Source organism: Flavobacterium taihuense, assembly GCF_019351435.1.
GTDB lineage: Bacteria > Bacteroidota > Bacteroidia > Flavobacteriales > Flavobacteriaceae > Flavobacterium > Flavobacterium taihuense.
The window spans coordinates 119,127-349,812 of the sequence record NZ_JAHWYN010000001.1 but is presented as its reverse complement, the minus strand read 5'-3'; the positions used below and the strand labels follow the sequence as shown (position 1 = coordinate 349,812).

General features: G+C 34.9%; 180 protein-coding genes and 2 tRNA genes (2 of these 182 only partly in view). 98 read left to right on the top strand and 84 right to left on the bottom strand.

What is annotated here, in order from left to right; genetic code table 11:
• The 4 genes from KZH69_RS01395 to KZH69_RS01380 all read left to right on the top strand — a co-directional run.
• Positions 1-707: the 3' portion of a flavin monoamine oxidase family protein gene (locus KZH69_RS01395; RefSeq protein ID WP_219315673.1), read on the top strand. Its footprint begins 346 nt before the window's first position; 707 of the gene's 1,053 nt are visible here — the last part of the coding sequence; the start codon falls outside the window, past its left edge; it ends in the stop codon at positions 705-707.
• A gap of 15 nt (positions 708-722) precedes the next feature.
• Positions 723-1,067, top strand: a complete 345-nt coding sequence (locus KZH69_RS01390) for a HopJ type III effector protein (protein WP_219315672.1) — start codon at positions 723-725, stop codon at positions 1,065-1,067.
• Between the two features lie 161 nt (positions 1,068-1,228).
• Positions 1,229-2,917, top strand: a complete 1,689-nt coding sequence (gene recJ, locus KZH69_RS01385) for a single-stranded-DNA-specific exonuclease RecJ (protein ID WP_219315671.1) — start codon at positions 1,229-1,231, stop codon at positions 2,915-2,917.
• Positions 2,918-2,927: 10 nt separating this feature from the next.
• The gene (locus KZH69_RS01380) at positions 2,928-4,196 is read left to right on the top strand and encodes an MFS transporter (RefSeq protein WP_219315670.1); all 1,269 of its coding nucleotides are present in this window, start codon (positions 2,928-2,930) and stop codon (positions 4,194-4,196) included.
• A gap of 75 nt (positions 4,197-4,271) precedes the next feature.
• Here the strand turns inward: KZH69_RS01380 and KZH69_RS01375 are convergent, their stop codons facing one another.
• From KZH69_RS01375 to KZH69_RS01360, 4 genes are all read right to left on the bottom strand, one after another.
• Entirely contained in the window at positions 4,272-5,006 is a 735-nt protein-coding gene (locus tag KZH69_RS01375) for a CHAD domain-containing protein (protein WP_219315669.1), read from the bottom strand.
• Between the two features lie 216 nt (positions 5,007-5,222).
• On the bottom strand, positions 5,223-5,906 hold the full coding sequence (locus KZH69_RS01370; RefSeq protein WP_219315668.1) for a GNAT family N-acetyltransferase: 684 nt from the start codon (positions 5,904-5,906) through the stop codon (positions 5,223-5,225).
• A gap of 44 nt (positions 5,907-5,950) precedes the next feature.
• Positions 5,951-6,706, bottom strand: a complete 756-nt coding sequence (locus KZH69_RS01365) for a UDP-2,3-diacylglucosamine diphosphatase (RefSeq protein ID WP_219315667.1) — start codon at positions 6,704-6,706, stop codon at positions 5,951-5,953.
• Positions 6,707-6,720: 14 nt separating this feature from the next.
• Positions 6,721-7,173, bottom strand: a complete 453-nt coding sequence (locus KZH69_RS01360) for a 6-pyruvoyl trahydropterin synthase family protein (RefSeq protein WP_219315666.1) — start codon at positions 7,171-7,173, stop codon at positions 6,721-6,723.
• 239 nt (positions 7,174-7,412) lie between these two features.
• Between KZH69_RS01360 and KZH69_RS01355 the strand changes: the two genes are divergently transcribed.
• Complete coding sequence (locus KZH69_RS01355; RefSeq protein WP_219315665.1) at positions 7,413-9,086, top strand: Ig-like domain-containing domain; 1,674 nt, start codon at positions 7,413-7,415, stop codon at positions 9,084-9,086.
• On the opposite strand, the gene KZH69_RS01350 is transcribed toward KZH69_RS01355, so the two are convergent.
• The 4 genes from KZH69_RS01350 to KZH69_RS01335 form a co-directional block, all read right to left on the bottom strand.
• Positions 9,078-9,842: an amidohydrolase gene (locus tag KZH69_RS01350; RefSeq protein WP_219315664.1), complete on the bottom strand. Its 765-nt coding sequence runs from the start codon at positions 9,840-9,842 to the stop codon at positions 9,078-9,080. The genes KZH69_RS01355 and KZH69_RS01350 overlap by 9 nt on opposite strands.
• Positions 9,843-9,957: 115 nt before the next feature.
• Complete coding sequence (locus KZH69_RS01345; RefSeq protein ID WP_219315663.1) at positions 9,958-10,719, bottom strand: succinate dehydrogenase/fumarate reductase iron-sulfur subunit; 762 nt, start codon at positions 10,717-10,719, stop codon at positions 9,958-9,960.
• Positions 10,720-10,726: 7 nt separating this feature from the next.
• On the bottom strand, positions 10,727-12,736 hold the full coding sequence (locus KZH69_RS01340) for a fumarate reductase/succinate dehydrogenase flavoprotein subunit (RefSeq protein WP_219315662.1): 2,010 nt from the start codon (positions 12,734-12,736) through the stop codon (positions 10,727-10,729).
• 12 nt (positions 12,737-12,748) lie between these two features.
• Positions 12,749-13,414 (bottom strand): succinate dehydrogenase cytochrome b subunit, encoded by a 666-nt coding sequence (locus tag KZH69_RS01335; RefSeq protein ID WP_219315661.1) that lies wholly within the window; start codon positions 13,412-13,414, stop codon positions 12,749-12,751.
• Between the two features lie 429 nt (positions 13,415-13,843).
• Here KZH69_RS01335 and KZH69_RS01330 point away from each other — a divergent pair, with 429 nt between their 5' ends.
• Positions 13,844-15,205, top strand: a complete 1,362-nt coding sequence (locus tag KZH69_RS01330; protein ID WP_219315660.1) for a hydroxymethylglutaryl-CoA synthase family protein — start codon at positions 13,844-13,846, stop codon at positions 15,203-15,205.
• Between the two features lie 62 nt (positions 15,206-15,267).
• On the opposite strand, the gene KZH69_RS01325 is transcribed toward KZH69_RS01330, so the two are convergent.
• Positions 15,268-16,749, bottom strand: a complete 1,482-nt coding sequence (locus tag KZH69_RS01325; RefSeq protein WP_219315659.1) for a helix-turn-helix domain-containing protein — start codon at positions 16,747-16,749, stop codon at positions 15,268-15,270.
• A gap of 120 nt (positions 16,750-16,869) precedes the next feature.
• Between KZH69_RS01325 and aceB the strand changes: the two genes are divergently transcribed.
• The 5 genes from aceB (at position 16,870) to KZH69_RS01300 (ending at position 23,911) form a co-directional block, all read left to right on the top strand.
• A complete protein-coding gene (gene aceB, locus KZH69_RS01320) occupies positions 16,870-18,471 on the top strand; it encodes a malate synthase A (RefSeq protein ID WP_219315658.1) in 1,602 nt (533 codons plus the stop codon).
• Between the two features lie 69 nt (positions 18,472-18,540).
• A complete protein-coding gene (aceA, locus tag KZH69_RS01315; RefSeq protein WP_219315657.1) occupies positions 18,541-19,821 on the top strand; it encodes an isocitrate lyase in 1,281 nt (426 codons plus the stop codon).
• A gap of 330 nt (positions 19,822-20,151) precedes the next feature.
• Positions 20,152-21,444, top strand: coding sequence for an aminopeptidase P family protein (locus tag KZH69_RS01310; protein WP_219315656.1), 1,293 nt, complete (start codon positions 20,152-20,154; stop codon positions 21,442-21,444).
• A 6-nt stretch (positions 21,445-21,450) separates the two neighbouring features.
• Positions 21,451-22,353 carry an alpha/beta fold hydrolase gene (locus tag KZH69_RS01305; RefSeq protein ID WP_219315655.1) on the top strand — a complete coding sequence of 301 codons (903 nt, stop codon included), beginning with the start codon at positions 21,451-21,453 and terminating at the stop codon, positions 22,351-22,353.
• Between the two features lie 751 nt (positions 22,354-23,104).
• Positions 23,105-23,911, top strand: a complete 807-nt coding sequence (locus KZH69_RS01300; RefSeq protein ID WP_219315654.1) for a TIGR00266 family protein — start codon at positions 23,105-23,107, stop codon at positions 23,909-23,911.
• Positions 23,912-23,960: 49 nt separating this feature from the next.
• Here KZH69_RS01300 and KZH69_RS01295 read toward each other — a convergent pair whose 3' ends face one another.
• On the bottom strand, positions 23,961-25,205 hold the full coding sequence (locus tag KZH69_RS01295) for an AbiH family protein (RefSeq protein WP_219315653.1): 1,245 nt from the start codon (positions 25,203-25,205) through the stop codon (positions 23,961-23,963).
• A gap of 90 nt (positions 25,206-25,295) precedes the next feature.
• On the opposite strand from KZH69_RS01295, the gene KZH69_RS01290 reads away from it, so the two are divergent.
• Positions 25,296-26,078, top strand: coding sequence for an alpha/beta fold hydrolase (locus tag KZH69_RS01290; RefSeq protein WP_219315652.1), 783 nt, complete (start codon positions 25,296-25,298; stop codon positions 26,076-26,078).
• On the opposite strand, the gene KZH69_RS01285 is transcribed toward KZH69_RS01290, so the two are convergent.
• The 5 genes from KZH69_RS01285 to KZH69_RS01265 all read right to left on the bottom strand — a co-directional run bounded on the left by KZH69_RS01285 (position 26,075) and on the right by KZH69_RS01265 (position 35,885).
• Complete coding sequence (locus tag KZH69_RS01285) at positions 26,075-26,746, bottom strand: ATP-binding cassette domain-containing protein (RefSeq protein WP_219315651.1); 672 nt, start codon at positions 26,744-26,746, stop codon at positions 26,075-26,077. The genes KZH69_RS01290 and KZH69_RS01285 overlap by 4 nt on opposite strands.
• A gap of 297 nt (positions 26,747-27,043) precedes the next feature.
• Complete coding sequence (locus KZH69_RS01280) at positions 27,044-29,809, bottom strand: PD-(D/E)XK nuclease family protein (RefSeq protein ID WP_219315650.1); 2,766 nt, start codon at positions 29,807-29,809, stop codon at positions 27,044-27,046.
• Positions 29,810-29,872: 63 nt separating this feature from the next.
• Complete coding sequence (locus tag KZH69_RS01275; RefSeq protein ID WP_219315649.1) at positions 29,873-31,330, bottom strand: thrombospondin type 3 repeat-containing protein; 1,458 nt, start codon at positions 31,328-31,330, stop codon at positions 29,873-29,875.
• 111 nt (positions 31,331-31,441) lie between these two features.
• The gene (kbl, locus tag KZH69_RS01270; RefSeq protein ID WP_219315648.1) at positions 31,442-32,635 is read right to left on the bottom strand and encodes a glycine C-acetyltransferase; all 1,194 of its coding nucleotides are present in this window, start codon (positions 32,633-32,635) and stop codon (positions 31,442-31,444) included.
• 76 nt (positions 32,636-32,711) lie between these two features.
• Positions 32,712-35,885 (bottom strand): UvrD-helicase domain-containing protein, encoded by a 3,174-nt coding sequence (locus tag KZH69_RS01265; protein WP_219315647.1) that lies wholly within the window; start codon positions 35,883-35,885, stop codon positions 32,712-32,714.
• A gap of 283 nt (positions 35,886-36,168) precedes the next feature.
• On the opposite strand from KZH69_RS01265, the gene KZH69_RS01260 reads away from it, so the two are divergent.
• Positions 36,169-36,777 carry a superoxide dismutase gene (locus tag KZH69_RS01260; RefSeq protein ID WP_219315646.1) on the top strand — a complete coding sequence of 203 codons (609 nt, stop codon included), beginning with the start codon at positions 36,169-36,171 and terminating at the stop codon, positions 36,775-36,777.
• A gap of 926 nt (positions 36,778-37,703) precedes the next feature.
• Here KZH69_RS01260 and KZH69_RS01255 read toward each other — a convergent pair.
• The 4 genes from KZH69_RS01255 to purN form a co-directional block, all read right to left on the bottom strand.
• The gene (locus KZH69_RS01255; RefSeq protein ID WP_219315645.1) at positions 37,704-39,602 is read right to left on the bottom strand and encodes an amidophosphoribosyltransferase; all 1,899 of its coding nucleotides are present in this window, start codon (positions 39,600-39,602) and stop codon (positions 37,704-37,706) included.
• Between the two features lie 138 nt (positions 39,603-39,740).
• The gene (locus KZH69_RS01250; protein WP_219315644.1) at positions 39,741-40,664 is read right to left on the bottom strand and encodes a PfkB family carbohydrate kinase; all 924 of its coding nucleotides are present in this window, start codon (positions 40,662-40,664) and stop codon (positions 39,741-39,743) included.
• Between the two features lie 75 nt (positions 40,665-40,739).
• Positions 40,740-41,219 carry a ribonuclease HI gene (rnhA, locus tag KZH69_RS01245; protein WP_219315643.1) on the bottom strand — a complete coding sequence of 160 codons (480 nt, stop codon included), beginning with the start codon at positions 41,217-41,219 and terminating at the stop codon, positions 40,740-40,742.
• A gap of 9 nt (positions 41,220-41,228) precedes the next feature.
• On the bottom strand, positions 41,229-41,798 hold the full coding sequence (gene purN / locus KZH69_RS01240; RefSeq protein ID WP_219315642.1) for a phosphoribosylglycinamide formyltransferase: 570 nt from the start codon (positions 41,796-41,798) through the stop codon (positions 41,229-41,231).
• Between the two features lie 178 nt (positions 41,799-41,976).
• On the opposite strand from purN, the gene KZH69_RS01235 reads away from it, so the two are divergent.
• From KZH69_RS01235 to KZH69_RS01205, 7 genes are all read left to right on the top strand, one after another.
• Complete coding sequence (locus KZH69_RS01235; RefSeq protein WP_007137004.1) at positions 41,977-42,213, top strand: acyl carrier protein; 237 nt, start codon at positions 41,977-41,979, stop codon at positions 42,211-42,213.
• Positions 42,214-42,403: 190 nt separating this feature from the next.
• On the top strand, positions 42,404-43,663 hold the full coding sequence (gene fabF, locus KZH69_RS01230; RefSeq protein ID WP_219315641.1) for a beta-ketoacyl-ACP synthase II: 1,260 nt from the start codon (positions 42,404-42,406) through the stop codon (positions 43,661-43,663).
• Positions 43,664-44,404 carry a ribonuclease III gene (gene rnc, locus KZH69_RS01225; RefSeq protein ID WP_219315640.1) on the top strand — a complete coding sequence of 247 codons (741 nt, stop codon included), beginning with the start codon at positions 43,664-43,666 and terminating at the stop codon, positions 44,402-44,404.
• 115 nt (positions 44,405-44,519) lie between these two features.
• Positions 44,520-45,008 carry an IPExxxVDY family protein gene (locus KZH69_RS01220; RefSeq protein WP_219315639.1) on the top strand — a complete coding sequence of 163 codons (489 nt, stop codon included), beginning with the start codon at positions 44,520-44,522 and terminating at the stop codon, positions 45,006-45,008.
• A 5-nt stretch (positions 45,009-45,013) separates the two neighbouring features.
• Positions 45,014-46,444: a pyruvate kinase gene (pyk, locus tag KZH69_RS01215; protein ID WP_219315638.1), complete on the top strand. Its 1,431-nt coding sequence runs from the start codon at positions 45,014-45,016 to the stop codon at positions 46,442-46,444.
• 104 nt (positions 46,445-46,548) lie between these two features.
• Positions 46,549-48,195 (top strand): SusR family glycan utilization regulator, encoded by a 1,647-nt coding sequence (gene susR, locus KZH69_RS01210; RefSeq protein WP_219315637.1) that lies wholly within the window; start codon positions 46,549-46,551, stop codon positions 48,193-48,195.
• 288 nt (positions 48,196-48,483) lie between these two features.
• On the top strand, positions 48,484-50,601 hold the full coding sequence (locus tag KZH69_RS01205; RefSeq protein ID WP_219315636.1) for a glycoside hydrolase family 97 protein: 2,118 nt from the start codon (positions 48,484-48,486) through the stop codon (positions 50,599-50,601).
• A 137-nt stretch (positions 50,602-50,738) separates the two neighbouring features.
• Here the strand turns inward: KZH69_RS01205 and KZH69_RS01200 are convergent, their stop codons facing one another.
• The 5 genes from KZH69_RS01200 to KZH69_RS01180 all read right to left on the bottom strand — a co-directional run bounded on the left by KZH69_RS01200 (position 50,739) and on the right by KZH69_RS01180 (position 59,166).
• Positions 50,739-52,088: a DUF5689 domain-containing protein gene (locus tag KZH69_RS01200; protein ID WP_219315635.1), complete on the bottom strand. Its 1,350-nt coding sequence runs from the start codon at positions 52,086-52,088 to the stop codon at positions 50,739-50,741.
• 18 nt (positions 52,089-52,106) lie between these two features.
• Positions 52,107-54,944 carry a carboxypeptidase-like regulatory domain-containing protein gene (locus KZH69_RS01195; RefSeq protein WP_219315634.1) on the bottom strand — a complete coding sequence of 946 codons (2,838 nt, stop codon included), beginning with the start codon at positions 54,942-54,944 and terminating at the stop codon, positions 52,107-52,109.
• 421 nt (positions 54,945-55,365) lie between these two features.
• On the bottom strand, positions 55,366-56,577 hold the full coding sequence (locus KZH69_RS01190; RefSeq protein WP_219315633.1) for an MFS transporter: 1,212 nt from the start codon (positions 56,575-56,577) through the stop codon (positions 55,366-55,368).
• Between the two features lie 295 nt (positions 56,578-56,872).
• A complete protein-coding gene (locus tag KZH69_RS01185; protein ID WP_219315632.1) occupies positions 56,873-57,913 on the bottom strand; it encodes a Gfo/Idh/MocA family protein in 1,041 nt (346 codons plus the stop codon).
• A 182-nt stretch (positions 57,914-58,095) separates the two neighbouring features.
• On the bottom strand, positions 58,096-59,166 hold the full coding sequence (locus KZH69_RS01180; protein ID WP_219315631.1) for an NADH:flavin oxidoreductase/NADH oxidase: 1,071 nt from the start codon (positions 59,164-59,166) through the stop codon (positions 58,096-58,098).
• 200 nt (positions 59,167-59,366) lie between these two features.
• Here KZH69_RS01180 and rseP point away from each other — a divergent pair, with 200 nt between their 5' ends.
• The 11 genes from rseP to KZH69_RS01130 all read left to right on the top strand — a co-directional run bounded on the left by rseP (position 59,367) and on the right by KZH69_RS01130 (position 70,239).
• Entirely contained in the window at positions 59,367-60,710 is a 1,344-nt protein-coding gene (rseP, locus tag KZH69_RS01175; RefSeq protein WP_219315630.1) for an RIP metalloprotease RseP, read from the top strand.
• 84 nt (positions 60,711-60,794) lie between these two features.
• Positions 60,795-60,868 (top strand) — tRNA-Asn (locus KZH69_RS01170).
• A gap of 455 nt (positions 60,869-61,323) precedes the next feature.
• On the top strand, positions 61,324-62,679 hold the full coding sequence (locus KZH69_RS01165; protein WP_219315629.1) for an alpha-amylase family glycosyl hydrolase: 1,356 nt from the start codon (positions 61,324-61,326) through the stop codon (positions 62,677-62,679).
• A 20-nt stretch (positions 62,680-62,699) separates the two neighbouring features.
• A complete protein-coding gene (locus tag KZH69_RS01160) occupies positions 62,700-64,061 on the top strand; it encodes an alpha-amylase family glycosyl hydrolase (RefSeq protein WP_219315628.1) in 1,362 nt (453 codons plus the stop codon).
• Between the two features lie 236 nt (positions 64,062-64,297).
• A tRNA-Asn gene (locus KZH69_RS01155) sits at positions 64,298-64,371 on the top strand.
• Positions 64,372-64,625: 254 nt separating this feature from the next.
• Positions 64,626-65,552, top strand: coding sequence for an alpha/beta hydrolase (locus tag KZH69_RS01150; RefSeq protein ID WP_219315627.1), 927 nt, complete (start codon positions 64,626-64,628; stop codon positions 65,550-65,552).
• Positions 65,553-65,959: 407 nt separating this feature from the next.
• A complete protein-coding gene (locus KZH69_RS01145) occupies positions 65,960-67,396 on the top strand; it encodes a circularly permuted type 2 ATP-grasp protein (RefSeq protein ID WP_219315626.1) in 1,437 nt (478 codons plus the stop codon).
• 29 nt (positions 67,397-67,425) lie between these two features.
• Positions 67,426-67,788: a hypothetical protein gene (locus KZH69_RS01140; RefSeq protein ID WP_219315625.1), complete on the top strand. Its 363-nt coding sequence runs from the start codon at positions 67,426-67,428 to the stop codon at positions 67,786-67,788.
• Between the two features lie 136 nt (positions 67,789-67,924).
• Positions 67,925-68,053, top strand: coding sequence for a hypothetical protein (locus KZH69_RS20425; protein ID WP_255557615.1), 129 nt, complete (start codon positions 67,925-67,927; stop codon positions 68,051-68,053).
• Positions 68,054-68,331: 278 nt separating this feature from the next.
• Positions 68,332-69,285, top strand: a complete 954-nt coding sequence (locus KZH69_RS01135; protein ID WP_219315624.1) for an alpha-E domain-containing protein — start codon at positions 68,332-68,334, stop codon at positions 69,283-69,285.
• 6 nt (positions 69,286-69,291) lie between these two features.
• A complete protein-coding gene (locus KZH69_RS01130) occupies positions 69,292-70,239 on the top strand; it encodes a transglutaminase family protein (RefSeq protein ID WP_219315623.1) in 948 nt (315 codons plus the stop codon).
• Between the two features lie 16 nt (positions 70,240-70,255).
• On the opposite strand, the gene KZH69_RS01125 is transcribed toward KZH69_RS01130, so the two are convergent.
• On the bottom strand, positions 70,256-70,771 hold the full coding sequence (locus KZH69_RS01125; RefSeq protein WP_219315622.1) for a PAS domain-containing protein: 516 nt from the start codon (positions 70,769-70,771) through the stop codon (positions 70,256-70,258).
• A 94-nt stretch (positions 70,772-70,865) separates the two neighbouring features.
• The gene (dinB, locus tag KZH69_RS01120; RefSeq protein WP_219315621.1) at positions 70,866-71,948 is read right to left on the bottom strand and encodes a DNA polymerase IV; all 1,083 of its coding nucleotides are present in this window, start codon (positions 71,946-71,948) and stop codon (positions 70,866-70,868) included.
• Positions 71,949-72,144: 196 nt separating this feature from the next.
• On the opposite strand from dinB, the gene KZH69_RS01115 reads away from it, so the two are divergent.
• On the top strand, positions 72,145-72,612 hold the full coding sequence (locus KZH69_RS01115; protein ID WP_219315620.1) for a CYTH domain-containing protein: 468 nt from the start codon (positions 72,145-72,147) through the stop codon (positions 72,610-72,612).
• Between the two features lie 2 nt (positions 72,613-72,614).
• On the opposite strand, the gene KZH69_RS01110 is transcribed toward KZH69_RS01115, so the two are convergent.
• The 11 genes from KZH69_RS01110 to uvrC form a co-directional block, all read right to left on the bottom strand.
• A complete protein-coding gene (locus tag KZH69_RS01110) occupies positions 72,615-73,109 on the bottom strand; it encodes a septal ring lytic transglycosylase RlpA family protein (RefSeq protein ID WP_219315619.1) in 495 nt (164 codons plus the stop codon).
• 81 nt (positions 73,110-73,190) lie between these two features.
• Positions 73,191-73,613, bottom strand: a complete 423-nt coding sequence (locus tag KZH69_RS01105) for a hypothetical protein (RefSeq protein ID WP_219315618.1) — start codon at positions 73,611-73,613, stop codon at positions 73,191-73,193.
• Between the two features lie 104 nt (positions 73,614-73,717).
• The gene (locus KZH69_RS01100) at positions 73,718-76,522 is read right to left on the bottom strand and encodes a TonB-dependent receptor (protein WP_219315617.1); all 2,805 of its coding nucleotides are present in this window, start codon (positions 76,520-76,522) and stop codon (positions 73,718-73,720) included.
• Positions 76,523-76,818: 296 nt separating this feature from the next.
• A complete protein-coding gene (gene pgi / locus KZH69_RS01095) occupies positions 76,819-78,462 on the bottom strand; it encodes a glucose-6-phosphate isomerase (RefSeq protein ID WP_219315616.1) in 1,644 nt (547 codons plus the stop codon).
• A gap of 139 nt (positions 78,463-78,601) precedes the next feature.
• Positions 78,602-79,819: a M23 family metallopeptidase gene (locus tag KZH69_RS01090; protein ID WP_219315615.1), complete on the bottom strand. Its 1,218-nt coding sequence runs from the start codon at positions 79,817-79,819 to the stop codon at positions 78,602-78,604.
• 17 nt (positions 79,820-79,836) lie between these two features.
• Positions 79,837-80,769, bottom strand: coding sequence for a tryptophan 2,3-dioxygenase family protein (locus tag KZH69_RS01085; protein WP_219315614.1), 933 nt, complete (start codon positions 80,767-80,769; stop codon positions 79,837-79,839).
• Entirely contained in the window at positions 80,766-81,539 is a 774-nt protein-coding gene (locus KZH69_RS01080) for a DUF3108 domain-containing protein (protein WP_219315613.1), read from the bottom strand. The genes KZH69_RS01085 and KZH69_RS01080 overlap by 4 nt, the downstream gene beginning before the upstream one ends.
• Before the next feature lie 281 nt (positions 81,540-81,820).
• The gene (gene hppD, locus KZH69_RS01075; protein WP_219315612.1) at positions 81,821-82,981 is read right to left on the bottom strand and encodes a 4-hydroxyphenylpyruvate dioxygenase; all 1,161 of its coding nucleotides are present in this window, start codon (positions 82,979-82,981) and stop codon (positions 81,821-81,823) included.
• A 150-nt stretch (positions 82,982-83,131) separates the two neighbouring features.
• On the bottom strand, positions 83,132-84,289 hold the full coding sequence (locus tag KZH69_RS01070) for a homogentisate 1,2-dioxygenase (RefSeq protein WP_219315611.1): 1,158 nt from the start codon (positions 84,287-84,289) through the stop codon (positions 83,132-83,134).
• A 254-nt stretch (positions 84,290-84,543) separates the two neighbouring features.
• Positions 84,544-86,739 (bottom strand): patatin-like phospholipase family protein, encoded by a 2,196-nt coding sequence (locus tag KZH69_RS01065; RefSeq protein ID WP_219315610.1) that lies wholly within the window; start codon positions 86,737-86,739, stop codon positions 84,544-84,546.
• A gap of 9 nt (positions 86,740-86,748) precedes the next feature.
• The gene (gene uvrC / locus KZH69_RS01060) at positions 86,749-88,542 is read right to left on the bottom strand and encodes an excinuclease ABC subunit UvrC (protein WP_219315609.1); all 1,794 of its coding nucleotides are present in this window, start codon (positions 88,540-88,542) and stop codon (positions 86,749-86,751) included.
• 150 nt (positions 88,543-88,692) lie between these two features.
• Between uvrC and KZH69_RS01055 the strand changes: the two genes are divergently transcribed.
• The 4 genes from KZH69_RS01055 to KZH69_RS01040 all read left to right on the top strand — a co-directional run bounded on the left by KZH69_RS01055 (position 88,693) and on the right by KZH69_RS01040 (position 91,764).
• The gene (locus KZH69_RS01055) at positions 88,693-89,670 is read left to right on the top strand and encodes a succinylglutamate desuccinylase/aspartoacylase family protein (protein ID WP_219315608.1); all 978 of its coding nucleotides are present in this window, start codon (positions 88,693-88,695) and stop codon (positions 89,668-89,670) included.
• A 63-nt stretch (positions 89,671-89,733) separates the two neighbouring features.
• On the top strand, positions 89,734-90,996 hold the full coding sequence (locus tag KZH69_RS01050) for a pyridoxal-dependent decarboxylase (RefSeq protein WP_219315607.1): 1,263 nt from the start codon (positions 89,734-89,736) through the stop codon (positions 90,994-90,996).
• Entirely contained in the window at positions 90,965-91,528 is a 564-nt protein-coding gene (locus KZH69_RS01045) for a 5-formyltetrahydrofolate cyclo-ligase (RefSeq protein WP_219315606.1), read from the top strand. Before KZH69_RS01050 ends, KZH69_RS01045 begins: the two co-directional genes overlap by 32 nt.
• 41 nt (positions 91,529-91,569) lie before the next feature.
• Entirely contained in the window at positions 91,570-91,764 is a 195-nt protein-coding gene (locus KZH69_RS01040) for a hypothetical protein (protein WP_219315605.1), read from the top strand.
• A gap of 60 nt (positions 91,765-91,824) precedes the next feature.
• On the opposite strand, the gene KZH69_RS01035 is transcribed toward KZH69_RS01040, so the two are convergent.
• The 3 genes from KZH69_RS01035 to ileS all read right to left on the bottom strand — a co-directional run bounded on the left by KZH69_RS01035 (position 91,825) and on the right by ileS (position 96,365).
• Entirely contained in the window at positions 91,825-92,427 is a 603-nt protein-coding gene (locus KZH69_RS01035) for a lipoprotein signal peptidase (protein WP_219315604.1), read from the bottom strand.
• An 85-nt stretch (positions 92,428-92,512) separates the two neighbouring features.
• A complete protein-coding gene (locus KZH69_RS01030) occupies positions 92,513-92,893 on the bottom strand; it encodes a TraR/DksA family transcriptional regulator (RefSeq protein WP_077372364.1) in 381 nt (126 codons plus the stop codon).
• Between the two features lie 4 nt (positions 92,894-92,897).
• Positions 92,898-96,365: an isoleucine--tRNA ligase gene (gene ileS / locus KZH69_RS01025; protein WP_219315603.1), complete on the bottom strand. Its 3,468-nt coding sequence runs from the start codon at positions 96,363-96,365 to the stop codon at positions 92,898-92,900.
• Between the two features lie 257 nt (positions 96,366-96,622).
• Between ileS and KZH69_RS01020 the strand changes: the two genes are divergently transcribed.
• The 17 genes from KZH69_RS01020 (at position 96,623) to KZH69_RS00940 (ending at position 120,039) form a co-directional block, all read left to right on the top strand.
• Positions 96,623-97,297 carry a Pvc16 family protein gene (locus tag KZH69_RS01020; protein WP_219315602.1) on the top strand — a complete coding sequence of 225 codons (675 nt, stop codon included), beginning with the start codon at positions 96,623-96,625 and terminating at the stop codon, positions 97,295-97,297.
• 45 nt (positions 97,298-97,342) lie between these two features.
• Positions 97,343-99,304 carry a phage tail sheath C-terminal domain-containing protein gene (locus tag KZH69_RS01015; protein WP_219315601.1) on the top strand — a complete coding sequence of 654 codons (1,962 nt, stop codon included), beginning with the start codon at positions 97,343-97,345 and terminating at the stop codon, positions 99,302-99,304.
• Positions 99,305-99,370: 66 nt separating this feature from the next.
• Entirely contained in the window at positions 99,371-99,811 is a 441-nt protein-coding gene (locus KZH69_RS01010; RefSeq protein ID WP_219315600.1) for a phage tail protein, read from the top strand.
• A gap of 4 nt (positions 99,812-99,815) precedes the next feature.
• A complete protein-coding gene (locus tag KZH69_RS01005) occupies positions 99,816-100,274 on the top strand; it encodes a phage tail protein (RefSeq protein WP_219315599.1) in 459 nt (152 codons plus the stop codon).
• Between the two features lie 19 nt (positions 100,275-100,293).
• A complete protein-coding gene (locus KZH69_RS01000) occupies positions 100,294-100,467 on the top strand; it encodes a DUF5908 family protein (protein WP_219315598.1) in 174 nt (57 codons plus the stop codon).
• The gene (locus KZH69_RS00995; protein WP_219315597.1) at positions 100,464-101,234 is read left to right on the top strand and encodes a CIS tube protein; all 771 of its coding nucleotides are present in this window, start codon (positions 100,464-100,466) and stop codon (positions 101,232-101,234) included. Before KZH69_RS01000 ends, KZH69_RS00995 begins: the two co-directional genes overlap by 4 nt.
• A gap of 6 nt (positions 101,235-101,240) precedes the next feature.
• Entirely contained in the window at positions 101,241-102,908 is a 1,668-nt protein-coding gene (locus KZH69_RS00990; protein WP_219315596.1) for a phage baseplate assembly protein V, read from the top strand.
• 1 nt (position 102,909) lies between these two features.
• Positions 102,910-103,200, top strand: coding sequence for a PAAR domain-containing protein (locus tag KZH69_RS00985; protein WP_219315595.1), 291 nt, complete (start codon positions 102,910-102,912; stop codon positions 103,198-103,200).
• A 4-nt stretch (positions 103,201-103,204) separates the two neighbouring features.
• Positions 103,205-103,615: a GPW/gp25 family protein gene (locus KZH69_RS00980; RefSeq protein ID WP_219315594.1), complete on the top strand. Its 411-nt coding sequence runs from the start codon at positions 103,205-103,207 to the stop codon at positions 103,613-103,615.
• 39 nt (positions 103,616-103,654) lie between these two features.
• On the top strand, positions 103,655-106,744 hold the full coding sequence (locus tag KZH69_RS00975) for a baseplate J/gp47 family protein (RefSeq protein WP_219315593.1): 3,090 nt from the start codon (positions 103,655-103,657) through the stop codon (positions 106,742-106,744).
• Between the two features lie 5 nt (positions 106,745-106,749).
• On the top strand, positions 106,750-109,752 hold the full coding sequence (locus tag KZH69_RS00970; protein WP_219315592.1) for a baseplate wedge protein: 3,003 nt from the start codon (positions 106,750-106,752) through the stop codon (positions 109,750-109,752).
• Between the two features lie 10 nt (positions 109,753-109,762).
• A complete protein-coding gene (locus KZH69_RS00965) occupies positions 109,763-112,261 on the top strand; it encodes a hypothetical protein (RefSeq protein ID WP_219315591.1) in 2,499 nt (832 codons plus the stop codon).
• Between the two features lie 25 nt (positions 112,262-112,286).
• The gene (locus KZH69_RS00960) at positions 112,287-113,006 is read left to right on the top strand and encodes a hypothetical protein (protein ID WP_219315590.1); all 720 of its coding nucleotides are present in this window, start codon (positions 112,287-112,289) and stop codon (positions 113,004-113,006) included.
• Between the two features lie 3 nt (positions 113,007-113,009).
• Positions 113,010-114,473, top strand: a complete 1,464-nt coding sequence (locus KZH69_RS00955) for a contractile injection system tape measure protein (RefSeq protein WP_219315589.1) — start codon at positions 113,010-113,012, stop codon at positions 114,471-114,473.
• 31 nt (positions 114,474-114,504) lie between these two features.
• Positions 114,505-117,825: a DNA/RNA non-specific endonuclease gene (locus KZH69_RS00950; RefSeq protein ID WP_219315588.1), complete on the top strand. Its 3,321-nt coding sequence runs from the start codon at positions 114,505-114,507 to the stop codon at positions 117,823-117,825.
• A gap of 36 nt (positions 117,826-117,861) precedes the next feature.
• Positions 117,862-119,169 carry an ATP-binding protein gene (locus KZH69_RS00945; protein ID WP_219315587.1) on the top strand — a complete coding sequence of 436 codons (1,308 nt, stop codon included), beginning with the start codon at positions 117,862-117,864 and terminating at the stop codon, positions 119,167-119,169.
• A 51-nt stretch (positions 119,170-119,220) separates the two neighbouring features.
• On the top strand, positions 119,221-120,039 hold the full coding sequence (locus KZH69_RS00940) for a peptidoglycan-binding protein (RefSeq protein WP_219315586.1): 819 nt from the start codon (positions 119,221-119,223) through the stop codon (positions 120,037-120,039).
• A gap of 5 nt (positions 120,040-120,044) precedes the next feature.
• Here KZH69_RS00940 and recO read toward each other — a convergent pair whose 3' ends face one another.
• From recO to gdhA, 4 genes are all read right to left on the bottom strand, one after another.
• Positions 120,045-120,758, bottom strand: a complete 714-nt coding sequence (recO, locus tag KZH69_RS00935) for a DNA repair protein RecO (protein WP_219315585.1) — start codon at positions 120,756-120,758, stop codon at positions 120,045-120,047.
• Positions 120,759-120,832: 74 nt separating this feature from the next.
• Positions 120,833-123,127, bottom strand: coding sequence for a type IX secretion system anionic LPS delivery protein PorZ (gene porZ / locus KZH69_RS00930; protein WP_219315584.1), 2,295 nt, complete (start codon positions 123,125-123,127; stop codon positions 120,833-120,835).
• A 45-nt stretch (positions 123,128-123,172) separates the two neighbouring features.
• On the bottom strand, positions 123,173-123,694 hold the full coding sequence (locus KZH69_RS00925; RefSeq protein WP_219315583.1) for a GNAT family N-acetyltransferase: 522 nt from the start codon (positions 123,692-123,694) through the stop codon (positions 123,173-123,175).
• Between the two features lie 492 nt (positions 123,695-124,186).
• The gene (gene gdhA, locus KZH69_RS00920) at positions 124,187-125,530 is read right to left on the bottom strand and encodes an NADP-specific glutamate dehydrogenase (RefSeq protein ID WP_219315582.1); all 1,344 of its coding nucleotides are present in this window, start codon (positions 125,528-125,530) and stop codon (positions 124,187-124,189) included.
• Positions 125,531-125,806: 276 nt separating this feature from the next.
• On the opposite strand from gdhA, the gene KZH69_RS00915 reads away from it, so the two are divergent.
• A complete protein-coding gene (locus KZH69_RS00915) occupies positions 125,807-126,592 on the top strand; it encodes a THC0290_0291 family protein (RefSeq protein WP_219315581.1) in 786 nt (261 codons plus the stop codon).
• A 55-nt stretch (positions 126,593-126,647) separates the two neighbouring features.
• On the opposite strand, the gene KZH69_RS00910 is transcribed toward KZH69_RS00915, so the two are convergent.
• Complete coding sequence (locus KZH69_RS00910) at positions 126,648-127,814, bottom strand: cystathionine gamma-synthase (protein ID WP_369410626.1); 1,167 nt, start codon at positions 127,812-127,814, stop codon at positions 126,648-126,650.
• Positions 127,815-127,857: 43 nt separating this feature from the next.
• Entirely contained in the window at positions 127,858-128,313 is a 456-nt protein-coding gene (locus KZH69_RS00905) for a DinB family protein (RefSeq protein ID WP_219315579.1), read from the bottom strand.
• 75 nt (positions 128,314-128,388) lie between these two features.
• Between KZH69_RS00905 and KZH69_RS00900 the strand changes: the two genes are divergently transcribed.
• From KZH69_RS00900 to nadD, 6 genes are all read left to right on the top strand, one after another.
• Complete coding sequence (locus KZH69_RS00900; RefSeq protein ID WP_219315577.1) at positions 128,389-128,739, top strand: arsenate reductase family protein; 351 nt, start codon at positions 128,389-128,391, stop codon at positions 128,737-128,739.
• Positions 128,739-129,617 carry a DMT family transporter gene (locus KZH69_RS00895; RefSeq protein ID WP_219315575.1) on the top strand — a complete coding sequence of 293 codons (879 nt, stop codon included), beginning with the start codon at positions 128,739-128,741 and terminating at the stop codon, positions 129,615-129,617. The genes KZH69_RS00900 and KZH69_RS00895 overlap by 1 nt, the downstream gene beginning before the upstream one ends.
• Positions 129,618-129,662: 45 nt before the next feature.
• Positions 129,663-130,328 (top strand): potassium channel family protein, encoded by a 666-nt coding sequence (locus tag KZH69_RS00890; protein WP_255557614.1) that lies wholly within the window; start codon positions 129,663-129,665, stop codon positions 130,326-130,328.
• 175 nt (positions 130,329-130,503) lie between these two features.
• Positions 130,504-131,364, top strand: coding sequence for a YicC/YloC family endoribonuclease (locus tag KZH69_RS00885; RefSeq protein WP_219315574.1), 861 nt, complete (start codon positions 130,504-130,506; stop codon positions 131,362-131,364).
• A 96-nt stretch (positions 131,365-131,460) separates the two neighbouring features.
• Positions 131,461-132,030 carry a guanylate kinase gene (gmk, locus tag KZH69_RS00880; protein WP_219315572.1) on the top strand — a complete coding sequence of 190 codons (570 nt, stop codon included), beginning with the start codon at positions 131,461-131,463 and terminating at the stop codon, positions 132,028-132,030.
• Between the two features lie 70 nt (positions 132,031-132,100).
• A complete protein-coding gene (gene nadD, locus KZH69_RS00875; RefSeq protein ID WP_219315571.1) occupies positions 132,101-132,712 on the top strand; it encodes a nicotinate (nicotinamide) nucleotide adenylyltransferase in 612 nt (203 codons plus the stop codon).
• A 216-nt stretch (positions 132,713-132,928) separates the two neighbouring features.
• Here nadD and KZH69_RS00870 read toward each other — a convergent pair whose 3' ends face one another.
• Positions 132,929-133,828 (bottom strand): LysR family transcriptional regulator, encoded by a 900-nt coding sequence (locus KZH69_RS00870; RefSeq protein WP_219315570.1) that lies wholly within the window; start codon positions 133,826-133,828, stop codon positions 132,929-132,931.
• Positions 133,829-133,917: 89 nt separating this feature from the next.
• On the opposite strand from KZH69_RS00870, the gene KZH69_RS00865 reads away from it, so the two are divergent.
• From KZH69_RS00865 to KZH69_RS00855, 3 genes are all read left to right on the top strand, one after another.
• Positions 133,918-134,688, top strand: coding sequence for a type 1 glutamine amidotransferase domain-containing protein (locus tag KZH69_RS00865; protein WP_219315569.1), 771 nt, complete (start codon positions 133,918-133,920; stop codon positions 134,686-134,688).
• A 115-nt stretch (positions 134,689-134,803) separates the two neighbouring features.
• Positions 134,804-135,967, top strand: coding sequence for an iron-containing alcohol dehydrogenase (locus tag KZH69_RS00860; RefSeq protein WP_219315568.1), 1,164 nt, complete (start codon positions 134,804-134,806; stop codon positions 135,965-135,967).
• A gap of 288 nt (positions 135,968-136,255) precedes the next feature.
• Positions 136,256-137,251 carry an NAD(P)H-dependent glycerol-3-phosphate dehydrogenase gene (locus tag KZH69_RS00855; protein ID WP_219315567.1) on the top strand — a complete coding sequence of 332 codons (996 nt, stop codon included), beginning with the start codon at positions 136,256-136,258 and terminating at the stop codon, positions 137,249-137,251.
• A 99-nt stretch (positions 137,252-137,350) separates the two neighbouring features.
• On the opposite strand, the gene KZH69_RS00850 is transcribed toward KZH69_RS00855, so the two are convergent.
• The 3 genes from KZH69_RS00850 to KZH69_RS00840 form a co-directional block, all read right to left on the bottom strand.
• Positions 137,351-137,758: a hypothetical protein gene (locus tag KZH69_RS00850; RefSeq protein ID WP_219315566.1), complete on the bottom strand. Its 408-nt coding sequence runs from the start codon at positions 137,756-137,758 to the stop codon at positions 137,351-137,353.
• Between the two features lie 76 nt (positions 137,759-137,834).
• Positions 137,835-138,854, bottom strand: a complete 1,020-nt coding sequence (gene pheS / locus KZH69_RS00845; RefSeq protein WP_219315565.1) for a phenylalanine--tRNA ligase subunit alpha — start codon at positions 138,852-138,854, stop codon at positions 137,835-137,837.
• A gap of 99 nt (positions 138,855-138,953) precedes the next feature.
• Complete coding sequence (locus tag KZH69_RS00840; protein ID WP_219315564.1) at positions 138,954-139,310, bottom strand: hypothetical protein; 357 nt, start codon at positions 139,308-139,310, stop codon at positions 138,954-138,956.
• Positions 139,311-139,472: 162 nt separating this feature from the next.
• Between KZH69_RS00840 and KZH69_RS00835 the strand changes: the two genes are divergently transcribed.
• Complete coding sequence (locus tag KZH69_RS00835) at positions 139,473-139,973, top strand: CvpA family protein (RefSeq protein ID WP_219315563.1); 501 nt, start codon at positions 139,473-139,475, stop codon at positions 139,971-139,973.
• A 217-nt stretch (positions 139,974-140,190) separates the two neighbouring features.
• On the opposite strand, the gene KZH69_RS00830 is transcribed toward KZH69_RS00835, so the two are convergent.
• From KZH69_RS00830 to KZH69_RS00795, 8 genes are all read right to left on the bottom strand, one after another.
• The gene (locus KZH69_RS00830; RefSeq protein WP_219315562.1) at positions 140,191-140,946 is read right to left on the bottom strand and encodes a tetratricopeptide repeat protein; all 756 of its coding nucleotides are present in this window, start codon (positions 140,944-140,946) and stop codon (positions 140,191-140,193) included.
• 47 nt (positions 140,947-140,993) lie between these two features.
• Positions 140,994-142,742, bottom strand: coding sequence for a BatD family protein (locus KZH69_RS00825; protein WP_219315561.1), 1,749 nt, complete (start codon positions 142,740-142,742; stop codon positions 140,994-140,996).
• A gap of 105 nt (positions 142,743-142,847) precedes the next feature.
• A complete protein-coding gene (locus KZH69_RS00820; RefSeq protein WP_219315560.1) occupies positions 142,848-143,609 on the bottom strand; it encodes a tetratricopeptide repeat protein in 762 nt (253 codons plus the stop codon).
• 70 nt (positions 143,610-143,679) lie between these two features.
• Positions 143,680-144,714, bottom strand: coding sequence for a vWA domain-containing protein (locus tag KZH69_RS00815; protein WP_219315559.1), 1,035 nt, complete (start codon positions 144,712-144,714; stop codon positions 143,680-143,682).
• A gap of 124 nt (positions 144,715-144,838) precedes the next feature.
• Positions 144,839-145,840 (bottom strand): vWA domain-containing protein, encoded by a 1,002-nt coding sequence (locus KZH69_RS00810; protein WP_219315558.1) that lies wholly within the window; start codon positions 145,838-145,840, stop codon positions 144,839-144,841.
• On the bottom strand, positions 145,840-147,465 hold the full coding sequence (locus KZH69_RS00805; RefSeq protein WP_219315557.1) for a phenylalanine--tRNA ligase subunit alpha: 1,626 nt from the start codon (positions 147,463-147,465) through the stop codon (positions 145,840-145,842). Before KZH69_RS00805 ends, KZH69_RS00810 begins: the two co-directional genes overlap by 1 nt.
• Positions 147,466-147,481: 16 nt before the next feature.
• On the bottom strand, positions 147,482-148,345 hold the full coding sequence (locus KZH69_RS00800; RefSeq protein WP_219315556.1) for a DUF58 domain-containing protein: 864 nt from the start codon (positions 148,343-148,345) through the stop codon (positions 147,482-147,484).
• Positions 148,346-148,425: 80 nt separating this feature from the next.
• Positions 148,426-149,430, bottom strand: coding sequence for an AAA family ATPase (locus KZH69_RS00795; RefSeq protein WP_219315555.1), 1,005 nt, complete (start codon positions 149,428-149,430; stop codon positions 148,426-148,428).
• 224 nt (positions 149,431-149,654) lie between these two features.
• Here KZH69_RS00795 and KZH69_RS00790 point away from each other — a divergent pair, with 224 nt between their 5' ends.
• Positions 149,655-150,527, top strand: coding sequence for an aldo/keto reductase (locus KZH69_RS00790; RefSeq protein WP_219315554.1), 873 nt, complete (start codon positions 149,655-149,657; stop codon positions 150,525-150,527).
• Positions 150,528-150,622: 95 nt separating this feature from the next.
• Here KZH69_RS00790 and KZH69_RS00785 read toward each other — a convergent pair whose 3' ends face one another.
• Positions 150,623-151,429 carry a DUF4382 domain-containing protein gene (locus KZH69_RS00785; RefSeq protein ID WP_219315553.1) on the bottom strand — a complete coding sequence of 269 codons (807 nt, stop codon included), beginning with the start codon at positions 151,427-151,429 and terminating at the stop codon, positions 150,623-150,625.
• Between the two features lie 109 nt (positions 151,430-151,538).
• On the opposite strand from KZH69_RS00785, the gene KZH69_RS00780 reads away from it, so the two are divergent.
• From KZH69_RS00780 to KZH69_RS00770, 3 genes are all read left to right on the top strand, one after another.
• Positions 151,539-152,678 carry an ATP-binding protein gene (locus KZH69_RS00780; protein WP_219315552.1) on the top strand — a complete coding sequence of 380 codons (1,140 nt, stop codon included), beginning with the start codon at positions 151,539-151,541 and terminating at the stop codon, positions 152,676-152,678.
• Between the two features lie 468 nt (positions 152,679-153,146).
• The gene (locus tag KZH69_RS00775; RefSeq protein WP_219315551.1) at positions 153,147-153,878 is read left to right on the top strand and encodes a metallophosphoesterase family protein; all 732 of its coding nucleotides are present in this window, start codon (positions 153,147-153,149) and stop codon (positions 153,876-153,878) included.
• Positions 153,879-153,917: 39 nt separating this feature from the next.
• Entirely contained in the window at positions 153,918-154,442 is a 525-nt protein-coding gene (locus tag KZH69_RS00770) for a DUF6646 family protein (RefSeq protein WP_219315550.1), read from the top strand.
• Positions 154,443-154,512: 70 nt separating this feature from the next.
• Here KZH69_RS00770 and amaB read toward each other — a convergent pair whose 3' ends face one another.
• A complete protein-coding gene (gene amaB / locus KZH69_RS00765; protein WP_219315548.1) occupies positions 154,513-156,066 on the bottom strand; it encodes an L-piperidine-6-carboxylate dehydrogenase in 1,554 nt (517 codons plus the stop codon).
• Between the two features lie 317 nt (positions 156,067-156,383).
• Here amaB and KZH69_RS00760 point away from each other — a divergent pair, with 317 nt between their 5' ends.
• On the top strand, positions 156,384-157,334 hold the full coding sequence (locus KZH69_RS00760; RefSeq protein WP_219315547.1) for an MBL fold metallo-hydrolase: 951 nt from the start codon (positions 156,384-156,386) through the stop codon (positions 157,332-157,334).
• A gap of 85 nt (positions 157,335-157,419) precedes the next feature.
• Here the strand turns inward: KZH69_RS00760 and KZH69_RS00755 are convergent, their stop codons facing one another.
• On the bottom strand, positions 157,420-158,535 hold the full coding sequence (locus KZH69_RS00755) for an endonuclease/exonuclease/phosphatase family protein (RefSeq protein ID WP_219315546.1): 1,116 nt from the start codon (positions 158,533-158,535) through the stop codon (positions 157,420-157,422).
• A 236-nt stretch (positions 158,536-158,771) separates the two neighbouring features.
• On the opposite strand from KZH69_RS00755, the gene KZH69_RS00750 reads away from it, so the two are divergent.
• From KZH69_RS00750 to KZH69_RS00700, 12 genes are all read left to right on the top strand, one after another.
• Positions 158,772-159,668, top strand: coding sequence for a S66 peptidase family protein (locus KZH69_RS00750; RefSeq protein WP_219315747.1), 897 nt, complete (start codon positions 158,772-158,774; stop codon positions 159,666-159,668).
• 140 nt (positions 159,669-159,808) lie between these two features.
• The gene (locus tag KZH69_RS00745) at positions 159,809-160,168 is read left to right on the top strand and encodes a YraN family protein (RefSeq protein WP_219315545.1); all 360 of its coding nucleotides are present in this window, start codon (positions 159,809-159,811) and stop codon (positions 160,166-160,168) included.
• A gap of 106 nt (positions 160,169-160,274) precedes the next feature.
• Positions 160,275-160,931, top strand: a complete 657-nt coding sequence (locus KZH69_RS00740; RefSeq protein WP_111408296.1) for an aspartate kinase — start codon at positions 160,275-160,277, stop codon at positions 160,929-160,931.
• Positions 160,932-161,237: 306 nt separating this feature from the next.
• On the top strand, positions 161,238-163,349 hold the full coding sequence (locus KZH69_RS00735; protein WP_255557611.1) for an FAD-binding and (Fe-S)-binding domain-containing protein: 2,112 nt from the start codon (positions 161,238-161,240) through the stop codon (positions 163,347-163,349).
• 1 nt (position 163,350) lies between these two features.
• Positions 163,351-164,067 carry a heterodisulfide reductase-related iron-sulfur binding cluster gene (locus tag KZH69_RS20420; protein WP_255557610.1) on the top strand — a complete coding sequence of 239 codons (717 nt, stop codon included), beginning with the start codon at positions 163,351-163,353 and terminating at the stop codon, positions 164,065-164,067.
• Between the two features lie 321 nt (positions 164,068-164,388).
• Positions 164,389-164,952, top strand: coding sequence for an RNA polymerase sigma factor (locus KZH69_RS00730; RefSeq protein WP_219315543.1), 564 nt, complete (start codon positions 164,389-164,391; stop codon positions 164,950-164,952).
• 215 nt (positions 164,953-165,167) lie between these two features.
• Positions 165,168-166,331: a FecR family protein gene (locus KZH69_RS00725; protein ID WP_219315542.1), complete on the top strand. Its 1,164-nt coding sequence runs from the start codon at positions 165,168-165,170 to the stop codon at positions 166,329-166,331.
• 129 nt (positions 166,332-166,460) lie between these two features.
• Positions 166,461-169,730: a SusC/RagA family TonB-linked outer membrane protein gene (locus tag KZH69_RS00720; RefSeq protein ID WP_219315541.1), complete on the top strand. Its 3,270-nt coding sequence runs from the start codon at positions 166,461-166,463 to the stop codon at positions 169,728-169,730.
• A 9-nt stretch (positions 169,731-169,739) separates the two neighbouring features.
• On the top strand, positions 169,740-171,233 hold the full coding sequence (locus tag KZH69_RS00715; protein WP_219315540.1) for a RagB/SusD family nutrient uptake outer membrane protein: 1,494 nt from the start codon (positions 169,740-169,742) through the stop codon (positions 171,231-171,233).
• A gap of 12 nt (positions 171,234-171,245) precedes the next feature.
• Positions 171,246-172,325 (top strand): SusE domain-containing protein, encoded by a 1,080-nt coding sequence (locus tag KZH69_RS00710; protein WP_219315538.1) that lies wholly within the window; start codon positions 171,246-171,248, stop codon positions 172,323-172,325.
• A gap of 129 nt (positions 172,326-172,454) precedes the next feature.
• Positions 172,455-173,834, top strand: coding sequence for an alpha-amylase family glycosyl hydrolase (locus tag KZH69_RS00705; protein ID WP_219315537.1), 1,380 nt, complete (start codon positions 172,455-172,457; stop codon positions 173,832-173,834).
• 383 nt (positions 173,835-174,217) lie between these two features.
• Entirely contained in the window at positions 174,218-176,362 is a 2,145-nt protein-coding gene (locus KZH69_RS00700; RefSeq protein ID WP_219315536.1) for a glycoside hydrolase family 97 protein, read from the top strand.
• Between the two features lie 196 nt (positions 176,363-176,558).
• Here the strand turns inward: KZH69_RS00700 and KZH69_RS00695 are convergent, their stop codons facing one another.
• Both KZH69_RS00695 and KZH69_RS00690 read right to left on the bottom strand, forming a co-directional pair.
• Positions 176,559-177,326, bottom strand: coding sequence for an SDR family NAD(P)-dependent oxidoreductase (locus tag KZH69_RS00695; RefSeq protein ID WP_219315535.1), 768 nt, complete (start codon positions 177,324-177,326; stop codon positions 176,559-176,561).
• A 101-nt stretch (positions 177,327-177,427) separates the two neighbouring features.
• Positions 177,428-178,357 carry a helix-turn-helix domain-containing protein gene (locus KZH69_RS00690; RefSeq protein ID WP_219315534.1) on the bottom strand — a complete coding sequence of 310 codons (930 nt, stop codon included), beginning with the start codon at positions 178,355-178,357 and terminating at the stop codon, positions 177,428-177,430.
• 1,231 nt (positions 178,358-179,588) lie between these two features.
• Between KZH69_RS00690 and KZH69_RS00685 the strand changes: the two genes are divergently transcribed.
• On the top strand, positions 179,589-182,744 hold the full coding sequence (locus tag KZH69_RS00685) for a SusC/RagA family TonB-linked outer membrane protein (RefSeq protein WP_219315533.1): 3,156 nt from the start codon (positions 179,589-179,591) through the stop codon (positions 182,742-182,744).
• Between the two features lie 105 nt (positions 182,745-182,849).
• The gene (locus KZH69_RS00680) at positions 182,850-184,361 is read left to right on the top strand and encodes a RagB/SusD family nutrient uptake outer membrane protein (RefSeq protein WP_219315532.1); all 1,512 of its coding nucleotides are present in this window, start codon (positions 182,850-182,852) and stop codon (positions 184,359-184,361) included.
• Between the two features lie 112 nt (positions 184,362-184,473).
• On the opposite strand, the gene KZH69_RS00675 is transcribed toward KZH69_RS00680, so the two are convergent.
• The 3 genes from KZH69_RS00675 to KZH69_RS00665 form a co-directional block, all read right to left on the bottom strand.
• Positions 184,474-185,451 (bottom strand): hypothetical protein, encoded by a 978-nt coding sequence (locus KZH69_RS00675; protein WP_219315531.1) that lies wholly within the window; start codon positions 185,449-185,451, stop codon positions 184,474-184,476.
• Between the two features lie 242 nt (positions 185,452-185,693).
• A complete protein-coding gene (gene mfd / locus KZH69_RS00670; RefSeq protein ID WP_439649411.1) occupies positions 185,694-188,972 on the bottom strand; it encodes a transcription-repair coupling factor in 3,279 nt (1,092 codons plus the stop codon).
• An 82-nt stretch (positions 188,973-189,054) separates the two neighbouring features.
• On the bottom strand, positions 189,055-189,723 hold the full coding sequence (locus KZH69_RS00665; RefSeq protein WP_219315529.1) for a hypothetical protein: 669 nt from the start codon (positions 189,721-189,723) through the stop codon (positions 189,055-189,057).
• A gap of 239 nt (positions 189,724-189,962) precedes the next feature.
• Here KZH69_RS00665 and KZH69_RS00660 point away from each other — a divergent pair, with 239 nt between their 5' ends.
• The 3 genes from KZH69_RS00660 (at position 189,963) to KZH69_RS00650 (ending at position 195,351) form a co-directional block, all read left to right on the top strand.
• The gene (locus tag KZH69_RS00660; protein ID WP_219315528.1) at positions 189,963-190,925 is read left to right on the top strand and encodes an L-threonine 3-dehydrogenase; all 963 of its coding nucleotides are present in this window, start codon (positions 189,963-189,965) and stop codon (positions 190,923-190,925) included.
• A gap of 423 nt (positions 190,926-191,348) precedes the next feature.
• Entirely contained in the window at positions 191,349-194,009 is a 2,661-nt protein-coding gene (locus KZH69_RS00655; protein WP_219315527.1) for an MGH1-like glycoside hydrolase domain-containing protein, read from the top strand.
• A gap of 127 nt (positions 194,010-194,136) precedes the next feature.
• Positions 194,137-195,351 carry a DUF418 domain-containing protein gene (locus KZH69_RS00650; RefSeq protein WP_219315526.1) on the top strand — a complete coding sequence of 405 codons (1,215 nt, stop codon included), beginning with the start codon at positions 194,137-194,139 and terminating at the stop codon, positions 195,349-195,351.
• 266 nt (positions 195,352-195,617) lie between these two features.
• On the opposite strand, the gene KZH69_RS00645 is transcribed toward KZH69_RS00650, so the two are convergent.
• Both KZH69_RS00645 and KZH69_RS00640 read right to left on the bottom strand, forming a co-directional pair.
• Positions 195,618-197,492 carry a M1 family metallopeptidase gene (locus tag KZH69_RS00645; protein WP_219315525.1) on the bottom strand — a complete coding sequence of 625 codons (1,875 nt, stop codon included), beginning with the start codon at positions 197,490-197,492 and terminating at the stop codon, positions 195,618-195,620.
• Between the two features lie 65 nt (positions 197,493-197,557).
• Entirely contained in the window at positions 197,558-199,153 is a 1,596-nt protein-coding gene (locus KZH69_RS00640; protein ID WP_219315524.1) for a S8 family peptidase, read from the bottom strand.
• A gap of 247 nt (positions 199,154-199,400) precedes the next feature.
• Between KZH69_RS00640 and KZH69_RS00635 the strand changes: the two genes are divergently transcribed.
• Together KZH69_RS00635 and KZH69_RS00630 are read left to right on the top strand one after the other, a co-directional pair.
• Positions 199,401-202,613: a T9SS type A sorting domain-containing protein gene (locus tag KZH69_RS00635; protein ID WP_219315523.1), complete on the top strand. Its 3,213-nt coding sequence runs from the start codon at positions 199,401-199,403 to the stop codon at positions 202,611-202,613.
• Between the two features lie 131 nt (positions 202,614-202,744).
• Complete coding sequence (locus tag KZH69_RS00630; RefSeq protein ID WP_219315522.1) at positions 202,745-204,052, top strand: NCS2 family permease; 1,308 nt, start codon at positions 202,745-202,747, stop codon at positions 204,050-204,052.
• Between the two features lie 67 nt (positions 204,053-204,119).
• Here the strand turns inward: KZH69_RS00630 and KZH69_RS00625 are convergent, their stop codons facing one another.
• From KZH69_RS00625 to KZH69_RS00615, 3 genes are all read right to left on the bottom strand, one after another.
• A complete protein-coding gene (locus KZH69_RS00625) occupies positions 204,120-204,977 on the bottom strand; it encodes an MBL fold metallo-hydrolase (RefSeq protein ID WP_219315521.1) in 858 nt (285 codons plus the stop codon).
• 130 nt (positions 204,978-205,107) lie between these two features.
• Positions 205,108-206,175 carry a M48 family metallopeptidase gene (locus KZH69_RS00620; RefSeq protein WP_219315520.1) on the bottom strand — a complete coding sequence of 356 codons (1,068 nt, stop codon included), beginning with the start codon at positions 206,173-206,175 and terminating at the stop codon, positions 205,108-205,110.
• A gap of 4 nt (positions 206,176-206,179) precedes the next feature.
• The gene (locus KZH69_RS00615) at positions 206,180-207,139 is read right to left on the bottom strand and encodes a YjgN family protein (protein WP_219315519.1); all 960 of its coding nucleotides are present in this window, start codon (positions 207,137-207,139) and stop codon (positions 206,180-206,182) included.
• Positions 207,140-207,406: 267 nt separating this feature from the next.
• On the opposite strand from KZH69_RS00615, the gene KZH69_RS00610 reads away from it, so the two are divergent.
• The 4 genes from KZH69_RS00610 to sufD all read left to right on the top strand — a co-directional run bounded on the left by KZH69_RS00610 (position 207,407) and on the right by sufD (position 211,488).
• On the top strand, positions 207,407-207,736 hold the full coding sequence (locus KZH69_RS00610; RefSeq protein ID WP_116759809.1) for a HesB/IscA family protein: 330 nt from the start codon (positions 207,407-207,409) through the stop codon (positions 207,734-207,736).
• A gap of 99 nt (positions 207,737-207,835) precedes the next feature.
• A complete protein-coding gene (gene sufB / locus KZH69_RS00605; protein ID WP_219315518.1) occupies positions 207,836-209,284 on the top strand; it encodes a Fe-S cluster assembly protein SufB in 1,449 nt (482 codons plus the stop codon).
• A 53-nt stretch (positions 209,285-209,337) separates the two neighbouring features.
• Positions 209,338-210,090, top strand: a complete 753-nt coding sequence (sufC, locus tag KZH69_RS00600) for a Fe-S cluster assembly ATPase SufC (RefSeq protein WP_219315517.1) — start codon at positions 209,338-209,340, stop codon at positions 210,088-210,090.
• Between the two features lie 81 nt (positions 210,091-210,171).
• Positions 210,172-211,488 (top strand): Fe-S cluster assembly protein SufD, encoded by a 1,317-nt coding sequence (gene sufD, locus KZH69_RS00595; RefSeq protein ID WP_219315516.1) that lies wholly within the window; start codon positions 210,172-210,174, stop codon positions 211,486-211,488.
• Between the two features lie 136 nt (positions 211,489-211,624).
• Here the strand turns inward: sufD and KZH69_RS00590 are convergent, their stop codons facing one another.
• Positions 211,625-212,974: a serine hydrolase domain-containing protein gene (locus KZH69_RS00590; RefSeq protein ID WP_219315515.1), complete on the bottom strand. Its 1,350-nt coding sequence runs from the start codon at positions 212,972-212,974 to the stop codon at positions 211,625-211,627.
• A 185-nt stretch (positions 212,975-213,159) separates the two neighbouring features.
• Here KZH69_RS00590 and KZH69_RS00585 point away from each other — a divergent pair, with 185 nt between their 5' ends.
• The 6 genes from KZH69_RS00585 to KZH69_RS00560 all read left to right on the top strand — a co-directional run bounded on the left by KZH69_RS00585 (position 213,160) and on the right by KZH69_RS00560 (position 217,173).
• Positions 213,160-214,374, top strand: coding sequence for an aminotransferase class V-fold PLP-dependent enzyme (locus KZH69_RS00585; protein WP_219315514.1), 1,215 nt, complete (start codon positions 213,160-213,162; stop codon positions 214,372-214,374).
• Between the two features lie 13 nt (positions 214,375-214,387).
• On the top strand, positions 214,388-214,822 hold the full coding sequence (locus KZH69_RS00580) for a hypothetical protein (protein ID WP_219315513.1): 435 nt from the start codon (positions 214,388-214,390) through the stop codon (positions 214,820-214,822).
• Positions 214,819-215,244, top strand: coding sequence for a SufE family protein (locus KZH69_RS00575; protein ID WP_219315512.1), 426 nt, complete (start codon positions 214,819-214,821; stop codon positions 215,242-215,244). The genes KZH69_RS00580 and KZH69_RS00575 overlap by 4 nt, the downstream gene beginning before the upstream one ends.
• 4 nt (positions 215,245-215,248) lie before the next feature.
• Positions 215,249-215,572: an SUF system Fe-S cluster assembly protein gene (locus tag KZH69_RS00570; RefSeq protein ID WP_219315511.1), complete on the top strand. Its 324-nt coding sequence runs from the start codon at positions 215,249-215,251 to the stop codon at positions 215,570-215,572.
• Positions 215,573-215,658: 86 nt separating this feature from the next.
• Positions 215,659-216,168 (top strand): DUF2480 family protein, encoded by a 510-nt coding sequence (locus tag KZH69_RS00565; RefSeq protein ID WP_219315510.1) that lies wholly within the window; start codon positions 215,659-215,661, stop codon positions 216,166-216,168.
• A gap of 75 nt (positions 216,169-216,243) precedes the next feature.
• Entirely contained in the window at positions 216,244-217,173 is a 930-nt protein-coding gene (locus KZH69_RS00560; protein ID WP_219315509.1) for a DUF3078 domain-containing protein, read from the top strand.
• A gap of 45 nt (positions 217,174-217,218) precedes the next feature.
• Here the strand turns inward: KZH69_RS00560 and hflX are convergent, their stop codons facing one another.
• The 12 genes from hflX to atpA form a co-directional block, all read right to left on the bottom strand.
• Positions 217,219-218,460 (bottom strand): GTPase HflX, encoded by a 1,242-nt coding sequence (hflX, locus tag KZH69_RS00555; protein WP_219315508.1) that lies wholly within the window; start codon positions 218,458-218,460, stop codon positions 217,219-217,221.
• A gap of 161 nt (positions 218,461-218,621) precedes the next feature.
• Positions 218,622-219,383, bottom strand: a complete 762-nt coding sequence (locus tag KZH69_RS00550; RefSeq protein ID WP_219315507.1) for a Bax inhibitor-1/YccA family protein — start codon at positions 219,381-219,383, stop codon at positions 218,622-218,624.
• A 197-nt stretch (positions 219,384-219,580) separates the two neighbouring features.
• The gene (locus KZH69_RS00545; RefSeq protein WP_219315506.1) at positions 219,581-221,008 is read right to left on the bottom strand and encodes a murein hydrolase activator EnvC family protein; all 1,428 of its coding nucleotides are present in this window, start codon (positions 221,006-221,008) and stop codon (positions 219,581-219,583) included.
• Positions 221,009-221,110: 102 nt separating this feature from the next.
• Positions 221,111-222,355: a murein hydrolase activator EnvC family protein gene (locus tag KZH69_RS00540; RefSeq protein WP_219315505.1), complete on the bottom strand. Its 1,245-nt coding sequence runs from the start codon at positions 222,353-222,355 to the stop codon at positions 221,111-221,113.
• A gap of 23 nt (positions 222,356-222,378) precedes the next feature.
• The gene (gene lolB1 / locus KZH69_RS00535; protein ID WP_219315504.1) at positions 222,379-223,182 is read right to left on the bottom strand and encodes a lipoprotein insertase outer membrane protein LolB1; all 804 of its coding nucleotides are present in this window, start codon (positions 223,180-223,182) and stop codon (positions 222,379-222,381) included.
• Complete coding sequence (locus tag KZH69_RS00530) at positions 223,182-224,534, bottom strand: tetratricopeptide repeat protein (protein WP_219315503.1); 1,353 nt, start codon at positions 224,532-224,534, stop codon at positions 223,182-223,184. The genes lolB1 and KZH69_RS00530 overlap by 1 nt, the downstream gene beginning before the upstream one ends.
• Positions 224,535-224,665: 131 nt before the next feature.
• Complete coding sequence (locus KZH69_RS00525) at positions 224,666-225,676, bottom strand: sugar phosphate nucleotidyltransferase (protein ID WP_219315502.1); 1,011 nt, start codon at positions 225,674-225,676, stop codon at positions 224,666-224,668.
• 79 nt (positions 225,677-225,755) lie between these two features.
• Complete coding sequence (gene dut / locus KZH69_RS00520) at positions 225,756-226,190, bottom strand: dUTP diphosphatase (RefSeq protein WP_219315501.1); 435 nt, start codon at positions 226,188-226,190, stop codon at positions 225,756-225,758.
• Positions 226,191-226,308: 118 nt separating this feature from the next.
• Positions 226,309-227,778: a lipopolysaccharide biosynthesis protein gene (locus KZH69_RS00515; RefSeq protein ID WP_219315500.1), complete on the bottom strand. Its 1,470-nt coding sequence runs from the start codon at positions 227,776-227,778 to the stop codon at positions 226,309-226,311.
• 100 nt (positions 227,779-227,878) lie between these two features.
• Positions 227,879-228,283, bottom strand: a complete 405-nt coding sequence (locus KZH69_RS00510) for a GNAT family N-acetyltransferase (protein ID WP_219315746.1) — start codon at positions 228,281-228,283, stop codon at positions 227,879-227,881.
• A gap of 419 nt (positions 228,284-228,702) precedes the next feature.
• On the bottom strand, positions 228,703-229,563 hold the full coding sequence (gene atpG / locus KZH69_RS00505) for an ATP synthase F1 subunit gamma (RefSeq protein WP_219315499.1): 861 nt from the start codon (positions 229,561-229,563) through the stop codon (positions 228,703-228,705).
• 90 nt (positions 229,564-229,653) lie between these two features.
• Positions 229,654-230,686, bottom strand: partial view of a F0F1 ATP synthase subunit alpha gene (gene atpA, locus KZH69_RS00500; RefSeq protein ID WP_219315498.1) — the 3' portion only. 545 nt of this gene lie beyond the right edge of the window; 1,033 of the gene's 1,578 nt are visible here — the last part of the coding sequence; its start codon lies off the right edge, out of view — the gene reads right to left on this strand; its stop codon occupies positions 229,654-229,656.

Genomic DNA, 230,686 nt, shown 5'->3' with positions numbered 1-230,686 from the left:
CTATGAAACTAATCAATACTTTGGTTGCTAAAATTGGCTTGGAAAATCTAAAAAAGGATTCAAAAGTGATTGCTTTAAAACTGGTAAATAACCAAATTGAAATTACTACCGAAAAAGGAGAAATCTTTATAGCCGACAAAGTGATATCAACATTACCTCCTCATTTGTTAGTACAAACTATAACATTTGACCCCAAATTACCCGAATCCCTACTCCAATTAGCCAAGAAAACACACACTTGGATGGGTGAATCCATTAAGTTTGCAGTAGAATACCCAACAGCCTTTTGGAAAGAAAATAATTTTTCGGGAACCATATTCAGTCAGGCCAGTATCATTCAAGAAATGTACGATCACAGTAGTTCAGATCACACGAAATTTGCATTAAAAGGATTCTTGAATGGCGGAACAAACACCCTTTCAAAAGACGAAAGAAAAGAAAAAGTAATTCGACAACTTATTCGTTTTTTTGGTGCAGAAGCTAACAATTATACCGCCTATTATGAGAAAGTTTGGCGAGATGAACCCCTCACCTTTCTTCCTTATGAAAAATTAGTAATGGCTCATCAAAACAATGGACATGCTATGTATAAAAATATATTTTTTGAAGATAAATTATACCTATCCGGTTCTGAAACGGCTACACAAAATCCAGGTTATATGGATGGAGCAATAAACGCCGCCCAATCTATTGCCTCACAATTTTAATATAAATTAGTCACTATGTCTATTTCAACATTTTTAGAAAAACTAAAAGAAAATCCAAAATCGATAACCTTTGCAGAAACTATTGCAACAATAGAAGAAAACTACACGTTTGCACCAACTGCTTTTCAAAACGGGGAACAGCACAATGCCGCTGGAGAAAACTCAGGATCCTGCAAATTATTTGCTTTTGCGTTATTGCAAAAATTATCTGCTGCCGAAACATTAGCGTGTTTTGGAGCTTATTATTTTGAAGAAGTTTTGGAAGATCTCAACGGAACAAATCATCAAAATATTCGCAACTTTATGAAAACAGGTTGGAATGGAATTCAGTTTGAAGGACAGGCATTAGAACTCAAATAGCTTATATCATAACTCATTTTGACGAAATCATTTCAATTTTGGATGCATATAAGAATCAATTATTATAGCATTCCATTAAAAAAAATTATATTCGTATCCCAAAGATTCTCACTCCAGTGGGAATCTCTTTTTTATATCAAATTGATTAAAACTCTATAAAAATGCGTTGGACACTTAAGCCAAAACCTGCTGAAGAGAAAATAAAACATTTAGCGCAAGCCTTGAATGTTGAAGAATTTGTAGCCGCTTTATTAATTCAAAGAGGCATTGAAACTTTTGAGCAGGCCAAACTTTTTTTCAGACCAAGTTTAGAGGATTTGCACAATCCCTATTTGATGAAAGATATGGATAAAGCCGTCGAACGGATCCAGAAAGCCATTACCAATAATGAAAACATTCTGGTATTTGGCGATTATGATGTTGATGGAACCACCGCTGTATCACTTGTTTCATCCTATCTGAAAAGTTATTATCCAAACGTTGCTACCTATATACCGGATCGCTATGCGGAGGGTTACGGTATCTCCTACACAGGGATTGACTTTGCCGATGATAACGGTTTTTCGCTCATCATTGCTCTTGATTGTGGCATAAAATCTATAGATCATGTCGCTTACGCAAAAGAGCGAAACATTGATTTCATCATTTGTGATCACCACAGACCTGGAGCAGTTTTACCCCAAGCCGTTGCTGTTCTGGATCCAAAAAGAGAAGATTGTCATTATCCCTATGATGAATTGTGTGGTTGCGGTATAGGTTTCAAACTCATTCAAGCACTTGGAACCAATAGAAATCAAACTATCGAAGATTTTGTGTTGTATCTTGATCTAGTCGCCACGGCAATAGCCGCAGACATTGTACCCATGACTGGCGAAAACCGAGTATTGGCTTATTTTGGATTACAAGTTATTAATGCAGAACCCAGACCTGGAATCAAAGCACTGTTTCATCAAGTAAAAAAGAAAATACTGGACATTACCGATGTTGTGTTTATAATTGCTCCACGAATCAATGCTGCCGGTCGCATCAAACACGGTAATCATGCTGTAGAATTATTGACCGAATTCGATTTTGAACAAGCACAACAATTTGCATCCGAAATTGAACAATACAATACCGATCGAAAAGATTTAGACAAACAAATTACCAAAGAAGCGCTCTCACAAATAATCAAAAATCAGGAAGAAAAAAACTTTACAACTGTAGTTTTTCAAGAAGATTGGCACAAAGGAGTTATTGGAATTGTGGCTTCTCGATTAATCGAAACCTATTATCGTCCGACCTTGGTTTTTACAAAAAGTGGCGATAAATATGCCGCTTCGGCACGATCTGTAAAAGGTTTTGATGTTTACAATGCTCTCGAAGCTTGCTCGGAACATCTGGAACAATTTGGAGGACATATGTATGCTGCCGGAATGACTTTAACAGCAGAGAACTATCAAAACTTTAAAAATGCATTTGAAAAAACAGTGCAAGAAACCATTCATCCTGATCAGTTAACTCCAGAAATAGCTATTGATGCCGAAATTAATTTTGAAGACATTTCCCCAAAATTAATACGAATTCTGAAACAATTTGAACCTTTTGGTCCTTTAAACATGACTCCTATTTTTTTAACCAAAAAAATAAAAGATACGGGTTATGCCAAAACATTAGGCTCTGAAGATGAACATTTAAAGCTCTTTGTAAAGCAAAATAATAGCGAAGGACTCACTGCCATTGGCTTTGGACTTGGAAATAAAAAAGAGCTAACGAGCAATCAAAAAGAATTTGATGCCGTATATTGCATCGATGAAAATGAATGGAATGACAAAGTGAGCATTCAATTACGATTAAGAGACATTAAATAATTAAGGATTTATGAAAAAAAATGACCCCTATGCAGCCCTTAGATTTAAAGAATTCAACACCTTCTTACTGATTCGTTTTGCGATGGTTTTTGCTTGGTCTATGCAGTTCATCATTATTGAATGGGAAGTTTATAGAATTACGAAAAGTGCTTTATCCCTTGGTATTATTGGTTTAATGGAAATCATTCCTGCTATAGCAGTGTCATTATTTGCTGGTCACTTTGTTGATCAAAATGAAAAAAAAGGATTACTGCTCAAGTGTATTTTAGGTTTTTCGGTTATTAGTTTGGGGCTGTTTTTGATCACTTTACCTGAAATAACAAATGGAATTTCTACAAATACCATTTTATACACCATTTACTTTTTAGTATTCTTAGGCGGAATTGTTCGTTCTTTTATTGGTCCAACCGTTTTTTCCCTTTTAGCATTAATCGTTCCCAAAAAAGCATATTCAAATGCTGCAACCTGGAGTAGTTCAGTATGGCAAGTGGGTTCTGTTGTGGGGCCAGCAGTTGCTGGTTTTTCCATTCATTTAATCGGAGTTCATTGGTCTTTAAGCTTAGTTCTTGCGTTTTCTGTTTTTGCGTTGTTACTATTAACCCAAATAGAGAAAAAACCTATTTTGAATCCAAAAATAGGCGAACCGGTTATGGAAAGTCTGAAAGAAGGAGTGAAATTTGTATTTAACAACAAAACCATTTTGAGTGCTTTGACATTGGATATGGCAGCCGTTTTATTTGGTGGAGCCGTTGCATTATTACCCATTTTCGCCTTAGATATTTTAAAAGTAGGCCCAGAGGGATTTGGTTTCTTGAGAGCTGCTCCAGCAGTAGGTGCCATTTTGACCATGTTTTTTACAGCTTATGTACCTGTGAACAAAAATGCAGGAATGAAACTTTTGACAGCCATCTTTTTGTTTGGAGTTTGCATCACTATTTTCGGACTATCTACTGTATTTTGGATTTCTCTTTTGGCATTATTTTTCAGTGGTGTTGTAGACGGAATATCAATGGTAATTCGCCAAACCATTTTGCAACTTAAAACACCCGATCACATGCGAGGACGTGTAGCCTCAGTAAATTCTATATTTGTAGGATCGTCGAATGAATTGGGCGCTTTTGAAAGCGGACTGACCGCCAAACTGATGGGAACGGTAACTGCTGTGGTATTTGGTGGTAGTATGACACTTATCATTGTACTCTTCACCGGATTTATATCTCCTGAATTCAGAAAACTAGATCTAACAAAAGATTTAGAAGACCATGAAAAGAAGGAGTAACATAAAGTTCTAAATTGTTTATTTTCAGCAACAAAAACACCCTCTTACCATTTATTTCATGAATGTTAGGGGATTTTATTTTGCACTTCCTCCATTTGTAAATAATGCATTAAATTGTTTTATTTCTTTTTGTTTCAACTTTGAAATATACTCAATTGGTTTTTGTTTTAAATATTGATAGGAAAGAAACTCAATAGAAGAATAGGTATCGTGCCAATTACCCACTTTTTCTTGCAATTTATTAATATATTGCTCATCCAAGTCGATTTCTTTTCTTATTTTTTTAGGTAAAACATTATATACAAACATTAATTTTTTTATGCTCTTTCTAAATTGATGTAACCCTTCCCTATCTTGATTTTGAAAATCTTGATTAGCTTTCATCATCTCTTTTTCAAAATAGGCTTTTATTATTTCTTTATCAGACAAAGCTTTGGGAAAAGTAACTTCTTTACGAAAACTCTCTATCGTTTTTATATACTTTGGAATATCCTTCTGAAGCAGTTTCATTAAAAAAATTTCTTTCTTTTTTAATTCACAAATAAGTTTTCGCGGAAGATGCTTGGATGAACTAATTATTTGGATGTCCCGTATTTCTCCGGATTTTTGAAATACCGCTTTTAACGCAATCACACTGTAAGTCTCATTATATATGTCTTCTGCAAAAGAAAATAAAGCTTTTACTACCTTTATATCTAATCTTAAAAGATGAAGATGTTTGGGCTTGCCATTCTTCGAGTAGGCACAAAGATGCTTTTCGATAGACTTTAGACGGTCTGAGACCTGATGATATAATAAATCCTCTTTCATTAGCTTTTATTTACTGATGAATTATAGCACTTATATAATTTGTTTTTGTGAAACTTTTGTTGGGCTGAGAACTAGCTAAATCTATAGTGTATTATTTTATAAGACTATAAAAACTCCTATAAAAATACGCATATTTATTCACAAGATAAACATCTAACAACGAAAGACTTAATATTATTTTAATCCAAAAAGATTATTTTTTAGGGATTTATATCCTTAAAGATTGGGAACTATATTCCAAACACTTATTTTCTCTCTGATTTGAAAACCTAATTTTTCATACAGCTTGATTGCTCCAACATTAGACTCGGCAACATGCAGGAATGGGGTTTTGTTTTGTGCGAAAATGGCATTTACCGTATATGTGACTAACTGCTTCGCATAACCTTTCCCTGTATGGTCTGGATGTGTGATTACTGCACTTACTTCTGTATAACCTTCCATTTGCATACGTTCTCCCGTTACGGCAACGAGCTGATTGTTTTTGTAAATTCCGTAATAATTTCCTAATGAAACGGTCTTCTTTTTAAAATACTCTGGGTAAACCATTTTGACCAATCCTAATAAATCGTCTAAATGTTCCTCTTCTAATTTCACAATCAGATCTTCAAAATTTTCTTCAACTTTGTTATAAATAATCATTTGCAAACAGATTAATTCATTTTTCAATTTTAGATTATTGGGTACAATTGGTTTTTGTCCGATAATAAAAAAGTTGTTGACTAATTTGGCGTATTGAGAAATAGAATCGTCCATATTATCAAAAGCTGTAAACCCTCCAAAAGGACAATAATCAGGATGATAAAATTTTATTGTCCCGTAATCAATTCCAAAATCCTTATGCGTTTCGGAAATTGAATACCAAACGGGATTGTCTAATTTATGATTTCCATTTGCCATTTTGATTGCAATTATAAGATACCGAAAACGAGTAGTAGTAAAATTTATTCAAACTTTTTTACCTCGAATGATTCGCCGTCAAAAACTCCGTAGGTAAAGTAGCTGATCCAATCACCTAAATTTACATATTCTGATTTTTCGCCAACTGGCTTAATCATCGGGAGATGACGGTGACCAAAAACAAAATAGTTATAATGCTTGGTTTCTAGCTTTCGTTTGGCATAAAGTATTAGCCATTCATTTTCTTCTCCCAAAAATTTCACATCTTCATCACCGGAAATGAGTTTGTTTTTAACGGACAGGTATTGCGCTAATTTCACTCCAATATCGGGATGCAACCATCTGAAAAGCCATTTGGAGAACGGATTGGTAAACACTTTTTTCATGCGTTTGTAGCCTAAATCGCCAGGTCCTTTTCCGTCACCATGACCAATCAAAAAGGTTTTATCTCCAAAAGTAAACTCTTTGTTATCGTGATAAACGGGAATGTTCAACTCGGTTTCAAAATAATCGGCCATCCATAAATCATGGTTTCCCACAAAAAAATAAATAGGTACTCCGCTGTCACGAATTTCGGCCAACTTACCTAAAATACGAACAAACCCTTTTGGAACAACGGTTTTATATTCGAACCAAAAATCAAATAAATCACCCAAAAGAAATATGGCTTCAGCATCGTCTTTGACTTTGTCTAGCCAGGCGACGAACTTTTGTTCTCTTGGAAAACTCAACTCTGCATTAGGCGCACCAAAATGCTGATCTGAAGCGAAATAGATTTTTTTATTATTGGATAATTGCATGAACTAGGTATAAATTATTGATTGTCGCTTGCAAACCATTCGGCAAATGAAGACTCGGTTTCTTGCAATTTCAAAGAAAACAGTTGAATGTTTTTAGGTAATCTGCGAATTATTCTTTGAGAAAAATCAACCACCATATTCTCACTGGTTGGTTGATAATCGACCAATATTACATGATGCCCACGATTTTTTAATTCGTTTGCTAACTCAATATGCGGAGTAGTTTCGTTGAAAACAGTGGCGTGATCAAACTGATCGACAATTTCTTCTTTTACAATCTTTTTCAGATCCGAAAAATCAATGACCATACCAAACTTTACATTGTTCCGATCCGTTATTGGTTTTCCGATAACGGTAACCGATAACTTATAACTATGACCATGCACATTTTTACATTTCCCGTCATATCCGTATAACGCGTGACCGGTTTCAAAATTAAATTGTTTGGTGATTCTAATATTGCTCATTGAAGATCTATTTTGACTGCAAATTTAATGAATTCGCATGAGAAAAGCTCCCTTAAAATAGGATTCCCTTGCATGCAATTTCTAGCCCTGATGGAAACGGCATCCTTTTTATGGGGTGATTTTTCTTCACCTCATAAAAAGATATAGTGTACAGCAGGAAAAAGCTCCTAATAGTTCGTGAAATATTTCGATTACAGTAAATATAATTGTTATTTTGTAGAATCAAATTTTAACACATTATGTTCAAAAACATTTTTAAATATATTCCATTTTTACTCTTGCTTTTTTTTATGAGTTGTGCCAAAAGAGGGGCCATTACTGGTGGTTTGAAAGACACTATTGCTCCGACATTAAAATATAGCTTGCCTGAAAATTATTCGGTTAAATTTCAAGGTAATAAAATCAAACTTGTTTTTGACGAAAATATCAAGCTAAAAAATCTAAACAAGCAATTGATTATTTCACCACCAATGAAGAATGAGCCGTTAATCATTCCGACTACTCCAACAAAAACATTGACTATTACTATAAATGATACTTTACAACCCAATACTACTTATAGCTTGAATTTTGGACAAAGTATTGCCGATAATAATGAAGGAAATCCATACAATCTCTTTAAATATGTGTTTTCTACCGGAGATTATATCGATTCTTTGACACTGGGCGGAAGGGTAAAAGATGCCTATGATAAAGAGGTAGCTTCTTTTGTTTCGATCATGCTTTATGAAGCGAATGAAAAATTTAATGATTCTACTATTTATAAAGAAAATCCACGATACATTACCAATACTTTGGACAGTTTGAAGACGTTTCGATTGGAGAATTTAAAAGCGGGAAAATACTTTTTGGTAGCTATGAAGGACAATAATAGCAATAATAAATTCAATCCCAAATCTGACCGAATTGGGTTTACCAAACAAATTGTAACAATACCAAATGACACCGTTTTTGAATTGGAATTATTCAAGGAAGAACTGCCTTTTAAAGCAATAAAACCCGCGCAAGCTTCTGGAAATCGATTGATTGTAGGTTATGAAGGCAGCCCAAAAATCAATGGTGAAAAAGCTAAATTTACTTTAAAAAACAACGGTCAAATCATTCCTTCGATAATTACAAAAATAGATAAAAAAGACTCTTTACAAGTCTGGTTCAAACCTTTGAAAGTAGATTCGCTTTCGCTAAATATTGTAAAAGACAAGTACCAAAAAGACTTTACTTTTAAAGTCAAAAATCAAAAAAGTGACACTTTGAGCATTAAAGCCATTCAAAGTGGGGTTTTGAATTTCAGAGATCGATTTACTTTGGAATCCAGTACACCTTTGGTGAATTTTGACAAATCAAAAATGAAACTTACAGATAAAGATTCAGCTGCAGTGGCATTTACTACTGCATACGATGAGTACACCCAACAATTATTTATTGATTTTAAAATAGAAGAAGCTCAGAAATACAATTTTAAATTGATGCCTGGTGCTGTCACTGATTTTTTAGAAAAGACAAATGACACTTTATCTTTTAGTACCAGCACACGCAATCGTGCTGATTACGGGAATCTTATAGTGAGTTTAAAAAACGTAAAACGATTCCCTCTTATTATTGAATTGGCGAATGAAAAAGGAGACATTGTCAAAGCGAGCGAATACACTGAAGGTAAAACAGAAATTGAATTCAATCTTCTAGAACCAAGTGTATATACACTTCGAGCGATTTATGACGACAATAAAAATAAAGAATGGGACACAGGAAATTACCTTGAAAAACGACAAGCTGAAGAAGTGGTTTATTTTTCTAAAGGTGTAGACATCCGAACCAACTGGGACGTGAATCAACCTTTTGATTTGAGTATTCCGTATACTCCTGAACCCAAAAAGAAAAAAGAAAAAGAGAAAAAGAAATCTAGCTCATTTTAGTATGAAAGCGTCTTGATCTTTTAAAAAATTAAATTTTTTTCTGGCCAGAAGTAGCTCAGCTTTATTCAATTCAACGATAAAAACACCTTTTGTCTCAATAGGTTCCATAATGTAATCTCCCAAGAAATTAACCACTTGGGAATGTCCATTGTATTGAAAATTGTTGTCATCTTCACCAATTCTATTGACCCCAATGGTATAACTCATGTTCTCTATGGCACGTGCTTTTAACAAAACATCCCAAGCTTTTATTCTTATTTCTGGCCAATTGGCAACATAAATCAGCAAATCGTATTCCTCTACATTTCTGGCAAAAACAGGGAAACGCAAATCATAACAAATCAGCGGACAGATTTTCCATCCTTTATATTCTACAATTAATTTTTTGGCACCAGCAGTATAGACTTCATCTTCCCCCGCCAATGTAAACAAATGCCTTTTGTCGTAAAATTTAATTTCTCCTGAAGGAAAAACAAAAACCAATCGGTTATAGAAATTGTCATTTTCAGCAATAACTAAGCTTCCAGTAATGGCACAATTTTTGGCTTCCGCCAACTGTTTTAGCCAAATAATCGTTTCGCCTTGCATCTTTTCGGCAACAGTATCAGGTTGCATAGTGAAGCCTGACGTAAACATTTCAGGGAGTACAATTAAATCAACACTTTCGGAAATCGCATTAATTTTTTCTCCGAGTTTTTTTCTATTTTTTTCTGGGTTTTCCCAAGACAATGACGATTGAATGAGTGCGAGTTTCATATTGAATCCTTTGCTGTTACACAAAGATACGTAAAGATAAAATGAGATTCACAAAGGTTTATACAAACAAAAAACGTCCCAATTTCTAGGGACGTTTTTGATATTAAGTATTATATTATTTCAAACTTGCTGATAAATATTCTCTATTCATACGAGCAATATTTTCAAGGGAAATTCCTTTTGGACATTCAATTTCACAAGCTCCAGTGTTGGTACAGTTACCAAAACCTTCTTCATCCATTTGACGCACCATGTTCAATACACGAGCTGTTGCTTCAACTCTTCCTTGTGGCAACAATGCATACTGCGAAACTTTTGCTCCAACAAATAACATTGCAGATCCATTTTTACAAGTAGCTACACATGCACCGCAACCGATACAAGCAGCTGCTTCAAAAGCTTTGTCAGCATCATCTTTAGGAACTGGAGTAGCATTCGCATCGATAGTGTTTCCAGAAGTATTTACTGAAACGAAACCACCAGCTTGCTGAATTCTGTCGAAAGAAGTTCTGTCTACAATTAAATCTTTAATAACAGGGAAAGCTGCAGAACGCCAAGGCTCTATAACGATGGTATCTCCGTCATTAAACATTCTCATGTGCAATTGACAAGTAGTGATTCCAGTGTCTGGTCCGTGTGCACGTCCGTTGATATACAAAGAACACATTCCGCAGATTCCTTCACGACAATCGTGATCAAATGCGATTGGTTCTTTTCTTTCGTTTACTAATTGTTCATTCAATTGGTCTAACATTTCCAAAAATGAACTTGCCGTAGAAACATCGTTCAATTTGTATGTTTCCATTTTTCCTTTTTCTTTGGAGTTCTTTTGACGCCAGATTTGAAGGCTTATATTGATATTTTTTGCTGCACTCATAATTTTTTTATTTGTAATTTCTTGCGGCTATTTTAATAAACTCGTAATTCAACTCTTCTTTGTGAAGCTCTTCATTTTTAATGTCGTATCCTTTGTATTCCCAAGCACCAACAAATTTGAAGTTTTCGTCATCACGTAAAGTTTCCCCTTCAGCATCCTGATATTCTTCACGGAAGTGACCTCCGCAAGATTCTTTACGCTGTAAAGCATCCATAGCCATTAATTGTCCTAATTCGATGAAATCGGCAACACGAAGTGCTTTCTCTAATTCAGGATTCAATTCATCAGCACTTCCTGGAACATAAACTTCTTTGAAGAATTCTTCTTTCAAAGCAGCAATTTCTTCGATAGCTTCTGTCAATCCTTTTTCATTACGGCCCATTCCAACTTTATTCCACATAATATGACCTAAACGTTTATGGAAATGATCCACTGTTTTTGATCCATTATTAGACAAGAATTTATTGATTTGATCTTTTACATTTTTCTCAGCTTCAACAAATTCCGGCAAATCAGTAGAGATTTTTCCAGTACGGATATCATCAGCCAAATAATCAGAAACCGTATAAGGTAATACGAAATATCCGTCTGCCAATCCCTGCATCAAAGCCGAAGCTCCTAAACGGTTCGCTCCGTGATCAGAGAAATTAGCTTCTCCTGCAACGAAACAGCCCGGAATAGTAGATTGTAAGTTATAATCAACCCAAACACCTCCCATTGTATAGTGAACCGCAGGGTAAATTTTCATTGGAGTTTCATAAGGATTCTCATCGGTGATTTTTTGGTACATAGTAAACAAGTTACCGTACTTTTCTTCTAACCATTTTTTTCCTAAAGTAAGGATTTCTTCCTGAGTAGGATTATGATTTCCTTTTGCGTAAGCTGTTTGTCTTCCTTTAGATTGAACCTCTGTAGCGAAATCCAAATAAACTCCTTCATTAGTATCGTTAGCCTCAATTCCGCGGCCTTCGTCACAAACTTCTTTTCCTGCTCTTGAAGCAACATCACGAGGAACTAAGTTACCAAATGCTGGATATTTTCTTTCTAAGTAGTAATCTCTATCTTCTTCAGCAATTTGCGTTGGCTTCAATTTACCGGCACGAATTGCTTCTGCATCTTCTTTTTTCTTTGGAACCCAAATACGTCCAGAGTTTCTTAACGACTCAGACATCAAAGTCAATTTAGATTGATTCGTTCCGTGAACTGGAATACAAGTTGGGTGAATCTGTACATAACATGGGTTTGCGAACAAAGCACCTTGTTTGTGAATTTTCCAGCCAGCAGTTACATTCGATCCCATTGCATTTGTAGAAAGGAAATAAACGTTTCCGTATCCTCCAGTTGCAATAATTACAGCGTGAGCAGAGTGTCTTTCGATTTCACCGGTAATCAAATTACGGGCAATGATTCCACGAGCTTTTCCATTAACTTTTACCAATTCCAGCATTTCGTGACGGTTATACATATCGATTTTCCCTAAACCAATTTGTCTTGATAAAGAAGAATAAGCTCCTAATAATAACTGCTGTCCTGTTTGTCCAGCTGCATAAAAAGTACGCTGTACTTGTGTACCACCAAAAGAACGGTTGTCTAACATTCCGCCGTAATCACGGGCAAAAGGAACTCCCTGAGCCACACATTGGTCAATGATGTTTCCGGAAACTTCAGCTAAACGGTGAACGTTTGCTTCACGTGCTCTGTAATCTCCTCCTTTAATTGTATCATAAAATAAACGGAACGTACTGTCACCGTCATTTTGATAATTTTTTGCAGCGTTAATACCTCCTTGTGCAGCGATTGAGTGCGCACGACGTGGAGAATCTTGGTAACAAAATGCTTTTACATTATAACCCATTTCGGCAAAAGATGCAGCAGCCGAAGCACCCGCTAATCCTGTTCCTACAACGATAATATCTATTTTTGGTCGGTTATTTGGAGCAACTAACCTTAAGTGATCTTTATAATCAGTCCATTTTTGTGAAATGTGACCTTCTGGTATTTTAGAATCTAGTTTCATTATAGATTGATATTAATTATTAAAATGATGAAATAGGGCAATGAAAATAAATCCAAAAGGAACTATAATTGCAAATGCATAACAGATTTTATGCAATGACTTCCCTATTTTATTGTCAAATCCTACAGACTGCAAAGAAGAAGTGAAACCATGCCAAAGGTGTAATGCCAATAAAACGAAAGCCACGCAATACAATCCTGTACGAACCGGACTTTCAAATTTGGCCACCAATTCATCATAATATCTAGTTTCATCAATAACATTTGATTCCACATATTTGTAAACCATTTCATGAAACCAGAAATCATACATGTGTAATCCTAAAAAAGCCAATACAACCAGCCCTGAAATAATCATATTCCTAGAAGCCCAAGATGAATTTGCCGCACCGTCAAACTTTACGTAAGCAACAGGTCTTGCATTTCTGTTTTTCAGCTCCAGAACGAATCCCATAACAAAGTGAAAAACTACTCCCGCAACCAGAACAGGCTGCATAACAAATTGAATTAATGGGTTGTAACCCATGAAATGTGACATCGCATTAAATGAATTCTCACTAAAAACAGATACGAAATTAATAAAGAAGTGAAGCGATAGAAACGAAATCAAAAAAAGTCCTGAAAGCGCCATAGCTACTTTTTTAGCTATAGACGACTTCAATATTGCAGATTTTGCCATAATGATATAAATATTATATTTTTTTAAAAAGTCGAACAAATTTAGGGTAATTGAGAAAGAATAACAACCATTTTCGCAATTTTACTTCGCAATTTATAATCATTTTAAAGTACTTAAAAAATACTTATTAAATACGTACTAAAATACGTAGTTTTGTTCATTTTGCAACAAAATGTAATCGATTACATATATAAAATAGTATAGTTTTTAAATTTAGGTGATAAAAATCAGGTTTCAATTTAAAAATAGTCGTTAAAATTATTGTCCTAATTATATTTCATTGTCAAAAGATAGAAAAACTAACAATCTTATAATACAAAACAAGATTTACAGCTTATTCACTAAAAATTGAAAAACAGCCATTTTATCATCTTTAAAATATTGTAATTCCCCAAAGCAATTTTAACTTTACAGCTTTAAATTTTATTCATGAAAACTGGAATTGACGCTATTGCATTTGATGTTGCCAAATTGCATTTACCTATAAAAACATTAGCATTAGCTAGAAATATAGAACCTGAAAAACTCGAAAAAGGGTTGGGATTATTAAAGATGACTTTGCCCGATGCGCATCAGGATACTGTGGTATTTGGAGCTAATGCTTTGACAAAACTGATTCAAGACAACAACCTCAAATTAGACGAAGTTGCCCGAATATATGTGGGAACCGAAAGTGCTATCGACAGCTCAAAACCCATAAGTTCTTTCCTGATAGCATTAATGGAACAAAAATTTGGCGAGAACTCTTTATCCGAATGTGATGTTGTAGATTTTACTTTTGCCTGCATTGGCGGCGTTGATGCCATGCAGAACTGTCTTGATTTTGTTCAGCTAAACCCAACCAAAAAGGCTATTGTTGTTACTACCGATTTTGCTAAATACGATTTAAATTCAACTGGAGAATATACGCAGGGCGCTGGAGCAGTTGCAATGCTCATTACTTCAAATCCAAAAATTGTAACTTTCGAAAATCATTGGGGCGTAAGCACAAAAGGTGTTTTTGATTTCTTCAAACCATACAGAACAATTTCAAAACAGGAAATCACAGGAAACACAAACAACGAATCTTGGTTTGACAATCTAGAAAGTGAAATTGAAATCCACAAAGACCAGCCTGTTTTTGACGGTCAATATTCGAACCAATGTTATATGGATCGAACAAGAGAAGCTTATTTCTCTTTCAAAAAAATAAAAAACACTCAAGAAACTGTTTACAGCACTTGGACAAGCATTGTAATGCATTTGCCTTATGCTTTTCAAGGCCGAAGAATGCTTTCTGAAATTTATGCTTTGGATGCTTCAACTCCAGTTTTAAATGGCGAAGAAAATGCTTCGGAATATCAGAACAAGCTGAAAGAAATCAGCAAATCAGATAATTATAAAACATTTGTATCCGAAAAATTACAGCCTGCAGAATTAGCTTCTTCTTTAATTGGAAACCTTTATACCGGTTCGATTTTTATGGGATTACTTTCTACTTTGGCCCATTTTTATGATACCAAAAAAGAAATTGCTTCTGAAAAATTTGGTTTTCTGGCCTACGGAAGCGGTTCCAAATCCAAAGTTTTTGAAGGTACTATTCAACCCGAATGGAAATCGGCAATAGCTAATGTTTCCCTTTTTGAGACATTGGAAAAAAGTTTTGAAATTGATTTTGAAACTTATGAAAAACTGCACAAAAAAGAACAAAAACAAAGCATTCAAGAACCTAAAAACGAATGGGTTCTGGACCGAATTGAAACAGAAATACCGAATTTAATCGGCGCCCGTTATTACAATTGGATTGATTAATACAGCTATTTACCATACAAAAAGAGCCACGAAAGATAAAATTCATTCGTGGCTCTTTTACTTTAACTAAACTTAGCTATATATTCCTGAACCGTTGCATCGGTTTTTTCATGTCTAAGTTTTTGTTGTAAATGAATCGGAGGAGAAGCTCTTTCTAAGCAATCTTTAACAGAGCAAGTTTCACAAGTAACTCCAACGAGTTGTTTTTGTATCGAATTCCCCTCAATAAATTTAAACTTTTTCTTAAGCGAGGGCGTAATCAAAATTCCAACAGAAATACTTCTCAAACAATTTTTCTTGAAAGGATCTGGCGTTGCCGATGAAAAAACAAGATATTCATTATTACTGTTTTCATAACGCGAAATCTGCGCGTCAAAAAAATGTTCTTTCTTTTGCTTCAAAGACTCCACAATTGTTTTTATCGATACCCATCTTCTGCAATAGTGCTCGTTCATCTCGTTAGCATGAGGTTCTTGCTGATTGGTAATATGCAGCTCTTTTTTTATCTGATAAGTGTCCGCTCCTATTTCATGAGATAAACGAAGAAAAAAGAGATTCTTTATCTGAAAATCCTTCGGTAAAATATTAGTTAACCGCTGATAGAATGATTCCGGAGAAACTGTAAATTTATTCATCAACTGAATCATTTCCTGAGGTTTTGGATCTTCTTTTGATAAAAATAAATTTAATTCTTCAATCAGTGGCTCTCTTGGAATAAGCAATGCTCCTGCAAAATAAGAAGCATAAAAATTATTAAGAACCTGATCAAAATTATCAAACTTAATCCAGCTGAAAGTATACAGTCTTTCTTTAATTTCAAGAAAATTATAAGCGATTTCTTTTGCTAAAATAAATGCTTTCTGAGAATCATCAATCCCTACGGATAGTAATAAAGTTCTACTTTTTGGCACAAAAATAGAACGTAAGTCACCTAATTCTTCTTTCTCCGAAAAAACAATTTCGTTAATAGTATATCCGTATTCTTCAATTAAAATTGCCGACAATTCACTAATCAAAATGTTGGTTGCATTAGTAATTTGAAATGCCTTGCAAAACAGTAACACTTTTTCCTCAAGATCTTCAAAATAATTATTGTGCGCTTCCTGGTAGGAACGCAATGATGCCAAGAAAAAACTCTCTCTTGTTAAATTATAATGCTGCGCAATTTCTATAATCGTACTGATAAAGGCATTGACCTTTGCCGGAGCATTGGCAATAATATCAATTAAATCGGCTTCCTGAATTCCAAACAGATCTAATGGAATCTCTTTCAAAATTCCTGATTTCAATATTTCACCAATCGGTGCGAGATTATTATCAAGCTTTAGTGACACCATGTGATCGTATGAAACCTCTAATTTTTCGGCTAAAAGAATGATTTTTTCCGTTTTTGGATATTTTTTTCCTTTTTCAATTTCATTCAAATACGATTTTGACAGCTCTGTTATTTTGGCTAACCCAAATAATGACAAATCTTTATTTGTTCGAGCCTGCTTGAGCTTAAGCCCAAAAATCAACTTGATATACTCTTTTTCTACATTCATAAATTCAAAGATAAACTAAAAAAAGAAAAACCTCAAAAAAAATATTTTTCAATTTTAGCGAACGTTCGCTTGTTTTGTAAAAAACTTTTTGTAGTATTGCAGTATCAAAATGAATTAGTTATGAAAAACCAAACCGAAACCACAGAAAAAAAATTCCAAATCACGAATGGAATGACACAACAGTATCCAGAAATTTTGACCGAGGATGCTATCGAATTTTTAACTGAATTGCATCAAAAATTTAATGACAGAAGACTTTCGTTATTAGAAGACCGCAAAAAACAACAAGCCCTTTTTGATGCTGGAGCTTTGCCTTCTTTCCCTGCCGAAACTAGAATGATTAGAGAAAGCAATTGGATTACTGCAACAACTCCAAGAGATTTATTGGACAGAAGAGTCGAAATTACCGGACCTGTGGATCGGAAAATGGTCATCAATGCACTCAATTCGGGAGCTAATACCTTCATGGCTGATTTTGAAGACAGTACCTCTCCAACTTGGAGTAATTTGATGGAAGGTCAACAAAACCTGATAGATGCAGTAAATAAAACCATAACACTGAACGATACTTTAAAAAACAAAAAATACGAGCTTAACGACAAAACAGCCGTTCTAATTGTTAGACCAAGAGGTTTACATTTAAATGAAAAAAACATTCTTATCGATGATCAGGAAACGTCTGGTTCTTTAATCGATTTTGGCCTTTACGCTTTTCACAATCACGAACAATTATCCAAAAACGGAACCGCTCCTTATTTTTATTTGCCAAAATTAGAACACTACTTAGAAGCAAGATGGTGGAATGAGGTATTCGAATTTGCGCAAGAATATTTGGGAGAACAAAATGGCACTTTCAAAGCGACTGTTTTAATCGAAACCATAACAGCTAGTTTCCAATTGGACGAAATCATATTCGAATTAAGGGATCACATCGTAGGATTGAATTGCGGCCGTTGGGATTACATTTTTTCTTTCATCAAAAAATTAAGAAGAAACAAAACCTACATCGTACCAAACCGTGACCAAGTAACTATGAATACACCGTTTATGAGTGCCTACTCACAATTAGTTATTCAAAGATGCCACAAACGAAATATTCATGCTATTGGCGGAATGGCGGCTCAAATACCGATCAAAAATGATGAAGAAGCAAACAACATTGCTTTTGACAAAGTGGTAACCGACAAAAAGAGAGAAGTACAAAACGGTCACGACGGAACTTGGGTTGCACATCCTGATTTGGTTCCTTTGGCAAAATCTGTTTTCGACAAATACATGCCAACTCAAAATCAGATTCATGTAAAAAGAGAAGATGTAAACGTAGTCGAAGAAGATTTACTGGCTGTTCCAAAAGGAACCATTACCGAAGAAGGAGTTCGAAAAAACATCAGCATTTCAGTTCTCTATATCGCCTCCTGGCTCAACGGACAAGGCGCAGCGGCTTTACACCATTTGATGGAAGACGCCGCTACGGCAGAAATTTCGAGATCGCAATTGTGGCAATGGCTTCAAAACGAAGTGGTTTTAGACAATAACAAAACGCTAACCGAAGATTATTACCATCGCTTGGCCATGGAAGAATTTGAAAAAATTAAAAAAATTGTCGGGGACGAAAACCACGAAAAACAAAATTACCATTTAGCAGAACAACTGCTCGATACACTAGTTGTCAATGACAATTTTATAGAATTCCTAACCTTAATTGGATATAAATACCTATGACAATTTCAAAATATAAAAAAAACCAACAAAAATAAATAACCAACAAACGCTATTAAACTTAAAAACACCATGAAAACAACCGAGACAAGAATTCAAGAATTAGTTACCGACTGGATTACAAACCCAAGATGGAAAGGAATCGAACGACCGTACACCGCCGAAGAAGTGGTAAAACTTCAAGGTTCTTACCAAATAGAGCACAGCGTTGCCAAAATTGGAGCTAACAAATTATGGGACAGACTTAATTCTCAAGATTTCGTCGCTGGATTGGGTGCTCTTACCGGAAACCAAGCGATACAAGAAGTAGAAGCTGGATTAGAAGCCATTTACCTAAGTGGCTGGCAAGTTGCCGCCGATGCCAATGTGGCTGGAGAAATGTATCCTGACCAATCCTTGTATCCCGCAAACAGCGTTCCTTTGGTTGTAAAAAGAATCAACAACGCACTTTTGCGTGCCGACCAAATACAAGTGGTAAACGGAACAATCGACAAGAAAGACTATTTGGTTCCTATTGTAGCCGATGCAGAAGCTGGTTTTGGAGGAAACTTAAATGCTTTCGAGTTGATGAAATCAATGATCGAATCAGGGGCCGCAGGAGTTCATTTTGAAGACCAATTGAGTTCCGCCAAAAAATGCGGTCACTTAGGAGGCAAGGTTTTGGTACCTACTCAAGAAGCCATCAATAAATTAATTGCTGCACGTTTAGCTGCCGATGTAATGGGAACTCCAACACTTATCGTGGCACGAACTGATGCCGATGCTGCCAATTTATTGACTAGTGATATTGACCCAAGAGATGCCAAATTCATTACTGGAGAAAAAACTGCCGAAGGATTTTTCTATGTAAACTGCGGTGTAGAGCAAGGAATTGACCGTGGATTGAGCTATGCTCCTTATGCTGATTTGATTTGGATGGAAACCAGCAACCCGGATTTGGCTTATGCAAAACGCTTTGCAGATGCCATTCACAAAGAATTCCCTGGCAAAATGTTGGCATACAATTGCTCGCCTTCTTTCAACTGGGCTGCCAAATTATCGGTAGCTGAAATGGAAACCTTCAGAGAAGACTTGGCAGCAATGGGTTATAAATTCCAATTCATCACTTTGGCTGGATTCCACGCCTTAAACACCAGTATGTTCGAATTATCCAAAGCGTACAAAGAAAGAGGAATGGCTGGCTACTCTGAATTACAGGAAAGAGAATTCGCTTTACAACAGCACGGTTTCAAAGCCGTAAAACATCAAAATTTTGTAGGCACCTCTTATTTTGATGCCGTACAAAATACCGTTACCACAGGAAAATCTTCAACAACAGCAATGAAAGATTCTACCGAAGTAGCACAGTTTTAATTTTAAAATGCCATTTTGAAAGCACGGAGAAACTCTCATTTCTTCGTGCTTTTTTTGTTTAAAAAACTTTTATTTGGGCGTGACCCCATAATAAAAAATGGGCTACTCTTCACACTGCCTATTCGCCCATTTTTATTATGCGGTCGGGCTATCACGAGCGCTTTGGCGCCTTGCTCTATCCCTCACGCAATCCGTAAAGCAAGAACTTTTGCACAAACCATCAACTTTTTTTTAAACACTATATTAAAAACTTAAAAAAAATAAAACAAAGACCAATTACATTCTTAAAGTTACTATTTTTGATGATTCAACACCCAAAATCGTTTTAAAATGAAATATCATCAAATAGACCGCGCTCTTTTTATAAAAAATAGAGCAAAATTCATGGCTCAAATGAAGCCTAATAGTGTAGCCGTATTTAATTCTAATGATATTTATCCTGTTTCGGCAGACAGTACTTTGCCATTTGCACAACACCGCGATATTTTTTATTTATCAGGTGTAGACCAAGAAGAAAGTATCTTATTACTTTTTCCAGATGCTCCTTATGAAAACCAAAGAGAAATGTTATTCCTAAAAGAAACTAGCGAGCATATCGCTATTTGGGAAGGTGAAAAACTAACCAAAGACCGTGCTTTTGAAGTTTCAGGAATTAAAACGGTGTATTGGCTACAAGATTTTGAAAAAGTCTTAAACGAAATGATGACGTACTCTGATATTATGTACATCAACACCAACGAACATTATCGTGCTGCTGTTGAAACTGAAACCCGCGAAGCCCGTTTCATAAAATGGTGGAAAGCCAAATATCCTGCACATCAAGTGGCCAAAAGCAACCCAATATTGCAACGCCTTCGTTCGGTTAAAGAAACTGAAGAAATAGATTTGATCCAAAACGCTTGTAATATCACCGAAAAAGGTTTCCGAAGATTACTGTCATTCGTAAAACCAAACGTAACTGAATACGAAATCGAAGCCGAATTGGTTCACGAGTTTATTCGTAATCGTTCCAAAGGTTTTGCTTACACTCCGATTATTGCTTCTGGAAATAATGCCAACGTGTTGCATTACATTGAAAACAACCAACAATGTAAACCAGGTGATCTAGTACTGCTGGACGTTGCCGCCGAATACGCCAACTATTCCAGCGATATGACTCGTATGATTCCTGTTTCAGGAAGATTCACTGGCAGACAAAAAGACGTATACAATGCTGTTTTGCGTGTTAAAAACGAAGCTACCAAAATGCTGACTCCAGGAACGCTTTGGAAACAATATCATGTAGAAGTAGGTAAAATCATGACTTCAGAGTTACTTGGTTTGGGATTGATTGACAAAGCCGATGTTCAAAATGAAAACCCGGAATGGCCGGCCTACAAAAAATATTTCATGCACGGAACCTCTCATCACATGGGATTGGACACGCACGATTACGGATTATTGCACGAACCAATGAAAGCCAATATGGTCTTTACCGTTGAACCTGGAATTTACATCCCAGCCGAAGGTTTCGGAATTCGTTTGGAAGATAATTTGGTAGTTCAAGAAACTGGCGAACCTTTTAACTTGATGCGCAACATCCCGATCGAAGCTGACGAAATCGAAAGCTTAATGAATTCATAAGTTCAGATGGTAAAAAAAATATTTCTATTTAGCTTTCTATCTCTTTTTGGACACTCATTTGCTCAAACTGACGGTTTTGCCAAAAACAAAGATGAAAGTCAAACCTATTATAAAATATTCGGTAAGGGTACACCCATCCTAATAATAAATGGCGGCCCTGGAATGAACAGTAATGGGTTTGAACCTATGGCTAAAACTTTGGCAGAAAAACACCAAACCATTATTTATGACCAAAGAGGAACAGGTAAATCTACACTCAAAGAATTAAATAATAATACGGTTTCAATGAAATTAATGGCCGAGGATATCGAGTCATTGAGAAAACATTTAAAAATCGAAAAGTGGACAATACTCGGTCACTCTTTTGGTGGGATGTTAGCATCCTATTATGCGACAATTTATCCCAACACTATTGATAAATTAATTTTGTCATCTTCTGGCGGAGTCGATTTAAGTTTACTGAAAGGTGAAAACCTTATTGAAGCTGGCTTGAGCAAAATAGAGAAAGATTCTTTAAACTATTGGAACGATAAAATCGAAAAAGGCGACACGAGTTATACAGCCAGAATTGGCAGAGGAAGAGCCATGGCGCCCGCCTATGTGTACGACAGAAAATTTGTTCCAATCATAGCCGAAAGATTGACACAGGGCAATTCGACCCTAAATTCCTTATTATGGGGTGACATGCAAAAAACAAATTTTGATTGTAAAAACAAGTTCTCCAATTTCAAGAATCCGGTTTTAATCATTCAAGGCAAACAAGACATCATCAGCGCAGTAATTGGGGAAATCAGTTTAAAGGCGTTCCCTAATTCAAAAATGGTTCTGCTTGAAAACTGCAAACACTATGGCTGGCTTGACGCAAAAGAAAAGTATTTTGACACAATTGAATCTTTTTTAAAAAGCTAAAAAAAACATTTTAATAAATTCAAGAAACGGCTTTCAATTATGGAAGCCGTTTCTTGTTTTCAATAAAATACCGGAACAATAATATTTGACAAAAAAGATAAGGCATCCTTTTTTGAGCCAACCAAACAAGTTCTCGTAATGCAAAAACTATTACACCACTCAACCCCCCCCAATACGACTTATTTATAGCGCTAATACACCCCATTAGTAGCCCCTTACCCCCTAATTAGCATCCTTATTACTCCCTGATAACACCCCATAAGCCCCTCATTTCTACCATCACTACACCCCATTAGTAGCCCCTTACCCCCTACTTAGCATCCTTATTACTCCCTGATAACATCCCATAGCCCCCTCATTTCTACCACCACTACACCCCATTAGTAGCCCCTTACCCCCATACTTAGCATCCTTATTACTCCCTGATAACACCCCATAGCCCCCTCATTTCTACCACCACTACACCCCATTACTAGCCCTTTGATGACCCGAAAGACTCCTTAAGCATGCTAATTCATATCGCCAATACCCTTACTAGCGCCACTTATATCTATACAATCTATTTCTTTTTCAATCCCAAAATTTCGAATATACTTTCACCTTTCTACAACCTTATTTAGTTAAGGATAATAAGAAATTAAGCTAATGACTAAGCTAAATTTTCGTCCGCAATTCAACAAAATTTTAGTCTTTCAATTGTAACATTCTAAATCCACATCCGACTCATCTAAAAAATAAAACACTAGAAATCATGCAAGCACACGAAATAGATTATCAGATATTTGGAGAAGAAATGCAGTATGTAGAAATAGAATTGGATCCACAAGAAATCGTCATTGCCGAAGCGGGCAGTTTTATGATGATGGAAAACAACATCCAGATGGAAACCATTTTTGGAGACGGTTCCGCACAGCAATCAAATTCAGGTTTGTTTGGCAAACTCCTAAATGCTGGAAAAAGAGTCCTCACTGGCGAAAGCTTATTCATGACGGCATTTTTAAACCAAGGCAATACCAAAAGCAAGGTTTCGTTCGCTTCTCCCTATCCTGGAAAAATTCTTCCAATTGATTTAACACAATTTCAAGGTAAATTTATCTGCCAAAAAAGTTCGTTTCTATGTGCTGCCAAAGGCGTTTCTGTTGGCATAGAATTCTCCCAAAAACTCGGTCGAGGTTTATTTGGAGGCGAAGGTTTCATCATGCAAAAAATAGAAGGAGACGGAATGGCTTTTGTTCATTCTGGCGGAACAATGGCCAAAAAAGAATTAGCGCACGGTGAAGTCCTAAAAGTAGATACGGGTTGCATCATCGGATTTACCAAAGATGTCAATTATGATATTGAATTCATCGGCGGAATCAAAAATTCTATTTTTGGAGGTGAAGGTTTGTTTTACGCTACCCTTCATGGCCCCGGAACCGTTTATATTCAATCACTGCCTTTCTCCAGATTGGCCGATAGAATCATTGCATCGGCACCAAGATCTGGCGGTAATAGTCGTGAAGAAGGAAGTTTGCTAGGCGGATTAGGAAATCTTTTGGATGGCGATAATCGTTTTTAATTTTTTAGAAATAGTAATTACTAACGGCTTGCAGTAATGTGAGCCGTTTTTATTTTAACGGAAGCTGAATTTTCGGTAAAGGCTGACAAAGTGTTTTGTTAACTATTTTTTCTCTCATTAATTTCTTCTTATTGAAATGCCTTGAGATATTTTGAATGATTTCAGTATAGTTATCGGTTCCATCTTCTCTTTGATGATAAAAAACCTTTATCGACCTACAATTTGGATGTTCAAAAATTGTATTGAGCATAGTTCTATCTGACAATCCACAAGAATGCCCCATTATATAAACTTGAAATTTTTGATCACTTTCTACAAAATCTAAAAGCTGTTTATAATTTGAATTTTGTAAATATTGAAATGACTTAAAGTTCTTTAAGTATTCATTATCATCTAAATTTTCAATCATTTTATAATCATCATCCATTTCATCTCCAAAACCAAAATTAATTTTATTCTCATTTATATTCCCAATTTCTCCGTGAATAAAATTGATAATTGTTTCGATCTTGTCATTATATTTCCCATTATTCAGATAACGATATAAAGTAGGAGTATAATTAAAGTTTAAAAAAAACAACTTTGTTTTTGTTTCAGTCATTCCTGATTTCTCTTTTTTTAACTGACTCTTAATTTCATGATGATCTTCATTTGAAAATTCTTCTAATATTTTATCCTCATCACTAAGTATTGAAATTGGCTTTATAACATCTGAAAATTTAAAAATTTCTCCTCTTGGATCATAGAAATTTCCCAACTGAAATGCATTTAAAATGTTATCTTTTAAATATTTTTCTAAAAGTTTTTTTATTTGTTCGAATTCATTGTTCAATTTAATTACTTGTAAACTCTGCTCATTAGACCAATACTCGTTACTCTTTGAAACGTCCAAGCATTTTGATTTTACAATTTTTTTAAGTTGATAGTAATATTCATTCTCAATATCTACCCAGTTTTCAGAATTTTTTTTATTAATTAGTTTGAAAAAATCATTTCTGAATGCAAAAATAATATGCCGATTGTAACTACAATGAAAATTATCTGAATCATATCTGTGTCCATTTTCTTGTGAATAATTTTTTAAACTCAATTTTAAGTCATTAAAATTCTCAATCCGATTAGATCCATTGTAATATCCATTATACAAATCATGTGTAATTACCAATTTTTGATATTCCTCGCTTTGACATTTATCTTTAAAATTTTTCCAAAAATCATTAATGAAATCTTTATAAGAAGTTGGCAATCCATGAGCCAAATCAAAACCGTTGCCAATAATTACAAGTCTATTCATATTTTATAAAATGCTTTCCTCAAATGTAGCATTTAGGAATTTAAAAAATTAATTTTGCATTTGTAAACTATCAACATAATCCTCATTCTTTTGGAAACACTTCTCTACAAAAACACACAAATTTCGTATTCTGATTCTGGAAAAGGCACAGCCGTAGTGTTGCTTCACGGCTTTCTGGAAAACAAAACCATGTGGGATGTTTATGTTTCCGAATTAAGCAAAAAGAATCGATTTATAACTATCGATTTATTGGGACACGGAGAAACCGAGAGTTTGGGTTATATCCAAACCATGGAAGAAAACGCCGATGTGGTTCATGAGGTTTTATCCAAACTGAGAATCCGAAAAGCCATTCTTGTGGGACACTCTATGGGCGGTTATGTAGCTTTGGCTTTCGCCGAATTATATCCCGAAAAAATGAAAGGATTGGTATTACTCAACTCAACTTCCAAAGAAGACAGCTCCGAAAGAAAGAAAAATAGAGACCGTGCCATCAAAGCCGTTAAGAAAGATTACGAAACCTTCATCCGACTTTCAATTGCCAATTTGTTCAGTGAAGAAAACCGAGAAATCCTTATCAAAGAGATTGAGGAAGTAAAAATTCAAGCCTTAAAAACACCATTGCAAGGAATAGTGGCATCGCTTGAAGGAATGAAAATTAGAAAAGACCGTGAAATCTTATTACACACAAATACCTATCCAAAATTATTGATTTTAGGGAAAAAAGACCCTGTTCTCAATTATGAAGACAACCTGGAACAAATAAAAAACACCGATGTTGAATTGGTGGCTTTTCCGGACGGTCACATGAGCTCTATTGAAAACCAATCTGAATTACTTACTGTTTTAGCTGCCTTTTTTAAAGGGCTTTAAAGCATTCCTTCTTTCAAATATCCTTTATCAACCAGCTCTTCTTTACAAAGAAGATGATGTGCCTTACCCTCTTTGAGCAAAACCAATTTGTTTGACACTTTAATTACATTTTCATAGTTATGATCAGAAATAATAATACCCTTCGTTTTTGAATTCTCAAATACTAATTCATTCACTTTCTCAACCATCAAAGGCGACAAACCATTATAAGGCTCATCTAACAAAACAAATTTTGAAGAGTTATTGAGGATAATTTTAATTTCTAAATACCGTAATTCTCCACCGGACAAATGAGAAACTTTTTTTTCTAACATTGTCACAATGATTTCATCTGCACAAAACTCTAAAATCCTCTCCTTCGGAACTGATAATTGTATCGCTTTTTTAACTGAAAACACATTGGGAATGCTATTATCCTGAGACAAATAACTAATTTCATCAAGTAAATCCTTGGTTTTTGCTTTTACATTACCATCAATTCTAACAAACTTAAAATCAGCATATGTAATCCCAAAAATAATTTTTAGCAAAGTTGACTTACCCGAACCATTTCTGCCAAGAAGCCCAATAATATCTTTTGTTTCGCATTTTAAATAAACATCCGACAAAATGTTTTTATTGTCAAAAGTTTTCTGAACGCTATCAATCTCTAATAAATGATTTTTCAAAATAACTTCATTATCAAGTTAAAAACAAAAGAACTAACCGCTAAAAAAACTAAGGTAAAACACCATGAATAAACCCAAAGCTGCATTTTGGAAATTTTATTATTGAAATAAAACACATACTCGTTTTTAGCGTTAACTTCTTTGAAAAGCAAACTTAAGCCAAAACCAAAAGTCAGAACCGAATAATTAAAAGCTATCAATCCTCCAAAAAGGAAAACAAAAAAACTAGCGGCTAAATTAATTGCAAGAGTGCTTTTGAAAAACTCAAATATGTTACTCCATTTTCTACTCATTAGGTTATGTAATTTTCTCCTCAAAAGGAATTGTCACATCCAATATTTCATTCAGCAACAAAATAATTTGTTCCAAATAATTAGATTGAATTTCATTGTCAATAATGGCAACACTCTCTTTTTCTTCTTTAAAATTAAATGGTAAAAATCCTGATTTTAAGTTTTTAAAAGAAATGATTCCAGCCTCGATAGGTTTTCCATTGGCATTTTCCTCATACATATAGGCATACGCCAAAACTTGAATGATTTTATCATTTTTAATATCATCCGTCAATCCTTTCCATGATTTAAGAGTAACATTGGTTTTCTCCACTTTACCCGTTTTGTAATCAATGATTCTAATTGTTCCGTTGCGTTCCTCAATTCTATCTACATTCCCCTTAATCAAAACAGGAAAAGGCAAGCTTGGATGCTCTACCATTCTATCAAAAGTTTTTTCAAGCTCCAGAATCTTTATGGCATCACCGTTTTTAATACTCTCCAATTCTACTTTCAAGAAATTGAAAACATTGCGTTTTGCCACTTCAAAAGCCAATAGATTTCTGCCTTTCTTGATTTCTCCTTCTTTGTAAACTACTTTGAATTGTACTAAAACCTCGGAGTCAATTTGCTTTATGCAATTTTGAATATCAGTTTCTGAAATAAACTTACCAATAAAAGGCGTATACAAAACTCGCAAAGTCTCGTGAATGATAGTTCCCAAAGTATTCAAAGCAATATTCTCCTCTACTTCTTCGACTTCACTAATCCGTAAAATCTTTTGAAAATAAAACTGAATCGGATTCCGTATATAACTCGTCAATGCTGAAGGAGAAAATCCTTTTTCGGCTATTTCTTTCAAACGCGCCATTACCATCTCCGATTTCGGAATTACCATTGCAGAATAAGCAGTATCGGGCAAAACAGCGTTGTAAATTTCGTGGGTTAAAGTGTGTTTTGGCTGTTTTTCAACCTCCAATTGGGTTATGAAACGACTTTTTTCGCCAGCATCAAGACCTTCACTTTCGGTATTATAAAGCAAATAAATATTTTTGGCACGTTGCAACAAGTGATAAAAGTGATAGGTGTAAATGGCGTCTTTCTCTTTAAAAGTAGGCAATCCCAATTCTCTTTTCACATCATACGGAATAAATGAGTTTTGTGATTTACCCGCAGGAAATTTACCTTCATTCATTGAAGTGATAATAACCGTTTCAAAATCCAATACTCTGCTTTCGAGAACTCCCATAATTTGAAGACCATTCAAAGGTTCTCCTTCAAAAGAAACTTCTGCCAAATCAATTACTTGCTTGTAAATTGCATGTAATGTATCAATTGTATCAATTTCTTTGTGCTCAGAATAGTAATTAATCAGTTTATTAATCACTTTAAAAATAGCATAAACAAAAGTTTTGGCTATTTTTTCCTCTTCATTTTCATTACTCAAATTATTCTTAACCTTTAGTAATAAACTGGAGATCGTTTCCAAAACAGCAATAGATCCTTTTTCCCATTTTTGAAATACAAGCAAGAATAAATCACTGGCCTTCTCATTTAATTCCAATAATTTATGGTGACTGATAAAAGTATAATTGTTTTTATTAATAATCCCAACCAAAGTACTCGTATTGGCGTAAGGTTCAATTAAAGGGTGTGTCAATACGTCCAACACATCTTTATAATAAAAAACATAGCTGCTATTGCTCCTAGACAATGCATTGGTGTGCATTTTAAACAATTTGGCAATCAGAATTTGAGCTGGATTATTTTTACTGGAATAGCCCATAGTAATATTCAAAGCTCCTACAGTGTTGGGCAAAGAATACAACAACGGAATCAACAAATTCTCTTCTCCTAAGACAATAGCCACCTTATCCAGTGTTGTAGTTGGATTTTCAATATTGATTTTTTCTATAATACTCCCGGCAATCTTGGCTTGACCAATCGTTTTTGGTGTACCAATAACTTGGATGTTTTTAGTATTAGAAAAATCATCCACAATCCATTCAAAAGGATGTGATTTATAATGCTTCCAACTTTCTTTGAATCGGCGTACAAACAAACCGGCATCATGGTATGGATCATTTAAGAACGTTTGATCAGCATCCCAATATATTTTGGCTTGATCTGAAGCAATAAGATGCTGAATTATTTTTTCTTCAGAAGCATTCAATGCATTAAAGCCTGCAAAAACAAATTGTTTGACTTGAATCGATTTTGAAAAGCTAATTAAATTATTTACAGCTTCTCTATAAATCAATCCCTGATATCCAATTCCTTTTTTAAGTAAATACTCATAAAGAGATTGATAATATTTTGGTAACAATTTCCAAAAATCAATATAGTTTTCTAGTAACTGGGTTTTGTTTTCTACTTCAATCCCCCATTTCTTGATATCTTCAATATCTTTTAAGTAAGATAAAACATGATTTGGATCTAATAAATAGCGGTCTATTTCATTAAAATCTTGGAGTAGCGTTTTCGCCCAATTGGCAAAAAGCTCAAAAGATTGTTGATTTTTTTTTTCTGTAATTGACAAATAGACTTCATAAAATTCGAATAATAATTCTATAGGATCAATTGTTCTTATCCCTGCCATATTTTGAACAAAATCTTCAATACTAATAATCTCTGGTGAAAATAAATTTTCTTCAGTCTGTTTTTTTAAAGCTTCAACAAGAAATATTTTTGCACGTTTATTCGGCAAAACTATTATAGTATCAGTTATTACAGTTTGGTATTCTGTTATTATTACAGTTGCAATTTTATCTAAAAAAGAAGTATTTGTCATTTTATAAATATAAAAAAAGCCATTCAATTAAGAATGGCTTTTTAAAATTATTTAGAGAATAAATTACAATTTACCTTCGTAAATAGAACCTATGTGTCTAATTTCAGTTCTTCTGTTAAGTGCTCTACCTTCTTTAGTTTTGTTAGTAGCAACTGGTTTAGTTGAACCAAATCCAGCAGAAGTTAAGTTAGCAGGGTTAACACCTTTTTCAATTAACTTATCCATAACAACTTTAGCTCTGTCTTCAGAAAGTTTTTGGTTTATTTTAGCGCTACCAGTACTATCTGTGTGACCTTCGATAGCGAATTTGGCGTTCGGATAGTTTTTAAGGATTTCTTTAATCGCTTCTAATCTACCATCTGTAGCACCTTTATCAGCTGTTGCTAAAATTGCTTTACCTGTTACGAAGTAAACCGCTCTAGCTTGTACTTTAAGTTCTTGCAATACTTGCTCAGTTACTTCTGGACATCCTTTGTTACTTGCAGGACCAGCCACTGTAGGACAAGCATCTTCTTTGTCAATTACACCATCTTTATCAGAATCCAATTCAGGACATCCACCATTTGAAGCAGGACCAGCAACTGTAGGACATTTATCAGAAGCATCAGTTACACCGTCTCCATCAGTATCAGGACAACCTTGGAACTGTTTCAATCCAGCAACTGTAGGACAAGTATCATCTGGATCAGCTATACCGTCACCGTCTGTATCTGGACAACCTTGGAATTCAACTGGACCAGCAATTGTAGGACATTTGTCTTTAGAATCTTCGATACCATCAGCATCAGTATCAGGACAACCATTGAATTGTTTTAAACCTGCAACATCTGGACAAGCATCATCTTTGTCATATATTCCGTCTCCATCAGTATCTTTAGCTCCAAACTTGAAAGTAAGTCCTGCAGAGTATTGAGTATAAGAAGGAGCATCTGGAGTTCTGGCATCAGGATATGTTCTATCGCCAAAAGATTTTTTGTAAGTTCCTTGTAAAGAAAGACCTACGTTTTCAGTAAACCAAAGATTTAGTCCAATACCTGGATTTACTGTTCCGTAACTTTCATCACCTAAGAAAGTATAACCTCCACCTACACTTAATGTCGGCTCAATTATTTTAGATTTTAATAACTCCATGAAGCTATAAGTAACGGTAGCATCGATACCATAATACATCAAATCTCCAGGATTTAATACTGCATAATCATTTGGTCCACCTGCAGTTTTTCCAGCTACTGGTACAACAAATTTATCAATTTGATTGATAGAACCTGTAAGTCCTACGATAAAACCACTTCCTACATATCTAGATACGTTGATATAAGAAACAGAAGGAAGAATGTTCCAGTTGTCACTTACCATAAAAGGCTGGTCAAACTGACTAGGAAAACCTTCCCCAGCACTAGACCTGAAGTCAATCGCGTTTACTCCAAAACCGATAGCCCATTTATTGTTACTGTCTTGTGCTTGAGAACTTAATCCCATCACCATCGTTACAGCAACTAAAAGTTTGTTAAGATGTTTCATACTTTGTTATTTTAATTACAATTAGTTAATTTCAAACAAAAGTAGAACGATTTTCTTTAACAACAAAATAAAATGTTAAATAAAACACTTCTTAAATACAAAATTTAACAATTATATTACAGCAAGTCTCTTACCCACAGTCACAAAAGCACTTATTGCTTTATCCAAATGTTCTTTTGTATGAGCTGCCGATAATTGCACTCTAATCCTAGCTTTATCTTTAGGAACCACTGGGAAAAAGAATCCAATAACATATACTCCTTCTTTTAATAACTCATTAGCCATATTTTGGGCCAATTTAGCATCATAAAGCATTACTGGTACAATTGCCGAATCACCTTCTATAATATCAAAACCTGCCTCTTTCATTCCTGCCTTAAAGTAATTGGTATTCCATTCTAACTTATCTCGCAGTGAAGTGTCTTTTTCCAACAACTCAAAAACTTTAATTGATGCACCAACAATTGCCGGAGCCAATGAATTTGAAAACAAATAAGGCCTAGAACGTTGACGCAATAATTCTATAATTTCTTTTTTGGCAGTTGTATAACCTCCCATAGCGCCTCCCAATGCCTTACCTAAAGTCCCTGTAATAATATCAACACGCCCCATTACACCTTTGGCTTCTAGCGTTCCTTTTCCTGTTGCGCCTATAAATCCTGCAGCATGACATTCATCCACCATAACCAAAGCATCGTATTTGTCTGCTAGATCACATATTTTATCTAATGGCGCTACGACTCCATCCATTGAGAAAACACCATCAGTAACAATTATCTTGAAACGAGCTCCAGCTTCATTAGCTTTAATCAATTGTTGCTCTAAATCTTCCATATTGCTGTTTTCGTAGCGATAACGAGCCGCTTTACACAAACGGACACCATCTATTATAGAGGCATGATTCAAGCTGTCTGATATAATGGCGTCATTTTCTCCAAATAGAGGCTCAAAAATCCCACCGTTGGCATCAAAAGCCGCAGCATACAATATAGTATCTTCTGTCCCGTAAAAATCAGCTATCTTTTTTTCCAATGTTTTATGAATATCCTGAGTTCCGCAAATGAAACGAACAGACGACATCCCAAAACCATGAGTATCCATAGCGTCTTTCGCTGCTTGAACCACTTCTGGATGTGAAGACAGGCCTAAATAATTATTGGCACAAAAATTCAAAACTGTTTCGCCGGTTGAAATAGTGATTTCCGCACCTTGTGGTGAAGTAATTATTCTTTCTTTTTTAAAAATTCCGTTATCTTCAATGCTTTGAAGTTCTGACTGTAAGTGTTGTTGTATTTTACCGTACATTTTATCAAGTTTTAAAACTTAAAAGTTTAAAGACAAATATTCTTTAAACTTCGCTAGTTGACAATTATTTATTTTTTTACAAATGTACTACATCGATTTCTACTCCTATATACACCAATGCTTTTTTTAGCACTTTGAATCCCATTTTCTCAATAGCAATTTGATAATTTTCTAATTGATATTTGTATTTCGGGTTTGGAAGTCCTGTTTTATAGTCCAATAAAAAAACTTCTTTTGATTTGTTAATGACTATTCGGTCGGGTTTAATAGTACCACCCTCTTTTTGAATGATTGTTTTTTCATTCAACACCTCGTTTCCTTCAGCAAAATGGACTGCCAAATCTTTATGATTTACTATTTCGATAATTGCATTATAAACAATGTCTTTTTGAAGAATTGTTATCAATCCGTTTTCAATTGCTTTCTTAATTGCTAATTCCACGTCACTCCTTGTTGCTACAAAAGAAAGGATTTCATGTATTACATTACCAAATTCTATAGCTTCTAGTTGATGGGTTCCCCACATTAAGGCTTCTCTTTGGGCAATTTTTATGTTTTTTGGATTTAAAACCTCCCAAACTTCCGGGATATTTTTAGTGGTATCAATATGTTTTTCTTTTGCAGACAACTTAGCTGAATTTCCAAATTGATATTCTAATAGATTTTCATCGTATACCCCTTGCAGAATCAAATACTTTATAAAAAACGAAGCCATATTACTCGGATATTCTCCATCTTTCCTTGGTTGAATATTTTGAGAGATAACATACAATTGCTCCTCAGCTCTAGTCAAAGCCACATACAGCACGTTAATATTATCCAACAATTCTTCTTGCTTTTTTAAATTATAAACTAACGAAGCTTCTTCACCAAATTCTTCAATTGCACTGCTGTTATCCACTAGCACTTTTGGCATATCAAAATCTTGTTCTTCTGAATTAAGCCATAATTTATCTTTCGGTTTTCTGCTGTAATCTTCCTCGGCAAAAGGCATTATAACAACCGGAAATTCCAACCCTTTTGATTTATGAATGGTCATAATTCGAACCGCATTTGTCCCTTCGGGAGAAGGAATGCTGAATTTCTCCGAGTTTTTATCCCAATAATTGAGAAAATCCGAAATTCCTGCTTGATTACGAACATCACGCTCTAGAACAATGTCTAGAAAATACTGAACATAGGCTGTTCCCATTGATGATATCTCTTCATTTTTAGTAGTTTTTAAAAACTTAGAAACAATAATTTCAACCGCTTCATACAATGATTTTTTTCTAACGTTTTGAAAAGAAAGCTCTATATTACAATTCTCCAACCATTTTTCGAAAGCCATTTCCTCTTTCAATTCCATTCCTTTGGCTATAAAATCATGAACCGGCAATTCCTTTTGTTTGTTTTGTGCCAAATATTGTAAAAAGTTGGCCTTTGACTCTAAATCGGAGCTGTTTTTTAAATATTTTAAAATGTGAATAATCAGCCGAACTTCGGTTGCGTTTTGAATCATCAATGTTTCAGAAGACAAAAGCGGAATACTTTGTTCTGTTAAATAATTGGCAACAGCAATCCCCTGACTTCTTTTTCGAGTCAAAATCACAACATCTTTGTATTCAAAACCTTCTTTTACCACTTTTTGAATGGTATTTAGTGTAGCCAAAACATACAAATCCGTTTTATCTAAAGCCTCTTCAGCTTCTTCTGAAGATTCAATTTCAGGCAAAAAAGAAATATTCACATAACCGCCTACTTTATTGTTTATCTTCTGACGACTGTGGTTTTCGTATAAATCTTTATAATCGACATTGGTAAACTCACTGGATAACAATTGAAAGAAATCATTATTGAATTCAATTACTTGCGAATAACTTCTGTAATTTTTATCTAAATGTTCTAGTTTTTTATCGGGATTATTGAAAGGATTTTGGTCTTTACTCAATTCGATAAATTGTTCAGCTTTCCCGCCACGCCAACGATAAATGGATTGCTTTGGATCACCAACAATCATCAAAGTTCCTTTTTGCCCCGAATCATCTTGTCCAGAAAGCGCATTATCAATAAGCGGAATCAAGTTTTGCCATTGCATTTCGGAGGTATCCTGAAATTCGTCAATAAAAAAATGACGGTAGCGCTCTCCTAGCCTTTCATATATAAAAGGAGCAGGTTGATTTTGGATTTCGCGGTGAATAATTGCGTTGAACTCCGTTATCGAAAGTACATTTTGTTCATTTTGAATTTTTGTCAATTCATTACTAACGGTATTTAATAGCGATAAAGGCGTTATGTTTTTCAAAAAAGCTTTGTAAAAATTTCTCTTTTCGAAGTTTTTGTAAATTACCCCGAGACTTTGCAACAACTCGGGGATGATATTTTCTATTAAAGCTCGGTCTTTTGCTGTTTTATTGATAGCAATATCTTCGAGTTCATGAAACATCTTGTTTTTTGCATTAAATTTTCCGTCAGCTATGCTTTGAAGATGATTGGGAAAAGTTCCTCTGGAGAATGATTTTAAATCAATTGTGTTTTTATCAATTAGCAATAATAATTCACTAGCAAGGCTTGCATTTTCTTTTTCTAAAGCTGCACAGACTTGAACTAATTTTTCTTTTACGGCTATAAAATCACTGATTGATTTGTCATGAAAATGAGTAATTTCATTTCGGTTGTTCTCATTCAGCACTAATTTTCCCGTTTCCAAAATTTCACGTGAGATGTCCCAAGATTTATCATCATCGGTTTTTTCCATCGTGAAATCGATGAGCAATTTGGTTAGGGTTTCATCTTCGCCCGCTTGTGCAATGATCGCATCTACTGCTTCAATTAACAGATTTTCGGTATCCAAAGTTACTTCGAAAGTCATAGGTAATCCCAAATCATGTGCAAAAGCCCGAATGACTTTGTGTGTGAATTTATCGATAGTAGAAATATCAAAAGCAGCATAATTATGAATAATGTGTTTTATAATTTGCTGGGATTTAGTCTTGATTTGAATGATTGAAAGCGCCGTATCTACAGCCAAATCCTGCATTAAATCGAAAGCTTTGGCATTAGGTTCGTCTTTGGCAAATTCGGACAAACTACCTACGATTCGGCTTTTCATTTCGTGCACCGCTTTGTTGGTAAACGTAATAGCAAGTATGTTGCGGTAAGCATCATTCTTGTGTGCAGTAAGTATGATTTTGAGGTATTCTTTTACAAGAGCATATGTTTTTCCGGAACCTGCGGAAGCGTCATATATAGCGAAAGAAGGTCTTTCCATTTGGATTTTAGATTAACGATTTTAGACTTCTGATTTACACTAAAGATTCTTGAAATCCGAAATGCCCTAGCCCCGATAGTAGTGAAAATCCTTTTCTTTTTTCTTTTAAAAAAGAAAAGATTGCAACGAATAGCGGGAAATAGCTCCTAATTACTAGGGTTTATATAATCAGAATTGTATTATCATTTTATTTGATGAAATTATAACAAAATAGAATTTTATATTCCAAAGTTAAATGTTTAATTTTGAATAAAATATTTATAAATCATTAAACAACTATATTATGGCTTTTGAATTACCACAATTACCTTATGCGTATGACGCATTAGAACCTCATATTGATGCTCGTACAATGGAAATTCACCATTCAAAACATCACAATGCTTATACAACAAATTTGAATGCAGCTATTGCTGGGACTGATTTGGAAGGAAAAACAATTGAAAATATCTTAATTAACCTTGATAAAACGAATACTGCGGTACGAAATAATGGTGGTGGTTTTTACAACCATAACTTGTTTTGGACTGTAATGTCTCCAAATGGAGGTGGATTGCCAACTGGTGAATTACTAGATGCTATTGAAAGTTCATTTGGTACTTTTGAAGAATTTAAAGCTAAATTTTCAAAGGCTGGAGTTACACAATTCGGTTCAGGATGGGCTTGGTTATGTGTGCAAAAAGGTGGTAAACTCGACATTTGTGGAACTCCAAATCAAGACAACCCATTGATGCCAGAAGTAGGTTGTGGTGGAACTCCAATACTTGCTATGGATGTTTGGGAACATGCTTATTACTTACACTATCAAAACAGAAGACCGGATTATATTGAAGCTTTCTTCAATGTAATTAACTGGACTGAAGTGTCTAGACGTTTTGCTTTAGAGAAATAGTCAAAAAGACAATAGATTTTTAGATGATAGACGAATGGACTGAAAAGTTTGTTCGTCTATTTTTTTTGATCCTTTTTCCTGTTTCCTTTCTTTAGACTTTATTCCAATAAAAAAGGCGGAATTTTACTTCCACCCTTTTTGCCCCAAATCTACCATAAACTTAACCTACTAAAAATTATGGTAGTCAAATATACTTTGAACTTAACTAGTATAAAATTATTTTCGATGAAAGTCACAAATATTCGTTTAATTACTAATTAATTGATTTTCAGTATTTTAAATTAATTTTATTCCAATAAAAAAGGTGAAATTTTACTTTCACCCTTTTTGCCCCAAATCTACCATAAACTTAACCTACTAAAATTATGGTAGTCAAATGTACGTCGGTAATTGTTATTCTAAAAATATTTTCGATGAACATCCCAAATACTCGTTTATTTACTAATTTATTGATTTTCAGAATATTTAACTTGTTATTTTACTCTTAATTTATCCAAAGAAAACTTGATTTTATTCCAATAAAAAAGGTGAAATTTTACTTTCACCCTTTTTGCCCCAAATCTACCATAAACTTAACCTACTAAAAATTATGGTAGTCAAATATACTTTGACATTTGTTACTTTTAAAATATATTCGATAAATGTACAAAATACTCGATTAGAAGTTATTTTATTGATTTTCAAAATATTTAATTTGATTTAACAACCAGATTTACTCTAATCAAACCTATTCAAAAATGAAAAGCCTGACTTTATTTCAATAAAAAAGGTGAAATTTTACTTTCACCCTTTTTGCCCCAAATCTACCATAAACTTAACCTACTAAATCATGGTGCGGCAAATATACTTTGAGATTCATAACTTTTAAAATAAACTCGACAAATCACTCATAAACCCGTTTATCAGCAATTCTTTAATCCCAAACATTAATATGCTCTAGCGTCTTTTCCTTCATAGAAATTCATGAATGCTCTATTAACCACTCGATTTCCACCTGGAGTTGGATAATCTCCGGTAAAATACCAATCTCCTAAATTTTTTGGACAGGCAATATGCAAATCTTCAACTGTTTGGAAAATAATTTTCACTTCTGCTTTAATCTCAGGCGAACTAAGCATTTCAGCAATTTTATCTGAAACTTCTTGAGGCGTAAATGGTTCATATATCGCTGTAACATAATTCACCACATCATTGTCGTGATAATTTTCCTGTGCTTTACATTTTGTGTATACTTCGTCAACAATGTGGTACAAATTTCTTTCTTTTAACAACTCCAAAGCTGCTCTAAAAGCAACTAATCCTTCCAGTTTTGCCATATCAATTCCATAACAATCAGGAAAACGTATTTGAGGTGCCGATGAAACAATCACAATTCTTTTTGGATTCAAACGATCCATCATTTTAATGATACTCATTTTAAGAGTTGTTCCTCTTACAATACTATCATCAATTATAACTAGATTGTCTGTTGGCTTTATTACTCCGTAAGTAACATCATAAACGTGAGCCACTAAGTCATCTCTACTGCTGTCTTCAGTAATAAAAGTCCTCAGTTTAGCATCTTTTATGGCAACTTTTTCGGTTCTGATTTTTACAGATAGTAATTTTTCTAAAGAGTCAACCGTTAACTTATCTTTGTTTTCAAGAATAAAATTTTTCTTTCTCTGATTCAAAAAGTCTTGAGCTGCCTCCACTAATCCGTAAAAAGAAGTTTCTGCTGTATTAGGAATGTATGAGAAAACAGTATTATCAGTATCGCTATCGATCGACTCTAATACCGCAGGTAAAATCAATTTTCCTAAATTCTTTCTTTCTTGATAGATTTCTGCATCACTTCCTCTTGAAAAATAGATACGTTCAAATGAACAGGCTTTCTTTACCGTTGGAGTAAGAATCTCTTTCATAGAAACATCACCGTTCTTCTTAATTATCAATGCACTTCCAGGATCAATTTCTTTTACTTTATCAAAAGGAACATTAAAAACGGTTTGTATTACTGGTCGCTCAGAAGCTACAACAACAACCTCGTCATCTTGATAGAAATAAGCTGGACGAATTCCTGCTGGATCTCTAAAAACAAAAGCATCACCATGACCCAAAAGCCCTGCCATAGCATATCCGCCGTCCAAATTTTTGGAAGAACGAGTTAATATTTTAGCAATATCCAATCTTTCTGCAATAACTGGCGAGGCTTCTCTTTTTGACAATCCCATCATTTTACAGTCTTGATACAATTGCATCACTTCTTTGTCCAGAAAATGACCAATTTTTTCCATTACAGTTACAGTATCAGCCATCTCTTTAGGATGCTGTCCTAATTCAACTAAGTTTTGAAAAAGTTCTTTTACATTGGTCATGTTGAAATTTCCTGCCAAAATAAGGTTTCGATGCATCCAGTTACTTTGACGTAAAAAAGGATGAACGCTTTCGATGCTATTTTTTCCAAAAGTTCCATACCGAACGTGCCCCAAAAACAATTCTCCTATGTACGGAATATTGGCTTTAAGTTGTGGCACATCATCCGCATATTCAGGATGAGCAACCATTTCTTCGTTTATTCTTTCGTTTATTTGTTTGAAAACATCTTGAATGGGCTGTGCATGATTGGAACGCACACGACTAATGTATCTTTCACCAGGCTCCACATCCATTTTTATACTTGCAAAACCAGCACCGTCTTGACCGCGGTTATGCTGTTTCTCCATCATCAAATACATTTTTTGTATGCCATAGAAAGCAGTACCGTACTTTTCTTTATAAAATTCAAGAGGTTTTAAAAGTCTAACTAATGCTATCCCACATTCGTGTTTTAAAGCGTCGCTCATTGTTTTTTTGTTTGTAGTTATTGGTATTTAATGGTGTCTCCCTTTATTATTTGACCAAATACGATGCAAATTCGTACTCTTTCTTATAAATATTGACTGTACTAATTAAAAAAAGCCTCATATAGAGGCTTAAGAACTTTATAATTCTATATCAAACTGGGTCAGAGATTTGAACTGTTTCAACCTTGAGACCACTTCATGTTTATCTAAGTCAATCATTCTTTCTGTTCCAAATTTTTCCACACTAAAAGAAGCTAAATTAGAACCATAGATTATTGCTTTTTTCATATTATCGAATGAAACATTTTCACTCTGTGCAATAAATCCTGAAAAACCACCTGCAAAAGTATCTCCCGCTCCAGTTGGATCAAAGACTTCTTCTAATGGCAATGCAGGTGCAAAGAAAACTTCTTCTCCATGAAACAATAATGCTCCATGTTCTCCTTTTTTGATTACAACATATTTTGGTCCCATTTGGTGAATTTTTGCAGCTGCTTTAACCAAAGAATACTCTCCTGAAAGCTGACGGGCTTCTTCATCATTTATTGTGATTACATCCACTCTTTTGATGATGTCTAATAATTCAGGTAATGCACAATCCATCCAAAAATTCATAGTATCAAGAACAACTAATTTCGGTTTGGTTTCCATTTGGTCCAAAACACTGCTTTGCACTAAAGGATGAAGGTTACCTAACATCACAATTTCCGCATTTTTATAGTCTTGAGGAACTTTAGGTTGAAAATCAGCCAAAACATTAAGTTCTGTTACCAACGTATCTCTTGAATTTAAATCGTTGTGATACAATCCACTCCAGAAAAAAGTTTTCCCACCTTTGACAACTTCGATTCCAGAAATATCAATTTTTCTATCTGTTAACAAATCAAGATATTCTTGTGGAAAATCATCACCAACTACAGAAACTATAGCCGATTGAACGTCGAAAAAAGAAGCCGATATCCCTATATACGTTGCTGCTCCCCCTAGAATTTTATCTGTTTTCCCAAAAGGAGTTTCAATTGCGTCGAAAGCTACTGTTCCAACAATCAATAATTTATTCATTATATGAGTTTCGAATTAGGGTGCAAAGATAGTCCTTAAGTTGCAATATTGCAAAGGGTAAATATCTCAAAGTTTTCACAAAAGTTTTCCCTCTTCCTTTTCATAAAAAGCATCAACAGAAAGTTGCTTTTGCATAGAAGCTATTACAGCCAATTCATCGCATCTTTCGTTTTGAGGATGATTGTTATGACCTTTAATCCATTTGAAATCGACTTTGTGTTTTCTGTAAACAATTAGAAATCTTTTCCACAAATCAGGATTTTTCCTATCTGCAAACCCTTTTTTTTCCCAACCAAAGACCCATTTTTTTTGAACCGAATCCACAACATACTTTGAATCAGAAACAACCAAAACCGATGTGTTTTCTTTTTTTAGCTTTTCCAATCCGACAATAACAGCCAAAAGCTCCATTCTATTATTGGTAGTATATCGAAAACCCTCGTAAAATTCTTTTTTATAAGGTTTACCTACCCATTCCATGACAACACCATAACCACCATTACCGGGATTTCCTTTGGCAGCACCATCGGTATATATATGTACATCGTAGTCCAAAGTATAAAATTAGAGGTTAGAAGTTAGAAGTTTTTCAATAACCTCTGGAAAATGTTGTTGTTCTAATGTATGAATTTTTTCAGCAACTGATTCTGGGGTATCATTTTCAGAAAGAACTACACTATGCTGAAATATAATATTCCCTTCATCATAATTCTCGTTTACATAATGAATACTAATTCCTGTTTCTTTTTCATTATTTTCGACTACCGCTTTATGAATATGCATGCCATACATTCCTTTTCCACCAAATTTTGGCAACAGGGCGGGATGTATATTTATAATGCGATTTGGATAAGCTTCGATCAAATTTTCCGGAAATTTTAATAAAAAACCAGCTAAGACTATCAAATCAGGTTGAAAATTATTAACTTTTTGTAATACTTTTCCTTTATTTAATTCTTCTCTTGAGAAAACAACCGTTGGAACATTTAATTTTTTTGCTTTATCAAGAACCGTTGCATTTGAATTATTTGAAAAAACTGCCACCACAGTTCCAGTAGCTCTACTGCCAAAATATTTTATAATATTTTCAGCGTTAGTCCCCGATCCAGACGCAAATATCAGTATTCTTTTCATAATTCATTCGTTTAAATTTATGCAAAAAAAGGAATAAAAAACGAAAATAAATAGATTTAAGAAATCTTTGTTCAAATAAATTTTATAAATTAGTACACACATTTATTCACTAAATAGTTGTTTTAAAATAAAGTTGTTTTATTTTTGCCAACAAATTAAATTCTAAAATTAAAAGATTATGTCAGACATTGCATCAAGAGTAAAAGCGATTATCGTAGACAAATTAGGTGTTGACGAAAACGAAGTTGTAACAGAAGCAAGCTTCACTAATGATTTGGGAGCTGACTCATTAGACACTGTTGAGCTTATTATGGAATTCGAAAAAGAATTTGATATTCAAATTCCAGACGATCAAGCAGAAAACATTGCTACTGTAGGTCAAGCTATCTCTTACATCGAGGAAGCTAAAAAATAATAATGACACACCCGATTTCTAAAATTTTAAAGTTTTAAGAATCGGGTGTTATTATTTGATTTAACTAATTTTCGATTGAATTTCAATCACATTATATTTACATTATAATACCCATGTCTCTTTTAGTTACTTTTTATAGTATAGAAAGCATGGGCTTTATTTGTTAAAAGATAACAAAAATAAAAACGTTATGGTTTTAAGAAGAGTTGTTGTTACAGGCCTTGGTGCTCTTACTCCCATTGGAAATAATATTGAAGAATTTTGGAATGGTTTAATTAATGGTGTTAGTGGAGCTGCACCTATAACTTATTTTGATGCTTCAAAGTTTAGAACAAAATTTGCCTGTGAAGTAAAAAACTTCAATGTTGAAGAATTTATCGACAGAAAAGAAGCCCGAAAAATGGACCGTTACGCACAATACGCTATGGTTGCATCTGAACAAGCTGTAAACGATGCCGGTTTTGATTTTGACAAATTAAACAAAGACAGAGTTGGTGTTATATGGGGTTCAGGAATTGGAGGATTAGAAACCTTTCAAATAGAAGTTCTTAATTATGCTGCTGGTGACGGTACTCCAAAATTCAATCCGTTCTTCATCCCAAAAATGATTGCTGATATTGCTGGTGGACTTATATCTATGAAATATGGATTTAGAGGCCCAAACTTTACAACCGTTTCGGCCTGCGCATCATCAACAAATGCTATTATTGATGCTTTCAATTACATACGCCTTGGTCATGCAGACGCAATCGTAACTGGTGGTTCTGAAGCTGCCGTAACAATTGCTGGAATGGGCGGTTTTAATGCTATGCACGCCCTATCAACCAGAAATGATGATCCAAAAACAGCTTCCAGACCTATGGATAAAGACAGAGACGGATTCGTGTTAGGTGAAGGTGCTGGAGCTTTAATTCTTGAAGAATACGAACATGCAGTAGCTCGTGGCGCAAAAATATATTGTGAAATTGGCGGCGGTGGAATGTCGGCAGATGCTTATCACATTACCGCACCACATCCTGAAGGATTAGGCGCTAAAAATGTAATGTTAAACTGTTTGAGAGATGCTGGCTTAGAACCAACTGATGTGGATGGCGTAAATATGCATGGAACTTCAACTCCGCTTGGTGATATTGGAGAATCTAAAGCAATTCTGCACGTTTTTGGAGAGCATGCTTATACTATGAATTTGAATTCAACAAAATCAATGACAGGTCACTTACTTGGCGCCACTGGTGCTATCGAAGCTATATCTTGTATACTTTCATTGAAATACGGAATTGTCCCTCCAACAATTAATCATTTTACAGATGATGAAAATATTGACCCAAAATTAAACTTTACTTTCAATGTGGCTCAAAAAAGAGAAATGAACGTTGTTATGAGTAACACATTTGGTTTTGGTGGCCATAATGCTTGCGTTTTGGTAAAAAAATTAGATTACAAATCATAAATGGGTATTCTCAGTAAAATATTCTCAAAATCCCGTTCTCTTGAAGACGGGATTTTTTTTGATTCTATCCAGCCAATCCTTGGATTTAATCCAGTTACGCTTGACTTTTATAAAAAAGCATTTACACATCGCTCCTCCAATCGAATAGATTTAAAAGGAAACCCAATGAACTACGAAAGACTGGAGTTTTTAGGCGACGCTATGTTGAGTTCAGTAATTGCGGCTTATTTATTTAATGAAGCACCACTTGGAGACGAAGGTTATTTAACAAAAATGCGTTCTAAAATAGTTAGTAGAGAACATTTAAATGAATTAGGCAAAGATTTAAATCTTATACATTTTATTGAAAGCAAAGTCCCTGTTCATCATTTTGGAGAAAATATTCATGGTAACATATTCGAATCCTTAATTGGAGCCATTTACTTAGATAGAGGATATGAATATTGTGAAAAATTTATTCAAAAAAGAGTAATAATCCCTTATGTTGACATTGCTCGACTGGAAGGAAAAGTGATCAGTTACAAAAGCCTTGTTATCGAATGGTGCCAAAAAGAGAAAAAACAGTTTCACTACGACATTTTTGAAGACAATGCCATTGACGGTCAACGCTTATTTGGCGTAAAACTTAGTATTGACGATAAAGTCATTGCTAAAGCCAGAGCAACTTCAAAAAAGAAAGCGGAAGAAAAAGCATCTCAACGTGCTTACTTTGTATTTCAAGAGAAAATTGACAGAAAATAACTATTCTATTATCAATACTACATCGTTTTCGTTGATAAAATATCAAAATCCTAGCCACCTTGCGTCCTTTTGCTAAAATAGAAATACTATATTTACATCTTATTTTTTAATGAATATGGCAATTCATAAACTGGATTTTGGCGAATTTGACGAAATAGATTATAGTCTTATTGCTATTCATACTTCATTAGAAGATTATCGATTGGCTTATTTTATCAATCAAAGACTTCATGTTAATCTGAATAAATCTATAAAAGAAATTCAAATTACAGTTAAAGAAGGAGAAGCTCATTTTTCTAGATTTCATTATTATGAAAAGAAAAAGGAGATTTCTTGGGATTTGATACAGAATAAAAACGAGGTCATTCAACAAAAAAAAGAGGAAAATCAAAGTTTGTTTTCAAATATAAATTTAGAAGTAGCCACAAAAGTGTATATGCTCCCCGAGTTTAAAAAAGTAGATTACTTTTTGAAAATAGAAAATAGCGATGAGAATTTGAATCTTTTGAAAATACAAAATGAATTGAATACAATAGACAATATAGCAACGATATATATTGTTGACACAAATAAAATAAAATCTAAAAACAATTTAATTTTTTAATACTAATGCATACAAACAAAAAAACCAAAATTGTAGCCACACTTGGGCCTGCATGTAGCACACGAGAAATCATAAAAGACATGATTGAAGCAGGTGTAAATGTATTTAGAGTAAATTTTTCCCATGCTGATTACGAAGACGTAAAAAATAAAATAAGCATTATTCGAGGTATAAACGAAGAATTTGGATATACTACTGGAATTCTTGGAGATTTACAAGGCCCTAAACTACGTGTTGGAGTAATGGAAGACGGAGTTGTCGTAAATGACGGTGATTTAATCACTTTTACAACTGCAGAAGATATTCTTGGTACTGCAAAGAAAGTATTCATGAAATATCAGAATTTTCCAAATGACGTAAATCCTGGAGAAAGAATATTACTAGACGACGGAAAATTAATTTTTGAAATCGTTGAAACCGATAAAAAATCAGAAGTTATTGCACGTGTTATTCAAGGAGGTGAATTGAAATCTAAGAAAGGGGTAAACTTACCAAATACTAAAATTTCATTACCGGCAATGACAGAGAAAGATGTAGCAGATGCTATTTTTGCAATTGAACAAAAATTGGACTGGATTGCTCTTTCATTTGTAAAAACGCCAAGAGACTTGCAAGATTTACAGGAATTGATTGCTAAACATTCAGAGCATAAAATTCCAATTATCGCCAAAATAGAAATGCCTGAAGCATTAGAGAATATCGATAGAATCGTTGCTTATTGTGATGCTTTGATGGTGGCCAGAGGTGATCTAGGAGTTGAACTCCCTGCCCATGAAGTACCATTGGTACAGAAAGAATTAATTCGAAGAGCTAAGACAGCTAGAATTCCGGTTATCGTTGCCACTCAAATGATGGAAACTATGATCACTAGTTTAACTCCAACTCGTGCTGAAGTAAATGACGTTGCCAACTCTGTAATGGATGGTGCCGATGCAGTAATGCTTTCAGGAGAGACAGCTACAGGAAATTATCCGGTACAAGTGATTCAAAAAATGACTCAAATAATTGAAGCAGTTGAAGATTCACCGCTTATCCAAGTTCCTCAAAACTCTCCACAAGTAAGAACAAACCGTTTTATCACTAAAACAATTTGCCAACACGCCGCTATCATGGCTAATGCGATCAAAGCAAAAGCGATTTGTACCTTAACGAATAGTGGTTATACTGCTTTTCAAATTTCGGCATGGAGACCTTCTGCGCACGTTTTGGTTTTTACTTCCAATAAAAGAATTTTAACCCAACTTAATTTATTATGGGGAGTAAAATCATTTTATTATGAAAAATCAGTAAGTACAGATGATACTGTTACGGATGTAAATAACATCGTAAAAGAAAAAGGATTTGTGAAAAAAGGTGATTTCCTAATCAACTTGGCCGCAATGCCAATTACTGACAAAGGAATGGTAAATACTTTAAGAGTTTCTGAAATAGAATAACTTTTATCTCATTAAATATAAAACCGTCTTGTATCCTGAAAGATTCAAGACGGTTTTTGCATTTAAATTTTTACTTATTTTTACAGAAAATAAATCCAACTTGAATGAATCGCTTTTTCTTATTTGTTATCATTTCAATACTATCTTTCCCTTTATTTGCACAAAATAATTCAAATGTACTATTGTTTGAAATAGATAAAACTATTGAAAACAGTTTCTATTTCACCCAAAAGAAAGAGCGTAAAATTGCCCAACTAAAGGCACTGTTAAAACATACCACTGCTTCTACACAACAATACGAGATTACACGAAAATTATATACTGATTACCAATCGTATCAATCCGATTCTGCTTTGGTTTATGCCAGAAAGAATTTTCAAATAGCGAAAAATCTTAATGAGCCCGGAAAATTAAATCAAGCAAAATTGAATCTCGTAGCCATAATGGGTACATTAGGTATGTACAAAGAAGGCATTGATGTATTGAATGCCATAAATACAGCTTCAACACCCACATTAAAAGGTTCTTTTTATGGTGTTACAAGAGTCATTTATGGGCAAATGGCCGATAATGCCTCTTCGCAACAAGAAAAAGAAAAATATCTTTTGCTTTCAAAACAATACCGAGATTCCTGTGTAAATTTTTACCCTACTCATTCTACTCCATACATTATAGCAAAGGCTGATTGGTATTTAGACCATAAAAAACACGCAGAAACTCTCGATTTACTACTTCCTTATTTTCCGAAAATTCATAAAAAAGACCCCAATCGGGCTATTATATCCTATATCATTTCACAAGCATACAAGCAGAAAAAAGATAGAGATGAGGAGAAAAAATGGTTAAGTATTTCGGCTTTATCCGATTTACAGTTGGCCAAAAAAGAATATATTTCATTACGTTCATTGGCTTTTTTGCTGTATGAAGATGGTGATATTGATCGAGCTTATACCTATATAAAACGTTCCTTAGATGATGCTGTGATATGTAATGCCCGCTTGAGAACCTATGAAATATCAAAGATGTTGCCCATCATCAGCGAATCCTATCAACAGCAAAACGAAACCAACAGATTTCAATTGATTGTGTTTTTAATTAGTGCCAGTTTCTTGGCAATCATTTTATTGGCACTTTTATTTTTAATCATTAGACAAATGAAAAAATTATCGAAAGCGAAGAGCGACTTAGTCTTAGCTAATGATAAACTTTCGGAGTTGAATGATGAACTAAACACTTTTAATGAAAAATTAAATTTGTCCAACAACACCTTGACAGAAGCCAATTTTTTGAAGGAAATATATATAGGCCGTTATATGGACCAATGTTCTGACTATTTAGGAAAACTGGATGAATACCAACGAAAGCTAAATGTATTGGCAACCACAGGAAAAATCAATGATTTGGTAAGTGCGGTAAAGTCAAAAGAATATATCGAAAATGAGTTGAAAGAGTTTTATGCGAACTTTGATAAAACCTTTTTGCAACTCTTCCCTAATTTTATTCGTGATTTTAATGCCTTATTAATTCCAGAAGAAGCCATTCAACTAAAGGAAGACGAGCAACTCAATACCGAACTGAGAATTTTTGCCCTCATTCGTTTGGGGATAAAAGATAGCGCCAAAATTGCTGTTTTTCTTCGGTATTCAATTTCTACCATTTACAATTACCGTTCACAACTCAAAAACAAATCGGCCGGACCACGAGATGAATTTGAAGAAAAAGTAATGCAAATTGGGGCAAGCAATAAATAAAAACTCTTCATTTAGGAATGTATTGCATTTAAATTCATCTTAATTTAAAATTTACAGTTACTTCTTCACCACTTTTTTTAAAATTAAAATAATCACAAAACATTGATTTAAAGCTATTTGACGTTTATTTTTAAAATTAAAATCTACTTTTTTAAAGCAACAGATTTTTTCGAGCTACAAAGCATCTACTTTTACTTTCACGAAAACGATATCTCACTTTTATTAAATAGATAAATCGTTTTCGTGGAAAACTATTCAAAAAAATCAACCTTTAATTATATTTTTAAAATGAAACATTTACTTTATACAGTTCTGTTATTTTTTTTGGTTTTGCATCATGTCAATGCCCAACAGTTGAAATCACCTAATGGAAAATTCACCATGGAATTTACATTACTAAAAGACGGAACTCCAAGTTACAATTTGAACTATAAAGACAAAGTGGTCGTAAAATCAAGTAAATTAGGACTTGAACTTAAAAACGACAAAAAATCGTTGCTGAATGATTTTGCAGTAATTGACACCAAAACTGCGTCTTTTGATGAAACTTGGAAACCAGTTTGGGGTGAGGTTGAAAGCATTCAAAACAAATATAATGAATTGGCTGTTACACTAAATCAGAAAGAAACAGATAGACAAATCATCATTCGTTTTCGATTGTTTAATGACGGTTTAGGTTTTAGATATGAATTCCCAACCCAAAAAAACTTGGTTTATTTTGTTATAAAAGAAGAGAGAACTCAATTTGCAATGACAGGAGACCATACTGCTTATTGGATTCCAGGAGATTATGACACACAAGAATATGATTACACCACTTCGAAATTATCTGAAATAAGAGGCTTAACTGAAAAAGCGAAAACTGAAAATTTATCGCAAACTTCCTTTTCACCAACTGGTGTGCAAACATCTCTTATGTTGAAAACAAATGATGGATTGTACATTAATTTACACGAAGCTGCATTAATCAATTATTCTTGTATGCACTTGAATTTGGATGACAAAAATATGGTATTTGAATCTTGGTTAACTCCAGATGAAAAAGGAGACAAAGGATATATTCAAGCACCTACACATTCTCCTTGGCGAACAATTATCGTAAGTGATGACGCTAGAGAAATACTGGCTTCAAAAATGACTTTAAACTTGAATGACCCTTGCAAAATTGAAGATACTTCTTGGATTAAACCCATAAAATATGTTGGTGTATGGTGGGAAATGATTTCCGGAAAAAGTTCATGGTCATACACCGATGAATTTCCATCGGTACAACTTGGTGTTACTGATTTTTCTAAAGCAAAACCAAACGGAACACATGGTGCAAACAATGAAAATGTGAAAAAATATATTGATTTTGCTGCCGCTAATGGTTTTGGAGGTGTGTTGGTTGAAGGTTGGAATGAAGGTTGGGAAGACTGGTTTGGTCACTACAAAGACTACGTTTTTGACTTTGTTACTCCTTACCCCGATTTTGATGTGAAAGGTTTGCATGAATATGCAAAATCCAAAGGCGTGAAAATGATTATGCACCATGAAACCTCAGGATCAGTTCGTAACTATGAGCGTCATATGGATCAGGCATATCAATTCATGAAAGACAATGGATATGATGCCGTAAAAAGCGGTTATGTAGGCAGTATCATCTCTAATGGTGATAATCATTACAACCAATTTATGATCAATCATTATCAATATGCCATAGAAAAAGCAGCCGAATATAAAATTATGGTTAATGCCCATGAAGCGGTTCGGCCAACGGGGATTTGCAGAACCTATCCAAATTTAATTGGTAACGAAGCTGCCAGAGGAACAGAATATCAGGCTTTTGGTGGTTCAAAACCTAACCACGTAACATTATTACCTTTTACTAGATTAATTGGAGGGCCAATGGATTATACACCTGGTATTTTCGAAATGGATTTAAGCAAATTTAGTCCCAACAATAAATCACACGTAAACAGCACTATTGCCAATCAATTGGCATTATACGTAACACTTTACAGTCCGTTGCAAATGGCCGCAGATTTCCCTGAACATTACAATAAATTTCCGGATGCGTTCCAATTCATTAAAGATGTTGCAGTAGATTGGAGTGAAAGCAACTATCTGGAAGCAGAGCCAGGTCAATATATAACCGTGGCCAGAAAAGCAAAAGGAGCAAATAACTGGTTTATTGGGAATGTAAATGGATACGAACCTCGTTCTTCGAACATCAATTTTGCTTTTTTAGAAAAAGGAAAAAAATATACTGCGACTATTTATGCTGATGGAAAAGACGCAGATTACAAAACAAATCCGCAAGCATATACTGTTCGAAAAATACAGGTAACCAATACATCAAAACTATCTCAATTGAGTGCAGCTGGTGGTGGTTACGCTATAAGTATTATTGAAAACAAAAAATAATTTTTTTCTAATCCGAATGGATTAAAAAAATGAACCATTAAGACATTAAGCTTCATTAAGGATTAAAAACTTAATGAAGTTTAATGTCTTAATGGTTTAAAATAGATTCTAATTTAAAATTAGAATGCCTAAAGGTTTTACTTGTTCCCAAAGATCTGAACATCATCCACTTGAAAAGCACCATCCAACGCAAGGTTTTTACCTGAGCCAGTGTACTTGAAAGCAATGTTTATTTCCCCTGTATAGGTTGATAAATCCACTCCGCCAGAACCCACAAATTGATACCAAGGTGTTGCTTGTTTGGGTAATACAACCGTAAGTGGAACCCAAGTGGCTTTGGTAATATTCAACCCATCAAAATCATTGGAGATATACACTTCGAGCGAATTCAAAGGAGAATCTACATCAAGATGATGTTGAGCTGATCTAAAAGTAAGTACTTCATGGGTTTGCAAATCCATGTCAATTTTTGGAGAAATCAGCCAAGCGATATTAGACACCACCTTTGTTCCTGTGGTATTAAACTCGGCATAACCATTTCCTGCATATACAGTGCCCAACCAAAATTTCGTCCCTTTTTGCACCATATTTGACCAACCCGGAAGATTGAGTTTAGTATTGGTTTCGACACTTTGGAAATTTTCTGAAAAGAATGGAACAGCAGCAGTACCTGTAAGTACCACATCTTTTTCGGATCGTGCCAATAATTGATAGTCTGAGCCAAACTTGGTCAAAACTCCTCGCACTTTTCCGCTTCCATCGGGAACAATTTTAGCAGCAAAATCAGCAAAACTACTGGTCCGAAACAATACTTGATTTCCCAATTTATCCATCAGACTCCAATTGGTTCCTCCGCCTACATCATTGGATTCCTCATAATAATGACGTCCAATAGCGTCTTTTGTAAATTGAACTTCCGACAATTCCACCAATGTATTAATATTCGAATCTTTTAACAAATCAGTAATAGAAATAGACCTAACCAGAAGCTCCTCACTTACCATTGTGCAGGAAGCATTCAATACATTTTTATAATCGTTTGGAGAAATTCGGCCAACGCCTCCTTCGTTATACGTATTAACATAGATGCTCCCAATTCGCATTCCTCCGAAGTAAATATCCGTATATTGATTTTTCATTTTGATATACACTTTATTGCCCAACCTAAAATCAATATACGTATTCGAGGCATCCACTGGAACACTAAAACCCATCGCTGGAGTTGTCGATGTCGCCAAAGTTTGAAACGAAATCATCTTGAAAAAATTCCCGTCCTCATCACTGGAAACCACATACGCTTCGATAATATCATCGTATGTATATTGTGTGACTATTGAACTTGTGCTGGCACGCACTTCTTCAACGGTTCGATTTACTATCAAATCGGGTTGAGTGCAGGTTAGTTTTGGCACATCAAATTCTTCTTTTGCACAGCTCCCAAAAGTCATTGCAACTGCTAAAAAAACAGTGTAGAATTTTAAATTCATTTTTCTTTTGTTTAAAATTTATAAATTGATATACAGGTTTACAAAATACGTTCTCCCGTAACCGTAAAAATATTTGTTTCCAAAATTGGGAGTTCCGCTGGAAACATCTTGATTGAGTTGTCTGAAATTGGCATTTCGAGCTTGCTCATATCCTCCAGTTTTATAAGTCAAATCCAACACATTATTTATGGTTGCAAAAAGCCCGACATTCTTTCCTTTTATTTTCCAAGATTTTCCTCCTGAAATGTTTAGCAAAATAGTAGGATCAAATTCTTCTTGCTTCAATAACTCCCTAGCTCTTTCTTCCGAAGCTTCCGGAAAATTGAAACCGCTTTCAGGATTTTTATAAAATGTAGCTGTTCTTGAAATAGGAGAAACATCGATAAAACTTTCGGCTAGATAATTGATGTTGGCACCAATCCACCAATATTTGGGATCTCTGTATTCGATTCCTAACGCAAAAGCTTGCTGAGGCATCCCTGCCTGATTATAGTTTTTTAAGGATGCAGTTCCAAAATCAAATACAGGATTGGGATTTTCGGCAGTGGCTTGGGCATCGTTAGTTATGATAACATTCGGATTGCTGTCAATTGTATATTGACCATATCCAGCCGAAAAATTAGTCATTACTGTCGGGGTCAATTGATATTGAAAACTGAATTCGGCACCTGAATTTTTCTTGTCCAAATGTGTTAACGTTTGACCAACAAAAGCATCCGTATTGGCATATCCTGCTCCATCATCAAAAATTCCCTCGGCATAAAAGAAAGAAGTTTGGGTGATGTTCTTTATTTTGGCATAAAAAAGAGTGAGACGGGTTTGCCATTTTGGAGTCCTGTAAAAATAACTCGCATCCAAACTACTAATGTTTTCATTTTCTAAACCAGCAACAACCGAATTGTTCAAACGGGAATTAGGAAATGTATTCCGAATTGTCGGCGCATTGGAGAGATAGGCACCATTAAAACTCAACTGCTGTTTCCCCGAAATCTTAAAAAGAATTCCCCCTTTAAAACCAAAATTCTCAAATTGAACTTTCTCACTTTTCCCGAAAGAATTGGTTGGATAAATTCCGTTTTGATACAAGCCTTCTCTTTGATAATTGGTGCCTATAAAATTTTGTGCCAAATAAAAATCGACTTTGTCATAAGTTAATTTAAAATTGGTAAAAAGGTTCAACGTATTTGCCTCATAATTAAAATTGTAACCATACACATCTCCCTCCACAACCTGTCTGTCGGGGTGATTCAAATCGGATTGCGCCTGATTTCCATTATAAAAAACATCAATATCATCAAAATACAAACCACCCAACAAGTCAGTTACTTGTTGGTAATTATGCGATTTTAAATGACTATAAAAACCTCCGGCGGTCAAAAAAAGATTATCGCTTATTTGCGTATTAAAAGTAGAAGTAGCCGTTATCGTTTGGTCATCGGTTCGGTCTTCATACAAAACGTAGTTACTCTTTGCAGAAGCATATCCTGTTATTTGACCATTTACATCTATAATTGGAGATTGATTGGCATAATACAGAGCATTCCAATCAATTTGATTATTAGCAAAAAATAACTCTTTGCTTTTCTCTGCATTTACATAATCTGGAGCAAATTCTCCTGAAAACTCACCATTATCAGGGGCATACAGGGAACTGTAATAACTCGGCATCTTTCTGTAGTACGTTGGATCCGGACTATTACTGTTTTGGTAATCAATATTGCTGTTGGTAATTTTTCCAAATTGATAGGTCAAACTCGAATTCAGCGTAGTGTGGTCGTTGACGGTGAAAAAATGGTTCAGCATCAAGATGGGTTCCTCGATGCTTTTTATTCTTGCATTTCGCTTTTTGCCGTCTTGCCAACCCCAATAGGAGTTGTATTTTTCATTTGTTAACTCGGTAACTTCAGCGGTATTTGGAGAATTTTTTGCTCTAGAATTGGGTGTGTAAAATCCCGAGAAATTCAAAGAATGATGGTCATTTATTTTCTTTTCTACGCTAATAAAACCTGCTAAGGCGTTATAATTCGTTCCTTCAAAATACCCTTCCTCTGCCCAGCGAGTTCCCGCTGAAACCACAAATGCCCATCCTTTGCTATTCATTCCAGAAGCATAAGTTCCTACCATTCGCCAAGAATAATTAGTATTGGTTCCTGTAAAAGAAAGAATCGTCCCTGGCTTATAAATCGAAGCTCGAGTATTAATTTCTTGTGTTCCCAAAATCCCGCCAAAAGCATAATCCGAAGGAAAAGAACCCACAGTAAATTCTTGATTCCGAACCACATTATTGAGCCCGCCCCAATCTCCCCATTGTGGTCTGCCGTCGAAGAGTTTGTTCATCGTAACCCCATTAATCATGGTCGTTGCATACTGACTGTCTAACCCGCGAATCCTAAAACGCGCCTGGCCCCAATTGAAAGCTGCGGCTTGCTGAAAAGCATCTCTGGAAGATTGCAAAAGTCCCGAAGTACTTTCGGAACCACTATTATCATCACTCAAATCACTTTCTAGAAGAGTGATTATTCCCGTTTGTTGTTCTAAAGTTTGATTTTCTTCTAATGGAACAGCACCCAAATCTAACATTTCGTCCTTAGTAATCAAAACGGGCAGAATCACATCCCTAAACCCTTGACTGTGCAAAAGCAATAATTGATTTCCGGGAACAACAGCATAAAAACTAAAAACACCATCAGCCGTGGTGAGTTGCATCAGCTGTGTGTTTTCGATAATAACCACTACATTTTCTAATGGTTTTTGAGTTTTAGCATCAATAATTTTCCCTTTTATCCCTGTTGGTCTTTGGGCAGACACAAAAATTATTTTCAATAAAAAAAGCATTCCTAACAAAGATTTACCCATACTTATTTTGTAAACTTATTTGGATACAGCAAGTGGCGCATCCAAGAATTAGATTCGTTTAAAAAAGTAGGTTCTAACCTCAACTGTGTGGGTTTTATCAAATAGAGACTTTTATCAAAATAAATTTTGATAAATAATAAACCATTAAGAAATTAAGATTCATTAAGCCATTGTAACCTTAATGAATCTTAATTTCTTAATGGTTTAGAGTTTTAAATTTAAAACCCACACAATTCGTGGTAGAACCAAAAAGAAAAAAAAGTTTTGGAAAAAATGTGGTATTTTGAATTTTCAATCAAAAAAATAACATCTGCTTGAAATTCAAGCGATAAACTTAAGAAAAAAACTATTAAGTATTTATCAAATAGTATATATTTTCTTAATTATAACAAAATTGAAGAAATAATTTAGAATTCTAGCATTAATCTATTGCCTTAATTCGGCTCACCATAAAAGCGATAAAAACTCCAAAAATCCCAATAAAAGCGAAGGAAAATCGCAAACTTGATAGTTCGGCAATATAGCCAATAACGGGCGGCCCCATCAAAAAACCTAAAAAACTTACGCTTGAAACAGCTGTCAAAGCTTCTCCAGTTGGTATTGTTGGATGTTTGCCTGCAATACTATACAAAGTAGGAACTATAGTTGAAACTCCCAAACCTATAACCATAAAAGCAATAGTGGAAGGTATTATATAAGGAAAAACAACTGCCGTAAAAAAACCGGATGAAATCATAATTCCACTAATTTTCATTACCGTTTTTCGTCCAAATCTATTAATTAATTTATCTCCAAAAAAACGACCGCTGGCCATCATAATCATAAAAGAGGTGTACCCTAAAATCACTAAAGCCCCAGGAACCTTAACAATATCTTTAAAGAATACGCCACTCCAATCAAACATGATTCCTTCACTAGCCATACTGCAAAAGCCAATAACACCAAGTAAAACTAAAGTCGCATCTGGTTTTCGGAATCCCTTTTTCTTCTCTGTTATAATTGTTTCTTTGGCTTTAATTAAGAATTTAAAATTGAATGCAATCAACAAAAAAGCAATGAAAGCAACAACCAGAAAATGAGAATACGTACTAAGACCTAATGCCAACATTCCCAATCCTACCAATGCACCGGTAAATCCAGCCAAACTCCACATCCCATGAAAGGATGACATAATGGTTCTTTTAAAAAGTCCTTCGGTATAAACACCTTGAGTGTTTACAGAGATGTTAGTTAGGTTGCTAAAAATCCCAAAAAAGTACAACCCAAGAGCGAGTTGCCAAGCATTTTGAGCCAATCCCAAATTAGTCAAACAAAACGCATACATCAATATAGAAAAAGGCAAAATACGATGGCTGCCAAAGCGAGTCACCAATTTACCAGAAAAATACATCATCGTTAACTGACCAACAGGTAAAGCAAAAAGAATAGTCCCTAATTGACCATCACTTAAATTCAGTGCCGATTTTATAGTTGGTATTCGGCTAGCCCAAGTAGCAAAACACAACCCCATAGCAAAATAAAACATGGAAACTGCTCCACGAATTCTCAATAAATAAGAAGCTTTCGCATCTCGATAGTTTTTCTTGTATTTGCCTTTGGTCTTAAATCGACCTAAAAAATTTAAATCTATCAAAATAGTTGTTTTTTGGGAATCCTTTGTGTCAAAAGTACGAAAAGAAACATTTCAAAGACACAAACCCATCAGTAAGTATTATTTATAATATTATTGTTAGCAAAATAAAACCAATTGTATCCAAAGTAAAAACCATCTGGGGGTGCCACCATAAGAAAAATGGGCCAACTCAGCATATCGTTTAGTCGGCCCATTTTCCTTATGCTGTCGGGCTATCCGCGCTACTTTGGTAGCTAGCTTTTATCCCTCACCCAAACTGCAAAACAAAATACTAAGTGCTATAAAACATCATTCCTTACAACGCAATAATTTTCCCTTGAGCATTACTTTCAATTGCCTCTTCAATAATTTGCATTACCTGTAATCCTTCTTGGGCAGTAACAGGTTCTTCGGTATCATTCACAATCGACTGATAAACGCCATCAAAAAAATCATAATAATTCCCTTGTAGAGTTGGAACTTTCTCTTTGATAATTCTGCCGACTATCTCCGTATGCAACAATCCTTCATTACCGGGAACTTCCGTTCCCCAAGAGTCAAGATTTGGTTTCTTACCCAATTTCAATTCGTCTTCTTGTACGTCACCACGTGGTTTCAGGAAAGACCCTTTTTTTCCGTGAATAACATACGCAGGATTGGCTTCTCGAACAAAAAAACCAGCTTTCAATCGCACTCTAAAATCCGAATAATAAAGCAAAATATCAATCCAATCATCTACCAAAGAATGCTCGCGTGTGATTCGAATATCGGCAAAAACACTTTGTGGAAACCCAAATAAATACAACGCTTGATCAATTAAATGTGGCCCCAAATCTTTTAAAATTCCTGCACCCGAATTAACCGTTTCTTTATGCCCCTTGGGACTCAACAGCGGATTGTAACGATCAAAATGAAACTCGGCTTCCACCAATTCTCCCAACACTTTATCGGTAACCACTTTTTGTACCGTTTTAAAATCACTGTCCCATCTTCTATTCTGGAAAACCGAAAGTTTCAATCCTTTTTCTTTGGCCAAATTCACTAATTCCTGAGCTTCGGCAACCGTGGTGGTAAAAGCCTTTTCTACTACAGCATGTTTCCCAGCAAGCAACACTTGTTTCGCATATTCAAAATGCGTTCCAACTGGCGTATTTACAATAACCAAATCAATATCATCCTGAAGTAATCCTTCTAGAGTTGGATAACTTTTCACATTTGGATAATCCAATTGAATCAATTGTTTGCTTCTTTCCCAAGAACCAACCAACACAAATCCAGGATGAAATTCCAAAAAAGGAGCATGGAAAACTTTTCCAGACATTCCGTATGACAGTAGTGCTGTTTTTATTTTTTGCATTTAATGTTTTATTTAGTTTTCTAAAACTATGTGATTAATTTCTAACACATAGAAACATAGGTTCTTTTTAAATCTAAGAGAGAACGTTTCACTATCATAAACACACATAGCTATGTGAAATAACATGTTATCTATTCAAATCTTAATCAAAAAAAATCTATGTTTCTATGTGTTTAAAAAAATTATCTCGTTTTTGCTCTATCGTATTGTTTAGGCCATTGAACGTCAACACCCAATTCTTGCGCAAAAGTCAAACCTAAATTTGGATTTCTAAGCGATTCTCTAGCGAAGAAAACGAGATCAGCTTTCCCGCTAGCTACAATGGCTTCGGCCTGTTGTGAAGTAGTGATCAAACCAACCGCTCCTGTCAAAATTCCCGTTTCTTTTCTAATTTTTTCGGCAAAATGTACCTGATAATTAGGTCCCAAGGGGATTTGTTGATGAGACACTAATCCTCCTGAAGAAACATCAATTAAGTCAACTCCTTTCTCTTTTAGAATTTTGGAAAGTTGCACTGATTCTTCAGCGTTCCAACCGCCATCTGCCCAGTCTGTAGCAGAGATTCTCACCATTAAAGGAAACACTTTAGACCATTCAGACTGAACTGCCTCTAGTACTTCCAGAAGCAATCGAATACGATTTACAAAAGAACCACCATATTCATCCGTTCTAGCGTTCGATAAAGGCGATAGAAATTGGTGCAATAAATAACCGTGCGCAGCATGAATTTCAAGAACCTGATATCCTGCCTGTTCAGCTCTTCGCGTGGCCAATTTAAAATCGGTTATTACTTTTTGAATTCCTGCTTTATCCAATGCCGTAGGAGCTTGCTCATTATCGTGATACCCAATTGCACTTGGCGCAACAGCTTCCCATCCGCCTTGATTTTGAGCCAGTTTTTTATTGCCGTACCAAGGAGACGAAACACTGGCTTTCCTGCCTGCGTGAGCCAACTGGATTCCCGGAACCGAATCCTGACTAATGATAAATTTTGTGATGGATTGCAATTTTTTGATGTGATCATCACTCCAAATACCTAGATCACTTGGAGAAATTCTTCCTTCTGGAGAAACGGCTGTAGCCTCCTGAATGATCAAACCCGAACCACCCGTAGCTCGACTACCAAGATGTACCAAATGCCAATCATTGGCAAAACCATCTTCTGCCGAATATTGGCACATTGGCGAAATTGTAATTCTGTTTTTGAACGTAATGCTTTTTATCTGTAGAGGAGAAAATAATTGTGAAGACATAAATACAAGGATATTAATGTTTTAACCCATATCGCATTAAAACAAGATTTTTATGTAGTAAAGTTATTGCTCTAACTTCAAAATAAAAATGAAAAATGCATTAATTAACAAACATTTAAAGCGATCCCCAAAAATATAGCGCAAATAATAAAATAGAAAATAGTACTTTTGTCCGTCATTAAAGAACCGAAAATTAAAAAATGGAAATAGTTATCAAGCTTTCTCAATTTTTATTGAGCTTATCATTACTTATTATACTTCACGAATTAGGACATTTCATTCCTGCAAAATTATTCAAAACCAGAGTCGAGAAATTTTATTTGTTTTTTGACGTTAAATATTCCCTTCTAAAAAAGAAAATTGGCGAAACTGAGTATGGTATTGGCTGGTTGCCTCTAGGTGGTTATGTGAAAATATCCGGTATGATTGACGAAAGTATGGACAAAGAACAAATGGCTTTGCCTCCGCAACCTTGGGAATTTAGATCCAAACCAGCTTGGCAACGCTTGATTATTATGTTGGGAGGCGTAACAGTCAACTTTATACTGGCATTCATGATTTATATTGGTATGGCTTTCGCTTATGGAGATTCTTATATTGCAAATGCTGATATGAAAGACGGTCTTTTGATAGAAAACCAAGCTATGATTAATGCTGGATTCAAATCGGGCGATAAAATCGTGGCTGTTGATGGCGAAAAAATTGTACGTTTTGACAAAGAAATCAGTTCCAAAATTGTTCTAGGCAAAGAAGTGGTTATTGAACGAAATGGTTTAGAACAAACCATTAAAATACCAAATGATTTTGTAGATCAATTATCAAAATTCGAGAAAGCTCCGTTGGTTGCAATAAGAATTCCATTTGCAATTACAGAAGTTCCTGCAGAATCTTTAAACAAAGAGCTTAAAGCAAAAGATATCATTTTATCCTTAAATGGTCAAAAAACAAAATATCTAGATGAAGTAAAATCTGTTTTAGAAAAAAATAAAAACAAAACTATTCCTGCAGTTGTTTTACGTGACCAAAAAGAAGTACCCATTAACATAGTTGTTTCTAATATTGGAAAGATGGGAGTTTCTATTGGTGGTTTAGGACTTGAAACACTTGAAAAATTGGGTTATTACAAAATTACGCATCAAAAATACAGTTTTATGGAATCGATTCCTTTTGGTATTCAAAAAGGAAAAGATCAATTGGTAGGATACGGTAAACAGTTAAAAATGATTTTTAATCCAGAAACCAAAGCTTACAAACAAGTAGGTGGTTTTAAAGCCATATTTGACATTTTTCCAAGTTCTTGGAGTTGGGAAGTTTTCTGGAGCATTACAGCCATTCTGTCAATTATGCTTGGTGTTATGAACTTATTACCTATTCCGGCACTTGATGGTGGACACGTAATGTTTTTATTATTTGAAATCGTAAGCGGTAAAAAACCAAGTGACAAATTTTTGGAAAATGCACAAATGGTTGGTTTCGTATTACTTATCAGTCTGTTGCTTTTTGCTAATGGAAATGATATTTACAAAGCTATTGTGGGCAAGTAAAAAAGAATGTTTTTTTTTGCATTTTTTGTTTGCTACATTTAAATAAAGTCATATATTTGCACCGCTTTAAAAGTGAACACACTTTCCTTCTTAGCTCAGTTGGTTAGAGCATCTGACTGTTAATCAGAGGGTCCTTGGTTCGAGCCCAAGAGAGGGAGCAAAAAGCAGAAAGACTATCATAAATGATAGTCTTTTTTTTGTTTATACCTCTTTTGAAAAATCAAATTTAAAAATTCAAGATTAAGTAAAACACTTGTTCTGAAAACGAAATTGCATGAAGGATGGAAATGACATCCTTTTCTTTTCCTCCTTTAGGAAAAGAAAAGATACAATGGACAGCCTGACCCTTGTGGTCATGCCCAAATCTAAATAAATCCCAAATGACTTGTTAGAGATTCAAATTAGGATTTTCGCCTAGAAATCCCACATCTTAAATCATCAAACCAACTTGAAAATTAAGATATTATCTGCCATTTCTTTTGAAATTTGTTTAATAAATCACTAAATTGGTAGTCCGCTAGTTTGTGTACTTTATATAAAAGTGTTTCAATATTTTTCATAAACTAAAGCGCTTCAAAATATAAACTCATTTCAGTAATTCATTTTCTCCGCTATGAAAAAATTTTCTATTCCTTTTGTATTTATTGCATTTATTTTTTCTTTGATATGCTGTCAAAACAACAAATTATCAGAAGTCGATAACAATCAAATCGACGGCCATCCCGCTTGGATTATGCAGGGCAATATATATGAGGTAAACGTTCGTCAATACACCCCCGAGGGAACTTTTAATGCTTTTGCCAAACACCTTGACCGATTAAAAGCAATGGGAGTAGAAACGATTTGGTTCATGCCCATTAATCCCATTAGTAAATTAGACAGAAAAGGCACTTTGGGAAGTTACTATGCTGTTTCCGATTATACTGCGATTAACCCTGAATTTGGCACAATGGCTGACTTTAAGAAATTGGTTCAAACGATTCATGAGAAAGGAATGAAAGTTTTAATTGATTGGGTACCCAATCATACCGGAGCCGACCATCGCTGGATTACACAACATCCCGACTTTTTTGTAAAAGATAGCTCCGGCAAACCAGCAGTAGCATTTGATTGGGCAGACACGAGACAATTAAATTATAAGAATCCTGTATTACAAGACAGTATGGTTCGCGCGATGAAATACTGGATTGAAGATGCAGATATAGACGGATTTCGATGCGATGTTGCCTGGAATGTTCCCGCTTCTTTTTGGAAAAAGTCCATTCCTGAATTAAAAAAAATGAAGAATATCTTTATGCTAGCCGAAGGAGATAGCATCTATCTTCCTAAAAGTGGCTTTGACGCCGTTTATCCTTGGCACATGTTCAAAATGATGGAAAAAGTAGCCAAAGGAGAAAAATCGGCACTTGCCTTAGACAGCATCAACACCGAAAACGAAACGATGTATCCCAAAAATACGATTCAAATGTATTTTACCAGCAATCATGATGAAAACAGCTGGAATCATGCCGATTTTGGAACTTTTCCGGGAGTTATCCATGAACCATTTGCCGTATTTACGCAAACCATGAAAAACAGCGTCCCTTTAATTTACAGTGGACAGGAAGAACCAGTTTTAAGAGCGTTGGCGTTTTTCGAAAAAGACCCCATTACGTTTAAAGATTTTAAAAGAGAAAAATTCTACAAGACATTACTGAATCTAAGAAAGAGCAACGAAGCGCTTTCCGCTAATGCCTCATTCAAAAAAGTACACTTCGGAGATGATAAAGCGATTTATGCTTATGTAAGAGAAAAAGGAAATAAAAAAGTTTTGGTAATTCTTAATTTTTCCAAAAATGAACAAATAGTATCAATAAAAGACGCTACTTTGACAGGAAAAGCACACAATGTATTTAAAGGAAACGAGGAAATTTTAGACTCTAAAGAATGGAAAATGAAACCTTGGGGTTATGAAATTTATGAGTATTAATTTAAAAAAATAAAACCGTTATGAAATTATACTTGTCTATAGCCTTGTTTTTTATTTCATTTTTAGGACTCCCCCAAGATGCATACCAACCCAAAAAGTATGTCGAATTACAGCATCCAGAATGGAGCAAAAATGCAACAATCTACGAGGTAAATCTTAGACAATTCACTCCCGAAGGCACTTTCAAAGCTTTTGAAACCCATTTACCAAGACTGAAAGCTTTGGGCGTTGATATTATTTGGCTTATGCCGATTCATCCTATTGGAGAAAAGAACCGAAAAGGAACTTTGGGAAGTTATTATGCAGTGAAAGATTATTACGGAGTGAATCCTGAATACGGCAGTTTAACCGATTTCAAGGCCTTGGTAGACAAAATTCACGCGATGGGAATGCATGTAATTTTGGATTGGGTTGCCAATCATTCGGCTACAGACAATGCATTAATCAAACAACATCCTGACTGGTACATCAAAGACGAAGCTGGGAATTTCGAACCAACACCTTGGCGTGATTACGATGATATTATAGATTTTGATTACCAACAACCCGGTATTCGAAAATACATGACTGATGCTTTGAAATATTGGGTAAAAGAAACCAATATTGATGGTTACCGTTGCGATGTTGCTAGTTTTATACCTTTGGATTTCTGGGAAAACGCTAGAAAAGAACTCGATTTCATAAAACCTGTATTTATGTTGGCCGAATCAGAAACATTTGATTTACACCGAAAAGCTTTTGATATGACTTATGCCTGGAGTTTATGGGATTGCCTCCACAAAATAACCACCAAAAAAATGACTATTCAAAGTTTGACCGAAGGATATATTGCAGAACACGTGAGTATTTTTCCCGAAGCTGGTTATAGAATGGCATTTTTAGACAATCACGATAAAAATTCTTGGGAAGGCAATGTATTTAAAAACTTTGGTGACGGACTGAAACCAGCCATGGTACTTATCGGAACCATTGACGGCATGCCAATGTTATATAGCGGCCAAGAATCTGGACTTGACCGTTCTCTGAATTTTTTCGGCAAAGATTCCATAACTTGGAAAGAACATGAAAATGGTGCTATTTTTAAAAAATTATTTGAATTGAAACACCGCAATCAAGCACTATGGAACGGTGATTGGGGCGGAAAAATGGTTCGCATAAAAAACAACCAAATGTCTAATGTGATTTCATTTTCGAGAACCAAAGACAAAGACAACGTAATTGTAATCATTAATTTTAGTGATCAAGCGAAAGAAGTCATTTTAGAAAACGAATACCACAAAGGAAATTTCACAGAAGTATTTACTTCCAAAAAAATTGAACTTGTTGGCAAAGATAAATTACAGCTGGCTCCTTGGGGATATTTAGTTTTGGAAAGAAACTAATAGAAAACTGTTAATCAATTAATTCACAAAATATTGCATATCGAATGATTAAATTCTTTCTGCAATTTTTATAAAAAAGAAAATATTATTAAAAACACAATGATTTCTGACAGCTTTTTTTACTTAAAAACACAGCAAAATCAAGACATCATAACGTTTTACTAAAAATAAAAAAAATATTTGGTACATTCAAATAAAATTATATCTTTGCACCGCTTCAAAAGTGAATCACAATTTCCTTCTTAGCTCAGTTGGTTAGAGCATCTGACTGTTAATCAGAGGGTCCTTGGTTCGAGCCCAAGAGAGGGAGCATTATTAAAAAGACTATCAGCAATGATGGTCTTTTTTTTGCTTAAAACCCACCAACATTTTTGACGAGTTATTATGGATCAGGTGCAAAAGTTGGGGATTAAGCAAAAAGATTTGATAATCTTAACAAGAAGAAATCTATATTTCTCACTCCTCTGAATTATGTATTTTCTCAAAGGTAATGAAAGACAAATTTCAATTCTTTCTTGATGTTCGCACAATTAATCGCTAAATTGCTACTCCAAATAGTTTATAATGATACTGAAAAAAATTTCCTTTTTTTGTTTGTTTATTTTTGTATATGGAAATGCGCAATATACAAAAATACCTTCCACTATTAAAAATGCATTACCTGAGGGCACCATTTTTCAATCAGACATTCCCTATGCTTCCGATACTCTGAAAAATCACACCCTAGACTTATACATTCCAAAACACACTGAAAATTCACTTCCCCTGGTGATTTGGATTCATGGCGGCGGATGGGTTGGTGGAGACAAATTTGGAGATATGGAAAACATGAAATCTACTCTAAAAGCAATTTTAGACAACGGTTTTGCAGTGGCATCTATTGGCTACCGTTTTAGCACAACAGACATTTTTCCGGCTCAAATACAAGATTGCAACCAAGCCGTAAATTATCTTTATGACAACTCCTCAAAATATAATTTGGATAAAAACAAAATTGTCGTTCTTGGCTTCTCAGCCGGCGGACATCTAGCGTCATTGATTGGCACTTCAAACAACAATACTGTTAGCACTTTTTATCATAAAAATAAAAAAACACATTTTAAAATAAGAGGAGTAATTGATTTTTACGGGCCATCGGATTTTATAGCCCGCATCGGAAGTATGCCTTTAGACGAGGGAGAACACAAAACCACTTCGACTGGGCTTCTTGGAGCGCAACCAGTAGAGAGACCTGACTTGGCTAAATTTGCAAGTCCCACCACTTATATTGACAAAGCAGACCCACCATTTCTAATTTTCCATGGAGATAAAGACACGACCGTTCCTATCACATTATCGAAATTATTGGATTCCTATTTGAAGCTTGCAAATGTTCAAAGTGAATTTGTAATTGTAGAAGGAGGTCAACATGGCGGAGAATTTTTTAGATCAGAAGAAATTAAAAATAAAGTTATTACCTTTTTAAACACCTACTTGAATCAGAAGCAATGATAATCTGAATAAAACGAAAGCAATTGCCTTTGAAGAAGCATTATTAAAAAGACTATCAGCAACGATGGTCTTTTTTTTTGCACAAAACGCAACTCTTTTATTCAAATTAGTATACCCCCCTATTTTTGAATAGAATCACTTTAAAAATTAAGACATCAAACAACAAAAGACCATTACTAAATGAGGTGTCCCAAAAAAAATAATTTATTGAATGCGAAATCGAAAAAAAATTCAATCAAAAAAATTAGAATCATTAAAAAAAGATTGGCTAAAAAAGAAAATGATATAAATTATTAAATATTCACAACATTGCGTATTTCAGTGACAATAATTTAATATTTTAGTGCAAAATTAAGCTCTAAAAGCCATTTTGAATCATACTTATTAATTATTTAATACTGAGAAATATGATGAAAGTGATGCCAAAACTAAACCCGAAAGGATGGGATGAAATGTTCTCCAATGAAGGCGTTAGAGATTCCTATGCTCAAGTCCTCCAAACGTTACAAAACCTAAATCCGGAAAGTCTAAACGATAAACAAATTCAGGCTTCGGATTTGTTCATGAATCAAGGTATAACATTCACAGTATATAGTGACAATAATCAAGGTATTGAAAGAATATTTCCTTTTGACATCATTCCCAGAATCATTACAAAAGCCGAATGGAGCGAAGTGGAAACTGGAATCAAACAACGATTAAAAGCCCTAAACTTGTTTTTGGAAGATGTATATAATGGCCAACACATTATAAAAGATGGCATAATTCCTGCTTCATTAGTTGCGTCTTGCCCACATTATATACAAGAAGTTCACGGTATAAAAGTACCTCATAACATTCATGTACATATTGCTGGGATTGATTTGATTCGAGGAGCAAAAGGTGAATTTTACGTTCTTGAAGACAACCTACGATGTCCCAGCGGCGTGAGTTATATGTTGGAAAATCGCGAAATCACCAAACGAATTTTCCCAGACATGCTAAACTCCAACAAGGTAAGCATGGTAGGAAACTATCCGATGATATTTCATAATATCCTTGTATCGTTATCTCCACGAAATGTATCCAATCCCAACGTGGTTTTACTCACACCGGGAGTCTATAATTCGGCATATTATGAACATACTTTTTTGGCTCGGCAAATGGGAATTCCGCTTGTAGAAGGAAGAGACTTGGTCGTTAATAACAATAAAGTGTATATGAAAACCACTTCGGGATTGCAGCAAGTAGACGTGATTTACCGACGTTTGGATGACGAATACCTAGATCCGTTGGTTTTCAAACCTGAAAGTACACTGGGAGTTCCTGGACTAATTAGCGCTTATCGTCACGGCAATGTAGCCTTGGTAAACGCCGTTGGAAATGGTGTTGCCGATGACAAAGCAGTCTATGCTTACGTTCCCGATATGATAAAATATTACCTTAACGAAGAACCGATACTTAAAAATGTGCCAACATACCAAATGGAAAACAGAGCCGAAAGAGAGTTGGCATTTGCTGATATGGAAAATATGGTGATCAAAGAAACCAATGGAAGTGGCGGTTACGGAATGATCATGGGTAACAAAGCTACCCAAGAAGAACTCGAAAATGGTAAAAGAGCCATTCTTGCCAATCCCAGAAATTTTATCGCACAACCTATCATTCAACTCAGCACCGTTCCATGCTTAATAGATGGCCAATTGAAATTACGCCATGTCGATCTAAGACCCTATGCTTTATGTGGACCCAATGGAGTAGAAATTGTGCCTGGAGGACTAACTCGAGTCGCACTAACAGAAGGTTCATTGGTTGTAAACTCCTCTCAAGGAGGAGGAAGCAAAGACACTTGGATCATAAAGTAATTTCATTTTAAAATTTAAAATGAATCAAAATGAAAACAAAAAACCTAAACACAGAAAAAAACGACAAACCAATGTTTGCCTTTTTACCAGAAATGGTTTTAGACCATTTGAACGAAGCGACACCAAATGAACCTACTGCAGAAATTTCAAACGAACCTGTAATTCAAAAAATAACAATATCAGCAGAACCTGAAATACCAAATTTAGAAGATTCACTTATTGAAATTCTCCCAAAAAAAGAAAATACAAAACCCATTAAAACTGTATATGAACCTATTTCGGAGAAACCAAACAGTAAAACAGAAGACAATTTTATTATCCAATTTTTAAATAAAATCAAAATCTATTTATCTAACTTTTTAAATCAATCAAAATGGAAACAAACATGCTAAGTCGAGTTGAATCTCAAGTTCCTATCATAGAATCTATAATAGAAATCATTGTAGAACCTATTATCCACAAATGCTAACGAAGAAAACACAATTATCCGATTTCTAAAAATTTATATCACCTTTAAAACCTATTCAGATGAAGACAAAAATGCCAAGTGAAGTTACAAACGGAATGTTTTTACTCAACAGACAAACAGAATCTCAGGCACCTATCGTAGAGTCTATCATAGAAACTATAGTAGAACCTATTATTTACAAGTGCTAAAACAGAGCACTATTTAGGTACTAATTTTCAGCTGGAGTGAACTTGTCAAGTTATGGGATCGCGTGAGGGATAAAGCAAGGCGCCATACGCACGCGATAGCCCGACGCTGTTGAGCAAAGTGGCCATATAAACGGCATTACAAATAAGCCCCTTTGCTCAACAGGGGCACGCCTACACAAACTTTTGCGAACTAACGCAATAAATAATTAAGGTTGAAAAAACTACAATTATTCGATTACTACTGAAAAGCTTTTTTTACAATTTATAAATCGAATCAGATGAAAGCAAATATGCTAAGTAGAGTTGCAGACGGAATGTTCTGGCTCAACAGATATATGGAAAGAACAGATGGCATGTTGCTAACTCTTAACACCAGTTACATTCTGTCATTTGACAAAGAAACAGACGATTGTCAAGGTTACAAACCTTTACTGAAATATTATACCGACTTGACCTACGATCAAATAAACGAGGTACAATATGATACTAACTTTGTACTGAAATATATTATTTGCGATAGTTTGAATCACAATTCAGTCAAAAATTTGGTGGTAAAAGCGCGCGAAAACGCCAGAGGTTCCCAAGATAAAATAACCAAAGAACTTTGGGAACATATCAATTCATTGTATCATTTCATGAATTCTCCAGATCTTCCTAAAAAACTAGAAACTTCGGACGCATTGCAAATTGTAAACAAACTCAATAAAGATCTATTACTTTACAATGGTATAATGCATGTAACAATGCCAAGGGGACTGGGCTGGAGCTTCTCGAATATTGGTAAACTGATAGAAAGATGCTTACAAACCATATCGATGACTCAAGCTTATTATGCTCCTATCAACTACAATTTGGACGGAAATGAAGACGTAATGTACTGGAGAAGATTATTACTCTCTTTATCGGGTTACGAACTGTACCTTAAGAGTTATAGCAACATCAAGCACAACCGAAAAGTGGTGCAGCACGTAATTTTCAATCAAGATTTTGCCCATTCTGTGATCTATACACTAGAATTAATCAATAAATATTTGGATTGCCTGGTTAAAGACAGTGAAATAAGCGACGCCAGAAAACTGTACAATCAATTTGGAAGATTAAAAAGCTATGTAGACTTTACTGACTATCACCACCTTACTAACAAACAACTAGAAGAAGTTTTGGAAACTACAAAAACACAGCTGACACAATTTTCGGTTGATTTTTCAAAATTATTCTTTTCCTACACCTAATAACCTATGGCAATATTCAAAATAGTTCACATTACAAAATACCAATACAACTGGCCCATAAAAGAAAGTATAAACGAGGTGCGACTATTTCCTCATAATTTTTGCAATCAAGAAGTCATCGACTACCAACTCTTAATTACCCATGATCCAGGCGTAGAATATTATCAGGACTATTATGGTAATCGTGTTGCCAATTTCAATAATCTCAACTCGCATGAAGAAATGGTAATCGAATCCCGCATGACGGTTGTCGTAAATCATTCGCTAAAAATACCAGCAATTGACAACATCACAGTCAAAGACTTAGAGAACGAAAAAAGTAAAAACATAACCTTATTAAGACTGAGTTATCCTGAAGTCATTCAAAAACAACAGGAGATTGAAGCTATTTTAGCAGTAATAAATGTAGCCAACAAACCTATAATAGAAATTGCGCAATTATGCAATCATTACATATTCAACAACTTTACATACACTAAAGGAATTACGAATGTAGAAACGACAATAGATGAAATTTTAGAAATTAAAAAAGGTGTTTGCCAAGACTTTGCTCATGTATTATTGCAGTTGGTCCGTACTCTGGGTATCCCTGCGAGATATGTAAGTGGATACATTTGCCCTTACGAAAGCGGATTACGAGGTGAAGGAGCAACACATGCCTGGATCGAAATATACACGCCTACTCAAGGATGGTTGGGTCTCGATCCAACCAACAATATTTGGACAATGGGCAATCACGTAAAACTGGCTGTAGGCAGAAATTTTTATGACTGTACTCCAATTAAAGGAACGTTCAAAGGACTGGCAAGACAAACATTATCCGTTTGTGTTTCTATAGGTTATGAAGACGGCAGGCATTATGAAGAAATAAATGATGTCCTTCTGGAAGAAATGCCTCAGGAAATAAACGAACAAATAAGTTATATTGAGCAACAACATCAGCAGCAGCAATGATAATCCAAAATAAATATTAAGCCGCTTGTTCAAATGCTATGAAATTTACTAATTTCCCTTTTTTATTAAAAATTGGAAAACCTTCAATATTGCAATAATAGAGCTCTCCATTCTTTTTATAATTCAAAACCTGCTTCACGAATGGTTTTTGCAATGAAATAGCTTCTCTAATTTCGATTGACGTTTCTAAAATGGTTTCTTTTCCTTGGAACATTTTTGGACTTTGTCCTAGAACTTCTTTTTCGGCATAACCATTCATTTGTTGCATATTATGGGATGCAAAAACAATTTGCTGTTTGGCATCTGTAATGAGAATAACCTTTTCTTTCAACTTATTCTTAAAATCCCAATTTGTACTTTCCCATTTTTGTTCATGGGACAAATTCAATATTTTATGGGTATCTAAAACTATGTTCTTTATTTGTTTTTGAAAAGAGTTACTAAAACCCCAAGAAATTATCGGAATTGCATTCCATTTCGAAGAAGAAAAATATTTTGCCTTGGCGTTATTACCATCAATTAAAGTTGCCATAATTTAAGTTTTAATATTCAAATATAAAAACAATCCAAAGAACACAGCACTATTCATAAGAGTTTAACTATTGTTGAACCAAATATTTATGAAATCAAAAATCAAATTTGAGCTGTACCACTATTGTTTTTTTTATTTCAGTATTTAAATTGCTTAAGGAGATTCCAAGAAGACGAACCGAATCTTTCATCTTTTCTTGATATAATAATTCCTTAACTGTTTCGAAAATCAATGCTTTGCCAGATATAAAATAAGGCATTGTTTTGCTTCGCGATTGTTGCGTAAAATCACTGTATTTGATCTTGAGCGTTATTGTTTTACCCGAAATCTGATGCTTTTTTAACCGACGCTCCAATTCCATAGCTATTTTTTCGAGCTTTTCAATCATGAAAATTTCAGAAGATAAGTTGATATCAAAAGTATGTTCTGCCGCAACCGACTTTGTAATTCGATTCGATTTTACTTCACTGTTGTGAATGCCACGAACTACATTATAATAGAAACCACCTGACTTGCCAAAATGTTTTTCTAGAAATTCGACTGGTTTGGTTTTAAGATCCAAACCAGTAAAAATTCCAAGTTGAAACATTTTTTCGGCTGTAACCTTTCCTACTCCGTAGAATTTTTGAATGGGTAATTGTTCCAAAAAAGGAATAACTTCATCTGGATTGACCGTTTTTTGACCGTTGGGCTTGTTGTAATCGCTGGCAATTTTAGCTACAAATTTATTAACCGAAATTCCAGCCGAAGCCGTTAATCCAACTTCATTAAATATTCGTGTTCTGATTTCTTGTGCCAATAAACTGGCGCTGGGATTGCCTTTTTTATTTTTTGTAACGTCCAAATACGCTTCATCTAGCGAAAGTGGTTCCACCAAATCGGTATAATCACGAAATATTTTATGGATCTTTTTGGAGATTTCTTTGTAGCGATCAAAACGGGGGCTCACAAAAATTAATTCCGGACAATTTTTTTTGGCCAAAACGCCACTTATGGCAGAACGAACGCCAAATTTTCTGGCCTCATAACTGGCAGCCGAAACAACTCCACGGTTTTCGGCACCACCAACCGCAATGGGTTTTCCACGCAACTCTGGATTATCCATTTGCTCTACTGAGGCATAGAAAGCATCCATGTCGATGTGTATAATTTTTCTATGTGGAAGCGGTTCGAGCATGTTACAAATTTAGAAACGTTTTGAAAAAAATGGAACGAAGGAACTGTTAAAAAAATAAATGAATATCTTTGATGCATGCATTAGCCCAGATGGAAACGACATCTCCCGATTTAAAAAAACAAGGCCTTTTTGCCGTAGTTTTTGTTAATCGGGAATATAGTGGACAGCTGGATTAAGCTCCTAAAAAAACATACAAATGCTAGAAATAGAAAGAAAATTTTTGGTTACTTCAGATGCATTCAAACAAGAATCTTTTACCCAAAACAGAATAAAACAAGGCTATTTGAGTTCCGTTCCCGAAAGAACTGTAAGAGTACGCATAAAAGGAAATAAAGGTTATTTGACCATCAAAGGAGTCTCCAACGAATCAGGCATGTCCCGTTTTGAATGGGAAAAAGAAATTCCTGTAGCCGAAGCTGAAAAATTATTGCTTTTGTGTGAAACTGGTGTAATTGACAAAACCCGATTTGAAGTCAAAACGGGTAATCATATAGTAGAAATAGATGAGTTTTATGGGGAAAATGAAGGTTTAATAATGGCTGAAATAGAATTGCAGTCCGAAACAGAATCCTTCGAAAAACCAATTTGGTTAGGAGCTGAAGTAACGAATGACCAAAGATATTACAATGCTTATTTGAGTAAGAATCCCTATAAAAATTGGTAATCTTATTTTCGTAATTCCTCTATTTTTACAATCACTGCGCCACTACTTTTGTTGGATGTAATATCCATAAAGGCTTTTTTACTTAAATCAATTTCTCTTCCTCTTGCAAAAGGACCTCGATCTATTACTTCGACAACTACCGATTTACCATTGGCTTCGTTTGTAATTCTGAGCTTGGTACCGAAAGGGAATTTTCTATGCGCGGCGGTTAACTTTTTGTTGTCAAATCGTTTTCCGCTTGCTGTTTTTTTTCCATTAAATTTATCATGGTAATATGAGGCATGGGCATTTTTTTTGAAAAACACAAACTTTCCAGTTTCAACAATTACAGTATCTGGGGCGACTACAACTGGTTCAACTACTTTTTCGACAACCTTATTTGTTTTTTTTACAGTGTCTTTATTTATGGAAAATTTTTTGCTGTTTATAATGGAACTTTGACTACTTACCAAACCAACATTGGCTAGTAAAAATAAAAGTATGATTATTTTTTTCATTTATAGTTTATTAGGTGAAACTTTGAATCGCAAAAAAATTATGGGTAAAAAAAAGTCCTTTTCAGGACTTTTAAAATGGGTTTAGAACCACAAGGACCAAGGAATTCTGCTTAAAATAAGGACCAATCCTAAACCGTAAAATATAGAAAAGGTTTTAAATTTTGATTCACTTGTTGCTAATTTTTTATGTTTTGACCAACCAATCGTAATTAAAGCAATAGCAATTAAATTGATTAAAGGATGTTCCAATGAAGTCAAACGTAAAGCTTTATCAGACATTTGTCCAAAAGATGCCAATCCTAGTGGAGAGACAAAATATAATATTAAACCAATCAATAATTGAGTGTGTATTCCAATTAATCCAAACAAAGCAATTTTTCTGTCTTTTGGAGTAAATTCTTTTTTAGAAGACATTCCTATGATGGCATTAATAACGGCGACAATAAGAACTAACAATGCAATATAAGCCCAACCTGAGTGAAATTTTTGTAAAATCGTGTACATAAATAAAATTTTAATTTGAACAAATATAAGCAAAAAAGTCATAAAAAAACCCCAATACACTAAAAAGCGATTGGGGGTTTCTGAACTGTATTTTGATTCTTTTTTTAGAAATCGTAACGTAAACTAAAGTTCCAAGTTCTTCCAAATCCGAAGAAAACTTGATTGACATTAGCAACACCATTATAAAGCATATTGTTTGAAGCGTATGTCCCTTTTGATGGGTTTTTTGAATCTATATTATCATCAGCAAAGAAGTTAGATTTAGATTCAGCAATATAAATCTCATCAAATACGTTGTTTACATTCAATCTGAAATTTACTGATTTATCTTTTTTTGCCCCTACAAGCATTTTGTAAGTGAATCCAGCGTCAACCAATCCGTAAGATGGCAATTCCAAAGATCCTTTATTGTCAGCTGCCGTGAATTTTTCAGGCGAAATTGCTGCATATAAATGGTTGTTATAATTATAATTAGCATCCACAGTAACCCTTTCCAAAACTTCATAAGAAGCTCCCAAAGAAGCTGTCATTTGAGCAGCATCACCTACTTTAACTTTATCCATATATAAAAGTGACTTACTCAATTCTACGTTAGCCGAATTGTATAATGTTGAATTAGCATTACCACTATATTCCCAGTTTCCATAAGAGAACATTCCATTAACTTTGAATTTATCAGTAATTCTAGCGTTTCCTTCAAATTCAGCTCCCATGTGTGTTTCACTAAGTCCTGTGTAATCATAATACCCACCATTATTCGTATCTGTATTAGAATCATTTATTCTTAAATTTCTATCATCCCAAGTAGTATAATAAACATTTACATTGGCAGAGAAAATTCCAGAACGGAAACCGTAACCACCTTCAACACTCATGATTTTTTCATTTGTCAAATATGGATTTACAATATTAGCATTTCCAGGATATACCGCATTAAAAAATGGTTGTTTCGAATAATATCCAGCATTAACGAAAACATTATGCTGCTCATTGATATTATAGTTAACTCCTCCTTTTACGTTACCGCCAAGAATATTCTCGTAACCAGAATTAGAAATTGGATCTGAACTTAAATATTTAAAATAATCTACTCTTTCGAAACCTTGTTGAGAAATGGCTCCTTGAATAAATGCAGTCAAATTATCTTTAGAATACTCTAATTGAGTAAAAGCTCCATACCAGTTAACATTTCCATCATTGTAAAAATTGATTTTATCTCCAGCTGTAGCATTTGAGAAAGGGTTCCCAGAAGGACTCACAGTGTAGGTGTTTGTCAAGATTCTTTTTGGATTATTCTTATCAGTATTATCATAATACTCATCAGCTCCTAGCAAATTATTTAAATTTTGATAGTGAATACCTACATAAGTTCTTGCGTCAATCCCTAAATCCCAAGTTATGTTCTCTGTGAATTTTTTATTGAAATTGATTACACCACCATACCAGTCATGAGAGTTGATAGATGAAATTTGAGAAATACCCGAAGTACTATTATAAACATATGGATCAGTTGCATTTCCTTTACCTTTTCTACCTGTATCTGAACTGTTTTGAAAATTACCGTTAATTTCCGTTCTTGTTCTAGCCACACCATTAATCATAACTGTTTGACCAGAGTTGTAGGCTTGAATTTTACCAAAATCCACTAACCCATCAGCAGTTCTAAAAGCATCATTTGTATAAGTAAATCCTCTTACACCACCTGCACCTCTAGCTCCACCTCCACGACCCCAAGAACCGTAAAGAACAGTTGACAATTTTGAAGTTTCGTTGATTTTGTAATCCCAGTTAAAAGAACCAACTGGTTTGTGAAAATAGTTTCTTGTCATTGCAAACTTTTCTCCATTCAAATATCCCCAATCAGAATTGTATCTTATATTTGGTTCTCCATCAACTCCATATTTTTGATATTGAGCGATAGTAATACTTGAATTTCTTTGGTTGTGCCATTGTGGCGCTCCTGTAAAAGTAAATTGAAAATCGTGTTTGTTGTCTTTTGTAGTATAACCCAAAGCTACAAAATAGTTGTCTCCTACAAAATCAGTTCCATCTACATACCCATCTCCCATTGTGTGACTATATAAAACAGAAGCTGAAAGTCCATTCTCCAATTTACCTGTAGAATAAGAAGCTTGTGTTTTTAGATAGTTTGCATTTCCAAAAGAAGATCCAATAGAACCTCCTTCTTTTTGATCAGAAGTTTTAGTCAATATATTTATTGTTCCTCCAACAGATGCAATAGCTAATTTTGAAGATCCTAAACCTCTTTGTACTTGCATCGCAGAAGTTACATCAGATAATCCAGCCCAGTTACTCCAATATACAGAACTGTTTTCCATATCATTAACAGGTACACCATTAATCATAACCGCAATGTTATTTTGGCTAAATCCACGAATACTTATTCTTGAATCTCCAAATCCACCACCACCTTTTACAGCATAAACTGAAGGTGTGTTCTTTAAAACTTCAGGAAATTCTTGAGTTCCCAATTTTTGTTGAATTTCTGTTGCTTTAATTGTAGAAACGGCAACAGGAGTTTTTCTGTCTTTTGCAACGTCTACAACAGTTGATTTAACAACTATTTCACTCAACTGATTAGAATCAGCCACCAAAACAATGGTCCCTAAATCTGTAGTTCCATTGTTTGAAGTTGTGAAACTAACTGTTTGGTTTTCGAAACCAATGTAAGAAATAATTAATTGTCCGGCATTTACAGTAGAACTGATAGTAAATTTACCATCAAAACCTGTTGAAGCACTTGCTGATGTACCTTTAATAGCAACATTTGCTCCAGGTAAAGGATTTTGACCATCTGTAATAGTTCCAGTAATTTTTCCTTGTGAAAATACGGTTGTAACCACTAAAAATAGCAATCCAGAGAGTAACCAATTTTTCATTGTCTTCATTCTTGTTAGTTTAAATATTTTTGGCAAAATTATAACATTTGAACGAATTAATGTTAAGAAAGCTTTAATAAATTGCAGTTTTAATAACTTCTAAACACAAAAAAAGCATATTGAAATTTTATTGTTAATGTTTTAACAATTTACCTTTTTTTAATTTAAAAAAATAAGAATTTAATACCTGTTTTCATGTATATGGCTATTTGTTTTTTCATCAGAACATACAAATTTTAATTATTATCCAACAAAAAAGGCTCTGATTATAAAAAATCAGAGCCTTTTATTATCACAGACGCAATCTACTTGCTTTCTAAAAAATGATTCAATAAAAATCCTGTAGAACTGTCATGATTCTTAACTTGTTTACTATGAATCTCCTCTAATATAGAATTGGCCAATTGTTTTCCAAGTTCAACTCCCCATTGATCAAAACTAAAGATATTCCATATTATTCCTTGCACAAAAATTTTATGCTCATACATTGCAATCAATGAACCTAAAGATTTTGGTGTCAATTTTTGAATCAAAATAGTATTAGTTGGTTTGTTTCCAGCAAATACTTTAAACGGTAAAAGAACACTTGCTTTCTCTGCACTTAGTCCTTGTTTATCAAACTCAGCTTGTACTTGTTCTCCTGACTTTCCATTCATCAAAGCTTCTGTTTGGGCAAAAAAGTTTGACATCAATTTATCGTGGTGATCTTCGTCTCCGTATAATGGTTTTACAAATCCAATAAAATCAGAAGGTATCAATTTTGTTCCTTGGTGAATTAACTGAAAAAAAGCGTGTTGCGCATTCGTACCTGGTTCTCCCCAAATAATAGTTCCCGTTTCATAATTTACCGGTTTCCCATCACGTCCCACACTTTTACCATTACTTTCCATTGTTCCTTGTTGCAAATAAGGAGCTAGTTTTTGCAAATATTGTGTATAAGGAATTAACGCTTCGCTTTCGGCACCAAAGAAATTATTGTACCAAACACTCAATAAGGCTAGTGTTACAGGAATGTTTTTGTCAAAGTCAGTTGTTTTGAAGTGTTCGTCCATTTCATTGGCACCACTTAACAAATCATTGAAATTATCGAAACCAACCGCTAAGCTTATCGAAAGTCCCACAGCGCTCCATAACGAAAAACGCCCTCCAACCCAGTCCCACATTGGAAATACATTGTCAGGATTGATTCCAAACTCAGTTACTTTTTGAATATTGGTTGAAACTGCAACAAAATGTTTGGCTACATCTTCTTGGCTCGCCGATTTTAAAAACCAAGTTTTAATGGTTTCAGAATTCGTTAAAGTTTCTTGAGTAGTAAATGTTTTAGAAACAATTACAAATAAGGTAGTCTCAGGATTTAGCTTTTTAACTATTTCCTGTACATGATCGCCATCAACATTGGAAGCAAAATGTACGTTTAAATGATTTTTATAATATTGTAAAGCTTCAACCGCCATAACAGGTCCTAAATCAGAACCACCTATACCTATATTAACAATATCTGTAAATGGTTTTCCTGTATATCCCGTTCTTTTGCCAGAAGTGATTTCGTTTGTGAATGATTTTACTTTATTTTTTACCGCATACACTTCAGGCATAACATTGATTCCGTCCACGTTAATCACGGCAGATTCTTTGGCACGCAAAGCAGTATGCAAAACAGCTCTATTTTCTGTTTGATTAATAATGCCCCCTCCAAAATAATCGGAAATAGCATTTTTCAAACCAGTTTCGTTTGCTAACTCAAGTAACAAATCAATTGTATCTTGATTAATTCTGTTTTTGGAATAATCAACCAAAAAATCATTCCATTTCAAATGGAATTTTTCGGTTCTTGAAGTATCGGCCTTGAACATTTCTGTCATTGAAGCCTTTTGTATTTCATTATAGTGTGCCTGTAGTTTTTTCCAAGCAGAAGTTTCAGTTGGGTTTATTGTATTTAAAGCCATTTTAATTCTAGTTTTTTATAATTGTGCAAATTTACTGAAATAAGTTTGATTGGACTAAAATCAGCACATTATATAACAATTAAATTCAAATTAAAAGAATAAATTAACTTGGTTTAAATAAGATTAAAAATTGTGTTTTCTATAAATTGGAAACACTATCCAATTCAAATTTCAATGGCTCGATTTTCTTTAAGAAACGTTCTTTGTTTTTTGGATTCATCGGTTCTCCATTTGGTAATTTCAAACGTAATGCATCGACTTGAACTCCATTTTTCCAAAAACGATAGCATACATGTGGTCCAGTTGCCAATCCTGTACTCCCAACCAATCCAATAGTTTGTCCTTGATTAACATGTTGCCCACGCCTTACGAGTATTCGAGACATGTGCAAATATTGAGTAGAATACACCTTGTTGTGCTTCACTTTTACAAAGTTACCATTCCCAGCAGTATAACCCGTTTGCTCCACGATCCCAGCAGCTGTTGTAGAAATTGGCGTTCCATATGGCGCTGCATAATCGGTTCCTTTGTGCGCTTTCCATATTTGTTGCACGGGATGAAAACGATTTGAAGTAAAATGAGAGGTAATACGGCTAAACTTTATTGGTGTTTTAAGGAAAAAATTCTTCAGTGTTTTCCCATCCTCATCATAATAATCCATTTTACCTGAACCTGGATTTTGTTCAAATGGAAAAGCATAAATAATTTTCCCTTTGTATTCAAAAAAAGCTGCTTCAAGACTGTCTACACCATCATATATAGAATCGTTGATGTATCTTTCGGTAAAAGTCAATCCAAAACGATCCCCTTTTTTGACTTTAAAAAAATCGATAGACCAAGCAAAAATCTTTGAAATTCTCGTTGCTAAGCCGCCTTCTACATTTGCGGCCTCAAGTGTTTCAGATAAAGATCCTTTTAAGACTCCGCCAATAGTTCGTCGTTTTAATGTTAAAGGCTTTGTTTTTTTATAGGCTTTTGCTATCGAATCACGCAAATCAACTACATAATAATGCAATGCATCAGGTTGATATATAAAAACATTCAATGAATTGGTTTTATTCTTAGAACGAAGTAGCGTGTAATGTTTGTTTAATCTAATGGTACGCACATCGAAAGTATCTTTTACCTGCGCAACAATATCATATACTTGCTTGTCTCCAATATTTTGATTTTGCAAAATACTTCCAAAAGTATCTCCTGACTTTACAGAATCTTGAACAATATTAAAATCAGAAAATTTAAATCCGAAATCACTCTTTTTGGACTTTGGAACCACTTGATCTTCTATGATATCCTCACTCCTATTGCAGGAGATTAAGGAAACCAGCACCATTAAAATTACAATTACGTTCTTCAAATTATCTCTTTTTATTTTTATTTTTCTACTCCCCAATTAGTCAGTTCCTCTTCATTCCACAATTCTGGAAAGAAAATCCTTCTTTGATATTTTGGGTGCATGTATTTTTTCCAATCACTTCCTCCAGTGGCCTCACCATCCCCTTTTCCGTTATCAATATATTTTCTGGCCGCATTAAGGTGCCCCATCACCCAAGTAATATTTACCGTGTGATCATAATGACGCATGGCTTTCACTAATTCAGGATTTTCTTTATCCACATCTGGCAGCTGCTTGAATTTTTGCCAAAGATTAATAGTATTGTATTCTTTCATTTGAGTGATAAATGCGGCTTTGTATTTGCGCTCAAATTCCAACAACAAATAGGATTTCTCGCCTGTTTGATGGTCTTTTCCTGCAGCTTGCCAATACATGTGATCCAACGCATGCTCATACGGCGTGTTCCTGTCAATTGTGGCACGAAAACGGTAATCAATAAGGTTAATCAAATCAGTCGAGGCGATTTCTATCATTCTGTATTGTGCACTTTGGAAACCACTTGCAGGAGTTAGTGTATTTCTAAATTTCATATATTGCTCCACCTCCATACCATCTCCCATAATATCAAAAGAGGTGGTCAGCATATCAAAATAACGACTTACTCTCATTAACCGCTCTGTAAAAAATTCTGTTGTTAATTTTTCGGCATAAGAGATTTGATGCATTTCCCAAAGGATCATTTTAAAAAGTAATTCGTTGACTTGATGATACATAATAAAAACCATTTCATCTGGAAGTGTTGTTCTTTGAATCTGTAAATTCAATAATGCATCCGTTTGGATATAATCCCAATAGGTAATTGGTTTTGACCAAAGCAATCCTTCAAGGTGTGTCTCCGTTTTTTGATTTATAGCTTTGAATTTCTGGTCAATCTCTTCCAAAATTGATGCTGTGGTATCATTTATTGTCATTTTGCTTTTAATTTAAACGGATTATTTAGTCCTTTGTACTCTTCCAAATCGGCTTTGAGTGACCCTACCAAAAGAGTCGCTTTTATTCGAATCGGAATCTTATTGTAGTCGTCTGAAATCCAAATTGTTAAACTTTCTTCTTCTTTGAATATCCGTCCAGACTGAACCAAAGGTCTAAAAATCATGGTAGAAACAAGTCCAAATTTAGTTTTAATATCTTCTCTACCTATGAATTTTAACTTAAATTTTGTAATCTCATTATCAAAAAACATATCAATTATAACCGATTCCCCAGGTTTAATTTTATTGACATTGGGATAATTCCGTAAATAATAAAAAGAAGACAAAATGTCTTGAGCATTTTTAGGAAAGTCAAATGATTTTTCGGTTTTGTGCTTGTAATCTTTCACAATGATTTTATTGGTTTTTTGATTGAAAAAGCCTTCTTGGTTTTTAGTATATCCGCCTTCGTCAATTTTTCGAACAAATTTATACGGATTCCTGGTAACCTTATCAATGTAGCTTTCGTAAACATCTTCAACATTAAAAAAGAATTTGGTCATACCGGTAGAAAATCCTTTTCCAATAACATGGTAAACGGACTGGTTGTTTAGTCTAGCATCTTGAACTTCAATTGTAGCATAACCCGCATTTATAATACCGTAATGCACTCTAAATTTCAGATATTCACCTTCAGAAAAAGCTTCCTCTTTTTGAGTATCGAAGCCTAAAGTGAATATCACTAACAAGAAAATTATACTTTTTTTCATGGATTCGATACATTACAACTAAAATAACCTCAAATGTATTAAAACAAAAAAACTCAGTCAAATTAATGACTGAGTTTTTATGCTATTAACTAACCAAAAAACTATAAATTATGAAAATTTATATGAAACTAAGAAGGAAACCACCCCTTCCTGATTTGCGAGTGCAAAGGTATGGTATCAATCTGCGTTTTTTTAGCAAAAAATCAAGTTTAACACAACATTTGCAATTTTAAGGGTAATTTAACTATTATTTTTTTTGATAATGCAATAAAAATGAAATTTTACAACGTTCCTCGCAATTGCTGTTCACGCTCTATCGACTCGAAAAGAGCCTTAAAGTTCCCTGCTCCAAATCCTTTGGCTCCCATTCTTTGAATAATTTCAAAAAATAAAGTTGGGCGATCTTGTACAGGTTTGGTAAAAATTTGCAACAAATAACCATCTTCGTCAGCATCGACCATAATGGCCAGTTTCTCTATTTCGGCCAAATCTTCTTTCATCATATCCATGTGTACACCCAATCGTTCTGGAATAGCTTCATAATAGGTATGTGGTGGTGCCGATAAAAACTCAACTCCTCTTTCTTTTAATTGTGAAACTGTTTTTATGATATCATCTGTTGCGATAGCAATATGTTGAATTCCCGGCCCACCATAGAAATCCAAGTATTCTTCGATTTGTGATTTTTTCTTTCCTTCGGCTGGTTCGTTTATTGGAAATTTGATTCTTCCGTTTCCGTTTGACATCACTTTACTCATCAAAGCCGAATATTCGGTGTTAATTTGTTTGTCATCAAAAGAAAGGAAATTGACAAATCCCATCACATCTTCATAGAATTTCACCCAAGTATTCATTTCGTTCCAACCCACATTTCCTACCATGTGGTCAATGTATTTCAGACCTGTTGGTTCTGGATTGTAATCGGATTTCCATTCTTTGTATCCTGGCAAGAAAACACCGTTGTAGTTTTTTCGCTCCACAAAAATATGGACTGTTTCTCCATACGTATAAATTCCAGAACGTACTACTTCTCCAAATTCATCTTGCTCAACCGTTGGCTCCATAAAGGAACGAGCACCACGTTTCATAGTTTCTTCATAAGCGCTTCTTGCATCTTCTACCCAAAGTGCGGCAACTTTTACTCCGTCACCGTGTTTTTTTAAATGATCGTGTAGCGGCGAATCTTGTGTTAATGGGGTAGTCAAAACAATTCGGATTTTGTCTTGTTTTAACACATAAGAGGTTCTGTCTTTTACACCTGTTTCCAGTCCAGCATACGCCAATGATTGATACCCAAAAGCGGTTTTATAATAGTGAGCCGATTGTTTTGCGTTACCTACGTAGAATTCGACATAATCGGTTCCTAAAAGCGGAAGGAAGTCTTGCGCTCCTTCGAATATTTTCTCTAATCCGTATTCTACTGATTTTACTTCTTTTGCCATTGTGTTTATTTTTTATGATTCGGATATTTTATGATTACCGAAAATGTTGTTGATTGTTGTAAAGTCCTAGCCCTGATGGAAACGGCATCCTTTTTCTTTTTTCTTTAAAAAGAAAAAGATACAGTGAACAGCAGGAAATAGCTCCTAATATTAGTCTACCCAAGATTTATAATACTGTCCATCGTCTATTCCCATTGCTTCTTCGGTCACCATAAGCGGTCGGAAGGTGTCGACCATTACGGCCAATTCCTGGGTTTCTTTGTGTCCGATACTGCGTTCCATAGCGCCAGGAGCGGGACCGTGTGGAATTCCTTTTGGGTGTAAAGTAATATGTCCTTGCTCAATATTGTTACGACTCATGAAATCGCCATCTACATAATACAACACTTCGTCGCTGTCAATATTACTATGATTGTAAGGTGCAGGAATGGCTTTTGGATGGTAATCGTACAACCTTGGAACGAAAGAACATACCACAAAAGTGCTAGTTTCGAAAGTTTGGTGAATAGGAGGTGGCAAATGCACACGTCCTGTAATAGGTTCGAAATTGTGAATGCTGAAGCCGTATGGAAAGTTGTAACCGTCCCAACCCACAACGTCAAAAGGATGTGTGGCATAAACCACTTCATGCATCATTCCTTCTTTTTTCATTTTGATTACAAAATCTCCTTTTTCATCATGTGATTCTAATTCGGTTGGAAGGATAAAATCACGCTCACAAAAGGGAGAATGTTCTAAGTGTTGTCCAGAGTCATTTTTATATCTTTTTGGAGTATAAAAAGGAGCATAAGATTCTACATAAAACAAGCGGTTTTCATCAGTATCAAATTCGATTTGATAAATAATACCACGCGGAATGATCAAATAATCACCATACCCGAAAGGAATATTTCCTAGCATGGTACGGAGCTTTCCTTTGCCTTTATGAATGAATAGCATCTCATCGGCATCGGCATTCTTGTAGAAATAGGTGGTCAATGATTTTCTAGGTGCTGCCAGCCCAATAGTACAATCTTTATTGACTAACATGGCTTTACGACTGTCTAGGAAATCATCTTCGGGCTTTAATTCGAAGCCTTTTAACAATAATGATTTTATGTTTTTTCCAATTGCAATTTTGGGTTCAACCGAATACGATTTTAGTATCTCTTTGACCTGAGTAGGTCTGTGAATATGATAGGACAATGAAGAATGCCCGTGAAAACCTTCAGTGCCAAATAGTTGCTCGTAATACAGTCCCCCTTTTGGGTTTTCGAATTGGGTGTGTCTTTTTGCAGGAATGTTTCCTAGTTTGTGATATATTGGCATAACAATTAAATTAGATAATAAACAATCGTAAAAACCTTAGCGTCAAAAAGTGTAGTTTTTTTTAAAAGCAAAAAACTTTGATATACACAATTTAGTATTCAATTCTTTGACAATACTAAATACTAATAGGTTAATTGCACCAATAAAATCACTCTGGATTTCTCTTGATCAAGAATTGAAGATACTCTAATAAACCTGTCCAATTTGTTTTCATAATTACAAATGTCGTAATTTTAATTCAGAAAAAATACAAATTAAAAAATAAATCCAATAGTAAACCAAAGGTACGATTTTGAAGTTTCTGGTGACCAAGAATATTTAACATCAACTGGGCCAATAATCGTTTCCAAACCATACCCAAGTGCATACCCCGAATATTTGGGCCAAGAAATCCAATCCAAGGAATCGTATAAATCATCTTCTAAATTGGCATAATTGGCCGAGAAGTTGAGATGATTTTTTTTGAACATTTCAAAATCTAGGGTGATTGTGGTCTCCAAATAACTGTTTCCAGAAATACTCAAATAATCATACCCATAAAAATACTTGAAATTATTGGCATTGTTAAAACCATAACCCCCTAGCATATAATCAAAATAAGGCAAGCTTTTATTCCCAATAGAAGCTCCAGCTTCAGCTTGAAACTTGATTGTGGTATTTTTGAAAATTGTTTTGGCAATTCCGGCCTCGCCGCTTACAACGGAAAATGGTTCGAACTTACTTGAATTTTCGGATGACAACATATAGAATTGAGGATTCCCTGAAAAATACCATCCTTTTTTTGGAAAGTATTTATTGTCATAACTATCGTATTTTATATACGCAAAAATACTAACATAATCGCTTTTGGTAATGGTCGAATTCAACTCCAGCGTTTCAGAAGAAATATTGAGATATTCAAATTCAGCTCCCATACCAATAAGGAATTTTTGAGCAAATACCGATTGAATATAAACCTGATTAGACAAATCTACATAATCCACATTTATTGAATTAGAAGCTTGCTTATTGTATGTGATTACTTTTACCGGAAGGTTTTTATTAAAACGGTTCAATTGAGACTTAAAACCATAACTCAATTGAAATCCATTATCAATATAGTAATCAAAATAATACCTTACATTATCACCCAAAACCAAATCAGCTGATAAAAAATCATTTTTAAAAAAAGTCTTTTTATTGGTGACGTTAGCCAAAATCGCACTTTTATAAAGGCCGTCATAGTGCAATCCAAACTTCAAATTTGTTTTTACCGGGCTTTCTGTTAATGTTAGAATCAAATCATCATATTCACCATTTTTATCAAAATAATAACTCACCGCACTAAAATTTTGCGTTGCATTCAAATTATTAATTCCTGTTTCTAAGTTTTTGAAACTTATTTTTGAGCCTGGTTTGAAATTTAATTTTCCAATAACATAATCTCTGGAATAATTTACCAATTCATTGACTTTGATATCAACTATTGTCAAACTATCTGTTTCTACCTTTAATTTGGGTTTGTGGTAAGGGTTAGCTTTATCAACCAAAAGGTCAATTTTTTCATATACTGCAAAGGTCGCATCTTCACCTTTCTTTATAATTTCCGAGGCTTTTTCAAAAGAAACCACACCGTAATTTTTTACATCTGGTTTGATATACACTTCCGTTAGGTTCGCATTTACTTTCATTCTTTCAATCATCTGCAGATTTGTGATTTGAAAGAAAATTTTTGAAGCACTTCTTAACTCATCTTTCTTCAACAAACCGGACTGCACGTCTACACCTATTATGATATCGGCTCCCATTTTCCGAACTTCTTCGATAGGGTAATTATTGATCACTCCTCCATCGACGATAAGATTGTTATCAATGACCACCGGAGAAAACACAGAAGGCAAAGAGGAACTTCCTGTTAATGCCTGAGCCAAAACTCCTTTATCAAAAACCACTTGTTCTCCTAGTGCTATATTGGTCCCAACACATAGAAAAGGAATCGGTAATGTTTTGAAATCACGAACATGCCTTACAGGCAACGTCAATCGACTTAATAGATTGAAATTATACATTCCTTTGGACAAGGCCTCAGGAGTGCCTATACTAAATTTATTAAAAGGAAGGACCAAGGCATATAATTCGTCATTTCGTTTTTCATAAAAATTCTTGGAAGATCTTGGAATAAAATCGTTAAGAACATTGCTAAAATTGGTAACATCTATAATAGAATCTATCTGTTTAGCATTGTATCCCATAGCATAAAGACCACCAATAACAGCTCCCATACTAGTTCCTCCAATATAGTCAATCTTTACCCCTGCATCTTCCAGCACATTTAAAACACCAATATGTGCAAACCCTTTGGCTCCACCTCCGCTCAACACTAAACCTATTTTAGGCCTTTTAGGTGTTTCTTGAGAAAATGAATTCAAACAAGTAAAAAACAAAAGAATAAAAACTAGTATTCTATACATATTTTGGGATTACTTTGATTTGTAAAAGTCGGTAATTTTTTTGGCTTTTGACATACCTATAACGTCCGAAATTTCTTTTTCTGTTGCCAGTTTCAATCTTTTAACACTTTTGAAATGTTGAATTAACGTCAGCATTGTTTTTTCTCCAATTCCGGGAATACTTTCTATAGAAGAATTAAGCGCTGCTTTACTTCTTTTGTTACGGTGAAACGTAATTCCAAAACGGTGCGCCTCATTTCGCAATTGCTGAATAACCTTCAATGTTTCGGATTTTTTATCCAAATACAACGGGATAGAATCTCCAGGATAAAACAATTCCTCGAGTCTTTTGGCAATTCCTATAATGGCAATTTTACCGCGGAGCCCCAAAGCATCAATACTTTTTAATGCTGATGATAATTGTCCTTTCCCTCCGTCAATAATGATTAAATTGGGCAAGGGTTCCTTTTCGTCTAATAATCTTTTGTAACGGCGATAGACTATTTCTTCCATAGAAGCAAAATCATCAGGACCAACCACTGTTTTGACATTAAAATGCCTATAATCTTTCTTGCTTGGTTTTCCGTCTTTGAATACTACACAAGCCGCAACGGGATTAGTCCCCTGAATGTTTGAATTATCAAAACATTCTATATGTCTTGGTTCTACCGGCAAACGCAAATCACTTTTCATTTGTGCCATAATTCTGTTGGTATGACGATCTGGATCTACAATTTGCAATTGTTTGAGTTGTTCTATTCTGTAGAACTTAGCATTACGAATCGATAAATCCAATATTTGTTTTTTGTCGCCCAATTGTGGTACCGTGATTTTTATCGTTGGCCCCAAATCCAAGTCAAAAGGAACAATCACTTCTTTGGACATTAACTGAAAACGTTCCCGCAATTCTATTATGGCTAATTCTAACAATTCTTCATCGGTTTCTTCGAGTTTCTTTTTGATTTCCATGGTGTGCGAACGAATAATCGATCCATGAGAAATTTGCAGAAAATTGATAAAAGCAGCACTTTCATCCGAAACAATGGAAAAGACATCGATATTGGTTATCTTAGGATTTACAATCGTAGAACGCGATTGGTAATTCTCGAGAATTTCTATCTTTTCTTTTATTTTTTGCGCCTCTTCAAAATGCATATCTTGGGCCAGGCTAGTCATAAGTCGTTTAAAATCTTTCATGCTTTCCTTGAAATTTCCTTTCAGAATCTCCCGAATGGCATCAACTTGCTTTTGATAATTTTCTAATGTTTCGAAACCTTCACATGGGCCTTTGCAATTGCCAATATGGTATTCTAAACACACCTTGAATTTACCGCTTTCAATATTACTTTTACTCAAATCATAATTACAGGTTCTCAGCGGATACAATTCTTTTATTAAATCGAGAATAGTATGAACTGTTTTGAAATTGGTATAAGGCCCAAAATATTCTGATCCATCTTTGACCATTCTACGGGTAGCAAAAATTCGGGAAAAAGGTTCTTTTTTGATACATAGCCAAGGATAGCTTTTGTCATCACGCAATAAAACATTGTATCTGGGCTGCAAGGTTTTTATCAGATTGTTTTCCAGCAAAAGCGCATCCGTTTCTGTGGGAACAACAATGTGTTTGATGGTTACAATTTTCTTAACCAACACATTGGTCTTGGCCGTATCATGAATTTTATTGAAATACGAAGAAACTCTTTTTTTAAGATTCTTGGCTTTACCTACATATAAAATCTTCCCTTCCTTGTCGTAATATTGATATACACCGGGACCGTCGGGTAGCGTCTGGATTTGCAGGTATAAATTAGGGTTGGTCATTTTTTTAAAAGCTTCTGAGAATTAATTGATTGCACTAAATAAATCTCAATTCTTCATTTTTTCAAATTTACAAATAACATTGTAGCAAACCAATACGAATATATTAATACCAAATAAATAATTTCTATATTTAGATTTTTATTTTATAACATGAAAAACTCAAGACCATTAGTGATTTTTGGAGAAAGCGTTTTACCTGGAGAAAGTAAAACCATTCAACTGGAAATTGCCCGATTACACACCACTACCAAACTGACAATACCAATTATTGTGAGACGATCCAAAGTTGAAGGCCCCGTAGTTCTTTTTTCGGGAGGAATTCATGGAGATGAATTTAATGGTATAGAAATCGTAAGACAGCTCATTAGCAAAAAAATAAACAAACCCAAAAAAGGCACCATCATTTGTATTCCCATTATAAACATTTATGGATTCATCAATAGATCAAGAGATTTTCCGGATGGAAGAGATTTGAACAGAGTCTTTCCCGGAAGTAAAAAAGGATCTTTAGCCAGTCGATTTGCCTATCATATCATCACCGACATCATGCCTTTTATAGATTATGCCGTCGATTTTCACGCAGGAGGAGCCAGCCGATTTAATGCTCCCCAAATTAGGCTTACACCAAATAATCCAGAAGTGAAACTATTGGCAGATGCCTTCAACGCCCCTTTTACTTTATTCTCAAAAAATATAGCGGGTTCTTTCAGAAGTTGCAGTGAAAAATTGAATGTAAAAGTACTGCTATTTGAGGGTGGAAAATCTTTAGACATCAATCACGAAGTCGCACTAGAAGGCATCAATGGTGTTAAACGTCTTTTAAAACATTTGGACATGTTAGATCCAAAACATCATGTTCCTTCACAAAAAAAACCTACTATTTATATTGAAAAATCGGGCTGGCTTCGAGCCAAATGTTCTGGATTGTTAATCGATAATGATTTGGTCGGACAATTTGTAAAAAAAGGAACTGTATTAGGTATGATAACTGATCCTTTTGGAAAATTCGAACGGAAAATCAAGGCTCCAAATGACGGTTATGTCCTCAATGCCAACCACTCACCTATTGTATATCAAGGAGATGCCATTTATCATCTTTCAAATACTGCTGAAGACGATGACGAATAAAACCTAACAATTATCATATTTTCTGTCATTCAATACTCTTATTTTTGAGTAAAAATAGTGATTATGTTGTATTGGAAAAAGTTATCCCAAAAAGAACGACAAGCCCGTATCGAAAAAGCATTAGAGGAAAATGTCAACTTTACTTTGGACACTTCATTAGGGTATCCTGCCTCAAAACTGGATAGTAAAGTATATTATGAAGAAGCTACATTCTTGGCAGACGCTCCTACTTTGAAAACTTATGTGGCCAATCCCAACCATATTGGATGTCACACGCTGGGTTCTTCTGAAAAAGCATTCAAAGGGACTCAAGAAATAGAACGCGAAGTTTTGGATGTATTGGCTGTAGATCTTTTTAAAGCACAACCCAAATCCTATGATGGTTACATTTCGCCGGGTGGAACCGAAGCCAACATTCAAGCCATTTGGATGTATCGCAATTTTTTCAATTATAAACTTGGTGCCAATCCCTTCGAAATAGCCATTCTAGCTTCCGAAGATACGCACTACTCTATCCCAAAAGCCGCCAACATACTGATGCTGGATTGGTTAAAAGTTCCCGTTGATTTCCAAACCCGAGAAATTGACACATTCCAATTGGAAAACATCATTATTAAAGCCAAAGAAAAAGGGAAAAAATATTTCATTGTAATCTCTAATATGGGAACTACCATGTTTGGAGCAATTGACAATCCCAACGATTATATCGAAGTTTTAGAAAAACATCATTTGACTTATAAAATACATATTGATGGTGCTTACGGTGGATTTATCTATCCTCTTAGCAACAAAGAATCGGAACTTAATTTTGAGAATCCAAAAATAAGCTCGATAACCATTGATGCCCACAAAATGCTTCAAGCTCCTTATGGAACTGGTATTTTTTTGTGCCGAAAAGGTTTAATTGAAAACGTTTTGACCAAAGAAGCCGAGTATGTAGAAGGAATGGATTTAACTCTTTGCGGAAGCAGATCAGGCTCAAATGCCGTAGCAGTTTGGATGATTTTGTTTACCTATGGTCCTTTTGGTTGGTGCGAAAAAGTACGTGTTTTGCAAATGAGAACACAATGGTTGTGTGATCAATTAGACGAATTGAAAGTTGCTTATTTCAGAGAACCATTTATGAATATTGTGACAATTCAGGCGCAATTTATCGAAGAATCCTTGGTCAAAAAATTTGATTTAGTACCTCAAAAACACAGTGGTGATAATTCATGGTATAAAATTGTGATTATGGATCATGTAGAAGTAGATCATTTGAGTACTTTTATAACCGATCTAAAAGAATCACTTTATGTTGAAAAAAGCATTACGAACCAAGTATAAAGCATTACGAAAAGAACTCTCCGAGATTGAGATCGAGGAACAGAGTTTGGCTATTGCCAATGAAATCCTGAAACTTCCGATTTGGGATAAAACCTATTTTCATGTTTTTTTACCAATTGAAGAGCAGAAAGAAGTCAACACCGAATTTATACTGCACCTCTTGTCGGGAAAGGACAAAGAAATTGTGATTTCAAAAAGCGATTTTGAGACCAGAAATATGACACATTTTCTTTTGACAGACAATACCCGAATACAAAAAAACGAATACAACATTCCCGAACCTGTTGATGGTATTGAAGTTCCTGTCACAAAAATTCAAGTGATTTTTGTTCCACTTTTGGCTTTCGACAAAAAAGGAAACCGCGTGGGGTATGGCAAAGGATTTTATGACAAATTTCTGTCGCAATGCAAACCCGAAACTATTAAAATTGGCCTGTCTTTCTTTGAACCCGAAGAGATGATCGAGGATGTTTTTGAAAGTGATATACTATTGGATTATGTCGTTTACCCTAATGGAGTATATGAATTTTAGTTTAGAAGTCGTACTTTTGTAATTAAACCTATTATTACATTATGACAAAATTTAAAACCCCAAGATTTACAACCCAAATCCTAACTATTCTATTTGCTATTACATTAACAAACTGCAGTGTTAGGGTAGGATCAAATCACAATTCCGTTAAAGCAAAACAGGTTCCTCCTGGACAAGCTAAAAAAATGACTGGTGAAAAAAGTGCCAAAAATTACGCTCCAGGGCACAACAAATAAACGAAAAGAGGCTCCCCATAAAAAGGTCCGCCTCTTTTTTTTTGACAAAAATATCAAAAATTAATGTTTATGAAATGCTTTTTTATTGAATACTATCAAAATTCCAACACCTGTCGAAATGGCCATATCGGCAACATTGAAAATGGCGTTGAAAAAAGTAAAATTACGACCTCCTAAAAAAGGAATCCAATCAGGCATTGGGTAATCTTTTATAAATGGAAAATAAAACATATCGACTACTTGTCCGTTTAGCCAAGTTCCATAGGGTTTGTCTGTAAATATCGTAGCCAATTGTTGATGACTGTCGTCAAAAATTACACCGTAAAAAACAGAGTCGATGATGTTTCCAAATGCACCCGCAAGTATCAAAGCGATAGCCACAATAAGATAATTGGAGCTTTTTTTTCTTTCTACAGCATCCCAAAGCCAATAACCAATTCCCGTTACGGCAAAAAGTCTAAAAACTGTTAAGATTAATTTCCCATAGGCACCAGGTATTTTGGTTCCCCAAGCCATTCCTTCATTTTCAATAAAGTGAATTTGAAACCAATTGAATACATGGACTTCTTCGCCTAAAATGAAATTTGTTTTTACATATATTTTAGATACTTGATCGACTAATAATATAAGAATAATAAGAAAGTATGCTTTGAATAATGACATTATATAAATTTTAGAAGCGTAAAAGTAATAAATTAACCAAAAAAAACGCTCCCAAAGGAGCGTTAATTATAGAATGATAAGACTTTTATCTTTGTAGATTTTTTGCCTCGATGCTCATTGTGGCGTGAGGAACAATTTTTAGTCTTTCTTTTCCGATTAATTTTCCTGTGATTCTACAAACACCGTATGTTTTGTTTTCTACACGGAACAGCGCATTCTTTAAATCTCGTATAAACTTTTCTTGACGAATCGCAAGTTGAGAGTTAGCTTCCTTCGACATAATTTCACTACCTTCTTCAAATGCTTTAAACGTGGGAGATGTATCATCTGTACCGTTGTTAAGGTCATTCATATAGGCGCTTTTAATCAAATCTAAATCGGCTTGAGCCTTTACGATTTTAATCTGAATGATTTCCTTAAACTCTGCTAAATCAGCGTCAGAGTATCTTGCAACTTCATCTACCATAATACTAATTTTTTGTAATTGTTATTCTTGTTGTTATTCCATCAAAGTCAATTTCCGTGCCATTCTCTATAATCTCTTCAAAAGCAAGACTTTCTGTCAAAGTTTCCGATTTAATATAGTCTTCATTAGCATTTACTGCTGTTTCCAAAGTATCATTTTTTTGCAAATGTACTTTAATTTTATCCGTAACCTCAAATCCGGCATCTTTACGGATATTTTGAATTCTGTTCACCAATTCTCTTGCGATTCCTTCTTCTTTCAGCTCGGGAGAAATTGTAATATCCAACGCAACTGTTATTCCGTTTGAATTAGCAACCAACCATCCTTCGATATCTTGTGACGATATTTCTACGTCTTCTAGTGATAAAATTACACTATTTCCCGCAATTACAATGGTTAACGAACCTTCCTTGTCAAATTGTGAGATTTGTTCTGTAGTCAAATTTTGTATCTCTTTGGAAATCAATCCCATATCTTTTCCGAAGCGAGGTCCTAAAGCCTTGAAATTCGGTTTAATTTGTTTAATCAAAATACCCGAAGCATCATCTAAAAGTACGATTTCTTTCACGTTTACCTCAGCCTTTATCAGGTCAGAAACCGCTTCAATTTCGAGCCTTTGATTCTCGTCAAGTACTGGAATCATTACCTTTTGCAATGGTTGACGTACCTTAATCATCTCCTTTTTTCTTAGTGATAAGACAAGTGAAGAGATAGTCTGCGCTTTCTGCATTTTGCTCTCTAACATTTTATTAACATACTTTTCAACTGAAACAGGGAACTGAGCCAAATGTACGGACTCAAATTTTTCTGTTTGTGTTGCTTTCGTTAAGTCTCTGTAAAGTGTATCCATAAAGAAAGGAGCGATAGGCGCACTTAATTTACTGATAGTCAATAAACAGGTATAAAGTGTTTGATAAGCGGCTATTTTATCTTGTGCATATTCACCTTTCCAGAAGCGACGACGACACAAACGAACATACCAGTTACTCAAATTCTCTTGTACAAATTCGGATATCGCACGGGCTGCTTTTGTAGGCTCATAATCGTCATAAAAGCCATCAACCTCTGCAATCAATGTGTTTAATTCCGAAATAATCCATTGATCAATTTCAGGTCTTTCGTTTAACGGAATTTCAGCTTCTGCATATTTAAAGCCATCAATATTGGCATACAAACTGAAGAATGAATAAGTGTTATACAACGTTCCAAAGAACTTACGTCTCACCTCAGCAATTCCTTCTAAATCGAATTTTAAATTATCCCAAGGATTTGCATTGGAAATCATATACCAACGCGTAGCATCCGGGCCGTATTCTTTTAAGGTTTCAAAAGGATCGGCTGCATTACCCAAACGCTTGGACATTTTTTGTCCGTTTTTATCCAAAACTAATCCGTTTGACACTACATTTTTATAGGCAATTTTATCAAAAACCAAAGTTCCGATAGCGTGTAGGGTATAAAACCATCCACGTGTTTGATCCACTCCTTCGGCAATAAAATTGGCTGGATAATCTTTGTTTTCGTCTATTTTATCTTTGTTTTCAAAAGGATAATGCCATTGGGCATAAGGCATCGCTCCGGAATCAAACCAAACGTCGATCAAATCGGCCTCACGCTTCATCGCTTTTCCAGAAGCAGAAACTAACGTAATTTGATCGACAACATTTTTATGCAAATCAATCAAATCATAATTTTCTTCAGACATGTTTCCAATCTGGAATCCTTTAAATGGATTTTCACTTTGAACGCCTGCTTGAACTGCCTTTTCAATTTCGTTGTATAATTCTTCAACAGATCCTATCAAAATCTCTTCGGTTCCATCTTCGGTCCTCCAAATTGGCAATGGGATTCCCCAAAAACGAGAACGGGATAAATTCCAGTCATTGGCATTTTTCAACCAATTTCCAAAACGTCCTTCACCTGTAGCTTTCGGCTTCCAATTGATGGTTTCATTAAGATCGAACATACGGTCTCTAACCTCGGTGATTTTTATAAACCAAGAATCCAAAGGGTAGTATAAAATTGGCGTATCAGTTCTCCAACAATGTGGATAACTATGTACATATTTCTCTACTTTGAATGCTTTATTTTCTTCTTTTAATCGAATGGCAATCTCTACGTCAATAGAACGCTCTGGAGCATCTCCGTCTGCAGCAGTATAATATTCATTCTTAACATATTTTCCACCCAATTCTCTCATGTGTGAGGTGAATTTTCCCTGCAAATCAACCAAAGGAACTGGATTTTCATTTTCATCCAACACTAACATCGGCGGTACTTCGGGTGTGGCTTCTTTGGCCACTTTGGCATCATCAGCTCCAAAAGTCGGTGCTGTATGCACAATTCCGGTTCCGTCTTCTGTCGTAACAAAATCTCCTGAAATTACTCTAAAAGCATTTTCCGGATTTTGGTATGGCAACGCATATTGCATTAATTGTTCGTAACGAATACCAACTAAATCTGCACCTTTACATTCAGCAAGGATGTGAAATGGTATTTTTTTGTCTCCTTCTTTGAAATTTTCAAAATCAGATGGATCGGTACTTTCAAAAAATCCTTTCCCAAATTGTTTCCCAACAAGATTTTTTGCCAAAATCACATTCGATGGACGGAAAGTATACTGATTGAATGTTTTTACCAGAACATATTCAATTCTAGGTCCAACTGTCAAAGCAGTATTACTTGGTAAAGTCCAAGGAGTTGTCGTCCAAGCTAAGAAATGGATTTCATCCAAGTCTAATCTTTCGAACTTATAATGTTTTAAATTATTGGAGCTGATATAATCGTAAAAAGTATTAAAAACCAATTCTTTTTGGTCTTCAAGCACTTTAAATTGCGCCACAACAGTTGTATCGGTAACGTCTCTATAACTTCCTGGTTGGTTCACCTCATGCGAACTCAAACCTGTTCCCGCTTTTGGAGAATACGGCTGAATCGTGTATCCTTTGTACATCAAATCCTTATTGTAGATTTGCTTCAACAACCACCAAACCGATTCCATGTATTTGGATTTGTAGGTCACATATGGATCTTCCATATCAACCCAATAACCCATTTTTTCAGTCAGATCATTCCATACATCAGTATAACGCATTACCGTTTTCTTACACGCTTCGTTATATTCTTCTACGGTAATTTTTTTCCCGATATCTTCTTTGGTAATTCCAAGTTCTTTTTCTGTACCCAATTCCACAGGTAATCCATGGGTATCCCAACCCGCTTTACGCTTTACTTGGAAACCTTTTTGGGTTTTATATCTGCAAAAAATATCTTTAATCGCACGTGCCATTACGTGGTGAATTCCTGGTAATCCATTTGCCGAGGGTGGCCCTTCAAAAAACACAAAAGGCTCATTTCCTTCGCGAGTAGTTACACTTTTTTCAAAAATGTTTTTTTCCTTCCAAAAATCCAGCACTTCTGATGCCACTGTTGGCAAGTCAAGTCCTTTGTATTCAGTAAATTTTGTACTCATTTTATCCTTTTCTTAATCGTGGTGCGAAAGTAAGAAATTTTAAAATAAAAAGGCAATGAGCATACATAAAAGTTACTCTTTGCTATTCTTTGCTTCATTGACTATTCTTTGATACCAAAAAATAGTTCAAAAAAAGCTTTAAAAATTCATATTTACTCTTTTGCCAATTAAAAAACAGGTAATTCTACGTGTTTTTTAATTTTAAAATATTTGTACGTTTGATCCTCTTAATCAGATTGTTAACTAATTTTAAAGCAATGAATTTAGCTAAGATACTTGACAAACTTTCCAAGAAAATAACTTCTGAAATTGCTGCTTCAAATAATGGAGTTGCAGTAAGTATCGAGCTAACAAATGTTGCTACTTTGAATGATGGGGATGAATTTTTACAAGAAAAATCTTCCATGATACTTTCTTTAGTAAATATTGAAGAAGATAAAACGCTAAAAAATCAAAATCTGTACAAAGAATATTCTGGAAATGGCAACTCTATTGAGAAATATAAAAAGCCTTCACAAAATTTGATTTTGTCCCTTTTATTTACTTCGTACAATAAAAATCAGAACAAATATGCTGAAGGACTGGACAAATTAGAATACATCATCAGATGCCTGCAACACAACAATGTGTACTATTATGATGACACCACTTTGTTTGAACAAACCGAAGTCTCCGAAAATCAAGCAAAGACACTAAATAAAATCATTTTGGATCTAGTGAGTTTAAAGTCGGATCAGCTCAATCAAATGTGGTCTTATTTAGGAAGTCGATACATGCCCTCGGTATTGTACTCCATGCGCATGATAAGAGTGCAAAACGAAAACAACCTACCCACAGATCCTATCATCGATAAAGCAAAAATTCAACTGTGGACGAATGACAAAAGTGATATAACAGGTGAAATTGAATCCAACTCTTTCCTGTTAGAATAAAAAATTTAGTCTTCCAGCAATTTAAGAACCAATAAATATATAGTCATGAATATCAGCTCTATTAAAACACCTGGGGTCTACATCAATGAGATTGATGCATTCCCACCTTCTGTTGCTCAAGTAGCCACTGCCGTACCAGCCTTTGTGGGCTTTACTGAAAATGCTCCCACTCCCAATATTGTCACTAGGGTATCCTCTTTTTTAGAATTTCAGCAACTTTATGGAGGAGCTCCTCAACCTACGGGAATTACCGTTGATCTGGATGCTAATTCACTCCCAACTGACAATTGTACGGTTGCAGAAAGTAAATTCAAACTCTACAATAGCATGCAGCTTTTTTATGCCAATGGTGGAGGAGAATGTTACATTCAATCGATTGGTTTGTATGCAGAGGCCCCTGTTTTTGATGCCGCTACCAAAACCAAATTCATCACTGGTATTGCCGCTCTCGAGAAATACGACGAACCCACCTTGCTTCTGTTTCCGGATGCTGTAAATTTAAGCGTTGCAGATCTTGGTGAGGTTCAAAAACAAGCCTTGATGCAATGCCAGAAACTCATGGATCGTTTTGTTATTATGGATGTAAAATATGATAAAGCAAAAACTCCAATCGCAGATAATTTAGATTTTAGAGACAGCATTGGAAGTAATAATTTAAAATATGGAGCAGCTTATTATCCGTATTTGACAAGCAGTTTTCCACAAACATTTAGACTATCAGACATTAGTACAGCGTTGGCATCATCTGGCGGTTTCAAACAATTTTTCCCAAATGACACTGACCTTAAAGCAAAAATCGATTCTTTTGAAAGCCTTCATACCGATATTTCGGCATTAAAAACAAGTAGTAAAAATGCAATTACAGCTAATAAGTTATTGGATTGGGCACCAACAGTAAACGCAACAAAACTCAATGCCAATTTAATCAAAAGCTGGAATCTTATCAAAGTTTTTGCCAAACCTGACGATTTTACCAATCCTGGTCTAGTTAGTTTTGCCAATTCAGATATAGTATCCATTTCTTTAAAACCGGTAGTTCAAAAATTAATCGATTTTAGAAAAGCATATGAGGAACTAAAAAAAACCAATGGTGTCGATAAGGTTGATCCATTGCCATTAGCAACAGTACTTAATACCGACTTCAATGGCAATTGGGGTGCTACAATTCTGACAACTCCAGTATCTGCTCCAAACGAATTTGACGGTAAATTAAACAAATCCATTCCTGTTGCAGGACCTATCCCAGCGCATGATGAACCCGATTTTGTAAAAATTCAAGCCGAACTCAACAAATTACACACTCTTGTGTTAAACTCACTGGACACTGCAGTAAATTCTGCTCTCAAATACGAATTAGTACAGGAAAACAATCTCATCGCACAAATGCCAATTTACGGAAGCATTGTTTCCAAATTGTCCCAAAGCATGAATACCGTTCCTCCAAGCGGTGCCATAGCGGGAATTTATGCTCAAACCGACGGCACAAGAGGTGTTTGGAAAGCACCAGCCAATGTGAGCATTAATGGGATTATTGGACTAACTAGAGACATCAACGACTTTGACCAAGAACCCATGAACATTCACGAAACTGGAAAATCCATTAACGCCATTCGCAAATTTACAGGCAAAGGATTTTTGGTTTGGGGAGCACGCACGCTCGATGGAAATAGCAACGACTGGCGCTATGTAAACGTGAGACGCCTTGCCAACATGATTGAAGAGTCCGTGAAAAAAGCCTGTATGCGTTATGTCTTTGAACCCAATGTTTCTCAAACTTGGGTAAACGTAAAAGGGATGATCGAAAATTATCTGACTTCTATTTGGAATGATGGTGCATTGGCTGGAGCCAAACCAGAACATGCCTTTTTTGTGGCTGTGGGAATCAATCAAACAATGACTGCTCAAGATATTCTGGAAGGAAGATTGATTGTAAAAGTAGGTTATGCTCCTTCAAGACCTGCGGAGTTTATCATTCTTGAATTCAAACAAATGCAGCAAAAATCATAGCTTCCACAAAAAGCATCATTCGAAAAAAAATAATTTTTAGCAATTAACATTTAAAAACATAAAGTTATGCCTAATACAGATTTTCCTATCCCAAAGTTTCATTTTAGCGTAGAATGGGGCGGTACAAAAATAGCTTTCACCGAGGTTTCCGGTCTAAATAAAGAAATGGATGTTATAGAGCACCGCGTAGGTTCCAGTCCAGAGTTTTTCAAGAAAAAAATGCCTGGTTTGCAAAAATTAAGCAACATTTCACTCAAAAGAGGTGTTTTTGCAGGCGACAATGAATTTTATCAATGGTACAATACCGTAGCGATGAACACTGTCGAGAGACGTAATATCACCATTTCGCTTTTGAACGAAAATCATACTCCAGTGGTAGTTTGGAAAGTAAAAGATTGTTTTATTGTATCCTTGAAATGCTCAGACATGAAAGCTGATGCAAACGAGGTAGCAATAGATACAGTCGAGATTGCCAACCACGGATTTACGATGGAACACGTAGCGTAATAGTATGGCGAGTTCAAATCCCATAGTAGGCTTCCATTTCTCGGTGATTTTTGAGCTGTTGCCACAGTTTAGTATCGATACCAAGTTTCAAAGTGTGGGCGGTTTAAAAGGAACTCTAGAAATGGAATCGGTGAAAGAAGGCGGTCAAAATCGATTTACCCATCAATTACCCATTCGATCGGGATATCAGGATTTAGTACTCAAAAGAGGACTCACTTCGGATATGTCTAGTGTTTCGATGTGGTGCTTGAATGCCATTGAAAATTTCAATTTCAGTCCTGCCAATCTGGTGGTTTCCTTACTAAACGAAAATGGAAACCCAGTAAAAGCTTGGTATGTATCTCATGCTATTCCATTATCGATAGATTACGGAGATTTTAACGCCGAAGAAAATAAAATTGTCATTGAATCCATTGCTTTAAAATACAATTTTTTCAAAGAAATACCAATTCCAAGTTTTTAAAGAACTAACGCACATAATTATGCCAATAGAAATCAAAGAATTACGCATTGTAGTTAAAATTGAAGAGGACATACCTTCTTTTCAAGCCCAAATTCCGTTGGATAAAGTGCAATTAGAATCTATAAAATCGGAGCTTATTCGGGAATGTACCTCTAAAGTTTTAGAAAAAATAAAAGAAAAATCCGAACGATGATACAAGCGGCTTTAGGCATTATAGACAAAATGAGGATTGAGGTTTTTGAAACTAATGAGTACGACAAAGACCCGAAGAAAACCATTTTTGTACAACTCAATCCAGAGAAATACACCATGAAACACAATGTTGTATTTTCTGAAGGTCAGCCTATGGGAGCCACTGGCAACGATTTGAAATTCAATAAAATTGAAGGCGAAGAAGTGACTTTCGAATTCCTTTTTGACAGTTCGGGTGTTGTTCCTCCTGGGAAAATAAAAGATGGGAAAGGAAACATGTCTTTTCTGGACAAAGCTGGCGATGTTTTTGACGCATTGAAACCAGCCATAGTCAACCCTTTTGCCGAGGTGAAATCAGTAGAAGAAGATTTGGAAGCCTTCAAGAATCTATTGTTAGGCTATAATGGGAAAACACATCATACGGCATATTTACAACTTTTGTGGGGAGGTTATAGCTTACAATGTCGATTGAAAAACATGGAAATTGAATATTATTTGTTTCGAAAAGACGGAAGACCTATTAGAGCCAAAGCCAAATGTACTTTCAAAGGAACAGTTTCGTACAAAACGATGCTCGCCGAACAAAAGAAAAGCTCACCAGATTTGACTCATGAAAGAGAATTTGAAATGAATGATAAGCTCACTCTCATCGCTGAAAACATATATGAAAGTCCCAATTATTATATAGATGTAGCCCAATCTAACTCGTTATTGAGTTTTAGAAATGTTCGTTTTGGTCAAAAATTGATTTTCCCACCAATAAAATAATCGAGTATGCCTATAAAACCCTATATCGATGAAGATGAAGTCTTGAAACTGGAAATTCTGGTGAAGGATAAAAACGATGGATTGGATACCTTACTCAAAGAAGCACACATACATTTTGAGCTGAATAAAATTCCATCGGCAAAATTCACATTTATTGCTTCAAATAGGGATGTAGATAAAAAGGAAACTTTTCCTAGTGATGCGTTAAAGGAAAATGATGAAATCACTTTTAATGTTACAATTAAAAAAGAAAAAAAAACACTTTTTAAAGGAATCATAAAAGCTACCGAAAAAGTTCAGGACGGTAATTTTATCAATATAAAAATAGAATGCAAAGATATCGCCTTTGATATGACGTTGCCCAGCACAGAACCGGAAACCAACAATCAAACTTTTGAAGACAAACTAAAATTATTCACCAAAAAACTAAAACTCAATGATGAATTGTCTGGAAAAGATTGGGGAAAAGAAAAGATAACACACAACTCGGCCACGTTGCCTTGGGATTTTGTTTTGGGTTATTTGGATTCTGTTGGGGTTTTTGTCTCAATTAAAAATGGTGAGTTTAATGGCATCGATTTATTAAAAACGCCTCCAACAGAAAAGTATTTAGCCGAAAACGGTATTAATGTTTTCTCTTTTACCGGAAAATCAGATGAGACCAAAAAATTAAAAAAAGCAATCATTGAACATTGGGATCCAGCAACGCAAAAAATAGTAAAAACCGAAGAAACACAGGAAGCCATAAATCCGTTTGAGAAATTAATAAAACTCAATGAAAATAGATTTAGTGAAGCAACTGTAAAACGAATGCTCAAAGCGATTCTCAAAAAAAGCGAACTGCAAACCATTAATGGAAAAGTGCAAACTTTTGGCAATCTGGAAGCGCATACGGGTGATTTTATAAAATGCAACAAGGTAAACGAAAAAATAGATGATAAAGCCATCATCATTAGCGCCATAGAACACACTATCGAGAACGGAAATTGGAAAACCGAATACACTTTAGGATTTGAAGGAGAGCCTTCATTTGCAGAAAACGCAAACAAACAAACGGCAAGTCCGCAAGCACAAATGGGACAAACAAATGCTATTAGTGGTTTGCAAATAGGCGTTGTGGTACAAATCGAAGAAGACCCCAATAAGGAATTCCGGATTAAAGTTCGCATCCCTACACTGTCCGAAAAAGGAGAAGGCGTTTGGGCCAGACTTGCCACTCTCAATGCCTCAAAGGAAATGGGAAGTTACTTTATACCAAGTGTAGACGATGAAGTCATATTGGGTTGCTTGGGTAATAATCCAGACACTCCTATTATTTTGGGAAGTTTGTACAGCAGTGCAAAACCAATGCCGATTCCCATCAAAAAAGAAAATTATATAAAAGGGTTTGTCACCAAAGAAGGTACCAAAGTGGTTCTCGATGACGAAAAAAAGTCCATTGAACTCAGTACCAAAAAAGGCAATAAACTCCTCATAAGCGATGATGAAAAAGGATTTGTCCTAGAAGACGAAAACAAAAATAAAATAACAATGAACAAAGATGGAATTACCATAGAAAGTAGCAAAGACTTTATTGTAAAAGCATCTGGAGACGTAAAAATGGACGGTATAGGTTGCACTGTCAATGCATCTGGAAATATGGAATTAAAAGGTAGCATCATAAAAATAAATTAATATGCCAGCAGCAGCAAGAGCATCAGATATGCACGTTTGTCCAGCATCAACTGGGCCAACACCTCATGTGGGAGGTCCTATTTTGCCAGGAGGCAATACCACTGTACTTATAGGCGGTATACCCGCCGCTGTAGTTGGGGACAATTGCGTATGTACAGGCCCACCAGATTCCATTTCAAAAGGTTCTGCCACCGTTACCATTGGCGGAAAAGCCGCTGCAAGAATGGGTGATTCAACAGCACATGGAGGAACAATAGTACTAGGATGTCCAACAGTTTTAATAGGAGGTTGAAAATATGAAAGACGAAACATTTATAGGAACAGGCTGGAGCTTTCCACCCACATTCAATCCCATTTCCGGTTCGGTGGAAACTGTTGATGGTGTGACAGACATCAACCAAAGTTTGCAAATTCTTTTGGGGACACAACTTGGGGAACGAATTTTAAGATCTGACTTTGGGTGCAATCTTACGCCCTTATTATTTGAAAATATAACCGTAACGCTACTCACCAAGATAAAGGGAATTGTGAAAATGGCCATATTAAAATACGAACCCAGAATAGACCTCAACAACGTTTCTTTTGGCGCTGAAGAAACATCACAAGGACTCATAAAATTAGAAATAGAATATACTGTAAGAACCACCAACTCGAGACAGAATTACGTATACCCTTTTTATCTTGAAGAAGGAACTTACATCAAATAAAATGGTTAGTTATAAAATCTTTATACTAAAAATATAAAAATGGACAATTGCTCATCAAACATATCAATTCATCAAGGAATGGGAACCACCCAAGAAGAGCGATTTTTGGGAGCACTCAAACCTGATTATTTTCTTATTGATGAAAGAAAAGAAATTGATTTTATTGCTTTTGCCCAAAAATTGGCTGTTCATATAAAATTCTATAATGACTCCAATGTAGAAGACGGCAATTGGGCTAACTTTTTTCAGTGGGAATCAACAGCTATTCTCGTACAACTGTATTTGTGGGATGTCCAAAAATTACAAGAACAGTACAAAATCTGTAAAATTGAAATCAAAACTTCAACAGTAGTTGCAGATCAAAAAAAAATACTTTTGTCCTATTTTGAAAGCATAAACAGTCAATTCTTAGATTTTAATCGAAAAATAAATGTTCTGGATTCAACCCTTTCTGCCAAAGAAACCTTGCAAGGAACAAGTTCTTATTTCGTTCAAAAAATAAAGGATTTGAATGACAAAATAACGACAAGTACCAATCCATTAGCATTGGTTTCTAATTCTCAGTTCGACAAAAACGTACAACAGCTTTATGGATTAATTCAAAATTGGAAACAGGTTGCTGGAGAAAACATTGCTAATCAATTGGAAAGCTACTCCAATCACAAACCTCATTTTGCATTATATCTTTCCTTTTTAAAACTTTTGGGAATCGCACAAGCACAACTCAATGAGTTTACAAAAAGACATCTTGATTTTTATTACAGAGACGTTTTACAAATACAACCTGCAAATGCACGACCTGACTATGTACATCTTGTTCTTGAACCTACTCCTGAAAAGGCAGTACTAGTTCCTAAAGGTCGTGTTTTTCCCGCAGGCAAAAATTCATTGGGCAAAAACAAATTCTACACTGCAACAGCAGACCAAGCCATTAATGACGGAACGTTACATTCTTTTTTAAGCCATTATAAAAATTCTACTAACCCTTGGATGCAATCCGATTTTATAAAATCGAATGCTCAAAATAAATCTTTCAATGTGTTTTCAGATTCGGGAACAATGGTAGAAACCGGTTTGCTTGTTGCCAGTCCGTTATTGTTCTTGAGTGGGGGTTATAGAGCGATTTTTCTCAAAATAAACAATGAAACTCTAGATTTATCCCACTATAAATTTTTTATCACTGGCGAAAAAAAAGTGATTGAAATTAATCCTACTTATTTCTATGACAATTATATCACTCTAGAAATAATAGCCACCGAAAAGAAAATAATTGCTCACGATCCTAAAATTCACACTTCCATAAATATAAACACCAACTATCCTGTTCTAAAAATAGTATCTCTAAATGGCGCAAAACAAATCGACATAACTCAGCTAGATGTCTACATTTATGTTACTGGTTTAAAGAACTTTGTTTTAGGCACAGACACTGGATTGGTTGACACTAGTAAATCGTTCAAACCTTTCGGTGATTTTCCAAAAAATGGTAATGGTTTTGTCATTGGCTGTAATGAATTTTTTGCTAAAAAAAATGCCCATCTGTCTATCAATATCAATCCTTATTTTACCAGTGGTCTTGATTTGCAAACAGAAAAACTAATAGATGGATTGTGGACCAACACTCAGACTTTTAATTATGAAATTGAAAATACAAATCCAATACTGGAATATCAGGAAAAAAATACATTACCTAATACTTCCAGCGTTGCTGGTTATACAAAAGTTATCCTGAACGACACCAATTTTGCAGGGGAGAAATTTCTACAAGATTTTATTGCAGCCAGTAAAAGCGGTGGCACTTTACCCGTAGCACCAACTATTAACGAAATTAGCCTAGGATATTACGTTTATGACCTGTATAAGAATGGTGCTTCAAATAACCCAATTGAAGTGTATCACATTTTGCCTTTTGGATACAAAAAGGATGAACTATATGATTCCAAATTTCCTCATGATGGTCCAGTTGGCGGTGAGCTTTATTTAGGATTTGAAAAAGTAATTCCAGGAAACGGATTGTCTCTTTTAATTCAGCTCGCCGAAGGAACTGCCAACCCAAGACAGGAACCAGCTACAGTCGAATGGTCTTATTTGAATCAAAATACATGGACACCAATTGATCCACATGAAATAGGTGATGAAACCAATGGATTAACACAATCCGGGTTGGTACAATTAACAATTCCGGAATTTGACACCAGTCAAACAACGATACTAGAAAAATTTCTTTTTTGGATAAAAATCGCAGTAAATCGAACCGATGCTATTTGTCATTTTATTGGTGTTCATACTCAAGCTTTGAAAGCTGTCCTTACCGATTTCGAGCAAAACGGAACTGTTTTCACCGAAAACACACCCAAAGAAATCATCTCAAAACTCTATGAACCCATTGATTTTATAAAAAAAATAACCCAGCCGTATGCTTCCTTTTCGGGAAAGAAAGAAGAAGATGATTTACTGCTTTACCAACGCTCCAGCGAAAGGTTAAGACACAAAAAACGCGCGATTACTTCATGGGATTATGAACGATTGATATTAGACGAATTCCCAGAAGTGCATCGGGTAAAATGTTTGAATCATTACCGCTATAATTCTACAACTATATCCAATGTATCGGCAGGTTATATCACTTTGATTCCCATTGCACAATCCAATAATTATCAAAATCCAGTTTCTTGGAAACCGCTTTTGAGTTTGGGGATTATGAAAAAAATACAGCAGTATATCTCAAAAATAGTGTCGCCTCACGCTAGGATTTCGGTTAAAACACCCACTCTGGAAAAAATTGAAGTCAAATTTAAAGTCAAATACCACGAAATTCCAGGCGCCGACACTCGTTTATATGCCGACGAGTTAAAAAAAATCATCAACACTTATTTGAGTCCTTGGGCTTTTGAGAATACTGAAGTGGTTTTTGCCAATGCCATAGAAACCTCAGCATTGATTCAATTAATAGACAATCAAATTTTTGTGGATTATATAACTGATTTTGAAGTCAATCAAATTATTCTCAATGACACAAACGACAGCGTAAAAAATATATTTTATAAAGTAAAAGAAATTATTCCGATGACCGATTTCACTTTGTTTGTGCCCAACGAGTCTCATTTCATAGAAGAAATAAATAATTGACACTTATGAAAACCGATTATTTTATAGCAAAAGACCGAAAGCTCCTTCCCGCTCAAGATTATGATTTCTTGAGAAAAGAAGGAATGAAGTATATAGAAAAACTAGGAAATAAACTCTGGACCGATTACAATGCGCACGATCCAGGGATTACCATTCTTGAAGTTTTGTCTTATGCTATTACCGAGTTGGGGTATCGAAACAGTTTTGACATTAAAAACATTTTATGCGACCGATATGGGAAAATTTCAAACCATAGTTTTTTTCCTGCCAGTGCTATTTTTACCAATGCTCCACTTACCGAAATTGATTATAGAAAATTACTCATCGATATCGACGGCATTTCGAATGCTTGGTTTTTGGCTACCAAAAAAACAATTGATTCTTCAGGTTTTTTTGCGCCACACGATAATGAAATTCCAATTTATATAAATCCTGTAGAAGATAAATTGAGTTTAAAATCTACTGATAAAAACAATACGGTATTACAAAAATTACCACTTAGGGGTTTGAACAAAGTGCTATTGGAACTGGAAGAAGATCCTGTTCTCGGTGATTTGAATTCGACTCTTTTGGACTTTGAATTTTTGGATCATGACCAATGGATTCAGGTAAATATCAGCCCGATGTTTGACTCTTGGAACAATCCAAAAGCCAATCTTCTGGAGGCACTGAGTAAACCTGCAAAAATAAAAAGTAAAAAAATAGAGAAGATTGACAACACGGTAGTTCTTACTCTTTTTAAAACTCCAAGTGGTGTTGAATTTTTGACTTTTACCATTAGCTGTTATGACCCAAGCGAAATAGATATTGTATTGGCTCATTTTTCGGTTCCCAAAAATTATATTGAACTGGTTACCCTTTTTAAAGATAAAAAAAACAAAGTCGACGCTACTTTTCAAAAAGTACATCAAAAACTGCATCAAAACAGAAATTTTACCGAGGACTATTTATGCCTTTCCACCATAGAAAGTATCGAAATTGGAATTTGTGTCGATATCGAAATGGAACCCCAATGCAATGTGGTTGATGTTATGGCTCAAATTCAGATTGCGCTGTTTGATGTCATAAATCCTCCAATTCGATTTTATACTTTGGCACAATTACTGGATCAAGGTTATCATTCAGAAGATTTATTTCTCGGTCCCAAACTCGATCACGGTTTCCTGAAAGACGAAGAATTAATCAATTGTTCCTTACCCACTGCGATCCATTCCTCCGATATTATTGCTGTGCTGATGGGGGTAAAAGGAGTAGTTTCGGTCAATACTCTTTTGCTCACGGCTTACGACAAAAATGGAAAACCCATTCCCGGAAGTTCCAGCCAACCTTGGAGTTTGGCTCTTTCTGGAGAAGTGAATCCTATTTTTACACCTAAAAAATCCAAAATACTTTTGTTTCAAAAAAAGATTCCTTTTCTGCTTTCAGAAAACAATCAAATGTTGGTAGATCAAAAAATAGAAATATATAAATCACAGCAAAAAAATTACAAACTACTCAACACCAATAATGAGCTGCCTTATCCATCGGGAACTTTTTATCAACTAGATGAATATTACAGCATTCAAGACGAGTTTCCTCAAAATTATGGTTTGGGAAAAAATCAATTATCCGATAAAGAATCGGATTTGCGAAAAGCACAGGTCAATCAGCTCAAGGGCTATTTGCATTTTTATGATCAAATCTTGGCCGATTTTTTCAATCAATTGTACCATTCCAAAAATATTTTGGATACCGCAACAATAGATAGAAGCTACTTTCCCAAGTTTCTTTCTAAAAATGATTGGAATGGAGGTGAATTTTATTCCAAAGAACTTTATACTAAATCCTTTGAGGATAATTTATGGATTCCCAATGATGACCAGATTACTATTTATGAAAACAAAGCGGAGTTTTACGAGCGACGAAATCGAGCATTGGACCATTTGATGGCACGATTTGGAGAAAGCTTCAACGATTACGTTTTTATGATGTATCAGGTCAATCAAGATGCAAAAGGTCTGGGCGAATTGAGTTTTCAATATGAAGATTTAATACAAGACAAGCAAAATTTTATCAATGACTATCCTGAAATAAGCAGTAAAAGAGGAATTGGAATGGATTACATAAATCCGAACACCCTTACTCCGCCTGATTTTTGGGGTTCTAATTCTAGAGGTGGTTATGAGCAACGGGTTGCCAAATTATTGGGGATAAATGACATTAGCTTAAGAGATATTGCCAATGACGATAGTCCGCAATCTCAATTGTCAATCCCTACGAAATTGGGCTTAATTCATTTTAAAATACAAAGTCCCGCTACCGATTTGGCTATTAAATGGAACTGGCTTCAAGAACATATTTTTGATCCCAATGTTTATACCATTCATAAATCGAGTACCAAATATTATCTCTATCTCGAAAAAGACGCTACTAAAATTGCCAAAGTCGATAAACCGTTTGCCACTTTTGAAGCCGCGCACGATTATTATAATTCGTTGCTACAAGCTCTGAATGAAGCTTTTGAAAATTTTTATTCCATAGAACATTTGCTGCTGAGACCTTTATTAACGACCAATAATGACAATGATTTACTAACGGTTTGTTTGCAGGACGATTGCAAAGACGAAGCCAATAATGACCCTTATTCTTTCAAAGCCACGATTGTTTTACCTGGTTATTTGACTCGTTTTCGAAACTTGACTTTTAGAAAATATGCGGAGAAAATTTTCAGACAAGAAGCGCCTGCACATGTATTATTAAAAATTTGTTGGGTAAATGCAAACGACATGAAACAGTTTCAATTAGCCTATAAAAACTGGCTCGAAAACTACCGCTACTTTAGAATAAAATACTGTTCTAAAACCATACTCCCAAAAGACGAAAACAGCTTCTTGCTTCATCATAAAGACATGATAAACGCTCTCAATGAATTGAACACCATGTACCCTGAAGGCAATTTATTCGATTGTCATTTGAGTGAAATTACCAACCCCATATTATTAGGAAATACAGCATTAGGAACACTTTAAAAATAGTAACATGAAAGCATTTAACAACTCCAAATATCCCGTTTTTGAGGCAGATCAAGTTCTAAGCCAAAAACATCTCAATAGTGTTGTAAGTTATCTTGAAGAACAAGACCGCTTGTCTCGAACAGGACTCTTAGGGATGGGAATTGTATGTGGATTAGAAATTTCGCATCCACAACCCAATCAAATTAAAATAGGTTGCGGAACGGCTGTTACTTCATTGGGGTATGAAATTAACTGGGAAGAAAAACTGTTTACATTTTACCATGATTTAGAACTTTCGGCCAATTTTTTGGGAGCCAATTACAGCAAAGAACCTTTTTTGGAACCCATGCTAAAATACGGTTCCAAGTATTCGCCTTTCAAAAATGCTATTGAATTGCTGGAACCCACAACTACGGAACTAGTTAAAACAGCTATTCCCAATGGTTTTTTTAATGATAAAGTGGTTCTATTGATTCTGGAAACAGCCTTGATTGACGAGAAAAACTGCGTCAATACTAATTGTGATGACAAAGGCAAAAGACTGGAATTCATAGTAAGACCTTTAGTTATAAATAATTCGGATATTGCACCTTTATTGCTCAGCGGTTTTGATATCAAAAAAGCATCACAAAAAATAGTCATACCGAGATACAATGTGCCTTTCAAAAATTTAGTAACAGGACAACAAGTGCTTGATGGTTTCAAAAATTGGTATGATGATACATTTCTAACCACGCTTTCCAATCAAATAAATGCGATTTACAACACCCATAAAAATGTACTGAAATCAACTTCTGACTTCACTACATTGAATAATTGTAAAACGCAATTAACACAAACCATCAACGCCAACAAAGACAAATTGCAAATTCAATATGTGTGCGACTGGATTGGTGATATTGTTTCTGCGTATAATGAAATTGTAGATTTCGAAAATCAGAATCCTACTTTTTGTTGTTTTGACGAAAGTCAGTTTCCTTTTCATATTATTTTAGGTAACATTACTATAGAGAATAATTTTAGAACGCCGTATATAAAAACCGGCAATACCGATAAAGAAATTCTCCTTAGAAACAAACTCAACATTTTGTTTGAACGATTGGTACTTTTGATAAAATCTTGGTCCATCACTGATACTATTATCCGAATAACACCCACAATCTATGGTAAAACTCCTTTGTCCAAAAAATCAATTCCCTATTATTATTCGAACTTTTTGGATCTAAATAAAAAATGGAATCCTGATAAAACAGTAAAAAACAAAACCAACGAAATCCTTTCGTATCAGTCCGAGAAACCCAATTATACCGATTTACAATGGATCAAAAAACCACTTTTGTATGATTTGGAACCGTATAACTTTCTAAGAATTGAAGGTCATATTGGCAAAAATTATTTAGAAGTACTTACCGAATTATCTTCCTTAAAAGACACCTACAACTTACCTTTTAAAACAATCGCTCTTAACGCAGTTGATTATGTAGGTAAAGATGTGGATATCACTAAACATCAAGGAGATTGGTCTGACCTTGAAGTTGATTATGATTTGGCCCGCAAAAAAGTGTACAATATTACTGAGTTTGTCATTAATTGGATTACATCGAACAAGGCCGAAATAGTCAAACAAACCATCATGACGGATGCCACGATTACTTCACTCAAAAATATTTTGAACGAAGTAAAAACCCTGCTGACAGACGATTTAAACGAATTTTTGCCCAATTATAAAAGCTTTTACGAAATTTTCAAAAACTTAAATGTTCTTTTCTTGTTTCATCGTTTTTGTTTATTATGGGGCAAAACCAATCTATCAGCTCTAGTTGAAGACTTGATCGATCACTTGGACCAAATCAACGAATTGTTTCTTGAAGATTCTTTTACGGTCATTTATGACGAAGCTATAAAGAGATGGAATACCAGTTTCAAGGATTTATTTTTGTCTTCCTTTTTACAAAAAAACAAAGGAATGGAACACCATGCAGGAGTTTCAGTAGGAGGCACATTCATTCTGGTTTACTCCGACACCACGATTTTCAAACCGCAACAAACTGCTCCAAAATACCAAGTGCTTCTTAATTCCATAAAAAGTTATACAGACAGTTTCTCTTTTGGAACCGTTGAAGAAACAAAAACAATCAAAGATGATCTTACCAAAAGCGTTTTATTCGATAAAACCAAATTTTCCCATAATGATTCCTATGATGTAAATGCGCTCAAAGATTGTAAAAATGAAACAGAGAATCTCAAAGCCAATTTGATAAAAGTGGCGCAACAAAACATGGCCAACAATTATCCGGCACATTTACAAGAATTTTTCTTGAATAATATCACAACCTTATTCCAATTTGAACCATTGGTCTTGGCCGAAAATAATACTCCGCAAAATGTCGTGCTTGCCGATTTCTTCTTGCCTTACATTCAAAATCCAGAAGGAAATAACATCAATATCATTATTGGAAATCCGGAAACAAAAGTTGGAGATTTTGAAAAAGCAGACTTCAATAATGATGATTTTAACACTTAGCAACTAATCTTTAAAAAATAAAGTTATGGCAACCAAACAAGAAATAATTACAGCAATTGATGGCAAAATTATTGCAAAAGGAAATATAACTGCTGTTGACACCAACAAAATCCTTAAAGATATTCTGGAATTTTCAGACAAACCCGTAACCCCAACTCCCATCAATGGTTTTGATTTCGGGAATGTCGATAAGCCTCTAGAAACGGAACAACTTGCTTCAATAAAAGTAAATTTTACTGGAATAGAAAACCTTACATGCTCCCTTTATCTTTGTGTAGAATCTCGATTACAAAAACCCATTAATCCCGATCAAAATAATAACAATCCCGAATGGTTATTTGTTCCTTTAAAAGCAGAGGAATATAAAGTTTTGCAACCCTTTTTACCGAACATCAATGACAAACAAATGTATCTTACCTTTTTGGTTCCATTTTTAAAAGCTGAAGATGCCGTTATTAGTACAGCTCCTGTTGCAGGAGAGATTAAAAACATGATCGAAACCAGGGCTACATCCAATAGATCTGATTTTCCGATGATGATTATTGGAATAGGCTTACTGATTGACAGACAAAAACAGAAAGGAATTCACCTCATTTTGCCTGAACCAGGTCATATTTCAACATCTATGGCGCTATCCTATAAACCAAATCATTTTGATTTTGAACTTTTTCAAAAAGAAACCCAAGCGAGTATAGAGTCTATTTTAAATAATATCATTGAAAAAAATGAAATAATTGTAAACTAAAAAATGCATTTAATTCAGCAACATACATTGGAGATTAATTGTACTTCACCCGATTTTGGAAAAGAAGTACAAAGCGTTGTTGCGGCATTGATGGAAAAGGAATTTTATCCGAAACTCGAATTGCTACTCAACCTTTACTCTATTCAGAACTTTACTTGGAAAATTGACAAACTGGAAATAAAACTTCACCCGCTTTCCAAAAAAAATTGGAAAGAAGAAATTGTAGCGCATTCTTTGGAACAAATTGAATTGTACTTAAAGTTACATTTTGAAAATTTAGAACAAAACCCATCTGTATTTAAAAATCTCGGCAAACTATTTACTAAAGAAATAATCGCTGAAAATTTATTTTTTGAATTTCTAAAAAAAGGAATTATTCCCGAAAATACATTATTTAAAAACCTTGAGGAATTGATAGTTCATTTAGAAATTAACCCCTCCTTTATAGATAAATTAAAAGTTTTGTTTTTAGAGAATACCAACTCTTTAATTCGTTTTATATATGCATTCCCAGAATTCTTTAAAACCAAAGTAGAAAACCAAATTGATGCTTTCCTATACGAATTCAAAGAATTATTACAATTTGTATTAGTATCAAAAGCAAATTATTTTACCAATATATCTTTAGAAAGTTGGGTTGAATTTATGGCTTGGCAATTTTATTTTTTCAAAGAAAAAAAAGTTTCAAAAACAGTTGTCTATGAAACTGTCCGAACCATTTCCTCTTTGCATTGGGATATAAAAATAACTTCTTTTATAACTTTAAAAGAAATTTTGAATCCCAAAATCAGTATTTACAAAAACAATCTTTTGACTATAAACAATGATTTTATAGTTTTTTGGGAAGTGATTTTGAATGACTTCAATTCTTTAAAATCATTCGAAAATTCATCATTCGAAGAAAATAACAGATTCAAAATTAATAGCAAAATCGAATTAGAAACACCCAATTCAATAACAGAAAATATGATTTATATAGAAAATGCAGGTTTGATACTTTTTCATCCTTTCTTAAAATCGTTGTTTGAGCAATTGGAACTAACCAAAAATGATATTTGGATCAATAAAATGAGCCAACATAAAGCAATATTATTGACCCAGTTTTTAATTAAGGGAGAAACAAAAATTGGAGAAAATGAATTGGTTCTCAACAAAATTTTATGTGGTTTTCCTATAGAAAATGTCGTGAATACCCAACTAGAAATCACGCAAAAAGAAATCGAAAAATGCGAAAGTTTACTACAGGCCGTGATTGAACATTGGAAAATTCTAGGCGACACCTCCATTGCTGGTTTACGGGAAACCTTTTTGCAAAGAAAAGGTAAAATTTTATTGACTGAAAATGAAAAGCTGGAACTCTGGGTAAAACAGGAAGGTGTGGATATTTTATTGGCTCAATTACCTTGGGGAATCGAAATGATAAAAACACCTTGGATGGAGGATTTCTTGCAGTGTTATTGGAATTAAATCAAATTAACCTCTTAACCATTGAATATAAATGTCTAAAACAGGACTTCAATTTAAACCGGTTAAAAAACCACAGCGAAAACCAGCGCCTTTCTTTCCTTCTGCAATCAAGAAGAAAAAGAAAGAAACTGCTCTTGTGCCCGTTGCTGCGAAAGCTAAAAAACCAGAAGCACTCGATCCTGTCTTAAATTTAAAAAAAGCATCCATACTAGACATTCAGAAGGCTAAAATCGTAAAAACAGCAAAAGCACAAAAGAAACATGGTACTGCTGAGGAGAAAAAATCGGAAATGCAAAAATCGGTTGCAATATCTCCCGCATTAGAAAAATCTAGCGTAGCCAAATCGAATCAAGTGGAAGACATGTCGAATCAAAAAACTAAAAAATTTGATTCCAAAAAATTTTCTGATGCCATTCTAGAAAATATCAAAAAAGTAATCCCAAAAAACAAAGAGGAAATGGAGAAAGACCAAACCTCTTCTGAAAAAATGGGTGCTGCACAACAAGGCATTACAGATACTTTAGAAAAGGAAAAACAAAATACAAACGGCGATTTATCCAATGCTGTGACTGCAACTCCAGATCAAGCGAGTGTTGTCACAAAAGTGGCTACACCATTGCCAAAAGAAGATATTGGAGCTTATCCAGTTGTTTCCAATCCAGGATTTGCACCGCCCCTAAAAACGGCTCAAGACAACGATCTTTCTGCTGATTCCAAAAAAATTGACAGTGAATTGGCTAACAACGATGTTTCGGAAGAACAGCTGCAAAATGGAAACGAAGTCGCTTTTGATCATTCATTAACAGAAAAAAAAGAAAGCCAGAAAAAAGCGGAAAACACACACCAACAATATTTAAAATCGGCAAATCCAATTGCTGGAGCCACAAAAAACAGTACCAATGCCCTTACTACTGGCGGACTAGCCAAAATGAGTGCAACCAGAAACAAACAATTAAGCCAAGTAGATAAAAACAAAGAACTCAAAAAACAAAAAGAAGAAGAGGTTCGAACTAAAGTCGCAACCGACTTGAATAAAATTTATGATGACACCAAACTTTTGGTAGAAACCAATCTTAAAAACCTTACCGAAAAAGTAAACAAAGATTTTGATGAAGCACTTGATATTGCCAACAAAGCCTTTGAAAAAAATGTAAAAGAAAGAACAGACACCAACTGGCTGGAAGATTTAGCCAATTGGGCAGCAGGAATTCCAAATGACATTAAGAAAGTTTTTATTGAAGAGCAAGACAATTTCATTAATTCGTTGGCTCCAGTAGTGCGCAAAATTGGAGATTTTGTAGAAAAAGAATTAAACCGAGCGACAAAAGACATCGAAGATGGAAAAATAAAAACTCAAAATTACTGGAAAAATCAGGACAAAGACACCCAAAGAATTGCAGGCGAAGTGTTTGCCCATGCCACTGATCGATTTACAGAACTGGATTCTAAAGTAGAGGAAGCAAACGAAGGTTTAAAACAAAGCATCACTACCAAATTTAATGCAGCAGTTGCCAAACTGGAAGAAACATTTGACAAGATCCAAGAAGAAAACAAAAGTTGGCTGGAACGCGCCTATGATGCAGTTGTTGGTGTGATCAAAGCTATTATTGAAATGAAAAATCTGTTACTTACCATATTGGCAAAAGTGGCAGATGTTGTTGGGAAAATTATTCTGGATCCTATTGGTTTTCTGTCTAATTTGCTAGATGCGATTGTTTTAGGATTTCAGAATTTTGGTAAAAATGCTTTAGAACACCTCAAAAAGGGATTCTTTGAATGGTTGATGGGTAATATGCCTCCGTCGATTAAATTTCCGAAGCAGTGGGACTTAACCGGAATTTTCGAATTTATAATGTCGGTTTTTGGATTGACTTGGGAAAATATTAAAGCCAGAGCCACCAAAATGTATGGAGCAACGGTTGTCGCAGCGCTTGAAACTGGCTTCGAAATATTTCAAATTATTCGAAAAGAAGGAATCGGTGGATTGTGGAAATACATCAAAGAAAAAATAGGCGATCTCAAAGTTATGGTAGTAGATGCCATACAAACCATGCTTATTGAAACCGTAATCAAGGCGGGAATCACTTGGGTAATCAGTTTGTTTAACCCAGTTGGTGCTTTCATAAAAGCGTGTAAACTCATCTATGATGTTATCAGTTGGTTTATCAATAATGCCAGAAGAATATTGGATTTAATAAACAGTATTGTCGACAGTACCGCACTTATTGTAGCTGGAAAGATAACTCAAGCCGCCACATTTGTAGAAAATTCGTTGGCCAAATTGGTTCCAATAGCCATTGGATTTTTAGCTGGATTATTGGGTCTTGGGGATTTAAGCAAAAAAGTTCAAGCTTTACTTGATAAGATTCAAGCTCCTATAAACAAAGCAATTGATTGGGTGCTTGAAAAAGCGGGAAATGTGGTAAAAACTTTGTTCAAAGCGGGAAAAGCTGGTGTAAAAAAACTGATGAGCTTTTTTAGCATTAAAAAGAAATTCAAAACGGAGGATGGGCATTCACATAGTCTTTATTTTGAAGGTACCGAAGAAAATGCTGAATTGATGGTAGCCAGTACTCCGGCAACTTTTGCAAAATTTATAAGTAAGTTAGGAAAAACAGATGCCAAAAAAGCGGAATCCAAAAAAAATGCACAAGCTGAGTTTAATTTGCTAAAAGTGGCTATTTCTAAGAAAAATAAATCTGCTAAAGGATCGGAAAAATACCAGACAGAACAAACCGAAAAATATGAAGTAGTTACAGATCATGTCAATAAACTAAGTAATCACATGATTCCGCTTTTTAATATGGAAAGCATCGGAAAGTTTGAACTTACATTTGGTTCATTACAAAATGGTTTTGGGACAAGTATGGAGGTGAAAAACCTTCATAAAACAACCAAACCACCCACGGGATCAGTTCCGGGCGTTACCAACGCTGGTTATGAAACGCTTAAGAAAAAACGAAATGGCAGTTCGACTTATTACATCTTGGGTCACTTATTAAATCATAATTTAGGAGGAAGCGGTAATGATTTTAGAAATCTTACTCCTCTCACCCGAAAAGGGAACAAGGATCACAATGCAGACATTGAAGAAACGGTAAAAAAAGATTTGGCAGATGACAAAGTAATAAATTATAAAGTTACTCCAATTTATGGCGGAAATTCGGTAAAAAACCAACCGCAAAATTTATCGGCTAAAAGAAAAAAAATTATAGAAATGGAAGAGAAAACACCCTCAATAATAAATTACGAATTCTCTTCCTGGAAAAAAGACGATCCAAATACTAAAGTTACAAAAAGTGATCATTTTAATAATGGATTGGACTATACTCATGGCGATTATGTAGAATAATGCAAGAATATAAATTTAAATAAAACGAAATAACAGATGCCTTTTCAAATTCTAAAATCATTTCTCATTCAATCACTTCGCGTGACAGAGAATGAAGAAAAATCAGCATCATATAACTTCGAGAATTCTTTCCTTGAAGTTTTGGATCGAAAAACGACTCATGATGAAGCCGTAATTTTACTATTGGCATTGGTTCCTAATATTCTACCTCATTTTTTTGATGAAATTATAAAAGAAGTTTATCCAGATGGCGGTGAACTCCCCGAATTGGGCGGAATCCGTCTGGACAATCACAGAGGAATGCTACCTACGGGTGAAACTGCACAATATGTTTTGGCAAAAGAAGATGTCGATCACCGATTGGAAATACAGCAATTATTTTCACCATCACATTGGTTTTTCAAAGAAAATATTTTGTTTTTGGAAGAGGTAAAAGAAGGAGAACCCTTGATGAGTGGCCGTATTATTTTGCCTCCCGAAATGGTTCATCTTTTGTTTTTTGGTGAAAAATTAAAACCAAAATTCGGCACTAGCTTTCCAGCACAAGAGATTACAACTCAAATGGAATGGAATGACTTGGTTGTAAATGAAAATACACAGGATCATATCAAACAAATCAAGCTTTGGTTAAAACACCATAATCAATTGAGAAACGATTGGGGAATGGCCAAACAAATTGCTCCTGGTTATCGAAGTTTGTTTTATGGCCCATCGGGGACCGGGAAGACGCTTACCGCCACTTTGCTGGGAAAAGAATTTGGTAAAGAAGTCTATCGCATCAGCTTGTCTCAAGTAGTTTCTAAATACATAGGTGAAACCGAAAAAAACCTCGAAAAAATATTCGTTCAAGCCGAAAACAAAAATTGGATACTCCTTTTTGACGAAGCCGATGCCTTGTTTGGAAAACGAACACAAACCAAATCATCCAATGATAAATATGCCAACCAAGAGGTGAGTTATTTATTGCAAAGGGTCGAAAATTTTAATGGATTAGTCATCTTAACCTCCAATTTTAAAAACAATATTGATGATGCTTTTTTGAGGAGATTCAATTCCATTATTCCCTTTAACAAACCCACAGCCGAAGAGCGTTTGCAATTATGGAAGAACTGCATGCCCAAAAAAACAAAACTCAAAGACCACAATATTCTCGAAATAGTTGCCAAAAATTACGAACTCAATGGAGCACAAATCGTGTCAGCAATGGCTTTCGCCTGCTTACAAACGCTTGATAAAAATACCACTGTAATCGATTCGCAACCTATTTTAAAGGGAATCGAATTGGAATACAGCAAAGAAGAAAAGCTTTTTATTACGGCAACTTTGGTTTCCAAAACGGGATAAAAACAGAAGGGGTTGTATGCAATATTTTAGAATAATCTTAAAACAAATACCATGCAAAAAACATTCTACAAAAAAGAGTTACTTATCAAAGCCTCTCAACAAAGAAATGGCACTGCTAACAACAAAAAAGACATTGAAAAAATCCAGTCTTGGCTTAATTTATTTGCAATGCAAAATCCAAGCTCGGGAACTGCTGCAAGTATCGATGGCGATTTTGGTCCAGCGACCGAAAAAGCAGTTATGAATTTTCAAAAATTCAACAATTTACCACAAACAGGAATTGTTGATCAAAGTTTGTTTAGTTTACTTACAACACCTTTAAAAAAAGCTTTTGAAGATTCCGTTACCGGTAATAGCCTAAGAGAATTAGTCCTGAATGTTGCCAAAAATCATCTCAAAAACCATCCTTTTGAACTAGTAATTAACAATCAAAGCAATACTGGTCCATGGGTACGAAGTTATATGGATGGAAATGAAGGAAACGATTGGTTTTGGTGCATGGGATTTGTGCAATCAGTGCTGGATCAAGCAACATCTATTCAAGGAAAAAACTTCAAAACACTGATGCCGTTGACTTATAGTTGTGATACTGTTGGTACAACGGGTATTCAAAAAAAATTGCTTACTCGCTATCAAGTGGCAAGAACAAATCCAAATCTTATACAAACTGGAGATGTGTTTTTGTTGCAAAAAACACCCAACGATTGGTTTCACACCGGAATTGTAACTGCTATTCATGGTGATGTGATAGAGACTATCGAAGGGAACACCAATGCCGATGGCTCCCATAATGGAAATGCCGTTATGAACAGAATCCGAAATTTTAAACAATCCAAAATTGACTTTTTCTCTATTGCCCCTTTGGTTTGAAACAATCAAGAAAAAACTTCTTTTAAAACATCCAAGGATTTTGGTCTTTTGAATCCATCGAGATGGAAACTGTAGTAATCGATTAAAATCTTTAAAAGCAATTGTCTTTCAATGACATGAAACGTTTTTTGATCGTTATCAAATTTCAATTGAATTAGTTTTTTGAACAACTCAGTTTCGTGTTCTGTGAGCGAACTAATGGCATGAAAAGGAGTAAAAACACCTTCGATCATTTCGAAGAATGGCATGTCCATATCCGAAGTGTCGGGATAAAACCCAAGATATTTGGTGGTTTCCAACATTAGAATCAAATGAAAATTAGCAATTTCATCATGTTGGTCGAGCCAATGCAAAGCCGTTTCGAGAAAAGTAAACAAGGATTCGTTTTTTTCTTCTTCATGTATCGAATGGTGCAAGATTTCGGAAAGAAACATTACCATAGTACTTTTATAAATATCCGAATGAATCGAATGAAAAGGAGACGAAATTTTTACTTCTTTGAAATTTTCTAAAGTTCCTTTGTTTTTGTGAACAGCTTCTATTTCGATAATGGTCAAAGGTTGAAAATAAGCCATTTTTTGACTCGCTTTTCGAGATGAAAAAGCATCCCGAACGAAATACGACTTCAATCCGCTGGATAAAGTAAAACATTTTACAATCAAGCTTTTCTCTTGAAATTTTAATGACGAAATTACAATGGCTTTGGTTTTGACTAACAAGTTTAGATTATTAGATTATTAGACTTAATAGATAATTGGATTTTCAGAAACTGCTGCCTAAAATCTTCCCTATGCTACCTGATTATCATCACTTTTTTGACTTTGGTTTCACCTCCATCTTGAGCTGATACAAAAACCATATACACTCCTGATGCCACTTTGTATTTCCCGAAAGCAGTGGTGTCCCATTCTAGAGTTCCTCCTTCGGATATTGCTTCATAAACCAGATTGCCTGCCACATCAGTTATTTTCACATTGGCTTTGTTGAGCAATCCGTTAATTTTTACCGTTCCTTCGTATTCCGGCCGAACGGGATTGGGATATACATATACATTGCTCAAGTTTTCACTAGCCGATGTGGCAAGTCCTTTGAACGAAATCAATCCTTTGGAAGTGGCTATAAAAACCTCACCAGTACTACTGTTGATGCTGATATCGTTGATAATATTACTAGGCAACGGTGAATTATCTGTGGTAAAATGATATTTGGTTTCTTGACCATTTGGAGATACCATAAATACACCTGCATCGGCAGTTCCTATCCATTTATTATTGGCACCGTCTACTTCAATATCGATTATAAATTGCTCATAAAGTAATTCCTGAGCCAGATTATCCTCCAAAATAATAATGCTTTGGGTAGTGAGCTGACTTTCGGTTTGAAAATTGTTTACATTAGACAAAACGCGCAATCCTTTGGTTGTTCCTATCCACAACTGATTTTTGGTATCTACTGCAACTGTTCTAACATCCTGTATGGGTAAATTACCTAAATCTATACCAAAAGTAATTTTCTTGAAGGTATTACTACTTTCGTTAAATCCTATTACACCATTTTTGCTCGTTGCCATCCATTTGGTTCCATACTTATCGATAACCATTTTTGCAAAATCATTTTCGGAAGGGGCAGAAAGTATTTTATCCATGGGATAACTTTTCCATTGCCCGCCAGAACTTAAGACTTTTAATCCGTTTACAACTCTAGAATTGGTCACCCACAAATTTCCGGATTTATCAAAGGCAGAACCATTGACTCTGATATCGATATAATTGGGATCTGGTGGACTAAGGATTAAAGATTCTAAACCACTATTCGTTTGATTGTATAAAATCGCTGGAATATCGTTTTCTATTTTTAGTAAACCCGAGAAAAAAGAACTGGCATAAACTTCATTTTCATGGATTGGATTGATTGTAATTCGGGTCATGGATTTCGCTCCAAGTACTTTATCATAAGGAATATTCAACCATCCAGAAGTAGCAAATTTACTAACCCCAAAATCATCCAGCGGATACGGATTATAAAAAATGTCATAATCGCCGTAGACTGTCCAAAGCTGTGTTGGCGTAACTTGCAAGGCAAAAATACTATTTCGGGAAGGTCCTATGGGTGTTATGTTTTCATAGGTTGAAGCGGATGAAATTGAGTTTGTAATCAATCCGTTTTCGGTTGTGCCAATGTAAATTGCATCTCCTATCACGGTAGCACAGCTAAATGGTGAATTTATTTCTGGGATTTCATTTCTGTTTATTTGACGTTGCAATACCATCTGTTTGTTATAAATAAAAACGGTATTGGCTGTCGTTATAATGAAATAATCTGCGGTCGAACGAAAATTTGTGGTTGCTTCTGATAATGGCAAAAAACCATTAAATGTATTGGACACTGAATCGTATTTGTGAAGGTAACCTGCTGTATTAACGGCATATAATTCGGTGCCAAAAGATGTGATTCCTGACCAATCGCCATTGTTTATCACTTGCCATTGCTTGAAATCGATTAAATTGGGATTGGTTGTGTCCCCTTTTCTAATCCCGCTTGAAGTGGAGGCATAGATAAATCCATTAAAAATGGTGGTTTGCGTCACTTTAATTTCGGCACCATTATCACCTATGAAATAAGTGTCGCCAAATTGAGAAGTGGCCAAGTTGAATTGTACTATCCCAAAATCGGTGCAGACATATACAATTCCGCCAAATTCCATGAAATTATTTATTCGTTTTATATTCGCTGGCAAATTTTTATTGATGATATCGACCACTTTGAGCATTGATCCATCGGCTTCATTGATGACGATTAATAAGCCATTTTGATAGCCAACAATTGTTTTATTGAAAGTTGAACTGTAATAAAGTGCCGTAATGGTTTCGCCCGAAAGTCCATCTACAGTTGTGGTAGTTTTTAAAATTCCTGTATTTACATTTTTGGAAAACAACGCATTTTCGGAGGCAACATAAATTGAAGTTGTCGATTCAGAAACGGCTTTGATTTGGGTGTATGAGAAATATCCTTGCCAAGACAAATTGGTTTGGGCAAAAGTGATTTGTAGCACAAATAAAAAAAATAGATATAAAAGCCTTTTTTGCATTGAATCGATATTGGTCCACAAATATAACACAAAGGACAAGAGATTTTAGATTTTAGATTTATGTAGCAGTTTCTCATATGCTTTTCTTTGCCCTCCTCTGAAATACACATGACCGCAGAAAGTGTATCCTAATTTTTCGAATACTTTCATCATTGCGATATTATCAAAATTGGTATCTGCTTTTACGCTGTATATGTTGTTCTGGGTTGCAAAATCTTCTATACAACCGATCATTTTTTTGGCACAACCTTTTCCCAAGTACTTTTCGGAAATGGCCACACGATGAAACACCACAAAATCATCATTGGTTAACCACTTTCCCTCAATTTTTGCATATTCCGGTTCGTCATTGATCAATACTGCGCAATATCCGACGATTGTTTCTCCATCGGTCAAAACAAATCCTGCACCTTTTTCAATGTCTTTTTGCACCACTTCGGGGTTTGGATAACCATCTTGCCATTGGTCACTGCCTTCTTCTTTTCTTCTTTTTATGGCTAATTGCAAAATGTCCAATATTTGAGGGATTTCAGAAATTGCAGCTTTTCTAAAATGATAATCTGTCATTGTAATTTATGTTTTTACTTACAAGCTAGAGAGTACGGCAAATCCACCAAAACTGGATGAACTCAAACTATTAAATAACCTTCGTCTATTGTTCCCAAATATATTGAATAATAGCTATAATTCCTTAAGAGTTTATCTGAAATTGTGATTTTACTTTTGGTATTGAAAGAAAATCAATATCTGGTTTTCCTTGAAGTTGTTGTGTTCGCGAAAGGGATAGCAGCAAGCTACCTAAGTAGCGCGAATAGCCTGACCGCATTATGGAAAGTGGGCGAGTAAACGGCATCTAAAGTTGCCCACTTACTATAATGGGGTTTCGCCCAGATAATTTTAGAATGCAGATTTTAGAATTCAGACTGTTTTTGAATTACTTAATAAATTAGCATTTTTGTTATTCTCCTATAAATTTTAAGCATAAAAAAATGCCTTTAATCTTTACAGAAAAAAGGCATTTTTTTATGCTTAAAATTTAAATTCTACAATCCAAAATTACTAAACTACTCCTTGAGCAAGCATAGCATCTGCAACTTTTACAAATCCTGCAATGTTGGCTCCTCTTACGTAGTCTACATAACCTGAGGCATCAGAACCGTATTTCACACAAGAAGCGTGAATGTCTTTCATGATGGTTTTTAATTTTTCGTCTACTTCTTCCGATGTCCAGTTTAAACGCAATGAGTTTTGAGACATTTCAAGTCCTGAAGTGGCTACTCCACCAGCATTTGAAGCTTTTCCAGGAGCGAATAAAATTTTTGCTTTTTGGAAAACGTGAACGGCTTCTGGTGTAGAAGGCATATTTGCTCCTTCGGCAACGCAGATACATCCATTAGCCACAAGAGTTTTAGCTTCCTCTTCGTTTAACTCATTTTGAGTCGCACATGGCAAGGCTACATCACATTTTACTTCCCATGGACGTTTACCAGCCACATATTTTGCATTTGGATATTTTGCAACATAATCACTGATTCTTCCTCTTAACTCATTTTTGATTTCCATTACGTGTGCTAATTTGGCAGCATCAATTCCGTCAGCATCGTAGATATATCCAGCAGAATCCGACATTGTTACTACTTTACCACCCAATTGAGTTGCTTTTTCGGCAGCATATTGCGCTACGTTTCCAGAACCTGAGATTACAACTGTTTTACCAGTGAAACTTTCTCCTTTGGTAGCCAACATACTTTGTGCAAAATATACATCTCCGTATCCAGTAGCTTCTGGACGAATTAATGAACCTCCAAACGAAATTCCTTTACCGGTTAAAACTCCAGTAAATTCATTTCTTAATCTTTTGTATTGACCAAACATGTATCCAACTTCTCTTCCACCCACACCGATATCTCCAGCAGGTACATCTGTGTTAGCGCCAATGTGTTTTGATAATTCAGTCATGAATGCTTGACAAAAACGCATTACTTCGTTATCTGATTTTCCTTTTGGATCAAAATCAGCTCCACCTTTTCCACCACCCATTGGCAATGTAGTCAAACTATTTTTGAAAGTTTGTTCGAAAGCCAAGAACTTTAAAATGCTTAAATTTACTGAAGGATGGAAACGAATTCCTCCTTTATATGGTCCGATAGCCGAGTTCATTTGAATACGGTATCCTCTATTTACTTGTGTTTCACCTTTATCGTCAGTCCAAACTACTCGAAACATAATGATGCGATCTGACTCGACCATTCTTTCCAAAATCATTTTATTTTGGTATTTTTTGTTTTCTTCGATGAAAGGAATTACTGTCTCAGCAACTTCTGTAACAGCTTGCATAAATTCCGGCTCGTTCGGATTTCTTTTGGCAACTAATTCTATAAAATCTGTAATACTTTGTGACATGACTATTAAATTATAAACGTTCAAAAACGTTTCCGTTAGTTTCGCAAAGATACATCTTATTTAAATATTTTAACTTTTTTATTAACTGATTCTGATAAAATTATCTTTTTATTAATCATTTATAAAAAATACAACACAAGGCTTATTATTTTTACGAAATCGATGTAGTTTTCGTAAAGAATAGAATAATATACACTTATTTTTTATTTTGATAATATTATTCTCTGTAGTAGTAGTTTTTATATCTTTGCTTCGTTTTGAAAATATCACCTACCTATGATCAAACTTAAACTATTTGTATTAATCTTACTAATCGCCCTTACCCATAACTCCTATTCCCAATTAAGAATTACCCATGAAATTGGACTTATTGCTGGGGGAATTGAGTTTCGATCGGACTACGGACAACGTGGAGATACAGAAACCAATTTAAAAAATTCCGGTTTTCAAATTGGCGTTGTCGATTATTTGAATTTCTCCTACACTGATAATTTAAATGACTATTTAAAAGAACACTTCAAAATTCGATCTGAATTATCCTATAGCAAAACCGATTTGCAACATTTTGGCGAATGGACTGAAAAAAAATCGATTGGATCTAAACAACTCAAAGCAATGAGAGGTTCCTCTCAATTGTTAAATTTAGGTTTTCAGCTTGAATATAGTTTCAAACATATCCACGATTTCGAAAGAGAGGTTGGTAGTTTTGCGCCCTACATAGGTCTAGGACCACAAATCAGTTATTATACTGCTACTGCATCATCCACTTTAGGAGAGCTGGGTAATCCAACTACCACTTTTCCTAAATATTTGGTGCCTTCAGACGGGCATCCTCATGGATATTCTAATGAAAGTAAATCCGTCATTTCTGTAGCTCTGAATATTGGAACCCGTTACAAGTTGACAACAATGTCTGATCTTGTTCTTGATGTGAGAGCTCAATATTTCGGTTCGGACTGGGTTGATGGTCTTAATCCTAATAAAGATTTATACAAGGAAAACAAAGGAAATGATTGGCTTACTTTTTTAGGCTTAGGTTATATCGTATATTTTGATCATTAAAAAAATCCCAACTCTTATATTTTTTAAAGGTTGGGATTTTTCGTTTGTTTTTTAGTTATACTAATGCTTGTATCAAATCGGCAATCAAGTCCTCGGCATCTTCTATACCTACGCTTAATCGAACCAGATCATCTGTAATTCCAACTTCTTTTCTCTTAGCTTCCGGAATGGATGCATGTGTCATTAATGCCGGATGATTTGCTAATGACTCTACTCCTCCCAAAGATTCTGCTAAAGTGAATACTTTTAATTTTTCCAAAAAATCAATAGCATCTTCTTTTTTACCTGATGCAAATGTAAAAGATACCATCCCTCCAAAACCACTCATTTGCTTTTTGGCAATTTCATGATACGGATGACTTGGTAATCCTGGATAATAGACTCTATTGATTTTAGGGTGATTACTTAAGAATTCAACGACTTTTGCACCATTTTCACAATGTCTTTGTACTCTCAAATGCAAGGTTTTTATTCCTCTCAGCACCAGAAAACTATCCATTGGCCCCAAAGTTGCTCCTGTCGCAAATTGTTGAAAATGTAATTGGTCTCCCAATGCTTGATCCTTTACAATTAAAGCTCCTGCAATTACATCCGAATGTCCTCCTAGATACTTAGTCGCTGAATGCATTACAATATCAGCTCCTAAATCCAACGGTTTTTGCAAATATGGTGTTGCAAAAGTATTATCCACCGCAAAAAGAATATTATTCACTTTCGTAATTTTGGCAATTTCTTGAATATCCGCCAACTTCATTAAAGGGTTTGTTGGCGTTTCTACCCAAACCAATTTGGTTTTTTCGTTAATCAACGACTTGAATTTTTCCAAATCGTTCATGTCTACAAAATGAAATACGATTCCGCTATCTTTATAAATGCGGGTAAACATTCTATAGGTTCCGCCATACAAATCGTCCATAGCAATAATTTCATCACCTGCTTTAAACGATCTTAAAACACAATCCGTAGCGGCTAGTCCTGATGAGAAAGCCAATCCTCGAGTTCCGTTTTCGATACTCGCCAAAGCATTTTCAAGCGCTGTACGCGTAGGATTTGCGGCTCTACTGTATTCATAATCCGGATTCAACGGTTTCCCTGGACTCGTTTGTACAAAGGTCGAGGTTTGGTATACTGGAGGCATCACCGCCCCAGTACTTGGATCATGATGTTGTCCACCATGAATTACTTTGGTATTGAATTTCATTTGACTTTTTGTTTTATTGATCAGTTTTTACCTAACCTCTTTTTTCTAAATTGACCTGCAAAAGTTATATAAACTTTCTGATGCTCATCATAATTCCAATATGCAAGCCTTCATGGAAGTTGTTAAATTCAATTGCTCCTTTTGCACTTTTCAAAATATATCCAGTAGAAGTTGGGTACTCTTGATAATTGACAAAAATCCCATTGTTATAATCTGTTTCTAATTGATCAACTGATTTTAATAACAATGCTTTGATTTCATCAACTTCTGCCTGTGTCACATCGTGCTCTGGTTTGGTTCCTTTACGATATTTTTCGACCATTTCATCAGACACCACCATAGGCAATCCTGATAATTTATATACTAATAATTGTTGGGTCACAATAATGTGACCTAAATTCCAAATTAGATTATTACTAAATCCCTCAGGAATTTTATTTAATTGTTCCAATGTATAATTTTCAAAATAAGAACTTAGCATTTTTCTGCTTGTTCTGTTAACTTCAAATGTATCTTGCATAATTGTATTTTTTGCATAAAATTAAACATTTTAACTGTCAAATGATTTCCTTTGCATTCAGAAAAAAGAAAAAAAATGAATAAAATATATTACCTAGCTTCTTGCGACACTTGCCGCAAAATAATAAAATCACTTCCAAAAGACCATAATTTGGTTTTTCATGATATCAAGCAAAACCCAATTACGGTTGAAGAACTGGAAGAAATGTATCGCCTTTCCGGAAGTTATGAAGCATTATTTAGCAAAAAAGCACAACTGTATAAATCGATGGATTTAAAAAATAAATCACTCACCGAAGCCGATTATAAAAAGTACATTCTGGAGCATTATACTTTTTTGAGCCGACCTGTTTTTATCATCAATGACAAAATATACATTGGCAACACCCAACAAAACATACTTCAAGTAATGAAAGCCTTGAGTTAATGTCAAAAAGAAATCTAGCCTTAATTAGTGCCACTATCGTTTCTATAATTTACGGCGTTACTTTTACCATTGCCAAAGATGTAATGCCAAAATACATTGATGCCTATGGATTTATCCTGCTACGTGCTGGTGGTTCTATGCTTTTGTTTTGGTTTGTTTGGCTTTTTATGCCGAAAGAAAAAATTGCACTCAACGATTTCCCCCGAATAATGGCTGCCGCTTTTTTTGGCGTAGCGTTTAATATGCTGACTTTTTTCAAAGGTTTAAGCTTGACTTCACCAATCTCGGCAGCGGTTATTATGGTTTCAACCCCAATGATTGTATTGGTACTTTCTGCCATTATCATGAAGGAACGCATGAAAAAAAGAATGGTATTGGGAATTGTTCTCGGTCTCATCGGTACGGCTTCACTAATCCTTTATGGAAAATCATTAGGCGACACTTCTCAATCAGGATTAGGAAATTTTCTAGTTTTGGTCAATGCCATATCCTATGGATTTTATCTGATTATCGTCAAAAAATTAATGAATAAATACAACGCTTTTACGTTTGTCAAATGGATTTATTTATTTGGTTTTATAATGGTTCTGCCTTTTGGCTGGAGTCAATTTACTGTTGTAGATTGGACTATTATGCCTACAGACATTTACTGGAAAATAGGGTTTGTGGTAGTCATATCGACTTTCTTGACCTATTTACTGAATTTGCTTTCGATGAAAGAATTAAAACCAACCACCGTAGCTGTTTTTATTTACTTACAACCATTTTTTGCTAGTGTTTTTGCCATCAGTTTAGGGAAAGACGAATTGAATTTAATCAAAATAGCTTCAGCCTTATTGATCTTTTCAGGGGTTTATTTAGTAACTCAAAAGAAGTAGTATAGCTGCTTATTTTTTTATTATATTTATATCAAAATAGACATCATGAATCCAATAAAAGACTTCCTTTTCAACTATAAATATGAAGTTTTACTTTTTGCCTTAATACAACATTTATTTTCCGGGGTACTTCTCCCTGAATTATCTAAATTTTACAAATTACTGTGGTTTATTAATATTTTATTTCTTGGGGTGGGCAGTATTGGTGTTTTCCTGCAAAAAGGGAAACGGAAAAACATAATACGCAACATTCTTTTGTTTTTAGTGGCACTGTTAACAATTGCCATGCCTTTTAATACCTCACTTAATGTAAAGATCGCTGCAAATATTTTCTATATAGTTTTCTTTTCTTTTATGTTTTGGGAACTACTAAAATTTTTAATTCGGCCAAGCCATATCGATTATAATGTTATTTCAGCCTCAGCCTGTGGGTATTTTTTATTAATAGAAATCAGTGTTTTTATCATGCAAAATCACTTTTATCTCAATCCACAATCTTTTAAAGGAATAGACACTTCATCACCTTTTGCGTCTTTTATTGATTTGGTATATTTTTGCAGTATCACTTTTACAAGTATTGGTTTTGGTGATATTATCCCAAATAGTCACCAAACCAAACTTTTCACGGCATTTATAGGTATCGTAGGTCAGTTTTATACCGTAGTTTTAGTAGGAATCCTGATTAGTAAATTTTCATCCAAAGAAAGATAAACAAAAAAACATATTAATTCTTCCTGCCGACAATGAGATTGAAGTCTCGAATCGGATTAGTATGAATGAAGATTTACTTTAAAAGTAATAAAACCAACCGTTTTCTATAAAACAAAAATCCGAAAACAAACCACTGCTAACTTTTTCCTTATCTTTGAACACTTTTAGAACAAATATGATACAATCGATGACAGGCTTTGGTAAAGCCACTTTGCAATTACCATCCAAAAAAATTACAGTAGAAGTAAAGTCTTTAAACAGTAAAGGTTTAGATTTGAATGTACGAATGCCTTCTCTATATCGCGAAATGGAATTGGGTTTACGCAACCAAATTGCCTTAAAACTAGAAAGAGGTAAAGTAGATTTTTCTATTTTTATAGAAAGTACCGCAGAACAAACATCTACAAAGGTTAACGTACCTATCGTAAGAGCCTACATCAATCAATTAAGAGAAGTGTATGCTGATGCCGATGAAACCGAATTGATGAAAATGGCGGTGCGTATGCCCGACACCATGAAAATAGAACGTGAAGAAATCGACGAAAATGACTGGATTCAAATCCAAACCGTAATCGAAGAAGCGTTGCAAAATATTTTGAATTTCAGAAAAGACGAAGGACAATCTCTGGAAAATGAATTTCAATTGCGAATTGGAAACATTCGTCAATATATGAACGAAGCTTTGGCACTGGATCCAGAACGTGTTCAAGCAATAAAAGACCGTTTGCAAACTGCCATTGCCGAATTGAAAGTCAATGTAGACGAAAATCGTTTTGAGCAGGAATTGATTTATTACCTAGAGAAGCTGGATATTACCGAAGAAAAAGTACGTTTGACCAATCATTTGGATTATTTCCTGGAAACCATCAACGGAACGGAAGCCAACGGTAGAAAACTAGGATTCATTACTCAAGAAATGGGGCGTGAAATCAATACGATGGGATCCAAATCGAATCACGCACAAATGCAAAAATTAGTGGTTCAGATGAAAGATGAATTGGAAAAAATTAAAGAACAGGTATTGAATGTTTTATAAAAAAAGCCTTATGCCATATGCTTTAAGCTCAATGCGAAAACAGTAAATGAAATTCGTAAGCTTAAAGCATATGGCTTAAAGCCTAAAGCTAGAATAATGAAAAAAGGAAAATTAATCGTGTTCTCGGCTCCGTCGGGATCTGGGAAAACCACCATAGTTAGACATTTATTAGGAAAAGAAGATTTGAACTTGGAATTTTCTATTTCGGCAGCAACACGTGAAGCGCGTGGCGAAGAGGTAAATGGCAAGGATTATTACTTTATGTCCTTGGAAGAATTTAAAAAACACATCAAAGCAGAAGATTTCGTAGAATGGGAAGAAGTCTACAGAGACAATTTCTACGGTACGCTAAAAAGTGAAGTAGAACGCATTTGGGCCAAAGGAAAAAACGTGATTTTTGATATTGACGTTGCCGGTGGTTTGCGCATCAAACATAAATTCCCTGAGGAAACTTTGGCTGTTTTTGTAAAGCCGCCAAGTGTTGATGAACTCAAAAGAAGACTAAAAGAACGCTCCACCGAAAGCGAAGACAAAATCAATATGCGTATTGCAAAAGCTTCAGTAGAATTGGCCACTGCCCCACAATTTGACGTGATTATCAAAAACTATGATTTGCCTGTTGCACTTGAAGAAGCTTATCAATTGGTGAAGGATTTTGTAAAATAAGCCATTAGTGAAAAGGCAATAGTAATTAGTTTCCCTATTGCCTTTTGGCTTTTGCCTAATGTCTAAACTCATGAAAATCGGACTTTATTTCGGAACGTTTAATCCCATACATATTGGGCATCTTATCATTGCCAATCACATGGCAGAGCATGCCGATTTGGATCAGGTTTGGATGGTAGTAACACCACACAATCCGCTCAAAAAGAAAAGCACTTTACTGGATGATTATCACCGCTTGCAAATGGTATACCTCGCCACCGAAGATTTTACAAAAATAAAGCCTTCTGACATTGAGTTCAAATTATCACAGCCCAATTACACGGTAAATACACTCGTCCATTTACAAGAAAAATTTCCTGATCACGCGTTTTCCTTGATTATGGGCGAAGATAATTTAGAGTCACTACACAAATGGAAAAACTATAAAGTGATTTTGGAACATCACGATATCTATGTGTATCCCCGAATTTCATCAGAAAATGACACGAGCCTGAAAGGCGAACTAGCACAGCAAAATTTGGATTTAAAAAACCATCCGAAAGTACACTTGATAGATGCTCCCGTAGTAGAAATATCCTCGACTTTTATTCGGAATAATATCAAGAAAGGAAAAAATGTTCAGCCCCTTTTACCTCATAAAGTTTGGGAATATATCGATCATAATAATTTTTATAGGAAGTAGTTAACTCAAAACCACAAAATTTTAAAACATATAAGCCATATGAGTTTTTTAATTTTTATGAAAGCAAGTAAAAACAAAAGTTCATTTAAGCAAAATACGTATTCTTACAAAAAAAGTTTTTAACTTATATTTTCTTTTATTCATTGAAAAAACAAACTTTATTTTTGAAATTATATGACTTATATGTTTTAAAATTAAATGCTATATCTTATTGAATTAAGTACTTAAAACAAACTTTAATTCCTCTATTATATCCTGAAAAACAGCACTCAAATTATCGTTTTTCCCCGATAATAAAAAAACTTCTGTACTGGGCATTTCTTTACTGTTCCAGATCAATTGCAATTTATTTTCCTGAATTAAATTTTTTGCATTGATATTCCATGTAACCGTAACTCCTGTATTTTTGCTAAGAATTTCCAGCATTTCATATTCAGATGGGATAATATAATTGGCCACCATCGAAGGTCTTTTTTTGGCAAAAACATGCAACCAAAATAATTTAATATGCGGAATTCCGGCATCATGACTGTACCATTTTTGATCGTTTAACCAATTTTCGATTGCGGTATACTCTTTAGCTTTGATATGCTGTTTAACAATAGAAAAATCAATATTGGTAGATCCTACAATGACTTGTTTGATATCGCCCACCTTTTTCTGAATCGTATCAAAAGTGTCAAACTTCTTTGTTACTATGGCAAAATCCAATTTTTTGGAATTCACCAAATCGAATAATGCATCATTATTATGGAATGTAAAATCTATAAAATCAAATTTTGAAATTAACACACTCCCGATACTGCTCATCAAATGTCTAGAAATTCCAACTGACAATAACCTATTGGCATTGAAAGCCTTGGCTCGAAAACCATTCTCCACATTTTCCAATCGGTCTAAAGCATCAATGATTAAATTATTGAGTAACTTAGCATATTCTGTCGGTTCAACCCCCTTAGACTTTCGATTGAAAAGCTTATAACCTACGTGCGCCTCCAACATGACTATTTGCTGGCTTACAGCAGGTTGACTTATGAATAATTCTTTGGCTGCCAAAGAAAAATTCCCATTTTTATATACCGATTTGAATGTACGGTACCACTCCAGATTAACCATGATATAAATAAATTTATCACAAACATAATTTAAATTATTTTTACTAATACCATATTCAACATAAATTTGCGGTATAAAAAAAATCATTCATGAGAAAAATAACCGTATTAACTATTCTAACATTAACCGTGAGCTGCTTTATGGCAACTGCACAAAAACAAAATAACAAGAAGATGAAAAAAGTATTATTCGTAGTTACCAGTCACGATCAATTGGGTAACACAGGAGAAAAAACAGGATTTTGGACAGAAGAATTAGCGGCTCCTTATTATGCATTGCTTGATCAAGGTGTAGCAATAGACATTGCAACTCCAAAAGGAGGACAACCCCCAATTGACCCAAAAAGTGCTGATCCTTCATCAGCAACCGAAGACACCAAACGATTTGATGTCGACACTGTTTTATTGGAAAAACTCAAAAACACCAAAAAATTAGCAGACGTAAACCAAGCAGATTATGATGCGGTTTTTTACCCAGGAGGTCACGGCCCGCTTTGGGATTTGGTAGAAGATGCAACTTCTATTGCTTTGATTGAATCTTTTTATAATCACAAAAAACCAGTTGCTTTTGTGTGTCACGCACCTGCTGCTTTGAAAAACGTGAAAGTAAATGGAGAATTTTTGGTAAAAGGAAAAAAAGTAACTGGATTCGCCAATACCGAAGAAGAAGCAGTTGGATTAACCAAAATCGTTCCTTTCTTATTGGAAGATGCATTGCAAGCCAATGGAGGAATCTACAGTAAAGTAGCCGATTGGCATCCTTATGCTGTAGAAGATGGTTTACTGATTACAGGTCAAAATCCAGCTTCCTCTAAATTAGTGGCTGAAAAATTATTAGCTCAATTGAATTCAAAAAAATAAGAGGAAAGTCTCTAAGATTCTGAGATGCCAAGTTCTAAGATTTAAGTATGTGTTTTTCAAAAAAATCAGAATCTTAGTAACTTAGCGTCTTAGTTTCCAATTAAAAAAAAACGCTATGTTAAATTTCGAATTATACAATCCTACCAAATTGGTTTTTGGGAAAGGACAAATAGAAAAATTACCAACCTTAATTCCTGCCAATGCCAAAATTCTTCTCGCTTATGGAGGAGGAAGTGTTTTTAAAAATGGAATTCATGAGCAAGTTCGCAAAAGTCTGGAAGGATTTGAAATTGTTGAATTTGGAGGAATTGAAGCCAATCCACATTTTGAAACTTTAATGAAAGCCGTTGCTGTCATCAGAGAGCAAAAAATTGATTTCATTCTGGCTGTTGGTGGCGGAAGCGTTATTGATGGAGTGAAGTTTATTTCGGCAGCAGTTCCTTTTGAAGGCGATCCAATTGATATCCTAAAAAAGAGAATTTTGTTCAAAGAAGGATCTACAGTGATTCCGTTTGGAACAGTTTTGACTTTACCAGCGACAGGCAGCGAAATGAATTCGGGATCAGTGGTTACCATTGCTGCGACTCAGGAAAAATTGGATTTTGGTGGTTCTGCTTTATTCCCAAAGTTTTCAATTTGTGATCCTACAGTAATTGCTTCTTTACCAAAAAGACAATTGCAAAATGGAGTTGTAGATGCTTACACTCACGTTATGGAGCAATACCTAACCTATGTACACGAAGGTTATTTGCAAGATAGAATCGCCGAAAGCATTTTGCAAACCTTACTTCAAATAGGGCCAGATGTGGTAGAAAACCCAACAGATTATGCTTTGGCATCCAATTTTATGTGGAGTTGCACCATGGCTTTAAACGGATTGATTCAAAAAGGGGTTCCAAGTGACTGGGCAACTCATATGATTGGTCACGAATTGACAGCACTTTACGGAATTGACCATGCCCGTACATTGGCAATTATTGGCCCCAACTTATACAAAGTAATGTTTGAAACCAAAAAAGAAAAATTAGCACAATATGGAAAACGCGTGTTTAATTTAACAGGAACAGAGGAAGAAATTGCTATGGCTGCCATTGAAAAAACAGTAGCCTTCTTTCATACTATGGGAATGAAAACCTTGCTTTCTGAAAATGCTGAAAATTTTGAAAAAACAGCTGATTTTATAGTAGACCGTTTTGAAAAAAGAGGTTGGAAAGCTTTGGGAGAAAAACAAAATATTACTTTAGAAAAAGTAAAAGAGATTGTAGCGATGAGTTACTAATTGCAACATAAAAAAAAGGCGTTCACTTAACCAATAAGAACGCCTTTTTAAAATACTAAAACAAAACTAACTAACTCAATTTTCATATTTAAATTCTAAACAATTTATTTATAATGACTTACAACGTAAGTATTACCTATATATTGTGTGAAACTCAAAAAATATTATAGATTCCTTATTTTTTTACTTAAATCTTTATAAAGTCCCATAAATTCTAGGCTTCGCAAAAAAAATTAATTTGTATTATTGGTATATTTTTAAGTACTTTTGATTAAATTTAATAAAAAAATGGCCGATAATTTAAAATTTGCAGTAATTGGTGGCGGAAGTTGGGCAACAGCTATAGCTAAAATGTTGTGCGTAAATCTTCCCGAGATTTCATGGTATATGCGAAATGATGCTGCTATAGAACACATTAAAACCCATAAACACAATCCAAATTATTTAAGTTCTGTTGAGTTTGATAACAAAAAACTAAAACTCACCAATGACATCAACGAAGCGGTTGCTTATGCTGATTATATCATCTTTGCAATACCTTCAGCCTTCTTGAATGGTGAATTAGAAAAACTGACAGTTTCTCTAAAAGACAAAGTAATTTTTTCTGCCATAAAAGGAATTGTTCCCGAAACCAGTTTAATCGTAGGGGAACATTTTCATTACAAATACGACATCCCTTATTACAATATTGGAGTAATTACAGGGCCTTGCCACGCCGAAGAAGTAGCTCTTGAAAGACTATCTTACTTAACCATTGCTTGTGGTGATCCAGACAAAGCCTGCACAGTTGCAAAAAATTTATCTAGTAATTATATCAAAGCCAAAATCTCTGACGACATTATAGGCACGGAATATGCTGCGATGCTAAAAAACATTTATTCTATTGCTGCCGGGATTGCACACGGATTGGGTTATGGAGATAATTTCCAATCGGTGATTATGAGTAATGCAATTCGTGAGATGAAAAAATTCATCAAGAAAGTGCATAAAATGAAGCGAAACATTAATGATTCTGCCTATTTGGGCGATTTACTAGTTACGGGTTATTCTGTTTTTTCCAGAAACAGAATGTTCGGAAATATGATTGGAAAAGGATATACCGTACAAGCCGCACAAATGGAGATGAGTATGGTTGCCGAAGGATATTATGCTGTAAAAAGTGCTTACAAACTTAACCAAGGTTATGGAGCCAAAACCCCTATTATTGATGCTGTTTACGCTATTTTATACGAAGGGAAAGAAGCCAAAGCTGTGTTTAAAAAACTGACTGAGGAACTTGATTAGTTTTCAGATTTCAGTCTGAAGATTTCAGATGGAGAAAAAACAATAAAAAAGGCATTTTCTAATTTAAGAAAATGCCTTTTTTACTTATTATTACTTTTGCTATTTGACCATCACTCCATCAACAAATAAAAGTGGTACTTCTTCAACTGCATTTTCATTAATGCCATTAGCTTTGAATATAAATTTTTTGTCGTATAATGTGTTTCCTATGAAATAGGTTACCATAAACTCATTGTTGAGCGCCAATACACTTTTTTCAACCATTTCGATTTTTACTACAGAAACAGCTGGAACTTCCATAAAAGCGTGACGCAAAAGAGAAGTCTTCTTCATTTCGCCATCTATAGTTCCAAAAGCTTTGGAAACTACCATAACACTGTCTAGTTGGAAATCGCTGTCATTTATTAAATAGGCATACCACACTTTTTCCATAAAATCGTCGCTCCATTCTTGAACGGCAGCAAGGAATACGTTTTCTACTTCGGGGATGTTAATGTCTTTTTTCATTGTTGTCAAAAGTTATAAAGCCGAAAGTCGAAAGTCCCAAATGCTGAAACTTTCGACTTTCGGCTTTTGACTTAAATTATATGCTGGATTTAAATTGCTCTAAAAAACGCACGTCATTCTCATAGAACATACGGATGTCGCCAATTTGGTATAATAACATCGCTATACGCTCAATTCCCATTCCAAATGCGAAACCATTGTATTCGTCTGGATTGATGTCACAGTTTTTAAGCACATTCGGGTCTACCATTCCGCAACCCATGATTTCCAACCAGCCAGTTCCTTTTGTAATTCTATAATCGGTTTCCGTTTTTAGACCCCAATAAATATCAACCTCGGCACTTGGTTCCGTAAAGGGAAAATAGGAAGGACGCAAGCGGATTTTTGATTTCCCGAACATCTCTTTGGTAAAATACAGCAGCGTTTGTTTCAAGTCGGCAAAGGAAACATCTTTGTCAATATACAATCCTTCCACTTGGTGAAAGATACAATGTGAGCGAGAAGAAACAGCTTCATTACGAAAAACTCTTCCTGGCGAAATCGTTCGAATAGGCGGTTTGTTGTTTTCCATATAACGCACCTGTACAGATGAAGTGTGCGTACGCAACAATATATCGGGATTGGTTTGTATGAAAAATGTATCCTGCATATCACGTGCTGGATGGTATTCTGGCAAGTTTAATGCAGTAAAATTATGCCAATCGTCTTCAATTTCAGGACCTTCGGAAACGTTGAATCCGATGTTTGAAAAGACATCTATAATTTGGTTTTTTACCAATGAAATAGGATGACGGGAACCAATAATCGTTGGTTCAGCCGTACGGGTTAAATCACCATAAAATCCTTTGATTTCTTCTTTGCTGGCTAAAGCTTCCTGAATGGATTTTACTTTGTCTTCGGCCGAAGTTTTAAGCAAATTGATTACTTGTCCAAATTCCTTTTTTTGGTCATTGGGTACATTTTTGAATTCAGCAAAAAGGTCTTTCAATAATCCTTTGGTTCCCAAGAATTTTATTCTAAACACCTCTAGTTCTGCTGGATTTTGTGTGGAGAAAGCCTGTGCTTCGCCAATATATTCTTTTATCTTGTCTATCATTTTCATTCCGTAATTGAGAGTGCAAATTTAGGAAAAAGTTGGAAGTTAGAAGTTAGAAGTTAAAAGTATTTCATGCCTCTAGTCTAAAATCTTACATCATTAATCAATCACTTCTCTTTCCAGAAAATAATTAACGATGGCTTCTTTCATCAAAACCGATTGTTCCCCTGCTTTTAAAGGAGGTAATTGCTCTTTTACTTTGTAATGAGGCCAGCCGTCTTCATCAAAAAATTCGAATTCATAGAATCCATAGGGCTCCAATAATCGACAAATAGCAATGTGCATCAAATTGAGTTTTTCGTCTTTTTTGTATTCGCGATGTACTTTACCCAATTCCTGTACTCCAATTAAATAAATTATGGCATCCAAATCCAAATCTTCTCCTTGTGAAAATTGGTTCGAAAGTATATCGACAAGCCGTTCCCAGCGCTCTTTCAGTTGTGTGTCTCTTGACATTTTTATCATTGATTGTAGATTAGCGATTCTTGATTGCAGATTTATTCCGCAGATTTTCAAAAATGAAATCGAATTATTTTGACAAAGATAAGAACTTGAAAATTGACAATGGTTACCGAACAATTCTTTTATCTTTGCGCCTTTAATATTTAAAATAAATAAATGAGTTTTTTTGATATTATCATAGGTGGTTTCTTGTGCTATTCGTTGTATAAAGGAATCAGAAATGGGCTTTTTGTTGAATTGGCTTCCTTTGTTTCCCTTATTTTGGGGATTTACATTGCCATAAAATTTTCGGATGTACTTACAACTATTTTATCAGGTTGGTTGCATTGGAATCCTTATACTATTCAAGTTTTTGCCTTTATCCTAACTTTTATTGTCGTGGTTATTGGCATTTATATACTTGGAAAATTCTTGACCAATATAGCCGATTTTGCCTTTTTGGGCTGGATTAATAGTCTTGGTGGTGGTTTTTTCAGAGTATTGAAAACCATTTTGATCATCAGTATATTTTTTACGATTTTCGAAAAAATAAACTACCACAACTATCTGGCCAAAAAAGAGACTCTTGACAAATCGATTTTCTTTAACCCAATTCAAAAAATAGCAGGCTTTGTTTTTCCGTCTATTGAAAAATGGTACGATAAGGCGAGGAAGTAGCTCGCTGTCTTCAGGTTGCAGATAGCAATAGGCAGATTTTAGATTTCTTGAATCTAATAAGATTAGTCTATTATCAAATCAAATACTGAACACCAAAAAATAGAGTAGCCCATAGTTGAAACTATGGGCTACTCTATTTATAAATTTAATCGTTTTCTTTTAGAAAATTATCAATCTGAATACTAATACTGAAATCTGCCTACTGCTATCTGAAAAACTAATCCTTCACTTCTTTAATCGAGTTGCTGTCAATCCAACCTTCAGTTCCATCAGTCAGTTGAATTTTTTTCCAGCTTCCTATAGTTTCTTCGACATATACTTTAGTTCCTTCATGTAAAACAAAAATGGCTGAACTAGCCTTTTGGGGTTCGCTTCGTACATCTGTAGATTCAGCAAAAACGATAGCTGGCCTTTCATTGTCAAAATGACTTTTCTCAAAAAATGCTGCCGAAATACTCATCACAACGAGCAATAGTATTACAAACATTCCCAAAAAGAAAATTCTTTTTACAAGAGCTGTTTGAGAAAAATAATAACCCATAAAAAACAATAGGAACAACATCGCAAAAGCTATCGTTATCCAAGCCCAAGTATCAAAAGGATAAATCCCCGTAAAATCTCTAAGCAGCTTCGCAAAACCTACTTTTGGAACCACTTTAATTTCATCTATAGTATGTTTTTGAGCAAATTTTATATTGTTTAAAACGTCTTTATCGGAAGGATCCAAAACCAAAGCTTTTTCATAATAATAAATAGCTGATGCAGTTTCCTGAAGCTTGTAATAACAATTTCCTAAATTGAAATACAATTCGGCTGATTCTTTGTTCGTTGCCAAAACCGATTCATATTCTTTGGCGGCGGCCTCATACTTGCCGTTTTGGTATAAATTGTTCCCTTTTTCAAAACCCGTTTGAGCAAAGAAAACTTGCGAGATAAATAATAATAATAATAATATGTAAGAAATATTTTTCATTTTAAATAAATATAAATATCGAATGTCTATTATTTCGAAATCAAAAATTAAATCTGTTTTTCCAATTCAGAAATGATGGCTACTGCTTTATCAAAATCGTGTTGTATCGTTGCACTCGATGATGGCGCATATCTCGCAATCTCGCAGTTCTCAGTTAGTGCAATAAAACTACTTACCGCTTCTGGACTAGCTTTCCTGGACAGTAATAAATCTTGAATATTATCTTTACTCATTTCTGAAGTTTCGATATGTAACTTGGCTTTCAAGAAATTGTGCATTGCTTTTTCTAAAGCAACATAGAAAGGCTCCTTATTATTGATTTGTTTCTTGGCTTCCGATAGATACTTCTTAGCCAATTTATTGTTCATCTTAATTCTATTTCCAAAAACATCACTATCGATTGCCTCTTTTTTCTTTTTGAATAATACAATTATAGGAAGTAACAAAAATGGTAAAAACAATAACCCATAGAATTTATAGGAACCAAAAAATACAGGTTCATTTCTTGTGGTAAGTTCCGTTTTTAAGTCAATGTATTTAAACTGTTCAACTCCTTCAATTTTGTTTTTATCAACACTAGCATTTGTTGGTGTCTCAGCAGTTTGTGTTGGCCCGTCGAGAACATTGATTTTAATCTCGGATGAACTAATTGTTTTATAGGTACCGGATCCTAAATCAAAATACGAAAAATGCATTGGTTTAATTACATAATCGCCTTTGTATTGTGGTATAATGGTATACGAATCCGATATTTTACCAGTCATTCCAGAAAGTGGCGTATTTACTTTCTCATCATGAACAGGATCATACATTTCTAATGCATTAGGTACTTCTGGTTTTGGCAAGGTAAATAATTTAAGATTCCCTGTACCTGTCACACTTAAAAGTAAATCCAAACTTTCTCCGTTTTTTAAAGTTGTTTTAGATGGTATTGCTTTGAAATCAAATTTACCGACAGCACCTGTAAAATCAATAGGTTTTCCTGCTTCTGGTAGCGGTTTAACATAAATCGTTTTGGCTCCTGCCGATACTCTTTTATTGCCTTCGGTCACAATCACTCGGCCAAAAATATCTCTACGGTTTGTTGGCAGCTGCACATCGATATCCAACGCCAAAGGCTCAATAACAAGCTTCCCTGATTTTTGAGGATACAAAATTATTTTCTTTAAAACAATGTAGCGGTATTTTTCCCCTTTGAAAGTTCCTTCTTCGGCTACTAACCGTTTAATATCAATATTTTGACTCCAAAAATCATTGTACTTTGGTTTACTCAATTCTTTCCAATTTGTGATTCCTATATTGTAACTGAAATACAATTTATAAACCGCCGTAATAGGCTGATTAATGTAAGGATTGGTATTTGAAATATCGGCAACCAAATACAGATTATCATCGGCCGAAACCTGTGAATCATTAGGGTCTCGCGGCTGTTCTGTAGCCGCAGTCACATTGATTTTTATCGGTTGTGTTTTGTAAATCTGCCCATTATATTCAATAACTGCTTGCTTGATAACTAATGTCCCTTTTTGATTGGGCAACAAAAAATAAGAATAACTTTTCTCGAAAGATGTTTTTCCATTGATCCAAGATTGACTCACTTGCTGACTTGGCCCAGCAATGATTCGAAAGCCATCAAAAGAGGGTTGGACAAAATTATCACCATCAATATTCATCACAAAATCGATGCGCAGTCTCTCGTTGAGTCCAAGCGTCGTTTTGCTTACTCTTGCCTCAAATTGCACTTGAGCCAAAAGTCCTTGAAAACTTAATAGGAATAGAATTAAATATCTTTTCATTACTTGTTTAATCATTTATTATTGAACTGTTTATTTCTTTAACTGTTTAATCGTTGAACTGTTTTATTTATAAACAAATCAACGATTAAACAAATCAACTAAATCTTACCAATCTTTCTCTGTTTTTACAGGAGAACTTTTTACTTTATTAGCATTTACTTTATCTTGGATTTTCTTTTCCTCATTGTTTACTGCATCCAAAAGATTTTCTAATCGTTGTTTTGAAATTCCTCCTGGTTTTGGCTTGGGTTGCCCTTGGTCGTCTTTGGGTTTGCCCTCTTTTTTATTTTTGTCACCCTCTTTGTTATCGTCCTTTTTGTCTTTGTCTTTATCGCCGTCTTTTTTGTCGTCTTTCTTTTTGTCGTCTTTCTTGTCGTCCTTTTTATCTTTGTCTTTGTCCTTATTCTTGTCTTTATTTTTATCGTTTTTTGGAGGAGGGTTGTCTTTTAGCATTTTTTTGGCCAAAGCATAATTATAACGTGTTTCTTCATCTTCAGGATTGTTTCGTAAAGCATTTTTATACGCTTCTACCGCTTGTGTGTAATCCTTCTCTTTCATGAAAACATTCCCTAAATTATGAAACGCTTTGTGCTTTTGAGGTCTTGATTTTAAATTCTTCAGCGCATTAGCATACGCATATTTCGATTCCGAAAACTGATTTTGTTTATAAATAGCATTCCCTAAATTATATGAAGCTACGGTTCTGCTTGGAAACTTAGAGTATGAAATCCTATAATCAGCTTCAGCGTCTACAAAATTCTTAGCTACAAATTCCTCATTTGCTTTGGGCAAAACTTTGTCCTTCTCTTGGGCATTTGCCACAAAAGTTAAAATCAGTAGTAGTAAGTATATAATTTTATTTTTCATTTTTATTTATAAGTTCCTTTCAAAATATATAACAACTATTGAATTGTTAGTTTACCTTGATCTTAATATTTTATTCATTTTCGTTAAATAAATTCAATCTATTTACCCATTTGGTTTTTCTGTCTAAAAAGAAAACATCCATAAATAATAACACAAAACCAATACCTAAAAACCATTGAAACTGTGATTGAAAGTCGGCCATTTGTGTAGCTTCAAATTCGGTTTTTTGAATTTTATCCAATGTGGCTTTGATGTATTCCAAGACTTCTTTGGTATTGTTTCCGTTTACATAACCACCACCCGTAATTTTGGCAATAGTTGCTAGACTGTTTGGATTCAATTTGGTGATTACCACTTCTCCATTGTTGTCTCTCTGATAGCTTTCTACAATTCCATTCTTTTTTAATGGAATTGTCCCTCCTTTTTCGGTACCCAATCCAATAGTGACAATTTTCATTCCTAGCTTCTTGGCTTCCTCCGCTGCGGCTTCGGCTCCTTCAGAATGATCTTCCCCGTCCGAAATCATAATCATCAATTTGCTGGTCTTACTTTTATCATCAAAATATGTTCCAGACAATTTTATCGCTTCATCAAGTGAAGTCCCTTGAGACGAAACCATTCCTGGTCCCATACTCTGCAAGAACATTTTGGCTACGCTATAATCGGTAGTTATTGGTAATACCGGAAATGCACTGCCTGCATAAGCCACAATTCCTATTCTATCGCTCCCCAGTTGATTGATGATTTGGGAAACGATTTGCTTACTTTTTTCCAAACGGCTTGGTGCAACATCCTCGCAAAGCATACTTTTTGAAACATCCATCGCAAACACGATATCAATTCCTTCTCTTTTTACGGTTTCTACTTTAGTTCCAATTTTGGGATTGACCAATCCAAAAATCAAAGCTATTAATGCTAAAAGCATTACAACCAATTTCAAAAAAGGCTTGAACCCAGAACGTTCTGGGCTAAGTCTTTTTATTACTTCTAAATCGCCAAACTCGCGTTGCTTCTTTCTTTTCCAATATAAATTAACCAGAAAAAGCACCACCACAACCGGTAGTATAAAAAGAAGGTATAAATAGTTGCGTTCGTCTAATTCCATTTTTAATTTTAGATTTCTGAATTTAGATTTTAGATTTTTTATTCTAAAATTGTGAATCTAAATTTGATGTTTTTAATTTCTTATTGTTTAGTTTTCTCAAATTTACCCTTTGTGAATTAGGCCGCTAGATAAAACTCCTGTAAACTGTATTGCGCAAACCTATTTCCACTAACAATAAAAACCCAGCCAATAAAACAAAAGGTCTGAATTTTTCGTCGTAATCATAGAATTTTAATTCTTCTATTTCTGTAGTTTCCAGTTTATTAATTTCGCTATAAATTTGGGCCAATTTGTCATTACTGGTTGCTCTAAAATATTTTCCACCAGTTTTTCTGGCAATATTCTTCATCAATTGCTCGTCAATCTCAACCTTCATCATTTGAAATAACAATTGTCCATTTGGTCCGATAGCATAAGGAGATTCAGCCATTCCATTGGTACCTATACCAATAGTATATACTTTTATGCCATACTGTTGCGCAATATCAGATGCTGTTTCCGGTTCGATAAAACCAGCGTTATTTACTCCGTCTGTCAATAAAATAACTACTTTACTTTTGGCTTTACTGTCCTTGAGGCGGTTTACTGCTGTAGCCAATCCCATTCCAATACCAGTTCCATCTTGTAAAACATTATCGTATTTGATGCTTCTGATCGCGTCTTGGATAACCGCTTTATCACTCGTTACAGGTGATTTTGTATACGCTTCAGATGCATACACCACCAGTCCTATTCTGTCATTGGGTCTTTCCTCAACAAAATCAGCGGCCACTCTTTTTAGCGCTTCCATTCGGTTTGGCTTAAAATCTTTGGCAAGCATACTACCAGATACATCGACCGCCACCACAATATCGATTCCTTTTGTGGTTTTGGTTTTATTGCTAATGTCAACAGTTCTAGGTCTAGCCATTGCTACAATTAATAATGACAATGCCAATAATCGCAAAACATCTAACCCTGGTTTTAATTTTGCCAATAAAGAATCTGATCCTTTAAACCCTTGAAGCGAACTCATTTTTAGGGTTGCAGATTGTTGGTTTCTTTTCCAAACTAGCCATACAATTGCTAATGGAATTAAAAGAAACAACCAAAAAAATTCTGGATTTAAAAAGGTTATTTTTGCCATTAGTTACTTGCTGATTTAAGTTCTACCGAATTCATAATACGGTCTGATAATTCCGTTGCATATCGATCCCCTTCTTCATGAAGAATCATAATTTGTTGCAATCCACCTTCTTGCCCAAAAAGCAATATTTCATAATATATTTTGGAACTCGTTTCGTTTTTACCATCAATTCTTGAAAACGTGCCGTAGCCTTTTTTACCTGTTATCCCTTTATTGGTTTGAAAGTCTTCCTCCTTAACAATCATATTTTGCGCTCCTTGACTTTCCAATACTTTTAAAGAACTTTCTATAGCTTTAGACAAATCCAATGCCCCTTCTTTTTTATATTTTATAGTAGAGACCATAATATAAAAGTTATCCAAAAGACTTCCATATCCAAAAGATTGCATCTCTTTTATGAGTGCCATTCCGTCTTTTGGCAATGATTTTGTCAAATCCATTCGCTTCAAGACTTTTGGTGTTTCTACAATAACTCCTGGATTTCCATATTCACTTTTGACCCATTCTCCCTCCAATAATTCTTTGGTTGGATGTCCTAATATATTGTCTTTTACATAATCAAATCCTTTGGTCGCAATAAAGAAGGTTGTCGTCGCAAAAAGTAAAAAAAGAACAGATCCAATGGCAATTGCAATGCGTTGATTTCTCTTTTTTCTAAGCAACATTTTGATTTGCTTTTGCTTTTGGGCTTCATTCAAAATAGTATCTTCTTCAATTGGCACTTCAACCGGAATCGCTTCATCAAGTGTCAAAATCGCTTTTTGAATTCTATTTCTATCTTCGGTAATTTCAAATTCCAACGGCTTTGATTTGGCAAATTTCACTAAATCGGCTTGTTTCAAAACGGTAAATAAATTCTCAATCGTTTCTTGTGAAAGCTTCATTTTTTTCTTCAATGACGCCGCTTTAAGGCCCTCAATCAATTCCGAAGTCGTGCTTTCCATGGCTGGAATCTCTATCGCTTCTTCGATATAATTTCTGGTAATATCCGTCAATTCACTATAATATGCTTTAACCTCACCATGTTGCCAAAGCTCTTTTTTCTCCAAAGTATTAAGTAAACTTGTGGCTTTTTCTATTGGTGTTTTATAAACTTCTTCTTCAATTTTTTTCTTTTGGCGAATTTTGATATACCAATAAACGAAAGCTCCAATGCCTAAAATCAATAGGATTCCCAAAAGATATTTCCACCAATCTCCTAATGAATCTTCCGCTTTTACAATATCTTTAATGTCGTACATTTTTTGTCTTAATGTATCAACTTGAACATTTGCTACCTCCACTTTTATGGAATCGGTCAAAAACGTCTTATTGTTTATCAGAATTTTGATGCTTGGAATCGTATATCGCCCCGAATCAAATTGAGTTAAACCATACTTTTTGATTAATTCGTAGCGATCGTCTTTTCTGATGGTGTCAATTGGGTACGACTGAATTACCTCCAACGCTCCAATATTTTTTAGTTTTGGAAAAACCACTTTAGACAACGTATCTACCGAAGTTTTTAAAGTCAATTTAAACTCAGCTCCAATTTTATTTTTTGTGGTATCAATACTGGTAACTACTTTTTGCTGTGCAAAAAGTGAAGTCGTAAACAGTAAGTACATTAATAATTTTTTAAACATCGATTTTGGGAAATTTTTACCTTGATTTAAAATAGCCTAACAATTTGGTGACATAACTTTCATCCACTCTCGTGTTTACAATGCCTGAACCCGATTTGCTGAAAGTTTCTTTAAAATAATGTACATGGTCATGATAGTATTTCTCATAATTCATTCGCACCGATTTTGACCCGGTATTAATCAATTGTGTTTCGCCGGTTTCTGCATCTAACATCGGAACCATTCCCAGATTTGGCATTTTTTCTTCTCGAATGTCATACACTCTAATGCCTGTGATATCATGCTTTTTGGAAGCAATCTTCAAAGTTTGCTCATAATCTCCAGACATGAAATCGGAAATAACGAATACAATGGCTTTCTTTTTTTGAGTTCCTGATAAAAACTTCAAAGCTTGAGCAATATCGGTTTTGTAGCTTTTAGGTTCAAATTCTATCAGTTCCCGAATGATACGCAATACGTGTGATCTCCCTTTTTTAGGTGGAATATACAATTCGATTTGATCCGAAAATAAAATCAATCCAATTTTATCATTATTTTGAGTGGCCGAAAAAGCCATTGTTGCAGCAATTTCGGTAACAATTTCTTTCTTGAATTGATTTTTGGAGCCAAAACTTTCAGAACCCGAAATGTCCACCATTAACATCATTGTTAATTCTCGTTCTTCCTCAAAAACTTTGACATGTGCTTCATTATAACGAGCAGTTACATTCCAATCAATGGCGCGAATATCATCTCCAAATTGGTATTGACGCACCTCGCTAAAAGTCATTCCGCGTCCTTTGAACGAGGTATGGTACTCTCCCGAAAAGATATGATCGCTCAATCTTCGGGTTTTGATTTCTATTTTACGTACCTTTTTTAAAAGCTCTTTTGTATCCATTTCTCTAGTAATTAGTAATTAGTGAATAGTGAATAGTAACCAACCAAGGCTAATTACTATTCACTTATTACTATTCACTTTTATGGTACTTCGATTTCGTTTATGATTTTATTGATGATGTCTACCGATGTAATGTTTTCGGCTTCGGCTTCATAGGTTATTCCAATTCTATGACGCAAAATATCATGTACAACAGCACGTACATCTTCAGGAATTACGTATCCACGACGTTTGATAAACGCATAACATTTGGCGGCAGTTGCGAGGTTTATGCTTCCACGTGGTGATGCTCCAAAACTGATTAAAGGCTTCAAATCAGCCAATTTATATTTCTCCGGGTAACGAGTGGCAAAAATAATATCCAGTATGTATTTCTCTATTTTTTCATCCATGTAAACCTCACGAACCGCTTCTTGCGCGCGTAGAATTTGCTCAACAGAAACAACTGCATTTACTTTGTCATAACTTCCTTTAAGGTTTTGACGAATAACCAAACGCTCATCTTCCATCTTTGGATAATCAATAACCGTCTTCAACATAAAACGATCGACTTGTGCTTCCGGCAATTGGTATGTCCCTTCTTGTTCAATAGGGTTTTGAGTTGCCAACACTAAAAAGGGTCTGTCTAATTTGAAAGTAGTATCACCAATGGTTACTTGTTTTTCCTGCATCGCCTCTAATAATGCTGATTGCACTTTGGCAGGCGCACGGTTAATCTCATCCGCAAGAACGAAATTAGCAAAAATCGGTCCTTTTTTGATAGAAAACTCATTTTGCTTGATATTATAGATCATAGTTCCAACAACATCGGCAGGCAATAAATCTGGAGTAAACTGGATTCGACTAAAAGAACCTTGAATCGCTTGCGAAAGGGTATTAATAGCCAATGTTTTTGCCAATCCTGGAACCCCTTCCAATAAAATATGTCCTTGACCCAAGAGTCCAATTAACAATCTTTCGACCATGTGCTTTTGTCCCACAATAACTTTGTTCATTTCCATAGTGAGAAGGTCTATAAAAGCACTCTCTCTTTCGATTTTTTCATTGATTGCTCTAATGTCTAAAGTCGTTGTATTTTCTTCCATATTTATGTTTTTATTCCCTTAATTTTTTATCTCTTTTATTTGATGGTGCAAATTGAATTTTTTTTTAGACGTAAGATGTTAAAGAATGGTTAAAACTTCGACCAATCCCCTAATTTTAAGGACGAATTATGATAGTATTTACCTATTTTTAAGAACTAAAAAAAATAAATATCAAATTCGTAGATTTAACCCCTAAATCAATAGGGGAATAAAAATAAAAAACCATGAGTAAAATTCCATTTTCAAAAATAATTGCAGGTACAATGACTTGGGGAGTTTGGGGCAAAAACTGCAGCACTGAACAAATGATCGCATTAATGAATACATGCCTTGAAAACGGCATTTCGACCTTTGACCACGCAGATATTTATGGCGGATATACAACCGAAGGAGCCTTCGGAAAAGCTTTTGGCGAAAGTCAAATAAACCGAAAAGACATCCAATTAATTTCTAAATGTGGCATCCAAATGATGTCCGAAAACAGAAACAATTCTATTAAACATTATTCGTACTCCAAGGAGTATATTATAGCCTCAGCCGAGCAGTCTTTAAAGCATTTGCAAACGGACTATTTGGATCTTTTGCTATTGCATCGCCCAAGCCCATTAATGCAAGTGGATGAAATTGCCGAAGCGGTCGAAAAATTAAAAATAGAAGGAAAGATTTTGGATTTTGGAGTATCCAATTTTACCCCAAGTCAAAGCAATTTAATTGAGACAAAAACCAAAATAAATTACAATCAAATTGAATTTTCAATTACCCATTTAGAACCAATGCTTGACGGAAGTTTGGACCACATGCAAACCAACCGAACCACTCCTATGTGCTGGTCACCTCTTGGATCTGTTTTTAGAAATGACAATGAACAGTCGCAACGTATAAAAATAGTAGCTAATAAATTGGCTATTAAGTATGCTGTGTCCGATGACATTATTTTATTGGCCTGGATATTGAAACATCCGGCAGGAATTTTTCCAGTTTGTGGCACTTCCGATCAAAACAGACTTGCCCATTTGATGCAGGCTACGACCATTGAAATGGAATTGGAGGATTGGTTCTCACTGTGGACAGCAAGTACCGGAAATGATGTACCTTGATTGAGACAAAGCAATATATTGATAATTAAAAAACAGAAACACAGTTAAAAATCTTGGCTGTGTTTCTGTTTTTAAAATTTAACTTAATTCATTCTCTACAATATGATGTTACCCATATCAGCAACCGTTCCATTAACAACAACTACACCAGTAACAGTTTTTACCAATTTACCCGAGGCGATGTCTGGAGTTATGGTAACTGTATAATTTCCAACAGGTAATCCATCCAATTGAAACACCCCTTCTTCATTTGCATAGGCTGAAACAGTATTTGTTCCGACTTGAACCGAGGCCATTACTTGAAATCCAACTAGAACTGGACTAATAGTGCCTTTAATACTCCCCGAAGTTTCCTTTGTTGAAACTCGGATTACTGGGTGCAAGTTGTAGATATCCGAAGCACCAGTCTCAACAACGATCGAGTGTTCCACATCAAAATCCAATAAGAATTCATAAGTTTTATCGGCTAACAAATTTTGATTAATTTTTAATTTTAAACCCGATTGTTGTCCGCTAGGTGTCTTCAAAGCGTGTGTAGTGCCATCTTTAAGTACCACAGTATTGTTCTCTCCAAGCAGTAATCTAATTTGTCCTAGATTCCCTGAAGGAATCATATTATCAGCCAATAAAACATTTACTCCTCCTGTTAACTCAAGTAAATTATAAATACCAAGATTTTTTCCAATACTTACCCATCCTTGATCATCCGTGTTTAAGTTGCTTTTTATCAAAACATCTTTCACCTCAACATTTACTTCTTTATAATCTCCCGGAGCATCCGAAAGCCTAATCATAACGCCTGATGTTCCTGTAGAATCATCATTGTTACTGCATCCCGTTAAGAACGAACCTAACATAAGCATTGCAAAAAAACTCAATGCACTTAATTTAATCTTTTTCATAATTTTTTGTTTTTCTTTTTTAGTAAATTTAGAACGTATAACAGCAAATTTTAGAACGTATACTTTTTCGATTTAGTGTAAGTTTAATTTAAACTATCCTGTATTAACAATGATTAACAAGCGTCTTCTTATCAAGAACTTATTGGCTCACAATGATGAAAGCAGTTTTTATGATAAAAAACGACAGCTAAATTTGCATTCGCGAGAGGGGAAAGCTAAATTTTTGAAACACATTTGTGCGTTATCCAATTCAAATCCTACCAATAATTCCTACATCGTCGTGGGAGTTGAAGATGAAAATAATCAGATTGTGGGAGATGATTTTTTTGATGACAGTCGAATTCAGAATTTAGTAAATGCTTTTCTTGAAAATCCTCCCAAGATTCAATATGAAAATGTCCCTTTCCCAAATTTACCAAAAGACAAAGTAATTGGATTGGTAACCATAAAGCCCAAAAGCAAAACTTCTTCCTTCAAAAAAGGGATTCATACGATTCCGATCAATAGTGTTTTTATACGGCAGGGCAGCAATACAATGCCTGTTGAAGGCGAGGTCGAGAAAAATTATCAAAACATTGAAACGGTTATTGGCATCGAAAATAATTCGAGAAACAGTATCGAATATACCCTTGATGGCGTTATTGATTTTATGAATTTCCGCCACAAAGACATGGCGCCAAAATACAAAGTTTTCAAGGAATTGTTTGTGATTTGTTGGGCCGGAATAGCAAAAAAATCAAGAAATAAAACCTATTTATCCCGAGTTGATATTGAATTGATTAACGAACAAATCAAATTATTCTATTCGGCTCAAGATGTAGTTGAGATTAGTTATGACGAAGATAGTTTTACGATTATTGAATACGTCCCTTTGGGGTTGAATGATATAACCAGTTATTACCCACTAGAACAACAAAAAATTTATTTTCATGATAATGGATACTATAAAATCGATCGAAAAATACTTTTCGAACCGCCAGAATACAACAGGAAAATGTTGTTTCATATTTATAATTCAAACATTGCACTGCTCCACAAATTAGAAAAAAACATCCGATTATCCGAGCGTGAAAAAAAAGATTTGAACCATTTGCCCTCCACCTTTATGATTTGTTATCTCAATGGTTTTGAAGATGCCAAACAAAAATTAATAGATGCAAAAGCGTTACTAAAGCCGTATTCGCAAGTGTACCTTTCGTTTAAAGAAGCCTTAAGAATCCTAAGGAAGATGAAGTATGATGTACAATAGCATTTCCTATTGCAATCGAATTTCTTTTATTAGCTGAATAGACCTATTATCCAAACAACCACATCATTTATAATATGACAAATAAAATTGGTCATTAAAAGCAATAAAGTAAGAAGTGCATTCATTTTGAAAATTTTAAGTAAAATTATAAAGATTCCTTATATCATGCAATCACTAAAAATAGTGATATTTTTTGAAACTCAAAAGTACTGAAAAATACTATACTATCAATCGCCATAACATTGACATTCAACGGATAAAATAGCTTTTAGACGTGTTTATTCTTAATAAAAACTTAAATTCTTCAAGAAGAATTAATTTTACTCTTTCAAAAATATTTCATAATTAAAAATCAAGATTTTTTTATTTTCACTGTTTTAAATTAAGTTACTTAGACCATCTCTTCCAAAAAAATAACAAACCACAATTCTTTTCCCTTATTTTTGTAAAAGAACAAATCGAGAATAAATGAGAACATTAGTAGTAGGTGATATACATGGTGGTTTGAGAGCCTTACATCAAATTCTGGAAAGAGCTAACGTAACCCCAAATGACAAACTCATTTTCCTGGGAGATTATGTGGATGGCTGGAGTCAGTCTCCACAAGTAATCGATTTTTTGATTGCATTGAAAGAAACGCACGATGTTGTATGCATTCGTGGCAATCATGACGAACTGTTAAGAGAATGGCTCAAAGACAGCAAAGACAACGAACAATGGTATCAGCATGGTGGAGAGGCCACTGTTTTGGCTTACCTAAATGTAGACAGTGAAACCAAACAAAAGCATGTAAAATTTTTGGAGTCTCTGGAAGATTATTACCTGGACGATCAAAATAGGATGTTCATTCATGCAGGATTTACCAATATGAATGGGGTAAATTTTGAATATTTCCCTAAATTATTTTATTGGGATCGGACGCTCTGGGAAGCCGCATTGGCATTAGATCCAAAAATGAAACCGGATCATCTGTATTATCCCAAACGATTTACATTGTACAAAGAAATCTATATTGGTCATACTCCCGTTTCCAGAATTGGCAAAACCACTCCCGTGCAAAAAGCCAACATCTGGAATATTGACACTAGCGCTGCTTTCAAAGGACCGCTGACGATTCTTGATGTTGATACCAAAGAATTTTGGCAAAGCGAACCCCTGCCTAGTTTATATCCTAATGAAAAAGGCCGGAATAAAATCTAAATACTATATTTGCCAAAAATTTATTACCTATTTTATATTATGAAAAAGATTATTACAGTTTTATTTTTAGTTTCTTTTGGAATAACAAATGCGCAACAAGCCTTCAAAGGTAAAGGCGATGCAAAGATTAATATTGGTGCTAATCTGCAAGATGGCGGTTCAGGGATTCAAGCATCTGCTGATTTTGGTCTTGGTGAAAATTTCTCTTATGGATTTGTAGCTACTTATTTATTGGGAGTAGATGAATTTTCAGGTATCTATGGAGACAACACTTACTTTGAAGCAAAACCAGAATTTCAAGATCGTTTCGATGCAAAATTTAGAATTAATGCTAATTTAAGCAGTGTAATTGGTGTAGAACAATTAGATATTTATCCGGGTTTGAGCTTAGGACTACACAATTTTGGCGGTCATCTTGGCGGACGTTACTTTTTTACTGAAGGTTTTGGTATTTTTACTGAGCTTGGGTTTCCAATTGCAAAATACAGCAATGATAAAGAAGTATTTGATCATTTAAACAATCAGGTTACCTTTAGTTTAGGTGCTTCATTTAATTTAGATTAAATACCAAATAACCCAAATAAAAAGTGGCTTGTTTTAATTAACAAGCCACTTTTTTTATGCTTTAAATTGTCTACAAATCAAATTTGATTCCTTGTGCCAAAGGTAAACTTGTGGTGTAATTAATTGTATTGGTTTGACGACGCATATACACTTTCCAAGCATCAGAACCAGATTCTCTACCTCCACCTGTTTCTTTTTCTCCTCCAAAAGCACCACCAATTTCGGCTCCTGAAGTTCCAATATTGACGTTTGCAATTCCACAATCCGATCCTACCACAGATAAGAAATGTTCTGCTTCACGCAAATTGTTAGTCATAATCGCAGACGATAATCCCTGTGCGACTCCGTTTTGAACATCAATTGCATTCTCTATCGTACCTGAATATTTGATTAAGTATAAAACTGGTGCAAAAGTTTCGTGTTGCACAATTTCGAATGAATTTTGTGCTTCAGCAATAGCTGGTTTTACGTAACAACCACTTTCGTAACCTTCTCCAGAAAGCACACCACCTTCAACTAGAATTTTACCTCCTTCGGCAACAACTTTAGTTAAAGCACTATTGTACATTTCAACCGCTTGTTTATCAATTAATGGTCCAACGTGATTTTTCTCATCTAATGGATTTCCAATTCTTAGTTGACCGTAAGCAGATACGACAGCATCTTTTACTTTATCATAAATACTTTCGTGAATAATCAATCGACGAGTCGAAGTACAACGTTGTCCTGCGGTTCCAACCGCTCCAAAAACAGCTCCGATAACAGTCATTTTGATATCCGCATCCGGCGTTACAATAATTGCATTGTTTCCACCTAGTTCTAATAAAGATCTTCCTAGACGACCCGCAACAGTTTGTGCTACAATTTTACCCATACGAGTAGAACCCGTAGCCGAAATTAATGGAACACGTTGATCAGCAGTCATTAATTGACCAATTGTATAATCTCCGTTGATCAGACAGGAAATTCCTTCCGGAAGATTATTTTCTCTGATTACCTCAGCAATAATATTTTGACAGGCTATTCCACACAATGGTGTTTTCTCTGATGGTTTCCAAACACAAACATCTCCACAAATCCAAGCCAAAGCCGTATTCCAAGCCCAAACAGCTACCGGAAAGTTAAAAGCCGAAATGATTCCCACAATTCCCAAAGGATGGTATTGCTCATACATTCTGTGTCCTGGGCGTTCTGAGTGCATTGTTAATCCGTGCAATTGACGTGACAATCCTACTGCAAAATCGCAGATGTCAATCATCTCTTGTACTTCGCCGTATCCTTCTTGCAGTGATTTTCCCATTTCATAAGAAACCAATTTACCTAAAGCTTCTTTATTTTGACGCAGTTTATCTCCAAACTGACGCACAATTTCTCCACGTTGTGGTGCTGGCATCAATCGAAATGTTTTAAAAGCTTCGGCTGCAGTTTGCATTACCTTTTCATAATCAGCAGGTGTGCTCATTTTTACAGAAGCAATTAATTGACCATCTACTGGCGAAAAACTTTCTAAAATTGCACCATTTGAAAAATGATTAATCCCTGTTGAAGTTCCTTCATTTATGGTTTTTACACCCAATTGTGCTAATGCCTCTTTCATTCCAAATTGTTCTGCAATTGTTATCATTGTAACTTTTTTATTAAAATTTGTTATATTTTTTTCTGTAAAGATATTATTTAATCACGAAATTATACAATAAACAGTATAAAAAAAATTTATGAGACCAATTAAGTGTCTGTTTTATAAGGGAAAAACACCCATAATTAAACAATTGATAACCCATACAAAGTTAAAGTTAATATAGTACCATTATTTCACCTTTAAATAATTTTTTTTTATAAGATTTAGCTTTCAAAAATTAATTTAACACAAAAAAAACTTTCCTTAAAAAAGAAGAAGTAATTTTATAAACTGAAATTATTTTAAAATAATACTCTTCGAATATGACTTTTATTCATCGTTCTCTTATTGGTTTGCTCTTATTATCTATTCCTGTATTTGCACAAAAAAATGCTTTTCAAGTTGTTCCTCTTGGAGTAAAAGGGGGAATCGACGAAAAAAATCTCTCAGCCTATTTGGTCGCTCCTATAAATACCAATGATTACATCTGTCTTGATGCGGGGACTATAAATGCTGGAATCGAAAAAGCAATTGACAATAAAGTTTTTACCGTTTCATCAAATGAAGTTTTAAGAAAGTATATCAAAGGATATTGTATTTCTCATGCGCATTTGGATCATGTTTCGGGCTTGATCATTAACTCGCCAGCAGATTCTTCCAAAACCGTTTATGCTACCAAAAAATGTATGGAAATGATGGAAAAGCATTATTTTAATGGTGAAACTTGGGCTAATTTTGGTGATGAAGGTGTGGGTTTTCAGTTAAAAAAATACCATTTTAAAACGCTTGCCATTGGGGAAGAAACCAAAATCACCAATACCACAATGACCGTAAAAGCGTTTCCGCTAAGTCACGTGAATCCTTTTGAGAGCACTGCTTTTTTAATCCAAAACGGGAGGGATGCTGTTTTGTATTTGGGTGATACTGGGCCTGATTCAGTTGAAAAAAGTAATGATCTAAGCGAATTATGGCAAGCTATCACTCCTTTAATTCAAAACAAACAGTTAACAGGAATTTTTATTGAAGTTTCGTTTCCAAACGAGCAACCGGATAATCTATTGTTTGGGCATTTAACTCCCAATTATTTATTGAAAGAATTGCATAAACTGGAAGATTTAAGTGGTAAAGGAAGTTTAAAGAATATCAAAATTATCATTACTCATTTGAAACCGCCAACCAAAAATATATTAAAAATCAAAGAGCAATTACAAAAACAAAATGATTTAGGTGTACAATTAGTTTTTCCTGAACAAGGAAAGGTTTTTGAACTTTAGACCTAAAATTAACCACAAGGTTCGCAAAGTCTTACGTAATGATCGCAAAGCTTTTCGAACTTTAACGTTACTTCCAAATCCAACTTTACTTTTTCTCTTTTATCAAATAAATATAAACGGGAAAGTGGTCGCTAAAACCAATTTCCGTGAGTGAATGCCGTAACGGATATCCTTTGTATTTTCCGCTTTGCTGAATTAAAAAAGTCTTGTTGTAAATTCCCGCTTTCCAATATTGAAAAGAGCTGTAGTCCTTTTGCAACAGCGATCCCGAAACCATGACTTGGTCAAAAATATCCCAAGCGTCCCGAAAAGCAATCGTTCCCAATCCTTTATTGGCCATTTCTTCGAATGGGTTATAAATCTCTAATTCTCCAACATCCTGCATTTTGCCTTTGGCTTCCAATGTTTTTTTTACACTATTATTAAAAGGACTGTCGTTTAAATCTCCCATTGTTATCACTTTCGTATTAGGATTGATGCGTTGCAAAGAATCAATGATTTTTTTGTTTAAAGCTCCCGCAGCTTCCCGAAACGGACTCGATTTCTTTTCACCTCCAGCTCTTGATGGCCAGTGATTGACAATAATGTGAATTTCTTCCCCATTCAAAAAGCCTGTAACCAGCAATTGATCTCTGGTGTAAACTCTATGGTTTTTTGTGCTGATTTGCACAATATCTTCGTTGTCTACATTATCAGACAAATCCGTTTTCGCAACTTCTTTAGTCGGTTGCTCTCCTTTATATACATACAACGGAATATTGATGTAACTCGTGGGCTGAAATTGTTTCTTTTGATACAATAAAGCAACGTCGATTCCTCTTTTATCAGGCGAATCAAAATGGATAATTCCATAATCCTTATCCATTAATTTAGGTTGCTTGATTAAATCTTCCAGAACGCCTTGGTTTTCAATTTCGGCTCCGCCAATGAAAGTTGGGGAATTAGGATTTTCTCCAGTTCCAATCTCTGATAGAACCCGTGCCAAGTTTTCTAATTTTTGCTTATATTTTTTGGTGTTCCAATGTTGACTCCCGGTTGGAGTCCAATCCTCGTCATTGGCAATGGGATCATTGATTGTATCAAAACAGTTTTCAAAATTATAAAATGCCACCGTGTGTATTACAAAAGCCTTAGATTGGGCATTGCTTTTTGAAATTAAAAATAATAAAATCAAATAAAAACAGCTCTTTTTGAATACCATTGCACTTTTCAAATTGGGTTTGCGTTTTGTAAATATAGTAATTTGATTACAATTATTTGTTGTCTTTCAGAAATGTATATCTTTGCTTTAACTCAGAATCAGTATAACAATTCATTTCCAAAAAATACAGCATGCATACCAATCCATTTTCTTTTATTCCAAAACAAGGTGTTTTGTATCCAATGCTATTGCTTATTTTTGTTTTACAATCTATAAACAGTCAAGCTCAAACTACTATGATTACACCACCTTATTTACAAAAAGGAGATACCGTTGCAATTGTGGCAACCGCCAGAAAAAATGTTGATGACAACTTGAAACCTACTATAGATTTATTGCATTCTTGGGGTTTGGAAGTTGTTATTGGAAGTACAATCGGATTGGATCTAAATCAATTGGCTGGAACAGATGAACAACGCGCCGCCGATTTTCAACATCAAATGGATAATCCAAATATCAAAGCCATTTGGTGCGCTCGTGGTGGTTATGGAACTGTGCGAATCATTGATTTATTGGATTTTACCAAATTCAAGCAACACCCAAAATGGATTGTAGGTTTTAGTGATGTAACCGTTTTGCACAATCATCTGAATACGATGGGGTACAAATCCATTCATGGAACCATGCCGGTTAGCGTTGAGAAAACAGCACCCGAATCGATTTCGTCTTTAAGAACTGCTCTGTTTGGTGACCCGTTACAATATAAAATCGATCCATTCCCGATGAATCGTTTTGGGAAAGCCACTGGAGAATTAGTGGGAGGCAATTTATCTATTTTATATAGTTTAATGGGATCCAAATCAGCAATTGATTGTACTGATAAAATTTTGTTTATCGAAGATTTGGACGAATATCTGTATCACATTGACCGCATGATGATGAACCTGAAACGCAACGGTTGTCTCGAAAGCATCAAAGGAATTATCGTAGGAGGAATGACTAAAATGAAAGACAACGACATTCCTTGGGGTAAAGACGCCAACCAAATTATACAAGATGTAACTCAAAAATACAACATTCCTGTACTCTATAATTTTCCTGCTGGGCACGTTCACGACAACAGAGCCTTGATTATGGGAAACATCGTTAGTATGGATGTGAATGAGAATTGCAATACGGTGGTTTTTAAATAGACGAAAGAATATAGAGAATAAATTAAAGAAAATAGCCTTTATGTAAAACAAAATATTTAAACAATCTCATTAATAACGAATTAAACTTTCTTTTTAAATTGATATTTAATTCTCTTTTTTCTAAAATCTAACTTCAAAAAATGGCTTCACACAACGAACTTGGAAAATTGGGAGAAGATCTTGCGGTAGAGTACCTCAAAAAAAATGGGTACACTATTCTGGATACCAATTGGACATTCCAGAAAGCCGAAATAGATATTATTGCCCAAATAGAAAACACACTTGCCATTGTAGAAGTAAAAACCCGTTCGTCTCTCGAATTTGGTTTACCCCAAGATTTTGTAAAACCCAAAAAAATTCAACTTTTAGTAAAAGCGGTTGATGCCTACGTAACCCAAAGAGATTTGGATATTGATGTCCGTTTTGACATTATTGCAGTCCACAAAGAAGGGAAATCCTTTGCAATTGAACACCTTATAGATGCTTTTTATTATTTTTAAAGAAATTTAACAATGTTATATTTGTAACAAATTGTTTTTTACGTATATTTGCCTGATTTTAAAACAAAAAAACTAAGTACTAACTACGTAAAAACCACAATAAATTATGAAAACAGTTTCTTCAATTGTTGAAAATTACATCAAAACCAAGCCTTTTTTGTTGAATGCATTGTCACTTGGTATAATCAATTTGACTTCTTTGTCAAGAAATATAATGACCGAATTAGAAAGTGAATTTGGAAAAGAGGTAAAACAAGGAGCTGTAGTAATGGCGCTTAAAAGACTTACAGAAGAATTAGATTTTAGATTGAATCACAAAATCAATAAAGTAATAAAAAACATTGGCGAAATCACCGTACGTTCTGCTTTGACGGATTATACATTTGCCGTATCGGATACTGTTTTGAATAAACAAGCCGATTTAATTACAGATATCAACTCGTTACCTGATATTTTTTATACCTCATCCAAAGGAGTAAATGAAACCAATATTGTAGTGAGCAACAGCGTCAATCACTTGGTTGAAAAACATTTTGCTTCTGAAAAACTAATACAAAAGTTGGATAATTTGGCTTCGATAACCGTTAAATTACCAAAAGAGAATATTGTAGTTCCCGGAATCTATTATTTCATTTTCCAACGTTTGGCTTGGGAAGGAATTATCATCAACGAGGTAATTTCAACTTCTAATGAATTTACGATTATGGTTAGTGAAAATGAAGTAGATGTTGCTTTCAAAGTGATTAAAGATTTGAAAAATTAAGATTTATACTTTTTATAATAGAAACGAAGCCAACCGCTTCGTTTTTTTTTTTGGACATATTCAAAAATAACATTTACTAATACCTAAATTTACATTTTAATCGCAAACGGTTCAGAGCATTTCTTTTTGAAATAAACGTATCCGTTAAAATAAACAACACTAAATTTTAACCATATAAGAAATGTAAGTTCATTTAAGTTTGGTTGTAAAAAGTAACAACTTATATGTCCTTACATTTCTTATACGGTTAACCTTTTTAGGACTAAATCTGAAATAAAATCAGGATTATTTATAAACACAATCATTATGTTACCTCTTTCTTATCAAAAGTTAAAAGACCTATTATCAGCAACTATTGATCCCAAACGTATTTTGACCAATCCGTTGCAAACGCTTGCTTATGGAACCGATGCCAGTTTTTATAGACTGATTCCGAAAATTGTAATTCTGGCTCACAACGAAACAGAAATAATCGAAATTATAAAACAAGCGAAATCACTTGATATCGCATTGACTTTTCGGGCGGCAGGAACCAGTTTGTCTGGTCAAGCCATTACGGATTCGGTTTTGGTAGTGGCTACTCATGGCTGGAAAAGTTTTGAACTTTTAGATAATAATACTAAAATTAAATTAGAACCAGGAATTATTGGTGCCAAAGCCAATAATTATTTAGCACCTCATGGGTTGAAAATTGGTCCTGATCCTGCCTCAATTGGAGCCGCCATGATAGGTGGAATTGTTGCCAATAACGCTAGTGGAATGTGTTGTGGAACTGCACAAAATTCTTATCAAACCATAGCCGATATCCGAATTGTATTGAATGACGGAACCATCCTAGACACTGCAGATGCAGAAAGTGTAGCCGCTTTCAAAAAAAACCAAGCCGATTTAATTCAAGAAATAGAAAGCCTTAGAGATGAAATTAAAGATAATGAAACACTTTATCATCAAATTCAAAATAAATTCAAAATAAAAAACACCACGGGTTACAGCATTAATGCATTAGTAGATTATCAAGAGCCAATTGACATCATCAAACACCTTATGGTTGGATCTGAAGGTACGTTGGCTTTTATTTCGAATGTGACTGTAAAAACGGTTATAGACGAAAAATACAAATCCTGTTCTTTGTTAATTTTTAATACGATACAGGATGCTTGCAATGCTACTATTTTATTAAAGTCTAGCCCTGTTGCAGCGGTTGAGTTATTGGATCGAGAATCCATTCGCTCGGTCGAAAACGATGATGATGCACCAGATTATTTTAAAACATTACCTGAATCAGCTTGTGCTTTATTGGTGGAATGTCGAGACAATGATTTGGATAATATGTTGCTAAAACAACTTAAAGTTCGTTCGGAAATCGAATCTATTCCCACTTTTTCGGAATATGAATTTACCTCAAATCCCAAACAATATTATTTCAATTGGAAAGCCCGAAAAGGGCTGCTGCCAACAGTTGGCGGACTTCGAAAAAACGGAACAACAGTCATCATTGAAGACGTTGCTTTCCCTTTGCCACAACTGGCCGATGCTTGTTTGGCATTGAAAGATTTGTTTAAAAAATACGAATACCACGATGCCGTTTTATTTGGCCACGCCTTAGAAGGGAACCTGCATTTTGTTTTCTCCCAAGACTTTTCGAATCAAGATGAAGTTGACCGATACGAAAAACTAATGTCCGAATTGGCACTTTTGGTGGTGGATCATTTCAACGGTTCCTTAAAAGCGGAACACGGAACAGGGCGTAATATGGCACCTTTTGTAGAAAAAGAATGGGGAACGGTCGCCTACGAAATCATGAAACGTATCAAGACTATTTTTGATCCCCATAATAAAATCAATCCAGACGTTTTGATCAATCCAGATCCCAGAGCGCATCTCAAAAACTTAAAACCGCTGCCCGAATCCAATGCTATTATTGACAAATGCATGGAGTGCGGCTTTTGTGAGCCGCATTGCGTTTCCGAAGGTTTGACATTATCGCCACGACAACGCATTGTGATTGCCCGCGAAATCAGCCGTTTGGAAAGCACGAATACTGACCCGCAGAGATTGGCCGACATTCGAAAAGAAGTTACCTATCAGCTGGACGAAACCTGTGCTACCGATGGACTTTGTGCCTTGGCTTGTCCCGTACATATCGATACCGGGAAATTTGTAAAAGAATGGCGTGCCTCCGAACTGGATTCCAGCACTAAAAAAGTGGCGGCTTACATTGGTTCTCATATGGCAGGTACAACAGCCGTTTTGAGAGTTGGATTAAAAATAGTGGCTGCTTTTCATGCTGTACTTGGAACCACTATTATGACTGCATTATCAGATGTCTCCCATTTTATCACTTTTGGGAAAATTCCCAAATGGATTCCTGAAATGCCAAAAGGAGCCGATAAAATAAACACGAATCAAAAGCATTAAAATGAATACAACCACAGATTTAAAGGTCGTTTACTTTCCTTCTTGTATCAATAGAAGTATGGGTAAAAATAGTTTTCAAGAAAGCGATGATCTACAATTAACGGCATTGACGCATCAATTATTGGTTCGCGCCGGATTCACTATAATTTATCCCGAATCTTTAGACACCCATTGTTGTGGTATGCCTTTTTCGAGCAAAGGTTTTGCCGAAGTCAATCACAGCCAGTCAGAAACATTAGAGACAGCTCTTCTCAAAGTTTCAGAAAACGGAAAATATCCTGTGTTGTATGACATGAGTCCTTGTTTTTATCATTCAAATTCAGAATTTTCCAAAGCTCTAAAAATTGTAGATCCAATTGAATTCATGTTGGATTATGTCATGCCTCATTTGACTATTAAGAACAAAAAAGATACAATAGCAGTTTTTCCGGTTTGTTCAGTTAAAAAAATAGGAAAGACGGATCAATTACTTGCTTTATCACAACTGTGCGCCGATACTGTAACCATTATTGATAGCAATTGCTGTGGTTTTGCAGGAGACAGAGGTTTCCTTATCCCGGAATTAAACGAACACGGATTGCGAGAATTAAAACAACAAATTCCTCCTAATTGCAAAGAAGGCTATTCCACCAGCAGAACTTGTGAAATCGGATTGGAAAAAATGAGCGGTATTGATTTTAAATCCATTTTTTATTTAATAGAGGAGATAACCCGATAAAATTTATATCCTTTATTTTCAAATAACAGAAAATAGCAAGAAAACAAGATTCATTATGAAATAACAGCTAAACCGTTAATTCTTAATGAATCTTATTTTTTTATCCCCAATCAAACAGTATTTATAATAGATATCTAAAACATTGTAAACTTTCATTCGAAAACTTCATACCCATTCAACAAAAATCAAAAAACAAGTTTTTTATTAAAATCTCATTGCGAATAATATTTTTATATATTTGTTCATTCTTGAAGCATATTCCTGCTTTAAACTAAGAATATCCTTATTTTAATCCCAAAATTTTAAAGGGTTACTAAATCAATGTCAACAACAAAGGACTTTAGCGAGCAATTGTTGGTAAGTGAACTCAAAGATGGCAACGAAAAAGCATTTCGTAAACTATATGATTTCTATTACCAAGATATCTATGGCTATAGTATCAGTCTTTTGAAATCCAAAGAACTTGCCGAAGAAAATGTACAAGATGTTTTTTTGAAAATTTGGTTGCATCGAGAAAATTTGAATCTTGAACAATCGTTCAAATCCTACCTGTTTACCATTGCCCGAAATCAAGCTTTTAATCTTTTGAATAAAGCTGCAAATGATGTGCTTTTAAAAGAAGAGGTTTTTTACACCAGTGAAAAATCACATTCAGAAGGCGATTTTTCTATTCGCGAAGCCGATTGCAAAAAACTAAAAAAACAGGCCATAAAACAACTTCCACCCAAACGCAAACGCATTTTTAAAATGTCAAGAAAACAGGGCAAAACATATGAAGAAATAAGCCAAGAACTTGGAATTTCGGTCAATACAGTAAAGAGTCATATGAGTAAAGCACTCGAATCCATAAGGATTTTTTTAAAAACTCATGATGGTTTTACCTAAACTAAAAACCCTTTAACAACATAATCACTCCTTGAGGGTGATTTTTTTTGCTTTTTATTGAAATTATTTATAAGCATCAATTAACTAAAAAACAACTACTTACGATATATTTTTATTTTTTTTATGTTAAATTTAAAAAAATTATAACGTTTGAGTAATACTCAACTGCCTTTCAACTGTATTATATAAAGAGCAAACAAAAAAACCTATTCACGATGAATGAAAATTCGGAAATAAAAAAAACACTTCAGAAGTTCATATTAAACCAATGTACTCCCGACGAAATAGATGAAGTGATTGATTATTGTAAAAAAAACAAACTCACCACCGATTTTCCAACCGTTGAAGAGGTAAAAGTTTTATTGAACGAAGTCCCTAAAATGGACAATAGTACTGCTGATCAAATTTTCTCCAAAATTTTAGTTCAAGCTCAAGAAACAGAAGAAATGGAAACCAAAAAATTCCCTTTCAAAAAATATCTGGCTATTGCTGCCTCTATTGTGGTATTGCTTTCTATTGGCCTCTCCTATAAAAATAGAATCCATACTTCAAAAATAAATCCTATCATCAACAGTAATGAAATTACGTTGCAAATGGCAAATGGCGATATTCAAATTATTTCTGAAGGTAAAAAAAGTAAAGTTACCGATGCTGACGGACATGTTATTGGAAAACAAAATGGAAACAAAATTATTTACGATACAGAAACATCTATAGAAAAACTGGTTTACAATACCTTGAAAATTCCGAATGGAAAACGATTTGAATTGCAATTATCAGACGGAACCATTGTGCATTTAAATTCGGGTACCACACTAAAATATCCTGTAAAATTCATCGCCGGCGAGAACCGACAAGTTTATCTGGATGGAGAAGCCTTTTTTGATGTAACAAAAGACAAAAAACATCCGTTTGTCGTGAATGCCGATAAATTGAATATTCGTGTTCTGGGAACTCACTTCAATGTTTCCAGTTATCCCGAAGATGAACAAACCGATGTTGTTCTGGTCGAAGGTTCTGTAGGCTTATATACTGCAAATGAAAAATTTGATGCTACTAAAAATACTGTTCTTAAACCCGGTTACAAAGGAAGTTTCAACAAAAACAACAATAACATCAACACCAAAGAAGTCAATACCGATATGTACACTGCTTGGATGAATGGCGGACTGATGTTTCGTGATATGACTTTTAATAGTATTTGTAAAAAACTGGAAAGGCGATATGATGTCACCATTATGATTAAAAACAACAAATTGGCTAATGAAAAATTCAACGCCAGTTTTGGAGACAAACCCATCGAAAATGTACTAACCTACTTTGATGATGTATATGGCTTCAATTACACCATCAAAGACAATGTAATAACCATTAAATAACCCCTAAAACCAAATAAAAAATGATGAAGTGAATGTGACAAAATAAAAAAATCGGAAAGAGCTGCGAACAATTTCCGATTGAATAAGCGATTGAACCTAACAGATTAAATACAATCAATTAACAAAATTATGAAAAAAAAATTAAAGAATAGCGGAATGCAATTTCCGTTGTTCAAAATTGACCTGAAATTGAAACTAACTACACTATTACTTTTAGTTGCCATTTTTAATTCCCGAGCCGACTCTTATGCCCAAAAGACAAAAGTAAGCTTGGAATTAAACAATACCACTGTGGAGAAGGTTATTGAAACCATTGAACAAAAAACAGATTTTAAATTTATTTACAAATTAGACGATATCGATTTAGATCGTGTCGTGTCTATACATGTAAAAAACCAAAACATCTCAGTTGTCTTAAATTATCTTTTTAAGGGCATCCCAACCGAAATTATCGTTAGAGACACCCAAATAATGCTCAAAAAACCTACGATAACCGTATCCGAAAGTTTGCCCTTTTTACCGCAAACTATACGAGGAAAAGTGGTTGATGAGAACCGAATACCCTTGTCTGGCGCCACTGTTACTGAACAAACTACTAAAAACAGTGTGCTAACAGGTTATGACGGAAGTTTTGAAATTACAGTGCAAAGCAATACAGCCATGCTGGTTGTTACCTATATGGGTTATGTTAAAAAAGTATTTTTAGCAAGCCAAACCAATACAACTATACAACTAGAACCAGAAACAACAAGCTTGAAAGAAGTGGTGTTGGTGGGATATGGTGCAATGTCCAAAAAAGACATTACAGGTGCTGTATCTTCTATCTCAGCAAAAAACATGAATCAAGGTGCAATTGTAAACCCGTTGCAATTAATTTCAGGTAAAATGGCTGGGGTAAATATCAACCAAATAGGAAGTGAGCCTGGATCTACGCCAAGCGTTAGGATTCGAGGATTAACTTCATTAATTGGAGGAAGCGATCCATTGGTCGTTATTGATGGTGTACAAGGAAACCTTGATTTATTAAACCAAATTCCTCCTAGTGAAATTGCTTCTATAGATGTATTGAAAGATGCATCTGCATCTGCAGTATATGGATCAAGAGGTGCTGCTGGGGTAATTCTTGTAAGTACAAAAAAGAGCAAAGACGGTAAAACAACTGTTGAATATACTGGAACAACAGCAGTCGATTACATCCCCAATCCTCTTGAAGTGCTTGACGCTGACCAATGGTGGCAACAAGCCCAGTTAGTAGGTGTTCCTGCTTCGGCAAATCACGGCTCAAGTACAGATTGGTTTAATATTTTAACACAAAGAGGACTTACTCAAACTCATGCTTTAGCATTTGGAGGAGGTACAGACAAATTTAATTATAGAGCTTCTATTAGTGCCATTTTGCAGGAAGGTGTAGTAATCAATTCGAAAAGTGATAAATACATCGGACGTATTCAAGCTACGCAACTGGCTATGGATGACAAATTAAAATTGACTTTTAATTTGAATAGCGGAATTATCAATACAACCAATAGTATTAGTAGCATCGGAAGAGCGGCTTTTACTTCTAATTTGATTACAAACTCTTATTTTGTTAGTCCTACCAATCCTGTTTACAACACTGATGGTACCTATTTTACAGACCCGAATGTCTTCCATTATTTAAATCCGTATGCTGCAGCTGAAACCGCTACAAGTGAAGGTGAAAATGACAATTTATTTGGAAGTTTAAAAGCTGATTTTGATATCATTGATGGTGTGACTGCAGGATGGTTTGGAAGTTGGAGAAAAACTAACAATATGTATGGTTTCTATCTTCCGGCAGAATCAACCGATGCAAATGCGATTGACCAAAAAGGCTTTGCCAATATCAAAAATGAGAAACAAAGCGAAAAGTTAATGGACATCAGCCTTACTTATAAAAAAGTATTGGGTAACCATAACATTAATGTATTGGCCTTGTACGAATGGCAAAATCAAACCTATCAGGGCAGCTTTGCGCAGGCTAGAGGTTTTATAAATGACATTGCCACTTATAATGCACTGCAATTGGGTGATTTTTCGAATGCGAAACCTGGCGATGTAAGCTCTTATAAAAATGACAGAACATTAATCTCATTTTTAAGTCGTGTAAACTACACCTATTTGAACCGCTATTTACTTACTGCCAGTTTAAGAAGAGATGGTTCTTCGGTATTTGGAGAAAACAATAAATGGGGGGACTTCCCATCGGTATCTTTGGGATGGTCAATTGATAAAGAATCTTTTATGGCCAATCAAACCCTCTTCAATGAATTGAAATTGCGTGGTGGATACGGAGAAACGGGTAACCAACAAGGTTTGGAACCACAAAAATCACTTTCTTTAGTGGGTGGTGCGGGTGTTACTTATTTTGGAGGTTCACAAATTACCAACTATGGTATCATTCAAAATGCCAATCCAGATTTGAAATGGGAGAGCAAAAAACAAACCAATATTGGGCTTGATTTTGCCCTTTTGGACAGCAAACTTAGAGGAACAGTTGATGCTTACACAGCAACTACTGATAATTTATTATTCAATTATACGGTTCCACAACCTCCTTATCCGTACAATACGGTTATGGCCAATGTGGGTAGCATACTAAACGAAGGAATAGAAGCTTCTCTTAGTTATGATTTAATCCGTAACGAAAATACAACCCTTACTTTGACTGGGAATGTTTCTTTCATGAGAAATGAAGTCCTAAACTTAAGCGGAAGCATCGATGGTGTACCATTGAACACGAATTTTGTTAGTTGGGGTGCCCCAAATGCTTATTTAGTAAAAGGAAAACCAGTAGGTGCATTTTATACATTACACAGTACAGGAAAGGATAACGCAAACGCCGAGACTGTACTAGACCGAGATGGAAATGGCATTATCGATCAGGGAGCAACAAGCCCTGATAGAGCTTATGATGGTTCTGCCTTGCCTACTTACACATTTGCTTTCAATCCTACTTTCAGATATAAAAACCTTGATGTTTCAGTCCTATTCAAAGGTTCTGGAGGAAATAAAATCTACAACAGTTTAAACAAAAGTTTGAGTTACCAAGAAAGTATTGGTAAATCTAATGTATTGACAAGCTCCATTCCACTAGGAATGTACACTACTCAATACGTCTCTGATTTGTGGCTGGAAGATGGTGATTTTATACGATTCGAAAATATTACAGTTGGCTACAATTTTCCTTTTAAAGATGTTAAATACATTGAATCACTTCGTCTTACCCTTACCGGTAATAACTTAATGTTGTTCACTGATTATTCCGGAATGGATCCAGAAATCAATTTGAGTGGTGGTGGAACCAATTTTGGTAATGATATGGGAATCTATCCTCGTACCAGAAGTTTTGGTTTGGGTTTAAGTGTTAAATTTAAATAGTAAAAGAAAATGAAAATCAAAAATATAGTATTGATAGGAAGTTTAAGTCTCTTATCATTTGCAAGCTGCACCAATTTAGATGAAAATGTCTATGATAAATACCCCGCCCAAACTTTTTATGGCTCAGCAGAAGGAGCAGATGTGGCCCTAGCTGGTGTTTATGCCCAAATTGGTGGAAACTGGGGAGGTGTTGGATATGCTGGTGCCGACAATGGTTGGTATGATCTAAATTGTATGAGTAGCGATGAGCAAGTAATTCCGCATAGAAATACTGGAGACTGGCAATTGGATTTTGCCCAATTGTACAAGCATGAATGGTTACCAACAAGTGCACTCGTGAACAACACTTGGAGCTGGTTATACAAATCCATATTCAATGCCAATTTAGCGATCGATCAATTAGAAAATTCTAAAGCTGATGCTTCTAAAATTGCTGAAGCCAAAGTATTGAGAGCCTTTTTCTATTATTTATTGATAGACGATTACGGAGATGTTCCTTTTTATACAAAAAATGATATTACCGTTGACAAAATTCCACAAGCGAGCCGTAAAGTTGTTTATGATTTTATCGTTAAAGAACTAAACGACAATATCGAATTACTATCTGGTACCAAAGGAGGGAATTACTATGGCCGTTTCAATAAATGGGCTGGTTACACTTTATTGGCCAAAGTTTATTTGAATGCTGGAGTGTATACTGGAACCCCAAAATGGACTGAATGCCTTGCGGTCTGCAGCAAATTAAATGAAGCTGGATTCTCTCTTCACTCAGGAAGTGCAAATGCATCAAGTCCATTAGGAAATAAATATTACGAATTGTTTGGAGATGTACTTCCGGATGACGAAACAATCTTAGCCATTTACACTACTGTTGATGTGGTTTCCCGTAATATTTTTACAGTTCGTAGTCTTAGCGGATCCAATGCTTATGCCTTATTTGGATACAATGGATGGAATGGAACTATCGTCCCAAAAGACTATTACTTAAAATATACCGATACGGATATTCGTAAAAAACAATTCCTAGTAGGTGAACAAGCTGGAGGTGTTAATTACTCTGCTACTGTAACTTCATTAGACAATCCAGGAGCCGGTCCGCAAGAAGGCGTTCGCAACACCAAGTTTTATCCTGCTGGATTAAATAATGGTGGTGGAGCATCCAATGATTTCCCTATTTTTAGATATGCCGATGTAATGTTAATGACTGCCGAATGTAATGTTCGTCTAGGCAATGCGGCAGCAGCAAAACCTCTAGTAGATGCAGTAAGACAACGCTCAGGACTTACAGCACTTGCTGCAGACCCAACTCTTATCGATATTTATAATGAAAGAGGATTGGAGTTGAACTGGGAAGGACACAGAAGACAAGACATGATTCGTTTTGGCACCTTTTTATTGCCAAATGAATTTAGAGGTGCTTCGCAACCGTATAGAAAACTGTTCCCGATTCCTACTGCTGCACTTGATGCAAATCCAGGTTTAAAACAAAATCCAGGTTACTAAAAAAGAACTATCATGAAAAAACATATATATAAGTTACTCGTACTTTGCGCTGTTGCTCTTTTTGGCGCATCTTGTGAAGACACTGTAGAACTAACCACTTTACAAGCCGTTAGCTTTCCATCAGCAATAGAAGCTTCAACAAACACTATAATAATTTCTGATGATAATGCATCCGAATCTGTGGTTGCTATTTCTTGGCCTGCAGTAGTTTATCCTATTCAAGCTCCTGTTACTTACGCTTTGCAATTTGATATTCCTGCAAATACTTCTGGAGAAAAAGCATGGAGTACTGCCATCCGAATTGTAGTTGGCGAAGATGTGTTGAGTAAATCAATAATAGGATTAGACCTTAATAAAATGGCTATCAAATTAGGTTTACCTATTGATGTTGCCGGAAAAATTGCTGTTCGAGTAGAGTCGTATATGGATCATACTATTTATTCTGATCCTATAATTCTAACTGTTACTCCTTATGAAAAACAAGTTGTTTTTGGTGCCATTTACATGCCTGGTAATTATCAAAGTTGGGATGTCAATACCGCAGCGGCTCTTTCAGCTATAGACTCAGGTGTGTTTCAAGGATACGTTACTATTCCGGTAGGAAGCGGCTTAGGATTCAAATTAAATCAAGAACGAAATTGGGCTCAATTTTACGGAGCAGGAGCTTCTAATTTTGATTTACTCAATATGAGCGATACTGATTTCCAAATGCCAGGAGAAGGTTCATATCAAATGACAATAAACCTAAATACTTTAAAATGGAGTTCCATCCCTTATTCTTGGGGAATTGTTGGTGATGCAACGGTAGGAAGTTGGGATAACAGTACACCAATGGCTTATGATCACGTCAATAAAACTTGGAAAGTTACAGCCGATTTAGTTCCCGGAAATGTAAAATTCAGACTTAATAATACCTGGACGATAAACTATGGAGCAAAAAACAATGATGATGGTATTATGTACTTAGACAACCAAGGCGCTTATTATGTAGCCGAAGCTGGTACCTATGCAATCACTTTTACTATAAATGATGTTAACCCAGCCGTTAATGGTTATCCTGCAACCGCTACTTATACCGTTACAAAAATCTAACAAAAATAATCGGGGCAATATCAGAATGGTTTAATTAGTTAGTTAAAAAGGCATCCCTTCTTGTGAAAATGAAGGAAGGGGTGCTCCATTTCAGCACCAAATTACGATTATTATAAAAAACAAAAACAAATGAAAACATACATTAACATCCTTTTTGCTTTATTCTTTACTTCGGTATTAACCGCTTGTAGTGAATCAAATGACACTCAAAATACAGATCCCGTTTACCCACAATATGGCACTCCCTTCGAGAAAATGCCCAGTAAACAAGATGCGATAATTTATCAAGTAAACATTCGTGCTTTTAGTGAGGCTGGGACTCTGAAAGGGGTTCAGGAAAAACTATCTTACATTCAAGAACTAGGAGTAAACGTGATTTATTTAATGCCAATTTATCCTGTAGGACAAGTTAGATCGGCTGGAGGATTAGGCTCCCCGTATTCTGTTAAAGATTATAAAGCCGTAAATACCGAATTTGGGACCCTGAAAGACCTACAGCTTTTGGTTGAAGAAGCCCACAAAAAAAACATAGGAGTCATCTTAGACTGGGTTGCGAACCACACTTCATGGGATAATGCATGGATTACTGCTCACCCGGATTGGTATCAAAAAGATAACAAAGGAAATATCATTATCCCTCCGGGAACCAATTATAATGATGTAGCACAATTGGATTTCAACAATACTGAAATGAAAAAAGGAATGATTGACGCCATGTCCTATTGGGTTTACACTGCAAACATTGACGGTTTCCGTTGTGATTATGCCGATAATGTTCCTCAAAACTTTTGGTCAGAAGCCATTACTGCTCTAAGAAAAATTAAAAATCAAAATTTTTTAATGCTGGCTGAAGGATCTAAAGTAACTCATTTTATATCGGGTTTTGATTATACTTTTGGCTTTGGCTATTTTGGAGCTTTGAAAAAAGTGTTTAGCGAAGGAAAACCAGCAACAACTTTACAAGATGCAAATGCTGCTGAATATGCTACTAATTATGACAACTCCCAACGAATTGTAAGATATACAACAAACCATGATGTCAACTTATCAGATGGCACACCACTGGAATTGTTTGGCGGAAAAAAAGGATCAATAGCCACTTTTGTAGTAGCGGCTTACATGAAATCGATACCTATGATTTATAACGCTCAAGAAGTTGGATATGCAAAAAGAATCGATTATTTCTCTCATACACCTATCGATTGGAGTACTGCCGATTTAGATATGCTAGCAGAATATAAGAAAATTGTTGCTTTCAGAAATTCTAGCGATGCTATCAAAAGAGGATCTTATAGTGGATACAGCAGTGAAGCCATAAGTGCATTCACTATGGAAACCGATACCGAAAAAGTGTTGGTTCTTTCCAACTTGACCAGTTCTGCAGTTAAATATATTGTTCCTGCTCCTCTTTCAAAAATTGCCTGGAAGAATGCTTTTGGTGGAGCATCAGTAACGCTAACTTCCGAAATCACATTTGAACCGTATCAATATATGGTTTTGAAAAATTAGCCCCAAATTAGTTTTCCTATAGTTATTAGGGTTAGTAACTATAGTTAGTTCTGTCCAATCAAGCTCCTCATTTCCAGACACAAATCTGGATTGAAAGGGGCTAGATTGAGGCAATTCGCATCCTCATGTTTTTACTGTAAAGCCACAAAGGCATCAAAGATTTAATTCATAACACTTTTTGTTTACAATTAATTGTATGGTTGTTTAAATTTTTAATACTTCGAAACTATTTGCCTTTGTGCGTCTTTGCTTTAATTTTTAATTAAAAAAACCATACAAATGATTTTTAAACCAATGAAATGAGCATAACCTTAAATTGGTTGCAAACACCAATGATGATATGCGAATTACATATTCATATAAAAAACAAAAATTATCTACATATGAAAAACCGTCTCCATGCGTTATTTCTCCTTATCTGCCTTGCTCCTTTTTTGGCACAAGCGCAAGAAATAAATTCACCCAATAAAAATCTCATTCTAAAATTTGAGCTTACCGCAAATGGCGTGCCGTCTTACCAATTATCCTACAAAGGAAAAGCGGTAATAAAACCCAGCACTTTGGGATTAGAAATCAAAGATGCACCTTCGTTTATTGATGGTTTTTCAATTACAAATACTGCCCAAAAATCGGTTGATGAATCCTGGAATCCTGTTCTGGGTGAGGAAAAAACCATTCGCAACAATTACAGCGAGTTGGTCGTTACTTTGGCGCAGGCCAAAAACAACAACCGCTACATCCGAATTCGTTTCCGTTTATTCAACGACGGATTAGGTTTTCGATATGAATTTCCAAAACAAGACGATTTAAAATATTTTGTCATCAAAGAAGAACACACCGAATTCCAATTGGCCGGCAATCATAAAATTTTCTGGATTCCGGGCGATTATGACACGAATGAATACGCCTACACCACTTCGAAGATTTCCGAAATTCCTTCCTTGATAAAAAAAGCTACGCCTTTTATGAATGCGCAACAGCCCATCAAAGAATTGGCTGTACAAACGCCTTCGATGATGAAATCTGATGATGGACTGTATATTAATATTCACGAAGCCGCTTTGATTAATTATCCTGCAATGTCCTTGAATGTAGATGCTGCAACTTTCAAAATGAGCAGCCATCTTACTCCAGACGCTGTGGAGAACAAAGGCTATATGCAAACCGATACCCAAACGCCTTGGAGAACCATTGTTGTAAGTGATAAAGCTACAGAAATCCTGGCTTCCAAATTGATTCTGAACCTCAATGAACCAACCAATTACAAAGATGTTTCTTGGATAAAGCCTGTAAAATACATCGGAATTTGGTGGGAATATTTCGTGGCGGGCAAAAGCACTTGGGCATATGGGGTTGAAAATAATGTGAAATTAAACCAGGATTTTAGCAAACTTACACCCAATGGAAAACACGGAGCTACAACGGAACATGCCAAAGAATATATTGATTTTGCTTCCGCAAATGGTTTTGACGCTATCCTTATAGAAGGTTGGAACATTGGTTGGGAAGATTGGATTGGCAATTGGAAAGAAGAAGTCTTTGACTTTACAACCGCTTATCCGGATTTTGATGTGAAAGCCGTTCATGAGTACGCTGCCGCAAAAGGCGTAAAAATCATCATGCACCACGAAACTTCAGGTGCTGCAACCAATTACGAACGCCGTTTGGATCGTGCTTTTGAGTTTATGAATGCTAATGGATACGATGCCGTAAAAACAGGCTATGTGGGACAAATCATTCCGCGTGGCGAACACCATGATGGTCAATGGATGGTCAATCATTACATACATGTAGCTGAACGCGCCGCCGATTACAAAATCATGATTGACAGTCACGAAGCCGTTCGCCCTACTGGGTTAAATCGTACCTATCCTAACTGGATTGCACAAGAATCTGCCAGAGGAACTGAGTTTGAAGCTATGGGCGGATTGAATCCCGATCACACCACTATCTTGCCTTTTACGCGTTTGATGGGTGGCCCAATGGATTTTACTCCTGGTATCTTTCAAACCGATCTTAACTATTACAAAACAGGAGGTAACCAACGTGTGAACACCACTTTGGTCAAACAATTAGCCTATTATGTAACCATGTACAGTCCGCTGCAAATGGCTGCCGACATTCCGGACAACTACAATCGTTTCCCAGATGCTTTTCAATTCATCAAAGATGTGGCTGTAGATTGGGACAACAGTTACATACTAGAAGCAGAGCCTGGTGATTATATTACCATTGCCCGTAAAGCAAAAGGGAAAGCAGCTTGGTTCGTGGGTGGAATTACCGACGAGAATGCAAGAACGGCAACTATCGCTTTTGATTATCTGCCTGTCGGAAAAAATTACATCGCCACGATTTATGCCGATGCCAAAGACGCTAGTTGGAATCAAAAACCACAAAACTACATTATTACTAAAGTGATTGTGACTCCCAAAACCGTGCTGAAACAATATATTGCACCTGGAGGCGGTGTAGCCATTAGCATCAAAGAAGCAACAGATGCGGAAATGAAAGGATTGAAGAAAATGTAAAAATATTGTATAAGTAAAACTTCAATCATGAATTTTGAATTAGACTCAAAATTGCAACAAATCAATCTGTAACTTGAACCTTCTGCATTACAACTGCTGCAAGTGTAAATCTTTCGGTTTGGTTACAGTCGTTGCAAATAGAAACAAAAAAAAAGAAGCTTTTGAAGCTTCTTTTTTTGTTTCTATTTTTAAATATTTACAAATTCATTCCTCCCGAAACTTCAATGCGTTGTCCGTTCACCCATTTGGCATCATCAGTGCACAAAAAAGCAACTACACTTCCAATATCATCAGGTAAACCTGCCCGACCTAAAGCAGTCAACGAAGCAACTAATTGATTGAGTTGTTCGTTATCGCGAACTGCACCGCCACCAAAATCAGTTTCTATAGCACCTGGTGCCACAATATTGACTCTGATTTTTCTTGATCCCAATTCCCTAGCCTGATATTTGGTCAATGTCTCCATAGCCCCTTTCATGCTAGCATAAGTCGAATATCCCGGAAATGAAAAACGAGTCAATCCCGACGATATATTTACAATCCCACCTTCATCGTTCATAACTTCCAACGCTTTTTGGGTTAGAAAAAATGGCCCTTTGAATTGAATATTAACCAAATCATCAAATTGATTTGTAGTTGTTGTCGAAAAATTTTCATGAAGACCAACTCCCGCATTGTTGATTAAAAAATCGATTTTATCGGTATCGAAATTGCTTTTTAAAGCCGTTTTAACCTTTTCAAAAAACAAATCAAAACTATCCACATCAGCTACATTCAGCTGAATGGCTACTGCTTTTTGTCCTAACTTTTCGATTTCGGATACTACTTCTTCAGCTTCCTTTTTTTTACTGTTGAAAGTTAAAATTACGTCAAACCCTTTTTTCGCAAGATTCAAAGCCATGTCTTTTCCTAAACCGCGACTTCCTCCGGTAACTAATGCTATTTTATTATTTTTATTTTCCATCTATAATTTTGTTTTAAATTGATAGGACAAAATTAGTAGAGAAGTAAAGCCCAAGAATTGCAAATATCAATCCAGAGTTTGCAAAATTCAAATCAATTTATTTAAACTCGAAAAGCTATAGGCGTTAAAGCGGTTTGTTTTTTGAAAAAATTAGAAAAATGTGCCAACTCTTCAAAACCCAGTGAATAGGCAATTTCCGAAATGTTCCAATTCGTTTCTTTCAATAAAATCTTAGCTTCATGAATCAATCGGTCGCTGATTAACTCAGTGGTAGTCTTGCCTGTGTTTTCTTTTAAAACTTTATTAAGATGATTGACATGAACGGCCAAACGCGTAGCAAAATCTTTGGCCGATTTTAGTTCCAGCCGCTGACGGGGTGACTCAATTGGAAATTGTCTTTCGAGTAATTCTGCAAATAAAGAAGAAACCCTAACTGATGAATTATGTTTGGAATACAAGGCGGTTACGGGTTGCAATTTTTGTCCAAAATGAATCAACTCTGTTACATAATTTCGAATCAAATCGTATTTGTATACATAATCCGAATTGATTTCTTGGTGTATCTTTTTAAAAATCAATTCAATTGCTCCCGACTCTTCCTGTGTCAACTGAAAAACAGGATAACCATCCGTTTGAAAAATTGGTAGCTTATCCATCTCTATTCCGCTTTTATTGTTGTTCAAAAACTCATTGGTAAACACACAAAAATGACCCGATTGCTGGGTATCCCGGGGAACATAATTATAAGGAATTTTGGGTGTGGCAAATAAAAGGGCATTCTCTTCAATTTCAATTACTCGATCTGCATATTCGACTCTGTTTTTCCCTCGTATCAAGCTTATTTTAAAATAAGCTCTTCGATCATACGGCATAACTGGTTTAAGCCTCATCTTTTCAAAAAGCTCTTGGATATTGAAAACATTGAAATGACCAATTTCTTTTTGGATTCCATTGGGCAATAACGAACTTGGTTCCGTATTGGAGTCTCTCGCAATATCTTGGTAGAACTCTTCTATCGATTTTGATTTCATTGGGAATAAATTTGTAAAAATCAAATATACGAAATAGTTATATTATTATTTGACTCCTTTTATTCAATATCAACTACAACACTTTTGACTAAATATTCAATTTCTTTTCACCGACAAAATACAGAATAAAAGCATAGTTGTCTATGTCTTTCACCCAGATTTCAAACCTAAGCAATAACACAATTCTTTTATACATGCCTTTCCTTTGAAAAAACAATGTCGTCTCAAAAAACCCTACCAGTTTATTCTTAATTTATACAAGACTACATCCCAAATGGATCACCAGAATCTATTTCTTCTTATTAAAAACCAGTCCTTTTTTTAACAAAATTTGTCTCTAATAAACTTTGATTTCATTATAGTATACTATTCCGATTTCTATTCTGCTCTCCAAAAAGTGTGATAAACACACTATTCTTTGCGAAATATGACAATCTAATTCAAATAAATTGACGACCTCCTGTTAACTCTTCATGTATAGCAGAAAATATACTATTCTTAAATTATAGAAACTAAAAATTTTCTTCACTGGTAGGTTCAAAATAGAGATGAAAAAAAGTTAAAAAAACAATTCAAAATCACTTCTTTGGCATTATAATCGATAATCAAAAATTATGAAAAGGTCTTTTTTGGACTCGATATTATCCAAAACATCTCCATTCCCATTCTTAGTATTTGCAAAATCCAGAATGCGTAAAACAGCCTAAAATTAGAGACCGTCATAAAACGACAACTAAACGCTAACCGCTTTTAAATGATACTATATTACCTCAAACTTTGCTGCAATTATTCATTGTCTTCTGCATTCCTTTTACATCGAATAAACTGGTAGGTACTAGTGTATAGCTGCTTTAAAACTTATCTATTTTTGAAATCATTATTTTTATAAAAATGGATATAAAAAAAATATATCATTTTAAAACAGGCTAAAAATTGTCAAAAATTCAATATAACTCTAAAAAATTTATTTATGCATATAAAAAAACACGAAACAAAACAAATCATTTTATGACCTAATACCTTAATTTGATCATTTATTTAAAGCAAATCGACCATCTATTTCTTCAATAAAAAGACATAAAAACCATTTTCTATGATTAACAAAAAAATTAAAATAGTACCAATAATTATTTGCATTATGAAAAAAAAGGAGGTGAAAAAAAGGAACAATTAGCAAATGGAGGCAAATTATCCTCCACTTTTTTTAAACTATTATCTTAAACTATCTCATATGAAACAATCAATATCACAATTAAGGAGCGCTATTTGCATCGCTCTTCTTTTATGCGTTGGGCTACCTAATGCCATTCATGCACAGGACCACAATCAAAACAAGAGTGCTTCAAACAGCATTACCATCACAGGAACAATAACCGACAAAAAAGGAAATACACTCCCAAGTGTAAACATTTTTGTAAAAGGAACAAAAATCAGCACCAATTCTGATTTTGACGGTAAATATAGCATGAGTATTCCTTCTACTGTAATTGCTCCAAGTTTGACATTCTCTTACATCGGATTTACAGAACAAACGGAACTTGTAGGCACTCAAACCCAAATTAACGTCTCACTGCTAGAACAAACCAATAAACTAGACGAAGTAATCGTTGTTGGTTATGGAAAAATGAAAAAAAGTGATGTTACCGGAGCCATTTCTTCCATAAAAAAAGAGAGCATAGAAAATAGAACTACTGCCAGTGCCGCCGAGGCTTTACAGGGATTAGTTTCGGGAGTAAATGTTCAAAAAACGGGTGGACTAGCCGGTGGCGGCGTAAGTGTAAAAATAAGAGGGGTAAATACCTTTGGAAACACAGAACCCTTATATATTATTGATGGTTTTCAGGGATCAATAAATACGGTAAGTCCAAATGATATTGAATCCATGGAAGTTCTTAAAGATGGAGCTGCTGCAGCGATTTACGGATCGCTTGCTGCAAACGGAGTTATTTTGGTTACGACTAAAAATGGACAAAAAGACGGCGTAAAAGTTGATTTTACAGCATATCTGAATAGTTCATCAGCAGCCAATCAACTTGAAATGCTGGATGCCAAAGGCTACCAAACGGTAACCAAAAATATTTATGATAATTACAATCAATATTCAAATCAACCTGTTGCTTTACCGGCATATATTACTACTCCGGCAACCGCTAATACCAATTGGCAAGATGAAGTTTTCCGCACTGGACTAGCTCAAAACTACGGTTTGGGGATTCAGGGTAAAGACGGAAATGTAAAATATGCACTATATGGTAACCTTGTCAAAGAAGAAGGGATTGTAATTGGTAATGATTTTGAAAGACAAAACGCAAGCGCAAGACTTAGTTTTAAAAAATCAATTTTTGATATCGATGCCAAAATGGCTTATGTTGGGACGCAAAGCCAACTTCCGTTATTTCAATTGAAAGAAGTGTATTCAATTTCACCATTGGTTCCAGTATATGATACCAATGAAATCTACGGATATGGACTGACCAATAAAAACGGGCTGCCTTCTTACACTAATCCTGTTGCTGAACAAAATTTCAACTCAAAAATAGATAAAGGACAAGATTTTACAGCCAATTTTGGGGTAACTGCCAACATCGCCTCTTGGATAAAATATAAAATTGCTTATTCATATCGCGTAACGAATAACCAATTAACGGCACATAATCCACCTTATATTGCTAATAATAAAGAGCCACATTTATATACGGTACAAAGTAATACAAATACACATTGGGATAACCAAATATTAGACAATATACTTACCGTTGATAAAACTTTTGGGGATCATACTTTCAATTTAATGCTGGGTAATACCTTAAACGAGATGTCATCTGAATGGACAGGAGTTGAAGTTGAAGGAAAAACAACAAACTATACCATAGAAAATGGACAAATTGTAACTTCAGAACAAGCTGCTGGATTTTTAGATTCAAGCTTTGAAACTATTGGGGCCGGAAAAGGAGGTACTTATAATGCCGATGGTTCAAAATTCCAATACAATAGATTGTCTTATTTTGGGCGTTTAAATTATTCCTATAAAGACCGTTACCTTCTTCAAATGAGTTTGAGACATGATGGATCTTCAAAATTTGGAGAGAACAGTCGTTACGGTACATTTCCTTCTATCGCAATCGGTTGGAAAATTGAAAAAGAAGAATTCTATCCTGACAATTTCTTCATGTCTAATTTAAAATTACGTGCGAGTTGGGGACAATTGGGTAGCGAATCAGCATTAGGATATTATTCTTCTAGCGCCTTAATCACTACTGGGAATAATTTAAAATATGGATATGTGCAAGGGAATGGCAACAATCCTTGGCCAGGAAGTATTGCAACCACATTAGAGAATAAAGATCTACAATGGGAAACAACCGACTCTAAAAATATTGGAATTGATTATACCATTCGAGGCGGAAAACTAAGCGGGTCTATGAACTATTACTACAATACAACGCAAGATTTGCTGATTACCAAAAAAATTGCTCCTTCGGCAGGAATCAATGACCCTGTTTTAAATGTAGGAGAAATCAGCAATCAAGGTTTTGAGTTTGAAATTAATTACCGTAATAAAGTGAATGAATTCAACTATAATGTAGGATTCAATCTAACTACCCTTGAAAATAAAGTCGTGTCACTCGCCAATGAAGGTCAAGTGATTTATGGAGAAGGCTTAAAATTTGGAGCTGAACATTTTCCAACTCAAGCTCACGTAGGAAAACCAATTAGTGCCTTTTATTTATATCAGACCGACGGTATTTTTCAATCTATGGATGAAGTAAACGCCTATAGTAAAAATGGTAATTTAATTCAACCAGACGCAAAACCTGGAGATATTCGTTTCAAAGATATAAATGGCAACGGAACTATTGATGAAGAGGATAAAGTGTATTCTGGAACTGGACTGCCTAAACTGGAAGCCAATCTTATTTTGGGAGCCAATTATATGGGATTTGATTTTTCAGCTTTAATAGGAAGTGCTTGGGGAAACAAACTGTATAATGGAAACAGATACTTCTACGAATCTATGAATAATGGTACAAACATGCTAGCTACTACCCTTAATGCATGGACTCCTGAGAATCATAGTAACATTCCACGCGCCGTTTTATCAGATCCAAACGGAAACAGTCGTGAATCAACACGTTTTCTTGAAAGCGGTGATTTTATACGTCTTCGTCAATTACAATTTGGGTATACCATTCCTGAGAAATTCTTAGCAGGAGCAAAAATTGACAAATTGAGATTCTACGTAGGTGCCGAAAATTTATTTACAATCACTAACTATCAAGGTATTGATCCTGAGTTTTCAAGATCATCGGTTCTTAATACTGGTGTAGATCGTTTTGTATATCCTTTTACGAGATCATTCGTATCGGGTGTCCAATTTAATTTTTAATAAAATCTTTAAAAACACAATTATGAAATCGCCATGATTCAAAACATAAAATGAAATGAAGAATGGCGATACCATATTCCTATAAAAAACAAATAATATCTAGATATGAAAAAGACATTTTATATATTTTCAATCGTAAGTTTACTCACTTTAGTTGGATGTAGTGATTTTTTAGATCAACAATCACCAGATGAACTTACTTCTCAAAATTTTTGGAGAAACAAATCAGATGCCGAAGCAGGATTGGCGGCAACTTACGCCCAATTGGAAGGCTCTACTGATGAATGGGCATTTTCGGAAGTAAAATGGTCCGTCGAAGCATACCGCGAAGACATTTGCCTATTGGGAAGTGATGCTCAAAATTATCAAAATTGGGTAGAACTATACGCTTTTAATTACACCAATGGTAACAGCCAATTTACTAGTTATTGGAATAATAATTATAGAGGAATAAGCAATGCCAACCAAGTTATTGATAAATTGAAACAAATTCCTTCATCAACTATAAATGATAGTGACAGAGCAAAGATTGAAGCGGAAGCCCGTTTTCTTCGCGCCTATTACCACATGAAATTACTACTGAATTGGAATCAAATTATTATTCGAAAAAAATACATCACAGATCAATCCGAATTAAATGCTCCTTTATCGACTCGCGTTGAAGCTTGGGATTTTATCACCAGTGAGTTAAAAGCCGTCTCAGCTATACTCCCAGCAGTACAGCCGAGTGACAATACTGGTCGTGCTACCAGTGGAGCGGCGAATAGTTATCTTGGTTTTGCTTATTTAACTCGTGCCTACGAAGAAACCGCTCAAAAGCAAGCACACCTCAACGAGTCTATTACTGCCTTAAATAAGGTTCAAGGATATTCCCTTGTTAAGAATTACGGCAGTATGTTTGATGGAAGCAATGAGAATTCACCAGAATCCATTTTTGAATTACAATTTTCTGAAAATACAGCAAATGGAGCCTCCTATCGTACAGCTATTCATTACTGGATGGCGGCAAGTGAACTGGGTGGATGGGATGAAATCCTACCAAGTCCCATGTTGATGGACGAATACAAAAAAGAAGGTAAAATAGCCACCACTGGCGGTTATGATTCTCGTTTGTACAGTACCATATTCTTTAAGGATCCTTATTTTAATGATCCTGCCAATCCTCTTTTGTTTGGAAAAACATACGATGAACGTTTTGGTGATACCGACAAACCTGTATTCCGTAAATTCATTCCAACTACTCAGGAAAAAATGGATCAAGAATTCATTGGACTAAATATTCCTCTTATGAGATATTCTAATGTACTATTAATGCAAGCAGAAGCACTAAATGAATTGGGGCAAACAGCCGCAGCGATACCTTTAATCAATCAGGTTCGTGCTAGAGCCGATATGCCAGGAATGACAGGAACTACTTATGATCAGGTGAAAGTTCAAATTGAGCACGAAAGAATTATTGAGTTCCCTCAAGAAAACTTCCGCTTCTATGATTTACGCCGTTGGGGAAAAACAAAAGCAGCTCTAGACGCTATTGGACGCAACGGCTTTGATCCTGCTAAAAACAATTTTTATCCAGTTCCTTTAACAGAACTTCAATCCAATCCATTGGTTAAATAATTAGGATCTAAGATTGAGCAAACAAAAAAGACCTCTAGAAAATTTCTAAAGGTCTTTTTTTATTTTAGGGTCAGTTGCATCATCACCCCATTTAATTTTAGCGTCTTAATGGTTATATAATTTTTAAATCTGCCATAACTTTAAATTCCCCTTCAGTCAATTGATTTGACACATTTGCTCCCCAATCCATTCCTCCTGGCATGTAAAGCCAAAGTATTTCATTTGTTTCACAATCTACAATTATTTTAAAATATACTATTGTAGACCACTGAACGAATGATGCATTTGACTTAACAATTCCGTACGGAGCTGTGTATACAACAGCAGTATTTTTCGATTTGTTAACAAGCGCATCGTTTAATTCAGATTCAGGAACAAACTTTAAATCACCACCATAATTTTTTATTGCTGCTTCTTTTGTTCTCCCTTTCATCAACATATTATCCTCAACCAACAATGTTTTCCCTTTTAATTTTGATACACTTTCTTTGGCCATTTTTTCAGCATATTTATCAAAATTTAAAACTTTATCATTGGCAATAATCCAATCCACATTCGCCTGTAAAATTGATAAAGCGTATTTGTAGTCAGCTTCTGATAAAGATTTATCATTATTTAAATGTCTTGATGGTAGATAAATCTTAGAATCTGTTTTAGCAATATTGCTTTCAATTCTAGTAAATGCAATTGCAGGAACATTTTGATTTGTTTTAATTCCCCAATAACCTTTATCATTTAATTGAACTAGTCTTAAAACAGCATACGATTTACTCTTAGCTTTTTGTAAAGCCTCAATTTCGGTAGCAGTTTTAAATTCCATTTTATCAGTATAAATCCAATATTTTTGAGCATAAACTTTAAAATCTCTGTTAAAATCAACTACAAATTTTTTGTAGTCTTCTAATTCTTCAGCTTTTTTTGGCTTACTTAATTTCTTTAAAACATCTGGATCTTCTTCTAAAACTTCAACAAGTAAAGGGCGGGTTTTTAATTGTTTGAGTTCATCAGGATCTCCATAGAAATTAGGATTTATCTGAGCTTTTGAAACTACAGAAGTTAATAGAAATAAATAAAATAGAATTTTTTTCATAATTTTTTATTAGGTTAATTAAGTCAAAGGTACAATAATTAACAAATTAAATTGTATGAAAATATATATTCTGCTTTGATTTGTTATGAGTAGTAATACATCTGCTATCCTCATACACAATTAAAATTGAAGATCTAATGAATAGAATAAGTAGTTTTTTTAAGTTTGATGTAATTTGACAATAAACTCATTGCACAAAAATTTTAACCTTAAACTCGCTTTTTATTTTCTGTTATAGAAAATTACTCCCCTCCCAACAGCTCCATCAATTCCAAAGCTCTTCTGGTTGATTTCACATTCTCAAATGTCAACAATAGTCGTAAGCCTGCCGGAGTTTGCTTTTCTTTCATTACACAAATACTGCTGTTTTTTTGTACAAACTGAATCACTTTATGAAAACGTGTAGAATGGTAAAAATCCGATTGTTGATCGGAGACAAAATAACCAATCATCTTGCCTTTTTTCATCACGAGTTTTTCGATACCCACTCTAGTGGCAATCCACTTGATACGAATACTGTTCATTAAGGCAAGTGCTCTTGGAGGCATTGGCCCAAACCGGTCAATCAGTTTGTTTTGGAAAACAACCAGTTCTTCTTCGTTTTTCACGTCGGCCAACTCGTTGTACAAACTCAAACGCTCCGTGACATTATTGATGTATTCGTCTGAAAACAACAACTCAAAATCAGTGTCGATTTGCAGATCTTTTACATATTCCTTGGTTTCGATATTATTCTCTTCAGGGTATAAATCCTTGAATTCGTTTTCCTTCAATTCCTCGATGGCCTCGTTCATTATTTTTTGGTAGGTATCAAAACCAATATCGTTGATAAAACCACTTTGTTCTCCTCCCAATAAATCCCCGGCTCCACGAATTTCAAGATCTTTCATCGCAATGTTCAAACCGCTTCCCAATTCGCTGAATTGTTCCAAAGCCTGAATTCGTTTACGGGCATCTTCAGTCATGTGCGAATACGGCGGACAGATAAAATAACAAAAAGCTTTCTTGTTGCTTCGCCCTACTCTACCCCGCATTTGATGCAAATCAGACAAACCGAAATTATTGGCGTTATTGATGAAAATGGTATTCGCATTGGGTACGTCCAATCCGCTTTCGATAATGGTTGTCGCTACTAGAACATCAAATTCACCGTTCATAAAAGCGAGCATCAATTCTTCCAGTTTGGCTCCTTCCATTTGTCCGTGGCCAATTCCTACTCGGGCATTGGGCACCAAACGCTGAATCATTCCTGCAAATTCCTTGATGTTTTCGATTCTGTTATTGATAAAGAAAACCTGTCCGTTACGCTGAATTTCATACGAAATCGCATCCCGAATCAATTCTTCATTAAAACTCACCACATTGGTTTCTATAGGATATCTATTCGGTGGAGGCGTCGTAATTACCGATAAATCCCGAGCTGCCATCAACGAAAACTGTAGGGTTCTTGGGATTGGCGTTGCCGTCAAGGTCAAAGTGTCGACATTGGCAGCAATGGTTTTAAGTTTGTCTTTTACGTTAACACCAAACTTTTGTTCCTCATCGACAATCAATAATCCAAGATCTTTGAAAACCACATTTTTGTTGACCAATTGGTGTGTCCCAATCACAATGTCGAGTTTGCCTTCGGCCAATTGCTTTAAGGTTTCGGCTTTTTGTTTGGCAGTTCTAAAACGGTTCAAATAACCAATAGATACCGGCATATCTTTCAATCGTTCGCTAAATGTACGGTAATGTTGGTACGCCAAAATAGTGGTTGGTACCAAGACCGCTACTTGTTTAGAATTATCCACAGCTTTGAAAGCGGCACGAATAGCCACCTCGGTTTTACCAAACCCAACATCTCCGCAAACCAAACGATCCATAGGGCGCTCGCTTTCCATATCGGCTTTGACTTCTTGCGTCGATTTAATTTGATCCGGAGTGTCTTCGTAGATAAACGAACTTTCCAATTCGTTTTGCAAGTAACTGTCGGGAGCAAATTGGAATCCTTTTTCTAATCGGCGTTTGGCATACAGCTGAATCAAATTGAAGGCAATGTTTTTGACTCTTGCTTTTGTTTTTTGCTTTAAAGTCTTCCAGGCACTCGATCCTAACTTATAAATTTTGGGTGGCGTTCCGTCTTTTCCGTTGTATTTCGAAATTTTGTGCAGCGAGTGAATGCTCACATACACGATATCATTATCGGCATACACCAGCTTGATTGCTTCCTGTGTTTTGCCTTCAACCTGTATTTTTTGCAACCCACCAAACTTCCCGATTCCGTGATCGATATGTGTTACATAATCGCCAACGGACAAAGTCGTAAGTTCTTTTAACGTTAAATTTTGCTTTTTCGAATAGCCATTTTTAATGCTAAATTTATGATAGCGTTCAAAAATCTGATGGTCGGTATAACAGATAATTTGATTTTCGGGATCAATGAAACCTTGGTACAATGGCAAAACAATGGTCTTGTATTGTTTGCGAATATTCTCTGAATTGGCTTCGTCTAAAGTTTCAAAAATATCGTGAAAACGTTTGGCCTGTGCCTCATTCGAACAAAATAAATAATTTTGATAGCCATTAAAATGATTCTCACTCAGATTATTCAGCAACAAATCAAACTGTTTGTTGAACGATGGTTGTGGCTGAATGTGAAATTCAAATTTCTTGGTCGTTTTAAAAACAGGCTTGGAATTAAATTCTACAACCGAAAAATCCAACGCTCGTTTTACAAATGCTTTTTGGTTCAAAAACAATTGTTCTGGAGTGGCGTGCTTGATATCTTTAGACAATTTTTCAAAAGCTTCTTCGGCCCTGCCAAATTGTTTGTCCAATTCATATAAAAGATTCTCGGTATTTTGAAAAAACAAAACGGTTCTTTCATTAATATAATCTAAAAAACTTTCCCTGTTTTCCTGAAAAACTTTATTTTCAACATTGGGAATAATGGTAATTTTTTTATGCTTTTCTAAGGATAATTGAGTCCCGACATCAAAACTTCGAATACTTTCTACTTCATTGCCAAAAAACTCGATTCGATACGGATTATCATTCGAAAACGAAAACACATCAACAATTCCCCCACGAACAGAGAATTCTCCAGGTTCTGTAATAAAATCGACTCTTTTGAATTCGTATTCAAACAAAACTTCATTCAGAAAATCGATAGATATTTTGTCCCCAATTGTAACTTTCAAAGTGTTTTTATCCAAATCTTTTCGAGTCACCACTTTTTCAAAAAGCGCCTCGGGATAGGTAACAATAATCGCAGGTTTTTTGCGGGAATTAATTCTGTTGAGAACTTCAGCGCGAAGCAAAACATTGGCATTATCGGTTTCCTCAATTTGATACGGACGCCGAAAAGAACCGGGATAAAACAACACATCCTGTTCACCAACCATTTGTTCTAAATCGTTCAAATAATAAGCAGCATCTTCCTTGTTGCTTAAAATAACCAAAAAAGGAAGCTCCGCTTTTTTGAAAATGGACTGAATCGCAAAGGACACTGATGATCCGATCAAACCGTCCAATTGCATTTTTACTGGATTGTCTTCCTGTAAGCGCGCTACAATCTGAGCCGTTTTGGGAGAAGAATCATAAACCGAATATATAGTTGCTTTACTCAATGCGTGATTCGTGTTGTTTTAGTTGTTGTTGTTGACTGGTCGCACCTCCTGGATTTCCTGGTATTGCTGGATTCCCTGGTATTGCTGGGTTTCCAGACTGAATAGCTCTTGTAGTATCCATCATCATTAACAATTCAGACTCCCCGGCTTCCATCGGAATTTTGCTTTTCTCAACGATTTTATCCATCTGTCTTTGCAGAGAAACCAATTCCAAATTAATTTCAGAAACCAAAGTCGTCACTTTTTTATCCGAAACTTTATCGAGATTAATATATAAATCCAACATTCGAACTTGGGTAATCAAAGTTGCAATTCTACTTCTTATTTGAGGTGTGTCAAATTGATAGGGAATATTGGTATTCAATGCCATTACTTTAGTAGATAATGTCTTGGCTTTCTTTTGAAAAGCGGTAATTGTTTTCTTTGGTTTAATGGCCAATTCATCCATAAAGGCTCGCCATTCCGGCCAAGTAGCCAATGTAGCTTCTGAAGTGGTGTTAATGGGTTTGTCAAAAAAAACCCATCCTTTATTTATGGTTGCAAAAATTAATTCTTTCTTTTTTGTATCTCTTAAATTATCGGCTATACGTTCATCGTTATCATTTTTACACGAAAACTGCATCAAAAGCACCAAAAAAAGCAGCGTTAATTTATTATTCATTTCTAAATTATTTGAAGCACAAAGTTACAAAGTAAATTTACAATGGCAATCAGAATATCAATGGCAATGACAATATGAATGGTAGAAATCAGTTTCGATTATATTGTTAAATTTTTTAACACTATGAATTACGACCTTTCGTCTATTTTGTCTTCTTTATTACAATATCCATAAAAACCTTTGTCTTTATTCTCGATATTTTACGAAATCGTTATCTTTGCATTTCAAAACAACACACAATGAATCCAAAAATATTAATTATAGGCGCGTGCGGGCAAATAGGTACCGAATTAACACATCAACTTAGAGCGATTTACGGAACCGATAATGTTATTGCTTCGGATATTCGCAAACTGAATAATGATGTGGTAAATTCTGGCCCATTCGAAGTAGTCAATGCTTTGGATTTTAACCAAATTGAGCATTTGGTAGAAATCCACCAAATTACTGATGTGTATTTGATGGCAGCACTTCTTTCGGCCACAGCCGAAAAAAACCCAGCTTTTGCTTGGGACTTGAATATGAATTCATTATTTCACGTTTTGAATTTGGCGAAAGCCGGAAAAATAAAAAAGATCTTTTGGCCTTCGAGTATTGCTGTTTTTGGACCAACAACTCCCAAAGAAAACACCCCACAGTACACCATAATGGAGCCTTCCACTGTTTACGGAATCAGCAAGCAAGCTGGTGAAAGATGGTGTGAATACTACCATAACATTTTTGGTGTCGATGTTCGTAGCATTCGATATCCAGGATTAATCAGTTGGACTACTTTGCCTGGTGGAGGAACTACCGATTATGCCGTTGATATTTATCACAAAGCCCTAAGCGAAGGAAAATACGAGTGTTTTTTGACCTCCGAAACCAAAATGCCAATGATGTATATGGATGATGCTATTGCAGCTACAATCAATATCATGAAAGCGCCTATTGAACAAATCAAAATACGTTCTTCTTATAATCTCGCTGCAATGAGTTTTACCCCAACTGAGATTGCTGCCGAAATCAAAAAGCACATACCGGAACTCAAAGTAACTTATACACCCGATTTCCGTCAAAAAATTGCTGACAGCTGGCCTGCAAGTATCGATGATAGTCGCGCTAGAGAAGACTGGGGATGGAACCATGAATTTGACCTCGAAATGATGACCGTCGATATGTTAAAAAACCTAGCTCCTCAATACAACACTGATTTACAATAACACAACCATTACTTTTATTTACTTCATCAGTTCACTAAAGATCGTGTGGGAGTGCCTCCGTTGAAAAAAAGAGCTTACATATTGGACCGCTTATAAAGCTCCTTTTCTCAACGGGGTCGGGCTACTTCGGTAGCATCCGTCTATCCCTCACTCTGCTTCCGTGTTCCTAAATTGCAGTTCGTTTAACAAAACTATTTCCACAAACCATCCCCAAAAAAAATGTCCTCCCTAAAAAATATTAGGTAAATCATTTGAGAAAAAAATCAAGATAAATTCTGAGTTTACGCCAATTCTGTAAATACAATAATAAAACAATTCATAAATAATTTTTCATTAATTATCTCTGATGATTTTTGCCAATTCAATAGGTATTTTTACGTGTGTTTTATCTAAATTGCGAGTGAGAATCAATACAGATAGAATATGTCAGAAAGAGTTGAAGAAAAAAATGCCGAAAAAGCACGTTTGCAATTACGAACCGATAATAAAGGCTGGAAAAAGTGGGGCCCCTATTTAAGCGAAAGACAATGGGGTACTGTTAGAGAAGATTATTCCCAAAGTGGTTATGCATGGGGAAGTTCTACCCACGATATGGCGCGTTCCAAAGCCTACAGATGGGGAGAGGAAGGTATTGGAGGTATATCAGACAACAAACAACACATTTGTTTGGCTTTTGCCTTTTGGAATCATAAAGACCGCATCTTAAAAGAACGGCTTTTTGGATTAACCCCTGCCGAATCCAATCATGGTGAGGATGTCAAAGAAATTTATTTCTATCAGGACTCCACACCCACGCATTCCTATCAAAAGATGCTTTACAAGTATCCCCATGCGGCTTTCCCTTATGAAAAGTTAATCGAAGAAAGTCAAAAACGATCCCGTTTAGAGCCCGAATACGAATTATTGGATACGGGTGTTTTTGATAAAGATGAATATTTTGATATCACCATAGAATACGCCAAAGCCGATGAGCAAGACATATTAATCAAAGTAACGGTAGAAAACAGATCCAAATTAGCTGCACCAATTACGGTATTACCTACCATCTGGTTCCGTAATACTTGGAGTTGGGGATATGAAAATTACAAACACAAGCCTACTTTAATTGGAGTCGAAAAATCGCATATTGAGGTCAATCACCGATTGGTGGGACACTTCAATTTGTATGCTGAGAATGCCAAAGACCTTTTGTTTTGTGATAATAAAACCAATTTTGAAAAATTATATAAATCCACAGCTCAATCTCCTTATGCCAAAGACGGGATTAATGATTATATTATCAATCAAAAACGAACCAGTGTAAATCCAGATGCCATTGGCACCAAGGCTTCCGTACATTATGATGACATCATTCCTGGTAATGGCAAAAAAGAATACCGCCTTCGATTTACCAATACTATCCCAACGAATCCTTTTGAGGATTTTGATGCAATTTTTAAACAAAGAATAGAAGAAGCAGACGAATTTTATAATCTAATTCAAAAAGGAGTTAAAGATGAAAGACTACGATCCGTTCAACGTCAAGCCTATGCAGGTATGCTCTGGACCAAACAATGGTATTATTACAATGTCTTTGAATGGTTAAAAGGAGATCCATCTACTCCAAAACCGGAAAGAGGTCGAAACGAAGGTCGAAATAGTGCTTGGAAACACATGTACACGTCCAACATTCTCTCTATGCCAGACAAATGGGAATACCCTTGGTTTGCAGCATGGGACTTGGCCTTTCATACTTTGCCATTGGCCAGATTGGATCCTGATTTTGCCAAAAGACAATTATTGGTTATTCTACGAGAATATTATATGCATCCCAATGGACAAATTCCCGCTTATGAATGGTCGTTCTCAGATGTTAATCCGCCTGTACATGCTTGGGCTACCTGGAAAGTATATGAAATTGACAAAGAAGCCAATGGTGGTGAGGGAGATACCGTTTTCTTGGAACGTATTTTTCACAAACTGCTTCTCAATTTTACCTGGTGGGTAAACTTGAAAGATAAAAATGGCAACAACATTTTTGGGGGAGGTTTCCTCGGAATGGATAATATTGGGGTATTCGATCGCTCCGCCGATTTACCCACAGGCGGTCATCTCGAACAAGCAGACGGTACGGGTTGGATGGCGATGTATTGCCTGAATATGTTGCGCATCGCCTGTGAAATTTCGCTGAAAAATCCCGTTTATCAAGATATGGCTTCCAAATTCTTTGAGCATTTTCTGCACATTTCGGGAGCCATGCAATCTTTGGGAGACAATAAAATGAATCTTTGGGACGAAGACGATCAATTTTATTATGATATGCTCCATAAAGAAAATGGAGATGCCGAATTGTTAAAAATTCGTTCAATGGTTGGTTTAATTCCACTATTTGCTGTCGAAGTATTAACTCCGGATTTACTCGAAAAACTACCCGTATTCAAGCGTCGTGTCGAATGGGTTTTGAAAAATCGTCCCGACTTGGCCAGTTTGGTTTCCAGTTGGTACAATCCAGGGAAAGGCGAAACCCGTTTGCTATCTACCCTTAGAGGACATCGAATGAAAATGATTCTCAAGCGTATGTTTGACGAAAAAGAGTTTTTGTCTGATTTTGGAGTACGTTCCTTATCCAAATATCATAAAGAACATCCCTATAAATTCAAACATGATGGTGGAACCATCCAAGTAGATTATACACCAGCCGAAGCCACCGGCGATATGTTTGGAGGAAACTCCAATTGGAGAGGCCCCATTTGGTTTCCTATGAATTATTTGATTTTGGACTCGTTAGAAAAATTTCATAGCTATTATGGTAAAGATTTCAAGGTCGAATTCCCAAGTGATTCGGGTAAATTGGTGAATTTAAAAGAAGCTTCCGAAGGTGTTGCCAAACGATTATTAGCCTTATTTGTACCTAGCGCCAATGAAAAAATTCCAATGTATGGCGAATACAAGAAGTTTCAGGAAGATCCGCTTTTCAACAAGAACCATTTGTTTTTCGAGTATTTTGATGGAGACAACGGCAAAGGCTTAGGCGCCAACCACCAAACGGGATGGACTGGACTAATTGCAGAAATTATTAGACATTTACATGAGGAAGAAAAATAACATTCATACTACTCCATAAAAAATCCACCAAGTAAGATATTTAAAATTCTTACTTGGTGGATTTTTATTTTTCTTACATTTGGTTCCTTTTGAAAATCAAAAATAAACCAATTCACAATTTTAAAATATGACCAACACCTATAAACCCATTGAAGACACTAAAAGAACCACAATTGTTGACATTCTAAGAGGCTGGGCATTACTGGGAGTTGTCATTGGTAATTATATCGATTATAAATACATTGGTTCAGCTGTTGGTCCCAATACTAAAAACGCATTTTCACAAGTCCTTAGTGACATTCATGAATATTTTTTGGCGGCCAAATCTTGGACATTATTGAGTATTTTATTTGGTTACGGTTTTGCTATTCTGATTCAAAATGTGGAGAGTAAAGGCAAGAATCCCGTTGGATTTTTTGTATGGCGAATGTTGATTCTTTTTGTGTTAGCTTTTCTCAATTCCGCTATTTGGCTGGGTGATATTTTGAAAGATTATGCTTTTCTGGGGCTGGTTCTATTACTGTTCTATAAGTGTTCTGCAAAAACAATTCTTAGAATAAGTCTCTTCCTTCTACTAATTATTCCATTTGTTACAGGTTATGTCAATACGATTGAATATGCTGTTCCAGACGTGTTTACTGATACTAAATACTTGCAATTGTATCATTCCAACAATTGGCTTGATGTTTTTAAGTTTAATTTATGGGGTACCTTTTATGGTCAGATGGTTAATCCAGGTTATGCCATAACTTGCCATGTCGTAATGTTTGCATGTATGTTGTTGGGCTTTTATGCCCAAAAAACAAACTTTTTCAATCGCTTGCCAGAATTGAAAAAAGTCTTAAAAAAGATATTTTTTATCAATCTATGCATTGCTTTAGTTTTGATTACTATTTTTAAAATAACTATGTCCTACCAACTTTTATTTCCAACTTATTTCAAACCTGGATATTGGCTCGTATTAAGTACCATGCTTTCTATTGCCTCGGGAATTTGCATGCTGTATACCCATAATAAATTGCAAACTGTTTTTGGTTATTTTAGACTTTCGGGCAAAATGACGCTTACCAATTATATCGTTCAAAACCTATTAGCAACATTGATTTTTTCAGGAATCGGATTGAAAATATACAATACGCTCCCTTTCTGGTTTTACTTTGTATTGGCTGTTTTGGTGTTTATTATTCAATTATTTGTTAGCAAATGGTGGCTTTCCAAATTCAATTATGGTCCTGTAGAATGGCTTTGGAGAGTATTGAGTTATCGCAAAGTATTTCCATTTAAGAAAATCACATCCGAATTGGTCTCAAAAGAAGCGGATGCCGTTGCTATTGAGGTTTAAGATAATTATAAAGATTGCTAAAATCTGATTGAAATTTCCAAATTTCTAAGTTTATCCTAATGGTTTTTAGAATTGGGTAAGGGATAGAAACTAGCTACCGAAGTAGCGTGGATAGCCCGACAGCAGTAGCAAAAGGGGCGAATAAGCGGTGCGAGAAGCAGCCCCTTTTGCTAGTGGTGTTACCCCCGAAAAATGATTTTCCAAAAAAAGGCTCTTTTAAAACGTTACATTTTAAAAGAGCCTTTTATATTATAATTTATGAAATATTACTTCACTTCGTAAACATTATTGCTTTGCTTCACATCGGCCATTAAACCACTTGGGTCAATGGTGATCTTCTTAATGGCAGCTTTTGGTTTTGAAATGTTAAATTCGAAACTAGGATACGCCCAAGCCCAATCGTTAAGAACTGTTCTGGTAATGGCTGGAGTTGGGTTTTCTTTTTCGAAACTCATCATACGCAACGGAATGTAGAAACTTTCTTTGGATCCATCTGTGTATTCAACCAATAGATCGATAGGCATTGGCATTCTTCCAATTCGTTCTAGGGTTACAGTTGTTTTATCGGCGTTTTCTTTGACGTCTTTGATTCCGTAATCTATCGTGTTCAATGTTTCGGTCCAATCTACCAAATACCAGTCCAAATTAGCTCCCGAAACACGCTCGGCAGTTCTCTTGATATCGTTGGGTGATGGGTGCTTGAATTTAAATTCTTGATAATATTTTTTCAAGGTTTTACTCAAATTATCCTGACCAATCACATAGCCCAATTGTGACAGAAAAATACTTCCTTTTACATAAGAGGCAATACTATAAGAACGGTTTTCATCATAACGGTCACCGTGTGTAGATAGTGGTTGCTCTTTCCCCGATTCTACCAATTTATAATAAGCTGCATAATTTACTTTGAATGGATTTTCTTCCTTTTTATCATTCAATTCATTCAATGCCGAATCCTCAATATAAGTGGTAAAGCCTTCATCCATCCAAGGATGCTTGGATTCATTTGATGCCAAAATATGTTGGAACCAAGAATGTCCCATCTCATGTGTTGCCGTGCCTAAGATTCCTTCCAGTTTTCCGTTACCTAGCATCAATGTACACATGGCATACTCCATTCCGCCATCGCCACCTTGTATAAAGGAGTATTGTTTATATGGATAATCGCCAACCGTTTTGTTGTAATAATCCATCACTCTTACCATTAAAGGCTCCAATTTTTTCCAGTTCTCCGTTACCTCAGGGGTATTTTTGTAAAAGAAATGCAAATCAACATTGTTAGGTCCTTTTACAATATCGTGTTGGTAATTTTTATCGGCTGCCCAAGTAAAATCGTGTACCATTGGTGCCACAAAATGCCAAGTCAAGGTTTTTACTTTTTTTGGATATACTACAGTAACTCCTGCATCTTGATAGCCGTGACCTATTTCGTTTGGGTTTTGTAAATAGCCCGAACCTCCCAAAGTATAATCTTTGTCAATTGTAATGTTTACATCAAAATTTCCCCAAACACCGTGAAACTCTCTTGCAATATAGGGATCAGCATGCCATCCTTCAAAATCAAACTCAGCTATTTTTGGATACCATTGTGCCATCGATAATTCAATTCCCTCCCCATTATTTCGTCCCGTACGACGAATATGCACAGGAACCTGACCATCAAAATCCAGTGTAAAAGTGGTTTTTGAATTTGGCAAAATTGGTTTAGCCAAAGTCACTTCGAGTATTGTCCCTACCTCTTTGGCAACAGCCGCCACACCATCTTGTTTGAAATTAGAAATTCTCAAATACCCAATTTCGTTGGGTTTTAGATTTTTGATTCGGCTTTCTTTTACGTCTTTGCCATCCACTTTTATTTTGGTTACCATACGACCATCTGGATCTTTGATGTTTTGCAGTCTGGCATCCATTTCGCTTCCCGGTTGAAAGGCGTTTAAATACAAATGATAATATACTTTCTTCAATGTATCAGAAGAATTATTGGTATAAACCAGTTCTTGTTTTCCTTTGTACTGATAATTTTTGACATCCATAGTGACGTCTATTTTGTAATCAACTTGCTGTTGCCAATAACCCGTGTTTTGGGCGAATAGATTTCCTAAACCTACAGAAAAAAATACGAATAAAAAGAGTTTGCGCATGGTTATTTCAAAATAAAAAATGGAAGAGCCTGAAACTCTTCCATTGGATTAATAGATAGGTAAATTTATTTTTTAGACATTTTTTCAGCCATTACTAATGCATTGTAAGCATTGACCATTTTAGCTGATTTTGATGATTGAGTCGAAGCAGCTGCCACAGGTTCTTGATTTGGATTAGGGTTTTCACCCAAAACTACTTTCGCAGGAAGAGGTGTTCCAGAATCCATCAAGATTTGTTTTACTTGTTTGGCAGATAATTTTGGGTAATAGGAACGAATCAAGGCTGCAACTCCTGCGGCATTTGGTGAAGCCATAGAAGTTCCTTGCAAATATTTGTATTTATTGTTTGGAATAGTGGCATAAATTTCGTCTCCAGGAGCATAAACATCTACGTTGAATGTACCATAATTTGAAAACTCCGCAATTACACCTTCTCCGTATTTATTAGTCAAAGCACCAACAGTCAACACATTTGAAGCAAACTCTTTTTTATTGTCTTCAGAGTCATTTGGGAAATTGGCATTTTCATCCAAATCGATATTTTGTCCATCGTTTCCTGCAGCATGTACAAATAGTACATCTTTCTTTTCTGCATATTTTATGGCGTCAAAAACCCATTGCTTGTGTGGGGAGTAACTTTTTCCAAAACTTCCGTTGATTACTTTGGCACCGTTATCTACTGCATAACGAATCGCCAATGCAATATCTTTGTCGTACTCATCCCCATCCGGAACGGCTCTTACAGCCATAATTGCAACATTATCGGCAATACCGTCGCCTCCAAGATTGTTTCCTCTTACTTGAGCAATGATTCCGGCAACGTGAGTTCCGTGTAGGGCTTCTTCTTTGTCTGGTCCATAAACGGTATTGTTTCCGTATGTGGTTTTTTTAATATCTTCCGGATTGTCTCCAACCACTTTTCTACCATCTAACTCTTTGTTTAAGTTATAGTTTAATTGGTCATAAACGTATTTTCCGTACTCTTCAATTTCAGCTCTAAAAGTTGGCCCTGCATTGGTCAAGATACGGGTCATAATAGCTTTGCTTTTAGTCAAATCAGGATCTGTGGTTACGATTCCATTCAAATCTTCAATAGTATAATTTTCTTTGTTCAAATGTTTTTGAATGGCTTTATCCGTAGCAATCAAGAAATCAACTTGTTGCTTGTCCTTCAGAGCTTTATCGTATTTTTCAGTATACGCTGCTAGTGCACTTTTGTAGGTCGCCGATCCATCATCCCCTTTTTTTATGATTCGCGTCATTTCAAGTGTTTCATGTAAATCATCACCTAGAAAATTCCAACCGTGAATATCATCTATATAACCATTCTTGTCATCATCGATTCCGTTTCCTGCAATCTCTTTTTTATTGGTCCAAATTACTGCTTTCAAATCTTCGTGGTCAATATCAACTCCCGAATCTACAATCCCAACAATTACTTTGACCCCTTTTTTGCCTTTAAGTACTTCGGCATAGGCTTTATCCACACTCATTCCTGGAATACTGTCTTTGGCTAAATCCAGATGTGACCACCTTTGCAATTCAGGTTCACTTAGTTTTCCTTTTTTCCCAGTATAGTTAGTAGCTGTTTGCGCATTAGCAGAAAGACTTAAAGTCAATGCGGCTATAAGAGTTAAAGCTGTTAGATTTATTTTTTTCATTGATTGTTGTTTCTTGTTTTAGTAATACACTTCAAAAATAGTGGAAGTGAATTAGATATTATGCAATTGTTAACTTAATTTTAGGAAGCAAACCAAAATAGTGTTTTTTTTATTAGAATATATTTGTTAAAATACAATAATTTGGCCCTTTAACAGTAAAAATAGACTTTTGACGGTTTTTGAAAAAGTTCTTACAAATTAAAAGGAAATACCGTACATTCGCACCAACCTCAAAGCGTTTTAACCTATGAAAATAAAATTACTTATTTTACTGTTTTTAGCATCATTAATTACTTATGCACAAACCAATTTGGTCCCAAATGGTGGATTCGAAAATTGGACGAATAGCACCACATTATCCAACTGGACGATAGAAAACAATATCACCCAAAACACTTCCTTTTACACCGAAGGAAGCAAGAGTGCACAACTCTCTATCGCAAACAGTATCACTAAACCAAAAATAATTGCTCAAGTTCCTATGATCGCAGGAACTACATACACAGTAAAATTTAATTACAGATATATAAACGCTAATTATAGTGGCGACCATCCTATAGCATTAAACATTAGTCAAAATGGGAGTGCTACAACGCTTTCTAGTAGTACTTTTGCAACAGACAACAGCTGGAACGTAAAAGAAACCACTTTTACACCAGACCAAAACTTGTCGTATGACTTGAGTATTTCCTTATATACTTTTGATGATACAGCCTTCAATGTTTTGATTGATGATGTTCAAGTGTACATTCAAGGAACAGAACAATATACAACAATTCCGGATGTGAATTTTGAGAACAAATTGATTGCATTGGGGATAGATTCAGGTACAGTTGATGGGAAAGTACTGACGGAAAATGTTAACAAAATAACTTCTTTGAATGTTTCGTCTAGTTCAATTTCTGACTTGACAGGGATTCAGGATTTTGCAGCTTTGACCGATTTAGATTGTAGCTGGAATTTATTGTCATCTATTGACCTTACCAAAAATCTAGCTCTAGTAAAACTAGATATGTCTACAACAAAATTAACAGTAGTTGATCTTAGTTCAAATATAAATTTAGAAAAATTAACTTTAGTTCGTGTTGATTTAGTAAATCTTGATATTACCAAAAATATTAATTTAACCTCCTTGATTGTAAATCCAGGAGGTGTTACACCAGGAAGGGAAGGAACTGGCACATTAACTAGCTTAGATCTTTCTAAAAATTCAAAATTAAAGACGTTAGACTGTTCCGATAATAAAATTATAACTTTAGACTTTACCTCTAATACCTTACTTGAAAGTTTGTCTTGTGGAGGAAATAAGGCTTCCATAATAGACTTATCAAAAAACACAGCAATAACAAATTTAAGTGTTCATAATAGTCTAATGCTTGAAAATATTGATATATCTACAAATACAAAAATTCAAACACTAGATATTTCTTACAGTAACTTAAAAACGTTGGATGTGTCTAAAAATACTGACCTAAAGAATTTTAAAGCATCTGGTAACATATTGACATCTTTAGATCTTTCAAAAAATATTGGTTTAACTTCATTTTCTTGTGAATATACTAAATATTTAAATGATATAAATTTGAAAAATGGTGCAAATACATTACTTATTGCCAATAATTTGAAAATGAAATCTAATGTTAATTTAACTTGTATTCTTGTTGATGATATTACTTATTCAAACACAAATTGGTTAAATTCAAAAGATGCTGAAGTTGATTTTACTGAGAATCAATGTGTAACACCAACTTACACTCTTATACCTGATGCGAATTTTGAAGAATCTTTAATTATAAAAAAAATTGATGCTTTTAAAGATGGCAAAGTTCTTACAAGTAGGATTTCATCAATTGTAGAATTGAATCTAGGGGATTTTTACACGAACTTAAACATTAATGACATGACTGGAATTCAGGATTTTACCAATCTTGAAGTATTAATACTCCCTAATAACGGTCAAATATCAAATCTAACAAGTTTAGATGTTTCCAAAAATTTGAAATTAAAAAAATTAGATTTTTATAGAAGTCAAATAACAAGCTTAGATCTATCTAAAAACACAGCATTGACTACCTTGTCTTGTAACTACAATCAATTAACCTCACTAGATGTTTCCAAAAATTTAGCGTTAAACCATTTAGAATGTCAAGAAAATCAATTGACAACTTTAGATCTTTCTAAAAATTTAGTATTGAATTATTTGCATTGCTCTTACAATCAATTAACAACTCTAGATGTTTCCAAAAATGTGGATTTGAAATCTTTAAATTGTAACAACAATAGATTAACTGAATTAGATGTTTCTAATAACACAGCATTGACTACATTATCTTGCAACTACAATAAATTAACCTCGCTGGATGTTTCTAAAAATTTGACGCTAACCGAATTTTATTGTTATCATAATATGTTGACTTCTTTAAATCTAAAAAACGGAAATAACACTTTGATAACCAATGTAAATATTTTATTATCCAATAACCAAAATTTAAAATGTATTCAGGTAGATGATATCAATTATTCCGATACAAACTGGTCGAGTAAAAAAGATGCTACAGCAACTTTTAATACCGATTGTACGCCTTATACAATGATTCCAGATATTAATTTTGAGCAAAAATTAATAGATATAGGAATAGATACCGATGGAAAAAACGGAAAAGTGAAAACAGCAAGCATTAATACTCAAATAGATTTAGATGTTAGGGGTGCCACAATATCTGATTTATCAGGAATTGAAGATTTTACAGCGTTAAAAATTTTAGTTTGCAGTGATAATTTATTAACCCAGCTAAATCTATCCAAAAATACAGCTCTAATTACTTTATTCTGCGAAAAAAATCAACTCACCAATTTAGATGTTTCGAAAAACAGCAACCTTGATTATTTAGTATGTCATACTAATCAATTAACAAGCTTAGATGTTTCTAGTAATTTAGCCCTAACCTATTTATCATGCGGATTAAACCAATTTACCGATTTGGATGTTTCGAAAAACACAAAGCTAACAAGCTTATATTGTAGTAACGGTATTATAACCAAACTGAATATTAAAAATGGAAATAACACAAATATAACCGCTTTCATAGCAACTAAAAATCCAACTTTATCTTGTATTCAAGTAGATGATGTAAATTATGCCGATTCTTTTGCTGCTCCTTTTTACAAAGATGCTACAGCAACGTATTCAACAGATTGTTCTTCATTAGGGATAGAAGATTCCGTTTTTGACAAAATTACCATTTATCCAAATCCTACCAAGAGAGAATTACATGTTGATAATGTTGTTCTTGAAAAAGTAACCATTTATGATGCTTCAGGAAAATTTGTAAAAATGACAACATTTACTTCAGGAGCCAAAGACAATACAATACTTTTAACTGGATTTCCAAAAGGAATTTATTATGTCTATCTAGAAAGCGAAGGTGCCAATACCGCTAAGAAAATTATAGTGGAATAGTCTGTCCTTTGTAGCAATCAAAAACCCCCATTTTTCATTCATTTGAAAATGGGGGTTTTTGTTTTTTATCGTAAATTTGAGTATTTCCAAAAAATACTGATAAGTTTTCACTGTAATAAATCAGAAACCAAATGAATAAAATACTAAAATATTTCAAAATAAAAGAACGTGAAACTTCAATAAAACAGGAACTTTCAGGTGGTTTGGTTACCTTTTTGTCCATAGCTTACATCATTTTTGTAAACCCAAACATACTTTCGATGACGGGTATGCCAAAGGAAGCGCTCATTTCGGTTACATGCATTGCTGCAATTTTTGGAACTTTATTAGTTGGGATTTGGGCTAAAGTTCCTTTTGCAATGGCTCCAGGTATGGGACTAAATGCTATGTTTGCCTTTACCTTGGTTTTGGGTCAAGGCGTTTCCTGGCAAGATGCTTTGGGTGTTGTTTTCCTTTCAGGGGTGTTTTTTACAATTATATCTTTTTTTGGTGTTCGACATAAAATTGTAGAAGCCATTCCTCCCTCTTTACAAGTTGCAATGGGATGTGGTGTCGGTTTTTTTATCGCATTTATTGGATTCAAACAATTAGGACTTATTGTTGCCCATCCTGAAACTTTAGTCACATTGGGCAAATTTACCCCTGCCGTGATTATAGGTTTAATTACTTTGTTTATAACTGTAATTTTAGAAATTTACAAAATAAAAGGAGCCATCTTGATTGGAATCCTAATAGGAACTTGTTTAGGAATTGGATTTGATCCCAATGTACATTTACCCAACCACATTTTTTCATTACCTCCATCAATTACTCCTATTTTTGGACAATTAAATATTTTGGGAGTCTTAAAATTAAGTTTTGTCTCGGCCATATTCTCTTTTCTTTTTGTGAGCTTGTTTGATTCTATTGGAACTGCAATAGCCTGTTCTTATGAAGCAAATCTCGTTGGTAAAAATGGTAAAATGCCTCATCTCAAAAAAGTATTAGAAGCTGACGGTATTGCAACTATGTGCAGCGGTATTTTGGGCACAAGCAATACTGTGGTATTTATAGAATCAGCGACAGGAATTGCCAATGGAGCCAAAACTGGATTAAGTTCCGTATTTGTTGCTCTGTTTTTCTTTTTGTCCTTATTTGTTTCTCCTATTATCGGAATCGTTCCTGCTTATGCAACCGCTCCGGCTTTGGTTCTCGTTGGAATTTATATGTCCAAACATTTATCAAGAATCAATTTTACCGATTTACATATTGGTGTTCCTGCATTTTTAACCATGATTATGATGCCGCTCACCTATAGCATCAGCAACGGAATAGCTTATGGTTTTGCCTGCTACATTATTCTCGCCTTATTTACCAGAAACACCAAAGAAGTAACTCCAATGATGTGGGGTGTTGGTGTCTTTTCTATCCTAAGTATCATAATTGCACAAATGAAATAACAAATGAAATCCCCAATTTTCATCGATTTGAAAGTGGGGATTTTATTTTGATTACCTATTTTGGATTTTAAAAAACATCCGAACAACTAAATCGTTCTTTCAATCGTACCCCTTTCTCGGTATGTTGAACTGTTATAATCTCATTGTGCGCATCATGTTCCAAAAATAAATAGTAATTATTTTCGGCGGCGGCGTTCAGAAATTTTGATTTTTCGGACATCGTCAATAACGGTCGAGTATCATATCCCATCACATACGGCAATGGCAAGTGTCCTACTGTAGGCAATAAATCGGCCATGAAAACAATAGTTTTATCCTGATACTGAATGTGCGGAATCATTTGCTTTTCGGTATGACCATCAGCATAAAAAATGCCAAATCCCAACTCCTTTGAAATACCAAAATCACCGTTGGGTTTAGCTATAAAATGCAATTGTCCGCTTTCTTGCATTGGCAAAATGTTTTCGGTCAAAAAAGATGCTTTTTCCCTTGCGTTTGGTTTCGTAGCCCACTCCCAATGATTTTCATTACTCCAAAATTTAGCGTTCTTGAAAGCGGGTTCATATCCGGTTTTGTCTTTGTTCCATTGTACACTTCCTCCGCAGTGGTCAAAATGCAAATGGGTCATAAAAACATCGGTAATATCGTCACGAGTAAATCCGTATTTAGCTAATGATTTATCCATAGAATGGGTACCCCAAAGCGAGTAATACCCAAAAAACTTGTCGGATTGTTTGTTTCCCATTCCGGTATCAATCAAAATCAATCGGTTTTCGTCTTCAATCAACAAACAACGTGCGGCAATATCAATCAAGTTATTTTCGTCGGCAGGGTTGGTTTTGTTCCAAATGGTTTTGGGCACCACACCAAACATAGCTCCACCATCGAGTTTAAAATTGCCTGTTTCTATTGGATATAGTTTCATTTCTTTTGCTTTAGTTTTGAATTTACCCCCAAATGTAGGAGATTCAAAAACAACCTAAAACAATTTTGAGGCGAATTCACAAATTCACACCAATAAAAAACCTTAAATCCATTTGGAGTTCAGGCTCACTTTATTTTTTAAGGACGAAAAACAATTTCTTCAATTTTAAATTATCTTCAAATCGAAAAGGTTTTGTTTTAATCAATTCGTTTATGTCCTTTATTCTTTCAGTAGTTACAGGATGAGAACTTAAAAATTCGGGAATAGCGACAACCTCTTCATTCTGTAATCGTCTAAATAAATTAGACATCCCTTTTGGGTTTATTTTATTTAAAACGACTATTTCAAAACCCTCTAAATCGGCTTCGTGTTCAAAACTTCTAGAATAAGAAAGTGATTGCAAATTGTTTACATTGTCACCAATTGTTGCCATAATCCCATTGGCATCACCCAAAATTGCAGACACAAATATATAGCCTGATAAATTTCGGCACACCATTTTCATAGAGTGTCGATGATTCACATGAGCCACTTCATGCCCTATAAGTCCGACTAATTCATCATAATTTTTCATGGTATTCAGTATTCCCGAAAAAACCACGATATTACCGTCTGGAAGTGCAAAAGCATTTACAATAGGTGAATCTACTACGGTGAATTTTAATTTCTTAGTGTTTTTTAAATTCAACTCTTTTGCAAATAAATTTAATGCTTTGGTCTTTTCAGCATCAACATTGCTAAAAAGCATATTTTGTTCAAAAAAGGTTGTCCCCAAATGCGAATCGTAATCTTCTGGAATGATGACCACCGCTTTTTCAGCTACCCATGGAATGGCAAAAAAATAGCCCAATCCAATAATGGCAAAAATAAAAACGGTAAAAAGGATATGGGCTTTTATTCCCATATCCATTAACTTATGATACCAACTCAGATTCCCTCTCTCCTTCTTAAAATCATAAATCTTATTCACAAAATCGCTGTCGCTAATTTTTATATTTTGAATAGGATCATTTCCATATTCTAAATACATGTTTTTTGATTTTATACGAAAAGAAACTTCATCTAAATCCCAAAAATGTTGCTGATTATTTTCGGTTTCAAAAACAAGAACGTCTTTTTCATTATCGAAAACTATATCGATCGCTTTCGGAATAGCCGATTCCCCATCAAAGAAAATTCCTTTAGTTTTTTCACTCATAACACTACATTACAAAATCCATATCCAGAAAATCACTAATATCTTCTCCAGTTGCATCCTTGTAATTTTCTTCGGTTTGCAACAATGAATTCAAATCAATATTCCCTTCCATTTCAATATTCTCAAAAATATATTTCATCGTTCTTGTTACAACCCAAGCATATCCTATACCAAGTGTTCCAATGATGATCAGCAAATTTACAATCGCCAATTTAAAAAAACCTCCCCCGGTAACCGTTGAATTTAAGGCAATCTCTTTATCTCCTTTACTCATACTTAAATTATTGATGTAATATTCAAAAAGATCTTTTTGCCACCAAAATAAATAAATACCGAACGTAAATACTGTTACTAAATATCCTTTGAACATTAACATAAAATAATCTCCTCCATCGCCTTCACTATTAAATTCAACATCGCCAAATCGAATGTTACCTAACAAATATTTCCTCATGTTAATCGACATCCAGGGGCTGTAAATTCCAAAAGATATAATGGTAAAAAAAAGCCATTTAAAGAAATTTATACTGAACTCCTTACGATCTCCTCTATATCCAAAACGAATTCCTCTCCAAGATGTTCTAGACATTCTGTATCTGTAAGATCCATGTATCGCAAAAGGCAATAGCGCCAAAATACCTAAATACAGTATCCCAATTCCTAAAAATGGTGATTTAAGATAGAGAAATAAAAAAAATAACGAATATAGAAAACCAATGATAAGAATTGCTTTTACAAAGCCTCTAAACATTTCCTTTCCAGTTCCATGGAATGAAAAAGAATCGCCATTCAAAGATGTTTCCCCATATAAAAACTGAAGTTTTCTTGCTTTGGCCCATGGATAATAAAACCCTAAAGTTAGAATTGTCAATAACCAATTAACGATTATCACGCTAAAAAATTCGCTCCCTTTACCATTAAATTCAAGTTGGTAATTTGTTGATGTCTGTACTGCTTCTTCCATAATTAATTTAATACTATTTAGTTTGTTAATAGATCATAAATATATCTTTTTAAATTGAAAATTCTATACTTATATAACAAATTTCTATTTTGTCATTAGTTATATAAATGTTATCAGTTATGGGAAAAAGCATTTTATATAGTATCTTTGCAGTTAATTTAGACGAAATAAAGATAAGGGATAAAAATGTTGTTCAGAATTAGATTCTTTTTTTAGAACTCATTCTTAGCTATTTACTCCTAAAATATAAAACAAAAACACCAACACATGATACAAGTTTCTGATACTGCCAAAAAGAAAATCATCGATTTGATGAAAGATGATGGTTTTGATGCCGCTGTAGACTACGTGAGAGTAGGCGTAAAAAGCGGTGGATGCTCTGGTTTGTCCTATGATTTGAAATTTGACAAAAATAAAGGAGAAGACGACAAAATTTTTGTTGACAATGACATCACTATCGCTGTAGAAAAAAAATCGTTCCTATATTTAGCCGGAACCATCCTAGAATTTTCTGGAGGATTAAACGGGAAAGGATTTGTTTTTAATAATCCAAATGCCAATAGAACTTGCGGTTGTGGGGAGTCATTCTCACTTTAAAATAATTAAATGATTGCAAAATTTAAAGATTTAAAGATTATGGAAATATTTTTTAATATTTAAATCCTTCATTTTTTAAATCTTTCAATACCATAAAAAATGTCAAAATACACCGAAGACGATTTAAAAATCGAATTAGAGACCAAAGAATATGAATACGGATTTTACACCGAATTAGAGTCGGAGACGTTTCCTATTGGTCTAAATGAAGATATTGTTCGCGCTATTTCCAAAAAGAAAGACGAACCACAATGGATGACCGATTGGCGTATTGAGGCTTTCCGCGCTTGGGAGGAAATGATTGAGCCGGAATGGGCAAACGTTAAGTATCAAAAACCAGACTTTCAAGCCATATCGTATTACTCTGCTCCAAAAAAAGCAGATCCAAACAAAACTCTTGATGACGTAGATCCTGAACTTTTGGAAATGTACAAAAAGTTAGGTATCTCTGTTGATGAGCAAAAAAAGATGAATAATGTAGCGATGGATATCGTGGTTGACTCGGTTTCGGTGGCAACAACATTCAAAAAAACATTAGGCGAAAAAGGAATTATCTTTATGAGTATTTCCGAAGCCATCAAAGAACACCCTGAATTAGTTCGTAAATATTTAGGTACTGTTGTCCCACAAAAGGACAATTTTTATGCAGCTTTGAATTCGGCCGTTTTCTCAGACGGATCATTCTGTTATATTCCAAAAGGCGTTCGTTGTCCAATGGAATTATCCACTTACTTTAGAATCAACCAGGCTGGAACCGGACAATTCGAAAGAACTCTGTTGGTTGCTGATCAAGGTAGTTATGTTTCCTATTTGGAAGGATGTACTGCTCCTACTCGTGACGAAAATCAATTGCATGCCGCAGTAGTAGAATTGATCGCCTTGGACGATGCCGAAATAAAATATTCTACTGTTCAAAACTGGTATCCCGGAAACAAAGAAGGTAAAGGTGGTGTTTTCAATTTTGTGACCAAAAGAGGATTCTGCGAGAAAAATGCAAAAATCTCCTGGACACAAGTAGAAACAGGATCAGCTATTACTTGGAAATATCCTTCTGTTATTTTAAAAGGTGACAACTCCGTAGGCGAATTTTATTCAATTGCAGTTACCAATAATTACCAACAAGCCGATACCGGAACCAAAATGATTCATTTGGGTAAAAACACCAAATCGACCATTATTTCTAAAGGAATTTCTGCCGGAAAATCACAAAACAGTTATAGAGGTTTGGTTCAAATTGGAGCTAGAGCAGAAAATGCCAGAAACTTTTCACAATGCGATTCACTGTTAATGGGTAATCATTGTGGTGCACATACTTTCCCTTATATCGAAAGCAAAAATCCAACAGCAAAAGTGGAACATGAAGCTACAACCAGTAAAATTGGTGAAGATCAAGTTTTCTATTGCAACCAACGTGGAATTCCAACCGAAAAAGCAATTGCACTTATCGTAAATGGTTTCAGCAAAGATGTGTTGAATAAATTACCGATGGAATTTGCTGTAGAAGCACAAAAATTATTGGAAATTTCGTTGGAAGGTTCCGTGGGATAATTTTCTGTTCCAAAAAAATACTAATAATCTTAATGGTTTAAAATATAAAAACAATGTTAAGCATAAAAAATTTACACGCCTCAATAGGTGACAAAGAAATATTAAAAGGGATAAACCTTGAAGTAAAAGCAGGAGAAGTTCATGCGATAATGGGACCAAACGGTGCTGGTAAAAGTACACTTTCAGCTGTAATTGCTGGAAACGAAAATTATGAAGTAACGGATGGAGAAGTAATTTTGGACGGAGAAGATCTTGCCGAATTAGCTCCCGAAGAAAGAGCGCACAAAGGTGTTTTTCTTTCATTTCAATACCCTGTGGAAATTCCAGGAGTTTCGGTAACCAATTTCATGAGATCGGCAATCAACGAAACTCGTAAAGCTAAAGGTCAAGAAGAAATGCCAGCCAACGAAATGCTAAAATTAATCCGTGAAAAATCTGAACTGTTGGAAATCGACAGAAAGTTTCTTTCTCGTTCTCTTAATGAAGGTTTCTCTGGTGGTGAGAAAAAAAGAAATGAAATTTTCCAGATGGCAATGCTAGAACCAAAACTAGCTATACTTGACGAAACCGATTCTGGTCTAGACATTGATGCTTTAAGAATTGTTGCTAATGGTGTAAACAAATTGAAAAGCGATAAAAATGCTGTCATTGTAATTACTCACTATCAAAGATTATTAGATTATATCGTTCCGGATTTTGTTCACGTGCTTTACAACGGAAAAATTGTAAAATCAGGCGGAGCTGAATTAGCACATGAACTAGAAGAAAAAGGATACGACTGGATTAAACAAGAACAAGAGGCTTAAAATTTTGTTTGAAGTTTAAAGTTTAAAGTTACCTCAAGCAACTTTAAACTTTTAAACCTTAAACTTTAAACAATATAGAAAATGGAATTAAAAGAAAAATTACTATCGTCTTTTATGGCTTTTGAAGAGCGTATCGATGTTCATTCCGAACTTCACGATGTGCGAACAGCAGCTATAAAAAACTTCGAAAATAAAGGTTTCCCAACTAAAAAAGAAGAGAGTTGGAAATACACTTCGCTAAATGCTATCTTAAAAAATGACTTTAGCGTTTTTCCAAAAACAGAAAATGCCATTCAATATAGTGATGTAAAAAAATACTTTTTGCATGAAATAGACACCTACAAAGTAGTCTTTGTAGACGGTGTTTTTAGTTCGCATTTATCTTCAACTACTCACGACGGTATCGATGTTTGCTTAATGTCATCGGCATTAAACAAACCAAAATACAAAATGGTTATTGATAATTACTTCAATCAAATTGCCAGTAAAGACGAAAGTTTAACTTCCTTAAATACAGCTTTCGCCAATGAAGGAGCGTACATCAATATTCCAAAAAGCAAAGTTGCAGACAAACCTATCGAGATCATGTATTTCTCTACAGGAAGCGAAACTGCACTTTTGGTTCAGCCAAGAAACTTGGTTATTGTTGGTGAAAACTCACACGTACAAATCATAGAACGCCATCAAAGTTTGAATGAAAATCCTGTCTTAACCAATTCGGTTACCGAGATTTTTGCTCAAAAAAGAGCGATTGTGGATTATTACAAAATTCAAAATGACAATCTGGAAGCTAATTTGATTGACAACACTTATGTTTCCCAAAAACAGGAAAGTCACGTTTCGGTCCACACTTTCTCTTTTGGAGGAAACCTAACCCGAAACAATTTGAATTTCTACCACTTTGGAGAAAGATTGACCAGTACCTTAAACGGAATCACGATTATTGGCGAAAGTCAACACGTCGATCATTATACCTTGGTGAACCACGCAACGCCAAATTGTGAAAGTTTTCAAGATTACAAAGGAATTTTTACCGACCGTTCAACAGGAGTTTTCAACGGAAAAGTATATGTAGAAAGAGAAGCTCAAAAAACAAACGCTTTCCAAAAAAGCAATAATATTCTTTTGAGCGACAAAGCAACCATTAACGCCAAACCGCAACTGGAAATTTTTGCCGACGACGTAAAATGTTCGCACGGTTGTACCATCGGACAATTGGACGAAACCGCTATGTTCTACATGCAACAACGCGGAATCCCGAAAAAAGAAGCCAAAGCATTATTGATGTACGCTTTCTCAAATGCCGTTATCGAAAACATCAAAATACCAGAATTGAAACAAAGAATCACCACTATTATCGCTAACAAATTGGGCGTTAAAATCGGATTTGATTTGTAGTTTTTAATCGCAATCCTGATAGATATCGGGATGCTAAGATCTACGCACCCGAGTGATAGCGAATTGACGAAGTAAAGAGCGCAAAGTATAAATACAATACTTTGCGCTCTTTTCGGTTTTTCCCCTGCCTACTGCGTTAATTTTTTCTCACACTCCACACAATCCCACTCAACAATCCATTAAAATCAAATTGAGGTTCCTCTGTCAAACCCATTCTTACAATTACCAAATCCATAGACGGAATGATAGCTACCATTTGCCCTTGGAAACCACTGCAATAATACATATCTCTGGGAACATTTGGGAAATGGTTTCCAGCATTGAGCCAAAATTGTGCTCCATATCTTCCGTGTGAAGTATCTGTGGGAGTCGCAACATACTTTGCCCAACTGGGATCAAATAATTGTTCTCCATTCCAATTTCCTTGGTGCAAATACAACAGTCCCAACTTTGACCAATCACGAGTAGTTGCCCAAGCATAGGACGATCCCACGTAATTCCCCGCCATATCTGTTTCTACAAGCATCGAATGCATTCCGATTTTATCAATCAATGCCGAATACCAAAAATCCAAATACTCCTGATGCGATTTAAACTGTTTCCGCAAAATTCCCGACAGTAAATTAGTCGTGCCTGAAGAGTAATTCCAATGCGTATTGGGTTTGAAAAGGGCAGGCTTTATTACCTGGGATCTTGTCATATCTTCCTCTTGATAAAGCATCTTTGTTGCATCACAGATTCTGTCATAATACTCATCCCATTCCAAACCTGAATTCATATGCAATAAATCATTGGTCGTAATGTATTTTCGATTGTCATTTTGCCATTCGGCAATGGGAGCAGGTTTGTAGATGTCAAACCTTCTTTGATTTTCAAGTATTCCAAAAAGTGTTCCCGTTATACTCTTAGTCATGGACCAACCTAGAATAACATTGCTTTTTGTAAAACCATCAGCATATTTCTCGGCAATGATTTTGTCTTTATAAATAACCAAAACTGAGCGTGTTCTTTTATAATTATTTCCTTTGGCATCAAATGCATTGGCAACAACCTGATTCAATTTGGTATAATTCACATTGGAAAAAATTGTGTCTTTGGGTTCAACATCTCCATAAGGAAAAGATAAATTATTGCTTGATTTTGTTCTTTTGGGTACTTCATACGGTTTGTTTACGTCAAAATCATCATTGATTAATGATCCTCCCAAACCTGCTCTATAAATTGCTTTTCGTTGTTTCAACCCCAAAACAGTAGCCGTTGCAAATTTTTCCGATTCATTGATTTGATTGGTAGCCCAACCTAACACGTCAAAATCATTATCGTTTTTTTCGATGATTTCTTGTGAACGATGGTCAATAAAATGACCGGAAGTAACACTTTTTGCCGAAAATCCGGATATCAATTCTAGCTTAGGATAATTGGTAAAACCCAAATATCCTAAAAACAATAAAAAAAGAAAAGCTCCTATTCTAAAATATTTTTTCATATTGAAAGATTATTACACCAAATTAGTAAAAAAAGGGATACCAACCACAAACAAGTTAATCCTATTCCATTTTCAATAATACTGTTCAACTCTTTGTTACAATTTTTACAATTATTAACTATTGTTTCCTAAAAAACTAAATCAATTGTATTACTTTTGTATTTAGAAAAATTCTAAATAAAGAAATGTTAGATATTCAAAAAATAAGAGCCGACTTTCCTATTCTTTCACAAAAAGTAAACGGAAAGCCTTTAGTATATTTCGATAACGGAGCCACTTCACAAAAACCGCAAGTGGTTATTGATGCGATTGCAAAATATTATCAGGAAATTAATGCCAACATTCATAGAGGTGTTCATACATTGAGCCAATTGGCGACAGATGCTTATGAAGTTTCCCGAGCGAAAGCGCAAAATCATATTAATGCAAAATTTCTTCACGAAGTGCTTTTTACTTCGGGAACTACTTTTGGTATTAACCTTGTGGCCAATGGATTTGCTTCAATTCTAAAACCAGGTGATGAAGTCTTGGTCTCAGCATTAGAACATCACAGTAATATTGTGCCTTGGCAAATGTTGTGTGAAAAAACAGGAGCCACACTCAAAGTCATTCCGATGAATGAAAAGGGAGAATTGATAATAAGCGAATACGATAAATTGCTTTCTCCAAAAACCAAGATTGTAACTGTAAACCATATTTCGAATGCGCTGGGAACCATCAATCCTATCAAATATATGATTGACAAAGCACATGAAGTTGGAGCAGCAATTTTGATTGATGGTGCACAAGCTGTACCACATTTAAAACCTGATGTTCAGGCCTTGGATTGTGATTTCTATGTTTTTTCGGGTCATAAAATGTGTGGTCCAACAGGAACTGGAATTTTATACGGAAAAGAAGCGTGGTTGAATAAATTTCCACCGTATCAAGGTGGCGGTGAAATGATTAAAGAGGTTACTTTTGAAAAAACCACTTACGCCGATTTACCACATAAATTTGAAGCAGGAACGCCCAATATTGCTGGTGGAATTGTTTTGGGAACAGCCATTGATTATATGAATGAAATTGGTTTTGAAAACATTCAGAAGCAAGAATTAGAATTATTGGATTACGCTACAAAACGATTATTGGAAATTGACGGTTTGAAAATTTATGGCACTTCGAATTTAAAAACTTCGGTTATTTCTTTTAATATAGAAGGCATTCATCCATATGACATTGGAACCATTATTGACAAATTGGGAATCGCCGTAAGAACGGGTCACCATTGTGCTCAACCCATTATGAATTTCTTCAATATTCCAGGAACTATAAGAGCTTCATTTTCTTTTTACAACACCAAAGAAGAAATTGATAGGATGGTAGATGCTGTAAAAAAAGCACAAATAATGTTGTCCTAAAACCTAAAACTATATGAAAACTTTATCCCTTTTGTTATTAACCCTGTTTCTTGGAAAAAGTTGCCAAAGTCAAATTAATACTGCCGATGTGGAAACTGCTAAATTAGAATACACTGCCAATTCAAGAGGATTATACAACAGTACGATTATAGAGAATAAAACGGTAGCAGTTACAAGTACAAGAGATGGGAAACCCGTTTCCAATTCGCTCACCGATGCTCAATGGAGTACTTTAATCAAGGAATTTCAAAAAGTGGATTTGGAGGAAATTCCTAATTTAAAAGCTCCTACTGAAAAGCGTTTTTACGACGGTGCGGCGATGGCCAATCTAAAAATAACCTATAAAGGAAAAACATACGAAAGCCAAACTTTCGACAATGGCTATCCTCCAGAGAAAATAAAGAATTTAGTAAACACAATACTATCCTTTTCAAAAAAAGCAGAATGACAATAAAAGAAATACAAAACGAAATTATAGACGAATTTTCCATGTTTGACGACTGGATGCAACGTTATGAATACATTATTGATTTAGGCAAAAATCTTCCTTTAATCAAAGAGGAATTCAAAACAGATAATAACCTAATCAAGGGATGTCAATCCAAAGTATGGTTACAAGGGGAGCAGAACGGAGAAACCATTGTCTTTACTGCCGATAGTGATGCGATTTTGACCAAAGGAATAATCGCTATTTTGATTCGTGCTTTTTCAAACCAAAAAGCTATTGACATATTAAACGCAGATACCGATTTTATTGACGAAATAGGTTTGAAAGAACATCTTTCGCCAACAAGAGCCAATGGTTTGGTATCAATGATTAAAAATATTAAAATGTACGCTTTGGCATTTGATGCCCAGAAAAAAAACTAAAATTATGGAACAAGAAATAAACACCGCAGAATTAGGAGAATCTATTGTAGCAAAATTGAAAACCATTTATGACCCAGAGATTCCTGTAGATATTTACGAATTGGGATTGATTTATGACGTAATGGTAAATACCGATTATGAAGTAAAAATATTAATGACCCTTACTTCTCCAAACTGTCCTGTAGCTGAGAGTTTGCCTAGAGAAGTAGAGGAAAAAGTAAAATCAATCGAACACATAAAAGATGCTGAAGTAGAGATCACTTTTGACCCGCCATGGAGCAAAGATTTGATGAGTGAAGAAGCAAAATTAGAATTGGGAATGCTTTAATAAAAAGTAGGCAGTATTCAGTCTTTTAGTATTCAGTTTGAAGCTGATTGCTAAAAGACTGAACACTGACCACTAAATATTTAAAAATGGAAGAAATAATCAATAAAGTAGCGAATAGTGTTCTGGAAGTTTTCGATCTTGAAGACTATTATCCAGCTGGAGTTCGTGTGCAAATCGATATTTCGCAATGGCTTTTTGACGGTTTTTTATTAAAAGAAAGAGACTTTAGGGAACAACTTAATAATCAAGATTGGTCTCAATACCAAGATCAATATGTTGCTGTTTCATGTGGTACCGATGCTATTATCCCAAAGTGGGCTATTATATTGGTCACAATGCATTTGGCTCCCTATGCCAAGAAAATTGTAAATGGTTATATGGACGATTTAGACTCGGCTTTGTACGATGAATTGCTTCCAAAAATCGATTATACTGTCTATAAGGACAAACCTGTTATCATAAAAGGCTGCTCAAGAAAACCTGTTCCTATGCGAGCCTATGTTTTGGCAGCACAATACCTCCAACCTTACGCCAAAAGTATCATGTATGGAGAAGCGTGTTCGGCTGTTCCTTTATACAAATCGGCTAAAAAATAAACAAACTTTTTAACTTATTGAATTCTAGCTATTTATTCTTTTTATTATATTTGTATTAGAACTAATACTCTTACAATGAAAAAAATCATACTGTTAGTCTGTCTGCTCCCCCTTTCAACTCTTCTCCATGCCCAATCTTCTGAAAAAGATTTAATAAAAAAAACAGAAGATGCAGCCAAAACCATAGATGACACTATCCCGAATGGTTGGAAGTCAAAAGGGAAAGTCACCTTTCTTTTTAACCAAGCCAACTTTAATAACTGGATTGCCGGAGGCGAAAATAGCTTTTCAGGTAACTTAGGATTGGATTACAAAATCGATTATAAAAAAGACGATTATACATGGGAAAATAGAATTCTGGCTTCGTATGGTTTACTGCAAACGCAAAACTCCAGTTTTGAAAAGAAAACTGATGATCAGCTCGAAATCAATTCTATTGTAGCCAAAAAAACAAAAAGCTACTGGTATTACTCATTTCTGGTAAATTTTAGAACGCAATTTACCAAAGGGTATTTATATACCAAAGATGTCAATGGTGCGGAAATAAGAGAAGAACACACTAACTTTATGTCTCCTGGCTACTTGCTTTTTGGTCCCGGAATGTATTGGAAAAAGAATGAAAGTTTTAAAATTAATTTGGCACCATTAACCTCCAAATTTACTTTTGTAGATAGTCGTTATACTTCGATTCTTGGTTATGTGGATGGTAGTTATTTTGGGGTAGATGCCAATAAAAGTATGCTGTATCAACTCGGTTTCAATGCCACTGCCTACTATAAATTCGCAATAATGGAAAACGTTACTGCCGAAAACCTTTTGAATTTATATTCCAATTATTTGAAAGACCCACAAAATATCGATATCAATTACAATTTGATTATAGTAATGAAAATCAACAAAATATTATCAGCGAATCTAAATTTTCAAGCCATTTATGATGATGATGCCTTTGCAGGTTTCCAGACCAAAGAAGTATTTGGCGTGGGACTGAATTACAATTTTTAGTAAAAAAAAAGACCTCTCAGCAACTATACTAAAAGGTCTTTTTTGTTATTCTTGATCTTCATTATCTTCTTTCTCCACAGCATCTTTATAATCGGGATATAAAAATTTATTGTATGGAAAACGGGTAATGTGTATTTGTCGAACAGCTTCATAAACACGCTCTCTAAATTCTTCGAAATTTTCTTTTTGAGTAGCCGAAATAAACAAAGCATTTTGCTCTCCTAATCGGTGCATCCATGTCTGTTTCCACTCCTCTAGTGTAAAATGTCTTGGAGTTTTTTCAGTCATTAAATCATCTTCGTCAATTGTCAAATGTTTATAGGCATCTATTTTATTGAAAACCATAATAACCGGTTTGTCATTGGCCTTAATATCCAACAAGGTTTGATTTACGGATGCAATATGATCTTCAAATTCAGGGTGTGAAATATCAACAACGTGCAATAACAGATCGGCTTCACGAACTTCATCCAATGTACTCTTAAAAGAATCAACCAATTGAGTGGGCAGTTTTCGAATAAAACCTACAGTATCCGAAAGTAAGAAAGGCAGATTCTTAATGACTACTTTTCGAACAGTAGTGTCTAATGTTGCAAAAAGTTTGTTTTCAACAAATACATCGCTTTTACCAACGGCATTCATCAAAGTCGATTTTCCAACATTGGTATATCCAACCAAAGCAACACGAACCATAGCACCACGATTACTGCGTTGTACGCCCATTTGTTTATCAATGGTTTTAATCTTCTCTTTCAATAATGCAATTCGATCACGAACAATACGTCTGTCCGTTTCGATCTCCGTTTCTCCGGGTCCACGCATCCCTATACCTCCTTTTTGACGTTCCAAGTGCGTCCACATTCCGGAAAGTCTAGGCAATAGATATTGGCATTGCGCCAATTCTACTTGAGTTCTGGCATAAGAGGTTTCGGCTCTTTGAGCAAAAATATCAAGAATAAGGTGAGTACGATCTAATATTTTGCAGTCGATTATTTTTGAAATATTCTTTTGTTGCGAAGGAGATAATTCATCATCAAATACTAAAGTCGAGATATCATTCTCCTTTACAAAAAGACAAATCTCTTCCAGTTTTCCAGTCCCTACGAAAGTTTTAGGATTGGGACGCTCCATTTTTTGGGAAAAACGTTTCACCACTTCTCCTCCTGCGGTAAATGTCAAAAACTCCAATTCATCAAGATATTCATTGAGTTTCTCTTCGCTTTGGTTTTGGGTAACAATACCAACAATAGCCGTTTTTTCGAAATTTATTGTTTCTTTTTCTAACATGTCTTTAAATAAGAATGCAAATTTAATGATTTGAAGGCTACAATCCTTATATACCATTATAAAATAACACTTTGAAAAAAATATGCGCTTTGCATTATTTGAATTCAAAAAAAAATGCCCTTCATCTCTGAAGGGCATCATTATATCAAAAATTTTGAATCCTATTTTTTAGACAATTTTGAAAGTAATCTTAAAAATTCAATATACAACCACACCAAAGTTATCATTAATCCCATCGCACCATACCATTCCATGAATTTTGGCATTTGTTCCTCAACTCCTTTTTCTATTCTGTCAAAATCTAAGAACAAGTTTAAGGCAGCAATTACAATGACAAATACACTAATACCAATACTCATCATCGAGTTTCCATAATGTACTGGGGTGAAACTGGTAAACATGGAGAACACCCAAGAAATTAAATAATAAGTCGCAATTGCAAAAGTAGCTGCAACAACAACTGATTTGAATTGCTCCGTTACTTTTACAATTTTGTACTTATACAAACCTAAGCAAACTGCAAAAGTGACAAAAGTCGCACCAACAGCTTGTGTTACAATTCCGGGATACTGCACTTCAAAAATAGCCGAAACACCTCCAATAAACAATCCTTCAAACAATGCATATCCAGGGGCTAAATATGGAGAGTATTGAGGCTTGAACGCAGCAATTACCACTAAAATCAATCCAACAATAGCACCTCCAAATGCTGGGACGATAGGGTTCAATCCGTTAAAAGTAGCCCACCAAATTACCGTTGCTGAAGCAATAAGTAATAAAAAAAGAATTAAACTTCTATTAATAGTTCCCGACAAAGTCATGGCTTGATTATCATCAATAAGAGTAGCTTGATGCACTTCATCTTTTCTAGAAACAGCGGTTGAAAATGTTTTGTTATTTAAAAATGGGTTATTCGAATTCATAGGTAGATATATTTATTGTTGTTTATTGGTCATATGTAATTTCTTCGCCTGTTCGCTATCGCTCGAGTCGCATATCGACACTGGTTTTTAGTACCAATTTACGGTCATGCTCATTTCAACATTTTAATGTTTAAATTTTATCAAATATAAATTATATTTTTTAGAAGAGTGTTTAAAATTTTATTAATTTATTTCTGCTATTTTCCCGATAACCAAGATCTTGGATTGGCATAAGTTGTGTTTTGAGTGAGTGCAAATTTCAAAATTGTTTTCCCTTCACCATTGGTTTTAATTTTTCCCAAACTTTGTCTTATGCCAACTTTATCCCCTTTGCTTACTGTCACTGAACTCAGATTTTGGTATATTGTAAAAAAGTCACCGTGTTGTAACATTACCAATTTATTTACGGGCGAAATAATAATTACACTCCATACTACTCCTCCAAAAACTGCTCTGGCATTGGCTCCCGAATCGGTGGTAAATTCTAATCCGCTATTGTGGATTTGCAATTCTCTATACACTGGATGCGCTTGATCTCCAAAACCCAAAGAAATATATCCTCTTTCAACTGGCCAAGGTAATTTCCCTCTATTTGCTTTAAAATTATCTGAGTCTACTTTTCCGTAGGAAGTTAAATCAATTTTAGTAGAGGAAACGACCACTGGTGCAGCAGTTGGCTCTACCTTAGCAATGGCTTTTTCAACTTCTTTCGGTATCGGAATTGGTTTTGGAAGTGGCTTTGAATTCGCTTTTGCTTTTGCTACCGCCAATGCATTGGCTTTCTCAATTTCCTTTTTCTTTTCTATTGCTTTGGCTCTTTCCAAGGCATTAGCTTTGGCTATAGCTTCAGCTTTCGCTTTATCCCTCGCCGCTTTTTCTCGAGCCGCTTTTCGATTGGCTTCGGCAATAGCTTCACGAATTAATTTGTCAATTTTTTTATCAATTGTTCTTGCTTCTTGTTGCTTTTTCTTAATCTCGGCAATAATTTTCTTTTTGTCTTTCTTTAGAGATTCCACCAATTTTAATTGCTCCTGTTTTTCTTTTTCCAAAGACAATCGCTCTTTATCATTTTCGGCTATGAGTTCTTCTTTGGCACTTTTTTGAACATCTAATTTTGCATTAAAAGTATACAGAACATTCGTTTTGGAATGTATTTCTTGTCCTTGCAAGTGTCTATAATTGGTATATTGTTTCATATACTGAGCTCTTTTATAGGCTTGTAAAAAACTCTCTGATGACAACAAAAACATCGCCCGACTTTCTTCTGAACGACTCTTATAAGACTGAATAATCATTTTAGCATAATCCTCTTTGAGCAATTGTAGTTCTTTTTCTAATTTTTCTATTTGAGTTTGATTAACTGCAATTGAATTTCCCAGAAGTGATTTTTGTTTTTCGGTGGTGGCAATCAATTCTTCTTTAAGTTTGATTTTGTTACTTTGCAAAACAATCGCTCTAGTGGCCGTTGTTTCTTTTTTCTTTACCGTTTGAAGTTTGGTTTCATTTTCGCGAATCTCTTGTTGAATTTTGGCCTTGCGCTCTTCTAATTTTTTTTGTTGATTGTCTTGGCTCCAAAGTACAGCCGTTGTTACTAGAAAAATAAAACTTAGAAAATATTTTAACATCGCAAATTATATATAGTGCAAACTTAATGAATGATTTTTATTAAAAAGCAGCACTAATTTATTTTTGCAAATAAAATAATGCTGCAATTGATATTAAAAAAACTACATATTGTACAACCAAGATGCTGGGTTGTTGTAGGTCGTATTTTGTGAGATAGTAAACTTCAAGATTGTTTTACCTTCTCCATTAGTTCTTATTTTTCCCAAACTTTGTTTGATATTTACTTTTTCTCCTTTGCTCACAAAAACAGAACTTAAATTCTGATATACCGTAAAGCAATCACCATGTTGAATCATTACAGCTTTATTTACAGGAGACAAAACGATAACACTGGTTACTTCTCCTCCAAAAACTGCTCTGGCATTAGCCCCTTGTTCTGTTGTGATTTCCACTCCACTATTGTGAATCACAAGACTTGGATACACTGGATGGGGTTGATCACCAAATCCTAGTGAAACAAAGCCTTTTTCAACAGGCCAAGGTAATTTTCCCCTATTGGCTCTAAAATTATCTGCTAGTATTTTGGATTCAGCAGTCAAGATTATTCTTGATGATGTATACGCCGCTACGGGAGCATTTGGATTGGCTTTTGCATTTTCACTAGCTGCTTTTCTATTCGCTTCAGCAATGGCTTCACGAATTAAACGATCAATTTGTCGGTCGATAGCTCGCGATTCCTGTTGCTTTCTTTTAATTTCTGCGGTGATTTTTTTCTTATCTTTTTTGATTGAATTCACCAATTTCAATTGTTCTTTCTTTTCTTTTTCAAGAGACAATTTTTCTTTGGTGTTTTCGGCTAACAATTTCTTTTTAGCTGCTTTTTGAATGTTAAGTCTTTCATTAAACCCTAAAAGTTCATCCGTTTTGGATTTGATTTCTTCACCCTGCATTTTTCTGTAACTCGTATATTGTTTCATATACTGAGCTCTTTTGTATGCTTGCAAAAAATTCTCTGATGACAATAAAAACATAGCTCTACTTTGCTCCGATCTGCTTTTGTACGATTTGACAATCATCTTGGCATAATCCTCCTTCAGAATTACCAACTCTCTATTCAATTTATTGATTTTCATCTGATTAATATACATGTCATTACTAAGAATCTTAGTCTGTTTCTCTGTAGTTTGAATCAATTTTTCTTTTAATTTTATTTTATTGCTTTGCAAAATAATTACATTAACAGCAGATTTTTCTTTCTTTTTTACCGTTTGTAATAACTTTTCATTCGCCAAAATTTCTTGTTGAATTTCGGCTTTACGCTTTTCTAATTTTTCTTGTTGCGAATCCTGCCCCCACATTACTGAGGTGGTGCATAAAAAAAATAGGCCTAAGAGAAATTTTCGCATCTTACAATTATATTTGTTCAAATTTACTTAATTAAAATTCTTTTATAACCATTTGGAACACTATATGGAAAAGTAAGTTCTTCATTTATGGTTATAGTACTGTATCCTAAATTAATTTCGGTTTTGCCTTTATCCTGTTCGGCATTAATGTCAATATCCGATGGAATTGGGGATTCATTATATGTCTTGTAATCCGAATAAGACACTTCAATCTTCCTGTTTTCAGTAGTTTGGGCAATCTCTTGCCTGTTTAGCAGGAATTTATCTTTGTCAAAAAAGAAATACTTCTTAGTGTTGTTTTTCGAAATATTTCCCAACCGATAAGTCTGATCGACTAATGAGTCCTGGTAATTTCCTTTGGTCAAATCATCCATTGCTTGACCAATTAAAATATTCTGCACTTTACTATAATCCAAATCGGTACCTAACCATTTACTTAATGTGCTGAAGTCACCCTCAAAATAAGTACCATTCAACTTTTCATAATAACTTACACTCGTTGGTGTTATCAAGGCTTTGGCCATTGTGATTCCCAGAAAACGAATGCTCACCAAAATTTGTTCGTTCTTTTTAATTTTGATTTCAGCGGTTAAATTTTGAGTTTGTTTTTCATCACTATATTTTACATTTGATTTTATGTATAATGTAGTAAACTCGCTTTTGTTCGTGTAATAATTTTTTATGATTCGATCCGCCGTCATACGATTCGTATCTTCACTTTTGTTAACGTTTACCACTTTTGCTTTTGCTTTACATGACACTAATGTAAGTGAACTGCTCAAACAAACCATTAACACAAAAAGTAGTCTTATTAGAAATCGATTCATTATTTTTTTCCTTTTAATAATTGATTGGCTTTGTCGAAATATACTTCTTTTTTGGCTGCATCGCCTAAACCATTGTAGGCTTCTCCGAGTTGAATATTGAAATTGATCTCTAAATTTTTATTTTCTACAACATAATCTAAACCCATTTCAAGAATGTCTTTGGCTTTCTTGAACAATTGCAATTGATTATTGGCCATACCTGCATAATAATAAAACTGAGGTTCGGCTGGAAAGGTATCAATCATTGCCATAGCTTTCTTGACTACGGGTTCAAATTGTTTGAGTTCCGTATTGGCTTCAAGCCAAAGCATATTCGTTTCCAAATCAACTTCGGAACTGTTTTTCTCCGACATCTCATAATATTTAACTGTCTTGTCCCACTGTTTTTTGTTGTGATAAAACTTGCCTATTTCCTTCGCTACATTAATTGTTTTATCGTTTTTAAAATACCCAATCGCATTATCCAAATCAGGAATGAACTGCGGATTTGTATTGGTGAAAAGCAAAAATTCATTCAGGATTCGATGCTTAATTTTGGAATCAATTTTAGAACTTGCCAAAACTACATTCATCGATTTCACAACATTGGTGCCATCATTGTTTTCGAGATAATTTTTAAACAAACTCACTTGTGCCCAAACCGATTCCGGAATTTCTTTTTCCAATTTTTTGGCAACTTCCTGAACTTTGTCTTCTTCATTATTGTTCGAATATAAAAAAATCAATGCAATATAATTGGACTCTTCTCTAGGATTTTTCTCAATTTGCTCCTTTAAATTGTCAATCTCCGAATTTTGATATTTTCCTTCAGACAAAATTTCCATTTTATACATTTCTCTTCTCTCGGTTTTTCCAACTTTATCATTTAACTCATTGATTCCTATCAACGCTTTGTCATATTGTTTCGTTGCCATATATAGGGAAACCAAATCTTCCTTGTATTCTGCATCAAAAGGAATGATTTTATTGACGATCATTATGGCTTGATTAAAATCTTTGGTTTCATAACACACATCGTACAATCCTACCCAAAACCATTTATTTGTAGAATCAATTTGTGTAGCATGTTCAAAAGAGGAATAGGCATTTTTATAATCTTTGGATGCCAAATAATTCTTCCCCATTTCAAAATAAATGGTGGCATCATTGGGTTTTAATTTCAAACATTGTTCCAATGCCACTAATGATTTATCATAGTTTTCGATACTTTTTTGAAAGATAGACTCATAGAAATAATCCTGAAATTTATCGCCTTCCACTTTAATTTCCTCTGGTTCAACTTGTGCCAATACCGTTACGGTATTGCTAAGCAAAACAGAAAAAGCGAATATGAAAGTCCATTTTTTTATCATTGAAAAAAGAAGTCTTTGTAAACAAAATTAACAATACAGTTGCCTTTGCAAAATAAATTAAAAAAACAACAAAGCAGCATAATAAAAACTTAAATAATGCTGCTTTATACTTTTTAAATATTTGCTCTAAATTATTCTAAAACTGAATAGTCACCAATACTTATACTGGTGAAATTTCCATCAAAACTCGCGTGATTTCCTATCATCGCGTTGTCTAAATTAGCGTTTTTTATATGTGAATGCGTTTGAATCAAACTGTTTTGTATTGTGCTATTTTGAACATGACAGGCATCCCCCAAAGACACATTTGGCCCCACAGTTGTATTGATTAAAATTACGTTTTCTCCAATATAACATGGTGGAATAATGGTTGAATTCTCTAATTTAACAGAAGGATCCACCAAATGATTACCATCAATATGAAGAAAACCTAACATTCTGGAATTAGTTTCAACGGTTACGTCTTTGTTCCCGCAATCCATCCACTCATCTACTTCTCCTGGGACAAATTTCATGCCTTTGGCCATCATTTGTTTTATTCCATCATTAATTTGATATTCTCCACCGTGAATGATATTATTATCCAAAACGGATTGCAGTTCGTTTTTTAAAACGGCTACGTCTTTAAAATAGTAAATTCCGATAACGGCAAGATCCGAAACAAATTCTTTTGGTTTTTCAACCAGTTCAATTATTTCATTGGCTTCATTTAAATTTACCACACCAAAGGCATCTGGTTGATCTACTTGTTTTACCCAAATAACACTGTCTGCATTTGCATCTAAATCAAAATTGGCACGAATTAACGTATCGGCGTAAGCAATTACAGCTGGCCCACTCAAAGAATCTTTGGCACACATAATAGCGTGTCCAGTTCCAAGCGCTTCGTTTTGGTAATAAATGGTTCCTTTAGCACCTAACTTTTGAGCGATTGCAATTAAATCTTCTTCCACTTTTCTTCCAAAACTTTCGTGAATAACGAATGCAATTTCTTCGATAGGTTGATTTAAAACACCTGCAATGTCTTCGACTAAACGATGTACAATTGGTTTTCCTGCAACCGGAATTAAAGGTTTAGGAATGGTTAAGGTGTGTGGGCGAAGGCGTGATCCGCGTCCTGCCATTGGTACGATTATTTTCATTTTGGCTGGTTATTTTGAATTAAAGATTTAAAAATTCACAGAACTTTTAAATCTTTAATTTTTGAATTACTAAATGTGTTTATTTAACTCCTGTACTTCCAAATCCTCCTGCACCTCTTGAAGTTTCGGTTAATTCCTGTACTTCAATCCAATCGGCACGTTCGTGTTTAGCGATGATGAGTTGCGCAATGCGTTCTCCATTTTCTATAACAAATGGATCATTGGATAAATTTACTAAAATTACTCCAATTTCTCCTCGATAATCAGCATCGACTGTTCCGGGAGCATTAAGAACTGTGATTCCGTTTTTGGCTGCTAATCCACTTCTTGGTCTCACTTGAGCCTCATACCCTATTGGCAATTCTATAAAAAGACCTGTCTTTACTATGGTTCTTTCTAAAGGTTGCAAAGTTATGGATTGAGTTAAATTTGCCCTTAAGTCCATTCCTGCCGAAGCAATGGTTTCATAATTTGGCAATGCATGCTGTGATTTGTTGATGATGTTTATTGTCATTATTTTTTTAATATAAAATGTATTTGATTACGGTCTGTCCTAGCCCTGATGGAAACGGCATCCTTTTGTCTCGTTCTCAAACGAGACAAAAGATATAGTGTACAGCAGGAGAGAGCTCCTAATTTTTAGCTGGACGTTTTAAAATTCGCAAAAGTGTTTCTTTTTCATTGTAATATATAAAGCCCATAAATATTCCTAAAAGTAAAATACCGACGAAATAATTCTCTCTAAAGCCATAAAAAGAAATGCATGAAAAACCAGTAGACAGGGTTAGATATCCAACTATTTTTTTCTTGTCGTAAGGAATCGGGTAATACTTGTTTCCGAGATAATAGGAAATGAACATCATGCTTCCGTAAGCCGAAATAGTGGCAATCGCCGAGCCATAATAACTGTATTTGGGAATCAATAAATAGTTTAAAATCAGTGTCACAACGGCTCCAACTATAGAAATATAAGCTCCAACATAGGTTTTATCAATGAGTTTGTACCAAACGGAAAGGTTGGTGTAAATGCCCAGAAAAAAATTGGCCAAAATGATAAGCGGAACCACTTTCATCGCTTCCCAATAGGATGAATTTGGTATCATAACTTGTTTTAAAAGATCGGCAAATACGATTACGGACAGCAAGATAAAAGAGCCAAAAATGACAAAATATTTGGTAATTGTCGCGTAGGTTTGTTGCGCATTTTCATTGGAAGCATGGCTGAAAAAGAAGGGCTCAATTCCTAGCGTGTATGCAGTTCTGTACAACACCATAAAAAGTCCTAATTTATAGCAGGCCGAATACACTCCTACTTGCTCTGCCGCAATATTAACGGGCAATAATTTACCCAAAAGGATTTTGTCAAACTGTTCGTTGATGGCAAAAGCTATGCCGGCAACCATAATAGGAACTCCATAACGCATCATTCGTTTCCAAAGTTCGTAATCAAATTTCCATTTGATTGTGAAATAATCCGGAAAAAGCACCACAAAAGTCAGGAAGCTTGCAATGATATTGGCAAGGAAAATATAACCTATTTGGAAATTTTCAATATAGACGGAACTTAAAAAACTATCCGGTTGTGATACCGAAACGCTAGGCAAATACACGAGAAAGAATATGTTGAACGATAAATTGACTACTACATTCCCAATTTTAATTAAGGCATAAAACTTAGGTCTTTGATTTGCTCTCAACTTAGAAAAAGGAATGATAACCAAGGCATCCAATGCCAAAATCCAAATGGAATAAGTAACATACTGTGTGTCTACGCCAGACCATTGTGCCAACGAATTTCGAAACAATAGTCCTATAAAAACGAAAAGAATTGTAGACCAGAAAATAGAGACGGTTGTAGTTTCGACCACACTTTCTTTGTTTTTCTCAGCATTATAAAATCTAAAAAAAGCGGTTTCCATACCATAAGCGAGAATGACATTAAAAAAAATCATCCAAGCAAATATTATGGATACTTTTCCATACTCCGCTTGAGGCAACAGTCCCGTATATAATGGTACCAGCAAAAAGCTGAACATCCTTGGTATTACAGTGGCAAGCCCATATATGGCAGTTTGTTTAAAAAGCTTTTTATATAATCCCAAAATTATCTTTATGTTAATTATTATAAAAACAAAAATAACCAATTCTTTGGTTATTTTTTATGTTTTATAGTTGAATAAAGTTGCTAAAATGATATTCCTCTTAAGTTAATCCGTCCTCATCTAACATTTTTATAAAATGAAACCCTTTTGGCACATATCCTTGATTATAATAAAAACGATGAGCGGTGAAATTTCCTGTGAAAGCATCCAAAACAATCGCAGTACACCCTTCGGCACGGGCCTTAGTATCAATGTAATCTGTCATCACTTTTCCGATTCCTTTGGAACGATGATCTGAATGAACTATGAAATTATCAATTTCAATATACTTACCAGTCCAAAGTTTCATTGCAGTCCAAAAACCGGATAATCCAACGCAAATCTCTCCATCAAAAACAGCCAATTGTTTGTAGTTATGAGGGATCATTTGTTGCAAATAGAATTCATATTTTTCTAGTGTAAGGTTAGGATACAAGTGTTGCATCACTTCAATTTGACCCAACATTTCGGAAATGCTGGTGAGTTCGATTATTTTCAATTGAGTAAAATTTAAAATATTAAACAAAATTAAGCAAAAAAGTTACATTGAGAAAAATGTATAAAATATATTGAAATATCACCAAAAGTGGGTATTGCAAGAACACATTTAATGAGTGATATTTGTAAAGCAAAAAATTAGATAAGGGGTTTATAAAGCTAATTTGTCCTCACAAAACAAAGCATGGGAAAAGCTAAGTTTCACCCAAAGAAAACAGAGCATAGGGTTTATAAAGCTACTTGTTCCCTAACAAAACAAAGCCACGGGAAAAGCTAAGATTCCCCTTAAACGCAGAGCTGAAGGACTATAAAGCTATTTGTTCCTTTAAAAACAAAGCATAAAAAAAGAGCCAAAAGGCTCTTTTTTCATTTAATGTATTTTATAAATTATCCTTTCAAAGCCTCAGCACCACCAACAATCTCAAGGATTTCATTAGTAATAGCAGCCTGACGCGCTTTATTGTAAGTCAATTTCAATTGATCTCTCAAATCGGTTGCGTTGTCTGTTGCTTTGTGCATTGCAGTCATACGCGCTCCGTGCTCTGAAGCGAATGAATCACGAATACCTTTGTATAATTGTGTTTTTAAAGCCTTTGGAATCAAAGTCAAAACAATTTCGTCCTTTGCAGGTTCAAAAATATAATCTCCTGTTGAAACTGGTTTATCAGATTGAATAGGCGCTAATGGTAAAAACTGTTCAGTTTGTACAATTTGAGTAGCAGCATTCTTAAATTGATTGTAAACCAATTCAATTCTGTCATATTCACCTGAAACAAATTTTTGAGTTAACGTTTCTGCTATAGCAGCCACATTATCAAAAGTCAAATGATCAAAAATTGAACTTTGATTATCAATTACATTCAAAGTTTTTGATAAAATATCGTTTCCTTTTTTACCGATAGCAAAAATATCTACTTGCTTACCAGCATAATATTCAGAACGGTTTTTAGCTTCCTTAATTACATTCGTATTAAAAGCACCACACAAACCTCTATTAGAAGTAATGGCAACAATTAAAACTTTTTTTACTTCACGTTGTGTAGTAAATTCTCCACCAACATCACCATCAAGTGAAGCTGAAAGATTTTGTAACAATTCCGTTAATTTTTCGGCATAAGGGCGCATTGCAGTGATCGCATCTTGTGCTTTCTTTAGCTTTGCTGCAGAAACCATTTTCATTGCCGATGTAATTTGCATCGTTGATGAAATGGAAGTAATTCTATTACGGATTTCCTTTAAATTTGCCATTTGTTAATGAGAAAATGTGACAATTTGAAAATTAGATAATTAAAAAACATCTGAGACATTTTCTAATTATCCAATTTACCAATTATCTAATTAGTTATATTTCGCTGAAATTTCTTTTGCAACAGTTTCAAGTACATCTGTAATTTCATCTGTTAATTTTCCTGCTTTCAAAGCATCAAGAGTAGCTCTGTGTTTGTTGTTCAAGAATTCCAAGAAGTCTTTCTCAAATTCTTTCACTTTGTTCACAGGAACACTTCTCAATAAGTTTTTAGATCCAGCATAGATAATTGCAACTTGGTCTTCAACAGTATAAGGGTCGTTCAAACCTTGTTTCAAGATTTCAACGTTTCTTTTTCCTTTTTCAATTACGTTCAATGTAACAGCATCAAGGTCAGAACCAAATTTAGCAAACGCTTCCAATTCACGGAATTGTGCTTGATCTAATTTCAAAGTACCTGCTACTTTTTTCATTGATTTAATTTGAGCATTACCTCCAACACGAGATACTGAAATACCTACGTTAATTGCTGGACGAACCCCAGAGTTAAACAAATCTCCATCCAAGAAAATTTGACCATCTGTAATCGAAATTACGTTTGTTGGGATATATGCTGATACGTCACCTGCTTGTGTTTCGATAATTGGCAATGCAGTCAAAGAACCTCCACCTTTTACGATTCCTTTCAAAGAATCTGGTAAATCATTCATGTCTTTTGCAATTCCATCATCAGCAATCACTTTACAAGCACGCTCTAATAAACGAGAGTGTAAGTAGAAAACATCTCCAGGATATGCTTCACGTCCCGGTGGTCTTCTTAATAAAAGAGAAACCTCACGGTATGCAACTGCTTGTTTAGATAAATCATCATAAACAATTAAAGCTGGACGACCAGAATCTCTAAAATATTCTCCAATAGCAGCACCTGCGAAAGGAGCATAAACTTGCATTGGAGCAGGATCAGAAGCATTTGCAGCTACGATCACAGTATAAGCCATTGCTCCTTTTTCTTCTAACATTTTTGCAATTCCTGCAACAGTAGAAGCTTTTTGACCAATTGCAACATATATACAGAATACTGGTTTCCCAGCATCGTAAAATTCTTTTTGATTTAAGATGGTATCA

Coding starts and splice junctions, on each gene's coding strand:
- KZH69_RS00820 (WP_219315560.1), bottom strand. CDS start 143,609: ATGAAAAATAAAATTATATACTTACTACTACTGATTTTAACTTTTGTG.
- KZH69_RS00915 (WP_219315581.1), top strand. CDS start 125,807: ATGATCAAACTTAAACTATTTGTATTAATCTTACTAATCGCCCTTACC.
- KZH69_RS00990 (WP_219315596.1), top strand. CDS start 101,241: ATGCCTATAAAACCCTATATCGATGAAGATGAAGTCTTGAAACTGGAA.
- KZH69_RS01340 (WP_219315662.1), bottom strand. CDS start 12,736: ATGAAACTAGATTCTAAAATACCAGAAGGTCACATTTCACAAAAATGG.
- KZH69_RS01030 (WP_077372364.1), bottom strand. CDS start 92,893: ATGGTAGATGAAGTTGCAAGATACTCTGACGCTGATTTAGCAGAGTTT.
- KZH69_RS00780 (WP_219315552.1), top strand. CDS start 151,539: ATGATTAACAAGCGTCTTCTTATCAAGAACTTATTGGCTCACAATGAT.
- KZH69_RS00865 (WP_219315569.1), top strand. CDS start 133,918: ATGAGAAAAATAACCGTATTAACTATTCTAACATTAACCGTGAGCTGC.
- uvrC (WP_219315609.1), bottom strand. CDS start 88,542: ATGACCAACCCTAATTTATACCTGCAAATCCAGACGCTACCCGACGGT.
- rseP (WP_219315630.1), top strand. CDS start 59,367: ATGGAAATAGTTATCAAGCTTTCTCAATTTTTATTGAGCTTATCATTA.
- recJ (WP_219315671.1), top strand. CDS start 1,229: ATGCGTTGGACACTTAAGCCAAAACCTGCTGAAGAGAAAATAAAACAT.
- KZH69_RS00840 (WP_219315564.1), bottom strand. CDS start 139,310: ATGTCAAGAGACACACAACTGAAAGAGCGCTGGGAACGGCTTGTCGAT.
- KZH69_RS00900 (WP_219315577.1), top strand. CDS start 128,389: ATGAATAAAATATATTACCTAGCTTCTTGCGACACTTGCCGCAAAATA.
- KZH69_RS00805 (WP_219315557.1), bottom strand. CDS start 147,465: ATGTTTAAAAAATTATTAATGTACTTACTGTTTACGACTTCACTTTTT.
- KZH69_RS00970 (WP_219315592.1), top strand. CDS start 106,750: ATGAAAACCGATTATTTTATAGCAAAAGACCGAAAGCTCCTTCCCGCT.
- kbl (WP_219315648.1), bottom strand. CDS start 32,635: ATGTACGGTAAAATACAACAACACTTACAGTCAGAACTTCAAAGCATT.
- KZH69_RS00540 (WP_219315505.1), bottom strand. CDS start 222,355: ATGCGAAAATTTCTCTTAGGCCTATTTTTTTTATGCACCACCTCAGTA.
- KZH69_RS00680 (WP_219315532.1), top strand. CDS start 182,850: ATGAAAAAGACATTTTATATATTTTCAATCGTAAGTTTACTCACTTTA.
- KZH69_RS00655 (WP_219315527.1), top strand. CDS start 191,349: ATGTCAGAAAGAGTTGAAGAAAAAAATGCCGAAAAAGCACGTTTGCAA.
- nadD (WP_219315571.1), top strand. CDS start 132,101: ATGAAAATCGGACTTTATTTCGGAACGTTTAATCCCATACATATTGGG.
- KZH69_RS00925 (WP_219315583.1), bottom strand. CDS start 123,694: ATGACAGATTATCATTTTAGAAAAGCTGCAATTTCTGAAATCCCTCAA.
- KZH69_RS01200 (WP_219315635.1), bottom strand. CDS start 52,088: ATGAATTTAAAATTCTACACTGTTTTTTTAGCAGTTGCAATGACTTTT.
- KZH69_RS00635 (WP_219315523.1), top strand. CDS start 199,401: ATGAAAATAAAATTACTTATTTTACTGTTTTTAGCATCATTAATTACT.
- sufC (WP_219315517.1), top strand. CDS start 209,338: ATGTTAAGCATAAAAAATTTACACGCCTCAATAGGTGACAAAGAAATA.
- KZH69_RS00770 (WP_219315550.1), top strand. CDS start 153,918: ATGAAAAAGATTATTACAGTTTTATTTTTAGTTTCTTTTGGAATAACA.
- KZH69_RS00710 (WP_219315538.1), top strand. CDS start 171,246: ATGAAAAAACATATATATAAGTTACTCGTACTTTGCGCTGTTGCTCTT.
- KZH69_RS01115 (WP_219315620.1), top strand. CDS start 72,145: ATGCTAGAAATAGAAAGAAAATTTTTGGTTACTTCAGATGCATTCAAA.
- KZH69_RS01000 (WP_219315598.1), top strand. CDS start 100,294: ATGCCAATAGAAATCAAAGAATTACGCATTGTAGTTAAAATTGAAGAG.
- KZH69_RS01110 (WP_219315619.1), bottom strand. CDS start 73,109: ATGAAAAAAATAATCATACTTTTATTTTTACTAGCCAATGTTGGTTTG.
- KZH69_RS01080 (WP_219315613.1), bottom strand. CDS start 81,539: ATGAAAAAAAGTATAATTTTCTTGTTAGTGATATTCACTTTAGGCTTC.
- hppD (WP_219315612.1), bottom strand. CDS start 82,981: ATGGCAAAAGAAGTAAAATCAGTAGAATACGGATTAGAGAAAATATTC.
- KZH69_RS01330 (WP_219315660.1), top strand. CDS start 13,844: ATGAAAACTGGAATTGACGCTATTGCATTTGATGTTGCCAAATTGCAT.
- amaB (WP_219315548.1), bottom strand. CDS start 156,066: ATGATAACAATTGCAGAACAATTTGGAATGAAAGAGGCATTAGCACAA.
- KZH69_RS01220 (WP_219315639.1), top strand. CDS start 44,520: ATGGCAATTCATAAACTGGATTTTGGCGAATTTGACGAAATAGATTAT.
- KZH69_RS00885 (WP_219315574.1), top strand. CDS start 130,504: ATGATACAATCGATGACAGGCTTTGGTAAAGCCACTTTGCAATTACCA.
- KZH69_RS00790 (WP_219315554.1), top strand. CDS start 149,655: ATGAGTAAAATTCCATTTTCAAAAATAATTGCAGGTACAATGACTTGG.
- KZH69_RS00705 (WP_219315537.1), top strand. CDS start 172,455: ATGAAAACATACATTAACATCCTTTTTGCTTTATTCTTTACTTCGGTA.
- KZH69_RS00665 (WP_219315529.1), bottom strand. CDS start 189,723: ATGAATAATAAATTAACGCTGCTTTTTTTGGTGCTTTTGATGCAGTTT.
- KZH69_RS01135 (WP_219315624.1), top strand. CDS start 68,332: ATGAAAGCAAATATGCTAAGTAGAGTTGCAGACGGAATGTTCTGGCTC.
- KZH69_RS00755 (WP_219315546.1), bottom strand. CDS start 158,535: ATGGTATTCAAAAAGAGCTGTTTTTATTTGATTTTATTATTTTTAATT.
- KZH69_RS01180 (WP_219315631.1), bottom strand. CDS start 59,166: ATGTCTTCACAATTATTTTCTCCTCTACAGATAAAAAGCATTACGTTC.
- KZH69_RS01310 (WP_219315656.1), top strand. CDS start 20,152: ATGAAATATCATCAAATAGACCGCGCTCTTTTTATAAAAAATAGAGCA.
- KZH69_RS00585 (WP_219315514.1), top strand. CDS start 213,160: ATGTTAGATATTCAAAAAATAAGAGCCGACTTTCCTATTCTTTCACAA.
- KZH69_RS01195 (WP_219315634.1), bottom strand. CDS start 54,944: ATGGGTAAATCTTTGTTAGGAATGCTTTTTTTATTGAAAATAATTTTT.
- KZH69_RS00950 (WP_219315588.1), top strand. CDS start 114,505: ATGTCTAAAACAGGACTTCAATTTAAACCGGTTAAAAAACCACAGCGA.
- KZH69_RS00890 (WP_255557614.1), top strand. CDS start 129,663: ATGAATCCAATAAAAGACTTCCTTTTCAACTATAAATATGAAGTTTTA.
- KZH69_RS00720 (WP_219315541.1), top strand. CDS start 166,461: ATGAAAAAAAAATTAAAGAATAGCGGAATGCAATTTCCGTTGTTCAAA.
- KZH69_RS00745 (WP_219315545.1), top strand. CDS start 159,809: ATGGCTTCACACAACGAACTTGGAAAATTGGGAGAAGATCTTGCGGTA.
- KZH69_RS00545 (WP_219315506.1), bottom strand. CDS start 221,008: ATGTTAAAATATTTTCTAAGTTTTATTTTTCTAGTAACAACGGCTGTA.
- KZH69_RS00625 (WP_219315521.1), bottom strand. CDS start 204,977: ATGAAACTATATCCAATAGAAACAGGCAATTTTAAACTCGATGGTGGA.
- dut (WP_219315501.1), bottom strand. CDS start 226,190: ATGACAATAAACATCATCAACAAATCACAGCATGCATTGCCAAATTAT.
- KZH69_RS01325 (WP_219315659.1), bottom strand. CDS start 16,749: ATGAATGTAGAAAAAGAGTATATCAAGTTGATTTTTGGGCTTAAGCTC.
- KZH69_RS20420 (WP_255557610.1), top strand. CDS start 163,351: ATGAATACAACCACAGATTTAAAGGTCGTTTACTTTCCTTCTTGTATC.
- KZH69_RS01125 (WP_219315622.1), bottom strand. CDS start 70,771: ATGGCAACTTTAATTGATGGTAATAACGCCAAGGCAAAATATTTTTCT.
- dinB (WP_219315621.1), bottom strand. CDS start 71,948: ATGCTCGAACCGCTTCCACATAGAAAAATTATACACATCGACATGGAT.
- KZH69_RS01305 (WP_219315655.1), top strand. CDS start 21,451: ATGGTAAAAAAAATATTTCTATTTAGCTTTCTATCTCTTTTTGGACAC.
- KZH69_RS00945 (WP_219315587.1), top strand. CDS start 117,862: ATGCCTTTTCAAATTCTAAAATCATTTCTCATTCAATCACTTCGCGTG.
- KZH69_RS00895 (WP_219315575.1), top strand. CDS start 128,739: ATGTCAAAAAGAAATCTAGCCTTAATTAGTGCCACTATCGTTTCTATA.
- KZH69_RS00955 (WP_219315589.1), top strand. CDS start 113,010: ATGCATTTAATTCAGCAACATACATTGGAGATTAATTGTACTTCACCC.
- KZH69_RS00730 (WP_219315543.1), top strand. CDS start 164,389: ATGTCAACAACAAAGGACTTTAGCGAGCAATTGTTGGTAAGTGAACTC.
- KZH69_RS01005 (WP_219315599.1), top strand. CDS start 99,816: ATGGCGAGTTCAAATCCCATAGTAGGCTTCCATTTCTCGGTGATTTTT.
- KZH69_RS00965 (WP_219315591.1), top strand. CDS start 109,763: ATGAAAGCATTTAACAACTCCAAATATCCCGTTTTTGAGGCAGATCAA.
- KZH69_RS00860 (WP_219315568.1), top strand. CDS start 134,804: ATGTTAAATTTCGAATTATACAATCCTACCAAATTGGTTTTTGGGAAA.
- KZH69_RS01145 (WP_219315626.1), top strand. CDS start 65,960: ATGATGAAAGTGATGCCAAAACTAAACCCGAAAGGATGGGATGAAATG.
- KZH69_RS01010 (WP_219315600.1), top strand. CDS start 99,371: ATGCCTAATACAGATTTTCCTATCCCAAAGTTTCATTTTAGCGTAGAA.
- KZH69_RS00800 (WP_219315556.1), bottom strand. CDS start 148,345: ATGGATACAAAAGAGCTTTTAAAAAAGGTACGTAAAATAGAAATCAAA.
- KZH69_RS01045 (WP_219315606.1), top strand. CDS start 90,965: ATGTTGAAAAAAGCATTACGAACCAAGTATAAAGCATTACGAAAAGAA.
- KZH69_RS01335 (WP_219315661.1), bottom strand. CDS start 13,414: ATGGCAAAATCTGCAATATTGAAGTCGTCTATAGCTAAAAAAGTAGCT.
- hflX (WP_219315508.1), bottom strand. CDS start 218,460: ATGTTAGAAAAAGAAACAATAAATTTCGAAAAAACGGCTATTGTTGGT.
- KZH69_RS01185 (WP_219315632.1), bottom strand. CDS start 57,913: ATGCAAAAAATAAAAACAGCACTACTGTCATACGGAATGTCTGGAAAA.
- KZH69_RS01255 (WP_219315645.1), bottom strand. CDS start 39,602: ATGAGCGACGCTTTAAAACACGAATGTGGGATAGCATTAGTTAGACTT.
- KZH69_RS00570 (WP_219315511.1), top strand. CDS start 215,249: ATGGAACAAGAAATAAACACCGCAGAATTAGGAGAATCTATTGTAGCA.
- KZH69_RS01205 (WP_219315636.1), top strand. CDS start 48,484: ATGAAACATTTACTTTATACAGTTCTGTTATTTTTTTTGGTTTTGCAT.
- KZH69_RS01295 (WP_219315653.1), bottom strand. CDS start 25,205: ATGAATAGACTTGTAATTATTGGCAACGGTTTTGATTTGGCTCATGGA.
- KZH69_RS01235 (WP_007137004.1), top strand. CDS start 41,977: ATGTCAGACATTGCATCAAGAGTAAAAGCGATTATCGTAGACAAATTA.
- KZH69_RS00810 (WP_219315558.1), bottom strand. CDS start 145,840: ATGGCAAAAATAACCTTTTTAAATCCAGAATTTTTTTGGTTGTTTCTT.
- KZH69_RS00580 (WP_219315513.1), top strand. CDS start 214,388: ATGAAAACTTTATCCCTTTTGTTATTAACCCTGTTTCTTGGAAAAAGT.
- KZH69_RS00615 (WP_219315519.1), bottom strand. CDS start 207,139: ATGGAAGAAGCAGTACAGACATCAACAAATTACCAACTTGAATTTAAT.
- KZH69_RS01360 (WP_219315666.1), bottom strand. CDS start 7,173: ATGAGCAATATTAGAATCACCAAACAATTTAATTTTGAAACCGGTCAC.
- porZ (WP_219315584.1), bottom strand. CDS start 123,127: ATGCAAAAAAGGCTTTTATATCTATTTTTTTTATTTGTGCTACAAATC.
- KZH69_RS00700 (WP_219315536.1), top strand. CDS start 174,218: ATGAAAAACCGTCTCCATGCGTTATTTCTCCTTATCTGCCTTGCTCCT.
- atpG (WP_219315499.1), bottom strand. CDS start 229,563: ATGGCAAATTTAAAGGAAATCCGTAATAGAATTACTTCCATTTCATCA.
- KZH69_RS00645 (WP_219315525.1), bottom strand. CDS start 197,492: ATGCGCAAACTCTTTTTATTCGTATTTTTTTCTGTAGGTTTAGGAAAT.
- aceA (WP_219315657.1), top strand. CDS start 18,541: ATGAAAACAACCGAGACAAGAATTCAAGAATTAGTTACCGACTGGATT.
- KZH69_RS00725 (WP_219315542.1), top strand. CDS start 165,168: ATGAATGAAAATTCGGAAATAAAAAAAACACTTCAGAAGTTCATATTA.
- KZH69_RS00530 (WP_219315503.1), bottom strand. CDS start 224,534: ATGATAAAAAAATGGACTTTCATATTCGCTTTTTCTGTTTTGCTTAGC.
- KZH69_RS00590 (WP_219315515.1), bottom strand. CDS start 212,974: ATGAAAAAATATTTTAGAATAGGAGCTTTTCTTTTTTTATTGTTTTTA.
- sufD (WP_219315516.1), top strand. CDS start 210,172: ATGGAATTAAAAGAAAAATTACTATCGTCTTTTATGGCTTTTGAAGAG.
- KZH69_RS01380 (WP_219315670.1), top strand. CDS start 2,928: ATGAAAAAAAATGACCCCTATGCAGCCCTTAGATTTAAAGAATTCAAC.
- KZH69_RS00740 (WP_111408296.1), top strand. CDS start 160,275: ATGAAAACAGTTTCTTCAATTGTTGAAAATTACATCAAAACCAAGCCT.
- gmk (WP_219315572.1), top strand. CDS start 131,461: ATGAAAAAAGGAAAATTAATCGTGTTCTCGGCTCCGTCGGGATCTGGG.
- KZH69_RS01040 (WP_219315605.1), top strand. CDS start 91,570: ATGACAAAATTTAAAACCCCAAGATTTACAACCCAAATCCTAACTATT.
- KZH69_RS01105 (WP_219315618.1), bottom strand. CDS start 73,613: ATGTACACGATTTTACAAAAATTTCACTCAGGTTGGGCTTATATTGCA.
- KZH69_RS00960 (WP_219315590.1), top strand. CDS start 112,287: ATGGCAACCAAACAAGAAATAATTACAGCAATTGATGGCAAAATTATT.
- KZH69_RS00560 (WP_219315509.1), top strand. CDS start 216,244: ATGAAAAAAATCATACTGTTAGTCTGTCTGCTCCCCCTTTCAACTCTT.
- KZH69_RS00855 (WP_219315567.1), top strand. CDS start 136,256: ATGGCCGATAATTTAAAATTTGCAGTAATTGGTGGCGGAAGTTGGGCA.
- KZH69_RS01015 (WP_219315601.1), top strand. CDS start 97,343: ATGAATATCAGCTCTATTAAAACACCTGGGGTCTACATCAATGAGATT.
- ileS (WP_219315603.1), bottom strand. CDS start 96,365: ATGAGTACAAAATTTACTGAATACAAAGGACTTGACTTGCCAACAGTG.
- sufB (WP_219315518.1), top strand. CDS start 207,836: ATGTCAAAATACACCGAAGACGATTTAAAAATCGAATTAGAGACCAAA.
- KZH69_RS01100 (WP_219315617.1), bottom strand. CDS start 76,522: ATGAAGACAATGAAAAATTGGTTACTCTCTGGATTGCTATTTTTAGTG.
- KZH69_RS00850 (WP_219315566.1), bottom strand. CDS start 137,758: ATGAAAAAAGACATTAACATCCCCGAAGTAGAAAACGTATTCCTTGCT.
- KZH69_RS00870 (WP_219315570.1), bottom strand. CDS start 133,828: ATGGTTAATCTGGAGTGGTACCGTACATTCAAATCGGTATATAAAAAT.
- KZH69_RS01035 (WP_219315604.1), bottom strand. CDS start 92,427: ATGTCATTATTCAAAGCATACTTTCTTATTATTCTTATATTATTAGTC.
- lolB1 (WP_219315504.1), bottom strand. CDS start 223,182: ATGAATCGATTTCTAATAAGACTACTTTTTGTGTTAATGGTTTGTTTG.
- susR (WP_219315637.1), top strand. CDS start 46,549: ATGAATCGCTTTTTCTTATTTGTTATCATTTCAATACTATCTTTCCCT.
- pyk (WP_219315638.1), top strand. CDS start 45,014: ATGCATACAAACAAAAAAACCAAAATTGTAGCCACACTTGGGCCTGCA.
- KZH69_RS01375 (WP_219315669.1), bottom strand. CDS start 5,006: ATGAAAGAGGATTTATTATATCATCAGGTCTCAGACCGTCTAAAGTCT.
- KZH69_RS00685 (WP_219315533.1), top strand. CDS start 179,589: ATGAAACAATCAATATCACAATTAAGGAGCGCTATTTGCATCGCTCTT.
- KZH69_RS00650 (WP_219315526.1), top strand. CDS start 194,137: ATGACCAACACCTATAAACCCATTGAAGACACTAAAAGAACCACAATT.
- KZH69_RS00835 (WP_219315563.1), top strand. CDS start 139,473: ATGAGTTTTTTTGATATTATCATAGGTGGTTTCTTGTGCTATTCGTTG.
- purN (WP_219315642.1), bottom strand. CDS start 41,798: ATGAAAAGAATACTGATATTTGCGTCTGGATCGGGGACTAACGCTGAA.
- KZH69_RS01365 (WP_219315667.1), bottom strand. CDS start 6,706: ATGCAATTATCCAATAATAAAAAAATCTATTTCGCTTCAGATCAGCAT.
- KZH69_RS01160 (WP_219315628.1), top strand. CDS start 62,700: ATGAAATTATACTTGTCTATAGCCTTGTTTTTTATTTCATTTTTAGGA.
- KZH69_RS00715 (WP_219315540.1), top strand. CDS start 169,740: ATGAAAATCAAAAATATAGTATTGATAGGAAGTTTAAGTCTCTTATCA.
- KZH69_RS00565 (WP_219315510.1), top strand. CDS start 215,659: ATGGAAGAAATAATCAATAAAGTAGCGAATAGTGTTCTGGAAGTTTTC.
- KZH69_RS00980 (WP_219315594.1), top strand. CDS start 103,205: ATGAAAGACGAAACATTTATAGGAACAGGCTGGAGCTTTCCACCCACA.
- mfd (WP_439649411.1), bottom strand. CDS start 188,972: ATGCAATTGGACGGTTTGATCGGATCATCAGTGTCCTTTGCGATTCAG.
- KZH69_RS01345 (WP_219315663.1), bottom strand. CDS start 10,719: ATGAGTGCAGCAAAAAATATCAATATAAGCCTTCAAATCTGGCGTCAA.
- gdhA (WP_219315582.1), bottom strand. CDS start 125,530: ATGTCACAAAGTATTACAGATTTTATAGAATTAGTTGCCAAAAGAAAT.
- KZH69_RS00525 (WP_219315502.1), bottom strand. CDS start 225,676: ATGAAAATAATCGTACCAATGGCAGGACGCGGATCACGCCTTCGCCCA.
- KZH69_RS00735 (WP_255557611.1), top strand. CDS start 161,238: ATGTTACCTCTTTCTTATCAAAAGTTAAAAGACCTATTATCAGCAACT.
- KZH69_RS00760 (WP_219315547.1), top strand. CDS start 156,384: ATGACTTTTATTCATCGTTCTCTTATTGGTTTGCTCTTATTATCTATT.
- KZH69_RS00660 (WP_219315528.1), top strand. CDS start 189,963: ATGAATCCAAAAATATTAATTATAGGCGCGTGCGGGCAAATAGGTACC.
- KZH69_RS01300 (WP_219315654.1), top strand. CDS start 23,105: ATGCAAGCACACGAAATAGATTATCAGATATTTGGAGAAGAAATGCAG.
- KZH69_RS00975 (WP_219315593.1), top strand. CDS start 103,655: ATGGACAATTGCTCATCAAACATATCAATTCATCAAGGAATGGGAACC.
- KZH69_RS01390 (WP_219315672.1), top strand. CDS start 723: ATGTCTATTTCAACATTTTTAGAAAAACTAAAAGAAAATCCAAAATCG.
- KZH69_RS01280 (WP_219315650.1), bottom strand. CDS start 29,809: ATGACAAATACTTCTTTTTTAGATAAAATTGCAACTGTAATAATAACA.
- KZH69_RS01355 (WP_219315665.1), top strand. CDS start 7,413: ATGTTCAAAAACATTTTTAAATATATTCCATTTTTACTCTTGCTTTTT.
- KZH69_RS00940 (WP_219315586.1), top strand. CDS start 119,221: ATGCAAAAAACATTCTACAAAAAAGAGTTACTTATCAAAGCCTCTCAA.
- KZH69_RS00690 (WP_219315534.1), bottom strand. CDS start 178,357: ATGAAATCAAAATCGATAGAAGAGTTCTACCAAGATATTGCGAGAGAC.
- KZH69_RS01140 (WP_219315625.1), top strand. CDS start 67,426: ATGAAAACAAAAAACCTAAACACAGAAAAAAACGACAAACCAATGTTT.
- rnc (WP_219315640.1), top strand. CDS start 43,664: ATGGGTATTCTCAGTAAAATATTCTCAAAATCCCGTTCTCTTGAAGAC.
- KZH69_RS01150 (WP_219315627.1), top strand. CDS start 64,626: ATGATACTGAAAAAAATTTCCTTTTTTTGTTTGTTTATTTTTGTATAT.
- KZH69_RS01350 (WP_219315664.1), bottom strand. CDS start 9,842: ATGAAACTCGCACTCATTCAATCGTCATTGTCTTGGGAAAACCCAGAA.
- KZH69_RS00815 (WP_219315559.1), bottom strand. CDS start 144,714: ATGGAATTAGACGAACGCAACTATTTATACCTTCTTTTTATACTACCG.
- KZH69_RS20425 (WP_255557615.1), top strand. CDS start 67,925: ATGAAGACAAAAATGCCAAGTGAAGTTACAAACGGAATGTTTTTACTC.
- aceB (WP_219315658.1), top strand. CDS start 16,870: ATGAAAAACCAAACCGAAACCACAGAAAAAAAATTCCAAATCACGAAT.
- KZH69_RS01065 (WP_219315610.1), bottom strand. CDS start 86,739: ATGTATAGAATACTAGTTTTTATTCTTTTGTTTTTTACTTGTTTGAAT.
- KZH69_RS01250 (WP_219315644.1), bottom strand. CDS start 40,664: ATGAATAAATTATTGATTGTTGGAACAGTAGCTTTCGACGCAATTGAA.
- KZH69_RS00775 (WP_219315551.1), top strand. CDS start 153,147: ATGAGAACATTAGTAGTAGGTGATATACATGGTGGTTTGAGAGCCTTA.
- KZH69_RS01055 (WP_219315608.1), top strand. CDS start 88,693: ATGAAAAACTCAAGACCATTAGTGATTTTTGGAGAAAGCGTTTTACCT.
- KZH69_RS00750 (WP_219315747.1), top strand. CDS start 158,772: ATGATTACACCACCTTATTTACAAAAAGGAGATACCGTTGCAATTGTG.
- KZH69_RS01165 (WP_219315629.1), top strand. CDS start 61,324: ATGAAAAAATTTTCTATTCCTTTTGTATTTATTGCATTTATTTTTTCT.
- KZH69_RS00695 (WP_219315535.1), bottom strand. CDS start 177,326: ATGGAAAATAAAAATAATAAAATAGCATTAGTTACCGGAGGAAGTCGC.
- KZH69_RS00510 (WP_219315746.1), bottom strand. CDS start 228,283: ATGTTGGGTCAAATTGAAGTGATGCAACACTTGTATCCTAACCTTACA.
- KZH69_RS01070 (WP_219315611.1), bottom strand. CDS start 84,289: ATGCCAATATATCACAAACTAGGAAACATTCCTGCAAAAAGACACACC.
- KZH69_RS01265 (WP_219315647.1), bottom strand. CDS start 35,885: ATGGAAAGACCTTCTTTCGCTATATATGACGCTTCCGCAGGTTCCGGA.
- KZH69_RS00985 (WP_219315595.1), top strand. CDS start 102,910: ATGCCAGCAGCAGCAAGAGCATCAGATATGCACGTTTGTCCAGCATCA.
- KZH69_RS00905 (WP_219315579.1), bottom strand. CDS start 128,313: ATGCAAGATACATTTGAAGTTAACAGAACAAGCAGAAAAATGCTAAGT.
- pheS (WP_219315565.1), bottom strand. CDS start 138,854: ATGATAGACAAGATAAAAGAATATATTGGCGAAGCACAGGCTTTCTCC.
- KZH69_RS01130 (WP_219315623.1), top strand. CDS start 69,292: ATGGCAATATTCAAAATAGTTCACATTACAAAATACCAATACAACTGG.
- pgi (WP_219315616.1), bottom strand. CDS start 78,462: ATGGCTTTAAATACAATAAACCCAACTGAAACTTCTGCTTGGAAAAAA.
- KZH69_RS01050 (WP_219315607.1), top strand. CDS start 89,734: ATGTTGTATTGGAAAAAGTTATCCCAAAAAGAACGACAAGCCCGTATC.
- KZH69_RS00575 (WP_219315512.1), top strand. CDS start 214,819: ATGACAATAAAAGAAATACAAAACGAAATTATAGACGAATTTTCCATG.
- KZH69_RS00610 (WP_116759809.1), top strand. CDS start 207,407: ATGATACAAGTTTCTGATACTGCCAAAAAGAAAATCATCGATTTGATG.
- KZH69_RS00825 (WP_219315561.1), bottom strand. CDS start 142,742: ATGAAAAGATATTTAATTCTATTCCTATTAAGTTTTCAAGGACTTTTG.
- KZH69_RS01085 (WP_219315614.1), bottom strand. CDS start 80,769: ATGACAATAAATGATACCACAGCATCAATTTTGGAAGAGATTGACCAG.
- KZH69_RS01020 (WP_219315602.1), top strand. CDS start 96,623: ATGAATTTAGCTAAGATACTTGACAAACTTTCCAAGAAAATAACTTCT.
- KZH69_RS00550 (WP_219315507.1), bottom strand. CDS start 219,383: ATGAATTCGAATAACCCATTTTTAAATAACAAAACATTTTCAACCGCT.
- KZH69_RS00795 (WP_219315555.1), bottom strand. CDS start 149,430: ATGGAAGAAAATACAACGACTTTAGACATTAGAGCAATCAATGAAAAA.
- KZH69_RS00620 (WP_219315520.1), bottom strand. CDS start 206,175: ATGAGTGAAAAAACTAAAGGAATTTTCTTTGATGGGGAATCGGCTATT.
- KZH69_RS00785 (WP_219315553.1), bottom strand. CDS start 151,429: ATGAAAAAGATTAAATTAAGTGCATTGAGTTTTTTTGCAATGCTTATG.
- fabF (WP_219315641.1), top strand. CDS start 42,404: ATGGTTTTAAGAAGAGTTGTTGTTACAGGCCTTGGTGCTCTTACTCCC.
- KZH69_RS00630 (WP_219315522.1), top strand. CDS start 202,745: ATGAATAAAATACTAAAATATTTCAAAATAAAAGAACGTGAAACTTCA.
- KZH69_RS01370 (WP_219315668.1), bottom strand. CDS start 5,906: ATGGCAAATGGAAATCATAAATTAGACAATCCCGTTTGGTATTCAATT.
- KZH69_RS00830 (WP_219315562.1), bottom strand. CDS start 140,946: ATGAAAAATATTTCTTACATATTATTATTATTATTATTTATCTCGCAA.
- KZH69_RS00640 (WP_219315524.1), bottom strand. CDS start 199,153: ATGAAAAAAATAAATCTAACAGCTTTAACTCTTATAGCCGCATTGACT.
- KZH69_RS01275 (WP_219315649.1), bottom strand. CDS start 31,330: ATGAAACATCTTAACAAACTTTTAGTTGCTGTAACGATGGTGATGGGA.
- KZH69_RS01260 (WP_219315646.1), top strand. CDS start 36,169: ATGGCTTTTGAATTACCACAATTACCTTATGCGTATGACGCATTAGAA.
- KZH69_RS00675 (WP_219315531.1), bottom strand. CDS start 185,451: ATGAAAAAAATTCTATTTTATTTATTTCTATTAACTTCTGTAGTTTCA.
- KZH69_RS00995 (WP_219315597.1), top strand. CDS start 100,464: ATGATACAAGCGGCTTTAGGCATTATAGACAAAATGAGGATTGAGGTT.